The organism is Bacillus sp. GbtcB14 (assembly GCF_019091205.1).
GTDB classification, from domain to species: Bacteria; Bacillota; Bacilli; order Bacillales; family Bacillaceae_G; genus Bacillus_A; species Bacillus_A cereus_AG.
This window is the reverse complement of sequence record NZ_JAGXJT010000003.1, coordinates 378830-609515: the sequence shown is the minus strand read 5'-3', so window position 1 is coordinate 609515 and position 230686 is coordinate 378830. Positions and strand designations below refer to the sequence as shown.

Here is a 230686-nt window from a genome sequence, read left to right as displayed (position 1 = left end):
TTTTTCAGAAAGTCTCTTATTACTTTATGTTGTTCAATAACTCTGCTATACAAAATAATAAGATACATTCTGAAATTTTATATTTTCATTCTAAGATAAGATTTAGCACGGTAGGTTACCTCAAATTTGAGGCTTTCCCCGTTTAACGGAGTTTTCGACTAGCATTTCTACTAGAAGGTGCTACATATTTAACACAAGTTCGACATCTTCACAGTTCCAATATCCTTCAGTGGATGTTGGTTATTTGCATTTGATTTAAACATTAAGTACGGGTAACCAGACTCAAGCTGAATCATAGCAATTTTAATAAGCATATCACGTGCACTAATATCTAGCGGCTTCTTCTTCACTTTCGGATTGCTCATTAATTCATCGTACATTTCATCGATATCAATATCATCTAAATGCTTTCCGTATTCTTTATACACTGTATAAGGCGCGAAAACATGGAAAGGTTCGTTTTTCTCAGCAAGCTCGAAGAACTTACTTGGAACGATAATTCCGATCGATAGAGACTGAATACGGCTCTTCTCATCGGCATTTATTTTTTTTGTATCAAGGAATTCAATAATATCCCAATGGAAAATGTTTAAGTATACTGCGCCGGCACCTTTTCGTTGCCCAAGCTGATTCGCATATGAAAACGAATCTTCAAGTAATTTCATAACAGGTACTACACCACTTGCAGCGTTGTCGATACCTTTAATTTGCTCACCGCGTGCGCGTAGCTTAGATAAGTTTAAAGCTACTCCCCCGCCGATTTTTGATAATTGCATTGCAGTATTAATGTTAAAGCCGATTGAATTTAAGCTATCGTCCATCTCTAACAAGAAACAAGACACCATTTCTCCTCTTCTGCTTCTTCCCGCATTTAAAAAGGTTGGTGTCGCTGGTTGGTAGTTTTGTTTTACAATCATGCTCGCGAATTGTTTTGCCTTCGCAACATCACCACGTCCTAAGTATAATGACACAATTGCTACACGATCTTCATAGCTTTCTAAGTATTGTTTTTGATCATTTGTTTTTAACGCATAATCTTTGTAGAACTTAGATGCTGCCATATAAGATTGGAACTCGAAGTTTTCACCATAAGCGATGTTATATACTTCTTCTACTTCCTCCAAGCTATACTCGTCCAGAACATTGTAATAGTAATCATGTTCTTTCATATACTCCATTCGCTCTGCCACGCTATTAAAAGGAACGGTATTCTCTCTAGCTTCTTCCATAAAGACTTCTAATGCCTCTTTATCTTTATGAAGCTGATAAAAACCGTCCTGCATTTGCGTGATTTCATTATTCAGTTCAATGTGTCGCAATCTCCCGCACCCTTTCCTTAAAATATTCTACATCGTTATTTGTTCCTGATAACTCAAATTTTGATACAATAGGCACTTCATATTTAGCAGAAATTTTGTCAGCACTTGCACCGAACATGTCTCCCCAGTTACGATTGCCGCTTGCAGATACGCCTTTTAATTTTTCATTATTGCGCTCTAAAAATTCTAAAACACGTTCTGGTACATTGCCAAAACCTGTTGTATACGTAATTAAAACAAAGTCTTCATCTATTACTAGATCTTCACCAATTTGAACGGCCGGCATATTTAATTTGTGAATGAAACGCTTCACGTTTCCTGTCATAGAATCATATGCAACTATCATTTCCGACCCTCCCTCTCCAATCTATACTCTCTGTATGTTGTTTCTTGATTTCTCTATATATTGTATTACGTTTCAAAATAAGACACAAGATATATGTATAAATTCTTTCTTTTTTTAAATTTTACTTTTCGACAAGACAGTCGATTTTTTTCAATACAATGACTATGAAACAACATTCTAAAACTCATGTCAATAAAGTGCTTTTCAAAAAAGTTGTCAACGAATTTAACCTTATTTTTAAAAAAGTTACCAATATATTTTGTCATAAAACGGCAAATGCTGGAGGAATATATTTCTCCAGCATCACGCAAAAAAGAACAGACATGAAACGATAATCTGTTCTAAAAAACGATTACATTTATCAATTTTACTTTATTAAATATTATACATATACTTTCGGTTCGCGTTACATACTAAAAGATAACTATTATAGAAAAAGATTATTATTATGGAAATTCAATTTATTTATGAAAAGATTATTCAGAGTGCTTAATACGCAAAATATCTTTTACAAATATATGATGTGGATTTTCATCTTTATCAATCATCGTACATACAGGAGCTTCTTCATCAAAGTACACAATCATTCCTTCTACGTACTGATATGTATGTTGAACTTGTACAGTTACTTTAATTTCTATAGCCTCTTCATATGCTCTTTTTATTTTCTGAAGCATGTTTGCCGAACACTTTCTTTTCTCTGGGTACATAACCATCCCCATAAACCTATTTCCAGCTCTATCTTTCCACATATAATCCCAATGTGGTAATATGCCTTGTTTAAAATCGCCCATAATTCTCCTCCCCCTATATTCTTCTAGTTACGAACGTGGCGTTTCTGAATATGTATAAATTACTTGTCCGCCGCGCTGTGCGTTCCCAATAATATGTTTAAAATCTTCCCGCCCTACTACAACTTTCCTAAACGTATAAAATACATCTTTTGTTGCAACATACTCCTTTATTTCACCATTTTTCAGCTGATCCAAAATTGTATTTGCTAATTGTTCGTCCATGTATTTCACCTCTATGCAATATTTTATTTTATCGTATATTCTATAGGTCAACAACTGTAAAATTATCCAGGTGCTATACCTTCATTTCATTTTAATTATTTCGCAAACGATATCGCTTTACTATATGTCCACTAAATATCATATACTAACATAGCTACTTCTCTATATCAAACATTTCGACATACAACAATGCAAAGTTCCATACCACTATGCTACAATATATAAATAGAACTAGGAGGGATACTATGATTCGGAAAGCAAAAAAGACAGATGCGATGGCAATTGCGCCTTTATTATATAACGCTCTGCACGAAATTGCTGAAAAAATCACAGGTAGCACTGTTGAGGCAGAAGTATTACTAGGACTTGAAACATGGTTCTCAAAAGAGGGAAATCGACTGAGCTACGAAAACTGTTTTGTATATGAACAAGACGGAATTGCGATTGGAATTATTGTCGCTTATCACGGTAGTGAAGCTACAAGGCTTGATGCACCAATTGTACGTCACTTAAGAGAATTACATAAAGATGAATCGATTACATTAGAAAAAGAAGCTGAGCTTGACGAATATTACATTGATACATTATCGGTCTCAAGTGCATATGGCGGAAAAGGAATCGGTTCTAAATTAATTGAAGCTGCTGAAATCTATGCAACTGAAAAGGTGTATGAAAAAATCGCATTACTTGTTAATTTAGAAAACAAACGTGCCTATTCACTATACGAAAAACTAGGTTATAAAAAAGATCAAATCGTTATGCTCGTAGGCGAACCTTATGCACATCTCGTAAAAACATTAAACATCAAAGTTTCTATATCTTAAAAAGAAAGCACACGATTTATATAAATCGTGTGCTTTTATGTTAAATTCGTATTCAATATATTTCCATTCATCGCCTCGTGGAATGTATAAGTTGTACATCCCCATGGCTCTCTGTGCAAAATAGGCGTACCAGACCATCCCATCGCTCTCAGTTCCGCACCAATCATTGCATTAATGTAATTATGACCTACAAGAGCAATACTTCCATGTACGAGAGCGTAACGGTGTAATAAGTAAGCCGCTTGCCTTGCCCTCTCTCTTACTTCCTTATAAGATTCAACATCTTTACGGTAACCAAGTATCCATAACGTTCGTCCGATAAACATCCATACGTTAGGTTTACATTTCAACCATATTGGAGCATAAAAACTCGTCGGAATTTCAGCTTCCTTAAAAAGAGAATTTTGCATAAAAGATAAAGAATCCATTAATTCAGCTGCTGATTGTATAGCACACTTTTGATCACTCGTTACAATCAATTTTGTTGCTTCAACCGCTTCCTTTGTTTCCATTGGTATAGGTGCTTTTTCTGTTATAGTATGTAAGTCATATCCTTTCATCCATTCATGAAAGGATGTAACCGTCATTGGCTCTATAGTACGATCTAAGCGACCATGACGAATAAAAGAAATCTTCATTCTTTCCACTCTCCATTCATCACTTACGAACTCTATTATGTACTATTTTTACATATCATACCACGCAAAAAAAGAAAGTTATACACCTTTACATATCCCCGCCACTCTCATTTGTGACCCCAGCATGTATACCATCCATCCCATCAAAATATGTAGTCGTTTCATGATGACGAATCTTTTTTAAATTTATATAAGAAAATACAAATAAAATTAATGCTATAACACTCCCCGCAAATTCAAACATCATTTTACCGCCTCTAATTTCTCCCACTTTAGTAGGTTATTGTATATTTTTATTATACCCCTATATAAAGATATCCGCATTTAAACCGCTCTTTTTTTCTATTAACATGGAGTTCTTGCATTTTTTCTTACAAAATGTGAATATTTTTCGAATTTTTACTTTGGAAACATTTACAAAATGGACAATATGGTTCAAAATAAGAGGAAATAAAAAAAACCAAAATTATTCTTTTTTGGGAAAACTGTAACAAGGAGAGTTGCTTATGCAGATCGCAGAAACTGGAGATATCATTGAATTTAAAGGTGGAATGCAAGGCCGTGTTCAAAAAGTAAATCAAAACTCCGTTATTGTAGATATAACAATTATGGAAAATTTTAGAGAACTAGATATGGAACCTCTTACAGTTGTAAGTCATAAAAACTATACTGTCATTAATCAAAATGCATAATATAATAGAAAGAAAGGATCTGTATGACATACAGATCCTTTCTTTCTATTATATATTAACGGTTATCAATTGTTTCTGGATATAAATCATGGTTCATCATACGGTAGTCTGCCATTTGTTCATACTTCGTTCCTGGGCGACCGTAGTTGCAGTAAGGATCAATTGAAATCCCTCCACGTGGTGTGAATTTTCCCCATACCTCAATGTAACGTGGATCCATTAATTTAATTAAATCATTCATAATAACGTTCATGCAATCTTCGTGGAAGTCACCGTGATTGCGGAAACTAAATAAATATAGCTTTAAAGATTTACTCTCTACCATTCTTTGTTCTGGAATGTAGCTAATATAAATCGTTGCAAAATCTGGTTGGCCTGTTTTCGGGCATAAGCTTGTAAATTCAGGGCAATTGAATTTCACAAAATAATCACGGTTTGGATGATTATTATCAAATACCTCTAAAATTTCTGGGCTATATTCAAATAAATATTTTGTATTTTGATTTCCTAATAATGTTACATCTTTTAAATCTTCATCTAATCTTCCTGCCATTTTAAACATCCCTTCTCATTATACTCCGCGTTTATTTCCCCATACTAACGCATGAAGCTGCGGCAATACTTTTGCATTATTCATTTCTTTACAATTTACAGCTTTATCAATAAGCCACTCATACTTATCTAATAATTTCTTAATCAACATCGAATCATCCACTGTTTTTGTATCATCATTCCCTACTTGTAAGAAAAATGGAACATCTGGATAACGTTCGTGCATCTTAACTGCATACTCAAAGTCATAATCGTCAAATACTACTACCTTTAAACTAATATCTTTTCCTGCTAGTTTCTGAATAACAGCATCTAACTTTTGAAAATCAGTATTCATCGTCGAACTTGGTGGTTTTGGAGAAATCGTTATCTCATCAATTTGAAGTAACCAATCTTGCCATTTACTCCCTTGCGTTTCGATTGCCGTCCGCATTCCATTCTCTTTTAATATAGAAAGAAGAAACTCAATATTTTTCAACAATGCTGGATTTCCACCTGAAATCGTAACATGAGAAAAATTTTCGCCACCAATTTCTACAAGCTCGTTCCAAACGTCCTCTGCTGTCATCTGTCTAATTTGATCCTTAGCCGATCCATCCCACGTAAAAGCAGAATCACACCATGCGCAGCTATAATCACAACCTGCTGTACGGATAAACATCGTCTTTTGTCCCACAACCATTCCTTCACCTTGAATAGTCGGACCAAATATTTCTAAGACAGGGATTTTACTCATCGAGCATCCACTCCCGTCTTACTTCCGCATAACTAGTTGGCGTCTCGAAAAGACGAACAAATTCAACACGAGCTCCTTTATATTCGTTCGCACGATTATCTTTTATTAATGCTTCTGCCATTTTTTCGTAAATCCAAACGACCATGTTTTCAGCCGTCGTATTCATTGCTGGTAACGTTTCGTTTAAATAACGATGGTCTAAATAAATTTCTATTTCATTCTTCCAAATTTCTTTTATATCTCCAAAGTCAATTGCAAGACCTATTTCATTCACATATCCACTAATCCCAAATACAACTTTATATGTGTGACCATGTAAGTTTTTACATTTCCCTTCATAACAGTGTAAATGGTGTGCTGCATCAAATGTAAATTCCTTGCTGACCATTACTCTTTTATTATGATATTTAAGCTGTTTACGCTGAATATCCTCGTCCATTTTTTGCAAATTTTCTACAATGCGAAATCCAAAGAAGTTATCCATTAGTTACTCGCTCCTTCGCGTTCTTGTAGGTACGTATCTAATCCTGCTTTACGAAGTTGACATGCTGGACATTCACCGCAACCATCACCAATGATTCCGTTATAACATGTTAATGTTTTTTCTCGAACAAACTCGAATGCTCCCAGTTCATCTGATAATTTCCATGTTTCCGCTTTATCAATCCACATAAGTGGTGTATGAATTACGAACGGATAATCCATGGATAAATTTAAAGTAACGTTTAACGATTTCACAAACACGTCACGGCAATCTGGATAACCACTAAAATCAGTTTCACATACACCCGTTACAATATGACGTGCCCCAACTTGTTTTGCTAATACAGCAGCAAATGATAAGAATAGTAAATTTCGTCCATCTACAAACGTCGATGGCAATTCACCTTCTTCATGTGTAATCTCCATATCCGTTCTCGTTAACGCATTTGGAGCAAGTTGATTTAATAGACTCATATCTAGTACCGTATGTTTAATTCCTAGCTCTTTTGCAATTTCCGCTGCACAATCAATTTCTAGCTTATGACGTTGATTGTAATTAAACGTTACAGCCTCTACTTCTGCAAACTGCTCTATTGCCCAAAATAAACATGTCGTACTATCTTGTCCTCCACTGAAAACAACAACTGCCTTTTCTTTTTTCATTTCACTCATTCTCCTTCTCTACTACGAATAAGAAGAAAGAACGTTCTTGAACTGTCACAATAAAAAAACAAAACAATACCTAAAGATATTGTTGTTTCCATAGTTTTTTATAGAGGGAGTTCGCGAACCTCTCCCGTGTAATGCACGGAATTCCTTCTTTCATTGACAAAGCTTATTGTAACATATTGTATACTACCAGAAAAAATTTCTGATTTTTTCCGCTATTTCTCATTTCATTTCTTTTATTTTATAGTATGATTAATTTAATGTGAGAAGAGAGGAGGCATCCTACTGAAACCCTTTATTATTTATCTCTTTTTAAATATATTATTCATCCTTGTTACAATGCTCGTATACCATTTATTTTGGAATCAAAAAGGGAAACGATCTCCTAAATTAAATTCAGCTATATTTATTACATTGTGTTGCCTCACTACCATACTATGTATTACTTTCGGAGCAAAAACAAATTATGGCTTTCAATTTGATATGCGCCATATCGTATTAATTGTCGGTACATTAACAGGAGGTCCTATTGCTGGTGCTTCCATCTTAGCTGTATTAAACATATACCGCTTCTTATTAGGTGGAATAGGTGTATTCCCATCTCTTACCGCTTCGGTTCTACTATTTATTGTTCTACTATTAACATACAAACTATTTAACCGAAGTTCTAATCGTATAAAAATAGCACTCGCTATCTTTTACAGTCTCATATTTGGCTTGGGTTGGATACCATCTTTCCTTTCAGAGGTTACAAATAGTGCAGATTACATACCTCATATTATCGTATACGAAATATGTACAATAATTGGAACAATCCTTATTTTATATTTGCTACACATACTACAAATGCAAGTTCGTCTTCAAAACGAACTTATGAATGCCGAAAAATTCCATTTAATTGGCGAAATGGCAGCGTCCATCTCTCATGAGATTCGCAATCCATTAACTTCAACAAAAGGATTTTTACAACTTTTGCAGTCAAATACATGCACTGAGCAAGAGCGAAAATTATATATCGACATAGCCATCAACGGAATCGAACAAGCAAATCATGTTCTTACAGACTACTTAACTTTCGCGAAACCAAGTATTGAAAAAGAACAACAGTTACAAGTAGAGGAAGAATTATTGCATGCCCTATCTTTAATCACACCTCTTGCTAATTTAACAAACGTTCGTATCCACTACATCAAACAAAGTACATCTTTCTATATCGCTGGTGAAAAACAAAAACTAAACCAATGTTTATTAAATATTTTAAAAAACTGTATTGAGGCTATGCCTACAGGCGGTGATCTCGTACTTACTTTAGTTCCAGACCATAAACATATACAATTGTATATCAAAGATACAGGAATTGGTATGGATCAAGAACAAGTAAAACGCCTTGGATCCCCTTTCTACTCAACAAAAGAAAAAGGTACTGGTCTTGGAATGATGGTCGTATTCAGTGTTATACAAGCTATGGACGGAAAAATTGATATTATAAGCGAAAAAGGTACTGGTACAACCTTCTTATTAACTTTTCCACTCATACAAAAAACGTGATGAAATAATCATCACGTTTTTTCTGTTCCTTCAACTAATTCAGCAAAGGCTTTCACCTTTCCATGTGGTTTTTGATTTTCTTTACGTGCTTTCCACGCGCGCTCTTCTTCTTTCTTTTTCTTGGACATACTTTCCAACTCCTTCTTTTCTTTCTCCATGTAGTATTCCAAAATAAGAAAGAAAACTATGCACGTATCAAAAAAGAAGTGGTCTCCCACTTCCTTCTAATTATCGCTGTAAAATTGCGTGTTTCGCCTCTTTTAACTGCGTAAGATGTCTTTGTTCATGCAAATCAAGAAATTGAATCCACTGATACAAATTTAGATCGTTAAAAACAGGATGCTTTAATCCATTTTCAAATAAATCTTTTTCATCTATCACACTATGAAGTGCGTGTAATAATTCTTTTCGTGAATGTTCTAGTAATTGAATTCCTTGCTGTTTTTTCATTAATGTTTCTGTTGGTTTCATTTGCAGAGGAGCTTCTCGTTTATGTGTGCGATCAAGCGTAAGTTGGAGGTCTTTAAATGGAGTCGTGTTTCTTTCATTTTTTTGTAAAGCATATACAAGGGCAGACGTGACAGATTGTTCAACTAAATGTAAATGATGCAAAATTTGAATAATACTCCATTTATCACGGCGCGGCTTTACATTCACTTCTGTATCATTTAACATTTCAATTTCTGATAATAGCGTGCTTCGGGTAGACTGTAACGAGTTCACCAAACTTTCTAAACTCACATCCATATTAGATTGAAGCATACTTCTTTCCCCCCTTTTTGTTGGTGAAAAAAGGTGCTCCCTATTAGAAACACCTTTTTATTATTCTGAATTTTCTTTTATTATCTCATCATTTTCTCATTATGTCGATGTTAAACATGTGAAAAAAAGCGCATGTTTTTTACAATTTTGTGTCGTCAATCGCATGTAGCCATGCTTCTATTTCTGTAATGACACTTTTCACACAGCCTTCAGCAAATGGTGATGTTAAATTTGCAACTTCTACTAATTCCAAGAATGATTTACTTCCACCTTGTTGGCACAGATTTACATAATCTTCCCACGCCTCTTGTCTATTATCTCTTGCACGTTTCCAAAATTGCAGTGCGCAAATTTGTGCTAATGTGTAGTCGATATAGTAGAACGGCGAGCTATAAATATGTCCTTGACGTTGCCAGAATCCACCGCGCTCTAAATAATCATTATCTTCATAATCACGATGCGGCAAATACTTTTTCTCTATATTACGCCATGCTGTCTTACGCTCTTCTGGTGATGCTTCTGGATTTTCATATACATAATGTTGATATTCATCAACAGATACACCATATGGTAAAAACAGAAGCGCTGAACTTAAGTGAGAGAAATAATATTTATCTGCATCTTCTTCAAAGAATGACTTCATCCATGGCCATGTAAAGAATTCCATACTCATAGAATGAATTTCACATGCTTCATACGTTGGCCAATTGTATTCTGGAATTTCAAACTTACGGCTTTCATATACTTGGAAAGCATGACCAGCTTCATGTGTTAATACATCAATGTCGCCAGATGTTCCGTTGAAGTTTGAGAAAATAAATGGCGCTTTATAATTCTCAATATATGTACAATATCCGCCACCAGCTTTTCCTTTTTTCGCAACTAAATCTAATAAATCATTATCTAGCATGAAATTGAAAAATTCATCCGTTTCAGCTGATAACTCTTTATACATCGTTTTCCCATGATTAACAATCCAATCCGCATCTCCTTTTGGAGTTGGGTTACCTGTAGAAAATTCAAAGTTTTCATCGTAATACGCTAACTTCTCTACACCGATACGTGCTTGTTGGCGTTTCCTTAATTCCGTTGTAACGGGAACGATATAATCTAGCACTTGCTGACGATAATTCGCCACCATTTCCGCATTATAATCTGTACGGTACATTCTTGCATATCCAAGTTCAACAAAGTTTTTGAAACCTAAAGATTTAGCGATTTTCGTTCTCACTTTAACAAGCTCGTCATAAATACGATCTAACTCTTCCTCATTCCCAGCTAAAAATCCGTAATATGCTTCACTTGCTGCTTTACGTTCACTTCTTTCTTTCCCTTGCATAAATGGAATAAGCTGCGATAACGTTCTTTCTTCTCCTGCAAAATCAATTTTTGCAGATGCTAATAACTGCGTATATTGTGAAGACAATTTATTCTCTAATTGTAAATCTTTCACGACTTCATCAGAATATGTTTTTAAATCACACTCCGCAAGAGCAAATAATTGCTTCCCATAATACGCTTCTAATTCTTCACGGAATGGAGAATGAATTAACGCATGATAATACTTTGTACCATATCCTTGTACAACTGGAGAGAATTCATCAAAGAAATCTTGCTCTTCCTTATAAAAAGCATCTGTCGTATCAACAGAATGACGAATGTAACAAAGATTCCCCATTGTACCAAAATCGTTGCGAATTTCGTTAATTGAATGAATGACTTGTTTTTGTTCTTCTACCGTTTTTGCGTTATCAAACTTCTCTAAAGCAACAGTAAACTTCTCTTTTAATTCTTCAATATTTGGCCGTTTATATTCATAGTCTTTAAATGACATGAACGAGCCTCCTCTCCATTATATGCATCCTTACTATAATTCAATGCTTACTTACAAATCTCCTCTTATTCTTCAACAAAATACAGCATATTTTGTCATAATTACATGTAAACAAAAAAGCCTTGGATTTCTTTATCCAAAGCTCCTTTGGAACATACTATTATTTTTCATACTTTCCAATCTTTTTTAATAAATCAAGTAATTCATCCTTTTCCTCTTTCGTTAACATTTCAAAAGACTGATGTATAACTTGCTCATGCCCTGGAAAAATAGAAGCAATAAAGTTCTCTCCAGACTCAGTTAATTGTGCATAAATAACACGTCTGTCATTTGGGCATGGAATTCTCTTTACTAGTCCCTTTTTCTCTAGCTTATCTACAACATATGTAATGCTGCCACTAGCTATTAAAATACGCTCACCAATTTGCTGAAGTGGTTGACCGCCTTTATGGTATAGCAGTTCTAATACAGCAAATTCAGTTGGATTTAACCCGTTACTTTGTATAGATTTATTTGTAGTATCCATAACAGAACGATGTACACGAGATAATGCAATAAATACTTTTAAAGATTGAGAAATATCTTCTCGTTCATTATTTGATGTCATACAACTTTCAACCCTTCACTTAAATTCTCAGTAATAAAAAGAAAAAACAGCTTAGTGCTTCATGTAAATTCCGAATGAGTATTCACTCATTCATTTCCTCTCCCCAAATATATTATGAATGATTCTTGAATAAAAACATGACAATTTTAACATAGTTTATATATAATGATAATAAAAAAGAAGGAGTACCAAATTTGAAAGTCAAATTCCACAGCATAGTTTTATATATATTGCTTGTTATCCTACCAACGATAGGGATTGGTGCTGCATTTTATTCATACCATTCGTATAAAATGAAACAGCAAAACAAACTATCTGCTCACACGGTTCTCTTTTTATATAGGGACTATTTAGATCATCACCTTGGTGAAGCAATTTCCGCATTAGAAATGCTCTCAAAGGTCGTAGGAACCGAAACTGGAAATATAAATGGCGTGAAACAAATTGTACATGATACAGATGGAAACGATGCACGTTTTTCTGGTTTATATTACACTACACCAGAAGGCATCATTACAATCGCATCCGAAGGCGACCGACCACCTGTTGATGTCTCAGATCGCAAATATATTCAAGACGTATTACAGACGAAGAAAACAACTGTATCATCAGTCATTACAGATCGTGTTCTTGGACATCAAGCTATTATGATTGCTTCTCCCATCTTCAATAAACAGAAGGAAATCTCAGGCTTATTGTTAGCAAGTTTACGCTTTGACTACATTTCATCATCTTTAAATGCCATTAAACCACAATACCATTTTGAAGTAACTGATAAACATGATGTAGTTTTTCTCACCGATGATAATAACGAAACAAGTGATGCGCATACTAATATGCTTACTACCCCACTCCAAAGATTAAATTGGAAGGTCTCTGTTTCTCCATTGCCTATCCATCAAAAAACTTTATATCAGTGGGTTTCAATAGAGTGTATAGCCACTTTATTTTTAATGTCTATTTTATTTTTACTCGCTCAATATATGTTGTTAAAACGCCAAACAAAACTGGAAAGACAACAAAATGAACTACAAAAAATTGAATTGGTTGGCACTTTTGCAGCTAGTACAGCCCACGAAATCCGTAATCCTCTTACCGGAATTAAAGGGCTCGTTGCTCTATTAAAAGAGAAATATAAAGATGAACAAGATCAGTTCTATTTTTCCGTCATCGAACAAGAAATAGAAAGGATAAATGAAATTGTAAGCGAATTTCTTATTCTTGGAAAGCCAACTGCAATCATTGAACAAACATATGATGTGAGAAATATTCTAAATGAGGTAGCATTAATTATTCAATCTGAGGCGAATCTACATAACATTGTATTCCATTTACATTTGCCAGACCATCCTGTTCATATCCGTTGCTCAAAAGACCATATGAAACAAGTGGTTTTAAACATTACAAAAAATGCAATTGAAGCCATGACTTCTGGTGGCACACTAACTATTTCCGTAACAAACAATGAAACACACGCACAATTGCAAATTATAGATACTGGAAAAGGAATTCCAAAACATATTCAAAAACACCTCTTTCATCCGTTCTTTACTAATAAAGATACTGGAACAGGTCTTGGACTTGTCATATGTAAACGAATTGTAGAGATGTACAATGGGCATATTTTTATCGACAGTATAGAAAACGAAGGAACGACAGTTCATATCGAAATTCCGTTACACCTAGTATAATTATCCTTCTCCCAAAAGGGTAATTATACTTATTTCATAAAACCAGCCACAAGCATTCGCCAAAAATTACTCGATTTCCCTTCATACCCAATTTGAAAAATAGGTACCTTTATAATTGATAACCATTTTGGTGTTTGTTTTTCTTTATAACACTGGTACTGTAAAATAAGCTTGTCCAATTCTTGACTCACTTGAATCGTCTCCATACTATTTAACCCACTCGTTAAACCTAATTGAATCATTTCTTCACGTTTCATATGAATATCACGTGAAAGCTTTTCTAATGTGTACTTCCTTTTTACAGTAAACATTCATATCCCCCTTATTATACTTCCATGCTCTCAACTTCACTTCTCCATCGGCCTTTTTAACTACTTAATCATATTTGAATTTGAAGAATCAGAAAATTTAACATTTTCTCCCTGTAATTTACAAATCTTTACCCTCACTTTGAGAATTATTACAAATTATTCTATCTTTGTAAATACATTCGCAATAATAGACATTTTTTTCATCTTCTTTTTTTACAAATACCAATTAAATAGCGGATTCTCTATTTTCCATATACTTTTCTTCGACATTTTTTGTTTAATTTATGTAAAAACGCAAAACATAATGATGATTGATAAAGTGAAATTTAATCATTGGGGATTTTGTTCATTCCTCACTGCTCGCAAATAGCGGGATAAAATAGAAAGGAACTATTTATATGCGCAAATATACGATTGCATTGCTTATATTTACTATGTTCTTACCATCCTTCTTATTTCCTGTTCAAGCAAAGGCCCATACAAACAAAGTCGCTATTGTCATTGATGACTTCGGCAATAACATGAAGGGGACTGATAAAATGTTATCACTTCCTATTCCACTGACTGTTGCGGTTATGCCTTTTCTCCCTTCCACAAAGGAAGATGCGATAGCGGCTCATAAGAAAGGGCACGAAGTTATTATACATATGCCAATGGAACCTATTAAAGGTAAAAAAGAATGGCTTGGACCAAAAGCAATTACAACTGATTTAAGCGACGAAGAAATAAATAACAGACTCGAACAAGCGATTCAAGAAGTACCACATGCAATTGGGATGAACAATCATATGGGATCAAAAGTGACCGCGGACGAAAGAATTGTAAGGCTTATACTTGCAGCTTGTAAAAAACACGGTTTATTTTATTTAGATAGCAAAACAAATCCTAAGAGTGTTGTCCCAAAAATCGGGAAAGAATTAGGAGTTCCTATTATTGAAAACCAATTATTTTTTGATGATGTGTATACGGCGGCACATATTTCAAAACAAGCCCAATTACTCATTAAAAAACTTCAAGAAAAACCGATTATGGTAGCTATCGGACACGTTGGACCTCCAGGTGAAATTACATCACGTGTTATAGAAACTTCTATTCCTAAAATTCGTGAACATGCAGATTTTATTTTTTTATCTGATTTAGCATTATCTCCGCCTCCTGTTTCAAAATAAGATTCATTATCCACACTAAAAAAGGTACCAATCTGCATATAGCAAATTGGTACCTTTCTTTTCCCCCTTAAATATAATCTACATGACTCACCCTGAATCCTTTTTTCTCTATTTTTTCGATTAATTGCTTCAATCTTTTTTCATTTAACTCATCTGCTATATTTACGATAACGCGGCGAATATATTGATCACCGTTATCTAGCGTAAATAACCCACCGATATTAAAAGCTTTCAACAATGTCCCAAGTTCTTTAATCGTTCCCTTACAATCTTGTGTTGCAATTGTTAATATATAACCACCCGTCCGCATACCGAATGAATCTTCAATAACATCAAATATATTAGAATGCGTTAAGATACCGACAAATTCATTATAGTCATTTAGCACAGCTAAAAATGGAAGTCGACGAATAACATAAAATGCTCTAAAAAAAGAATCCTTTTCAAAAATAAATGCAGAGGAATCTTCTAGCATATGTTTCGTACTTAATTTCTCTAATCCGCTATTACACTTCTTTTCTAAAAGATCTACTTTATAAGTAATCCCCATGAATTTCTTTTCATCTTCTGCTAATACAGGGATTGCTCGAAATCCCGTTTCATTCATAATGCGCAAAGCCTCTTCACCTGAATCGTTTATTTTGCAAAATGTTACTTGCTGTTTTGGCAGAAAATGATATTTAACTCGCAAAATATGTTCCTCCTTACATGTCAACATGTAATCTATATATAATAAGGAGACCTATATTTTATGAGTAAAATTATTTTTTAAAACGCTTTCATTTATTTATTGACTTGTAACGCCATCACAAACATTTTATATAACAGAGCTCTTTGCACCTTTTATCATTAACAACTTCACATGGTAATTCATTAAATACTCTATACCCTCTAGCCATTTTTTCGCTTCTTCTGGAGTTTTCCCCCACACAATCATGCCATAATTATGAACAAGAACTACTCCTCCACCTTCAATAAAATTCGGCACATTATTTTCTAATAAATCAGCGAATTTTTTCTCATCTTCTACAATGGGAATTGTCATTTCTGTTATACCTTCTTTTCCAAAAACACGTTCCACACTACGTTTATCGAATGTTACTTCTCCTTCTTCTCCATATAACTCTGAAATTAAGTGACTATCTACAGTCTGTACTTGTAAAATACATTCTGCACTACTTTTTTTATAAATATCCGCATGCATAAATGATTCCGCAGCTGGTTTTCCTTCGTTTTCAAATACTGGCTCACACATACAATTTACAACAATAAAATCTTCTTCTGAAAATAAACCTTTATCTCTTCCCTCAACGTTTACTAAAAAAGTTAACGGCTCTTTTGACGTACAGAGTGATAAACTAATTTTTGTACCATAAAACCAATCACGAAGTGCCAATTCAGATTTCACATCTTTTAATTCATTCCATTTCTTTAGAAAAAATAACATTTCGTCACCCCCGGCGTAATATTTATATAATGTTCGAATCCTTTTTATGTAAAAGGAATATTTTTTGATTATTCTAAAAATTTAATTGAATTATCACATGAGAATGCCTTTTTGTCAATATAGTTTCATAGCTCTTCTTTAAAATGGGCCATTCATATGTCTATACTCCTGTCTATTGCCTATTTCATTTTATACATAAAAAATACGTTATTCTTTTTAAATCAAAGAATAACGTATTTTTTCATCTTTTATTTCGTTATTGCGTTATATAAAAACTGTGCATATTGTTCACGTGTTACGAAATCATCACCTAAAAAGTTTCCTTTTCCATCACCTTTTGATATATTATTATCCGCTAACGTTTTCACATAACCTTCTGCCCAATGACCAGTTGGTACATCAATAAAGCTCTCTACACTCTTCTCATTTCCATTTAACTGAAATACTTTCTGTAATACTACTGACATTTCATATCGAGTTAATACTCCATCTGGACGGAACTGACCATTATCGTATCCAGTCATAATTCCAGCTTGTGCAACTGCCTCAATAGCCCCTTCATATGCATTCCCTTTCGTATCTGTGAACTTCGCTTTCTGTTCTAGATTACGCTCCAGCTTCAAGTACTTTTGTATTAAAACTGCTACTTGACCGCGCGTAATATTGTCACCAAATCCAAATTTTCCATTTCCATAGCCTACAAATAATTTTTCTTTCGCTAAATGATTAATTGCTTTCTCTGACCAATGCCCCTTTGGCAAATCTTTAAACTCTATTACTTCTTCGGCTACTTTTTCATTTACAACCTTTTGAATGACAGAACCAGTGAAGAAAATGCCTGTATCCGCAAATGGATCTTTCACTCCAAATTCATATACTTTCTCACCTGGTGTGCTCCATTTCACTGCATCGTTACTATACATACCACCATCACTCTTCAGACGGATTTTTGTAGAGATTTTACCATCCTTTTCGTATACAGGTACTTTCACTTCTTTATTTACTTCTGTTTCCTCTAAAAATACTTTTTGATTTTGAACATTAATGTAAGCTGTTTTACTTAGTTCTACAACTGGTCGAACATCACGGATTTCATTTGCAACAAAACTTAAATATACTAACTTATTCAAATTACTAACTGGCGATAAGTCTGAAATATAATTTGCTTCTAAATCAAGCTTTTGTAAGTTTACTAGCTTAGATAATGGAGTAATATCCTTTAACTCATTGTTAGGTAAGTGTAATTGTTTTAACTGTGTCATCTTACTTAGAGGAGTAACATCTTTTATTTCATTTTTCCCGATCCACAATTCTTCTAATTGCTTCATTTGCTCAATGCCGGATAAATCTTTAACTTTATTACGTGTTAATACTAAGTCCTTTAAAGGTAATGAATATAACGGTTTAATATCTTCAATTTGATTACCTGCTAAAGTTAAGTATGTTACATTTTTCAACACGCTTAATGGAGCAACATTCTTAATTTTATTATTTGCTAAATTCAAGTAATCTAGTTGTTCCATTTTCGATAATGCTGTTACATCTTCTATTTGGTTTCCTGATAGATATAAACTTTTTACATTTTTCATTTCAACTAATGGTGCAACATTTGTAATTTTATTATTACTTAAATCAAGAGATTCTAAATTATCCATCTTAACAAGTGGCGTTACATCTGAAAATTCATTACCACGCAAAGCTAAATGATTTAATTGCTTTAAGTTCGCAAAGAACGACGGGTCTGTTATTTTCGCATTCGCAACTGTTAAAGATTTTAAATTTGGCATATATTTTAATGCACTATAATCAAGAATCTCATTCGTATTTAAAAACAAGTCCTTTACTTGTAATAACTCTTCTTTCATAATTGGTGTATTTAAATCTTTTCTATTAAATACTTTTTTATTAACAAGTTCTCTTAATTTGTTATCTGTTATCATATTTTGATTATCAACTGGATTATCCGTTTCCGTATTGCCTGAATTAGAGTTATCATCTGGTTTCTCTGTTTCTTTGTCGCCTACAGTTGGATCTTTTATTTCAAATTGCACTTGATATTTGTGATCGTATCCAATAGCTGGAATAAGTATATGCATTTGCATATTATGCTTCTTCTCAAATTCACCAATTTCAAATTGAACTACTTTCGTCCCATTTTTTCTCTTATCTTCTGACAAAACTTTTACATCATGAAATACACCAGGCTGGTTTCTATCTTCTATTCTAAGATATTGAAAATAATCGCTATCTTGCATTGTTACAGTAACAATTTTTTTCCCAGCTGCAATCGCTACTTTAGGATCTTTTATATATTGAGAAACCATAGATGGCTCATCTTTTTGATCCTTATATATTTTAATCTCAGTATCATACGTGCGATCACTCGCTGCTGCTACCGATTGGTTTGCTTCAATTTTTATTGCTGCTAATGCTGGAGTAGAATACGCAGCAAATGGAATTACTAATGTTGTTGCTACTACTAACGCCTTCATATAATTTTTTTTCAAAATAATATCCCCTATCATATATAATTCTCATAATTGATAACCCTTATCAATTATCTACAAATAAATGATAATGAATCTCATTATCATTGTCAATGATAATATTACATTAAATTTATATTTCCAAAGATAAAAAATAAAAAACCCTTTATTCAAAGGGCCTTTTTACCTATCGTATGAAGAATTTCACTTTTTTCTTTTTCATTTATAACACCAATTTTTTGCAAAATATTTGCATACAATACAAGTTTATTATAGATCCGTTCTGACATACTTTCCCCTTCTTTCCTTCGACCAACTTTTTTTGTATTGGTAAATTATATGAAAGAGATGTGAAAATGTGTCCACTTTTTGCATAAATCCAAATCTTTTATCCCGCTTATTGCGGACAGTAAAATTCCCACCTCAAAATCAGGTGGGAGTTCAATTTATTTAGCAAATTGTCCATTGAATATTATGCTTTTTGACTTCCTCTTCAAAACTATAGGGCATTTTCTTATCACAAATGACATGTTGAATACGCGAAAACGCTGCTATTCGGTAATTTCCTTTTACCCCTACTTTTGTATGATCACATAAAATATATGTTTTCTCTGCTAATTTCATCATCGCTTCTGACAGTTTTGCCTTTTCTAATTCAAAACTAGAAACCCCAAAACCAGGTAACAATCCATCAATCGATACGAATGCTTTATGAAAATGAAATTGTTGGATTACTTGCTGCGAAATAGACCCTGACACACGTGAATGCTTTGGAGATATTTTTCCACCAATAAATAAAACTTCACCATGAAACATCTTTTTATTAATAGAAGAAATTAATTGTGTAGCTACTGGAAATGAACTTGTTACAATCGTTAAATTTTTACGATGAACAAGATATGGCACCATTTGAAGTGGTGTACTTCCATCATCAATCGCAATCACATCTCCATCTTCCACAAACGTTGCTGCTTTATACCCAATTCTCTTCTTCTCTTCTATATGCAGCATCTCTCGTTCTAACATTGGTGCCTCTATTCCAGCTCCCGGAAGTTGGACGGCTCCACCATACACTTTCTTCAACTTCTTTTCACGATCCAATTCTTCTAAATAACGGCGAATCGTCTCTGTTGATACAGCAAACTCTCTCGCTAATTCTGAAACTTTTACTTTCCCTTTAAACTCTACCTTCTCAAGAATGGTTCGCTTTCTTTCTTCACCTACTACAGACATAGCCTCACCCCATTGATTTCGACCTCATAAACTGCCTTACTTATACAAAGTTATAACTTTCTTTTTCAGTAAAAACTTCTTCATGAATATGAATACCACGCTTTACTAGTTCATCAAAAATAATTTGTGGATTTACAAAAGCTTCCTCAGGTGTCACAACTCCAACTTTATTTACATTCCCATTTGCGATTAAATCTGTAGCAATCCCAAATGGAATACCTACGTTTCTCGTATAAGCTCTTAATTTTTCCCATCCTACAACAGATCCATCAGATAACGGGTGTGTATGATATAATACGTGCCTTTGTTTCTCATTATTTTTCATACCTATTACTTCTACATGAAGTGCATAACCGTAAATTTCTGTTGCTTGTCCCTCTTCCGATTGCAATAAATACTTCGAAATACAATCCATAATGCCGATTTCTTCCCCATTTATTTCAACTTGATCATTACGCAATATACCATAATCATATAAAGCACGTACGAGCTGCATATTTTGCTTTGGCCAAGTCCCTCTCGTCTCTATCAGTTTGACGCCTTTATTTTTCAGTGCTTTTGCTAACGTAATCGTTTCAGAATGAGGGATTATATACTGCGTTCCCTTACCATAAGGCGCCGGTAATTCAATTTCTCTCGGACGCGCAAACGGAGGTACTTGCTTAAACTCACCATCTTCATACACTGTACGCGATGGTAAATGTGGATCATATTCATATGTCGTTGTTTCTGTAATTGATGCAGAAAAAGCAATCGGACGATACGAACCGTGACTGACACGAACTGATTCTACAGTATCTAGCTGATTTGCTGCATGCATTGCCATCATTTGCGTTACACCTGGCGTCATACCAAAACCAGGTAAACATGTTTTTCCGTTTTGAACAAATATAGAATGCGAATCATTTTCTTCACCAAATCCATTCAAATTCACACCGTGACAACCTGCTTCTGCAATACATCGAGTTGACAAACCATTTAGCTTTATCGTCGTGCCATCCATTACAATGTCATAGCCCTTCATTTTTGCAACCGTATCCTCATGATTCGTTACATCTACTTTCACAAAATCAACGCGAGGATCGTTGAGCCATTCTACTACTTTCAGGCCCTCTTCTTCATTAAAATCAGCTACTGTAATCGTCTCAAAAGATGAAAATTGCACTAAATCTAAAATTGCTTCACGACAAATTTTACCTGCTCCACCTAAGCAAAATACTTTCAACCTATAACAACTCCTTTAGCAATACTATCAACTAAGCGATTAATATCTGCCTCATGTACATCACCGATATTTCCAATGCGGAATGTATCTACTTTTGAAATTTTACCTGGATAAATAACAAATCCATCACACTTTAATTCATTGTATAACTGTCCAAAATCAAACCACTCTTCTGGATAAATGAAGGATGTAATAATAGGCGATTGATATTTTTCATCTACTAGTGGCTTAAATCCGATTTCTCTCATTCTATTCACTAATAGTTTTTGATTGTTATAATATCGATTGTAACGCGCTTTTACTCCGCCCTCTTTTTCTAATTCAAGTAGTGCTTGATAAAAAGCGTGTACAACATGTGTAGGTGACGTAAAACGCCATTTCCCATTTTGATTTTCCATCGTTTCCCACTGATCGTATAAATCTAATGATAATGAACGTGCCTGCCCTTTACATTTCAACAATTCATCGCGCTTTGCAATAACAAAGCCGAATCCAGGAACCCCTTGAATACATTTATTCGCACTACTAATCAAAAAGTCAATTTGCAACTCAGCGATATCTATTTCAATACCACCAAAACTACTCATTGCATCAACTAGTGTTACTTTTCCATATTGCTTCCCTAATTTACATACATCTACAATTGGATTGATAATACCTGTAGTTGTTTCACAATGAACAACTGCAATATGCGTAATCTCTTTATCTTGTTGCAATATCTTTTCTACTTCTGCAATATTAGTAGGCTCCCATTCTTCTGTTTGACTAACCACCACATCTATATGTAACATCTCTGCCATTTGTACAATGCGCTTACCGTACGCACCATTTGTACAAATAAGTAACTTTCCATTTTTAGGAATAACAGAACCAATTACGGCTTCAACTGAAAACGTACCGCTTCCTTGCATGAGAACAGTCGTATATTTCTCTTCTTCTTTCGTCGCTAACGATACAAGTTTAGATCTTACCTCTTGTACCATTTTGTTATATTCAGCATCCCACGTACACCAATCGTATAACATAACTTCTTTTACCGTTTTTGTTGTCGTTAATGGTCCTGGTGTTAATAATAAGTAATGATTTTCAGTCATGATCCTATTCCCCTTTTATGAAATAATAAGTTCTTGTTTCTCGATATGCTCCATTACGCTTTCGAGTCCCTGCATCGTTTCTATCGTAAAGTGCGCCCCATTTTCAATGAAACGATTGCGAACTACTTCTATTTTTTCACGAAGTTCTGCTGGATCCATATTCTCCACTTCCTCCTCAGTTAAACCGAGCTCGCTACTGCCAAGAATTACACCAACTGTCCACATACCAGCATTTCTTCCCTCTTTCATATCTGATACCGTGTCCCCAACTTTTATCATATGATTCATAGGATAGACACCAAGTTCCATCGCATTTTTATAACACATCCACGGATACGGACGACCCGCTGTAACATCATCTGGCGTGACAAGAAAATCAGGTTTATACCCTTGTAGCGCTGCTTCTTTTGCTACAATGTCCATCATTTCTCTCGTATAGCCAGTCGTTGAACCAATTTTAATTCCTCTTTCACGTAAAGAAGCAATCACTTCTTTTACTCCATGAATCGGCGACGCATAGCGCGGTAAAATAGCGAAGAGAATTTCTTCAAATTCCGCATACATCTCCTGAATGTCTGCTTCAGTTGGTAATTGTCCGAAAACACGATTCCACTCACTCGCAATACGAGGCATCTCTGTTAGTGCCCTAACATGATCAATTTTCAATAACCCCATTGGCTTACGAGCTTCTTCTGCAGTAATTTCAACACCGCGTTTATGGAAAATCTCCATAAATACTTCAAATGGTGCAAAACATCCATAATCAACTGTCGTACCTGCCCAATCAAAAATAACTGCTTCTATTTTCATTCAATCCATCACCCTTCTTATTTATCTTTTTTGCCATTGTGAAGTTCGGTTACGAAGTGCTTTCGTTCCCCATTCATATACAACTCTTACTACAATATTTGTAACAACAATAAGTACACTCATTGCAGCTGCTGGTGCTACATTTCCTGCATCATCCATATTTACAATTGATACGGCAGCTAGTTTAAAATCAGCTGCATATAGGAATACAACTGCCGAGACAGTTACCATTGAATTTACGAAGTAGTACATTACCATTTCTAAAATGGCTGGTAAACACATCGGTACCGTCACTCTAAAGAATGTTTTATAAAACGGAACCCCCATCGACTGTGAAACAAGTTCAAACTCTCGATCTAATTTCTTTAAAGCTGTCGTTGCCGTAACAAATGTTACAGAATAAAAATGAATGATATTGACTAGTACTAGCACAGCAATTGTTCCGTATAGAGAATGAAACGGATTCGTTACTGAAAGTCCAAAGATTTGTATGGTTGGTTGACTAAAGAAGAAGACATAGCCTAACCCAAGTACTAAACCTGGTATCGCTAACGGGACGATAGAGAAAAAGTAACCTGCTTTTCGGAAAAATTGCAGCTGATCTATTTTCTCAATCGCATAAGCGAACATAAATGTTAAAACCGCTCCAATAACCGCTGTAATTGCTGAGACAATTACGCTATTTTTAAATGCTTCAAGTCCATCTCCTGTTAAACTGGAAAAATTAAAATGCTCAAATGTAAAGCTCATATTATATGGCCATACTTTCACACTTGCAGCAATACCAACTGCCACAAATAATAGAATGATCATAAGCGTTACTACGCTACAATATACAAATGAAATAACATCTCGTTTCTTATTAGTTATTATTCTATAAGGTACTGATTTGGAAGATAAGAGATTCGCCTGCTTTCTTTGCGTAATGCGATCAACTGCAAATGCAAATATAGCTGGGATTAATAAAATCATTCCGACAGTTGCACCCATCGGCATATTTTGCTGCCCAATTACTTGCTTATATACGTCAGTAGCAAGTACATTATATTGCCCGCCAACAATTTTTGGTGCCCCAAAATCAGTGAAACTAAGTGTAAACACAACGAACATCGCACTAATTAATCCGTACTTTACACTAGGTAAAGTAACAGTGAAAAATTGTTTTGTTTTACTCGCCCCTAACATATTAGAAGCTTCATATAAACGATAATCAGAGCCTTGAAAAGCAATTAATAATATAAGAAATGCTTGCGGAAATGTATACATGACTTCAGCCATTACAATTCCTACTGGTCCATATAAAGGGATTTGTATCCCTTCAAACAAACCAAACATTCCTTTCGTTACTAACCCCTGATTACCAAATAAATATGTCAGTGCGATACCGTGCATCATCGTTGGTGCGAATAGTGGTAACAACGCAACATATTGAAATACACGCTTCCCAAACAAATTCGTACGAGCAATCGCATAGGCGTAAGCGAAAGCGAGTGTCACTGCAATAATTGTTGTCGCGCCCGAAATCCATATCGTATTTTGCAATGATTGAACTAACGTTGGTGTTGTGAAATATTTACTGAAATTCGCAACACCAATGAAAGCTCCATCTTTATCGTAAAAAGCTTGTGTAAACAATTGTAATAGGGGTAATACAAGCATGATCAAAAAAGCAAGAAGCATACCAATAATTAATAGTCTTTGTATCCACTCTTCTTTACCAATACGTCTCTTAATCTTTTTTTTCGTACTTTCTACCTTGAAATTTTCTAACATCTCCATCTATACAATGACCTTCTTTCCATATGACAACATATGATTTTCTGAGAAAGAGATTTGAATCGGCTTTCCTTTTCTAATAGCTGTTTTTTCTACTTCTGATGCCAATATATCTACTACAATTTTCTCATTATAAAGATGTGTTTTTTCTTCTACGACTCGCACTTCTGTCCGATATACAGATCCGCGAAATTCCATACTTTCCACAACTGTTTTAATACCATCGTTTTGTACAATTGTTACATGTTCAGGACGAATTGCATGTTCTTCATTATTTTTCGAAAAGAAATTAATAGAACCTATAAAATCTGCCACAAACGGATTGGCTGGTCTTTGATAAATCTCCTCTGGTGTTCCAATCTGCATAATTTCCGCATGATTCATTACAACAATTTTATCAGCCATCGTTAATGCCTCTTCTTGATCATGCGTGACCATAATAGTTGTTACTCCTACTTTTTCTTGCAAATCACGCATTTCTCTACGTAACTTTTCACGTACTTTTGCATCTAAAGCAGATAACGGCTCATCCAGTAACAAAATATCCGGAGACAGAGCGAGCGCACGTGCAAGTGCCACTCGCTGCTGTTGTCCACCAGACATTTGAGCAGGATATTTATCTTTTACATTCAGTAAATCAACTAGTTCTAACGCCTCTAGCGCTTTCTCTTTTACTTCTGCTTTTCCATATTTTTTTGTCTTTAAGCCGTATTCAATATTTTCAAGTGCTGTTAAATTCGGAAATAATGCATACGATTGAAACACCATTCCGAAGTTCCTCTTTCCAGGAGGTAATGCTGTAATATCTTTTCCATTCACAGCTATACTACCTGTTGTTGCCTCTTCTAACCCTGCTAAAATTCGAAGCAATGTCGTTTTCCCACAACCACTTGGGCCTAATAAACATACAAACTCATTTTTTTTCACAGTAAAAGAAATATCTTTTAACGCTGTAAATGCATCAAACTGTTTTTGAATGTGTTGAATTGATAAATATTCGCTCATTTTTTCTCTCTCCCACTCACTTACTTTTTCGGTTCTGCTTTTTGGCCAAACTCTTTTTCCCATTTTTCTAAAATTTTGTCACGATTTTCTGCTGCCCATTTAAAGTCATTCTTTTTGTATAACTTTTCTGTTACATCTTTCGGGAATCCATCTGGAAGTTTATAATCATTTTTAATTGTCGCAAATCCATTTTTCTCGAAGTATAACTTCATTACATCATCAGTAATTGCCCAATCTAAAAATGCTTGCGCTAATTTTTCATTTTTCGCATTATCTTTTTTAATAAGTGCGTTCGCTTCTACTTCCCATCCTAATCCTTCTTTCGGCAATACAACTTCAACTGGTGCACCTTTTTGTTTCTCTTTCAAAGCACTATAGACCATCGATACGCCAACTGGATATTCACCCGCGCCTGCTAATTTCGCTGGTTTTGATCCTGAGTGAGTATAAGTTGCCATATTATCATGAAGTTTCTTCATGTAATCCCAGCCTTTATCTTCACCCATAATTTGTAACCATGCAGAAACTGTTAAAAATCCTGTTCCAGAAGAAGCTGGATGTGGCATAACAAGCGTTCCTTTATATTCTGGTTTCGTTAAGTCTTCATATGATTCTGGCATCGGTAAATTTTTCTTCTTTAATTCTTCTTTATTTACAGCAATCCCTGTCATAAATGCAGTGTTTCCTACCCATTTTTCTGGTTGCTTATCATCTTTAAATTGCGGAAGAACACGATCTGCTCCTTTTGGAGAGTATCCTTTTAACATATCTTTTTTATCTAAAGCTAATAGACTAGATGCAGCTGTTCCCCATACAACATCTGCTTGTGTATTTTTTCCTTCAGCTAGCAATTTCGCTGTAATAACCCCAGTTGAATCACGAACAATGTTCAGTTTTACATCTGGATACTTCTGTTTAAAAGAATCAAGATAAATTGGTACAAGTTCTTCTTCGATCGCTGTGTAAACTGTCAATGATCCAGATAGTTTATCATCTTTCACTTTTGCCCCAGCGCTTTCTTCTTTCTTTGCCCCACACCCCATTAATAACGAAAATACCATTCCAGTTGCTACAGCTTTAAAGATTGTTTTTTTCACTGTCTCTCTCTCCTTTTACAAATCTTATGTACAATTCAAATATAAACAACTAGTGTAAAAGCAGTATTAAACCAACATTAATCTTTTGTTTGTTGTTTGTTTTTGTGTAATACGTTGCTACTTCTATGTTTTTTCGCATTTTTCTGCCAATGATGAACACTAAATTTACAAATAATTAAAAAAACCTTTATAATCCCACAAAAAAATGAGGCGTTTGTAAAAAACGCCTCATTTTTGTTTACCTTTTTTTGAATTACGATTTGCATACTTCGCGCTATTTTCTCCTTCATACTCTAATGCAAATTCTGCATCTGGTAAGCTTTCTTTCGGAGTTTTATTATTGTTGATTGCCGCATTTTGTTTCACTTTTCTTTTTACCAATACATTCACCTGCTCTTAAGGATTCACTTTCTACTCTAGTTTGAAGCAACACACAATAATTATTACTGGCAAGTGTTAACAAGTACATATGAACCGCTAGATGGAAATACTACCTATGAAGAAAGCATTATAAAAAGGAGCGATTATTTTGAAGAAGAAAGATAAAATTCAGTCACCAATTTTAGATGAAACGCTCCCGCATCAAATGAATTTCCCATCCTTTAAAGGAACAGGGAAGAAGATGCAACAACCTTTCATAAATCAATATGACGTCGTAATCGGAGACAGTAAATATGATTCCGAGAATAGTCCACTTCACAATTGGAGTGATGAAGTAGATCCTGCCATTATGGCTGGAGAAGAATGGATCCATCCTACAAATGATATTGGGTGGATTTCAGAAGAAAATCAAGAGTTGCTAAAAAAAGAAGTAACTAATAAGAAGGATGCTTTTATGCATCCGCAATTTGGTATTAACGACTAAAAAACCATTCTACCTATGTTAGGTAGAATGGTTTCATACTATCCAATAATAATTCTCTCTTTCGGGTATTTATAGCGAGGTGGCTGTTCTCTTCCACCACTAGCTAGTATAAATGTTAAAATACCGACACGCCCGATAAACATAAGTACAATGAGTACAAGTTTACCAACCGTTGTTAAATCTGGCGTAATACCTGTCGATAGGCCTGTCGTCCCGAAAGCCGAACACACTTCAACAATTAAACTCATAAGCGGTACGTTTTCCGTAATAGATAAAATAAATAGCGCTGTGGCACATAATAAAATCCCCATCGTCATAACGACAGATGCTTTCAGCACGTCCTCTTCATGTAGCTGACGTTTGAAGACTCTAACTGTTCTCCCGCCTCTTGCAAAAGTGTATAGTGATAATATGCTAACAGCAAATGTTGTTGTACGTATCCCGCCCCCAACCGAACTTGGAGATGCTCCTATAAACATTAATATACTCATAAATAAAAGCGTCGGTTGTGACAATTCACGTATATCCATCGTAGCAAGTCCACCACTTCGCGTCGTCACAGATTGGAATAATGTATAGAAAACTGTTTCATGCCATGACTTTCCTGCTAAAAAATGATTTCGTTCTAGTAAAAAAATCATGATTGTTCCAACGACAACGAGCGCAAAAAATGTTGTTGTCGTCAATTTTGTAAATAACGAAAAACGAAATAATTGCTGTCTCCTTTTACTAAGGAATTGTTTCACTTCCATTAATACAGGGAAACCAATCGCTCCTAAAATAATAAGTAACATATGAATCATTTGAACAATGTAATCTTTTTTATACGGAATTAGCGATTGTCCTGTTAAATCAAATCCGCCGTTCGTAGTTGCACTAACTGCCGCAAAGAAACCATGAAAATAAGCTTCTTGCCAAGTTGGAAAGTAAAGTAAGAATCTTGTACCTAATAATATCGCTCCAATAAGTTCTATCGAAATAATTACAATTAAAATAGAACGCATCAATTCTACAAGGCCTGATAAATTCCCTTGATTATGGTCTGCCATAATAAGTCTTCTTCTCTGCAAACCGATCTTTTTTCCCGTTATAATCCAAACGAATGTACCAAGTGCCATAATTCCTAAGCCGCCTAATTGTAAAATAAGGGCTAACATAATAATTCCTGCCGTAGTAAATGTATCTGAAATCGTAACAACAGACAGTCCCGTAACACTTACCGCACTAACAGATGTAAAGAGGGCATCGATAAATGTCCATTTCACACCAGACTTCGTAACAAACGGGAAACTAAGCAATATCACAGATACAACTACTGCTAATAAATAAAACAAAACAATGAGTTGTACAGGACGTAATTTTTGTAAAAACTTTTTTATATCTCTCATTCCATCACTTCGCTACCTTTTTTCTATCGATTAAATAAAGAAAAATCTTTACTTTCTTTATTTGTAAATAACTGCTCAAATAATTTGGCAAATACCATTCCATACACAGTTCCATTACCTCCATACGGCAATGCGTAAAATAAATTATGTATCTTTTTGTCTTCTTTTAAAATAGGGAGACCATCATGACTACCACCAAATGCTGCCGCCCAATAGTACTCTGCCTGTATATTCTTATACTGCGGGAACATCTCTTTTACAATGTTAATAAGGATGTCACGCTTATGCAATAATTTCGTATCACCAATTGTTTGAATTTGCATCGCTTCATCTAATCCGCCCACAACAATACGATTTTGATACGTTCGAAAATATAAGTAAGGCCGTGCTGTTTCCCAAATTAATGATTGTTCATGCCAGCCTTCAAATGAATCTACCTTATTTGTCACAACTGCATATGATGTTTCCACTGTTGTATTTTTTTCTTTCTTTCCGAAAAGTGCTTCATAACCTGTCGCCATAATAATATTCTTTGCGACAATTTGATTTCCTGTTTTCGTATAACAAATTAAATCATTTTGGCATTTTTTTATATGTATGGCCTCTGTATGCTCAAGTATAGTAGCTCCCATTTGATTTGCTTTATGCAAAAGGCTATGCGCTAATAAATACGGATTCACCTCGGCATCACCATGCGTATATAACGCTGCTTGTTTTATAAATGAATACTTCTTCTTCATATGTGAATCGGTAAAATATTCAACCGGGAATCCATAATGGCGTAACGTATTATATTCTTCTTGTAAAAATGATACATCCTCATTTCTACTTGCATAATACAAACTACTTCGCGGAATAAACTGGGGATCAATATCGAGAGTCGGTATAACTTGCTCCATTGTTCGTAACGCTTCGTAACAAAGCTTATATGCTCGTACCCCTTTTTTTTCACCAAATGTATGAATAAGTGAAGTTAATGATTTGTCATGAAGAAATTGTAGTAAACCTGTATTAGCAGCTGTGCTACCACAGGCGATTGCTCTTTTTTCAATGAGCGTAACACGCATTCCAATTTTCGCTAACGAATACGCTATATGAGCACCTGCTTCTCCGCTTCCGACTACAAGCACATCACATATCATATCATTTTCTAATGATGGATAACAAGGCATAGAAACTCCTGTATTCCAAAACAACTTACCAGTCATAAGTTTCATAATTATACTCCTAAAATATAAATTTCTCCTTTCTATGTTTTGTTATTACCCATAAAAAAATCCAACTAACATACGCTAGTTGGATTTTTATTTTTAATTAGAACGCTCCTCCAGCCAATTTCCAACCGTCGGATATGTTTGTTTTACCGCTGTTCCACCGTAAACGATCGACATATGTCCCGTTGGTAAGCATACATATTGTTTATCTGTGCTAGAAATATGATCTAGCAAAGCTTCTACTTGGCATGGCAAAGCGATATGATCACGTTTCGCAGAAATATTTAAGACATTTGCCTTAATATTTGCAAGGTCTACCTTTTGTCCGCGAATAACGAGTTCACCTTTCACTAATTTATTATTTTGATAAAAATCTCGAATCCATTGTCTATACGATTCACCTGGGAATGGAATACCGTCACCCACCCACTTTTGAACTAATTTCCAGCTTTCGACGAAGCGCTCATTTTCTGAACGATCGAGTAAAGCGACATATGGACCGACAAAGTTTGTGATTGGTTTTAACATCTTATTTCCGAAATCAATCATTTCTGGCGGAATATTTCCGAATGTATCAACCGCTTTATCTAAATTGAAATATTTCTCATCTAATAAAGGACCGTATAATCCTGTTTCAGAGAAATCAAAAGGACTTGTCATAAAGATTAAGTTGCGAATTGGCATGTGCGGATGAAGTGCCGCATAAATAGAAGTTAGCGTTCCACCCATGCAATAACCAAGTAAAGAAATCTCGTCCGATTTCGCAGTTCTCATTACTTTCTTCACTGCTTTTGCAATATAATCGAACACGAAATCATCAAATTTCAAATGACTATCTTCTAAACCAAATGTGCCCCAATCAAGCATATACACATCAAAACCACGATCTACTAAATATTCCACTAAACTATTTCCTGGAGTTAAATCCATAATATACGGTTTATTAATAAGCGCGTATATTAATAGGATTGGAACTCTCTGTGTTTTTTCTTGTTTTGGAATGTAACGATACAGCTTCGTTTTATTCTTCGTCCAAATAACTTCTTTTGGTGTTAAACCAACTTGTGGTTCTGGTTCGCGTAATAAAACTTCGCTCGCTCTTTTCACACGGCGATATGCTTTACGATATTCTTCTGGGTACAACTCCAATTGCTTTTCCCATTCCGTTACGAATGTAGTCATTTTTCTATCTCCTTTTTGGTCGATTTCTTTCTAAAAAAAGAAGTGCATTCCTGCTATGGATATGCACTTTTTTCTTACTTCATTACATGTATAATCCGCCGTTAATGTTTAATTGCTGACCTGTGATATACGCACCGTCACGGCATAGATATACTACACCTTTTGCAATTTCATCAGCTTGACCAAAACGTTTTTTCGGGATTTTCGCAACGATTTTTTGACGCACTTCTTCTGGTACTTCTGCTACCATTTCAGTATCAATAAATCCTGGGCAAATTGCGTTTACAGTTACATTTGTTCTTGCAAGTTCTAACGCTAATGATTTTGTAAATCCTAACATACCTGCTTTTGCTGCTGAGTAATTTGTTTGTCCAAATCCACCAGCTTGGCCAATAATAGAAGAAATACTAATGATTCTTCCTTCTTCTGCTTCCGATATGTATGGAAGTGCTGCGCTTGTCGTATTGAATACACTGCTTAAGTTCACGTCAATTACGCGCTCCCAATCTTCACGATTTAATTTTTTGAATGTACGATCTCTTGTAATACCAGCATTATTAACAAGAATATCAACTTTACCAAAATGATTCACAGCTTCTTCTACAAGTCTGTTTGCATCTTCTACTTTAGAAACATCCGCTTGAACTGCATAAACGTCATGTCCTTCTTTTCCTAATTCATTTACTAAGTTTTCAGCTGCTTCTTTACTGCTGTTATAGTTAATAACAACTTTTGCTCCCTCTTGTGCTAATGCTACTGTAATTGCTTTTCCAATTCCTTTTGCCCCACCTGTTACGATTGCTACTTTGCCATTTAATTGAACCATTTCTTTTCCCCCTTAAATGAATTTGTGAACGATTGTTATGAATCATTTTGGTACTCATATGAATAGAGTCCATATATTAATTATGTTTCGTTGTTTATACATGAAAAAGAGATTCTCCCTTTCCCTTTTACACGTTATAAACAAACGCTATTATTATTTTTTATTTTCCAGTTTATTCGCAGGCTTTACTTCTTCTTTTGCAGGTACTTGTAGTTTCGCTAGTACTGCATTTTGCTTTTCTAGTAACTCTAAAATTTGATCAACTTTCGTTTCTAGCGTGCGAATATCTTGTTTTACTTTCGTAACATCACGCTTTAATGTAGGAGCTTGTCCTAATGAATCCACTTTCTCTTCTAGAATTTCCTCAATGTTATCAACTTTATTTTCTAAGTTGATAACAAGCGTAGCTACTCTAGCGATATCCTCTCTCGTCGGCACATTCACCTGTTCTAAATAATTTTTTGTCGTATCATTTAATGCTTTTTGATAAAACAAATTCAAATCTAGAACGCTGCCCATCCAAGCAGAATATTCTTCTGTTTTAATTGTTTCATTGAGCGCTTTTCCCCAAAATGTTTCGGTTTGTTCATAAGCATTTTTCCATGCTTGCAATGGATCGAATTTTTGATCAATCACTTCGCCTACACTCCCTTTTTCGTTTTTGAAACAATTCAACCTATTCACTATTTTCTAATATTCTGAATAAAACTTCAAGTCTATATTTTATTTTTCTTTATTTTCCAACAAATGTATTGACATTAAAAACAGATAGGTGTAAATTGCACTTATAAGCAAAAAATTCCATCTAACTGATTCATGAGGTGATGCACAATCATGCTACATAATGAACCAGAACACCCAGAAAGTTTGGAAAAAAACCAAGCGAAACAACCAAACTCCATGCCAAAAAACTTCTTAGTTCCTTTCTTACTTCTCTGTCTAAAAGACTGGAGTCTTCATGGTTACAAACTCATTCAAATGCTAATGGACATCGGCTTTTCTTCTGTTGACCAAGGTAATGTGTATAGAACACTACGCAAATTAGAAAAGGAAAACCTTATTTCTTCTACTTGGGATACAAGCGAAGGCGGGCCAGCGAAACGAATTTATTCTTTAACAGAATATGGAGAGCAATATTTAACAACATGTGCGACTTCTTTTGAACATTATCAAAATATGTTGCGGACGTTCTTTACGTTATACACCAATGCATTCTTTCCATTTTCTACTTCTCCAGAAAAGGATGAAAAGGATTCTTCATCTTCACCTGGTGGTACAGCAGAGTAATCTGCGTTCACAATATGCAAAAAAACATTTGGAGGTCAAACAATGGAAACTAAGCCATACGAATTAGTCGATGCATTTTGGAAAAACTGGTCTCAATCTCTTTCCCTCTTCTCTTCAGCTGGGAAACAATTAGAGCAACTTACTTTAGAAACTTTAAAACAACAACAAGACGCTTTGCATAAATTAACATCAGGAGTAGATGAACTAGAAAAAGAACTACAACAATTCACTGCTCAGTTCAATAACCAATATACAGATTACGTGAAGCAATTAACTGGAAACTCCTTAAATGATCAAATTAACGAGTGGCAAGGGAAATGGAATGAACTTTCTACTCAAATGCATCAACTTACTGTTTCTCCTACGAAAACATCTTTGTCTATTCTTACTCAAACTAGCGGTCAATTTGAAGAAACAACAAAACAATTTATTGAACAACAACAATTACAACGTGACGAGGTTCAAAAACAGCTAAATGTTTTTTTGGGAGAGTTCAAGTCCAAACAACTAGAACTCGCAAAGCAGTTCGAGGAAAACTCAAAAAATTTATTTACTTCCATCAAGTAAGGAAAATGTGGGCGCTAACTGCAGCACAAACAAAACTCTTTCTTCCTCCTACTACATCAAGATGGCTAGCATTTTTCGATATGGAAAAGAAGGAGGCCAAAATGAATCCATTTCAAGAAGCACAAACTGTTCCGGAGCTTCGTTATGATGAGATTCAAGTCGGTGATCAAGCATCCCTTACAAAAACTATTACGGATGAGGACGTTATTAATTTTGCAAAATTAACTGGAGATGTGAATCCTATTCATATTTTAGATTCTTTTGCAAAAACGACAATGTTTAAAGAACGTATTGCTCATGGCATGCTCGTTTCCAGTTTCATTTCGACGATTCTTGGAACGAAACTTCCTGGCAAAAACACGATTTATTTATCTCAAAACGTTTCATTCCGTGCTCCTGTCAAAATTGGTGATACACTTCGCGTTGTGGCAGAAGTCATTAAAAAACGAGACGATAAAAAAATCATTACGTTGCAAACAAACATATATAATCAATCCGGTGATATTGTCGTGGAAGGTACAGCGACAATACTGAAAAAAGAGTAGCAAATTTGCTACTCTTTTTTCTATCCAATAACTTCTAATCACACCGATTACTTCCGCGTATGAGTACGTCGTTTCCACATAAAATAACGTTACCAGTTTAGATAGGTACTTAGCTGAACTGGACTACTTATAAGGATGTGTATCAACATGGTAAAAACAAACAAATTACTAGTTCCAGGTGCAGAACAAGCGCTTGAACAATTTAAATATGAAATCGCACAAGAATTCGGTGTTAGCTTAGGTTCTAATACAGCATCTCGTTCTAACGGTTCAGTTGGCGGTGAAGTAACGAAACGACTTGTTGCTTTAGCTCAACAACAATTACGTGGATAATACTATACCATATGGCTTAGAGGCAGATATTCTCTGCCTCTTTCTATTTTTAACATACATAATCGTGCTTTTTCACATACTAGTAAGAGCAAACTGAAAGGAACGATATGTAACATGAAACGGATTAATATTAGCATGAGTCCTCCCCGTGTTCTTACTTTGTCTTTTATTATGTTATCAATTATCGGTACATGCTTATTAAAGCTACCAATTGCTACAACAACGTCTATTTCATGGCTCGATGCTTTATTTACAACCGTTTCTGCTTGTACGGTTACAGGGCTTGGTGTTGTAGACACAGGAAAAGTATTTACCTTATTTGGCCAATGTGTCATTTTAACGCTTATACAAGTGGGCGGACTTGGCATTATGAGCTTTGCCGTTTTAATTGCGATTATGCTTGGCAGAAAAATTGGTCTTCAAAACCGAATTTTACTGCAACAAGCGTTAAATCAAACAAACATTGGTGGCGTCATTCGTCTTGCCAAAGCATTATTTTTATTCTCTTTTACAGTCGAATGTATCGCTACCTTGATTCTTTCTTTTGAATGGGTACCAAAATACGGGATTGCTAAAGGGATCTATTATAGCTTTTTTCATTCGATCTCTGCTTTTAACAATGCTGGTTTTTCTGTGTGGAGCGATAATTTAATGTCCCATTCTCATAGCATTCTTGTCAATCTCGTTATTTCCTCCCTCATTATTTTAGGTGGGATTGGTTTTACAGTAATCGTAGATATAAAAAGAAAGAAAAATTTTAAAAACCTTACACTACACTCAAAACTTATGCTCTCTTCTACTCTAATCGTCAATATTATTGCGACTATTTTTATTTTTATATTCGAGTTCCACAATTCCCTTTCTATGAGAGGCTTTACCCCATTTGAAGAAGGCATGGCCGCTTATTTCCAGGCGGTTTCAACTCGTACTGCCGGGTTTAATACAATTGATATTTCTGCATTATCAAAGCCTTCCCTACTATTAATGATGCTCCTTATGTTTATTGGCGCTGGTAGTGCTTCAACTGGTGGTGGAATTAAGTTAACAACCTTTTTAATCATGTTTTTTGGGGTATTTAAATTTTTACAAGAACAAAATGATATTGTCGTGTTTAAAAAATCTATTAAAGATACTCTCATTGTCAAAGCATTGACCATCACTATTATTTCCATCTCATTTATCTTTTTTGCTATTTTAATTTTAAGTATTACTGAGCGAGTTCCTCTATTGATGAGTGCTTTCGAAGTATTTTCAGCATTTGGGACTGTCGGTCTCAGTATGAATTTCACACCACACCTAACTATGATTGGAAAAGCTATTATCATCTTTATGATGTTTTTTGGGAAAATGGGACCTTTAACATTGGCTTTTTCATTTGCACGTAAAAAGAACCGAAAAATAAAATATCCGAATGAAGATATTTTAACAGGTTGACAACCGTATAAATTATCCATATAATGAGAGTACAATAGCATATCTCCAAAGGGGAGTAGCGTCCAAGAATATTTCTTGGAAACAAAGTCGTCATTACGTAGAACTTAGTTCTTCCGGCTTTGTTGGCATTTTCATTACATATGTCTAGCAAGACCTTTGCCTATTAACGGCAGAGGTCTTTTTTGTATTCATTACCAAATTCTTCCAAAGTTAATAGGTAGGAGTATGGGGAAACTAAATAGTGGGGAAATTCTTCACTTATTTAGTACTTATAGAAATGAGAGGAGAATTTACATGGATGTATCATTATTATTGGAGTATGGTTGGGTATTACTCATCCTAATTGCACTTGAAGGGATTTTAGCGGCTGATAACGCTCTTGTTCTTGCAATTATGGTAAAACATTTACCAGAAGAAAAACGAAAGAAAGCACTATTTTATGGATTAGCGGGGGCATTTGTTTTCCGATTCGGATCGTTATTTATGATCTCGTTCTTAGTCGATGTATGGCAAGTGCAAGCAATTGGTGCCATTTACCTTATGTTTATTGCTGGTAATCACTTATTTAAAACGTATGTTAAAAAGAATACGGATGAAGAAGCAGAAGAAAAAGAAGCAAAGAAAAAACAAGAGAATTTTTGGTGGACTGTATTTAAAGTTGAGGTTGCTGATATCGCCTTCGCGGTTGATTCAATTTTAGCTGCTGTTGCATTAGCAATGACTTTACCAAAAACAGGATTAGGTACAGTTGGTAGTCTTGATACTGGGCAATTCGTTGTTATCTTTGTAGGTGGACTTATCGGATTAATCATTATGCGATTTGCAGCAACTGCTTTCGTACAAATCTTAAAACGTAAACCAGGACTTGAAACTGCAGCATTCTTAATTGTAGGTTGGGTTGGTGTGAAGTTAGCAGTTTATACATTAGCACACCCTGCATTAAATGTAATTCCGCATTCATTCCCAGAATCTACACCATGGAAACTTACATTCTGGATTGTATTAGTTGGAATCGCAGTTGGCGGTTGGTTCTTCTCGAAAGAAGTAGAAGTAAAAGTAGAAAAGAATTTAGACGAAAAAGCGCTGTAATTACAGCGCTTTTTCTTTTTTCCCTTCCTCCTCTCAATGTCCAGAAAAAATTCCATTATACTATCTTTTGTAAACGTTTTCTTAATGCATGTATGTCCTTTTTGTGAAACATTGCACAAACTTATTGAAACTAAGAACAATTCCATGTACTTTATTCATATAAGGAGTATTTATAGATGATGTACTAAAGGAGCGTATTACTCATGCTAGAACAAGGATTAGATTATGTTGTCAAACTGGCTAAGAGCAAAAAACAAATGCTAGATACAAACCCGATGCAATATTTCATTCGTGCCGCACTTGCGGGTATTTATATCGGTTTTATTATTGTACTATGTTTTAAATTAGGTAACTTTTTTCACATTGCAGATTCACCAGCAACTTATTTAGCTGCTTCTATGTTTTTCGGAATTGCTCTCGTTCTTATTATATATGGTGGCGCTGAATTGTTTACTGGAAACACAATGTATTTCACTGTAGCAACTTTAAGAAAAGAAACAACTATTTCTGATACACTTCGCAACTGGGTTGCTTGTTATGCGGGTAACTTAGCTGGCGCTTTATTCTTTGCCTTACTATTTTACGCAACTGGCATTTTCGAAGCCATTGATCACGGTCATTTCATGAATAAAGTTGTTGAAGGAAAGATGAATACACCTACAATGCAATTATTCTTTAAAGCGATTTTATGTAACTGGCTCGTATGTCTTGCTTGCTTCTTACCTTCTCAAGTGAAAGGTGACACAGCCAAAATACTAATGATGATGATGCTCGTTTTCACTTTCTTTTTATCTGGTTATGAGCATAGTATCGCAAACTTATCATTGTTTGCCTTATCTTTATTATCACCACATCCTGATACAATTACTTTCGCGGGCGCTATTCACAACTTAATTCCAGTTACAATCGGTAACATTATTGGCGGATCTGTATTTGTTGGCATGGTATATCATTACTTAACAAAGAAAGCACCTGATGTTAAACAGGAAGAGACTGAATTAGTAGCCGCTCAAACAGAGGAAATCATTCCTTTACAAGCTCATATGAAACATTAAAAACTCCAAAGTTTCACTTTGGAGTTTTTAGCTCCCTACATATTTAACAACAAGGTAAGGATTAATCTCTCCTTCTTCCTTTCCCTTATTAATCCTCTGTTTCATCTTGTACATACCGATGACATCATTCGTATGAAGGCGAATTTCATTTACATATAAACCCTCTTTACAAAAAACTTCTACAAAATCTAATCCACTTTTTTCTCCCCACCCCATATTAAAATCAAGGGAAAGAATATTCACATCATAATCCCGAACCATTTGTAAGGCACATTCTACTGTAGTTGCCGGCACATACCCGTATGGACAACTTCTTTGATCATCCATATATACATTCATTTTCTATCCCCTCTCTATTTTGTATATGTGACCAACATATAACATATCGCCCCAAGGCTAATAAAAGGGCCAAACGGAATTTGAGTCCTCATTTTCATACGTTTTAATACTATAGCAGCTCCAAAGAAACAAAGACTAAAGCAAGATGCTAAAAATAAAATCAGAAAAATCCCTTTCAGTCCCACTATAAATCCAAGTAACGAAAGTAATTTTATATCTCCTCCACCAAGCCCTTCTGGATATATCTTTTGCATGCAATATAACAAAATGAATATAACGCCACTACCAACTATACTATCTGTCCAAGTGACTAACGGTACAAAAATACATTCTAAAATGAGTAAACAGGCAAACCAAGCTAAAATACGATTTGGGATTAACATATATATGTAATCTGTAACTGAAATAATAAGAAGTAATGAAAATAGCGATAAAATGATGATAAGCTCTCGTTCCATCCCAATCATATATACAGTAAGAAAAAATATCATTCCGGTTACAAGTTCAAATACTACGTACAAAATTGAAATTTCCCTCTTACAATTCGTACAACGTCCCCTTTGTATACAAAATGAAATGATTGGGATCAATTCTTTTGGCTTTAGCACATACTTACAATAATGACAATGTGAACGAGGGGTAATGATAGATTCACCTAGTGGCACTCTCATCGCAATTAACATAAAAAAAGAACCAAACACCATCCCCACTAACAATGCATATAAATAAGTGAACATCCCTTCCTCTCCTTTCCAGAAGAACATAGCAAAAAAAGGAGAGAATTTCTACTTCATATTATCCTTTATTCTACTAAAAAAGCAGGCCATTTTCTGGCCTGCTTTCCCCTCTTTTATACAATGAAATATACTGCTTTTAATGGTCCATGTACTCCGACAACAAGATTCATTTCAATATCTGCCGAGTTACTAGGCCCTGTAATAAAGTTAATACAAGATGCCACTGTCTCGCCATTTTCTACACGTGTGTTCATATCCTGAACTGCTTGTGTAATACGAGGCACAAGTGTTTCACGTGGAATAATAGCAAAGTAAACCGTCGGTAAAAAGTGTAAAGAACGACCTTGGCCTTTATGACTTTGTACAACAATCGTACCAGATTCAGCTAAAGTATAATCACTAAATGCGATTCCAATATTCGCTCTTTCAGCTATACGCATATTCTCTTCTTTTTTCTCAGGATCCCATACATTCACTTCAACATTTTGCTTTGGAAGCTCTTCTTTAAATAAAGAAGTCAATCCATAAGAATCAAAACGGTCATCTGCCGATAACATAATAGGTCCCCCGCCGTTTTCCACGATTACTTTTTGAATATCTTCACGTAAACGGTCATTTGTCGTTTCCACTACAGTTGTATGAATGTTTGTACATTGATTTTTAAATACTTCTAACAATTCTTCTTGTGAATAATCTTTTAGCGTTTCTACATTCACATTACTTTTCCATGCTGGACGCTTTACGCCTTCCGTTTTACGTGCGCGTCCAAGTTCTTTTGCAATATTATCTAGAAAGGACTCACGGTTTTGAATTAATCCTGTCATTATTTGTCCCCGCCTTTCTTATGATCTTTATACCAATCACGGAATCGTTCTTTACTTGGAGCCGGGAATTCCCGAATATCTGTCCAGTTTTTAAGTGGCCCAACACCTTTTGATACACGGTTACCAGATGTAAATGGACTCATTGCTGCTGGCGCCATTTTTGATCCCATTTTATATAAAGCTGCTGAAGATGCACCCATACTAAACATTTTCATTGCTAATTTTTCTGCAAGTGGAGCACGTCCTTCTTGCTCAACAATTACTTGACGATGTTTTAATAATAAATCATGCAATGGAATTTTTACTGGACAAGCTTCTGTACATGCTCCGCATAAACTAGATGCATAAGGAAGCTCTTTGTAATCGTCATACCCACCTAAAAGTGGTGTTAATACCGCACCAATTGGTCCTGAATAAATAGAGCCATATGAATGTCCACCAACGTGACGATATACAGGACATACATTGACACAAGCAGCACAACGAATACATTGCAATACTGAGCGGAATTCCGATCCAAGAATTTGAGAGCGGCCATTATCCACAACAACTAAGTGGAATTCTTCAGGTCCATCTACTTCCTCTTCTTGAATTGGTCCCGCTACAGTTACATAACTTGTTAATTTTTGCCCTACTGCACTACGACATAGTAAACCAACTAAAACATCTAATTCTTCCATTGTCGGAACCATACGCTCCATACCCATTACTGCAATTTGAGTTTTCGGAATCGACATAACAAGATCAGCATTACCTTCGTTCGTTACTAAACAAAGAGAGCCAGTATTTGCAACAGCGAAGTTACAACCTGTCACACCAATTTCTGCATCCATAAATTTCTCACGAAGTTGTTTACGAACAAACTTTGTCATTTCGTATGGATCATCAGAATTTTCATATCCAAGTTTCTCTTTAAATACGTCACGAATTTGCGCTCTATTTTTATGAAGTGCAGGCGCAATAATATGTGAAGGTGGATCGTTATCTACTTGCAAGATATACTCTCCTAAGTCACTTTCTAACACTTCACAGCCAATCTCTTCAAGGGCATGATTCATACTAATCTCTTCAGTTACCATTGATTTTGATTTTACAACCTTCTTCGCTTGTTTCTTTTTTGCAACGTCTTGAATATACTTTGCTGCATCCTCTTTCGTTTTCGCAAAGTACACGTGTCCGCCTCTTTTTGATACATTTTCACTTAATTGCATTAAGTAATAATCAAGATTTTCTAACGTATGTTGGCGGATTTGTTCACCTAGTTCACGCCACTCTTCCCAGTTTCCTAATTCGTCCGCTGCTTTTAAGCGATTCGTATATAAGCGCGTTTGTGCAGAAGATACTGCTCCGCGCATAAACGAATCTTGAATTCCATCGCCAACGCGATCATTAAATTTTTTCTCACTGATTTTCATAGACATAGCTTATGTTCCCCCTTCATGAGCGACTATTCAGTACCTCAGCAATATGCATTACTTTTATTTCTTTTCCTAAACGCTCAATACGTCCGCCAATGTTTAACAAACACCCACAATCTGCACCGATTAAATAATCAGCACCTGTTTCCATTGCACTATCTACCTTTTCATCTACCATTTGCTCAGAAATTGGAGTCATCTTCACTGAAAACGTTCCCCCAAACCCACAACAATTTTGTTCGTTTGGCAGTTCTCTCACAGTTAATCCTTTGACGTTTGATAATAAAATTCCTGGCGCCTCTTTTACTCCAAGCAGGCGTGTCATATGACAAGATTTATGAATTGTAGCTATCCCTGGTAAACTTGCACCAACATCTGTAACTTTTAAAACATCTACAATAAATTGTGTAAATTCATATGTTTTATCAGCAACCTTTTGTGCACGTTTAGCCCACTTCGGATCATCTTTAAAAACATGCGGATACTCATGAAACATTGTCGCACAAGAACCAGATGGTGTAACAATATATTCTGCATCTTCGAAAGTTTCAATCATATGTTTCATCGCTTCTTTTGCTGCTTCTACATGGCCGCTATTATAAGCAGGCTGACCGCAACAAACTTGTGCTTCTGGAAATTCAATTTCACAACCTAAACGCTCCAACACTTCAACTGTTGCTTTGCCGACATTTGTTTCAAACATATCGACTAAACAAGTAACAAATAAAGTAACTTTCATAATTATTACTCCCCCTTTTTACAACTCCACCAACAAACGTATGGTCATCAGATGACTAAAGAAAGAAGAAGTAGGCTCAACCATGGCCTATCCTCTCCCTCTTCTAAAGAAAACGCTTACTTAATCTCTCTCTATTTTATCAAAAAATTTGATTTTTAAAAGATTAAATTACGAATTTATATCGTTTTTACCTGTGACAATATGTTCTACATTTGTTAAATGATCTAGCATTGCTTGCTGCGCTAATTCTACATCTTGCTTTAACACGGCATCATATATAACTTGATGCTCTTCTATAAGTCGTTCTGATGTTGTTTGTTCACCATATAAAATAATGCGTCTTGATTCACCAATCGTTTCAGCAATCATCTCTGAAACGTGATTCATGAGTTCAAGCAAAATGTTGTTATGCGAAGACTCCGCAATTCCCATATGGAACTGAAAATCTGCTTTTTCGCCAGCCTTTTCATCTCCAATGCTCTTTGCCATTTCATCTAACCAATGCTTCATATTTTGCAAATTATCTTCCGTACGTTTTGCCGCAGCTGCTCGAACTGCCCCCACTTCAAGCACCTTTCGTACTTCTAATAAGTTCAAAATATCTTCTTTCTTCATTAATAATTTATTGTTTAATGATTTTGTTAATGAAGAAGAATCGAAATTCTTCACATATGTACCTTCTCCTTGTTTCATCTCAATTAAGCCCATTGCTCTTAGCGCACTTAACGCTTCACGAACAGCAGATCTACCAACTTGAAACTGCTCAGCTAATTGATGTACAGGAAGTAGTTTGTCACCAGGTTTTAACGTACCATTTTTAATCATTGTTAAAATAGCTTCAGATACTTCTTCGTAAATTTTTTTCGGTTTAATAGATTTGTACTCCAGTTAAATCACCTCAGTATCTTCCAAACAACAATTGAAACGATTTATAAGAACTTTGCATCATAACTATTTTAGAACGAATTGGTAAGAAGTACAAATGTTTTGTTCATAAAATCGTCAAAATTCCGATATTTATTTCATATTAATTTATATCTTTACGTATAACTTTTGTCTTCAATATAAAAAGCATGCTCTAAAAATTAGAACATGCTCCCCTCATCCTGTACTTTCAATTTAATACTAACCGTCGTTCCATTCCCTTTTTCACTTTCAATTCGCCACTGTCCATCATGTATATGAACAATTTGTCTGACAATGGCAAGGCCTAAGCCTGTTCCACCATGTTGACGACTTCTCGCTTTATCAACGCGGTAAAAACGTTCGCCAAGATTTTCTAAATGCTCTGTTTCAATACCGATTCCTGTATCTTTTATGTTCAATTCACAGTAATCATCTATCTGCCTGAGTGTTATCATAATATCCCCGTTTTGATTTGTATACCGTATCGCATTATCTAACACGTTATGAAGCACTTGTTGCATACGATCCTCATCAATCATTACAATGATTTCTGGATTTAGATTTGTTGAAATACGAATTTTCTTTTCTATAAACTTAATCTCATACGTATCTAACACATCTTCAATCAGTTGTGAAAAAACGATAGGTTGTTTCTTTAGCGGAAAATGTTCACCTTCTAATTGTGCTAAATCTAATAAATCATGAACGAGACGCTGCATACGCCCCGCTTCTTTATGAATGAGCTGTGTTACTTTTTCCTGCTGCGGTCCCTTCGCTACACCATCTAAAATAGCCTCACTATATCCTTTTATATAACTAAGCGGTGTTCTTAATTCATGCGAAACGTTAGCTAAAAATTCCTTTCGCTTTACGTCTTCTGTCTCTAAAGAATTTGCCATTTTATTAAATGCTTTTCCTAATCGTCCAATTTCATCTTCGGAAGAAATTGTAATCCGTTCTGAGAAATCTCCCGTAGCCAAATGATTGGCAACTCGTTCCATTTGCGAAAGCGGTCTCGTGATAGCAATAATAATCTTTCTACCAATCCATATTGTCAGTAAAGTCATAGCAAGTGCTAACGGTGCTAAAATAAGGCCCATATCATATATTAAGTCTTTTATACTTTTTAAAGGAATATAAGAATATACAATGCCAACTAATTTTTTATTTTCTAAAACAGGGATGACAACCCCCATAATATTACGGTCAAAATGTTCCTCATACCCTATCTTTGTCACAGTTTTCCCATCTAATAACGCTTGCCTGTCCCCTTCACTTATAAGGGAATGATGATGCACATCAAAAGGTAAACATGCGCTTAAATCACGCGGGTTAGATACGAAAAGAACGTCTGAACTAGATATTTGATCAAATGCTCTTACTTTCTCTTCAAAAGTTGCTATTCCTTCACGCTTATCATATTGCGCAGCAAGACGCTTCCCTTCCATTACTAATGAATCTTTTAAATTATCAACGTATAGTTTTTCATACGAATATAAAGATACAAAATAAAGAAAGGAAACTGTTACACATACTGCACATACTACTGTAAGCCAAAGCTTCTGTACCATCGTAAACATACGTTACACCTCAAATTTATAGCCTACACCCCAAACCGTTTGAATGTAGTTTCCACTTTCTCCAAGCTTCAAACGCATCGTTTTCACGTGCGTATCTACTGTTCTTGTACTTCCGGCATAATCATATCCCCATACCTTTTCCAGCAATTGTTCCCGGCTAAATACTTGCCCTGTATGTTGGCAAAGAAAATAGAGTAAATCAAACTCTTTTACTGTAAGAGAAATCGGCTCACCATCAGCCTCAATCTTCCTACTTTTTTCATTAATAAGGATCGGTCCAAACTGAATCTCCTCTTGTTGCTCTTGCTTTGTATAACGTCTTAATACAGCTTCCATACGAGCAATTAGTTCTCCAGGACTAAATGGCTTTACAATATAATCATCTGCTCCCATACGTAAGCCGTTCACCCTATTCCACTCCTCGCCTTTTGCTGTTAAAAATATAATTGGTACATCCGACGTTTTTCTAATTTCTTTACAAACTGAAAGTCCATCCATCTCTGGCATCATAATATCTAATACAACGAAATCATAATGATCCGTCTCTAATTTTTTTAGAGCCTCTTTTCCATTTTCAGCTTCTCCCCACTCGTATCCGAAATTATCTAAGTACATTCCAACAAGCTGCCTCATATCACTTTCATCATCTACAACTAGCACCCTATATTTACTCATTGTCCTTCCCTTCCCTCTCTATGAGTTGAAACGGCCCTTTTCCGACTTTAATTGTTTGTTTTATTTTCAAATTCTTCATATCCATGACACACACTTCATCACTATCATAGCTTGCTACATATCCTTCTGCTCCGCTCTTCAAAAATGCAAATGGGTTCGATCCTACTTCTACAGAAGCCACCTCTTTATACGTGCTAACATCAAACTTTCTCAGCGTATTCGAACCGTGACTTAATGCATATACATACTTACTATCCTTCGTTATATTCACAGGCATAAACGGAGCATGTAAAGAACGTACCATTTCTCCGCTCTGCAATGAATACACTAATACTTTTTCATTGACTTGATTTCCATCACCATGTCCGCCAATCCATATTTCTTTCCCATCTGGGCTAATTGTCGCTCCCGTTGATGCTGGGGGAATCATAAAGGATTGTATCATTTCTTTTTTCTTTGTATCAATGGTCGTTAGCTTCGTATCATAAAAGTTTAATACAGATAACTGGTTATGGTGCTCTACCATCGTTATTGGTCCTTTTCCTGTTGATACACTCCCTGTCTCTTTCCCTTTTATCGTAAAGAACCTTACCTTTTGAGCAGTTTGATCGGCAGCAAATAATTGCTTTTTATCTTCGGATACAATCACATTTACAATACCTTTTCCAGTTTTATATTTGTCCACTTGCCTTCCTTCTGTTAGTGAATATACATACATGTACTCTAACTGCTTGCCATATACAAGTATGTCCTCGCCGTTTGGAAGTAGTGCAACTCCTGCCATTGGCTCATTAAGTTCCCATGTCGTAATTAACTTTTTAGTTTGTTTATCAACAAAACTAATACTACCTTCTTTTATATTCGTTGTTATAATAACACTTTTATCTTTAGCAATCGGTGCATATGAACTTCCTTGACACCCTACTAATAGAAATAAAAAACAGAGAAGAAAAACATACTTTCTCAAAAGATTCCCTCCATCTTCGGATGATTTCGTTATAATTGTAAAATAACAAATAAATGTGTGGAAAGTGTGAAATTTTCCTTTCTTACTTCAATTACATATATAATGTACAACAAATAGAATTTGAGGTGTGCAAATTATGCTTTTTCCTGATTTAGCGAATAAAATTGTACGAGAAGTACGCAGATTAATTAAAGAAAATATCATTATCATTAATATACAAGGCGTTATTATCGCAAGTACAGATATAGAAAGAATCGGTCAATTTCATGAAGGTGCACTCCGCTGTGCAAAACAAAAGAAAACTGTCATTATTACAAAAAAAGATGAACAACGTTTGCAAGGCGTAAAAGCGGGTATGAACCTCCCTTTACTATTCCATGACGAAGTAATTGGTGTCATTGGAATTACAGGCGAACCTGAAAATATTTCACAATACGGAGAAATATTACGTAAAATGACCGAACTACTCATTCACGAAAACTACTTTTTAGAACAACTAGAACTTGAACACCGTTCTTATGAAGCATTTGTCTTTGATTGGCTCCAAAATACAGACTGGTCTCCAAGCTTTCTCGATCGCGCAAAAACACTTGGTATTGATTTATATAAGAAGAAACAACTTATTTTGTTCTCTATCGATCAAAATGACACGATGCTTCAGCGTAAGATTTGGCAACACGTACGCAATCTATTAACAAAGGAGCATCTATTTGTTCGCTGGGGAAATGATCGATTCATTTTATTTACAGCCACAAACTCCAAAGAGCAAACGTATCAATTTTTAAAAAGATTAAAACAAGACTGTGAAACTTTGTTTTCTATTCCTTTATATATTGGAATTGGAAAATCCGCTACACCAAGCAATATGAACTTATCGTACGAACAAGCATTACAAGCTCTTTCTGTATCACTTGAAACGAAAAAAATTGTATTTAATGAAGATTTACGTTTAGAAATGTGCTTACAAGATATTTCTGCTGAAACGCGGGAACAGTTTCTAAGGCGCACCATCGAAAACTTACTATCATCTCCTGAGCTTATGCACACTTTACGCTTATTTATTGATTATAACCAATCCTATAAACAAACAGCTGAACAATTACATATACACATTAACACATTGCATTACAGACTTAAAAAGATTGAGGAGCATACAGGACTTGACCCGAAACAATTCAAAGACTTAAACATTTTATACTTCTCCCTCCTCTTATTAGATAATTATACAAAAAAGAACGATAAAATAGATTAATCTTTAGATGATTATACATAGAAAGAATCCCTCAACTTTTTTATCATTATAATGAAAGCACTGTGACAACGTTTTTTATTATGACTAATTACGTTAACAGTTTGAGGGGGATTTCCAATGTTAGAAAAGCAAATTATTCATTCATTCGTATCCATTGTTGGCAAAGATAATGTAGATACATCCAATATGGGGCGTTTAACGTATAGTTATGATGCCACTCCAAACTTCCAAGCAATGCCTGATGCAGTCATTGCTCCTCGTAATACAAATGAAGTAGCTGACGTGTTAAAAGTATGTAACACTCACAAAATTCCTGTATATGTTCGTGGTTCTGGCACAAACCTTTGCGCAGGGACATGTCCACTTGAAGGCGGTATCGTCCTTATCTTCCGCCATATGAATAACATTTTAGAAATTGATGAAGAGAATTTAACAATTACTGTACAAGCTGGTGTTATTACGCTTGATATTATTAAAGCGGTAGAAGAAAAGGGTTTATTTTACCCACCAGATCCAAGCTCAATGAAAATTTCTACAATCGGCGGTAACATTAATGAAAACTCAGGTGGATTACGCGGATTAAAATATGGCGTAACACGTGATTATGTGATGGGTCTTGAACTTGTCCTACCAAATGGCGATATTATTCGTACTGGTGGTAAATTAGCAAAAGATGTAGCTGGTTACGATTTAACTCGTTTATTTATCGGTTCTGAAGGAACGCTTGGCGTCGTAACTGAAGCCATATTAAAACTTGTTCCTATGCCTGAAACGAAGAAAACGATGCTTGCACTATATGAAGATATTAATGAAGCTGCACGTGCTGTTTCTTCTATTATTGCAAATAAAATCATTCCAGCGACACTTGAGTTTTTAGATCAACCAACAATCGAAGTAGTAGAAGAATTTGCACAAATCGGTTTACCAACTGACGTAAAAGCAATTTTATTAATTGAACAAGACGGCCCGCCCGAAGTTGTCAATCGAGATATTGAAAAAATGGCTAACGTTTGTCGTTCTATGAATGCAGTCGATGTTCGCGTTGCAAAAGATGAAGCGGAAGCAGATGCACTTCGGACAGCTCGCCGTAGTGCACTATCAGCACTTGCAAGACTAAAACCTACAACAATACTGGAAGATGCAACGGTACCACGTTCACAGATTGCTCCGATGGTTGAAGCTATTAATGCCATTGCCAAAAAATATAATATTCCTATTTGTACGTTTGGGCATGCTGGCGATGGCAACCTACATCCAACTTGTATGACAGATGCTCGTAATGAAGAAGAAATGCACAGGGCTGAACAAGCCTTTGCTGAAATATTTGCGAAAGCAATCGAACTTGGTGGCACAATTACTGGTGAACATGGTGTTGGTGCGATGAAAGCTCCTTATTTAGAAATGAAATTAGGTAAAGAAGGTATTGCTGCTATGCAAGGAATTAAACATGCCTTCGACCCAAATAACATTATGAATCCAGGCAAAATGTTCGCGAAAGACACTCGCAAAAGAGTGGTGGTTGAACGATGACAACATTAAATAAAGAAAACATTCAAAAGGAATTTAAAGAACGATTAAGTGAAGATGAACTACTAAACTGTATGCGATGCGGTTTCTGCTTACCAACTTGCCCTACTTACATCCAATCTGGATATAAAGAATCACATTCACCACGAGGACGTATCGCAATAATGAAAGCGGTCGTTGACGGTTTAATTGAGCCAGATGAAGATGTTGAAAACACATTAAACGTTTGCCTCGGCTGCCGTGCTTGTGAACCTGTTTGTCCATCTGGTGTGAATTATGGACATTTATTAGAAGAAGCTCGTGATATTATAAATCAAAATAAAAAGTTCTCGGTGCCAGTGAGAGCCGTTCGTAAAATCGTTTTTGAAGGACTATTCCCGCATCAAAATCGAATGAGAACTTTAACAGGACTAATCGGATTTTATCAGCGTTCTGGTTTACAAACGCTAACACATAAAACAGGGATCATGAAGTTATTCCCTGAAACACTTGCAACAATGGATCTCGTTTTACCAAAAGTCCCTAAAATGAAAGCAATGAAAGATCGTCCTGAATTTTTACCTGCTGAAAGTACAAAAAAGAAACAAGTTGCATTCTTCACGGGCTGTTTAATGGATACGATGTTTTTAGAAACAAATAACGCAACGATGAAACTTCTTCAGTTAGCTGGTTGCGATATCGTTATTCCGAAAACACAAAGTTGCTGCGGGGCATTACATGGGCATGCTGGTGAGAAAAGTGGAGCAAAAGAATTAGCAAAACTCAATATAAAAGCATTCGAAGATTTAAATATCGACTATATTATTACCAATGCTGGTGGTTGCGGAGCTTACCTCGTAGACTACGATTATCTTTTAAAAGACGATCCACAGTGGGCAGAACGTGCAAAGCAGTTTGTTTCTAAAATTAAAGATATTACCGCTATTCTAGTAGAACTAGATTTCCATAAACGAACTGACTTACGACTCACACCGCAAATTATTACGTATCAAGACTCTTGTCATTTACGCAATGTTATGCGAACATCTTCAGAACCTCGTATGTTACTAGAAGCAATTCAAGGCGCAACATACCGTGAAATGAAAGATGCTGATCGCTGCTGTGGTTCTGCTGGTATTTACAATATTGTTCATTCAGAACTATCCATGGAATTTCTAGATTATAAAATGGATCGTGTACATGAAACAGAAGCAGCAACTATTGTTACTGCAAATCCAGGTTGTCTACTACAAATGAAATTAGGCATTGAACGAGAAGGACTTTCTCATAAAATGAGAGGAATTCACGTTGTAGATTTATTATTAGAAGCAATTGAAACCAACTCGTAATAACTCGTAACATACGTAATAATAGGAAAACGGCTATCTCCTTCGTCTATGTAAAGAGATAGCCGCTTTTTTGTCCGCTACAAGATTAAGAATATGTTACTTTATTATAAAAAAGAACAACAGAAACATTACAGTTTTGTAAAAATCAATCCAGTATATTCCTCAATAAAACGCTCAAATCATTGATACAATAGGATTCTTCATTTTCAATATAGGTACATTTATCCAGAAATCCCCTCTTAAAACGAAGTATAAAAATGCTGAAAATTCCTTTTATACTCTATGTTTCTCTTATTTTCTCCCTTTTCTTCACTTAGGATAAATTAGGTAATTTTAAAGTCTATGAATTTTTTTCCATCTTTTTTCTCGTAAATTGTATGCTACGATGAATTGGTCAGTCAGACAGGCTGTCAAAACAAATCGTGTGAAAACAAATTAAAACTTTATATAGGGGGACACACATCATGAAAAACCGTGTTTTATTATCTGTAGCTGCTGCAACAGCTCTTACTTTAGGAGTATCATCTTTAGATGCACAAGCTGCAACAGTACAACCATCTAACATAAAGGTTCAAAATATTCAGCATTCAAAAGTGATGATGAAGCAAATGAGTCAACAAGAATTACAAGCATTCTTACAATCTATGGGCGTTGAGTCATTAGCACAATGGCAACAAGGTAATTTCCAACCAAACTGCTTCATTCCTGGTCAACAACCAACTGAAAATGTTGTAATTGAGCAACCAACAGCTAAGCCAGAAACTCAAAAGCCTGCTGAGCAAAAACCAGTTGAGCAAAAGCCTGCTGAAGAAGTTCAAAAACCTGCTGAAAACAACAATACTCAAAAACCTGCTGAACAAAAACCTGCTGAGCAAAAGCCTGCTGAAGAAGCAAAATCTTTAAGCGAATTCGAACAACGTGTTGTTGAATTAACAAACGCTGAACGTGCAAAACAAGGCTTACCAGCACTAAAAATCGATACTGAATTAAGCAAAGTAGCACGTATCAAGTCTGAAGATATGCAAAAAAACAACTACTTTGATCATAATAGCCCTACATACGGGTCTCCGTTTGACATGATGAAGAAATTTGGTATTTCTTATACATCTGCAGGTGAAAACATCGCTCAAGGCCAACGTTCACCTGAAGAAGTAGTACAAGCTTGGATGAACAGTGCTGGACACCGTGCAAACATCTTAAATAACGGATTCACTCACATCGGTGTTGGCTATGTAGAGAGCGGCAACTACTGGACACAACAATTTATTACGAAATAAATAGATTAAAAGGGTCTTCTCATGATGAGAAGACCCTTTTTTATGTTTCATAACTTTCTATTATATATGAGTACAATATGTAGAACATAAACAAAATAGAGCCACAACTTATTACACTAAGCAACACATAAAATCCCCATTTCAAGTTCAAAAACAATGAAAATAATATACTACATGCCATCACTTGGAAAATCCGCCTACTCACTAAACGAATTTTTTGTAATTTAATCGGGTCTTTTTCCGTACTCTTAACTGTTTTAAACCCTTTACTAAGCATAAAAAGAAACATACTAATTCCAATTGTTAGTCCTGTCTGAAAGGATATCATGCTTTCAAAATTAATAAAAAGAATTAGCATATGGATAAACAACATAAATAAAGTAATTGTTTTTATAAATCCATTTGTAATGACATGCTCGCCCTCATTAAACTTATATATATTATGTGAAATAATATACACGAATCCATGTGAAAAAATAATAAGACAAGGAATAAATGCTAAAACAACTTGTTTACTCATAAACTCATTCGCCACACCATTTTCATTCCAATGTACTGCCATAAGGTTTGGTAAATATGGATAGAGGCATAGAGTAACTAAAAGACAAGCGAAAAATATTCCTAGTATATATTTATATTTGATCAAGTGATTCTCACCTCTCTTTTCTCTTAACGGCTTCGCTTCTTTTAGAGAAATTCCTGCAAGAATCTACTTTTCTCAAATTTAAACTTACACTTTATGCATTCATTCTTTGAAATTTTTTCATTGTATTATTTAATTTTGCAGGAAATGGTACACCCACTTCAATCTCTTCTTTCGTGATTGGATGTAAGAAGTGAATCTTCATCGCATGTAATGCTTGCCCTGTCATATATTTCGTTTGTCCGCCATATAATACATCCCCAATTAATGGATTGTCATTATAACTCATATGAACACGAATTTGATGTGTTCTACCTGTTTCTAATTGTAACGTTACAAGCGTAACATTTTGGTTTTTAAAATACTTCTCTACTTTATAATGTGTTATAGCTTGATCTCCCTTTGGAGAAACACGTCGTCTCGTCGCATGATGACGGTCTCTTCCAATAGCTGCGTCAATTGTGCCTTGCTTCTTTTTTACTTTCCCTTCCACAAGCGCCGCATATGTTCTTTTAATTTTTCGTTCCATTAATAAACGATCCATAATTGCACCAGCAATTCTATGCTTAGCAAACACGACACCACCTGTCGTATCTTTATCTAACCGATGAATATGACGAACCTTCGTCTCTAAACCTTGCATTTGAAAATGAAAGGCAACGAGGTTTGCAAGTGTTCCCGTTCCACCTTTTTCAGCAGGATGTGTGTCCATCTTCTCCGGCTTATTTACGATGAGTACGTGATCGTCTTCATATGCTACATCTAATTCACCATATTCAGGCTCCACACCGTACTCTTCCTCCATAAACATATGAACTTGTAACTTATCGCCTTCTTTTAAAAGATCATTCCATCTTCTCTGTTCTCCGTTAACGGTAACACCTTTCTCCATACGAAGATGATGTAACAACTTTTTCGGTATTTCCCATTCTATTTTTAATAACGACTCAATGCTTATACCATTCCATATAGCTGGAACAGTAATTTCGCACCATTCGCCCTTCTTGTTCGTTTCCATACTGTATCACCTTATTTCTATTGATTCTCTCATTGTAACGGAAAATACACTTTGATGCACCGTCAAAAATAGAGGACAGTCTTATAATAGACTGCCCCCTTATGCTCTACGTCTTTTCATTTCCTGCAATACTTCTTCCGCTTTTTGTTCATACGATAAATCTTTAAAGAAATCCGCCAATCTTTTATAATCATTATACGTATCTAATAAGTCATCAATTTTTTCTACTTTCATCACTTGTTGTTTTTGCTTCATTTTTACTGGATAACGATAGCCCGATACTTCTTGTATTTTGTAATACTCATCCTCTACTTGAATGACCTTTACAAGCTCCTCCTCTTCCGCATCCATCGTATACCCATCAAAATCTCTCAACAATTCATAAATAATATGAGTCCATTCATCTTTTGGATAAAATCCTTTTTCTAACCGATAACCGACAATGCGATACATATGCCCATCGTTTTCTGCAAACTGTACTGTATCATTTAGCTTGAACTTAAAATAACGAAACATTGCCTTCACCTACTTATATGTAATGTTCTTATCACATACTATTTGCAAAATGTAGGTCTTGCTATTCATAAAAAAATACTCATCTATAAGATGAGTATTTTTTACGATGATTTTTCTCTTTTCTTTCGAAATGGTAACCACCAGTTCCAGTCTCCAAATAATTTCATTAAACTTGGTACGAGCATAAGACGTATAATTGTTGCATCAAGGAATATCGCTAATGCAACGCCAAGCCCCATTTGCCGTACCGGTAAAATATCAGTAAAGGCGAACGCACCTGTTACTACAATCATAATTAACGCAGCTGATGTAATGATCCTACTGGTTGACACAAGCCCTTCTAACGTCGCTTGATCATTATCTCCTGTTTCTTCATATAACTCATGAATACGTGAAATAAGAAAGACTTCATAATCCATGCTAAGCCCAAATACGAGACCGAAAATGAAGATTGGTAAGACAAATAGAACAGGACTCGCTTCTAAACCAAAATGCCCACCTTCAAATAACCAAACAACGATTCCGATTGTTGCGCTTAAACTAAGTATATTCATAATAATCGCCTTAATCGGAATGAGTATAGATCGGAATGCAAATAATAATATAACAAAGGTCGATCCAAATATAACAGACATACCAATTGCAACTTTATCTTTAATTTCATCTTCTAACTCTTGTTGGAACGTCGTCATCCCGCCTAAATAATACGTAACATTTGTTTCTTTATAATCTTGTTTAAAATCACGAACCCACTGTTTAGCAGTTTCAGTACGTGGTTTCGTTTTTAAAAAGATTTCTACCGTCGTCTTATTCTCTTTCGTATATGCTTCAAATATAGGCGCTAGTTTCGCTGCTTCTGGCGACTCTAACATTCCAGCGACTTGATCTGCTTTCATACCAGTTAACCCGTCGTATAAGCTTCTCACTTCATATACTTTCTTATCATCTTTTAACTTTTGAACGACTTCTTCTATCTTTTGTAAACTTTCTTTTTCTTTCATATCTTTTTTCGTCTCTACCACTAACGTAACATCAGCATGTTTTTTTGCAGTTTTATTAAATGCCTCTTCGTACTTCTCATATGCAAGTCTTGTATCACTTTGTTTAGGTAGAGCTTCCACATCAGGGAACTGCAAATTCGCAGTGCGTAATGGCAATAAGCAAATAATAATAAATGTTGTAACAACAATTATCATCGCAATTGGATGTTTCATTACAAATTGTGCAAATGTACGCCACGCCTTTGCCGGTGTATGTGCTACTTGATTCTTTTTTAATATTCGTTTCCCAATTAATGATAATAGCGCTGGGAGAAGTGTGAGTGAGAATAAAATACTCATAATCACAACAATCATCCCGCTAATCGCGACAGACTGAATATAATCGATCTTAAAGAAAAACAAGCCGGATAATCCAACAAATACACATAATCCTGAAAATACGATTGCTCGCCCTGCTGTCTGATATGTAATTGCTATGGCTTCTTTTACCGTTCGCTTTGCAACTTCTTCTCGAAAGCGATTTACAAATAATAGTGCAAAATCAATAGATAACGCAAGTCCGATCATCGGTGCAACATTTAACACAAAGATAGATAGTTCCTTATCGCTACCTATAAAGTATAATATACCCATCGTACTAATAACACTAAGTGCTCCATTTACAATTGGTAATATAGATGCCAAAAGACTACCAAATGAAAATAGTAATACGAGAAATGCAATTGGTAACCCAATCATCTCTGCTACTTTTAAGTCATTTTGTGTTCTTTCATTAATTTCTTGATTAATTTTTGGAAACCCTGTAGGCGTTACTTTTAATGCTACATTACTTTCCTTTTCGATTTTATCAGCAAATTGTAATGTCTTTTCCATTCGTTCCTTATTTGTTTTCCCGGAAAATAAAATTGTCGCATAGCCGATATCATCTTGTAACATTTCTTTATTTTGCACTGGATGATGGAAAGATTCATATGTCTCTTTCTCTTGTACATTTTTTACAATACCCTCTACTTGTTTTTGAAATTCCTCATATGAAACACCCTTATTTTTTTCAAAAACGAGTAGGAGCGTATCTTGGGACCTCTTAAAATCTTTGTCTAAAATTTCTTTCGTTTTTTGATAGTCCCCTTCTGTTTGGAAACCATCACCGCCTAATACTCCCGGTAACTTTGGAGCAAAAATCCCAAGTGCTACCGCAAGTAAAACTAACACTACAATTACTGTATAACGAAACTGATACAAAAAAGCTCCTAATTTTCCCCACTTATCTACTTTATGTACATTTGTTTTCATACATTTTCACCTACTTTACATAATTCAATTGTCATTTATACTGTATCACATCTTCATGCAAACAAAAAACGTCTGGAAACACTATAATGATAGTTTTTCCAGACGTTTTTTTATCTCTCTTTATTAAGCCCCAATCTCTCGGTAAGTAAACGATGGCAATAAATCGCCATAATTAACAAAATACCACCTACGCAATAACCAGCTAAAATATCAGTTGGATAATGTACATTTAAAATAACTCTACTTAATCCAATCAATACAATTACTATTCCCATCAAAATCGTTATAACATATTTCCCAGTTACACTCTTCAAATTTGCCGCAATGATATAAGCAAGAAACCCGAATGTCATAATAGATAACATTGCATGCCCACTAGGGAAGCTATATCCAAGAGCATCCAACGCTTCATTTAACGACGGACGCTCTCTTTTCACAACTTCTTTTATCCCTTTATTCACAAGATGTGTTATTAAAATGCCCATTGGATATACGATCATCGCAGCATAATAACGTTTTCTCCAAAAAACAAGTAAACTTATAACGAGCGTAGTTACGATCCCAATGGCAGACCCTAATTTTGTATAGTGTGAGAAAAATGTAAGTGAATCCTCTGTTTGTAATCCTTTTACTAATCCTCGGACATATGTATCCATCACTGTAACGCCACCCACATGTACGCGCCAAGCAACAATGCCAAATACAGCAAGTAATAACACGATACATACTACCTCATATTGATGCAACTTCTTTTTCAAGCGATTTCCTCCTACTATGAAAAAATGCGATTTCTATTTTAGAAACCGCATTTCCTTACTTATTTACCTTTTGTTTTTAACTCTGTCCAGTAACGATCATAGTCTTTTAACTTATCGTCTACATCAACAAGCCATTCCGTACGATCTAATTCTTCTTTCGTTAAGAAGATCATGTGGTTATCACGATATTCTTTACTATGAAGAGGATGAGCTTTTTCATTTGGATTACTGTATCCAATTGACTCGTAGTTTTTCACACTTACTTTCTCATCTAGTAAGTAGTTCATAAACTTCTCTGCAAGCTCTTTGTTTTTTGCACCTTTTGGAATTGCTAACGTATCAGCCCAAATTGTGCCGCCTTCTTTTGGTACAACGTACTCTACATCTTTATTATCTTTTGCGATAAATGCTGCATCTCCAGACCAAACTGTTCCGATCCAAGCATCTTCTGTAATGAATTTTTGTTTAATATTATCTGTATCAAATGCTAATAAGTTTGGAAGTAGCTTCTGTAAATCCGTTGCAGCTGTCTTTAACTGTGCATCGTCTTTCGTGCTGTTTGAGAATCCATGCTTCTTAAGACCCATTCCTAACACTTCACGAGAATCATTTAATAAAGTTACATGCCCTTTATATTTCTCATTCCATAAATCAGCCCAGCTTGTAGGTGCTTCTTTCACATACTTTTTATTGTACGCAATCCCTGTTACGCCCCAAGTATATACTAAAGAATATTTATTCTCCGGGTCAAACGCAGGTGTTTTGAAATTAGAAATCATATTTTCGATATTCGGGATATTCTTTTTATCTAACGGCGCTAATAAATCCATTTTTGCCATTGTTTTAACCATGTAATCAGACGGCTGAATTAAATCATACTTCGCACCACCAGCTTGTAATTTCGCAAGCATTTCTTCGTTACTTGCGTACTTATCATAGTTAACTTTCACGTTATATTTCTTTTCAAAATCTCTTAGCACTTGCTCATCAAAATTGTCAGCCCAGCTATAAATGTTTAATTCTTCTTTCTTTTCACCACAACCAGCAAGTACACCAGCAACAAGGCTAAAGCTAATTGCTGCGCCGGCTAATCTTTTCATTAATTTCATCGGTTTATTACCCCCTCGTACTTTCTATATCGTTCGTATTATAAAGGAAGGTGTCCTCCAGAGTTTTCTTCACCATCTGCACCTTTGTTACGGAAGATTTCAGATAGAACCATTAATCCGACGATAGCTACAATTAAAATTGTAGAAAGTGCATTAATTTCTGGTGATACTCCGCGCTTAACCATACTGTAAATGTATAATGGCAATGTTGTTGATCCTGGTCCTGATACGAAGAAACTAATTACAAAATCATCAATTGATAATGTGAATGTTAATAATGCTGCTGAAATAACTCCTGGTGCAATTGCTGGGAACGTTACATAACGAAACGTTTGCCACGGCGTTGCTCCTAAATCGTTCGCAGCCTCTTCTAAATCACGTCCCATACCAGAAAGACGTGCTGCTAAAATAACGACAACAAATGAAATACTAAATGTAATGTGCGCAATAATAATTGTTGTTTTGCCAAGTTCCATACCTAATTGACTAAATAAGATAAGTAAAGATAATCCCATTAAAATATCAGGAATTAAAATTGGTAAATACACAAGACCGTTAATAGCCCCTTCATAACGATATTTATAACGATGTACTGCAATTGCGAAAATCACACCAAGAACTGTCGTTACAATCGTCGTTACGATCGCAATCGTCATACTATTTATAAACGCATCAATAACATCTTGCTTTTGAAATAAATCTGTATACCAATGGAATGTAAAACCTTCCCATTCCGCATTAATGCGAGAATCATTGAAGGAATATACCATTAAAACCATCATTGGAAAATACAAGAACAATAAAATTAACCAAGAATAAGAAACTAAAAACTTCTTCATCTTTGCCTATTCCCCTCCGTTCCCATCATATTTATATACTTTCGTTGCACGATAATATAAGTAAATTAACAGAACAGAGAATAGAACAACAATCATAGATAACGCAGATCCAAACGGCCAGTCACGCGCTCCTAAGAATTGATTTTGAATTACGTTTCCGATTAATGCTACTTTCGATCCACCCATAACGTCTGATACAACAAACATTCCGATAGAAGAAACAAACACTAAAATAGAACCAGTAGCAATCCCTGACATCGTCATCGGTACTGTTACATTCCAAAATGCCTTTGCTGGTGTTGCTCCTAAATCATAAGCTGCTTCTAGCTTACGCTTATCAAGCTGCTCAATCGCTGCATACACCGGTAAAATCATAAATGGTAATAAAGAATAGACCATTCCGAGTATTACAGAAGGTGTGTTATATAGTAAATTTAAAGGTTCACTTATAATACCTAATTTCAATAGCAATGTGTTTACAAGACCTTGTGAACGTAAAATAACAATCCATGCGTATGAACGAACAAGGAAGTTAATCCAAAACGGGATCGTTGCCAATAATAAAAGAATTGAACGGTATTTACGATCAACAATTGTAATTGTATAAGCAAATGGATAACCAATTACTAAACAGATTACTGTTGTAATAACTGCAATCTTAACAGTTTCCCATAACGTTCCCATGTATAGTGGATCAAACACACGAGCTATATTCTCTAACGTAAATTGCATTTCCACTGTCCCATATGCCCCGCGCTGCATAAAGGCAAATGCCAATACAAACAGAAGGGGAATTAGGAAGAAGATTAACAGCCACGCGACTGTCGGTAGTGCGAGTAATTTCCCTTTTTTCAATTTAAGGTCACCTCGTCCTCTTGCTCCCAGCCTACGTATACATTATCTCCAATGCTCCACTGCGCTGCTTCTTCAGCAGTTTGATATGCCATTAGTAATTCTGATGTTTTCTCGTCACGTACATACAGCTTTTCCATATTTCCAACAAACTCAACGTCTTCAATATGTCCAAGATGGTATTCTTTTAAAATCGGCTCTTCAACCGAACGTACCTTTACGTTTTCAGGGCGAATTGCTACATAGCCTTCCCCGTTTTTCACAATATTATTTTCACCGATAAATGTCGCAACGAACATTGTTTTCGGCTTATTGTAAATTTCTTTCGGCGTTCCAATTTGTTCAATATGTCCTTTATTCATAACGACAATACGATCACTCATGCTCATCGCTTCTTCTTGATCGTGCGTTACGTATATGAATGTAATTCCTAAATTACGTTGTAAGTTTTTCAATTCACGTTGCAAATCTTTTCTTAACTTAAAGTCTAACGCCCCAAGTGGCTCATCTAGTAATAATACACGCGGGTTATTTACAATTGCTCTCGCAATCGCTACACGCTGCTGCTGTCCACCAGAAAGCTTTGCAGGTTTACGATTACGGAACTCAAGTAACTGCGTTAAACGCATTGCCTCTTCAGCACGCTCTTTCTGTTCTGCTGCCGGTACTTTCTGCATTTTCATACCGAAACAAATATTTTTCTCCACATTCATATGTGGGAATAGCGCATAATGTTGGAACACTAAGTTCATATGACGCTTATATGGTGGCAAATCGTTAATCTTTTCATCATCTAATAAAAGATTCCCTTTAGTTGGCGTTTCAAAACCTGCGATCATGCGAAGTAATGTTGTTTTCCCGCAACCACTCGGCCCTAAAATCGTTAAAAATTCCCCTTCTTTAATGTCTAAAGAAAGAGGTGGGATAATCACTTGATTTCCAAAATGTTTTTCTACTGCTTCAACTTTAATAATCTTTTTCATTTTCCCGTCCTATCTACCTTAAATTTTAATTTTTATATTCATGAATAAATATTTATGTTCTATAGACTATTTTTTGTTTCGATCCAAACAAAAATGGTTGTTTAGCAGCGTTCTCTTCTATTCTTTATGTAGTATGTTTGATTCATTTTCGCATGATACATATGTCGAACAGAAAAACCCCTTCCATTGCGAAGGGGCTATTATCATACGGCTACGCCTACTGATAAACACCATCATCATTTTAACAACTTTCGTATGAATTTTAAAGCACTTTTTGTAGAAGAGTAACGAATTTTCATATCGAATGCCGTAGATTGGGCTAAAATGCTTTTATAATGTGAAAAAGTCCGAAAACTTTCTTCCCCATGATAACTACCTAATCCACTACTTCCAACGCCACCAAAAGGTAAATATGGCGTTGCAAGATGATAGACAACATCATTAATACAGCCTCCGCCATATGAAATATTACTCGTCACTTTCTTTTGTACTTCTTTATCTTCAGAAAATACATATAACGCTAACGGCTTCGGATGTTGCTGAATTGTGCCAATTATCTCTTCTATGTTGTCGTATTCTACAATTGGTAAAATCGGACCAAAAATTTCATCTTCCATAACAGTACTTTGCCATGTAACATTTGTTAACACTGTTGGTTCTATATGTAAAGTTTCTTTTTTATAGTTCCCGCCGATTACCGTTTTACCATCTTTCAAAAATGTACATAAACGTTCAAAATGACGTTCAGTCACAATTCGTACATAATTGTCATTGTTCAGTGGATCTTTTCCATACTGCTCCGCAATTTCGTGTCGTAATGCCTCAATTAACTGTTCTTTCACCGAAGCATGCACATACATATAATCAGGCGCTACACACGTTTGCCCTGCATTTAAAAACTTACCCCACACAATTCTTCTTGCTGTTACCTCTATTTTTGCATCTTTATGTACAATACATGGGCTTTTTCCGCCAAGTTCTAACGTGAGTGGCGTCAACCGTTTCGCTGCTGCTTCCATCACAACTTTTCCAACACCGACACTACCTGTAAAGAAAATATAATCAAACGGTTCCTTTAACAATTCCGTACTCTCTTCTACACCGCCTTCTACTACCGCTACAAGCTCTTCTTGGAATAATCCCTCTAACATTCTCGTAAGTACTTCGGAAACGTTTGGCGTTAGCTCTGACGGCTTTAAAACGATTGTATTCCCAGCCGCCAGCGCTCCTACAAGAGGTGCAATTGCTAATTGAAATGGATAGTTCCACGGTGCAATAATAAGTGTCACACCGTATGGTTCAGGTACTACTTTCCCTTTTGATCCAAAATGAGTGAGTGCTGTTCGAACCCGCTTCGGTTTACTCCACGATGAAATATGCTTCAATTGAAAGGAAATTTCTTTTAATACATATCCAACTTCCGTTGTAAACGACTCATGAACTGACTTATTTAAATCTAATTTCAATGCCTGAAATATTTCTTCTTCAAAACGTTGAATGCCTTTATAAAGCTTCTTCAAATTATTCTTTCTCACTTCTACACTTCTCGTATGGCCATTATAAAAATATACTTTTTGCTTATTTACAATAGAAGAAACACTCATTCATTCACCTTCTCCCACTATTTTTATCCAATTCTTTCATTATTTATATAGACTTCATATATAATAAATTTCTATTCGTAAAGTTACATTATATATAATTTCTTCTTTTATTTAAAATTCATTGCTCAAAAAAAACTACCGAAAGAAAATCTTTCGGTAGTTTTACTGTATTAACGATATAAACGAACAGCACCTGCAGAATTATCATCAGCTTGTCCTACTACTTCAAACTTCAGGCCAAGATTCGGTAAAATACGTCCTGCATCTGGAATCTGTTTATTAATATACGTTTTCGAATCATCAAACTTCGGTACGCCTGCTAAGCCATTATACGTATACGTTCCGCGCGTTGGAGATACAACTTTCCAAGCTGGCGTTTTATCAAATGAGAACGCCGCATCAGCGATTTGGAATCGTGTACTACTTGCTACTGTTGGTTTACCATTTAAAGTTCCAACAATTGCTTCTGGATGAGAATCAACTACGCCAAGGAAACCATGTCCTGGATGTAAGCCAACCCAGTTATCTGTATAAGATGAATCTGCATACCATACAACCATACCTGTGTTGTATTCTGGACCACGAGCATATTTCAATGCGTTATCTGAACCAGCATAGTTTCTCCACTCTACATAATAGTTATGTTTTTTCTTCTCTGTTCCATTAGATACAGTGAATCCATCTAATTTGAACTGCGGTGTACCTTCTGCATCATCAGAGAATACTACTTTACCGTCTACATTTAGTGATGCATTATCAAGTAGGAAACCGTTTAATGCTAAACCACCATCTGTAATGTACTCAAATGTTAATTTTACTTTCTTACCTTTGAATTGGCTTAAATCGTATGATTTGTCAATCCATTTTCCATTTGTTGAATGTGCATTTCCACTATTTGCTTTCTCACCCAGTTTTTCGATTAATGTTTGTTGACCATCTTCTGTTACAGCATGCACTTCAAGGAAATCATACTCTGCCTCAATTTCATACAATGACTTGAAATCAAATTTCGCAGTCGTTGCATTTGTCAAATCGAACAGTGGCGTCTCCATTTTTGTGTGAAGATTGTCACCTTTTGTGCTGTAGTAATACTGCTTACCAAATGCTGGCGCAATTGTTTTTACATCTTTATCTGGTAAGTTAACACGAATCATACCTGGTCGGTTAGATTTCGTAACACTTTGGTCTAAATATGTCGCTAGACCGATACCTTTATTTAATTTCTCGTAATCTACTTCTACGATATTTGCCCAGTTACCACCGATTGTTTTTTGGAAAAACTCTTTATTTTGCGGTGAGAAACTTGTTGGCGTTGTTCCTGCAATGTTACCCGCCCAGCTTCCGCCACTCATAACAGACCAAGCTTGAATTGGTTCACCGTCACCAGTATAGTCTGTATCATACTCATCTGGAAGACCTAAATCATGACCATATTCATGTGCGAATACACCAACTGCGCCATCTTCTGGTTCAATTGTGTAGTCGAATGCTGCGATCTTTCCGCCCCAATATGGAACTTTCGCTTGTGTGCCTTCAATTGGGAATGGTTTTGGTCCAACAGTCCAGCGGTGTGACCAAATTGCATCGTCACCTAATTTACCACCGCCTGCTTCTTGTCCAACACCCGCATGAATAATCATTAAGTGATCGATTAAACCGTCCGGTTGCTTTTGATTTCCATCGCCATTTACATCATATTGATCAAATTGGTCAAACTCAGATAAATCAATACCACTATCTACAGCTGCTTTTAATGCATCTTTTACTAAATCACGTGGTCCTTTTGGTCCTTTATTATCATGACCTGTAGCAGCATCCGCACCGTAATCAGCAGCTTTACCAGGAACTGTTAACCATTTTGTAACTGTTCCGTCTACTGTATAACTACCGCCAGATTGCTCTTCGTAATATTGTTTAAACGTTTCGATTTTGCTGCCATCCTCTAATGCGAATGGCTCATTACCGAATAACATTTTTTCATAATGTTCTTTGTTAAAATCGTCAGTATACATATAACCAGGTTCTTTATCAATATTGTTATGTTTAAAGTCAGCGTACTCTACAAGTAAAACGAGTACTTTATCTTTACGAACTTCACCGTTATATTCTTTTCCCTTTGCTGGAGAAGTTGGTACTTTACCATTTAGACCACCCTTAACTGGGCCTGTCGCTGCAGGTGTTCCTGTTGCTGGTTTGTCTAACTTTTCTTTCGTATCAGCTTTCGCATCTTTCACTTTCTTTAAAAAGTCAGATGCTTCTTTCGTAAGTGGGTCCCCATTTGATACTTCTTTCCCAGGATTTTCACCCTTTTTGTTCTCTACGTATTTTTCGACGGCTTTCTTTGTTTCTGTCTCTGAAGCCTTCGAATCAATTACCCCACGGTTTTTTAGCGCATTTGCTAAACGTTCTTCTGGAATTAAATGATCATCGACTGGGCTCGTAGCTGTCTTATTCACAGGTGTTTCAGCATATGCAGACTGGCCACCCGCTCCGAATGAAAGACCTAACACAGCTGTCAAAGCGATTGATGACAAAACTTTGAACGGTTTCTTGTTCATCCCTTATTTCCTCCCCTAATAAAAAATATGTATTACAAATTGAATTTTATTAAAAATTCAATATTTTTTCAATATTTAGTTATATTATGTAATGTTTTTAATATATTTGTAAAAATTCCATAGTTAGCATACGAATATATCACAATTCAACAATGTTTTCTGAAAATATTGAAAACATCTGTCAAAAACTTTATAATCGCCATAGAGGGAATTTAATGGGGATTTTATCTTTGTTTTATCTACAAAATATTTGATAATTCACTATATAAAACACAAAATGCGATTGCATTATCATATATTCTGTAGCAGCAGTTATGACCGATAATTAGGGAGGAATTACATTTGTACAAAGATAAGACTGACGCACTGGACCAAGAATGGATTGATTTAATACTTGAAGCTCTAGACGCTGGTATCGCCCTGCAAGAGATCGAACATTTTTTCCAACGTATGAAGCCATCCAGTCAGGCTCAATAGGCTTGTTCTTTTTAACGAAGTTTATGTTATAATAATGACATCATAAGACGACTACATATTGATAGAAAGGTGCGCAAATATGATTGGAGAACGTATAAAACGCCTTCGCTTACAAAAAGGTATTTCATTAACTGAACTTGCCGAAAAAGCTGGTGTTGCTAAATCTTACATTAGTTCTATAGAACGAAATTTACAAAAAAACCCTTCCATTCAGTTTCTAGAAAAAATTGCAGCAGTTCTACAAATTCCAGTTGATACTCTACTTCATGATGAAACAGCAAAGGAAAATCACTTAGACTCCGAATGGACACAACTCGTTAAAGATGCGATGAGCTCAGGTGTCTCCAAAGAACAATTTCGTGAATTTCTTGAATTTACAAAATGGAAGCACGATCAAAAATAATAAATAGAAAGAAGTGCTTACAAACGGCACTTCTTTTTTCTTTATAAAAAAAAGCGGGGGATACCCGCTTTTTGCTTTATTATTTTTCTTCGCCATCTGTTTGGCTTGCGTTGAATGTCCATTCTAAGTTCAATGAATCGCCTTGGAATTTGTTTTGATCTTTACCATCATCTTCGAATACAAATTGTACCCATAGATAGTCTTCTGAATTTGGTGCTAGACCACCATTCTCTGCCCACTCTGGAGCAAAGATGTCTTTAGCTAAAACATCTGGATCCACATTTTGTAAATCTGCTAAAGTTGTTTCATATACAGGCTCACTTTGTTTATCCCAGTTCCAAAGGAATTTCACTTTAATGTGCTTACCAAAATCTTCACCAGCATTATCACCTTTTGCATCTTTAACAGTATACTTTGTCGCTAATTTAACGTCTTTAATCGCTAACGTACCGTCGTTCTTTAATAAGAACTCTTTCTTAACAGAATCCCCTGGTTTTAAATCTTTAATATCTACAAGCGTTTTAGGGTTTAATGTAAGATCTAACGTCCCAGCTGCAAATGTATTATTTGATACTTCTTTATCACTAAAGTATGCAAATGTTCCTCCACCAATTAAAGATAACCCCAGTGCCGCTGATGCAACTCCCATACCTAATTTCTTTTTCAGACTCACAATCAATTCCCCCTAGCTGTTTTTTATATTTTTGTCTCTTATTTTTCAATAAGAGATATAAAGAAAACTATATTAGCTTAGCTAATGTTCGTTCTCTTTTAAAAACCTTAAGTTCATTATAACGAACATTACTCTATAAATACAACAAATATTTATTAGTATTTTCAATTATTTTTATTTCTCAATATTGTTCCGATTTTTCAGAAAATAAAACATGATACTTTATACTAATTTATAACTTTGTTCACACTCAAATATATTTCATACTATAAGAAAAAAGAAAGACAAAGAGGTGAGGGCTAACGTTCCCTCACACTCACATAAACATTAATAGTTTTGTTTATTCGCTCGTTATCTCTTGCACCACATCCTTGTTTTCCAGCTGTTTCACTAAAGCAGTTACCAGCTTTTTATCTGTTTCTATTTCTTCTGTTCTTCCACTCTCTGCTGTTCTTCTGCTTTCTTCTGTTCTTCTGCTTTCTTCTGTTCTTCTGCTTTCTTCTGTTCTTCTACTTTCTTTTGTTCTTCTACTTTCTTTTGTTCTTCTACTTTCTTCTGCTCTTCTACTTTCTTCTGTTCTTCTACTTTCTTCTGTTCTTCTACTTTCTTTTGTTCTTCTACTTTCTTCTGTTCTTCTACTTTCTTCTGTTCTTCTACTTTCTTCTGTTCTTCTATTTCATTCTGTTTCTTTACTGTTTCATCTTTTAATAGTTTTTGTAAAGTTTGAATTTGTTCATCAATAGCTTGCAAACTAACTTCTTTCACAATATAATCTCGCTTCTCTTTTATACTGAGAAAACCTTCATTCACATATACGGCCACTTGTTGAATCGATTCACTTTTATTCACTTTTAATTCTTCTTGTATTTGATTATAAGGAGCTTCTATTGCAGTATATACATTTTGCAGCCCTTCCTCCTCAGAAGCAATTTTCTCACGTCCTTGTTGCCACACTATAATTGCCTGTTCAATTTCTTCTATAGAAGTTACTGCCAACTTCCCCTTCATTTCTCCATACTGATGCTCAATAAACTGTTTATGTTGCTCAGCTTCCTCTTTTAACGTATCAACTGTTTTTGGAAATATAATCGCTGTAGAAAGAGCGGCTTCCACTTTCGTTTCATGAATAAATGCAGCTTCTGTATACGTCATTATTTGAGAGCCTAAATAAAACGTAATGGAGCACATACAAGGCAATATAAGCATCTTTTTTAATTTGCGAGTTGTTTTCAGCATCTTAATCTCTCCCATCGAACAAGACGTTCTCTATACAGAACGTTATTTTTATTATAATAAAGAACGATAAAAAATGATAGCTATATACTAGAAAAATAGAAAAAGGACTATCCATTTGATAGCCCTTTTTCATATTATTTTGCTTCACCTTCTGTTTGTTGTGCATCAAACGTCCAAGTTAAATTTAATTTATCGCCTTGGAATTGGTTTTGGTCTTTTTTATTATCAACAAACTCAAATTTCACTGTAAATTTATCAGACTTACCTGCAGAAATACCTTTTTCATCCCAGAACCAAGCAGATAGATCATTATCTACCGCTGTAAGTGTGTCACCTTTCAATTTATCTAGCGTTGTTTCTTTTACGATTGTTTCATGCTTGTCTACATTTTTTAAGAATGTTACTTTAATATGTTTACCAAAATCATCTTTATTATCTTTCTTCACATCATCTACATTGTAATCTGTTTTCAATAGAACCTTTTTAATATCTAAAGATCCTTTATTTTCTAGTTTAAAATCTCTTGTAATTGTATCGCCAGGTTTTAAATTTGATACATTAACAACTGTTGTTGGATTGATTGCTAAATCAAGTGTACCAGACGCAAATGTATTGTTTGACACTTCTTTATCACTGAAAAATGCAAATGTTCCTCCACCAACTAATGCTGCCCCTAACACTGCTGATGCGATACCCATACCTAATTTTTTCTTTAAAGTCATGTCCATATCCCCTTAATCTATATATTTGTTAACTTCCTAAAAGGAAAGTATAACCAAACGAACTAGACGGATTGTTCTACTTTTTTCTCTTTCTTTTCCCCGTCAATGCTGCGAATCGCGCCAAAAATAGAAATCGCGGAATAGCCTAGTAAAAAGACCCCTGGAATAATAAGAAGCAATGCAGCTCCAGCCTTTGAACTAGCATAATTTAATGCATATCCTGCATAAGGAACTGTAATATCCGCATATTTCCCAATAACATTCTCCGCACGTACTGGTTCTAAATCAGGGCCATTGTTGTTATCCCCTTTTGTTTCATACGTTACTTTTCCATTTGTATCTTTCACACCGATAATACGGTGAGTGATAATTTTTTCATCTTTCTCTTTAAAGGTAATAACATCGCCTTTTTGATATTTAGAACCATCTTTCGTCGGCTCTATCGCAATGATTGATCCTGTTAAAAATGTTGGTTCCATCGATCCTGATAACACTGATTTAAATTGATATCCCATCACTGTTGGATCTCCGCCACTCGCTTTTGACGAAATAACTACAAAAGCTAAAAAAACCATTAATGCAAATAAAACAAATGAGATAACGTTGCTAATCGCTTTCCAAATTAATTTCATCGTCTCTCTCCCTCTCCGTTGTTTTATATTATTTGGAGTATATAATACCCAATTCGTTCTTTAACAAGAACACAACTAAATAATATAACGAACAAAAAATAAATGCAATAAGAAAATTTACAATTATTAGTTATTTTGTATATACAAAAAAAGACTGTGTCGAAGTCTCTTCACAGTCTTTTTACTAGTAATTTATTTTTCTTCTGATTTCATTCCTGTTGTATTTCGGCGTAGCACTACAAATAAAATGGCTCCAAATAGTACAGCGGCACCTATCCCAATACTTATTATTTTCACATTTGATTCATTTACTTCAGGCGTAGTCGTGTCTTTTTTAGGCATCGCAAAAGTAACATCTTCTTTTGAAAGAACATTTATCGTCGCAATTGTTTGATTATTTTTAGTGATGTCAACTGCACCAACTACTTCACCACGATGAATTCCTTTATGATATAAAGAATCTTTATCTAATGAGGCCGCACGGAAAATCGTCCTCACATTTTTTCCTTCATCTTTCTTAAGCATAAGCTCTGCACTTTTTTCAAGCTCGCTATCGATATCTTTATTTAAGTACGTTGCCTTTTGATGCCAGCTATGTTTATCTAGTACAGTTTGCTTCACAAATTGACCGAAAGAATAGTCCGCCATCTGCTTCAAATCTTCATAAATTTCAGGTCTTTGAGAAGCCATTACTACATTTATAATACGATTGCCATCCTTCTCATTTAATAAAACGAGTGTATTACGCGCTTCATTTGTAAAACCCGTCTTCCCGCCAATGCTATATGGATTTTCAAAATAAGTAGACTTGTTAAAAATAGACACCGTCTGTCTAGATGTCGTAACTGTCGTTCTTTTCGTATTCATTGCTTGCAAAATTTCAGGATACTTTTGCACACCTCTCGTAATCATAGCCATATCAAATGGTGTTGTATAATGATTCGGATCATGCAATCCATTTGGTGTGACAAAGTGACTGTCTGTAGCTCCTAATTGCTTCGCTTTCTCATTCATCATATGAGCGAAATTCTCAACACTTCCGCCAATACGCTCTGCAATCGCATACGACACATCATTCGCACTCAGTACCATTAAAATCATAAGCGCAGTATTACGATTAATCGTCTCACCAGGCTGAAACTCAATTTGATAATTACTCTTCTCTTGATCTAATGCTAATTGTGAAAACGTAAATTGATCTTCTGGCTTCGTATGCTCCATAAGTAAAATTGCTGTTAACACTTTCGTCATACTAGCTGGAAATGCACGATGATGTGCGTTTTTGTCATACAAAACATCTCCAGTTTTCGCATCAATCGTAGTTGCAAACTGACTAAAAACATTTGGTCCTTCCGCAGGTGGTGGTGCCACTTGTTCTGGATTCACTCCAATATTCGTCTCAGCACGTAACGTCATAGGTGTCAAAAAAAATAAACAAATAACGGTAATAAAAGCCAAAATTTTCTTAAAATTTACCATATGACTCTCCCTTTTCATTATACTCTCACAGCTTACAAACTAAATCTACCAATCTATATGTAATTTGTATTAAATTGGAAGAATATTCACTGTTTTTTACTATATCATACTTTTACGATAAAGAACATAAATATACAACAAAAAATAAGAAGGAATTATTCTTTCTTATCCTTCTCATCAATTAATGAATCTATTAAATTTTGACTAGCTTCCTCGGGTGTACTCTCGTCTGTTATCCCCATAAACGACCAACCTTTAGAATCGACCCACTCAACAAACTCTTGTAAAAACTCATCATGTGTAACATCCACATCAAGAATCGAGCCATTAATCGAAATCGTTCTATTTCTAGATACACGCATCTTGAACGTTTTCCTTACCATTACAATAATTCTCCCTCTACTCTTGAATAATTATAAAATAATCTTGTATCTCTGTTATACATGATTTTAAGTAAATTGTAAAAAGGATATATTGGCCAATTGGGATATTGAAAATGGAAACCTCTTATCCTACATAACCCTCGTACGATATACAAATGGTCATATTATTCAACAATTAGACCATTTAGATGAATAAAAATTATGGTCTTTTGGAAGATATCACGCAAAATAGTATAATTTGAATAAGAGCACTAAGGCAGCTCCTTTTAGATGAACTTTTACGTTGTAGACTTAGAGACTGATGCGGAAATTACTATTTGGTTCCTATTTCTATACATAATATTGCTGGAAAGAAGGTAGTACGGTGAAAACAACAGAAAATTTTACTGACAAGGCCGATATATATGCGAAATATCGACCTAGTTATCCCGATGAATATATTGAGTATTTGCTCTCAGCTAACGAACTAAATGAGAATCAGATGGTGGCCGATATTGGTTCAGGTACCGGGATATTTAGCCACCAACTACTTGAAAGTGGTTTACATGTTATTGGAGTTGAGCCAAATGATGACATGAGAAAAATGGCAGAGCAATCGTTAAAACGATATCCTCGTTTTCAATCAATAAAAGCAACTGCCGAAAATACCACTTTAAAAGAAAATAGTGTGGATTTAGTAACTGTTGCTCAAGCATTTCATTGGTTTAATAAAGAAGCTTTCAAAATCGAATGCCAACGAATTTTGAAACAAAAGGCAAATGTTGCTCTTGTTTGGAATAGTAGAGATGTAACTAGCCCGATTATTCAAGAAAATGCAGACATTTGCCAGAAGACCTGCCCGAACTTCAAGGGATTTAGTGGTGGAATCGAGGAAACTCCAGAAATGTTTAATAGCTTTTTTAAAGATGGGAAGTACGAGTTTAAAGAATATCAAAATGATTTACTTTTTGATATTGAAGGTTTTTTAGGAAGAAATTTATCAGCGTCCTATGCTCCGAAAGAAAATGACGAAGAGTATAAAAACTTTGTTCTTCTCCTATCAGAGTTATTCGAAAAATACAGTAAGAATGGAAAAATCGTTCTCCCAAACTTAACGCGAAGTTATTTGGGCAACGTATAAACAACCGGATATAAAGTGAAACTTTAATCAGCCTTCATCAATCGGGCACGATCATTGAATAAACCTTAGCTTTATTGTTATATGTTGAGTACAATGCAGTACACTATATTGAAAATTAAGCAAGCATACTCCCGGTCTGGATTTAGGACGGGGGTATGCTTGTTTCGTGTGATGAAATTTAATAGTTTTATTATCTTTTTACAAAAAACTCACATTTTATCACTTCAAATACACTTGACCGTCGTACAATAAAATGGAACATATTAGAAAACAACTTAAAATAAGGAGGAAATCCATGGCGTGTTGTACATATTGTAAAACGAAGTGGAAAGTAAAAGAGGTTTGGTCGATACTCACGACATTTGAAAAAGATTGTCCATATTGCTTCGGAAGGCAATATTTATCAAAGAAAACAATAAACGCTATGCCAGAACTTATAAGCTTACCTTTACACTTCTTATTCCCTTTTCTAGTTGATTTGAGTGATGAGGGGCCTTTGGATTGGTATCGAAAAACATAATATAACCGCTTTATTCGAACCCACCTTTAATTAAACTTTCTACTTATATATTCCTTAATACACTACTAGCGTGATTCCAAATATTTTCCCTTCAAAAGATTAATATAAAATATTGTAAAATTTCAGTTAATTTTATATAATTACTTTAGTATAAAGATTAAGGATGCTGTTACATACGCATCTTTGAAGATCCCGTAGCTCAGCAGGGAGAGCGCCACCTTGACAGGGTGGAGGTCGTGAGTTCGAGCCTCTCCGGGGTCATAAAAAAAAAGAGAAACCATATCAACTTTCTACGTGATAGGGTTTCTCTTTTTTATCTAAGTCAATCACTTCCCACCAAACATCTTCTCCAACGACTTCGTATTTGCAAACAATACTTCTTTCAAGTTATCATCTGCAACAATTTTATAATCGCCATCTTTGTTTTTCTTTAAGTTCAATGTAACTTCGCGAGTTGCCATTGCTGCATCTTTATCTGCTAAGTTTTTGACGATAGTTGATGTCATTGTTTTTTCGATTGCTTTTTCAGATTGTTCTTTGTCTTCACTAAAGGCACTAGCAAACGCCATTGGCATAACTTCTCCCACTGCTTTTGTTACAGCAACGGATAGATCTGCAGATGTAATTTTCACTTTTACTTCTGCTTTGTCATCCTTTTTCGATACTTCTTCTAGCTTTTCAAATTTAAAGTTTTTTGTAATTGCACTCAGCATTGCTTTTGCCTCAGCATCATCTGTTTTTTCATTTAGTTTATTAAATTCCTTGTCACTCTCAACAAATGTACGAGCCTTTTCTACATCACCTTTTTGTATCGCTGTTAAAAATTCTTCTGTCGTATCTTTCGGATTTGCACACCCTGCTAAAACACCTACTGTTAATCCTACTACCATCATTAACAGCAATAATTTCTGTATCTTTTTCACGTTTATTCTCCTCTTATCTTTTCTAGTAAGTCAGCACTATATAATAGTATGAAACTGACATTACAAACATTTTTTAGTATAGCATTTATATGATTTATTTTCTATTTACCCAAAAAAATAAAGAGCCTTGCAGCATTCCTACAAGGCCCTCTTCTATCAATCCGTATCCGTAGCACAAATGAACCACATCTTATGCTCCTTACTATCTAACACCATCCAAGTCACATCCCACGCAACATCGTAAAACCAATCTGTCCAAGGGCGATAGCTTTCGAACACTTTAATATCTTCGTATCGATCTTGGAACATATATTGACATAGATTAACTGCTAATTGTTTTGCGATAACTGGTCGTTCCTTAAATGTTTCATATGCTCCGCCCGACAAAATTTGAGCGGCAATGCTACCATCAAGCATGACTGCCCATTGCTCTTTAAAATGAAACTTATATTTTTCTGACGTATGTATTTTTAACTCTTCTAAGCTTTTGATTATTTCTAAAGAGTTACAGATTCTTCTAAAGAAGTGCTCGTGTCCATCTTTCCAATATGGTATTTCTTTGAAAAAATTTTCGTTATGTACTTTAAAACAGCTTATAACCGCTCCGCCATTTACGTTTTGTTCCTTAAATGTATGTATGAGTTTCTCAATAGATGAGTCATTCGCTTCTATTTTTTCAAACGTTCCCTCTTTCCATCTCATAAAGCCCACTACTCTCTATTAATAATTTGTTTCTTCATTATAAAGTGAAACTTTAATCAGTGGGGGGGTTCTTCATCCCCCACTGATTATTAGTTGAACCAATCGGACTTTTATGGGCAGTTGATCCCCCACCTAACTTCTTTGCTTTCGCTGCATTTTGAGGTGGGGGGTCTTACTGCCCATTAAAGCGGGATAAATAGCAAAATAAAAACCAGCAACTTTAAGATTACTGGATTATCTCTTATTTATATTTGAAAAAACAATAACAATTGCTCCAATTATATAATGCCCTGCTACCATCCACATAGTCCGATCCAAGATCATAAGTGATAACCAAAGCGATATATTAATAGCAGCAAATAATAAGTATAAAATGAAATCTTTCTTTTGTAGCGCCTCTCTATTCATTACAATGAAAATCGCACCGACTGGCGGAAGGATAAAGCAAAGGAAAAAGACAAACGTTTTTCTTAACGACCATGGATATGAGTCTCCTTTTCACTTTATAGTACATGTAACATCGGTCTCACTATTCTATATTCGTCACTATAAGGCTCCTTTATGATTAAAGGTGAGTGAGGACCTTTTTCTTCTACCATTGTGAATACTTCTGTTTTTTCTTGTACTATGTTAGATTCACTGTTTTTAGTAGGTTTTTTACTTGTTTTGATTTTCTTCGTTACTTCTCCGAGCCTTTTTCCAACTTTTTCAGCTTCGGCAGGTTCATTCGTAACGTAGTATTCTTGATTCTCCCATACTAACATAGGTGGCACTTGTTCTCGTTTGTTACATATTATATAAGTAATACTAGCTATAAGTAGTAGACATGTTAATAAAAAGAAGATAGTTTTTTTATTCATATACTATTCTCCCTATCTATCATTTTATTAAATTATATAATATCAATTATATGTAGTAAATGGATTTAGTGGGATTTTTAGGGTTTTACACAAAAAGAAAAAACCTTACTAAAGTAAGGTTCCATTTTTTAATTTTATAGTGACTGATTTATTAAAACGATCATTACGATAATCGCTATAAACATAACAACTAAACAGCCGATCATTTTATAAAAGCCTCTTTTCGTTAACGTCCCACCTTGCACGTCTTTACGAATAAACAAGAATACGGCTAAAAATAATACAAGCCCCATTCCAAAAGCATACAACATTTGCATATGTTAATCTTCCTTTCTTTCTTCCATCTTAATATCTTTTCGCTAAAACAACAAATGAGATAAAGACGGTACTCATCGTAAGTGCCATAAGTATGTTCAATAGTTCAGTAGCAGATAGTGTAATTATTTTTAAGTTTAAGCCGAAAGAGAAAAGAAGATAATATGCTGTTAACGCAAAAAAGCTAAAGAACATGCCTTTATAACGAATTAATTTCATCCGCTCGTCTTTTTCTTTAAATTGTGGATGTAAGTAACTTAAGCAAAAGCACATGATCATCATCGCAAGCACTGTATACGTTGGAGTTGGTGGTGCGGAATGCGTCATAATACCTGATAATATCATAAATCCACTCATGAATAGAAAAATAACACCCATAATAACAAAATACTTTTGTGAATAATTCATCCCTATTCCCCCTCTTCTTTCCCTTCATAAATAAATACATGTTCTATCGTTGTCTGAAATGTTTTTGCTATTTCAAATGCTAACGGAAGTGATGGATCATATTTTCCTTTTTCAATTGAAATGATGGTTTGCCTGGAAACTCCAAGTTTCTCAGCCAATTTTTCTTGAGATAGTCCAAATTTTTTTCGGTATTCGACCATTTTATTTTCCAAGGAAATTTCTCCCTCCTTCCTTATACCGAGTATATATGTAAAGTAAACTTTACGTCAAGTTTCCTTTACACCCGTTTTGTTCATTTTTCACTCTTTTTATATAGAAGAAACTTGTTCGATTTCAGCACGTCTATTTTGTAATAAAACATGGAACACTGTATGTAATCGTTACTATATTTCCTCCTCTCTTTTTTTAAAATTTAATATCTCCCTATTTGTTTTATCCTTTTAAAATATTTCATTTATCTCTTTATTCCACGAAATGTGTTATTGGTTTTACGGTGTTTTTCGTCATATTTATAGAAACTAACTGTTTATGAAGCATTTTTTATGTTTAGCAACTTTTTTTGTAGAAATCCTTCACTTTCCTTTCAATATTTAACACTATCTAAATAAAGTTTACGATAAATTCATAATTTTTTATTTTTTATACTATATTCCGTTATATTGTTGTATAATATCAATGAAAGCGCTTATTATTTCAATATACATAATTCGAACTCTTTTTTATCAAAACATTCTAACTATTATACTTATATTTACATGCAACAATTTTAGTTATCTGTATAGGTATACCAAATATATCCACCCCATTTTTCTGTAAAATTACTTTATAACATGAAAGATTAACTTGGGTGATAAGTTATTGTGAATGTTTTTTTACAAAACAGATAAGTAATAGTGTTTGGTATTATGTAAATTATTGTAATAACATAAGAGTAAAGAAAACATTTACATTAATTATTAGTTCATCACTTATTGAAAAAGAGCAAAATGCACCTTTTGTTAGGAAAAGGATTATATGCATTGGGAGGTTTAAACAAATGACGAGGAAGAATACAACGACAAACCCTTGGGCCAAGTTCCATGGTCCGAACCTTGGTTATGTTATTGAACAGTATGATCTTTACGTAACTGGAACAGGTTCTGTTGATCCGGAATTACAAGAGCTTTTTGAAATTTTTGGAGCTCCTTCGTTTCAAGATGATGTCGTAACAGGGGACAACACAGCAACACATTTTTCTCCTCAAAACACAGGGAACATTGAAAAAATTCTTAAAGTCGTTCAGCTTGTTGAACAGATTCGTTCTTTCGGGCATACGTTGGCTCACATCAATCCGATGGAAGATGCTGCAAATGGACAATCTCTTCTTGAGAAAGCAATGAACGAACTGAGCGATGCTGACTTGAAAGCGATTCCAGCAAAGACAGTATGGCAAGAGGCACCAGAGGGTATTCACACTGCACTTGATGTAATTCATAGATTAAAAGACGTTTATACAAAATCTTTAGCTTATGAATTTTCTCATATACAAGATAGTGAAGAACGCGCATGGTTGCATCAAATGGTGGAATCAAATTCATTGCGTCAACCACTATCAAATAAAAAACGAACTGCTCTTTTAAAACGTTTAACAGCTGTTGAGGGTTTCGAGCAATTCTTGCATAAAACATTCGTTGGGCAAAAACGTTTCTCTATCGAGGGCGTTGATATGCTTGTACCTGTTCTAGATGAAATTGTTCTAGAAGGTGCAAAGGACGGCGTAGAAGATGTCATGATTGGTATGGCTCACCGCGGTCGTCTAAGCGTACTTGCACACGTATTAGAAAAACCATATAGTCACATGTTTGCTGAGTTCAAACATGCAAAAATAGAAGGCGCAGTGGCAAACTCTGGCTGGACTGGCGACGTGAAATACCATTTAGGTAGAGAACAAGTTGTTAGTAACGAAGAAGTTAGCACTCGCGTTACATTAGCAAATAACCCAAGTCACCTTGAGTTCGTTAATCCTGTTGTAGAAGGTTTCGCACGTGCGGCTCAAGAGAATCGTAAAAAATCTGGTCTTCCAGAACAAGATACTTCAAAATCATTCGTAATTTTAGTTCATGGTGATGCTGCATTCCCTGGTCAAGGTATTGTATCTGAAACGTTGAACTTAAGCAGATTGAATGCGTACCAAACAGGCGGAACAATTCATGTTATCGCAAACAATGCAGTTGGTTTTACGACTGATAGCTATGATTCTCGTTCTACGAAATATTCAAGTGACCTTGCAAAAGGCTTCGATATTCCGATTGTTCACGTGAACGCTGATGATCCAGAAGCTTGTCTTGCTGCTGCTAACCTTGCGATTCAATATCGTACATTGTTCAAAAAAGATTTCTTAATCGATTTAATTGGTTACCGCCGCTACGGTCATAACGAAATGGATGACCCAGCAGTTACACAACCACAAGTGTACAAAAAGATTAAAAATCACCCAACTGTACGAGCAATTTATGCAGATCAATTACAAACTGCTGGCGTTCTAAATGCAGATGAGGTTGAAACAATTACTCAGTTTATACAAGAGCAATTAAAATCTGACTATGCACAAGTACCACCAGCTGATACGAGCGATGCAACAATTCATGTTAAAGTGCCAGATGTTGTTGCAAAAGGTATTCAGCCAATTGATACTGGTGTTGAGATTGACTCACTTCGTGCAATTAATGAAGGTCTACTATCTTGGCCAGAAGGCTTTAACGTATATCCGAAAGTGAAGAAAATTCTTGAACGCCGTAAAGACGCTCTTGAAGAGAACGGTAAAATTGAATGGGCACTCGCTGAGTCACTAGCATTCGCTTCTATTTTACAAGAAGGTACGCCAATTCGTTTAACTGGTCAAGATTCACAGCGTGGTACATTCGCGCATCGTCATATCGTATTACACGATACTGATACAAATGAAACATATTCACCATTACATCGTTTACCAAACATTAATGCATCATTCTCTGTTCATAACAGTCCGTTATCAGAAGCTGCCGTTGTTGGTTACGAGTATGGTTATAACGTATTCGCTCCAGAAACTCTTGTTATGTGGGAAGCGCAATATGGTGACTTCTCAAATACTGCGCAAGCATTATTTGATCAATATGTTTCAGCTGGAAGAGCAAAATGGGGTCAAAAGTCTGGTTTAGTTCTTCTATTACCACACGGTTATGAAGGTCAAGGACCAGAGCACTCTAGTGCACGTCCAGAGCGTTTCTTACAGTTAGCTGCTGAGAATAACTGGACAGTTGCAAACTTAACGAGCGCGGCACAATACTTCCATATTTTACGTCGTCAAGCATCTATCTTAGGAACAGAAGCTGTTCGACCATTAGTATTGATGACGCCGAAGAGTTTATTACGTCACCCACTTACGCTGTCAACTGCTAGTCAGTTAAGCGAAGGACGTTTCCAACCTGCTCTAGAACAAGAAAACCTTGGTACAAAACCAACTAAAGTAAAACGTCTTGTTTTAAGCACAGGTAAAATGGCGATTGACTTAGCAGCAGAAATTGAGTCTGGTAAACATGAGTATAACTTAGATGAAGTTCATGTCGTTCGTATTGAACAGCTGTACCCATTCCCTGCTGAGAAAGTTCAATCTATTATGAAACGCTTTAAAAACTTAGAAGAAATTATTTGGGTTCAAGAAGAACCTCGTAATATGGGCGCATGGCATTACATGGCTCCAATTCTGTTCGAACTTGCTGGAGATAAAGTGAAAACAGGTTATATTGGACGCCCAGATCGCTCTAGCCCATCTGGCGGCGATCCATTCGCTCACAAAGCTGAGCAAGAACTAATTGTTGCTCACGCTTTAGATGTGAAGTATAACTTCCGTCAAGATAAACAAGAGATTGAAGTTTTCAGCAACTGAAAGTAACAATGAAGGTTTCTAGCTTGCTCCCCGGACAGATATTCTGCCCGGGGGCAGGCTAACAAATGGAGATTACCGAAGACAAAAGAAGAAAAAACACACCGTTAGGCAAATAAGGGGAGGACATTTAAAATGATCGAAATTAAAGTACCTGAGCTTGCAGAATCTATTACTGAAGGAACTATCTCACAATGGCTTATCAACGTAGGCGACAAAGTTGAGAAAGGTGGCAGCGTTGTTGAGCTTGAAACTGATAAAGTCAATGTAGAAATCATTGCAGAAGATTCAGGTATTGTATCGAAGTTACTAGGCGAACCTGGGGATACAGTTGAAGTTGGCGCAACTATCGCAATTTTAGATGCAAACGGAGCACCCGTTGCAGTAAGTACACCTGCACCAGTGGCTGAGCAGCCAAAACAAGAAACAACTGAAGCACCGAAAGCTGCGGCTCCAACTACTGAGCAAGCTGCAACTCTACAAGGTTTACCAAATACAAACCGTCCTATCGCATCACCAGCTGCTAGAAAAATGGCTCGTGAATTAGGAATCGACTTAAACGACGTACGTAGCACAGATCCACTTGGACGTGTGAGACCACACGATGTACAAGCTCATGCTACAGCACCAAAAGAAGCACCGGCTGCTCCAAAAAGTCCAGCTCCTGCTCCAGTTGCAAAAACGGAATTCGAAAAACCAGTTGAGCGCGTGAAAATGTCCCGCCGCCGTCAAACAATTGCAAAACGCCTTGTAGAAGTTCAACAAACATCTGCAATGTTAACAACATTTAACGAAGTTGATATGACTGCAATCATGGAATTACGTAAAGAGCGTAAAGATGCTTTCGAGAAAAAACATGATGTACGTCTTGGCTTCATGTCATTCTTCACAAAAGCAGTTGTTGCAGCATTAAAACAATTCCCATTATTAAATGCTGAAATTCAAGGCGACGAGCTTATCATTAAAAAATTCTATGATATCGGTATTGCAGTAGCAGCTCCAGATGGATTAGTTGTTCCAGTTGTACGCGATGCTAACCAATTAAACTTCGCTGAAATCGAAAGTGAAATTCGTAATTTAGGTATGAAAGCACGTGACAACAAACTTTCATTAAAAGAACTACAAGGTGGTACATTCACAATTACAAACGGTGGTGTATTCGGTTCTCTAATGTCAACACCGATCCTAAACAGCCCACAAGTTGGTATTTTAGGAATGCACAAAATCCAAGTACGTCCAGTTGCAATTGATGCAGAACGTATGGAAAACCGTCCAATGATGTACATCGCTTTATCTTACGATCACCGTATTGTTGATGGTAAAGAAGCAGTTAGCTTCCTTGTTGCTGTTAAAGATATGCTTGAAGATCCAAAATCATTATTATTAGAAGGTTGATAGATTAATAATCTATTAAAGGATGTAGAATGAATCATTCTACATCCTTTTTTTATTGCATTCATACGGGACAAATTTCATAACATAAGCTAATAATGTATGCCTAAAACGTAAGGAGGATTAAAATGAATAACCTTCCAATTCATGCAAAACTTAAAGCAAATAAGGATACTTTCTTCCTTCCCGACTCAAACGGGGGTGTCTATTTTCGAAATAACGCCAGTTCATTTCGTATGGACGGTGATGGAATTTACAACTGGATTGAAAAATTAATGCCAATGTTTAACGGTAACTACTCTTTAGCAGAAATAACCGATGGTCTCCCTCTCCCCTATCAAAATCGTGTATTTGAAATCGGAGAGATTTTATATGAAAATGGCTTCGTTCGGGATGTAAGTCAAGATGCACCTCATGAATTAAATAGTGCATTACTTGATAGATACGCTTCACAAATTGAATTTTTAGAAGCTGATTCTCATTCAGGCGCTTTAAAATTCGAAACGTATCGCGCGGCAAACGTCCTTATAATTGGTTCTGGAGATATGCTTACTTCCCTCGTTTCTTCTTTATTAGAATCAGGATTACCTACCTTTCATTACCTTGTTACAGATTATGAGGAAACAAATTACGACCGCATCCATGAGCTAGTAGAACTTGCATATGAAGTTGATGATACTGTACTTGTTCAAGAAATTAATACGACAATTGATCGTCCCCTGCATGAAGTGTTCGAGCCTTTCGACTGGGTTTTGTACGTTTCTCAAAATGGAGATATTGAAGGTTTAAGAGCAGTTCACACGATTTGTAGAGAAATAGGAAAGAGCTTCATACCAGCCGTCTGTTTATCAACACTTGGTATAGCTGGTCCTATTGTAACAGCTAATCATGAAGAATGCTGGGAATCCGCATGGCACCGGCTACATGAAACGACTTTACAAAATGAACATTCATCAGCATCATTTTCACCACTTCCATCTGCAATGTTAGCAAATATAATCGTATTTGAATTACTTAAGCATGTCGCTGATGATTCTTACCGAGAAAAAGAACCACAATTCTTTTTATTAAATTACGAAACACTCGAAGGAGCATGGCATCCTTTTATAAAACATCCTCTCGCAACTGATGAAAGCTTTACAATTGATACGATAGAAAATCTTTCTGAACAACTTGAGCATCGGTCCAACCAACATACCTCAACTGATTTATTCCGCTTTTTCGACTCATTAACTTCTAAAGAAGCTGGTTTATTCCATGTATGGGATGAACAAGATTCATATCAATTACCGTTATCACAATGCCATATTCAAGTAGCTACTCCACTATCAGATGGTCCTGCTTCCCTCCTGCCTCTTATGACTTGTGGTGGTTTAACTCATAATGAAGCGCGCCGAGAAGCTGGTTTAGCAGGAATTGAAACATATGTAGCGGAAATTATGCACCGCCTTATTCCTGAACATAACGATATCGGTATTGGCGCTGGGGAAACGATGACAGAAGGTGTATACCGGGCACTACAACAACATTTAAATAATAAATTGTATGAGCGTCAGTCACATATGCTAGAAGAAATTACGACAGTCGACTTAACCGAAATTCATGATAAACATTGTAGATTTTATTACGATGCTCTCGCTACAATTCATGAAACACCTCAAATAGCAGTAAGTGAAGAGATTCTCAGTTTTCCAGTCGTTTGGGTCGGTATAAATGATCGATGGTACGGCGCATCTAATATTAATACAACATTAGCGTTACGAAATGCACTACAACTATCCCTTCTTCATATTCAAAATGAAGAGAATCCATACAGAGCTAATATCTTGCCGGAATCCTCTATTATTTTATATGACACGGATTCTTTTAGAATAGAAATACAGGCGGAAGAAGAAATTCCAAGCACACAATCTGTACAGCTTGCCTTGCAACATTTAGAAGAACATAATTTTTATCCATTCGTGTTTGATTTAGCTATTGAACCATTTTTGAAAGAGAACTTAGATGGTGTGTACGGGGTATTAATTGCAAAGGAGGACAGTCTATGACTCAAAATATATTACTTATAGGAGATGGCCTTCTGGCAAACTATGTACACGATCAATTATGCAAACAATATTCTATCATTCGTCAACATAACCTTACAGAAGAACTCCCTGAAAATATTCATCTCGCTCTCGTATTACATGATGGCTCTCCTTCTTCTATTCATCATGATGCCGAGCTGATGTTTCGGTCGAATCAGATTCCGTGGTTACGCGGGTTTACTTCATTTGGTGAAGGTATTATCGGTCCTTACATTCATCCTCTTGTAACTGGCTGTTCCAACTGCTCTGATGGGCGCCGGTTTATCGCTGGCTTTGATCAACAAGAAATGTGGGAACTACAACGAAAATATGCGTTAAAGGCAGATAATGTAACAAGACGTGATGTACGTGCCACCCAAAATGGTATGCTACAAATGTGCCATCTTATTTGCGCAGAAACAGAGAAGATATTAGCTCATCACCATTCTTCTTTAGAAAATGAACTCATTTTACTAAACTTACAAACACTGCAATGTACACGTCATTCCTTTCTTGCAGATCCCCTCTGCCCTGTATGTAGCAATTTGCCTGATGACACAGCAGATGCAGCTGTGATTTCATTACAACCGAGCTTAAAAACAAGTGATGCAACATATCGCTGTCGTTCCATTTATGAACTAAACACATTTTTAACGAGAGATTATTTAGATTATCGCGTCGGTATGTTGAACGGAAAAATGCAGCATTCTTTATTACCTTTTGCTGATGTGATTATAAACATGCCATTAATGTTTGGAAATGAAGGGGTTGCAGGCCGAACTCTTTCATTTGCAATGAGTGAAGCGACTGCTATTTTAGAAGGTTTAGAACGATATTGTGGTATGTCACCTCGAGGAAAAAAGACAAATGTACACGGCAGTTTTCGTGAGTTAGAGGATTATGCGCTTAATCCCCTTTCGCTCGGTGTACATACAAGTGAACATTATAATCGTAATAGTTTTCCGTTTAAACCGTTTGATCCTGACTATGAACAAAACTGGGTATGGGGCTATTCTTTATTACAAAACCGGCCGATTTTAATTCCTGAATCAATCGCTTATTATAGCCTCGGTCATCGAGATGCTTTCGTGTATGAAACATCAAATGGATGTGCAATTGGTGGTAGTTTAGAAGAAGCAATTTTTCACGGCATTTTAGAAATTGCAGAGCGCGACGCCTTTTTGCTCACTTGGTATGCGGAATTACCTCTCCCCCGCCTTGATCTTAGTTCAGCAAATGATACGGAATTACAATTAATGATTCAGCGGCTGTACACGATTACTGGGTATGAGTTACATGCTTTTAACGCAACGATGGAACACGGTATCCCAAGCTTATGGGTAATTGCGAAAAATACGCGTGAAAATGGAATGAACGTTGTTTGTGCGGGAGGCTCTCATTTAGACCCTGTCCGCGCTTTAAAGAGTGCCATCCATGAAATAGCAGGCATGTTACTAATAACAGATGATGAACTCGAACAAAAAAGAGAGCATTACGAAAACTGCTTACACGATCCTTATCTCGTTAATAAAATGGAAGACCATAGTATGCTGTACGGATTGAAAGAAGCGGAAGAACGTCTTCACTTTCTTTTACGTGACGATGCCCCAGTGCAATCGTTCCAAGAAATGAATGCATTACAATCAGTTGATCTAGACTTGACATCCGATCTTCATCAACTTTTAAACCGCCTGCAGCAATCTGGACTTGACGTAATCGTTGTAGATCAAACAGTACCTCCTATAGAAAAAAACGGATTACATTGCGTAAAAGTTATTATTCCAGGCATGCTACCGATGACGTTTGGCCACCATCTCACTCGGGTTACAGGACTAGATAGAGTGTATACCGTACCGATGACGCTTGGATATAGCGCTGAGCCTTTAACGAATGAACAATTAAATCCACATCCGCATCCGTTTCCATAGTAAAGGAGGGGATTCTATGCAGCTGGATACTTTTTTACATCATCTCCATTTTTCGATTGATGAAATTATGCCGAATCATGAAGTGGACTGGGAAGATGCACCGCTTCCTTATAAATTATATCGAAATGTACCTGTCATCCCTCTCCCTTTAGAAATCCCATTATCTTTACCTAACTCTTCTACTACACCTACTTTGAAGGAGATTGGTCATTACCTTTGGGTCTCATTTGGTTTAACACAGTTATGTCAGCTAAATAGCGAGAAAATTTTATTTCGAAGATCTATCCCTTCAGGCGGCGCTTTATATCCAAATGAATTGTATATATATTTAAAAATTGACGATTATCCAGACGGTATTTACCATTACGACGCTGCGCACCACCGACTTATTTTACTTCGCGAAGGTAATTTCGATTCTTATCTTTCGGAAGCGCTCGGCAATCGCTGTAACATACAGTCTTGTTTTGGTGCTGCATTTGTATCCACTATGTTTTGGAAAAACTTTTTTAAATACAATAATTTTTCATATCGGCTTCAAGGGCTAGATAGTGGTGTTCTCATCGGACAATTACTTGCATGTGCCAAACAATTCGGTTACACAAATGGCGTATATTTTCAGTTTCTAGACCGTGCAATCAATCATTTACTCGGACTGTCAGAAGGAGAAGAAAGTGTGTATGCTGTTGTTCCTTTAAGTTCAGAACCGCAAAATGATTGGTTTCACAATGATGATCACCATAATAACACGGTTACTTCTCATGAATTACTGCAGCAAATTCCGCCGTTAGCACACGAACATTTCGTTCGATCAAAGCAAGTAGATAAACATCCTATGATAACCAAAATAAATGAATCTTCTATGATTGAATCGACAGCACACCTCCAAACGCTACATCATGAAGAGCACTATCAACATCATGCGCACGCTGTACAGTTGCCGAAAGTAGATCGATTATCGTATGATTTCTTACAACTTTGTAAAGAACGATATTCCCCTGATGCTGACTTTACTTTAACGAAATGGGATGCAGCAGGGCTCGCTACTTTACTACAAGAAGCGAGCCTCTCCTTCCCTTATTACAACGACCTTGATGGTCAGTATGTAAATGAAAATGCACGAGTCTCCTTATATGGGTGTTTTTATAACGTAAAAGATATAGAAAACGCCGCTTATTCTTATAACAGTAAATCGCATTCCATACAGCCACTTCGATATGGAGATCTTCGTTATCCCCTTCAATCTAGTATGACGATGGATAACGTAAATCTTTTTCAAGTACCGCTTTGCCTACATGTAGTCGGAAAGAAAGATTACTATACAAATGCATTAGGCTATAGAGGATACCGTATTCACCAAATGGAAGCTGGTATACTCGTTCATAAACTCGTTTTTGCTGCAACTGCTATGGGGATGGGCGGGCATCCATTATTAAGTTTTGATACAAATGCATGTGATCAATTGTACGGGATAGATACTCGAAATGAAACGTCACTGATTCAAATTCCTGTTGGGGCGTATCGAGCGCGGAATTGGTTAAAAGGGGATTTGCGTAATTAGAAGCACGCCGATATACGGCGTGCTTTTTTTAAAGGACTTAATTTTTGAACTACCCCCACTTAACACTCTAACGAGCTGTTTGAAGTCGGGGATTCCTACGAACACCAAGGTATCCCTTAGTTTTATGAGTAGGCAATCCCCGTAATCCCTACGGTTAGGAGCCTTATGGCCTCTTTTCTCAGATTTTCCGCTGCGTTCACATCTCTATCATGATACATACCACAAGAAGGACACTTCCATTCACGCAGGTTCAGGCTTTTCACATCTTTATTTTTGTAGTCGCAATGCGAACAAGTTTGGGAACTAGCGAATGTTTTCGACACCACAATCACTTGTTTCCCATACCAGCATGCCTTATACAACAACATCGCTTTGAATTGTGACCATGATACTTCTTGAATCGCTTTCGCTAGTTTGTGATTCTGTAACATATTCGATACTTGCAAATCTTCTATCCCAATCACATCGTGGTTTTTGATGATCCTTGTAGAGAGTTTTTGCAAGTAATCCGTTCTTGCATTTTTGATTCGTTCATGAATACGAGCGACTTTCATTCGCTGTTTATTCCAATTCGCTCCGCCTTTTGTACGTCTAGATAGAATACGCTGGGCATGAGCGAGTTTCTTTTCTAATACCCGAGACCATTTTGGATTACCGAATACCTCACCCGTTGAAAGAATAGCAAAGTTTTTCACACCAACATCTATACCAACAGCGGAATCGGTCTTCGGCAATTCTTGTACTTCTGCTTCAGCAAGAATCGAGACAAAATATTTTCCACTTGGATTCCTTCTGACAGTAGCACTCAAAAGTCGTCCTTCTATCTCACGACTTTTGACAAATTTGACAAGACCAAGTTTCGGTAACTTCAATTTATTATCTATAATCGCAATGTTTCCATTTGTATGTTTCGTTGTATAGGATTGGACTTTATTGTTTTTCGATTTAAACCGAGGTGCTTTGTTTTGTTTTTTGAAGAATCTTGCATACGAGTCAGCTAAGTTGTGAAGAGAAGATTGAAGAGCGATACTGTCCACTTCTTTTAGCCATACAAATTCTTTTTTGAGAGTAGGTAATTGCGAAGAACAAATGCCATAGGATAATCCTTTTCCTGTTTCTTTATACCTATCATTCCACTTTTCCAAAAAGTAGTTAAATACAAATCGTGAACAACCAATTGTTTTCGTAATAGCTATTTTTTGTTCTAAACTAGGATAGATCCGAAACTGATACGCTTTATGGATAAGCACCGCTTTTCACCTCACTTCCTTTTTTTATTTGTTTACAATCTTTTTCATGATATGCATGGGAACGATATCATGATATAACCAAATAATACTGATCACGTATTATTTCTTCTTTTTTGTCGAAAGTCCTCTATCCCTTTCAAAAAAATACAAATGAAACAATTTCGTAGATGTAAAAATTCCTCTGAGCTATAACATTTTCTTTCTATAGGGACGAACTGATTACGATACCGGTACCTTATTCTGATTCTTCACCAAGAAGAACCTTTAGGCTGTTGCCTAACCGTCATTCAGCTCCCACCTACTCATTGGAACATGTCCTACCCATTCCTTGAGGTGGGAGTTTTCTGTCGGGAAATGATAAAAAACGAAATGAGTATATATTCTTACATAAAAGGAGAGTTTAACTTGAGCATGTTACAACGATTAATTCAGCAAGCAAAAAATCCTCGCGGGACAATTGGTTCTTCTATGCTTTGTATTATGAATGCTGCACATACGAGACTAACAAATTGGGCTTTACAAAAAATACATATACGTGAAGATGAGATTACTTTAGATATCGGTTGTGGCGGTGGTAAAACAATACATACTCTTTCAAGACGAATTCCGTTTGGGAAAATATACGGAATTGACTATTCAGAACAAGCCGTTGAAAGCTCGAAGAAAGCTAATATGAAAGATGTAAAAACAGGGAAAGTAATCATTCAGCAAGCTAGCGTCTCCTCTATTCCTCACAATACGAACTTTTTCGATCTCATTACCGCCTTTCAAACGCACTACTTTTGGCCGCATGTTGACCAAGATATAAAAGAAGTATTTCGCACATTAAAAACAGACGGTTCTTTTTTATTAGTTGCTGAAACTTTTAAAATTCAATATCATATGAAGAAATTTAAAACGACTGAAGAAATAGTAAATCTACTTTATAAGACAGGATTTACAAGCGTGAAATGTTATGAAGAAAGAGGTTGCCTTTGTGTAATAGGAATTAAGTAAAAAAAGCAGACCCTTTGAGGTCTGCTTTTTTTACTAGATTAATTTAAAGATACTCTTAATTTGTCGCGCAAATAACCAATTTTTCGTACCGTAGTTATCATTTAAACTATCTAAATTGATAGTTTGTCCGTTAGCAAACTTTAATTCTAACGTTGTATTTTTGTCATTTGTTTTTAAGTTGCTATTTGTAATCGCATCATACTTTAATTTTTCAATTTCAACATACTCATCTTTTTCTTGTCCGATCACGACATGGTCTTGGAAGAAGAACAATACTTCTACTTTCTTACCGAAACAAAATACGTTTTTCGTATAAATTAATGTCGCATTATCAAGTCCAACGCATACTTCTTTCATCTCTTCCACAACATGTCCAAAGTCTTCTTCTTGTCTTGCGTTTGATTCAGCAATCCATTCTTCGATTGTTTTCATGTTAATTGCCATACTGTGCCCCCTGGTTCGTTCATTGCTTTATTTAAAAATAAATACTATATGAAAATATAAGCGATAAGTACTATGTTTTCAAGGGCGAATGGTATATTCGAAATAAAGTGAAACTTTAATCAGTGGGGGTTTTGTTCATCCCCCACTGATTATTAGTTGAACCAATCGGACGTTTACGGACAGTTGATCTCCCACCTAACTTCTTTGCCCCAACTGAATTTTGAGGTGGGAGTTTTACTGTCCGTTAACGCGGGATAAAGTTAAATTTCAAAGTAATATACTAGGAGCATCGATTTCATTATATTTTAAACGTTTGAACGAGACATTCTTCATCATCGATTAACTGTTTTTTCTCATCAAATTCGATGTTTAGCTCCCTATATACTTTCTTCCAAAAAGAAACTGCTGGTACATTTTTCACAAGTTCGATAACGAAATACTGTCCTCGTTTCTCTTTTAGTACATTCTCAATAACTCTTTTACCAATTCCTTTCCCTTTGTACTGATTCAATATGAAAATGTCATTTATACCAAAGTCGTTTTCCTTCTTCAAAAACGGGCGTTCCAATAGTAATAAAAATCCTACAATATCATTATCACCTTTAATAAAATACGGAGTAATTCCATCATTTCCCCAAAACATATGCAAATCTTCGTATTCAAAAAATCCATTTTCCCCAATCGTTATATTAGGAGTGAATGTAGAAAGGTCATGAAGATATAGTGCGTACAAATTACGTAATATTTCTTTTTCTGATTCTTGAACTGTTTGAAGTGTTACAAACATTTTTAATGATCCCCTTCCCTATATGTAACTGTTTCTCCCTCTTTATTATTCGTTAAAAAAGTTTACCTACCTTTGCAAAAAAAATAGCACTTAAAAAGTGCTATTCTGCTCGCCTTGCCGCTTGCTGAATTGGATCCCAAACGCTGTTATATGGTGGTGCGTAACTTAAGTCGACATCTTCTAAATCGTGAATGCTCATTTTATTGAAAAGTGCCATTGCGATCACATCAATCCGTTTATCCACACCTTCTTCTCCAATTACTTGTCCACCTAATAATTGTTTCGTGTCAGAGCGATATAATAATTTCAAGTGAAGTGGCTTAGCACTTGGATAATAACCGGCCATATTTGTTGAATCTATATTAACCGTCTTATACGGGATGTTTAGCCCTTTCGCTTCTTTTTCATTTAAGCCTGTTCTTGCGAGTGTCAAATCCATAAATTTAATAATACCTGTACCTAACGTACCTTTAAAGGCTCTTCGTTTATCAAGCATATTCAGTCCAGCAATTCGTCCTTGTTTATTGGCAGTCGTTCCAATTGGAATATGGTCATGAATTTCTTTTATAACGTGATAATGCGTCGCACAATCACCAGCTGCATATACGTCCTGCACATTCGTTTGCATATATGCATTTACTTCAATTGCCCCTTTATGATTTGTACGTATATTTGTTCCTTCAAGAAAATCAGTATTTGGCTTTACTCCAACCGACACTAAAACAAAATCTGCTTTATACGTTCCTTTGTCCGTTTCAATTTGTTCGACTCTTTCATTTCCTTTAAATGCTTTTACATTTTCATTCGTTAAAATGTCAATATGATGTTTACCTGCTTCTTTATGTATATATTCAGCCATATCTGCATCGTAAATCGTACCGATATGATCATTTCTCTCAATCATTCTTACTTTCTTACCAAGTTCGACGAATGTTTCTGCCATCTCCAGTCCTATCGCACCGCCGCCAATAATGGTTACATCCTCAACTTTATTCGTTTCTAGCGTTTTTAATATACGCTCAGCATCCGGAATTGTTTTTAAAAGATGAACGCCTTGCAAATCTCGACCTTCCCATTCTGGCATAACAGGACGCACTCCAGTTGCAATTAATAATCGATCATACGGAAATTCAAAAACATCTTTCGTCTTCGTATGCTCTGCGTACACGATTTTCTTTTCCGTATCTACTTTCGTTACTTCATGTCGTACTTTCGCATCAATTCCATATTTATCACGAAACGTCTTTACATTACGCGCGACTAATTTTTCCGTTGAAGCGATAGCACCACTAATGACATACGGTAATCCACACTGCGCGTACGAATAAATTTCACCTTTTTCTAACGTTACAACATTTGCAGTTTCATCGTTTCTAACAATTTGCATAGCTGCACTCATACCAGCTGCATCTCCGCCAATAATGACATAGTTCACTTTACCACTCCTTCTTTTTTACATACTCTTTACGGTTTCCATATTTTATAGAAATAACACCTACTACTATTGTAAAGAAAGAGAATTTCATCTTCAAATTTGGTGCACAAACCTATGCCTGAATAGGTAACCGTCGTGTCTTATAAACAACATGTTTAATATGCTATAACAGTAACTATCGAAAGTAGGTGAAATATATGTGTGCCGGTCTTCTCGTCCAGCTTCCCGAGGAACCGCTAGAACCGAGACCCGCCCTCCCGCTAGAACAAGAATTTACTGTGAGTGTAACTTTATACAGTGCTCGCGCTTGGTTATCTGACAATGACACTTTCTCACAAACTATTTGGAAAGCGACCCGCTTTGCTTCTGCATCACACGCTCGCAAATCCATCTTTCCAGTTGGTACTGTTAAAATTTTAAATTTTTCTGAGGATACAATAACAGTTACTATATCTTCAGAATCAGATGATGCTCTCAAAATAATCGTCCCTCCTCGTTCCGAAGCTGCTTTAACGTCTAGTTCTTTAACTGATGTGCAAGCAAGTACATCAGGAGGAGCGAGTAAAGTCACATTCCTCTTTCATATCTTTTTCTCAAGGGATCCTGGTCCAGATAAAAAGCCATAAAAAAGGTACAGTTATGCACTGTACCTTTTTTCACGTGTTCTATTCTCTTGATTTGATTAGTTCAACATTATAAGATTCAATATCCGTTAGCTTTCCTGTAAAATATGGATTTTCTCTATACCAAGACTGTTTTGAAAAATACGCTTGCATATCTTTCGTTTGAAACATATGTCCATGTCTTGCGTATATTTCGTTTCTCGCTATTTTCAATTGCTCTTTCGATACATACGCTAAATCTGCACTCGTTAGTTTTCGAATATCACTATCAGGGAAGATGAAACCATTATATACATACCGAGTCGTAGACGGCGGAGTAACATTGTAAACAACTGTTTTTTCTGTACTTTTCTTCTGGAATGGAAGATTATACGAAGGAAATGCCGTTACCGTTTCTACCTTCGTCGCTTCCCTTCCATTTTCTCCATTTCGTTCTAAATAAATCGTCGCACTTCCATCAGTTGCTACCGGCCCCCACGTAATTTCTTCTCCCGCTAGCGCTGTAACTGGTTTTTGATTCACGTACAATGTTGCACCAGGCGAGTTCGTTTGCACTGTAATATATTGACCTTGCAACGTTAAATCTATCGTTACGTTATTTTGACCTTGTTTCATAAGTACAACCTTTTCCTCACGTGATAGTTTCACATAGTCATTTTTATATTCTGATTGAAACACTTGAGTCCCTGGAAGAAACGGCCCATATTGCTTCTCAAACTTTTTGTCATCTGTTTTATCAATTTCTTTTCCGTTCATTTTTAAAGATGCACCTTTTTCATTTGAAAGCAACGTCGTATAATAAGCCTTCGCTTTCAATTTATACCGATCAAATAAAAAGAAATACTTACCGTCTTTCGTTAACGAAAAATCTGCTCTTTCGATTCCGTCCCCTCGTTTTTCACCTTGCCTCAAATAGTCTTTCAATTCATTCACGTAAGATGGATTTTCTTTTATATACGAAAATAGTGGCATTAAACTCTCTCTCGTTACAATAACTGATGGATCATCTACCGTGACGATTTCAGCTAACTTCTTCCCGTCCTTCTCTTGTACAATAGTAATCATTCGGTCTACTTGTGCCGCCTGCTTATAATACGATGATCCGTACAAATAGAGTCCGACAATCGCTATAACAAATAGGGATAACAGCGTAATACCAACCTTTGCACCACCACTCATGTTCTTCTTTACTACAGGACTCCCCCTCTTCATCCCGCAGTTTTGACAAAATTGCACACCGTCTTCAAACTGAGTCCCACACTTTGTACATACATTCATCCATTCAACCACCTTTTCGTTAGAAGCCAGTTAATCCCTGTGTAAAGGTTTGAATTATCGTGCTAATGTAAGACCACAGTACAATGAATGTTGCAATTCCGATTAAAACATTTGCGATAAAAAGTGTGTAGACAAGATCTAATCCACCGTTATCTAGTTTTACTATAGATACAATTATACTAATTGCCATATACGTTGTAGCCAGACCTAATAAAATTGGTAAGAAAAAGATTAATAAAAAGCTAAGCAGAAAAGAAAGCACTAATATCCCAATAGCTGGCGTCGCTATCGTTCCCCATATACCAAATACTTCAAGAAACGAAAAAGATGATTTCATCATCTTCCCACTTACAAAAATAATAAATCCGACAAATAAAGTTAAAATTAGTAAAAATAAAAAGACCGTTACAGTGTCCAAAAAGAATGTAGGAGTAGGTATATCGGGTGCAAATGTTCTCGTAACAACTGCTGCAGCACTCATCATTCTATAAAAAATACATGCTCCTAAAAAACAAATAAGAATAAGACTTGTAATTCCATTTCGCACTTCAATATTTCCACTTTTCATAATAGCCGATGGGGATTTAAAAGCATTTTTAAAGAACTGAAAATACCCACTTGCAAATCGCTTCGCTTGCTCTAACGTTTCATTTGGTCGAGTTTCCTTCACTTGTGCCGCGCGCGCTAGTTCCGGCCCTTCTTCTTGGCCACTACTTGCGACTGTTTCCTCCGTTAACGAATGTCCACAATTCCCGCAAAACTTTGCCTCGGTTGCATTTTCCGTATGACACGCCGGACATTTCATTCTCTCATCCCTCCTTAAGCATATACCGTATAGGGTGTTACAAATTCAATATATGACTTTGTACATAAAACATGACTACAAGAAAAAGATTGTGAAGTCCTTCTTTCAAAAGAAAATATATATGCTAGCAATCTTGAAAAATAATGCTATTATGAAACAGAATAAATAATATTTTTAACAGATTGGATGAAAAACAATGGAATTTGTAAACTCAATTTTTCAAATACTCCTTACAAGCGTAATCCAATTATTTTCTTTAATTGGCGTTATCATTGTAATTGGATTTCTATTAGGCTATTTAGAATCTCTCACACGCATGTATTGGTCGAGAGCTTTCGGAAGAAAAGGATTCCTTTTAACGGCGTGGATTGGTGTTCCGATTCACGAACTTGGACATGCCATTATGTGTGTACTATTTCGTCATAAAATTGTAGCAACGCAGTTTTTCCCAACAGATACAAGTCAAGGTGCTTTAGGCTACGTACAACATCAATACAATCAAAAAAGTGTATATCAACGAATTGGGAACTTCTTCATTGGAATCGGTCCTATTATTTCTGGTATTACTGCGTTAATCCTTTTAATGCGCTATTTCGTACCAAATTCATATTTCTTATTTAATACAACTCTCGAAAAAACAATTGCTTCTACTTCTATTAATATAGAAATGGTTCAAAACATGCTCTTGTCGACGTTTGTATTATTGAAAAGCTTATTTACAATAAGTAATTTATTGAATCCTTCCTTTTGGCTATTTTTATTTATCGCCATTTGTATTTCTGCACATATCGCTTTAAGTAAACCAGATATTAAAGGATCAATAGACGGTGTGATCGTCATGTTTATCGTGTTATTTTTATTCAACATAATCGCAGGACTATTTCAATACGACAGTAATCAGCTAATTGGCAAAGTGATGAAATATAATATGTACCTCATTGCATTTTCTAGTGTCGCATTGCTGTTCTCTTGTCTTTCTACACTTGTTAGTTTTGGATTCTACAAAATAAGAGAAGGGCGTTCGTTTTGAACGCCCTCCTCTCCTCAATTATTCCCCTTATAATCACAATGCTCAACCGGAACACGAGCATGTCCTTCTTCATCTGTACACCATGACTGCGACTGGAAGGCAAGAAAGATACCGATCCATTCTTCTTTCTTTTCAAAGTGAATGAGTATGCCTCCGTCTTGCCATATACCATTATCACCTTTCCATTTCTCCACATTCCCTTGATTCATATGAATATCGTGTATCCCGTTTCCTGGTTCAAAATGAAAGTAAGAATCGGGTGTATTTTCTTCTGGTCCCCATCTTTCACCAAACGCGTAAATGGTCGCTTTTTCTTCTATCGCTCGTTTTATATAACGTTCTATTTTTTCATTTAAATCATTATCTACTCCTGCTTTTTCAGCAGGTAAAGGAATCATTTGTTTCGAATCAAATACATTACCTCTTACGTAGTCTAAAGCTACTTTCGGTTCATTGTTTTTTATTTCTGTAAAACCGAATGGTAATGTCGGTAAAATATGAATTGCTTCTGAATGAATATTGTCGCTCACAAAATATAAAACTTCTGACGGATAACTTTGCGATTTCACGTTAATTGCAATACGATAATCCACTCCTGCTTCGCCTTGTAAATGAACTTGATAATGAGGAGTTTTCCGATACGATAAACTTAACTAAATCTATACAATTCAATCAAATTTACACAAGTTAGTGCTTCAAAGTGTTCTCGCAACCCCAAAGGGACGAGGGGTATAACACTCCACACGAGGCAGTATCGTTACCTCCTATTATCAAGCATTTAATTTTACCCATCTTGATAAATTTATCGACGCATTTACATCCCGATCGTGATGGCTATTGCATGAAGCACAACACCACTCACGTATTTTTAAACTCCACTGTCCTTCTGGTTGAACTGAATGGTCGTATTTCACGCCGCAACATGAGCAAATCTTGCTTGAGGCGAACCATTTATCAGCTTTTACATACGCAATGCCATACTTCTCGCACTTGTATGATAAACATTGAAAGAAGAAGTTTAATTTTTGAAAGGAAAATGCTTTCGATAGTTTTTTGTTTTTTAACAGGTTTGAGATAGATAAGTCTTCCACAACAATCCTCATTGGTTTGGTTTTCACCAATCTAGCTGTTGCTTGGTGGATATGGTTATTTCGGATATTCGTAATTTTCCTAGATAACCGCAGGTGCTCAGCTTTCGCTTTTTCATATCCGGCAGATTGAATTTTTACACCTTTTTTAAATCTCCTAGACATATCTCTTTGTGCTGACTTTTTCCTTTTCAAAAGTTTTTTAACCTTGGCATCTTTGTTTATATTTCGTTCTTTCATACCATTAGAAGCTACAAACAGCTCTTTTAACCCAACATCCACACCAATCGACTCATTGGTTAGTTCTTGGAATTCAAAATCTTCTTGGAACCCCACACTAATCCACCAGTGACGACCGTCAAATGTAACTCTTGGATTGGATGGTTTTTTGTTTCTTGGTAGTTGTTGGCTTGTTTTCACTTCTCCAATAGACTGAATATGAACTACTTTCTTTCCTATAACTAGTCTTTCATAATTGGCATAAAATCCTTGGATTACATCTTTTTTGGATTTATAAGAAGTGTGAGAACCATTTTTGTACTTTTTGAACGAATGTTTTCTCGCCATATCAAAATCTTTTGAAGCCTGTTTTGGCACTTGTGCATTAATGCCTTTTAACCACTCATATCTCTTTCGCTTCTTGATCTTTGTAAATCGTTTCTGTAAAGCTAACTGTGAAACAGATTTTCCAAATAGCTTATAGTATCTATCACTCATTCTTTTACAATAGTTATAAGTAAATCTTGCAGCATCAGCATGGTTTCTCAGCACTCTTTCTTGTTCAGGCGTTGGAATCAGTCTAACTTTCTTCGCCAATATCATCAGAATGTAACTCCTTTAATGAAAGATTTGTTCTTCTGAATCGTAGCGTGTTCCATCAGCATTCTCGTAAAACTCCTCGGATGCAAACCTGTTAATTCTGATACTTGACTAACTCGTAAAAATTTCATTATTATTCTTACCTCATTAAACTTATCGTAGCACATACGTTCGATAGGTTCAATGAGATTTGATAGATTTAATCAAATGTATCTCGTTCAACTAAGGGCGCAATTCCTTAGCCAGTTCTCTTATGAACTTCTCATATTTTCACATGAGCGCAGACTATATGTTTATCTACTTAGAGATAGAGGATTTTCCCACCACCATAAGCTTGTGATGTACTCTCGTCAGTTATACGAGATAGCCGTTGAACGTTCATCTTATCCATTTTGACTTAGATGATTCGAGGCGGAAGATCCATTGTTCTAGCGTTTAGGATTTAACCTTGCGCCATCTGATTGATTTTTTCTGATTTCGCAGCATGCACGTTCACCATTTCTAGCCACGTTGTTGTTCAATCATATTTAGAAATTGCCCGCAGTTCCCCCGCCCGCTAGCCAACCACTTGACTGGCAGGGCTTACTGATATATTTAATTCACTTTAGTTATAATTAGCTAAATAAATTGTAACAGTTAGTTACCCTTTTCCAATCTTTGATTGTATAGCTGTACCTTTTAACACGCCGTAGTTTTTTAGGGGCATACATTTCATCTCCTATTCATTTAATAGAAGCTATTCATGTTTAAAACATTATCCAATCATAAAAAAAATCCTCCTACGCTAGGAGGATTTTTAATTTCTCAACATATACCAAACAACAACCTCTACCACTATAAGCAACACCGCACCAAAAATCATTAACGTCGTCTTCTTTAATAGTTCATTTTCACGATACGGGATGTTACATAAATACGCACCTAGCGTAATACGTGATGGGCAAGCGATTGTCGCTACTGATGATGCGGTGTTTTGAAGCGTTGTGACGTATTGCCACGGAAGTGCTACGTTTTGCGCCGTTTGCATTTGTAGTTTTATAAACATCGCATTTGATCCGGCGTTACTACCTGTTAAAAAGCCACCGATTCCGCCGATAAATGGAGCAACGAAAACGAAAAATGTTCCAAATGTGTCACCCGCTGTTTTTGCAAGTAATGAATGCATACCAGATGCACCCATTAGCTCTGCAATCGCAATGAACATTGTCGTTGTAATCGCAAAAGGAATCCATTGTTTTATCGTTTGCGAAAGTGATTGTTTAATAATATGAGATGGAATGCGGAAGAAAATAATTGTAAATAAACACGTCATGGCGAGCCAAAATCCTGGTGAATATAGCATTTCTAATTTATAAGAGTATGATTTTAAATCAAGGACTGCATATGATCTGAATACATCATGTAATGCTGGTACGAGGCGAGAAAGTAAAATACAAACAGTTAAGAATATATAAGGGCTAATTATTTTTATAATAGATACTTCTCTCTCCGTTGCCGCAGCATGTTCTGTCATTAAATTTTGCTCACTTTTTCCTTTTAATTTAATGATAAGAAAGCCAAATGTAATTGTAACGATAGAACTTAATATACCTGCTAGTTCAACACTTACATATGCGTTAGAAAGATAGATTCCGAGAGAGAATAATAGAAAAAAACCGAATCCTTCTTTCCACTTTTCCTTAACGGCCCGCCAGCCACCAACAACGTGTAAAGAAAGAATGACGAAATAAGCAAACATCGGAATGCTTAGTAGTGCCGTATTTGTGCCAAGTGTTGTAAGCGGCATATTTATAAGCTGCGAACCGATAATCGTACCAGTTGCCATTGCGCCCCATGAACTAGCTAGTAAACCAATAAATGAAAGTAGTACAGCTTGAAACGGTTTATAGCCTAATGATAGAAAGATAGGTGCTGCAACCATAAAGCCAATTCCGAATCCACTTACCGATTCAATTAGCGGACAAATACCAAAACACATAAGAAGCATTTGTAATAAACGATCGTGCGTCACTTCTTCTAAAAAACGCGCTACTTGATCGATGTACCCCATTTTGTTCATGAGGTGAAATAAAAAAATACCGAAAAACAAAACGTACCCGACAATAAAACAAATTAACCAACCTTTAATCGTTGCATGCACAGTTTCACTTATCCCTAATTGAAACGTTGGCGAGAGTAAAACGATTCCAACAGACACAACGTAAGCAATTAAAGAGGACCGTAATGAAGTTTGTTTAAATAAAAATAAACAAATGAAAATCATCATAATTGGGATAAGTGCCAACAATATGGCCATGTTATCATCTCTTTTCATTTAAAATACAATTTTTAACTATTATATAACAGATGTAATATTTTTCAATTGTTTTTAAAACAGATTCAAAAAAGGAGCCAAATGGCTCCTTTCACTCCCATTTTCTTTTATCCTGAAAAACGCTCTGCTGTCCGACTATTTTGTCTAACACAACAAACACAATATAAGCACATATTACTTGCAATACAACATTTCCAAATTTCATTAATTCAAATGAATGGATCCAGAGAAATAATTCATTCAAAAATACAATCGAAACGATACTAAATAGTTCTATACTAATCGAAAATATACATACTTCTAAAATAGATTGCTCTTGAATTCTGTTTAAGTTGGAAAAGATAAATACATATCCTAAAAATAGAGCCATCACCTCTATTGTCGTCATGCTAATAAGCCAAGCGTATAGTGGTACAGTTAAAAGAAGATATAGTAGTTTCCGTCTTAGCATGCCTTCTCACCCTCTAAGTTATATGTATTTTCTGTATATTTTAACATTTATTACACAAAACAAAAAGAAGAGACTTATGCCTCTTCTTTTTGTTTTGTTGCCTGTATTAATTCACATATTTCTTCTCGCTTTTCATTTTCTAACAGCTCAATGACTTTACTTCCAACGACTACTCCATCACATATTGTAATCATTTCTTCTACATGTTCCTTTGTTGAAATACCGAACCCTGCCACTACCGGTAATTGCGTATGTGATTTTACTTTTTCTAAGTAACTATGAATCTCACCTTTAAAATTTTGACGTACTCCTGTTACGCCCGCCACTGTAACGGCGTAGACGAATCCTTCTGATTCACTCGTAATTTTTTCGATTCGCTCAATTGGGCTCGTTACTGTAACGAGTGGAATTAGCGCAATGTTTGCCTCTCGAAGTAACGGGGCAATAATATTTTGCTCTTCATACGGTAAATCCGGAACGATCATACCGTCTACCCCTGCTTCTATACAGTTTTCGATGAATCGTTCTTTTCCGAATGCGAGTACTGGATTTAAATATGTCATGAGTACAAACGGAATTTGTACCTCTTTCCTTACCTCTATTAATGCTTGAAAAATGCCTTTTAATGTTACACCGCTATCTAGCGCTCGTTTCCCTGCTCTTTGAATCGTTGGACCGTCTGCGACTGGATCTGAAAACGGAATACCGATTTCAACGATGCTTGCTCCTGCTTCGTCTAAAAAACGAATTCTTTCTTTTAATTTTTCAAGACCACCATCTCCGCCCATTACGTACGGAATAAATGCTTTCTTACCATTTTCAAACGCTGCTTTAATTTTTTCTACTCCCATTTTTTACACCTCTTCCATATAACGTTTTATACTCTCTACATCTTTATCACCACGGCCAGATAAACAAATGACAAGTCCTTCTTCTTTCTTCATTTTGGGCGCTAATTTTAATGCATATGCGACAGCATGTGAACTTTCTAATGCCGGAATAATCCCTTCTTTTTTCGTTAATAATTGAAACGCTTCTAACGCTTCTTCATCCGTAATTGAGTGGTAAGAAACACGGCCGATGTCTTTTAGCAAGCTATGTTCTGGCCCCACACCCGGGTAATCGAGTCCTGCTGAAATAGAATGAGCTTCTTGAATTTGTCCTTCTTCATTTTGCAGAAGGTACATCATCGATCCGTGTAAAACACCAACGCTACCTTTCGTTAAAGTCGCTGCGTGCTTTTCTGTATGAACGCCTTTTCCAGCTGCTTCTACGCCGTAAAGAGCGACTTCTTCATCGTGTACGAATGGATAAAACATGCCCATCGCATTACTACCACCACCAATACAAGCGACGACTGCTTCTGGTAACTTCCCTTCTAACGCTTCATATTGTTTTTTCGTTTCTTTCCCAATTACACTTTGGAAATCACGGACAATTTGCGGGAATGGATGCGGTCCGAGAACGGATCCCATAATGTAGTGTGTATCGTGCACGTGTGAAACCCAGTAGCGAAGCGCCTCGTTTACCGCATCTTTTAGTGTGCCGCTACCTGCCGCTACACTTTCTACTTTCGCTCCTAGTAATTCCATTCGAAACACGTTTAATTTTTGCCGTCTCACATCTTCTTCTCCCATAAAGATGACGCATTCTAATCCGAGAAGAGCACATACAGTAGCGGTTGCAACACCGTGTTGTCCAGCCCCTGTTTCAGCGACAACTTTTTTCTTGCCCATTCGTACTGCAAGAAGTGCCTGACCAATTGTATTGTTAATTTTATGAGCTCCTGTATGATTCAAATCTTCACGTTTTAAATAAATTTTTGCACCGCCGCAATACTTCGTCATATTTTCAGCGAAATAAAGCGGTGTTTCTCTTCCGATATACGTTTTTAAATAATGATTTAATTCCTTTTGAAACTCTTCATCTTGCATCGCTTCTTTATATGCTTCTTCTAGTTCTAATACAGATTGCATTAACGTTTCTGGAACGTATCGTCCTCCGTATATACCGTAGTGACCTTTTTCATCTGGATATGCGTAATTCATTTGGAACACTCCTTCGCTTTTATAATAAATTGTTTTATTTTCTCTACATCTTTCTTTCCTTCTGTCTCTACTCCGCTACTTACATCGACCATGTACGGCTGAATAGTTCGAATCGCTTCTTCTATATTAAAAGCGTTTAATCCACCTGCTAATATCGTTTTCTTTTGCACTTCTTTTGGCATATGCTCAAGTAATTCCCATGAAAATGTCTTTCCATTTCCTCCATGAAACTTTTCTTTTGGACTATCAAACAATATATAATCTGTTTCATATGCTTGAGCGTCTTTCATATCACCTTCTGAAGCTACTCCGAGCGCTTTTATAGACGGAATATTCAATCTTTTGATTTGATGATTGTCTTCATCCCCATGTAGTTGCACATGCGTTAACCCGCATTCATCTGCAATTTTCTGTATCTCTTCTACTGATTCATTTACGAAAACACCGATTTTTAATACGTTTGCTGGAATCTCCTGAATGATTTCTTTCGCTAGCCTTGGAGTGATTTTCCGCTTACTTTCTGCAAAAACAAATCCGAGTGCATCAGCTCCGTATTCACAAGCACGTTTTGCCGTTTCAATATCAGTGATGCCGCAAATTTTCACTTTCATATGTTCACCTTACAATCTTCAAAAAAGGTACGAATAGAAGATGATGTCATAAGTGCTTCTCCAACTAATACACCTTTCGCTCCAGCTCGTTTGACACGAATAATATCTTCTTTTGAATGAATCCCGCTTTCACTAATCCAAAGTAATTTCTCCTCGTTTAATCGTTTTCCAAGCTTTTCTGTTTGGCTTAAATCGACTTCGAATGTTTTTAAATTACGGTTGTTAATACCGATAACGTGCGGATTTAATTGGATCGCAATTTCTAATTCCTGTTCATCATGCACTTCAACAATTGCTTCAAGTCCTTTTTCTAGTACGTAGCTATACAGCTCTTGTAACTTCTCTTTCGTTAACGCCGCTACGATTAGTAAAATAATATCTGCGCCAGTTTCATACGCCCTATCAATTTGAATCTTATCAATTATAAAATCTTTACATAAAAGCGGAATGTTGCTTTCCGTTCTTGCCGTTTGCAAATCATGAAATGAACCTTTAAAAAATTGACCGTCTGTTAAAACAGAAACTGCTCCTGCGCCGCATTCTTCATATATTTTTACTTGTTTTCGTACATCAACGTGTAAATTGATATCTCCTTTTGATGGTGATGCTCGCTTTACTTCTGCAATAACAGTAAACTGCTGTAATGCTTCTACAAGTGAATGTATCTTTCTACTTTCTTTTAATGGTGTATACGTTTCATATAATGCCGCAACTTCCTTTTTCTTTTGGTCTACAATTTTGTCTAAAATCGTCCCCATTTTAATTCACCCTTTCTAATTTTTCATTACTTGCTGCAATTAATAAGTTTAGTTTGGCTAATGCTTTTCCTGAGTCAATACTATGTGCCGCGAGTGTAATTCCTTCTTCAATCGTTTCTGCTTTTCCATTTGCGAAAAGGGCTAGACCTGCATTTAATAAAACAGTATCGCGGTAAACACTCTTTTCTCCGCTTAATACCCCGAGCGTAATCTTTGCATTTTCTTTTGAATTCCCTCCTCTAATTTCTTCATTTTTCACTCTTGAAAAACCATACTTTTCTGGATCAATACTCATTTCTACTATTTCATTATCTTTTAAAATGACAACATGATTCTCTCCTTGTAATGATGCTTCATCTAAAAATCCACTTCCGTTTACGACAAGCGCTTGTTTTCTTCCCAGCTTCTGTAATACTTGCGCAACTGGTAGTAACATATCTCGTTTATAAATGCCGACAAATTGTGTTTCTAAATTCACCGGATTCGTTAAAGGACCAATTAAGTTAAAGATCGTCGGCACATTTAATTCTTTTCTTATTTTCATAATGCGCCTTAATGCTGGATGCATCGCTGGTGCGAATAAAAATGCAATGCCGACATGCTCTAATAAATAATCAATTTCGTTTGGCGTACTGCTAATATTTACACCGAGTTCTTCTAATAAATCTGCACTTCCTGTTTTACTAGAAACCGCTCGGTTACCGTGTTTTGCAACCTTTACGCCAGCTCCTGCCAGTACGAATGCCGATGTTGTACTAATATTAAACGTTTGGGCACCGTCACCACCCGTCCCGCAATTGTCCATCGCTCCTTGTATATGGTTCGAAAACGGTAATGCCTTTTCACGAAGAGCTCGAACAAGGCCATATATTTCTTCTGCCGTTTCACCTTTCGCCTTCAGTAAAACTAAGAAAGCTGCAATTTCACTTTCCAATATGTTTTCATTTAATAAAAGAAGCCCTGCTTTATACATTTCCTCTTCTGTTAAATGTTGTCCCTCCACTAATTTACGAAGATAGTTATTCATACTCTTTCCTCCTCCTTCACTTCGCCTAAAAAGGCACGTATTAACTTTCCGCCTTCTTCTGTCGCGATTGATTCTGGATGAAACTGTAATCCGAATAACGGATAATAATTGTGACGAACTGCCATAATTTCTCCATCGTCCATCGCTGTCGCTAGTATGTCAAAACACTGTGGCAAACTCGTTTGCGCTGCAACAAGTGAATGGTAGCGCATCGCTGTTAGCGGCTGTGTCACGTATGAAAAGATTGACGTTCCGTTATGTTTCACGCGTGATGTTTTTCCATGCTTAATGCGCTCTGCTCTAACAATTTCTCCTCCAAATGCTGATATAATTGCCTGATGTCCGAGGCAAATGCCTAATATGGGAACGTTCTTATAAAAATGACGAATCACTTCGATACAAATGCCAGCATCCTCTGGTTTTCCTGGTCCTGGTGAAAGCACAATTCCTGTAGGATTCATCCCTTCTAGCTGTTCTATCGTTATTTGATCATTTCTTACGACTACAATATCTTCTTCGTATTCACCTAACAGTTGATACAAGTTATATGTGAATGAATCATAGTTATCAATTAGTACAATCATTTCATTACCTCCAATAGTGCTCTCGCTTTATTTAACGTTTCTTCATATTCAGCTACTGGGTCTGAATCATAAACAATTCCCGCTCCTGCCTGAACGTATGCTTTTTCATCCTTTACGACCATCGTTCGAATGGCGAGCGCCATATCAAGATTCCCTGAAAAACTAACGTATCCAACTGCTCCTGCGTATACATTTCTTTTTTCATTCTCTAGCTCATTTATAATTTCCATCGCTCTAATTTTCGGAGCACCTGACACTGTTCCTGCTGGTAAGCAATACGCTAATGCATCAAATCCACTCATTCGTTTTCGCAATGTTCCGTAAACTTCGGATACAATGTGCATAACGTGAGAGTATTTTTCTACTTTCATATATTTATCTATCGTCACGGATCCAATTTCACTTACTCTGCCAATATCATTCCGCCCAAGGTCCACAAGCATCATGTGCTCCGCTCGTTCTTTCTCATTTTCTAACAGTTCTTTCTCAATTTCCGCATCCTCCTGCTTCGTTTTCCCTCTCGGCCTCGTACCGGCAATTGGATTCGTCATCACTTTATCCTCTCTTACCGATAGCAAACTTTCCGGCGAAGAACCGAGTACAACATAATCTTGAAAATCGATATAGAACATATATGGTGATGGATTGGCAATCCGAAGTTTTCGGTATAAAGCGAATGGATCACCAATACATTCACTTTGCAAACGCTGGGATAATACGACTTGGAATATGTCCCCAGCCTGAATGTACTCTTTCGCGGTTTCTACCATCGCGTAAAATTCTTTTTCTTTTATAGAGGAAGTGAATGATAATGTTGATCTTATTTCAGTTACTTCCGCTTCTTCTCCCTGTAGCACTTCCTCTTTATATACTTGCAATCTTTCATATACTTCTTCATAAGAAGCTGTATCATCTTCCCTGCATACATATACAAATGATAATTTTTGGCGTAAGTGGTCATACACGATAAACTCACGGTACAATAAAAGATGCACTTCTGGAATATTCAATGGATCGTGTAAATCTGCTCCAATGTTTTCATATTGCCGGATAACGTCATAGCCAATATAACCAACTGCTCCTCCGCAAAATGGGAATGGACTGTCTACTTGTGCTGACCGGGTTTCTTGTTCTAACACTTGTAGTACGTTACCTTGCAGCTTTTCTGCCCGGCCATAAATCGTTCGTTCCACTTCCGTACCAACGCTTTTCACTTCACCATACGGATTACATCCTAAGTAAGAATAGCGTCCTTTATCTTGATGAAGCTGGGAGCTTTCTAATAAAAACTTTTTCTTTCCCTTCATACGTCTATATAAAGAAATTGGCGTAATGCTATCTCCTTCTTCTTCAGCGATTACTAAAAATGCTTTTCCTTGTTCGTTTTGCTTCATAAATTCGTCTTTTGTCATCATGCCTTTCACCTCACTCCGAAAAATAAAAAAAGTCCTCTACATATCGAAATATGTAGAGGACGATAAATTTACCGTGGTACCACCTCATGTTGGACGCAAAAGCATCCCGCTTTATTCAGGTACAAAATATATACCTTATCCTTGTAACGGCGGAACCCGGGCTGCCTACTAAAAATAATTGTTCAGCATACCTCTCGTAAGCCCATTCCGTATATGGCACCGCACCGGGCTCCCACCTATCCCCAGCTCTCTGTAACGTCTCCAATATACGTACTCTTCTTACTTCAACGATTTCATTTATTTAATTTTTTGTACACAAAAAGGGAGTACTCATCCTATAGAAAGGACGGGTACTCCCGTGGTGCCACCTTAATTCGTTACAAATGTAACGCACTTTACCGTATCAAAAACAATACGTGTCTCTTGTATCGATGAGATCATGTCGCCAAAGCCTACTTCTTTCGTTTCGGTTTGGAAGCTCCGAAGCCCATTCCACATCAATTCCATACTGATTCGCACCAACCATCAGCTCTCTGACATGTTCATCATGTGTACTCTTCTTCATCAACGCTTGCATTTTTTTAAGTTGCACTCATTATAGACCTAACTTTTTTCATAAGTCAATACTTTTAAAAGAATTTTATTTTTCTCTCCTTTCAATATTATATTGACAAAACAACCTCTTTTTATGTAAATATAATAAATACTCTATTAAAAATAAGGTTTTTTGTATGAATATTATATATTTAAAAAGTAAAATGATGTCAAAAAACGCTTACATTTCTGAAAATTCATATTTCCGTATGGATTTTTCAGAATAATCATGATAGATTATAAATATGCAAAACGCATCAAAAGACATGACAAAAGGAAGGGGAACTACATGAGTACGCAGATGTTAACTTTAACTTCAATCTCTATCTACATGCTCGGGATGTTAGTAATTGGCTATTTCGCCTATAAACGAACGTCCAACTTAACAGATTATATGCTTGGCGGGCGTACACTAGGCCCCGCAGTAACAGCATTAAGCGCTGGAGCATCCGATATGAGTGGTTGGCTTTTAATGGGATTACCAGGTGCAATGTTTAGCGTTGGATTAAGTAGTAGTTGGATTGCGATCGGCCTAACACTAGGCGCATACGCAAACTGGCTATATGTCGCTCCTCGCTTACGTACCTACTCTGAAATTGCAAACAACTCTATTACTATCCCAGAATTTTTGGAACACCGTTTCCACGACAAATCTCATATGCTACGCTTAGTATCCGGACTTGTTATTATGATTTTCTTTACTTTTTATGTAGCTTCAGGATTAGTTTCAGGCGCCGTATTATTTGAAAATTCATTTGGTATGAACTACCATGTTGGATTATTCATTGTAGCTGGCGTTGTTGTAGCTTACACATTATTTGGTGGTTTCTTAGCAGTAAGTTGGACAGACTTCGTGCAAGGAATCATTATGGTAATTGCTCTTATTCTTGTTCCTATCGTAACAATTATGAATTCGAACGGACTTGGACCTGCATTTGATACAATTCGTTCTGTAGATCCAACACGTTTAGATATTTTTAAAGGTGCCTCTACTTTAGGAATGATTTCTTTATTTGCATGGGGCCTTGGTTATGTTGGACAACCTCATATTATCGTACGCTTTATGGCGATTTCTTCTGTAAAAGAAATTAAAAGCGCACGAAGAATTGGTATGAGCTGGATGATTTTCTCTGTTGTCGGAGCTATGTTTACTGGCCTTATCGGTATTGCTTACTACTCACAACAAGAGTTAACATTATCTAACCCGGAAACAATTTTCCTTGAACTAGGAAAAATTTTATTCCATCCACTTATTACTGGATTTTTATTAGCAGCTATTTTAGCAGCTATTATGAGTACAATTTCATCTCAGTTGCTCGTTACTTCTAGTGCTATAACAGAAGATTTATATCGTACATTCTTTAAACGTTCTGCTTCTGATAAAGAGCTTGTATTTGTTGGCCGTATGGCTGTACTTGTTATTGCATTAGTTGGGTGCGCATTAGCGTTTAAACAAAATGATACGATTTTAGCTCTTGTTGGATACGCTTGGGCTGGATTTGGTTCTTCATTCGGACCTGCTATTTTATTAAGCTTATACTGGAAACGCATGACAAAATGGGGTGCGCTTGCTGGTATGATTTCAGGTGCCGCTACAGTAATTATTTGGACTCAATTCAAATTCTTAAAAGATTTCTTATATGAAATGATTCCTGGATTCGCTATTAGTTTAATAGTAATCATAATTGTTAGTTTACTAACTAAACCTTCAAAAGAAGTTGAAGAGCAATTTGAGAACTTCGAAAAACACCATAGTCATAATCTATAAAAAGAAAGCTCTGCTGTTATCATAACAGCAGAGCTTTCTTTTTATTACAATTCGACAATCTTCTTCTCAAATTTAACAAATTCTTTATGTTTCGTTAAATTTAACATAACACTACTCCTTTATAGTAGTACTATCAGCACTTATACAGAAAGGGGACTCCAAAATGTTAGCAGCTTTCCAGCAACAACAAACACGAAAATTTTCACCTATTACAAATACTTCTGCTTCTCGTTTAAACATACAACCTAATCCACCCAAAATTTCTATTGCTCCTTCTGTTATTTCAGTCATTGGTGTTCATATGGAAAAAAATAAGTTAAAAGTAAGAACTGGGCAAAGCACTGAGTTATCAGCTTCTGTTTTGCCAGTACAAGCAACGAATACAGAACTTATTTGGACAAATATGAATGCTGATGTTATCACACTGTATCCACAAGGGGATACGGTAACGATTACCGGAAAAAGTGCAGGTAGAGCAGTCGTAATTGTTACAACTGCTGAAGGAAAGTTCCGTGACCTATGCATTATTCATGTACAACCTTATATGACAAATCCAAAGTAAAAGAGTGGCCTCGTAGTCACTCTTTTACTTTGTTTCAATGTGTGAATTTTTACTTTTAACGTGATTGATGAATTGGTCTTTATCTTTAGGAGAAATAACTTCTGTTTGATGTGCGCCGTAAACAATTTCAAGTCGATCAAATGATAAGGCATAAGCTGCTATTGGATTTTTCGTATTTGAAATTTGTTTTATATCTCGTATAAATATGCGTTTTTTAACGAAACCCGATCTAATAATAATTGCTTCTTCTCCGACAATATATTTTGTTGAAAACCAACTCCAAATACATAATATCGCTAACGGAATTGTAAAAAATAAAAGAAAATATTCTCTCCCTGCAAATAGGGGAGCAAAACACGCTCCAATGACAACGAAGAAAATTGGATATAACCATATATCTTTTTTTGATGAAAATTCCACTAAACTTCCCCTCTCTTGATTTAAGTCAATGAACCCCCTCCTCTTCCCTATTACAATGAAAACAACATTAGAATAGGAGGACGTATTATGACTAAACGAAAGTATGCCTTATTTGCTGGCTTTTCTCTTCTTGTTATGGCATTCATTGCATTTTTTTCTTACGGTTTTGTTCATGAAAATCTCGTTGTACAAGAAGATGCGAGCGCGACATTCCGTAATATCCAAACTTCAAATTCACTTTTCAAAGCGGAAATCTTCGGTTGGATTATCATTTTCATTACTGATATTGTCGCCGCGTGGGCTCTTTATTTCTTTCTAAAACCAATTCATACTAGCCTCTCATTACTAGCTGCCTTGCTTCGTCTTATGTATACAGCGATACTTGGGATTGCTATATTCAATTTAACATTTGTATTACTTCTTTCAAAAAGTACAGTTGCTAATTCAGAAGCATATACAATGTTATTTCTAGAAGCTTTTAAATACATTTGGTCTGTAGGGTTAATCATTTTCGGCTTACATCTTTTCACTTTAGGATATGTAACTTTTCTATCTAAACAAATACCGAAATTGATTAGTGTATTACTATTCATCGCTGCTATCGGTTATATCGTAATTCACATCATGAATACAATGTTTTCACAATATGATACGCTCATCGCAATCATACAATCACTGTTCCAATTACCTATGATTGCAGGTGAATTAGGACTTGCGATATGGCTACTGTTGAAAGGTGGTAAATCCACTACTTAATTCGTTTCTTAATTCTACTTAATGACTCTGGCGTAATACCTAGATAACTCGCCAATTGATATTGAGGAACTCGATCGATTAAATGCGGTCGTTTTTGTAATAATGCTTTATATCGTTCTTCTGGTGTCGATGAGATAAATAAGGCAAGTTCATCTTGTACTTCACCAAAATTATACTCGACCATTTTACGCGTCATTTCTTCTAACTGTGAATATTTCTTATACATGTCCTTTTCACTATACAGGTCGCCAACTACAACTAGACAATCTTCTAGACACGTTAACGTATACGGGGATGATTTATCTTGTTTATGATGATTAAAATTTGCGATTGCTTGTTCTTCTGTATAAAAATTTGATGTAACTTCTTTCCCGGCTTCATCTATACAATGTTGTCTCACGCATCCTTTTAATACAAAATAACATTTCGAAGGAACATCTCCTTGCCTTAGGAGCACTGTTCCTTTTTTATATTCGCCAATTTGTAATTCACTGAGAATCATGTGCTGCTCTTCTTCACTTAGTGTTGTAAGGTTCTGCATATACTTCTTTAATATTTCTTCCATTTTCCTCCCCTTTCCCCCTCCTACGCCCGTATTTCTATAAAACAAAAAGAGAAGTATTCCAACTTCTCTTTTCTCCTCTAACATTATAATTCCTGTGTATACGCCGGCTCATTTACTACATTTTTTGCTGTTCGTTTTTGTTGTTGTAGTAAGAACACAGATACGCCAAACAATACGAGCATGCTACCGATAATTTGCATGGCATTTAGTCTTTCCCCGAGTAAGAAGAACGCCAGTATAGATGCTCCAACAGGTTCTCCTAAAATACTCATTGAAATTGTTGTTGCATTTACGTAGTTTAATAACCAATTATTAATGACGTGTGACACTGTCGGTACAACCGCAAGTAAAAGAAAAACGGTCCAATCCCACTTCGTATAACCTGTAAAAGGCACTTGCAACACTATATTATAAATCCCCATAAAAATACCCGCGAATGCAAAAACTGTAAAGCTGTAAATCCAGTGTGATACTTTCTTTACTGTCGTTTGCCCGATAAATAAATAACCGACAACCGCTATTACACTTAAAAAGGATAATATATCTCCATAGATTGCTTGTTCACTTAGTCCTAAATCTCCCCACCCAATACACATTACACCTAATATCGCAATTCCCATTGTTGCAATGGCTGAGTATGTCGTTCTTTCTTTAAATAAGAAAAAACCTCCCACTAAAGATACGATTGGTTGAAGCGCTAAAATAATCGTCGAACTAGCAACTGTCGTATGCTTTAAAGATTCAAACCATAAAAGAAAATGAAGTGCTAAGAAGAAACCAGATCCAATTAAAAATCCCCAATCTTTTATTTGAATCTTACTAAATTCTTCCCGTTTTTTCCAAACGATTGGCAGCATAATAAGTACGATAATCCATAATCGATACATACTTAATATTGAAGATGGTGCTGAGGACATCTTTACAAAAACTGCTGCGAAGGAAATTGCTATAATGGAAATTGCTAATGGTAGCGCGATTGATCTTTCTTGTTTCAAATTCCGTCTCCCCTCTCACCTGTCAAAAATCCCACTTCATTATATCCGTTTTCTTTCATAACTTAAATACTAATTTTTTAGATTCTTCGTACCATTATGGTAAAATAGAAACGAAAGCACCTATTAGTGAATATTTCTTTCTTTTTTCACTACAAGCGTCGCTCTTACAATCATTACAGTAAATTTTTATTTAGGGGGATCTACATGAATCAAACAATCGGGAGAATTGAAGAAATTTCATTTTATAGCGCATCACTTCAAGAAGATGTTACACTTCTCGTTTACTTACCAGTAAATTACACAGCACTGCACAAACATACAGTGGTAATTGCACAAGATGGTAGAGATTATTTTCAGCTTGGTAAAGCGCACCGTGTAATTGAGCGTCTTCGTGAAACTGAAGAAATTGACCGTACAATTATTGTCGGTATTCCATATAAAAATGTACACGATCGTAAAGAAAAATATTTCCCAAATGAAGTGAAAAACGCTGCATATATCCGTTTCCTTGCTCATGAACTTGCACCATATATCGATGAAAATTACCCAACGTACCAAATGGGAAAAGGTCGTGTGTTAATTGGGGATTCTCTTGGCGGGACAGTTTCCTTTATGACTGCACTTATGTATCCGCATACATTCGGTAAAGTCGTTATGCAATCACCATTTGTTGATGAAACAGTGATGAACTTAGCAAAAGACTTCAAAAATCCGGAGGCGCTAGAACTTTATCACGTCATTGGGACAGAAGAAACAGCTGTAAAGCGCACGGATGGACAAGTATCTGATTTCGTACAGCCGAACCGTGAGCTCAATACGCTTCTGACAGATAGAAATTTCATCACGCATTACGAGGAGTTTGAAGGTAACCATACGTGGAAATATTGGCAAACTGATTTACCGAAAGCCTTCTCTCATATTCTATCAATGAAATAATAGAGAGCAGTATTCAGAATAATTTGATATAATAGATGAAGAGAGTTGTTTTTCTCAAAATCTAACTAGACTTACAAAGGGAGGAATTGGAACATGAAATTAGGCATTGTAATTTTTCCATCTAAAATGATTCAAGATAAAGCGAACGGATTGCGTAAACGTTATGATCCGCACTACGCATTAGTTCCGCCACACATTACATTGAAAACACCCTTTGAGACGCAAGATGAACAATTAGAATCGATTGTAAACGAGTTACATACAATCGCAAGTAAAACGAACCCTTTCACCCTTCACGTCGGAAAAGTTGGTTCATTCGCACCTGTTAATAATGTTCTTTATTTTAAAGTAGAAAAAACACCTGAACTTACTTTCTTAAATGAAGAAATGCATCATGAATTCTTTACACAAGAACGCGAATACGCTTTCGTACCTCATTTAACAATTGGACAAGGCTTATCAGATGCAGAGCATGCTGATGTATTAGGCCGATTACGTATGAAAGATTTCTATTATGAACAACCAATTGATCGCTTCCACCTTCTATATCAATTAGAAAACGGAACATGGACTGTACACGAAACATTCCACCTTGGAAAGGGGAACAACTAATTTGCACGCACAGATCGTACAAACGGACGAACAACTAAGAGACGCATTCTCTGTACGTAAGCAAGTATTTGTGAATGAACAACAAGTGTCTGCTGAAGAAGAGTATGATGAGTTTGAAGAAATTTCAACACACGTTGTTATATATGATAATGATGTTCCAGTTGGTGCTGGTCGTTTTCGCACCATTGATGGAATAGGAAAAATGGAACGCATTTGCGTACTAGCTTCCCATCGTAAAAAAGGCATTGGAAAAATTGTTATGGATGCACTTGAAGCGTATGCGAAGGAAAACTCGCTATCAAAATTAAAGCTGCACGCCCAAACACATGCTGAAGATTTCTATAAGAAACTTGGATATGTAACGAATTCTAATGTATTCATGGAAGCAAATATTCCTCACATCGTTATGATAAAAGAATTGTAATTTGAAAACAGGAGGTATCCCCTCCTGTTTTTTACATTGCTATTTTCTTTTTCTTCCGCTAAAGTTAAATGTTGATGCTATAGTTTTGAAGGTGAATATATGACACAAGAAAAATTTTCACAAAAATCATTAACGCACGCTGATATTCCGCGTGCAACATATCATATTCCGAAAACATCTACCCATTTAATTATGGAAGAAGATGCAGATGCAGCGTATTTCCGCGCTCTCGAACAACAAAATGTATTTTTAAATGAAAAACAATTAGAAGCCGTGCGAACGACAGAAGGCCCTGTTCTTACATTAGCTGGTGCTGGAAGCGGGAAAACATCTGTTTTAACAACCCGCGTAGGTTATTTAGTAAATGTAAAACAAGTTCATCCGCGCAATATTTTATTACTTACATTTACACAAAAAGCAGCTGAAGAAATCCGAAACCGTGTAGCAAATTTACCAGGTATGAATCGTGCAGCAAGTAGCTACGTTGTTGCTGGTACATTCCACTCTGTCTTTTTAAAATTGCTTCGTAGTCAAGGATATAATCAGCAAATTTTAGCAAACGAAAAACATAAACAAATTATGATAAAGAAAATTTTAAAAGAGTTACGCTTAAAAGACGATTATGATGCTGAAACGATGCTCGCTATGATTTCACTTGAGAAAAACAAATTGAATCGTCCAAAAGATGTAAAAACAACAACACCCGTTGAACAAGAATTTAAAGAAGTATACGAGCGTTTTGAAGAAGTAAAACAACGATATAATTATATTGATTTCGATGACATCCTATTAGAAACATATTATATGTTAGAAAATAACGCTCCTTTACTTACCCAATTACAACAACGTTTCCACTATATTGAAGTAGATGAGTTCCAAGATACATCGTATGCACAATATGAAATTGTAAAATTGTTAGCCACGCCAAGAAATAATTTATTTATCGCAGGTGATGACGACCAGGCGATATACGGCTGGCGAGGAGCAAGTCACCAAATTATTTTATCTTTTCCAAAAGAATTTGATAACACTACTATTATCGCACTGAATACAAATTATCGATCCAATCCTTTTATCGTCGGACTTGGAAATGAAGTTATCAAACTAAATCAAGAGCGTTTTGATAAAGAGCTATATTCTGTGCGCGAAGAAGGTGTACAACCTTTTTACGCAAGACCTGCTACGACTCTTGATGAAGCAAATCAAATTTTGCAGCTCATTCAAGAAAAAGTAGAGAGCGGCGAACGAAACTTTAAAGATTTTTGTTTACTGTATCGCACACATTCTGTAAGCCGTTCGTTACTTGATCAGCTTACCATTCATAAAATCCCGTTTATTAAGCACGGGGCGAGTCAATCATTTTATGAACATTCTTTAATTAAGCCTGTATTAGATCATTTAAGACTGGTGATTGAACCGTTTCGATTAGAATCACTTTCAAACATATTGCCCACGATGTATATCGGGCGTGATGATTGTATTTCATTTATTGAACGTGAACAATGGAAGTATGGTGAGGGGCGCTTCCCTTCTCTTCTTCATTTCTTATTATTAAATCCAAGCTTAAAACCTTTTCAAGTGAAAAAGGTAAATGAGCGTATCGATTTTATTAAATTTATAAAAGAATTAGAACCGAAAAAAGCATTAAAAGAAATTATTCATGGTAAAGGAAAGTATTTAGAGTACTTACAAAGTAACGATCGTTCTTCCTTTACAATGCATAAAGATATACAAGAAGAAATGTTAGAAGAATTAATGGAGTCTGCAACTCGTTTCACCGATATTCCAGCATATTTACAATTTATTGATGAAGCAATTCAAGGTCAAAAAGAAATGGAAGCATTAAAAACAATGCCGGAAAAAGATGCTGTTTCGCTTATGTCTATTCATAACGCAAAAGGCCTTGAATTTCCATGCGTCTTTTTACTTGGAGCGAGCGATGGTATTCTTCCTCATACTTCTTCTTTAAAAGATGCAAATGATCGTGTTACAGAGACGTCTGAAGCTTTAGAAGAAGAACGTCGACTGCTTTATGTCGCCATTACACGTGCGAAAGAAGAACTTTACATTTCCTCTCCGCAATTTTTTAGAGGAAAAAAATTAGATATCTCTCGTTTTTTATATACTGCGCGAAAAGATTTACCTGAAAAGACATCCACTAAATAAGGATGTCTTTTTTTATATTGCATGATGGACATCCCTACTATATAAATTCCCTGTTTTTATCATTAGAATTAACGTAATATCAACCATATCCCATTCATATTGTAATAGTGTATGTCAGAACTCACGAGAAGGAGTGAACATAATGAGCTGCAATTGTAACGAAGATAATCAACATGATTTTGATTTCAATTGTGTATCAAATGTCGTTCGTTTTATACATGAACTACAAGAATGTGCAACGACAACATGTGGATCTGGTTGTGAAGTTCCATTTTTAGGCGCACATAACAATGCATCAGTAGCAAATACACGTCCTTTTATTTTATACACAAAAGCCGGAACACCTTTTGAAGCATTCGCACCATCTGCAAGCCTTACTAGCTGCCAATCTCCAATTTTCCGCGTAGAAAGTATAGATGATGATGACTGCGCTGTATTACGTGTATTAACTGTAGTTTTAGGTGATGGTACCTCTGTACCACCTGGTGATGATCCAATCTGTACGTTTTTAGCTGTACCAAATGCAAGACTCGTATCATCCTCCACTTGTCTTACTGTTGATTTAAGTTGCTTCTGCGCTATTCAATGCTTACGCGATGTTTCTATATAAAACTGAATACTAATTTAAGCATGGATTGGGTGGCAGAGTTTTCTGCCACCCAATCCATGCTTAAAAGGTATTATTATGTATTTTTCATAAAATTGGGAACTTGTCTAGAACATAGAACCTGTCCTTTTCATTAACTGAAAGTAGAAACAGATAAAGGAGTGAAAAACATGTTCTCTTCTGATTGCGAATTTACTAAAATCGATTGCGAGGCGAAACCAGCTAGTACACTACCTGCCTTCGGTTTTGCTTTCAACGCGTCTGCACCTCAGTTTGCTTCACTGTTTACACCATTACTATTACCTAGCGTAAGTCCAAATCCTAATATTACTGTTCCTGTAATAAACAATACAGTAAGCGTCGGAAATGGCATTCGAATTCAAATAGCTGGTATCTATCAAATCAGTTATACATTAACGGTAAGTCTTGAAAATGTTCCTGCCCCACCAAATGCTGCCCGATTCTTCTTAACATTGGACACACCTGACAATATTATCCCAGGATCCGGGACGGCAGTCCGTGCTAACATTATCGGTACTGGAGAAGTAGAGGTTTCTAGCGGTGTTATTCTTATTAACTTGAATCCTGGCGACTTAGTTCAAATCGTACCAGTTGAATTATTTGGAACTGTAGACATTCGTGCTGCAGCATTAACAGTTGCACAAATTAGCTAGTAAAAAGCGGTATTTCTCCTTTGAAATACCGCTTTTTATATGTATAATAAAAAACACTCACAGTAACATGAGTGTTTCATTCTTCATAGTGTTTTATTGCATTCTTCTTTTTCCCACAATTGCATCCCTTTTTCTTCACAAATCCTTGTTGCTGTAATTGTTCTTGATATGCCTGTTGTTGCGCTTGGTGTTGTTGCTGCATGTGATACCATTGCTGCAGATCATATGAATTTTGCCTTGGATTATTGCTCACAGCAAACATCTCCTCTACTGTCAATTCTGTCTATTTACTATATGAACAACTCTTTATTTCCGTTCCCTCGTTCTTTTAAACTCCGCTTTCTCTCGTATTATAAAGATATATTATTCTCCCATAAAATATCCTGTAATCGTTTCAATAATTGCTGCTGCACCTGCAATAGCTAATAATGCAAGTAACGGCTCTGCAACGATAGGGATCCAATTATATAAAACTAATAAAAAAGCACTAACCCACACACCTGTACACCAATAACAGCTTAATAATTCGCCAATCCACTTTCTTAATCCTTTACCTTTTACTTTTGTAAAAGTTGATACACTTCCATCCGGCTCTGTAATCTCTAATTCGTCGATAAACGGTCTTCGCAAAAAAGCTGTAATTTTATCATATACAATTAAACGGGTGAGCCTAAAAGCAGCTAAAGCGAAAATAAAAAATAAAAGCCAACTTGTAAACAGCATGATTCCACCTTCCCTTATCTTCTTTCGCCTATTTAAAAAAAAAGGTCTTGAGATTGTGACCAAATCTCCTCCACTCCAATATCTTATTAATGTAAATACAAACAAGAAGATAAGGAGTGACATTAATGAGTTGTAACGAAAATAAACACCATAGCTCTTCTCATTGTGTAGTTGACGTTGTAAAATTCATCAATGAATTACAAGATTGTTCTACAACAACATGTGGATCTGGTTGTGAAATTCCATTTTTAGGCGCACACAACACGGCATCAGTAGCGAATACACGCCCTTTTATTTTATACACAAAAGCAGGAACACCTTTTGAAGCTTTCGCACCATCTGCAAGCCTGGTTAGCTGCCAATCACCAATTTTCCGTGTGGAAAGTGTAGATGATGATAGCTGTGCTGTGCTACGTGTATTAACTGTAGTTTTAGGTGACGGTACTCCGGTACCACCTGGTGACGATCCAATTTGTACGTTTTTAGCTGTACCAAATGCAAGGTTAATATCGACAACTACTTGCCTTACTGTTGATTTAAGCTGTTTCTGTGCGATTCAATGCTTACGCGACGTTTCTATCGTAAAGTAAACTAAAAAAACTATTGGGGTGGTAGAAGCCTTCTACCACCTTTACATATTTAAAAGCCGGCCATACTAATCGATTGGATATCATCTATAGACAACCTAATATCTCTCATACTATTTTGCGGCATAATGGATACAATGCCATTACGATACGATATGATTGATCCAATATAAGAAACGGTAGCCGTTTTTATTCTGCACCTTACTTTCGGAATGTAATGAGGGCGGTTTAATAAAAAATGAATTTTTTCATCATTATTCATATCCTTAAATGATTTATTATACGGGACAGTTCTTACTGGCTCTTGCTGTTCTTGTTCTGCCTGTTCTTCTTTTACCTCTTCTTCTATTTTTTCTTCCACTTGCTGCTCTTCTTGTTGTTCTTGCTCTATTACCTCTTCCACAGCACTACTTACAATATTTTCTTGTCTATTACTTTGCTCTTTTTGATTTTCATTTTCAAAGTTTGTCAGGATAATCCTTTTTATTTTCGGTGCAGCAAGTTCCAAACTTACTTGCGCAATATATAACAACGGTTTTCCAACTGTTGAACTTTTATTTTTATTCTTCACACTCGTCCCTCCCACTTCCATACGTAGCTAATTAAATCGTGTACTATTATAGTTATATTCATAACGTGGTAAGAACTTTCGTTAAAAATCGTTCTTTCTAAGAACAAATAAAAAGGACAATCTCAACATATAGAGATTGTCCTTTAAAAATTAATATTATATTTATCCTAGGATATGATACCCTGAATCAACGTGAATGTTTTCTCCTGTTACGCCGCGTGCTAAATCACTGAATAAGAATACTGCTGTATCCCCAACTTCTTCTGGAGTTGTTGTACGACGAAGTGGTGCGCGCTCCTCAATTTCTCTTAAGATTGAGTTAAAGTCACCTACACCTTTTGCAGATAACGTACGAATTGGTCCTGCAGAAATAGCGTTAACGCGAATGCCATGTTGGCCTAAATCGTTAGCTAAATATTTCACGCTAGCTTCTAATGAAGCTTTCGCAACACCCATAACGTTATAGTTTTTCACAACGCGCTCGCCGCCAAGATATGTTAACGTTAAAATATTTCCGCCTTCTGTCATTACTTTCTTCGCTTCTCTTGCTACAGCTGTTAAAGAGAATGCACTAATATTTTGTGCAAGTAAAAATCCATCGCGAGAAGTATCTACAAATTCACCTTTTAAATCATCACGATTTGCAAAAGCAATACAGTGTGCAACACCGTGAATTGTACCAACCTCTTGCTTGATTGTTTCAAAGCAAGCTGTAAGTTCTTCATCATTTGTTACATCACAAGGTAATACAAGTGATTCTTGTCCTTCTAATGTGTCCGCTAATTCACGAACGTTTCTCTCTAAACGTTCTCCTGCATATGTGAATATTAATTTTGCACCTGCATTATGCAAAGAGCGAGCAATTCCCCACGCAATACTTCTTTGGTTCGCAACGCCCATAACAACGAATGTTTTCCCTTGTAATAGTTCCATGATATATCCTCCCAGAATTGCTTATACTTGTTATTAGTACCTGATACTATAATTATAGTACCATAAAACCTCTTAAAGGCAAACAAAAAAGTCATTAACTTAAATTTTGTTAATGACTTTTTGTTTCTATAAAAAAACGCTCTAATCCTTCTTCCCAAGAAGGCATTTGTGAAAAACCATTTAATCGTAGCATGTTATGTTGAAAAATAGAATATTTCGGTCTCGCTGCCGCTGATCCAAATTCTTCGGTTGAAACAGGTAATACATTCACTTTCATATTTGCATCCAAAAATATTTTTTTTGCAAATTCAAACCAAGAACATGAACCTCTATTTGACACATGATACGTACCGTATAAAGAAGTATGAATGAGCTTATTAATCATTACATTTAAATCCGCCACATAAGTAGGAGAACCGATTTGATCTGCTACAACAGATACTTCTTCTCTTTCTTTACCTAACCGCATCATCGTTTTCACAAAATTATTTCCATACTTACCATATAACCACGATGTACGAACGATAAAGTATTTATTATGTAGCTCTTTGACGAACTGCTCTCCCGCATACTTAGAAGCTCCGTATGTATTTATCGGCGCCGGATTATGAAATTCATCGTATCCCCCTGGTCTATCGCCCTGAAATACATAATCAGTACTGATATAAACTAACTTCGCCCCTACTAATTGTGAAGCAACCGCTACATTTCGAGCTCCTATTGCATTTATTCTATACGCAATATCTTGTTCTGTTTCTGCATGATCAACCTTCGTATACGCTGCACAATGAATAATGATGTGTGGCCTTATTTCTTGTACCACTTGCTGCATTCGGGATATATTTGTTATATCTAGTAACTTTTTATCAAATGGATATATGTCGTATTCTTCAGGATTTAACTCTTCTTGTAGTTGCTTTCCCAATTGACCGTTTGCTCCTGTTATGATAATCCGTTCTTTCATTTATATGCCCCTTACTTTTCTTTTAGTGGTTTCCACCATTCTATATGATATTTATACCATTCCACCGTTTCTTTCAACCCCTGTTCAAACGTATACTGCGGTTCCCACCCGAGCTCATTCTTCATCTTTTGTGCATCAATCGCATAACGACGATCATGCCCTAAACGGTCTGTAACATACGCAATGTCTTTTTTCGTTTTTCCTAAGAGGGAGATAATTTGTTCCACAACATCTACATTTGTTTTTTCATTATTTCCACCTATATTATATACTTCTCCTATACGTCCCTTATGCAGAACAACGTCAATCGCACTACAATGATCCGTTACATGTAACCAGTCTCTTACATTTAATCCATCTCCATATAATGGTAATTTCTCCCCTTCCAACGCATTCGTAACCATTAACGGAATTAATTTTTCAGGATATTGATACGGCCCATAATTATTGGAGCAACGTGTTACTATAACTGGTAATTGATATGTTTTATAATAAGATAAAGCTATCATGTCGGCGCTCGCTTTGCTTGAAGAATATGGACTATTTGGAGCTAACGGGGTTTCCTCGGTAAATCGACCTGTTTCCCCTAAAGAGCCGTACACCTCATCTGTTGATACTTGCAGGAGTTTAATATGCGGATATTTTTTTACTAATTCTAATAAGGTGACTGTCCCAATTACATTTGTATCATAAAAAGGAATCGGATTTTCAATACTACGGTCCACATGTGATTCAGCTGCGAAATTTACAATTACTTGCACGTCACGTTCCTTAATAACATGCTCCAGCAGCTCTCCGTTTTGAATTTCCCCTTTTACAAAATAGTAATTTGAATGATCTTGAATAGACTTTACATTATTTAAGTTTCCACTATATGTTAATGCATCGAAATTAATAATTTTATATGTTTCATAGCTTTGTAACATGTAATGAACAAAATTACTTCCAATAAATCCGGCCCCACCTGTTACTAATATATTCATAAACAACTCTCCTACTCAAAAGCTATCTTCACATTCCTGAAGTAACGGTAATATTCGATCTTTGTCAGACAAAATAGGACTTGTTACCGGCCATGGAATTGCTAATTCTTTATCGTTCCAAAGTACCCCTGAGTCATGATCGGCACTATAATACTCATCTACTTTATACATAACAATAGTATGCGGGACAAGTGTACAAAAACCATGTGCAAATCCTTTTGGCACTAATAATTGCCGGTGATTATCCGCACTTAAAATATATCCTCTCCACTGTTGAAACGTTGGTGAATCTTTTCTCAAATCAACGATAACATCATAGATTGCTCCTTGCATAACTTGAATAAGTTTCGTTTGTGCTTTCGGATTTTTTTGAAAGTGTAATCCCCGAATCGTTCCCGCTTCTGCTGAATAAGAAACATTATCCTGTACAAATGAATACGTAACCCCTAATGTTTCTAGCATCTTCTTATTATAACTTTCTGTAAAAAAGCCACGCTCATCTCCAAATAACCTCGGTTCTAACAATTTTGCGTCGGTAAAGTTTGTTTCTACAACTTTCATATTCTCACCTATTCTCCGTTAAACTGTTTACCAAAGTTTATATCCCGTGCTAACGTATTCGCCCTTTGAAGAGAAACATGAGTTCCCGCATCAGTCCACCAACCACTCATTTCATTATACGTAAGTACCCCTCGTTTTAAATACCAATTATTGATATCTGTAATTTCAAGTTCTCCCCTTGCGGAAGGTTTTAATTCTTTTATATAAGAAAAGACTTTCGAGTCATACAAATAAATTCCTGTAACTGCATAGGAACTTTTCGGTTCTTTCGGCTTTTCTTCAATTTCAATTATTTTGTGGTTTTGAATGTGCGCTACGCCAAACCGCTCCGGATCATCTACAGATTGCAGTAGTACTTTCGCACCTTCTTTTTGATTTACAAACTCTTCAACGTACGGACAAATGTCATCTGAAAAAATATTATCTCCTAATATAACTACCATACGATCTTTCCCGACGAAATCCTCACAAAGCCCTAATGCTTGTGCAATTCCCCCAGCCTTATCTTGCACACGATACGTAAAGGACACACCAAACTCTTGACCGCTTCCTAAAAAACTAACAACATCTCCCATATGCTCTTTCCCTGTAATAATCATAATATCTGTAATCTCGCATTGTTTCAGCCTATATACCGCATGATAAATCATTGGGTAACGTCCAACAGGAAGCAAATGTTTATTCGTTACTTTCGTTATTGGATACAATCTCGATCCAGTTCCACCTGCTAAAATAATTCCTTTCACCCTGCATCTCTCCCTTATGATGGAGATAATATATCTTTATAATGTTCTACAAATACTTTTCGATACTTCTCATATGTATCCGCATCAAACTCATCCCCGTTGTAGTGAATACACCATAAATTTGCTTGATTAGGGATACCAATTAAATAACCCGCCTTTTGAAACTCTAAAGACTGTGACACATCATAAAAGTGAAATCCTTGAAACAAATCTTCTCGCCACGGAATATCATATTGTGTGGCCATTAATAAACCATCAATTGCCTGAACTGACAAAAATGGTTGATTATCATAAAAAACCTGATCTAAATTTAATAATTGATAATTCCGTCTTCTGTATTCAATCACTTTCCCTACTAAATTTTTCCCTTCCCACCATATCCCGTTGCTCGGTAAAAACTGAGCACCAGCTACGCCAATTAAACCAAGTTTTTCATTATCTTGAAAAAGAGATATAAGTGTATACAACATCTCTCGATTAATAAGATATGTATCTTGATGTATATACACTTTGTACTTCGCTGGATATGAAAGGGCTCGATTGTATGCACTCGCCATACTTTGTGCATCTCGTATCGGAAAAATTTGTACGACATAACCAGGGGGAACAAAAAGGTTTCTTATTTGTCTCTCACATTGTTCAAATAGCTCCTCATTATTTATACAAACAACGACTAATATTGTATGATCTTTCATTTTGTAGCCCCTCTATTCGTCTTGATTTACATCTGACATATAGTGCTCCACAAATATCTTTCTATACTTTTCATAGTTTGTCATATTCACATCAATATGATAGTGAATACACCACGCATCACGCTGTACCGGAACCCCAACGGTATAGCCAGCTTTTCTAAATTCAAATGACTGAGATACATCATAATAGTCAAACCCATCAAACAAATCTTCTCGCCACGGAATATCGTATTGCGTTGCCATCAATAAACCATCAATACATTCCACAGGCATAAATGTTTTTGACTCATGGTACGGCTTTTCTTGACTTGCCATATAAAATAAATCGTTCATATAACCAATTACTTTCCCAACAACTTCCCTGCCTTCATTCCATATCCCGCTTGGAGGAACATATTGGGCTCCAATCATTCCAATCATTCCAAGATGTTCATGTTCGTTAAATAATTGAAGTAATCCGTATAAAAATACCACATTCATAATGAAAACATCTTGGTGTATATATACTTTATATTTCGCTGGATGCGAAATCGCTTGATTATATCCGCTCGTCATACTTTTCGCATTCCGAATTGGCATAAATTGTACAATATAACCTGGAGGTACTGCCAATCTCAATATATGCCGTACGCACTGTGCATACATTTTCCGATCATTTATACATGTAACAAATAATATTGTTTTTTCAGCAGCACTCATAACTGTGATTTTTCTGCTTCAATAATATACTGAAATACGACCGTCTCAGCCATGAAGCCACTTCCAAGACGATATTTTTTACAAATTCCATATAACTCCTCAATAAGCGACTCATACATTTTATGATCAACATATACACGATCTACTTTACTAATCGAATAACCTGCTTTTAAAAACATTCGTAGCATTTCATTAAATGTAAAGAAACGAATATGCGTTTTATCTAGTAATCCATATTCTGTATACGTCCAATTTCCAGCGAGTAAGGGAGCTAATACCGAAATGTGAGAAACGTTTGGTATACTAGCCAAAATTACACCATTTTGCTTTATATATGGTTTTACTTTTTCTATTACAGCCCATGGATCAAATAAATGCTCTAATACGTCCCCAAATATAACGCAATCAAACTGCTCTTCCTCATACGGCATATCCATTGTTTCTATATCGCCCAAAACAACATGATCTAGTTTTTCTTTTGCTTTTTCTGCTGCCTCTGGAAATGCCTCGATTCCTGATACACGTGTTCCATTTTCTTTAATAGCGGCTCCCAATGCACCGCTCGAGCAACCAATATCAAGAACTTCTTTCCATTCCTTTTTTATATGCTTTAATAAATTCGGATTCACTGCATTATAATAATGCACAGACTTTTCTTCATATAAAGAATTTTTTTGAGGATTCATTTCACACACTCCTTATGCAAATTGAATTTGAAATATAAACTTCATATGAAGTCTATAAATGTAACCATTACACCGATACTTTACTATATAGCCAATCTATTAGAGTTAGAATCGTGATACGCCATTTCTAAAAAAAACAACCTATAACGATTTATATTGTTTATCAAAAACACCCCGAAAATATTTGCGGTTATATTCAATTGCAGCATTATTCGGAACATAAGAAGCTGCTAGTTCATTGTAATAATAAGCTTTATCTTGCTCTCCTAACTTGCTATAACAAATACACATTTGTAAATAGGGAATCCATGTGTAGCTAGCTGGACTGTGAAAAGGACTCTCTGTTGCCATTGGCACTTCTGTTGCAAGTTTAAACCAAAAAATTGCTTCATTATATTTTTGTTGTTCCATATATATATATCCTATTCTTGTACAATTCTCTCCTCTAGGAACATCATACCGAAATGACTTTACACAAGATTCAACTGCCTTCTCCCACATTCCAATCTTTGCATAGCAATCTCCTAACTTACCGCATGCATAAATTTTCTCTTCATACCATCCTTCGTCTTGATTAAGAAATGTTTCATATAGTAGAACTGCATCATCATATTTTTGATTATCCATAGATTCATTCGCGTAATAAAATAAATCTCTCGGACTCAATTCTTCTCCAGCTGCTACAGCATCTTGAAAAATTTTCAAATTACGATTTGTTACCTTTTTTTCTTTTTTATGTGTAATAGCAACATTACTACTAAAAGTTTCACCAGAAATAGCTAAATATTCATGAACCTTTCCAAACCATTGAAATTGTTTTTCACGCTTTACAAGTCGATTTCTTTTTGTACAATATAAAGGTTTCCCGTTAGAATCCATTGCAAGATGATACGGCATCGAAACAGCATCAATTTTAGGATCTAATTCTATTTTTAAAAGTTTCAACGCTTCTTGAGCATCTTCTAATAACACATCATCAGCATCTAGCCATAATATATATTCTTGTGTTGCTTTCGAAAAAGAAAAATTTCTAGCTGCCGCAAAATCATTAATCCATGGAAAGTCATATATGTTGGAAGTATATTGAGTTACAATTTCTTTCGTTCGATCAATGGAACCTGTATCAACTACAATAATTTCATCAACAATTTTTTCTACTGCATCTAAACATCGACCGATTGTATTTTCCTCATCTCGAACAATCATACATAAACTAATTGTAATTCCTTGCTTGTTCAACATAATCACCCTCTTCCAAATCAATCATATGTTATACATACAACAAACTTTCCACTTTTTTAACTTGCACAAGCAGTTTAAGATTTCTTTTCAATAATTCAAATGTCCGTGTCATTTTCTTTCGGTTTTGCATCTACTATATAATGAACGCTTTATGGAGGTGAATTTATGTCAAATAATAATTATTCAGATGGATTAAATCCCGATGAATCTTTATCAGCTAGTGCATTTGACCCTAATCTTGTAGGACCAACATTACCACCGATACCGCCGTTTACCCTTCCGACTGGACCTACTGGGCCTACCGGGCCTACCGGACCGACTGGACCTACTGGACCTACTGGACCTACCGGGCCTACTGGACCTACTGGGCCTACTGGACTTACAGGACTTACAGGACCTACTGGTGACACTGGGGCTACTGGACCTACTGGGGCTACCGGACCTACTGGGGCTACTGGACCTACCGGACCTACTGGTGACACTGGGGCTACTGGACCTACCGGACCTACTGGTGACACTGGGGCTACTGGACCTACCGGACCTACTGGTGATACTGGGGCTACTGGACCTACTGGGGCTACCGGACCTACTGGGCCTACTGGACCTACTGGGGCTACTGGGGCTACCGGACCTACTGGGCCTACTGGACCATCAGGGCTAGGACTTCCAGCAGGATTGTATGCATTTAACTCCGGTGGGATCTCTTTAGATCTAGGAATTAATGATCCAGTACCATTTAATACTGTTGGATCTCAGTTTGGTACGGCAATTTCTCAATTAGATGCTGATACTTTCGTAATTAGTGAAACTGGATTCTATAAAATTACTGTTATCGTATACACTGCAGCGGTAAGTCTATTAGGTGGCCTTACAGTTCAAGTGAACGGAGTACCTGTACCAGGTACTGGAACGAGTTTAATTTCAGTTGGAGCACCTATTGTTGTTCAAGCAATTACGCAAATTACGACAACTCCATCATTAGTTGAAGTAATTGTTACAGGGCTTGGGCTATCATTAGCTCTTGGTACGAGTGCATCTATTATTATTGAAAAAATTGCTTAATATTTTACTTAGCAGTAAAACTGATATCAGTTTTACTGCTTTTTCAAATTCAATCATGAAACATTCGCTATCTACATAATCATATTGTTGTATGACATTTTGCAGGAGGCACAAATATGGAAAGTAAATCTGCTATTCAGCTTTATCTCGAATTGCTAAAGAAGACAATTTTATTTGAAATATGGTTAGAATACGAGGCATACTTACCCGCATCTCTACATATTTCGAAAGAACTAGAATTCGAACCAGTTACAGTCCCCCTCCCTTTATTCATTAAGCAATATGCCGAAAGCCATAACTTAAAAATTGTAAAACCAAATGTTTTAAAAAATGAACGTCATGATGGAATGGATTGGCCAAGAGCAGCACATAGCATGATTGGTCGAGAACGTATGAACCAATTACAAGAGGCAATGGAAAGCGTTGTTCGTGAAAATATAGAGGGTGACTTTATTGAAACAGGTGTATGGCGCGGGGGATCGTGCATTTTTATGAATGGTTTTTTACAAGCAAATAACATTACGAATCGTAATGTTTGGGTTGCAGATTCATTTGAAGGTTTGCCAGCACCGAATCTAGAACAATATCCAAAAGATTACGGTGATTATTTACACACATTCGATTACTTACGCGTCTCTTTAGAACAAGTACAAGAGAATTTTAAAAAATATGATTTACTAAATGATCAAGTGAAATTTTTACAAGGATGGTTTAAAGATACTTTACCAACAGCACCAATTGAAAAAATAGCAATTGCACGGCTTGATGGTGATATGTACGAATCCACCATGGATGGTCTCGTGAACTTATATGATAAAGTTTCTAAAGGTGGCTATATAATTATCGATGACTACGGGCTACCGTCATGCGCTGAGGCTGTGACAGACTTTAGAAATCAACGAAATTTAAAAGCCCCTATTACTAAAATTGATGTATTTGGCGTTTATTGGAGAAAAGAATAAAAAAGATTTAATCTATAGGAGATCCCATTTTCACTCATCCTTCTCTCACTTCTAACTCAATAAAATATTTTTTTCGGAATCTCCTTACATATAACAATCGTTTTCCTGTGTTCTCTCACTACAAATTGAAAATTTTATTAATAGAGTTACTGTAAATAATTGGATAAACAAGTGCTATTTACTGCATATTTTCACACAAGAAAGGGGTATACTCATGAGCGAACTTGACAAAGAAATGACTTTACTCCCCCCTCCTGAACTCGTCCAATATGTAGGTGGCGACTTCGAAAAGGTTGGAAAAGAGTTCATGAAGCACTTTGTTAAAATCGGTGTTTTAAAATCCAACGAAATAGTACTAGATGTAGGCTGCGGCGTTGGCCGAATGGCTGTACCATTAATGAATTACTTAACTGATGATGGAGCGTATTATGGATTTGATTTGTTTAAAGATGGCATTACTTGGTGTCAAAATAACATTTCAACTATACGTAATAATTTTCATTTTAAACATGTTGACATATACAATCAATTTTACAATCCAGAAGGAAAAGAAGATGCCTCTCAATATCATTTTCCTTATGAAGACGGGACATTCGATTTTATCTTTTTAACTTCTGTATTTACGCACCTTCTTCCAAAAGAATTAGAACATTACGTATCTGAAATTGTACGTGTATTAAAAAAGGGCGGAAGATGCTTTATTACGTTCTTTTTAATAAATCCTGAATCATCCTATTATTTAAATGCTGGACTAAGCACATTAGGTTTTTATCATCAAGTTGAAAATTGTTATGTCGTAAATAAGGATATTCCTAATTTCGCAGTTGCTTATCCTGAAACAGATATTTGTACTTTATTGAATAAATACGGCTTAGAAGTAATACATAAACCGCATTATGGTTTATGGTGCGGCCGACAGGAACATACAAGTTATCAAGATATTGTTCTTGCAAAAAAAAGGGTTTGAAAGGGAGTTACGTATGACAAGTGAAAAGAATCTACCTCTCGTTTCCATACTTATCCCCACTTATAATCGACCACATTATTTCACAATCGCCCTGGAAAGTGCACTTGCTCAAAATTACCCAAACATCGAAATTATTGTAGGAGACGATAGTACGAATGATGATACAGAAAAATTAATGCACGAAAAATATTTACCAAACTATTCCCATATAACATATATCCGAAATAGTACTACTTTAGGACAATTTCATAATGACCTCATGCTCTTAGAACACTCTAGTGGAGAATACATAAATTTCTTAATGGACGATGACGTATTCCACAGTAATAAAATTAAAAAAATGATGTTCTATTTCCAACAAGACTTAGACCAAAAACTCGCACTTATCACATCATATCGCAATTGGATTGATGAGAATGGAGATTTAATTGAAAACCATCCCGCTATAAATAGATTGCATAACGAAAATACTTTACTAAGTGGGGTAGATTTTGGGAATCGTATGCTTTTATCTGGACAGAATATTATCGGTGAACCTACGACTGTACTCTTTCGAAAGCAACTATTAACAGAACCATTTGGCACATTAAATGAAAGGAGTTATTCTTGCAGTGTAGATATGGCTTCTTGGATAAGTTTACTTTCAAAAGGTGATGCAGTTTATATTACCGAGCCATTAAGTTCATTTCGTTTTCATGCCGGACAGCAAGTACACCATAAATTACTTGAAGGGTCTGAAGATTTTTCACAGCTCATTTTAACCTCAAAAAAATATGGGTTCTTACAAGATTTTAATGATTATAGAGCTAGCCTACTAAAAGCCTACGAATGGTGTAGAGGCGCATTTGAATTTTATAAACAATACCCCAACCTCATTCCAGATGCACACATACGTCTTTCCCGCTGTTTAAATATAGTTATAAAAGAATTAAATGCAAAATAAGGGGGGCGCTATTCCTCCCTATTATGTATGACTTCCCACAAATAGTGGAATAAATGTATGCATAGTCTGCTTGTATATTATTTTTATCATGACATGATCCATATACTTACTAGGCGATAGAAAGGAATACATACATTGAAAGATCCAAATTCTCAATATCAAATAGACTACGTATTACTATTCATCTTATTTGCCATTGGGACTGTTAGTTGCTTTGCAATTGCAAGCGCACAAGCCTCTTTGCCACCATTTTTGCAAAGCGTAAATTTTGTGTTAAAGCAAATCCAATGGTACTTCATTGGATTTATAGCCATTGGTGTCATTATGATTATTGATTTCGATCGTTATCAAAAAATTGCTTGGTATTTATATAGCTTTGCATTGGTACTACTAATTGGACTAGAACTTCAAGTACCAGGTGCCGTCACAATTAAAGGTGCTACAGCTTGGTACAGGCTCCCAGGCATCGGAAATTTCCAGCCTTCTGAAATTATGAAATTGTTTTTAATTCTCGTCACCGGACGAATTATAGCAAATCACAATGAGAAATATTTTTTCCGAACAATACACGACGATTTTTTGTTACTCGGAAAAATATGTGCAACAAGTTTGCCACCTCTGCTACTTATTGCAAAGGAACCTGATTTAGGAAACACGATGGTAATTTCAGCTATGCTCGCAGCAATGATATTAGTTTCTGGTATACGTTGGCGTTTTATTTTCGGATTAGTTTCTGTCATTTTTGCTGCCAGTTTTACATTAACTTATATTTTTTTTACTCATACAAAATTCTTTAAAGCACACATTTTACAAGAATATCAACTAAATCGCTTTTACGGCTGGTTAGCTCCATACAAATATGATGCGCAAGGCTATCAATTAAGACAAGCTTTTTTAGCTACTGGATCCGGAGAAATGCAAGGAAAAGGTTGGGAACATGGACAAGTATACTTTCCAGAACCACATACAGATTTTATTTTCACTAATGTCGCTGAGCAATTCGGCTTTTTAGGCGCAAGTGTCATTATTTCACTTTTTTTCCTACTTATTTTCCGCATGATTCATATCGCTTTAGAAAGTAATGATCCTTTCGGTAGTTACATCTGCGCTGGTACAATCGGAATGTTTACTTTTCAAGTATTTCAAAATATCGGGATGACCATCGGATTACTACCTATTACAGGAATCACATTACCCCTTATGAGCTATGGAGGAAGTTCCTTACTCACATACATGATAGCGATTGGATTTGTTTTAAACGTTCGCTCAAGAACGAAAATTTTTATGTTTAAATAAAGTACAAAAACAGTATATTTTTATCTCTATCCTTTTTTAGATATACTAATGAAAAATATGGTGGAGGTTTAAATATGAAATATGACATTATAGGGGATATTCATGGATGCTTTCAAGAATTTCAGGATTTAACGACGAAACTCGGATATAACTGGAATAGCGACCTGCCGATTCATCCTGACCAACGTAACCTTGCATTTGTTGGCGATATTACAGATCGCGGCCCTCATTCATTACGTATGATTGAAATTGTATGGGAACTTGTCATACATAAAAAAGTAGCTTATTACGCTCCCGGAAATCACTGTAATAAACTATACCGATTTTTCCTTGGGCGTAACGTATCAATCGCTCACGGGCTCGAAACAACTGTTGCCGAATATGAGGCACTTCCTTCTCATAAACAAAATATTATAAAAGAAAAATTCATCACACTTTATGAGCAATCCCCTTTATATCATGTACTCGATGAAAAAAGGTTAATTGTATGTCACGCCGGAATTCGGCAAGATTACATAGGAAGACAAGATAAAAAAGTACAAACCTTTGTACTATATGGCGATATTACAGGAGAAAAACACGCTGACGGCTCTCCTGTCCGTCGCGACTGGGCGAAGGAATATAAAGGACAAGCTTGGATTGTATATGGACATACACCAGTAAAAGAACCTCGCTTTGTAAATCATACAGTCAATATTGACACTGGTGCTGTATTTGGCGGCAAATTAACCGGACTACGTTATCCTGAAATGGAGACTGTTTCCGTCCCTTCCTCCCTACCTTTTGTCCCTGAGAAATTCCGCCCAATTTCATAACTACCCTTATTAAAATTACGAGGATTACCGTATCGTTTAGATGGCCCTCCTATAAAAACTGGGTAAAGTAATGAAAAAAAGATGCAATAAAGTGCATCTTTTTTTCATTACACAGCATATACTGTCGCAGGAGGTGACAGAATGAAGAAAAAATCTTCTAAACAAAAAAGAAAATGCCCGCCTTTTTATCTGCCCATGTACGGAATTAACAACTGGTGCAGCATTCGATCTGCAGCTTTAGAAGAACTGGAAGGACAAGAGGCTTCCCCCAAAAACAAAGCTAGACCAAAATATGTCTCTTTAGAAAATGCTGTAATGAGCCGCATTATTGATAATAGAAAAACAAAGATGCAACAAAAAAACAGACCTCTCTCTACTCACACTGAACAGATTGTGCCTTCTGAGCAAACAGAGAAAAACATAGAAGAAAACATCCCTGTAGAAATAAATAAAAAAGCGGAATCAGAAATTCCAGCTGCTATTATAAATCAAGTAAAAAAAATTAAAGAAGCATTAGCACCATCCCATGATATACAAACAGAAAAAACGATCATCATTCAGACCCCTACACCTGAAAATACAAAAGTAAAAAAAGGCGGGCGGTATGCACATGCAGAGGGGCTTCACTCTAATGCAGAGGGTACAGCTTCACATGCAGAAGGGCTTCTTACACACGCAAAAGCTTCTTTCTCTCATGCAGAAGGATCAAAAACAAAAGCAACTGGACATAGTTCCCATAGTGAAGGAAGTGAAACGACCGCAGGCGGCTCTTATTCTCATGCGGAAGGTAAACATACAATCGCTTTAGGCGAAGCAGCACATGCAGAAGGAACCGCGACTATCGCTAACGGATTCTCTTCTCATGCGGAAGGTAATCATACATCAACAGCTCATTTTGCAGGTAGCCATATTATGGGGCGCTTCGGCACAGCAGAAGAATCTTATTCTTGGTTTATTGCAAACGGCACAAATGAAACCGATCATAATATCGGTGCAAAGTGGCTTGCTCATAATGGGGAAATGTATATTGATGGCGCTTCTTACAATGCAAGTGGAACTGATTTTGCACAAATGTTTGAAACAGCAGACAATAACCTTATTGAGGTAGGTTATTTCGTTACATTTAGTAGCGAAGAAAAAATTCGGATTGCTACTTCAAACGATTCATTCATTTTAGGAATATCTAGTGCAACCCCCGCTCTTATAGGAAATAGCGGTACTTTAAGTTGGCAAAAACGCTATAAAACAGATAACTTTGGAAAACGCCAGTATGTACGTACGGAATCGCAAGACATACAACCTCTTTTAAATACAGAATGGGATCCAACTTGCAAATATATAGCAAGAAAAGATCGTACCGAGTGGCTTCCTGTCGGATTAATTGGACAAATGTTAGTACGTGATGACGGCACTTGCGAAACGCATGGATATTGTCGTCCAAATAACGATGGCATTGCTACAAAATCCGAAAGTGGATTTTTCGTTATAAAGCGCACGGGTGAAAATCAAATTTTAATATTATTCCGCTAAGAAAAAAGGGAACAAAATTCTTCGTTACATAAGAATTTTGTTCCCTTTTTAAGTATGCCTTAATACCTCTTCCATATCGCTTGGAATCGTTGTAGTGAAAGACATTTCCTTCTCTAAAATAGGATGATAAAACGTCAAAGATGTACTATGAAGTGCTTGACGTTTTATCACATCTCTTCGTCCTCCATATAAATCATCACCAAGTAACGGGTAGCCTATATGAGCCATATGTACACGAATTTGATGCGTTCTTCCTGTCTCAAGCTCAAGTGATACATGCGTCTTATGATTGGCGCTATCCATCACTCTAAAATGAGTAACTGCTCTTTGCCCATCTTCACAAACTATTCGCTCAATAATGCTATCCGATTTCCGTCCAATCGGTGCGTCAATTGTTCCTTCTCGTTCAATCATCTCACCATGAACGATTGCTTCATACGTTCTTTTCACAGCTTTTTGTTGATGCTGTTTCGATAAAAGATGATGCACGAAACGATTTTTTGCAATAAGCATAAGCCCTGAAGTATCACGATCTAATCTTGTTACGATGTGCACCGTACTTGCAAGATGCTGCTTATCATAATGAGATAAGAGCGCATTTGCAACACTCCCTACCGGATGTTCTCTAGACGGAATCGTTGACATGTTCGCCTCTTTGTTTATGACAAGAACTGCATCATCTTCATATACAATACATACAGGGATATCTTCTGCAATCATCCCTTCACTTCTTTCCTCCACTGGAAAAAAGACACGTAATTCTTCACCAGCTTGCAACTGATGACGAACGCTCGCATGTTGATCATTTACTTCAATAGCTCCGCCGTGAAATTTTATGTCCGTTAATGCGGCTTTAGAAATCCCTTTTGTTTTTAAAAATTCTCTAACTAAAGTTCCCTCTTCAGCCGATCCTATATCCCATTTCAATGTAAATCTGTTCAAATATATAAACCCTTTCTATTTATCTGCAACAAACGAGTCACGAACTCGTTTCCAGAACGGGAATGGACGGAAACGAACAAATCGTACTTTCTCGTTTGCAACGCGATACTGGATTGATTTCACATCTTGATGAACCATCGTTAAATGGTCCACCGTAATTTGTAAGTTCATTCCCGCAGCCGGCTTCAACACACATGTATGATGCTTCGGCAGTACGAGTGGCGAGCCTACAGTACGAAACACACGGTTATTAATAGATGCCATTTCTGCAATTTGAATCGCTTCAATAGAAGGGTGAATAATCGCTCCGCCAAGCGCCTTATTATACGCAGTACTTCCCGAAGGAGTAGAAATACAAAGGCCATCCCCGCGGAACGTTTCAAAGTACTCTCCGCGTATTTCCACTTCTGTTACTAATGTACCTTCCGCACTTTTAACAGTTGCTTCATTCATCGCCAAATACTGTGACTCTTTACTCCCATTCACATAGCGAATAATCACTTCTAAAAGCGGATATTCCACCACTTGGAATGGTGTTTTAGCAATTGCAATTACTAATTTCTCTACTTCTGTCGGTAACCAATCTGCATAGAAACCTAAATGCCCTGTATGTACTCCAACAAATGCTGTTTCATCCAATCGATTATAATAACGATGAAACGCATATAAAAGCGTTCCATCTCCCCCAACAGAAATTACAATATCGGGTTCCTTTTCATCCATTATAAATCCAAAATCTAGCAAGTACTCTTTCATCGTGCCTGCCAATGTATCTGATGATTGATCTCCCTTTGACATAATTGTAAATTTCATCGCCCAACACCCTTTAGTTTATGATTCGGAATCTTTCGTTTCTTGTTTTCTTGAAAAAGCTTTCTGCGCTTCTTGAATCTCAAGACGAATAGAAGACATTTCTTCATCTAATAAAAACGCTGCTTCCGCTGCGCGTTGCAAGCGTATTTTAATATCTTCAGGAAAACGTCCACTATATTTATAATTTAAAGAATGCTCAATTGTTGCCCAAAAGTTCATTGCTAACGTGCGTATTTGAATTTCTACCAATACTTTTTTTTCTCCCTGAATCGTTTGAACTGGGTAACTAATGACAACGTGGTAAGAACGATAACCGCTATCTTTCTTTTGCGTGACATAATCACGCTCTTCCACGATTTCAAAGTCATTTCGTTTTCGAAGATATTCTACAACAGGCTTAATCTCATCAACAAATTGACACATCATTCGAAGGCCCGCGATGTCTTGCATATCTTCTCTTAGCCGGTCTAGTGGTACATTTCTCTTCTCCGCTTTATCAATAATACTTGCAACCGACTTTACCCTTCCTGTTACAAACTCAATTGGAGAATGCTCCGTTAACATTGCAAATTGAGTACGCATTCCTTTTAGTTTCACTTTCAGCTCTGCCACCGCTTGATGGTAAGGTGCTAAAAATTCTTCCCAATTTCGCTTCATTTCAACCACCACCAAAATCAATCCATTTGCTTATAGAAATACTTTTTCTACAGCAGTTACTAGTTCTTCACCGTAATTTGCATTACCTTCAATATTTTCAACTAAATATTCTACTTCTTCTTTTAAACTTTCTAATTCCATTTCAACGTCATTCACACGAACGAACATTGCCATATCTTTATTCATCGCTTCATGCATTGCTTCCCAGCATGTGTGCGGAATACTTACATAAATGAACGATGATTCGTTTTCTAAGATATATAAAAATGATAAATTGTCTGAGTCTACAAGTACGTGATTACGTGCACGTAACTCCTTTACCTCTATTTCATTATTTTCCGCACAAAAAATAAGAGCATTCTCTCTCTTTTCTACGCTCTTAACTTGAATTTTATTTTGCATGCTCTAACTCCTCCATCTCAACTTCCTGTCTTACTTAACAGTATTATTGTATCATAACATGAACGCAAACAAATAAAACATTGAACCAAATTTATGAAAAAGCGATAATGTGTAAAGAATTATTTCTTAAAAGGAGCGCATACAATGACACAAGAAATTGAAATTGAATTTAAAAATATTGTTACAGAAGAAGAATTCAATACATTATGTAAATCATTCTCTATTGAGGTATTTACAAAGCAAGTGAATCACTACTTTGAAACACCGGATTTCTCTTTAAAAGAAGCTGGCTCTGCACTTCGTATTCGTCATAAAGGGGAAACTTATACATTAACATTGAAACAACCTGCAGAAGTCGGCTTGCTGGAAACTCATCAAGTCGTAACAGAAGACGAAGCAAGAATGATGATGGAAACAAACGTAATCATTCCAGGGGCTGTAATGGATCAACTACACAAATTACAAATTCCTGTTTCCGCTTTAACTTATATGGGCAGTTTAACAACTGAAAGAGCCGAAACGTTATTTGAAGGCGGAACGCTTGTCTTTGATCATAGTTTCTATTACAATCACGATGATTATGAAATTGAATTTGAAGTGCAAGATGAAGAAACAGGCAAAGCTGCATTTATTCATTTATTAAAGCAGCACAACATACCAATCCGTCATACAAATAATAAAGTAAAACGCTTTTTCCTTGCCAAACAAAACAAAGCACGCTAAAGTGAAAATTCCACTAGTGAATACGTTCTACTAGTGGATATATCTCACTTTTTAAAAGGAAAAGATTCTTTTACATCTGTAGAATAAGCAAAGAACGTTATGAAGGCTGTTTATTTGCCCTCTGGAACGTTCCATTGCTACAATAGATATACATTTCATGGAAAAAGGAGTTTATAAAGGATGAGCAAGCAACCGATGACACCATTTGAAGCAATTGGCGGTGAACAATGCATTGCAATATTAGTAGACACATTTTATTCCTATGTCAGTAAACACCCTGACCTATCTCCCATCTTCCCGGATGATTTAACAGAAACCGCTAGGAAGCAGAAACAATTTTTAACGCAATATTTAGGTGGTCCTAATTTGTACACTGAAGAACATGGTCATCCTATGTTAAGAGCACGCCATCTTCCGTTTGAGATTACTCCAAAACGAGCAGAGGCTTGGCTATCATGTATGGAGCAAGCAATGGATGACACAGGAGTGCACGGTCATATAAGAGAGTTCGTTTTTGAACGTTTAGCATTAACTGCTCAGCATATGGTTAATACTCCAAACGAAACAGGTGAAGTGTAATGGATAAGCAGGAAGCAAAGCATATCAATATGCCATCTCCTTCCGCATGTGAGCATAAGTCTGTAGAAGCATATTTATTTATTGATCCACTTTGTAAAGATTGCTGGGAAATTGAGCCCTTTATTATTAAACTATGGCTTGAATATGGGAAATACTTCTCTATTCGTCATATCGTAACAGGAAAAGTGGACGGAACGAACGCTTCCTCACACAAATGGAATAAACCTGCTAATATTCGATTTGTGTGGGAAAAGACAACAAGTTTACAAGGTTTTTCATGTGATGGAAAGGTACATATGCAAGAAGCATCGTCAACACCCTATTTAGTTTCGATGGCAATTAAGGCAGCGGAGTTGCAGGGCCGAAAAGCAGGTTCGAAGTTTTTGCGAAAACTCCAAGAATACATTTTCCTTGAAAATGTATCAAACCCTGACTGCGAATTATTACTTGCATGTGCAAGAGATAGCGACATTGATGTAGAAGAATTTAAAAAAGACCTACATTCCGCTAGCGCAAAAAAAGCTTTCCAATGCGACTTGAAATTTACAAATGAGATGCATATTACAGAAATACCCTCTCTCGTATTTTTTCATGCGAATTCAGATGAAGAAGGTATTAAAATCGCTGGAACTTATTCCTACGACGTATACGTACAATTACTGAAAGAACTTGTAAAATGTGAAATCGAGCCAGAACCATTACCTTCTTTAGAAGTGTTACTAGAAGCAACGCAATTTATATCTTCAAAAGAAGTAGCATTTATATATGACTGCTCGCAGCAAGAAATCGAGCGTGAATTAAAAAAATTACAACTGAAAAGAAAAGTACAAATGATTGACGTAAAATGTGAGCGTTATTGGAAATGGATAGCAAAAGAAAAAGACCTGGTGTAAAACACCAGGTCTTTTTCTTTACGGCTTATAAAAATATTAAAGGGGATGGGAGAAATTTTCACGTTCAAACAAAGGGGTATATGTTTGTATGTGAATTCGTTCACGCTTATTATATTACAAGATTCGACGTCAGATGACAACCCCTTTTGTCGAATTTCACACTTTTGTCACATTCTAAACGTTTTCATTTCTGAATAAGCTATAAAAAAGCTATTTTGGAGGTGTTCTGTATGAAAAAAACGTATATTTTACTTATCTTACTAGCTGTCATCGTTTCTTTTTTCTTGTACATCCTCTCTCTACTACAAGCTTTTCCTAAAATTATTGCCTTCCCTCTTTTATTTGGAATCATTGTCATCGCTCTCTCTTATTTCAACCATAAAAAACGCTTTAAAGGGTTTTAACTACAAAAAAAATCGCAAAACTGTCTTCTATTTTAGAAAAAAGAAGGAAATTCACTTTATTTGTTCGACAAATATCGACAAAAAGATTTAAAACAAAAAAGACGAGGTAAATTCCTCGTCTTTTTTCTTACTTCTCTTCAAATAATAATGCTTCTAATTCATTTAGTTTCTCTTCAAATACTTGCAATGCTTCTTTTACAGGTTCTGGAGATGCCATATCTACTCCAGCTTTTTTCAGCACTTCAATTGGATAATCTGAGCTTCCTGCTTTTAAGAACTCATTAATGTAACGTTCTACTGCTGGTTGCCCCTCTTCTAAAATTTGTTTAGATAGAGCCGTTGCTGCACTAAACCCTGTTGCATATTGGTATACGTAATAGTTGTAGTAGAAGTGCGGAATACGAGACCATTCTAAACCAATTTCTTCATCGATTACTAAAGCATCACCGAAATATTTCTTATTTAAATCATAGTAGATCTCCGTTAACATGTCTGGCGTAACCGCATGTCCCTCTTGTACTTTCTTATGAATAATATGCTCAAACTCTGCGAACATCGTTTGACGGAATACAGTACCACGGAATCCTTCTAAATAATGATTTAATAAGTATAGACGCTCTTTCTTATCTTCTGTCGTTTTTAATAAATAATCGTTTAGAAGCGCTTCATTACAAGTTGATGCTACTTCTGCAACGAAGATTGAATAATCACCGTATACGTGCGGCTGCGTTTTTCTTGTGTAGTAACTATGCACGGAATGACCGAACTCATGAGCAAGTGTATATAAATTATTTACATTATCATGCCAGTTCATTAAAATATACGGATTTGTTCCATATGCACCAGATGAATATGCTCCGCTTCGCTTCCCTTTGTTCTCATACACATCTACCCAGCGATTTTCATATGCTTCTTTTAAAATGTCAACATACTCATCACCAAGTACGTTTAAAGATTTTAATAACATATCTTGTGCTTCGTCATACTTCACATTCATTTTCACTTCAGGTACAAGTGGTGTATATAAATCATACATATGAAGCTCATCAAGTCCTAATGCACGCTTACGAATATCAATGTAACGATGTAGCAAGTGTAAATTATCATTTACAGATTCAACAAGTTGATCATACACGGCTTCAGGAATATTATTATTACTTAATGCCGCTTGACGTGCAGAATCGTATTTACGAACACGTGCATTGAAATTATTACGTTTCACAGCTCCGCTTAACGTACTTGCAAATGTGTTCTTATATTTTCCGTACGTTTCATATACAGCTTTGAACGCATCTTCGCGCACACGACGATCATCACTTTCTAAAAACTGAATGTAACGACCATGTGTAATTTCTACTTCTTCTCCATCCTCACCTTTAATAGATGGGAATTTCAAATCCGCATTATTCAACATACCAAATGTATTACTTGATGCACTCATTACTTCAGATGCTTCTGCTAATAGAGCCTCTTCCGCTTCAGATAATACGTGCGGGCGTTGACGCGTAATTTCTTCTAATGCATGTTCATATACACTTAAGTCTCTATTTTCTTTCAAGAATGTTTGCAGTGTATCTTCTGAAACCGATAAGATTTCAGGCACAATATATGCTGTGCTACTAGATACTTGTGAATATAAATTTGTCGCGCGGTCATTTAACGCTTGATACACAGAGTTTGTTGTATCTTGATCGTAACGCATATGTGCATATGTATATAGCTTACCTAATCGCATTGAAATTTCATCTTCATATTGCAATGCTTCAAGTAAATTGTTCGCAGAGTCACCAAGTTTCCCTTTAAATTCAGTTAACTTCGGTAATAGCTCTTTAATGGCTTGGAATTCTTTTTCCCATTCTGCATCTGTTTGGAAAATATCTTCTAATCGCCACGTACTTGATTCTTCAATCTCTTTACGATCTGGTAATGTTTTTGCTGTATTTTGTTCAGACATCCTTTAAGCCCTCCTTTAAATATCTCTACTTACATACAATTCGATTTTTCTTATGTAATTCCTTCACGATCAGTCTTTATTATATCCCCTTTTCCTTCTCTCATGTTGTACTTTGCCTCAAATAAAGATAAGGCATACGCTAAGCAAATTTCATCATATTTTATAACTTCCTCCTCTGTTTTTAACATAACTATCTCTCTTTTTTTCTGGTACTTATAAGTCCCTACTTTCTGCAATACACCTGCATAACATAAAAATACCATATATTCAGCAACTGCTACTTTCCATATATGCCGTGAAAAGTAAGGAAGCATACGCCTTTTCGTATACGTTTTCACATAACTACACACATACCCGAGGGAAATACAATCCCCTACCGCAACTTCACCTATACACTTCATATATAGAAAAGCTTGCCATACAAATGGATTGGTTTGAAAAGCAAATGAAGACGGGAGCGGCACACCAATTTCAGAAGGAAAATTTGCTGGGGTACATCTACATTGATATAAGAGGCGTAATAGTGACTTATGATTGTAATTCCAAATCGGCAGAGCATTTTGCCGAAAATAGCTCTTTCGCTTTTTCCATTCCTCACCTAATGTTTCTTTTCGGAAAGAGACGGGAGAAAAGAGCATTTCAAAAGTAGTCGTTTCAGTTGGTAAATAGATAATATGTGAGAAAGAGACGCTTGTAGAAAATGAAGTGAGAAACGCGCATTTCATAAATGATTTTTGTTTCGAACAGAAGAAAATAAGAAATGGCTGAGGATAAGATTGTAAGGAGAAAGCCATAAGTGAGGAGAATTTCATCCAATATGCTGATTGCCTTTTCAATTGATTTCCACCAATGATCCAAATGACCTGTATACCAGCTCGCCAATACGAATAGGTTCGTTTGTACAGCTGCTCTATAGAAAGATTTGCGCATTGGTATTCAATCGCAATCGTTCTCCCTGCTCTCTCTATGAAAATATCTGGTCGTTGCTGAATCTCTGGAAGATAGTGCTCTATATACACAGGAAAGTTTTGACGTTTGAACCACCTATATAACAATTCTTTACCGTGCATATGATACATAGATTCCGCTTCATAAAAGGCAAGACACGCGTCCATTTTCTTATGAGCAAAATGCCAACTTTTTTGTTTCCCTAATTTCATTTGCACTTCCTTCCCGCAAGCTATGCAAAAGAAGCTTTCCATTTTACGCATACGATGTAAAAGCTCTTCATCCTGATGATAGAGTAGATGAATTTTTTCTCCGTTTTCTCTTTTGGCGATAAACATCGGAATCACACCCTTTCAGCTCCTTATATTCTACAATTTATTACAAATTCCTTTTAAAAAAGAGATGTCCCAATTTCGGACATCTCTTTTTATAATAAAGGTGATAATAATCGATACGTCGATTCAACAATTCGTCTATGAAGACGCCTTTTATGAAAACGATCGACATGAATTTCACTTGATTCTTCTATATCCTCTTTATAATCTTGAACGAGTTTTCGAATGCTGTCTGTATCATATAAAAAGGCATTTACTTCAAAGTTCAAATGAAAACTTCTCATATCCATATTAGCCGTCCCAATTGAAGCTAAATCAGAATCGACAATGACAACTTTACTATGGAGGAAACCTTTTTCGTATTCATATATCTTTACCCCTGCATCTAAAAGCTCTGGGAAGTACGATCTCGATGCGTAAAAGACGGTGCGCTTATCAGGCTTACTCGGCATTAACAAACGGACATCAATACCAGCAAGTGCCGCTACCTTTAATGCGGATAAAATATCATCATCCGGAATAAAATACGGCGTCGCAATCCAAATGGATTTCCGCGCAGAAGCAATCATGGCAAAGTATAAATGTTTAATTGTTTCCCATTTATTATCTGGTCCACCTGCAACGAGCTGTACGCCTCCCCAATGATCACCCTCAACTGCTTTCGCTTGTAAATATTCAGGGGCCAGCACAGCCTCACCAGTCATATAAAACCAATCTTGAAGGAAAATAAGTTGCAAGCTTTGAACAGCTTCACCACGCAAATATAAATGCGTGTCTCGCCAAAAACCGAAATACTTATCCTTCCCTAAATATTCATCACCAATATTTAATCCACCTACAAATCCTTCATTCCCATCAATAATAACGATTTTTCGGTGGTTTCGATAATTAATCTTATCGTTTAAAATCGGAAAGCGCACAGGGAAAAATGGAATCATTTCGACACCTGCGTCGTTTAATTCTTCAATATATGAATTCGATAATCTAAAACTTCCAACCGCATCATATAAAAAACGTACGACTACGCCTTCTTTTGATTTTTGTATTAAAATATCTTTAATTTCTGTTCCAAGCTTATCATCACGCACAATGTAATATTCCATATGAATGTGATGTTTCGCTCGTTTTAATCCATCTAAAATGGCCTGAAACGTTTCATCTCCATTTGTTAATGTTCTCGTTTCAGTTTGAAATGAAATATTTAAAGCGCCTAAGCGGTCCGCTAAACGAAATAACAACTCTTGATGCTTATGATTACGCAAAATCCGTTCTTCGTAATCTTCATGCCCCTTGTATTGTAAAAATGCTTGTTCATCGAGCAACGCCTTTTTTTGGAACATTCTCTTCCTTCGAAAGTTCTGTCCGAATAATAAATAAGCGAAAAATCCAAATACCGGAAAAATCCCTAACACAATGAGCCATGTAAGTGTTTTAGACGGATGACGGTTCTCTAAGAAAATAACGCAGCCAATTAAAAATGCAGATACCGTAAATAAAATACTAATAATACCTAAAATCGAAACATCTTTTATCCCAATTACATCCGAATAAAATGCTACATCAATAAACATACGTAACGAAACAAATAACGCGAATAATAGTAAAACAAAGAAAATCAACTTTAGCGTATTTTTCATCTCTTACCTCCTTACTAAGAAAGCTTTCCTATTCTTCATATAAAAAGCCGATTTCATACTACAGAAATCGGCCTACGTTTTAGCAGGAAAATTATTGCGAATTGTTTCAAGCGCATGCTCTTTCACAATTTGTTTCCCATACTCACTTACACGATGAATTGTTAAAGTTGACTCTTCTCCGTACTCTAAAACAATACTTAAAATACGATCAATTTCTTCTTCATCATGTAGCACTTCATCGAATTCCACATATACATAATAGCGGTTCTCAAATGAATACAGCTCATCTTTTATATCTTCAAAGATAAGACGGTGGCTTAATGAAATGACATCTTCAAAATCATTAAACTTAATTAAAAAGCCAAACGTACCATCTTCGTTAAAGTTTGTTCCTGCTTGTTCTTCTACCTCTTCCACTAATTCTTGCTGGAATAATGATTCAATGCCTTCATCTAGAGGAATGTCTATAATTTTATCTACACCTATTGGTAGTTCTAGCTTTTGTCCATCCTTTGAAAGCTCCGCTTTTGTTACAAGTACTTCAATCCCTTTATCGACTGCTTGCACTTGAATCCATAGCGGTCCATCAATAAAGAAATCATCATGATCACGAGCTTCGTCCATCATCTCCCAAAAGAGCTCTTCACTTCGTTCGCGGTCATACCAAATTTCTTCACGATTAAACCCTCTATCCTCTATATCAATGTACGTAATAAAAAATTTCATCGTATGGTCATTAATTCTTTCAATATCCAAAATACAACTCTCCCTTCCTGTTTGGAATTGTTATGAAGGGATTCCCCACTCATATGACAAATCAATAGATTCTTGTACTCTCATTTTATGATAAGATTCTCCAGAATGGAAATAAAATCGATTTATTTTACAAAAATAGTTATATGCCTATCTTTATTCGACCATCTACACAAATATATCATTATAGCGATTTATCACTCACAAAAAATTTGGACATACATTTCCATCTTCCCCCGTACACTGTAATAAAGTGAAACTTTTATTAGAGAAGATGATTTAATCTCTCTCTTCACCACATACATATAGTTCGCTTATTAAAACATCATAAATGGAGGCAGACGAATGGACTTAGAGTTTTTAACATCTGTACTAATGATTGTCGGTATCGATGTTGTATTAGGTGGTGACAACGCAATCGTCATCGCACTAGCTAGCCGCAATTTACCTGAATCAAAACGAAATAAAGCCATTTTGATTGGTACTCTTTTAGCAATCGTACTAAGAATTCTCCTTACTATACTAGCTGTCTATTTACTCGACATTCCATTTCTGCAACTTATCGGGGGCGTTTTACTTACATTAATTGCAGTAAATTTACTAACTGATAATAGCAACGATCTTTCCGCTATTCAAGGAAAAACAACTTTATTTCAAGCTGTGCGTACAATTGTATTCGCTGATCTCGTTATGGGGTTTGACAACGTTATTGCTATTGCAGGAGCAGCTCACGGAAGATTATTACTCGTAATAATCGGCTTACTCATTTCTATTCCGATTATTATTTGGGGCAGCAAACTCATTTTAATACTTATGGAACGCTTTCCATTCCTCATTTATTGCGGAGCAGCGATTCTCGCCTATACAGCAGGAAAAATGGTCACACATGAAGACAGACTTGCAACCTTTTTTCATAACAACCCAAGTTTCACTGCAAGCATTCCATACTTGTTTATTTTCACCATTTTATGCATCGGCTTTATCGTGCAACAAGTTCGATTACGAAATGTGAAACATTAAAAAAAACCTTCTACTATATAATAGGTAGAAGGTTTTCATATTATTATAATTAATTTACAAGACGTTGTGCTTCACGTAATTGGAACGTTCTTACTGTACGTGGTAAGAAACGGCGGATTTCGTCTTCATTGTAACCTACTTGAAGGCGTTTCTCGTCAATCATAATTGGACGACGTAAAATCCCTGGATAGTCACGAATCATCTTATATAAATCTTGAAGTGGTAAAGACTCTAAGTTTACATTTAATTCTTGGAAAACTTTCGAACGAGTAGAAATAATCTCATCCGTTCCGCTTTCTGTCATACGTAAAATCTCTTTAATTTCCTCAATCGTTAATGGATCTGAGAAAATATTACGTTCTGTATAAGGAATATGATTTTCCTCTAGCCATAATTTCGCCTTTCTACAAGACGTACAGCTTGGAGAACTATATAATGTTACCATACAAAGCTCACTCTCCTTAAAGAGTACAAATTCTGTACTAATTACAGTTTAAATTTCTAAATTCAGCAATTTTTTGCGATACCTTGTCTTAAAACAAAGTGCAAAAATCGCATTTCATGTAAGCAACAACTTTTAGCAAACAACAATTACTTTTAATAAGTAACTTCTATAATCATTATACAATAGATTTTGCAAGAAATATACAGTAAATTTCCTTCTAATTGAGAAAACTCTTCCGTGCATTCCATTGCTATGTAACATGATCACACTCGCTTTATCTGTACTTTAACAATACCTCCAACCCTCTTAACACTTGCTTTTCATAGATTATTCATATGATATATAGTTATTTTCCCAGAATCTTTCCTATAAAAAAGAGAACGTTTTCTTACCTTTTCTTGATAAATCAATTAAGAAATGTAAGACTATACAAGTGAGAATAAAAAGGAACGTTTGTTCTTATTTTAACAAACATTCTCATTCGTGTCTATACGATTTCTAAAATAAATCAATAATTTTTCTGACATTTCTTTCTTTTTCACCTTTTATCTCATACAATAAAAATACAGACAGGCAAAGGGGGAATTTGCAAATGATTGCTTTTTTTATTGATTTTGTCACGGTTGCTGCCCTCATCATCGGAATAACAGCATTGATTGGTGTCATTACAAATAGCATTGGTGAAAAGCTCTTTGGCGGAAAAGAAAAAATGAAGTTTGTTAATAAAAGCTTGGATGTCCAATCCGGCTGGAACCAAGTTGGAGGGAAAGGTATTTATAAGAAACGTACGTATTAAAAAAAGCAGGCGGTTAGCCTGCTTTTTTCTTACTTCTCTACTGACGCCCATTTAAAGCTTAAATCGCCGCCATATTTATGATTGTACATATTTTTAATTGATTCTCTTTGTATATATGCTCTACCACGTTGATATACTGGAACAATCGCAGCGTCATCAAGTAACATTTTCTCTGCTTCTAGTAAGTTTTTCCAACGAGCATTTACATCACTTCCATCTTTCTTCGCTTTCATGATAATTTCATCATATTTCGGATTAGAGTATTTCATTTTATTTTGTGATCCGTCCGTTACAAACATATCAAGGTATGTAACTGGATCTGGGAAATCTGCACTCCATCCAGAGAATGACATCACATAATCGCCCGCATCTTCTAGTTTTAGTTTTTGCGCAAATGGCTGTTGTTTAATTTTCACTGTTAAACCTGGTAAATTCTTTTCTAATTCACCTTTTAAATATTCACCTGTTTTCTTCGATAATTCAACGTCTTCATTTAATAGCTCTAATTCGATTTCATTTTTACCAAGTTCTTTTTTACCAGCTTCCCAATATTTCTTCGCTTCTTTCACGTTTGGTTTTACAATATCTCCATTTACAGCACGGAAGTCTTTCTTATCTGGCCCTTTAATGAAGTTATCAGGAATTAATCCTGTTGCCGGCTTAGAACCGTTATTTAATAATGTATCAACGAACGGCTTACGTTCAAAAGCAAGTGAAATTGCTTTACGAATATTTTTATTTGCTAAAGCTGGGTCTTTTTGATTTAAACGAAGGAAGAATACAGATGTATCTTCTACTGTTTGGAAATCTGGTTTTCCTTTATATTTATCGATGAACTCTGCTAATAACGTCGCTCGATCGACTGCGTTTGTTTCATATAAATTAATTGGCGTAGACGTATCTTTTACAATATTAAAGTTTACTTCCTCAATCTTCACTTCTTTATTGTCCCAATATGACGCGCTCTTTGTCATTTTAAAGCTACGTTCATGTTGCCAATCACTTAATGTAAATGGTCCATTATAAAGTGTTGTATTCGCTTCCAAACCAAACTTCGTACCTTGCTCTTTTACAAACTTTTCATTCACAGGATAGAAGATTGGATATACCATTAAATCTACAAGGTATGGAATTGAATTGTCTAATTCCACTTCTAATGTATGATCATCAATCGCTTTCACGCCTAATTGATCTGGACTCATCTCTTTTTTATTAATTTTCTCTGCATTTTTTATATCATACATAATGTACGCTGATTTCGCAGCTGTATCTGGGTTAATCGCTCTTTGCCATGCGTATACGAAATCCTTCGCCGTCACAGGCTCACCATTTGACCATTTTGCGTCTTCACGTAATTTAAATGTATATTTTTTACCGTCTTCTGACTTTTGGAATTCCTTCGCTACACCAGGAACTAGCTTATCATCTTTCCCTAAACTGTATAAGCCTTCCATCGTATTAGTCATTACTCTTGAAGAAACTGCATCAGCTGATAACGCTGGGTCCATCGTTGGAATTTCTTGTGTTTCAATTAAGTTAATAACTTGCTTCGCACCGCTTTTCCCGCTATCCCCTTTTGCGTTCGCTTGCGGTTCATCTTTTTGGTAGCTACATGCCCCTAACATCATGCTCATCGCTACTGTTGATACTACAAAAACTGGCATCTTTTTTTTCATACTTCCACCCTCCACAAAAATGTTAGCCCTTTCATTTTCAAACAAATAGAAATATATATATGTTCTAACAATTCATATTATACACACAAATATATTTTTTGTATATTTATATTTCTATTTCATTAAAATTTTCTGTTTAAAAATAAACCTGTGTAAACGTTTCATATTGCTGATTATCCTGACTAAAATGTTGAAAATAAATATTTTTATATTTTTCTAAATTATCAGAGAAAAATAAATTTTATATCTCATAATACTTTCTGCATAATTATCCTTCTCTTTTTATCATAAAATAGTGCCTCCTTCATAATAAAGATATGTAGGCTAAAATGAGTGCAAAGGATAAGAAAGTATGTTACGATACACTTTGCTAAAAATAGATATCGGTAAAGAGGGGACGGACATGACAGCAATTCAGGCAAAAAACGGGCCGACAGAGAAATTAAGTTTATTCTTATTAACATGGCCTATTTTTCTAGAAGTTTTTCTATTTATGTTAATGGGGATCGCTGATACTTTCATGTTAAGTGCATTATCAGACGATGCTGTATCTGGGGTTGGTGCAGCGAATCAATATCTCCATATCGCTATTTTGGTACTAGAAGTCATCGGGAACGGCGCAGCTATCGTCGTATCTCAATACCTCGGTTCCAAACGTTTTATGGAAGCATCTAAAATATCAGCTTTAGCCGTCACATTAAATTTAGTGGTCGGAATCATTATAAGCGCTGGTTTTCTTTTATTTTCAAAACATATGATGATGGCAATGAACTTACAAGGCGATGTACTCATGTATGCGCAAGGCTATTTATCCATCGTCGGAGGCGCTATTTTCCTTCAAGCTATTATTAATTCATTAGCCGCAATTATCCGCGTACATGGCTTCACAAAGCAAGCGATGTTTATTTCTCTTGGAATGAATATTATTCATATCGCTGGAAACTACGTACTCATTTTTGGGAAATTTGGTTTCCCAGAGCTCGGTGTACAAGGGGCTGCCATTTCTTCTGCTGTCAGCAGATTAATCGCACTTATCGTTTTCTTCTGGTTACTGTACCGCGTTATGGAATACCGTGTGAAATTACAATATTACTTCACCTTATCAAAAGAATACATCGGGAAAATTTTAAAGATTGGGATTCCATCTGCATTTGAGCAGGTTATGTATCAAGCTTGCCAAATTGTCTTCTTATACTATGCAACATACTTAGGAACGGAATCATTAGCGGCGAGACAATACGCTACGAACATTTCTATGTTCACTTATTTATTCGCGATTGCGATCGGTATGGGAACAGCCATTATTATCGGACGCCTCGTTGGCGGTGGTGAAAAAGACGAAGCGTATGAACGCGTATGGAAAAGTGTAAAGTGGGCAATTGGTGTCACTTTATGTATGGTCGCCCTCGTTATTACATTCCGTACACAATTAATGGGACTATTTACAGATAATCCGCACATTATTACGTTAGGTGCATCAGTTCTTTTACTAAGTGTACTACTTGAAACGGGGCGTACGATGAACATCGTTATTATCAATTCACTTCGCGCAGCTGGTGATGCAAAGTACCCCGTTTTAATCGGCGCATTCTCTATGGTGTTAATGAGTTTACCACTCGGTTACTTTTTCGCCTTCCATTTAGATATGGGGCTTGTTGGTATTTGGCTAGCGATTGCTATTGATGAATGGACACGTGCCATCATTATGTTCTTCCGCTGGAAAAGTAGAGCGTGGGAACGTTATGCACTCGTTAAACCTGAAGAACAAGAAGAGATTGTTTCTGTTCAGGCACAGTAATACTCGTTTAATCGAGATGCAGTCATTTGCAAATGAAATTTGCATTGGAGAAAAGCTGTTCCAACAAATTGTTGGAATAGCTTTTTTTAATTATACTTTTCAATTTCTATCTTCAATTCGTCAATATTCTTATTAGAAATCGTATCCGATATTGTATGATTCACTTGATTTTTCAAAATATATGTTTGGTTATCTTGTTTCTTTTTAACACTTACTCTCTTCATCTCTTTCTAACAAAAAAGAGCCATCCTTCCATAATAGAAGAATGACTCTCTTTCTTATTGATAAATCTCTTTATATTTCTTATACTCCGCTTCAGAACATAATACGAAATGTCCTGGGCGAATTTCACGCATTGTTGGTGCTTCACTAGCATAATCATGCTGTGATGGATCGTATACGATACGTTTACGATTGCGCTCATAATCTGGATCTGGAAGCGGGATTGCTGATAATAGTGATTTCGTATATGGATGAATTGGATTCGCATATAACTCTTCACTTGTTGTTAGCTCAACGATTTGACCACGGTACATTACGCCGATGCGATCACTAATGTATTTTACCATTGATAAATCATGGGCAATGAATAAGTATGTTAAACCTTTTTCTTTTTGTAACTTTTTCAGTAAGTTTACAACTTGCGCCTGGATTGATACGTCAAGTGCTGAGATTGGCTCATCAGCAATGATAAATTCAGGTTCTACAGCAAGTGCGCGAGCGATACCGATACGTTGACGTTGTCCACCTGAGAATTCATGCGGGAAACGGTTTGCGTGCTCTTTATTTAAACCAACTGTGATTAATAATTCATGAACACGGTCCATACGCTCTTTTTTTCCTTTTGCTAGTCCGTGAATATCAATACCTTCTGCAATAATATCCCCTACTGTCATACGAGGATTTAATGATGCATATGGATCTTGGAAAATCATTTGCATTTTACGGTTGAATTTCTTCAGTTGTGCGCGTGATTTTTTACCATGTACATTTTCACCATCAAACAACACTTCACCAGCAGTTGCATCATATAAACGAATAATCGTTCTTCCAGTTGTCGATTTACCACAACCTGATTCTCCTACAAGACCAAATGTTTCTCCGCGGAAAATATCAAATGAAATATCATTAACCGCTTTGACAACACCACCACTCACGTCGAAGTGCTGCTTTACATTTTTTACTTCAATTAATTTCTCACGTTGTTTAGTCATGTTGTTCACCTGCTTTCATTTGAAGAATACGTTTTTCAACAACTGCCGGCGGTTTTACTTCTGGAGCTTGCTCGTGAAGTAACCAAGTTGCCGCATAGTGTGTATCACTTACTTTAAATAAAGGTGGGTCCATTTCAAAATCAATTTTCAGTGCCTGTGGGTTACGTGGTGCAAAAGCATCTCCCTTTGGCGGCTTTAATAAATCTGGAGGCGTTCCAGGGATTGCATATAACTCTTCTTCTGAACCATCTAAACTTGGCATAGATGCGATTAAGCCCCAAGTGTACGGATGTTTTGGATTGTAGAAAATTTCATCAACCGTTCCAATTTCAACAACTTTACCAGCGTACATAACTGCTACGCGGTCCGCAACGTTTGCCACTACACCTAAGTCATGCGTAATGAAAATGATTGCCGCTTCTGTTTTTTGCTGAATGTCTTTCATAAGCTCTAAAATTTGCGCCTGAATTGTAACGTCTAGCGCTGTTGTCGGCTCATCGGCAATTAATAATTTTGGGTTGCAAGCTAACGCCATCGCAATAACTACACGCTGTCTCATACCACCTGAGAATTGGTGAGGATATTGTTTTAAGCGCGCTTCTGGATTTGGAATACCTACAAGGTCGATTAATTCTAACGCAACTTTACGTGCATCTGCTTTACTCATCCCTTGGTGTTTAATAAGGCCTTCCATAATTTGATTTCCAATTGTCATCGTTGGGTTTAATGATGTCATTGGATCTTGGAAAATCATCGCGATATCTTTACCGCGCACTTGTTGCATTTCTTTTTCTGTTAGTTTCGTTAAGTCACGACCTTCAAATACGATTTCACCGTTTTTAATACGTCCTGGAGGATTCGGAATTAATCCCATTAACGCTTTAGAAGTAACCGATTTACCAGAACCAGATTCTCCTACAATCGCTAATGTTTCTCCTTTTTTCAAATCAAAAGTAACACCGCGTACAGCTTGTACTTCACCTGCATGTGTATCAAAGGAGACTTGCAAATCTTTTACCTCTAGCAATGTTTTCATTTTTACTTCTCCCCTCTTTTACTTACGCATTTTTGGATCTAACGCGTCGCGTAATCCGTCTGCCATTAAGTTGAATGCTAAGATTAACATACTGATGACAACCGCTGGGATGAACATCATATGTGGATACGTTTGAATTGATTTATAACCATCGTTTACAAGAGAACCAAGTGATGCGAATGGTGGCTGAATACCTAAACCGATGAAGCTTAAGAACGCCTCACCAAACACTGCTGTTGGAATTGTAAACATTGTCATTACGATAATTGGTCCCATTACGTTCGGGATTAAGTGTTTTACAATTAACTGTGTATTTGTTGCACCTAATGTACGGGATGCTAATACGTATTCTTGATTTTTTAATTTCAGGATTTGTCCACGAACGATACGCGACATCCCTATCCAACCTGTAATCGCCATTGCGAGTGTAATTGACCATATACCAGATCCCATAATGATTACCATTAAAATAACGATGATTAAGTATGGAATACCGTTAATAATCTCCATAATACGTTGCATAATATTATCTACTCTACCGCCATAGAACGCTGAAATACCTCCATATGCAACCCCAATTACTAAGTCAATTGCTGCTGCTAAAAGAGCGATATATAATGATACGCGCGTACCTTCCCATGTTCTTGTCCATAAATCGCGTCCAAGATCATCTGTACCGAACCAGAAATACTCTTTAATATCACGTTTTTCATATTGGTCAACACCATATTGATCTGTACCGTCAAATGGTAGCCAATGAACATTTTCAATAACAGGAATTTTCGGTGGTAATTTCGCACGACCTAAATCTTGCTCTTTATACGAGTGCTTACTTACCATCGGTCCTAAAATTGCTAGTAATATAATAAGCGCTAATAAAATGAAACCAAACATTGCTCCTTTATGTTGGAACAAACGTCTTCTTACATCTTGCCAAAACGTTAAGCTTGGACGGGCAATGACTTCATTATCAACATTATTTTGATTGGCTTGTTGAAATAAATCTGGAGATAATTTTTGTACATCTTTCATCATTTTTTCCCTCCCGCTAAACGAATACGAGGATCAATAATTCCGTATAAAATATCAACAATGAAAATAACTAAGATGAAAATCGCACTATAGAAAATTGTAGTTCCCATAATAACTGTGTAGTCATTCACTGTAATAGATTTAACGAACTGTTCCCCTAGTCCTGGTACAGCATAAATTTGCTCAATAACTAATGTCCCTGTAATTAATCCTGCAACCATTGGTCCTAAAATTGTTACAACTGGAATTAACGCGTTACGAAGTGCGTGTTTGATAATGATAACGCCTTGGCTAATTCCTTTCGCTTTCGCTGTTAAAATGTAGTCAGCTTGCATAACTTCAATTAACTCTGCACGAGCAAAACGTGCGATTGTTGCGATAACTGCCATCGATAAAGCGATTGTAGGCATTACGGTAAACTCTGGTCCTTTCCAGAATGCTACTGGGAACCACCCAAGTTTTACCCCTACGAAATATTGTAGTAATGCGGCGAATACGAACGATGGTACCGACATCCCGAGTACGGAAATAATTGTCGCCCCATAATCGACCCATGTATTGTTACGAAGTGCCGCAACGATTCCTAAAATTAAACCGATAAATGTTCCTAATATAATCGCTTGTAAACCAAGTTGTGCTGATGGTCCAATGCGATCCACAATCATATCTGTTACTGGACGGTTATCATATTGGAATGATACCCCTAAATCACCTTTTGCTAAGTTACCTAAGTAACGCGCATATTGAACTGGTACTGGATCATTTAAGCCATATTTTTCAAGAATGATTTCTTTTTGTGCCGGTGATAGTTTCTCCTGGTTTTTAAGCGGAGAACCCGGAAGTAATTTCATCAAAAAGAAAGTCAGTGTAGTAATTAAAAATAATGTCAAAGCCATGTACACGAAACGTTTTAATACATAACGTCCCATAGTCAAGCACCTCCCCGTTTTTCTCAAAAGCAATAAGATAGTTTAAAATATTCTTACTTTTATTTTTTTAAAATAAGAGCATATGCCCATCATAGGCATATACCCTTATTCATGATGGAAACCATTTTTAGTTTTTAAGTTCAACCCACTTATAGCTAAATTCTCCGCCATATTTATGTTCTAATAGGCCAGTAATTGAGCCACGTTGTAAATAAGCTTTTCCTGGTTGATATACTGGAGCAATTGCTGCATCTTCAAGCAGTTGTTTTTCCGCTTGTAATAATGCATCCCAACGAGCTTGTACATCAACTTCTGTTTTCGCTTTTTTAATTAAATCATCATACGCTGGGTTTGCATAATTTACTTTGTTTTGCGCATTACCTGTCGTATACATTTCAAGGAATGACATTGGATCCATATAATCTGGACTCCATCCCGCATATGACATTGCATAATCTCCACTTGCTTCAAGTTTTAACTTTTGTGCAAATGGCTGCATTTTTGTTGAAACTGTTAAACCTGGTAAGTTCTTTTCAAATTGACCTTTTAAATACTCTCCGATTTTTTTAGCATCATCAGTATCAAAGTTTAATAGCTCTAACTCTACTTTGTCTACACCAAGTTCTTTTTTACCAGCTTCCCAATATTTTTGAGCTTCTTTAATATCCTCTTTTATAAGCTTTCCGTTCTCTTCACGGAAGTCTTTTCCATTCGGACCTTTTGCTAAGCCTTTCGGAACAAAACCATATATACCCTCTGAACCATCGTTTAAGATAACTTTCCCGATATTTTCACGCTCAAAGGACATTGCAATTGCTTTTCGGATATTTTTATTTGCTAAAAATTTATTCTTTTCATTTAAGCGAATAAATTGTGTAGATGGTCTCTTAATCGTTTTAAAGTCAGCATCTGATTTGTATTTGTCTACAAACTCTGATGTTAAGACTACACGATCAATTGCTTTCGTTTCATATAAATTTATAGCAGTTGAACGATCCTTAACAATATTGAAGTTTATTTCCTCAAGTTTTACTTCTTTATTTTCCCAATACGTTGGATTCTTCTTAAGTTGGAAACTTTGTTCATGCTTCCATTCATTTAATACGAATGGACCATTATAAAGTGTCGTATTGGATTCTAATCCGAATTTTGCTCCTTGTTCTGTTACAAACTTCTCATTCAAAGGATACAATGTTGGATAGACTGTTAAACTTACAAAATAAGGAACAGGGTTATCTAATTCCACTTCAAGTGTATGATCATCAATTGCCTTTACACCAAGCTCTTCAACTGGCAATTCTTTTTTGTTAACTTTCTCCGCATTTTTAACATCAAATAGTATGTAAGCAAACTTGGCACCTGTGTTTGAATCTACAGCTCTTCGCCAAGAATAAACGAAGTCTTTCGCTGTTACAGGTTCGCCATTAGACCATTTCGCATCTTCACGTAACTTAAACACATACTTTTTGCCATCTTCTGATTTCTCATAAGATTTAGCGACACCTGGAACAAGTTTATCGTCTTTCCCCAGACGATATAATCCCTCCATTGTGTTATTCATGATGTTAGAAGATGTTGCATCCGTTGATAACGTCGTATCCATAGTTGGAATTTCAGCTGTCTCAGTTAGATTTAACACTTGCTTGTTTGAGGATTTTTCTTTTGCACCTGCTTTATTATCCTCTTTTTGGTAACTACAAGCTCCTAACATACTGACTGTCAGCGTCGATGCAAGTAATAACGGTATCTTTTTCTTCATGTTGTGTTGCCTCCCCTAATTGCACTTCCTGTACCCTCACTTGTAAAAAAGTAGAATTGAAAGAATAATCTCCAAGTTTCTACAATTTTCATTATACATATAATATAACAATTGTGAATATAGTTTTTTGTTTTTTTGTTAAAATTTTTAATAAAATGTTTATTTTTTTATTTTTTTGTAAAGGGATAGGTTAACATTGCTACCATCATCTTGAAATCAGACCTTTAATTGCGTATAATTTTCAAAAAATTAATTCTAGTACATATTATAGCTTTTATAGTATAATAATTCTAGTAATATTTTGACGGAGGGGAACATTTTGAATAAAGTTTTTTTTCATACTTGTATACTAATTTTCATAGCGATAATCGCTTCTAGTATTGGCGCAATCCTCGTTTCATCGCAATTTTTGTTGAATTTTGTCAATATATCGTTTTATGCCGCACTATTTTTTATTCTTGTTGGCGGTTTTTTATTCATATTTCAAAATGGATTTTTTAACGTAACGATTTACGCCTTCCAAAGAGTGTTTGGGACGAACAAAAAAATTGACTCTTTAATTGAAGAAGTAGAGGAACCTGTCGATAAGAAAGAACGTATTTATAAAACATATTCATTCAAATGGACGTATCCAATTTGTATTACAGGTATCGTTCTTGGGTTGTTCTCAACCCTCATTAGCTTTACTATTTTGATGTAGTTTGCAAACACTATCCCATATGATATAATAATCAGCAAAACATTTTGTTATAAAACTTTAGTTCTTTCATATTAAAAGAGCTCAGGTAACAATAAATAAATTTATATGTATGCGATGATAAAGAAGAGTACATATTGAGGCAATTTCAGAGAGCTTGTGGCTGGTGTGAACAAGTAATTGCGCAGTGTGGAATGGGCTTTTGAGCACCAAACCGAAAGTAGTAGGCTTTGGCGTTATATCCAAACGTTATTATGGATTAGAGAGATTTCACAGTAGTGAAATAATTAGGGTGGTACCGCGGTCCATTCGTCCCTATAGTTTTTTGGGATGAATGGGCTTTTTTGTTTGTCTTCTCTTCCCTATCACGCATTCAAATTTAGGAGGAATTACTTATGTCAGTTATCTTTTCTGGTATTCAGCCGAGTGGAACAATTACACTTGGAAACTATTTAGGAGCTATGAAGCAATTTACAGAGCTTCAAAATGAACACGACTGTTATTTCTGTATTGTAAACCAACATGCGATTACAGTACCTCAAGATCCCGTACAACTTCGTAAAAACATCCGAAGTCTTGCTGCACTTTATGTAGCATGCGGCATTGATCCTGAAAAAGCTACTTTATTTGTACAGTCAGAAGTACCAGCACACGCTCAACTAGGATGGATTATGCAATCAGTTGCTTACGTTGGAGAATTAGAGCGTATGACGCAATATAAAGATAAAGCTTCTGGTAGAGATTCAGTTCCAGCTGGATTATTAACGTATCCACCATTAATGGCTGCTGATATTTTACTTTACAACACTGAAATCGTACCTGTTGGTGATGACCAAAAACAACATATGGAATTAACACGTGACCTTGCAGAGCGTTTCAACAAACGCTTCCGTGAAGTGTTCACTGTTCCTGAAATTCGCATTCCAAAAGTAGGAGCTCGCGTTATGTCATTAACAGAACCTACGAAAAAAATGAGTAAATCTGATCCGAATCCAAAATCAATGATCAGTATGCTTGATGAACCAAAAACAATTGAAAAGAAAATTAAGAGCGCTGTAACTGATTCTGAAGGTATTGTAAAGTTTGATAAAGAAAACAAACCTGGAATCTCTAACTTATTAACAATCTACTCTTCATTCTCAGGAAAAACAGTAGAAGAAATCGAAGCAATGTACGAAGGAAAAGGATACGGAGACTTCAAAGGCGACCTAGCACAAGTAGTCGTAGAAGCAATTCGTCCAATCCAAGACAAATATAACGAACTAATCAGCTCACCCGAACTAGACGAAATTCTAGACAAAGGTGCCGAAAAAGCAAACCGCGTTGCATTCAAACAACTTCGCAAAGTAGAAAACGCAATGGGGTTAAGTAGAAAGCGTAGGTAACATATAAAGCGGAGGCAACTGTTTAGCCCTGACGGCTAAGGTTCTTTCCCACGAGAAGGGCTAGGAGCCGGAGCTGGATTTTTATATAAAGCGGAAGCGGCTCGCTTAGAATGTGAGGGGGATGGAGCTCCTGACGCAGAGGCGCTTTTGGCCTCGCAGGAAGGCGCGAAGCCACCGAACATTCTTGCCGCTGGAGCTAAGCTACAACAAATTAAAAAACCGCCAATTGGCGGTTTTTTAATTTACCTTTTGCTCATTTTCCATTTCCCATAACTTTTCAAAAAATGGCTGTCCTTTTACGAGACGCTCGCATAATTGTTCGTGCTTCTCAGACCAGCCTGCTTTCGCTTCATCATACAGTCTAGACCAAATATCTTCAAATTCCATATGTTGAACCATTCCGTATGCTGATGGATCCCACTCTGTGAACCAATAGCGAATTTCTGCTGTATTTTTCGTTGTATGTAATTGATCTAACGCCATAAATAATAATTGTTTCAGCTGTCTTTCTTTACGAGTTAAGCCATTCATAATGAAAGGTGATGGTGATAAAATATGATGTTCTTTTTCCATTTCTTCTACTTGGAACTCATACTTTTCTGCTTGTACGCTTTCTACCATCTCATATACCATCTGCTCTTGGCGCGGTATCAGTCTACTTTTTCGAATTGGTACATTGTAACCAATTGTGTCGATCGCAATAATTCCTTTTCCATCTGTAACAACAAAGCAATACTCTTGCTGCAAACGTTCATGATTTTTACGAATATAAGCCTTATGATGTACGTCTTCCAACAACTTTTGCGGAAGCTCTAACAATTCGTCTTCGATGTAATGATATAATGTGGAATCTACTTTTAATAATGGCACTTGATCTAATAGCTCAATCGTATCATCTTTTCGCCATTCGTAAAAATGACAAACGTTATACCCATTCTCTTCACCTTCAAACCAATTTACCCATACATCATGTAGATATAACATTCACTACCCCTCACTTCACTACTGTTTGTATCAATCATTATGTTCAATTTCGCTAAACTTTATTCCACCTAAGGAAATATATTCTAATTATTATTTTCTCTTCTATTAATACTAAAAAAAACAGGAAATAGAGCTCCTGTTTTTTATATATGAAATGTATTTGCTTTATTCAATATTTCTTTCGCATCTATAGATAATAAAGAAAGTGTATCTATAGATGCGGAAGTTACACAATCTTTGACAATATGAAATCCAAGTGCATAGCCAAGCATCTTCGGATAAGAATGAAATCCATTTAATAAGATGTCGTGCTCCCTTGTTCCTCGTTTTATACCTATTCTTTCATGCACAACATTTTTCCAATAATAAATAGCCTCTTCTTTTGAAAGATACGTCGTCCACGGTGCATTGTTTTTTTCTGAATATCTTTCCTTTACCGCTTGCTCAGCTAGCCCTTCCATAATCATCGTATCAAGTAATGTATATTCTGTTTCTTTTGTCTCAATTTGATGTAACCTGCATATGTGATGATATTCATGCGCCAATAACACTTTTAATTCTTCCACCGAATTCCGTCCGCATACGAATAAGAAAATAACGTGACGCATAGATAATCCAGCCCTGCCGTTATACTCTTCTTGTACAGTTCGATTATAGGAATCTGATAATAAAATAAAGACAGGGACATCCGGACCTTTTAACCAATTTTTCAGTTTCTCATACTCCATACGTAACTCTTTCCAAATTTCCTTCTTCTCTAACTCTTTAATTTCCTGTTCTCCTCGCATAACCGGGCGATACATACCTTTAGAAATTAAAAAGCGATACAACCTTTCTTTTGGCAGCGGGATATACTTCGTAAACTTCTCACACAGCTTTTCTGGCCGTCCATAATATAGATGTAACCACTCAGCAGTTTCAACAATCCCCATCTCTATCCCTCCTTTTTCTTATGTATATGCAAAAGGAGAAAAAGGCGTAAAAATAAATAAGGAGTTTTTTCGCAATATACTACGAAAAAACTCCTTATTTCATCTATTATTTATACGATTTAAATACTAACACTGCGTTATGACCACCGAATCCTAGTGAGTTACTTAATACTGCATTTACTTCTTGTTGTCTCGCTTTATTCGGTACGTAATCTAAGTCACATTCTGGATCTGGTGTTTCATAGTTAATTGTTGGAGGGATTACTCCGTCTGTAATTGATTTAATCGAGAAGATCGCTTCAACAGCACCAGCTGCTCCTAATAAGTGACCTGTCATCGATTTCGTTGAGCTAATTGCCACCTTATACGCATGCTCACCGAACGTTTCTTTAATTGCCATCGTTTCATACTTTTCATTCGCATCCGTACTTGTACCGTGCGCATTAATGTAATCAATATCTTCTGGCTGTAGACCTGCATCTGCTAAAGCTTGACGCATTGCACGCACGCCACCTTCACCACCAGGAGCCGGCATTGTAATATGGAATGCATCACCCGTTGCACCGTAACCAGCGATTTCCGCATAAATGTGAGCACCACGAGCTAATGCGTGCTCTAATTCTTCAAGAATTAAAATACCTGAACCTTCACCCATTACGAAACCGCTACGATTTTTATCAAATGGACGGCAAGCTGTTGCTGGATCTTCATTAAATGTTAATGCTTTCGCTGAACTAAATCCTGCAAATGCCATGCTTGTTAACGGCGCTTCTGCTCCGCCTGTTATCATTGCATCAGCATCACCGCGCTGAATTGCTTTAAATGCATCACCAATTGAGTTTGCACCAGATGCACAAGCCGTTACAGAACAAGTGTTAATTCCTTTTGCTCCTGTTGCGATCGATACTTGACCTGCTGCCATATCTGGGATCATCATTGGTACGAAGAATGGGCTCACGCGACGCGGGCCTTTCTCAGTAAAAATCTTAAATTGTTCTTCGTATGTTTCCATACCGCCAATACCAGAACCAATCCATACACCAATTCGAGGTCCGTTTTCTTCTGTAATTTCAAGCTTTGCATCTGCAACTGCCATTTTCGCTGCTGCTACTGCATATTGTGTAAAGCGATCCATACGGCGCGCTTCTTTTTTATCAATATATTTCTCGACTTCAAAGTCGTTAATTTCTGCTGCTACTTTTGCTGGAAATAGTTCCGGATCAATTCTTGTAAGTCGTCCGATTCCAGATACACCCTTTTTAATGTTTTCCCACGCTGTTTCAACATCTGTTCCGATCGGTGTAACAGCTCCTAGTCCTGTAATTACGACCCTCTTTTTTTCCATACAAAATACACTCCTTTTTTTCTCTCAGTCCTTATTTACCCCAACGAAGAGCGACTGCTCCCCATGTTAATCCGCCGCCGAAACCGACAAGTATAATTAAATCACCATCTTGAATACGTCCATTTTGCAATTCCTCTACCATTGCAATTGGAATTGAAGAAGCTGATGTATTACCAAACTTTTCAATTGTCATACTCATTTTTTCTTGTGGTAAATTTAATCTCTCTCTTGCAGATTCCATAATACGAATATTCGCTTGATGCGGTACTAAGAAATCCACATCCTCTTTCGTAAGACCAGCCTTATCCAGCACGCGAAGACAAGATTCACCAAGTTGACGAACGGCAAATTTAAAGACTTCTCTGCCATTCATCATAACATACTCGTCTTGATATAGATGCTTACCGCCACTTCCGTCTGCTCCTAATTCGAAAGATAGAACGCCTCTTCCTTCTGAAACTGCCCCCATTACAATAGCACCGGCTCCGTCCCCAAATAGTACTGCTGTATTGCGATCATTCCAGTCTACAATTTTAGAAAGTTTATCACTACCAACTACTAATACATTTTTATAAGTTCCCGTTTGAATAAATTGCTGCGCTGTAATCATTCCGTACATAAAACCAGCACATGCTGCTCCTACATCCATTGCAGCTGCATGTTTCGCTCCAATCGCTTCTTGAATGACACAAGCTACTGCTGGAAACGCACGATCTGGTGTTACTGTCGCCACTAAAATAAGATCGATATCTTCTCCGCTAACCCCTGCATCTTCAAGTGCTTTTTTAGCAGCCTCTACGGCCATATATGAAGTATCTATTGTATCATCGGCAATGCGTCTTTCTGCAATTCCCGTTCTCGTACGAATCCATTCATCGGATGTATCCATTATTTTCTCTAAATCGTGATTTGTGACTACTTTTTCCGGCACATATCTTCCGATCCCTAAAATGCCCACGTTCACATCGCAGCCCTCCGTTTTATATCAATTATTATGACTTGGTACTAATTTTAAAACATAAATGTATTTTTGTCTAGAATATATTTCAGCTAAAACATAAAGCCAGCATTATTCACTTTATTGTTTATTAAAAGAAACAGAAACATACCTTCCCTGTTTCTTTTGAAATATAAAAAGGCCCGAACCGCTTCTATCCACGGTTCGGGCCTTTCTTCCATCTAAAAAGATGTTTTTTATTCTTTTTATTCTTGATCTGCTTTCCCAAGCTCATATGCTTCGTTCATAACTTTCATCAATAACTCTAATACTGGTTGTGCTTTCTCCATATCAAGCGCAATTCCATTATCATCTAAAATGGCCTTTGCTTCTGGTAAATGCTTCATTGCGATTTGTAAAAATTGCATGCTTTTCTCATTCATATTATGTTCTTCCTCTCCATTAAAACTTTCACATACATAGTGTAACACGCTCGCTATCCTTCGTATAACTCTTTATATTTTTTCATATGGGCCAATTGTTTATTTAAACCGTATTCTAGTGGGGTATTTCTTTTTATCAAAACAACCTCTACAGCTGAATCTCTTTCTTCCTCATTCTCTTTATTCTCTTTATCCTCTGCACGTAAAAGGTTCATACCTTTTTTCCATAATGTCTTTTTACCACTAAGTAAATTGTATATGCCGAGATGCTCCTCGTTCATTCCATTTTCCCATAAGTATTCACCTACATCTTCCACATACAATAAATCACTTCCGTTTTCCTCACTCGCATAATGGCACTCTTTCTCATCGAGTTCTGATAAAATGAGCTGATGATACATCATAAAGGATGGTTGCCATGGCCCATATAATATAGGAACTCGAAATACACTATATTGTACCTCTCCTTTTTTCAATCCTTCTTCCACTTTCGAAAATAATCGTTTATTTTCAGATTCGTCTGCATTTCCTACTTCAATAGAAGAAATTAGATTTAACTTCACTTTCTGTTCTGCACACAGTCTTATAATCCGCTTTAAATACTGTAATATAACCCTTTCATTCCGAAAACCACTTTGTTGATTTGGCTCATATAAGCAAAAGTAAACCGTATCGAACTTCTCTCCTTCTACTGATCTCCATCCATCTTCATCTCTTATCGAATAATACGTAAATAACGCATTTCGCCCAATTAACAATAACTTCTCTTCATTAATTTTTGTCATATTCTCGAATTCATCAAAATCAAGACCGTACACTTCTACTTCTTCTGCAATCATTTTATTCACAAGGTGATAACCTACAAACGTAAGTGCACCTATAATTAGCACGCGCTCCATACCACCAACCCTTTCTCCTTGAAACAAATAGCTCCTCATTTATGTATATGGGAGCTTCACAATTCTTCTTCATATTTTTTAAAGAAATCAGTCGTTTGCCTAACCATTTTATATTTCACATCTTGCAGATGGAATAAGACAGAAGTATCGCATTGATTGAATTGCCTCATTTTCTCATATTTACGTAACAACTGTTTTCTTCCTCTTTTTTCTTGTGTTGATACGAAAACTTTAACAGGTACACAAGACGGAAGAAGCGTAAATGTTTTCTTATTTATTTTGGACTCCAATTCTTCTTCTTTGGAATCATACGCCAAACTTAATTCCTTCACTAATCTTTTGTAAAAAAACTTATGCTCTTTCTCAAACTCCACATATTCTGGTAAATCTAAACACGGATTTAACATAATGACTGAGCGTATACATTCAGGGTATTTGTTCATCATTTCAAGTGCTACAAGTGCCCCCATACCGTCTGCCATAATGTGCATTTTCGCATTTAATGTCTCTTTTCTCAAAACAACGTCATATAAGCGTTTTGCTAGACGAACAGATTGGTCGTTTCCCCAATGTCTTCCGTATAAATTAGAAGAAAAGACCGTGTAGCCTTCCGCAATAAGGCCATGTAAAAAATAAGATCTGCCTGCATGCTGTGTCCATAAACTTGTACCATTCTCAATAAAGTAGTTGTAATCACCAAGAAGCATTACAGAAAATCCATTTGGCTTCTCCGGTAAATAAATGACACATGGTTCTTTTTCTAAGTAAAAAAAACGTTCCGTAATACTCATTTTTCCCCCGCCTTATTTTCTAAACGTATAAAAGTACTCTTCTATAATGTATGAACGGAATGCAAATTTGCGTTGAAAAATCTACAAATATTTTTCTATATTCTTTTTTCAATTGTGTTACAATAAGGACAGATTGAACGAATAGAGGTGTAAAATATGCGTTTCATTTGGGCATTAATTTGGTCGTTCGCGCTTGTGCATATGATGAGCTACGTAATCGGCTCTATGACTGGCGGTACATACGATTTTAACCAAGCGTCTATTTTCTCAGTTGTTCTTGCAGTATTAGTACTAGCAATTGCAGCTGCAATTCCAAACGAGCCAGTAGAACAACACTAAAAAGAGTCCGGATTTTATCCGAACTCTTTTTTATTTTACTTTACATGAACGACTAATTCGTTATTTTCTACATCAACAACTACGTGACTGTTATCAGTAATCGTTCCTGCAATTAATTCTCTCGCTAATTTCGTCTCGACTTGACGCTGTACATATCGTTTTAACGGACGAGCTCCGTACATTGGATCAAAGCCAGCTTCTACAACAAATTCTTTCGCTGCGTTTGTTAATTCTACTGTAATATGACGGTCAGCTAAACGACCTTGTAATTCTTTTACAATTTTATCAACAATACCTTTAATTTCATTCGTTGTAAGAGGTTTGAATAAAATAATTTCATCGACACGGTTTAAGAACTCTGGTCGGAAATGTCCTCTTAATTGCCCCATTACCAGTTCTCTTGATCCCTCTTTAATTGAGCCATCTGCTTCTAATCCATCTAACAAATGAGCAGATCCAATATTTGAAGTCATAATAATAACCGTGTTTTTAAAGTCTACTGTACGTCCTTGCGAATCTGTAATGCGTCCATCATCTAACATTTGTAATAAAATGTTGAATACTTCTGGATGTGCTTTTTCAATTTCGTCTAACAAAATAACGGAATACGGTTTACGTCTTACCGCTTCTGTTAATTGACCGCCCTCTTCATATCCAACATATCCAGGAGGCGCACCAATTAAGCGTGACACAGCGTGCTTCTCCATATACTCAGACATATCGATACGAATCATTTGCTCTTCACTATCGAATAAAGACTGCGCTAACGTTTTTGCAAGTTCTGTTTTACCAACACCTGTCGGTCCTAAGAAGATGAAGGAACCAATTGGACGATTCGGATCTTTAATACCAGCGCGTGCACGAAGAACTGCGTCTGATACTAAACTTACCGCTTCCTCTTGTCCGATGACACGCTCTGATAAAATTTGCTCTAAGCGTAGTAATTTCTCACGTTCACCTTCTACGAGTTTTGCAACAGGAATACCAGTCCATCGTGAAACAATATCAGCAATCTCTTCTTCACTTACTTCCTCACGTAATAAACGATTTTCTTGTTTATTATGTGCGCCCATTTCTTCTGCTTCTTTTAACTCTTTTTCAATTGCAGGAATTTTCCCATGTCGAAGTTCCGCTGCTTTATTTAAATCGTAATTACCTTCTGCTTCTTCTAATTCACGGCGCAGACGCTCTAAATGTTCACGTAAGTCACGAACTTTGTGAATATCTTCTTTTTCTTTCTCCCATTTTGCTCTCATACCACTTGCAACTTCTTTTAAATCCGATAATTCACGTTGCAACGTTTTTAGACGTTCTTGGCTACCAAAGTCCTTCTCTTTTCCAAGAGCTGCTTCTTCAATTTCCAACTGCATAATGCGGCGCGTTACTTCATCTAATTCTGTTGGCATAGAATCAATCTCTGTTCGAATCGTTGCACACGCTTCGTCAACAAGATCAATTGCTTTATCTGGTAAGAAACGATCCGAAATATATCGATCTGATAAAACAGATGCTGCTACAATCGCGCGGTCATGAATATTTACACCATGATAAATTTCAAAGCGCTCTTTTAACCCACGTAAAATGGATATTGTATCTTCAACAGTAGGTTCTTCTGCTAATACTTGTTGGAAACGTCTTTCTAGCGCTGGATCTTTCTCAATATATTTACGATATTCATCTAATGTTGTCGCCCCGATACAATGCAGTTCACCACGCGCAAGCATCGGCTTTAACATATTTCCTGCGTCCATCGCACCTTCTGTTTTACCAGCGCCGACGATTGTATGAAGTTCATCAATGAATAATAAGATGCGGCCTTCACTCTTTTTAATTTCATTTAATACAGCTTGCAGGCGCTCTTCAAACTCACCACGGAATTTTGCTCCAGCTACAAGCGCACTCATATCTAACGCAAAGATTGTTCTATCTTTTAACCCTTCTGGTACATCCTTTTTCACAATACGCTGCGCTAATCCTTCAACGATTGCTGTTTTACCAACACCTGGCTCACCAATTAAAACCGGGTTGTTTTTCGTTTTACGTGAAAGAATGCGAATTACGCGGCGAATTTCACTATCACGGCCGATAACAGGGTCAATTTTCCCCGCTCTTACTTCCGCCACTAAATCACGGCCATATTTTTCTAACGCTTCATAAGTTGCTTCTGGATTTTGACTAGTCACCCTTTGATTCCCCCGAACTGTCATTAAAGACTGTAATAAGTTATCTTTCGTAATATGAAATCTTGCAAGTAATTGATGTATATCGCCTTTTTCTTCAGAAAAAGCAAGCAGTACATGTTCAACTGAAATGTAGTCATCTTGCAATTTATCTGCTTCTTTTCCTGCTCTTACAAGCAGCTGTTGTAGAGCACCTGTTATATATAATTTGCCTGCTTCTGCACCACTTCCCGTTACAGAAGGCTTTTTCTTAATTAAACTTTCTACGCCTTGCTTTAACGCTTCTATATCGACATTCATTTTTTGAAAAATACGCACTGCTAATCCATCTTGCTCTTCTAATAATGTAAACAAGAGATGAACAGTATCTACTTCTTGATGATGATGAGATACCGCTAAAGATTGGGCACTCATAATCGCCTCTTGTGTTTTTGTTGTCATTTGATTTAAGTCCATCTTTACAGTCCTCCAAATGTTTGACTTTCTTTGACCTTTGATTTGATTATACGCCAACTGACTTTTTTATACAATAATTTTGCTTATGTATTTTCAAACTTATTATTGGAAAAAGAAAAAGAGTGCATTCATTATACAAGTTAAAAAGTTGCGGTAAATGAGATTACAATGCCCCATAACAAAAAAGCCGCAATAATGATTGCGGCTTCTGTTACGGTCTTCTTTTATATGTCCACTGACGGTTATGATTTGTGTTATCTGGAAACTTTTCACCGGCAGTTAATTTCACCATTTGCGGATCTTTTACCATACTTCCTGTTTCACCAATCTCTACATAAATGCCATCATTTGGCGCTTTTTGTCCAGAACGAAACCTGCGATTTTGTCCCATTTCCATTCTCCTTCCATGACGTCTTTTCCTCATTAGTATATCCATTTTCAAAGAAAGCTTTTCTGTCATGTTTAGGAAACAAGTACTACATTTCGTTCTTGTACATATACATGAATGACACAAGCTTAGGAAGGAATTTCGTTCCTATTTGTAGAAAAAAAGAAACCAACCTACTATAGGCCAGTTTCAAAGGAGAGTCAAACATATACGAGAAGATTACATGTTCATTATAAGCTTCCTCAAATGAGCAATGTAACCCTTTTCACAATTTGTACATAATGAAAGAAACTTTGTTTGAACTTTCTAAAAAGACGTTGACTTTTCTTAATTTCCAGCGAGAAATAGTAGACACCGTAGCGCTTTGCGACGTAAGATGGATATATAGTGAAGTTTCCATCTTTGGTGTTCTCACCCAGCTTAACCTCTTATTTCTGCATATTAAAAACGGAAATACAGATAGAAACAAAAAAATTATTATAAGAGGTGAAATTATGAATAAACAACATTTAATCGCATTAGACTTAGACGGCACTTTATTGACAGACAACAAAATAATTTCCACTCGAACGAAACATACAATTGCAAAAGCTAAGGAACAAGGACATATTGTCGTTATTTCAACAGGGCGTCCATTCCGTGCTAGTTTTGATTACTATAAAGAACTCGGTCTGAATACACCAATCGTAAACTTTAACGGCGCTTACGTACATCATCCTCTTGATTCAAAATGGGGAACACATCACTCTCCTCTTGAGCTAGCAACAGCGCAAGAAATTGTCCGAGCTTGCTTTGATTTTGGTGTAAAAAATATATACGCTGAAGTAATGGACGATGTGTATGTTCGTGAAATTGATGAAGATAAAAAACATATTTTCGAATTCGGTTCTCCAAAGATTTTTACAGGAGACTTATTAAATACTTTAAACGATCATCCAACTTGTTTATTAATTGACGCACATGACGAACATTCTAGCGCAATTCGTCAACATTTAACTGATATGCATGCTGAAGTAATCGATCATAGAAAATGGGGCGCACCTTGGCCGATTATTGAAATTGTAAAAAGCGGGTTAAATAAAGCTGTCGGATTACAAAAAATTTCTAGTCATTACAACATTCCACAAGAGCGAATTATCGCTTTCGGTGATGAAGATAACGACTTTGAAATGATTGAATTCGCTGGTCACGGCATCGCAATGGGGAATGCTATTCCTGAATTAAAATCACTCGCAAACCATACGACGTTAACGAATGAAGAAGATGGTATTGCACTTTATTTAGAAGAGGTTCTTGGGTTGTAATCTAAAAATTCCCTGCTTATAGTTTCTCGCCAAACGCTCATACTATTATTAGACGCACAAGTCAGCGCGTCGATTGTTTTCAGCTAAATAAAGGGGGTTTTTCGAATGGGTAAAAAGAACAAATCAAAACGTTTTATCCAACAAGGAGCCGATGCTGTTATGAAGCATGATGCAAGATTCCCGTACCGTGGTACATTAGCTGAGGCAGAAAAAGCGAGAAGTAACTCTTCTTTTGGAGGGGTTTAAATGGGGAACTTACTATTCCAACAAGCTAGAGATGCCGTTGCAAATGCCGTAACTTGTTCAAGTGGTGCTGAGCAACAAGATCTCGTATATAGAGCAAAAAACGCTTTGCACTCTGCTTATGCAAACTCTTCAACAGCTGAAAAAGTTCAGCTACGTGAAATGCAGGAGCAGTTGCAAAACATTACGAATTTGCATTAAAAAAGAGGACCAGCTTTGGTCCTCTTTAATCTTTTCGAAACAATCCAAACACCCCGACAGTTTGCAGCACGTTTGTAAATGCACCTGGGTCCACTTGTTTAATAACCCGCTCTAATTCATACAGTTCGTAACGAGTAATAACAATCATTAACATTTCCTTATTTTCATTCGTATAAGCACCTGTTGCCGGTATAGTTGTAATCCCCCTCACTAAGCGTGAATGAATCGCCTTTCGTACATCTGCCCCATTCTTCGTCACGATTAATGCTGTAATCTTCACATGACGTGTATGAATCGCATCGATAATTCGCGTTGACACATACAAAGTCACCAAAGTATATAATGCTTTTTCCCATCCATATACATAGCCAGCAGCTATAATGATCAGTGCATTAAAGAAGAAAAAATACGTACCGACAGGCTTGTCTTTAATCTTTGATAAAATCATGGCGATAATATCTAAACCACCTGTAGAAGCCCCCCACTTTAACGCAATCCCTACCCCAATTGCTGAAATAATCCCACCAAAAATCGCATTCAATATGATATCGTTCGAAACTGCTCTAACCGGGATAATTTCTAGAAACAAAGTCATAAATATAACGCAAAGAAAACTAAAGAAAGTAAAGGCCTTCCCAACCTTTTTCCATGCTAAAATAACGACGGGAATATTAAACAAGCTAAACAGTACCCCCGTTGATATGTGAATAGATAAAAAGTCACCTAATATTTGCGATAACAATTGGGACAATCCAGCAAAGCCACTCGCGTACACTTTCGCTGGCGTTAAAAATAAATTCATTCCAATCGCGTTTAACAAACCTGCGATGATTACAACGATTAACTTCTTTATAAGTTCGGTATAATTCAACTTCAAATCCATTTCTAATCCACCCTTATTATTCATGAATGCACTGCTATACATAGTCTTTACGAAAAAGGAAATGATAAACGTACAACGTTTAGAAATGGAGTTGATACATATGCCACATACGAGTGATAACGACAAAAAAGCACGCGATAATAATGCAAAGCGTACACAAAAAAATGAGCAAGAACAAAAAAATATTCAGCAAGGTAAGCGTGCCTATTCTAAAAAGACTGATCACCTTTGATCCCATCGTACATCAACAGTATTGTTGATGTACTTTTTTTACATTTTACAGGAAAAAAACATTAAAAATTCACTTCATGTTCACTTCTATATTCTACAATAGCGATAACATATTCGGATGAGGTGTTAGCATGAGAGGAAAACACATTTTCATTATTACTGCACTAATAAGTATATTAATGCTAGCTGCTTGTGGACAAAAAAACAGCTCAGCTACAGTCGCTACAGCAACAGACTCAACCATTAAGAAGAGCGACTTCGAAAAACAGTTGAAAGATCGTTACGGAAAAGACATGCTATACGAAATGATGGCACAAGACGTTATCACGAAAAAATATAAAGTATCCGACGATGATGTAGATAAAGAAGTACAAAAAGCGAAAAATCAATACGGAGATCAATTCACAGCAGTACTAGAAAACAATCGTTTAAAAGATGAAGCTGATTTCAAAAATCAAATTAAGTTCAAACTTGCTATGAATGAAGCAATTAAGAAAAGTGTTACAGAAAAAGACGTTAAAGACCACTATAAACCAGAAATTAAAGCGAGTCATATTTTAGTAAGTGACGAAAATGAAGCGAAAGAAATAAAGAAAAAATTAGATGCTGGTGCTTCATTTGAAGAATTAGCAAAACAAGAATCGCAAGATCTACTATCAAAAGATAAAGGTGGAGACCTTGGATACTTCAATTCAGGTACAATGACACCTGAATTTGAAACAACTGCCTACAAACTGAAAATTGGTCAAATTAGTGATCCTGTCAAATCACCAAATGGCTATCACATTATTAAACTAACTGGTAAAAAAGATTTACAACCTTACGATGAAGTGAAAGACTCCATCCGCAAAAACTTAGAAGCAGAACGTATTGCCGACCCTACATTCAGTCACAAATTAATACAAAAGGAATTAAAAAAGGCTAATATTAAAATAAATGATAGTGACTTAGAAGATACGTTTACCCCTGCACATGAGCAAGGGAATTAAAAAAGCACCGCCTTATTTTTACAGCAAAATAAGGCGGTGCTTTTTATTTCATTTACTTCTTAAAATACGTCCAACCTTCTTCTTGGTAAATCTTTTCTTCTTTCATCATTTTACCAAGCGCACGCTTAAAGGCAGCTTTACTCATGTTGAATCGTTCTTTAATGTCTTCTGGATTGCTCTTATCCCAAAACGGCATTGCTCCGCCTCGTTCTTCCATATATGCATAAACTACAGCAGCATCGTCTTCCATTCCTTCTTCTTTACGAGGAAGAAGTGAAATGTTAATTGTACCGTCATCTTTCACGTCAATAATACGGCCCGTTACACGTTCACCGATGCGGACTTGTTCTTTTCTTTCAGTATGGTGTAAGAAAGCACGGAAATGCTCATCAGTTAGTATGAATGAACCAACTTGAAGTGAACGATATACACGTCCATTTACGTTTTTATTACGCATAGATGGCGTCGCATCTACGATAATTTCTTGCATATCACTGTCTCTTGCCGGAAGAGCAATAAGGCGATCACGATTCGTTAATTTTAACGTACAATATAATTCGTCGCCGACTTCTGGCCATACTGGCATATAAATCGGGAACTCATCAGCTGGGATTAGTATATCTTTTGATACACCAATATTAACAAACACACCTAAACTAGGGATAACTTCTACAACTTTTACCCAGTTCCAATCAAAAGTTGTAATAAGTGGCTCCTTCATTGTTGCTGAAACACGATTTTGATGATCAAGGTATAAGAATACATCAATCGTATCGCCTTCTTCAATTTCTCCAACTAATTCGTTTTTATGTAGGAAAATTTCTTCCTCTTCATTCCCAACCATATATCCGATTTCCGTTTCGCGTAAAACGGTTACCTGTTCAATCGCTCCTAATTGTAAATACATATTTTTTAATTCCCTTCTATATATATAAAATTAACTTTTTATCTTTTTATCATTCCAAACAAAAGTTAATTATAACACGATTTTTCCTTTATTTGTCCAACTGCCCAAAATTCACTATAATAAAATGAGGTTACATAAATATAAGTATGAAAACACTTAAGTCCAGACTCGTTTTCAGCTATACTTTAGTATGTACAGTACATAAAAAGATTAGAAATTTATTTGGAGGTGCTAACTATGGCAAAAGATAGTTCTTTTGACATTGTTTCGAAAGTAGAATTACCTGAAGTAACAAACGCAATTAACATCGCATTAAAGGAAATCCAAAACCGATATGACTTTAAAGGAAGTAAAAGTGATATTAAATTAGAAAAAGAAGTACTAGTTTTAACTTCTGACGATGAATTCAAATTAGACCAAGTAAAAGACGTTCTAATTTCTAAACTTGTAAAACGTAACGTTCCAATTAAAAACTTGGATTACGGAAAAGTTGAAGCTGCGACTGGTAACACTGTTCGCCAACGTGCAACACTTCAACAAGGTATCGATAAAGATAACGCGAAAAAAATTAACAACATCATTAAAGAAATGAAGTTAAAAGTAAAAACACAAGTACAAGATGACCAAGTACGTGTTACAGCGAAAAGCCGTGATGACTTACAAGCAGTTATCGCAGCAGTTCGCAGTGCTGACTTACCGATTGACGTACAATTTATTAACTACCGCTAAAAAGAAAAACATCCTCTAGTGTAGAGGGTGTTTTTCTTTTTAGCTTGTAGAGAAAATATTACAAAGTCTAAGCTTACGAGCAATCAGATATTTAGAATGGGTATTTAATTATTATGCATAAATGAAGAAGGTCCTTTTAATAATCGGCGCAAAAACCTCCCTCCCCACTCAAATGTAACAAATTATGAGTATAAGAATATTTTCCACCCTTTCATGTAATGTAAAATTAGTAAGGAATTTATTTCATGAAAAAATGTTAATTAAAAAAGAGTTAGAAGTGGTTATTTGAAGAAATTAATACTATATTTTTTATTAACTGCATTCTGTCTATATATTGCAGGGTGTTCTAATAATATAACTACACCCGGGGATACACCTAAAACTTCAACACCTGCGAAGTGCAAATACATCAACAAAGCTTGGTATAAGAAACCTATAAAATGTAATAATTGATGATATGAGTTATAAAAAAGACACCATAAGGTGCCTTTTTTTATAGAAATTAATAAGATATTCATCAGAAATTACGAGTCATTTTTTATTTTGATTTTCAAAATATTTTTCTTTAACTATTTTGATCAGATTTTCTTTTTCTGTTAGTTCAAAGATAAATAATGCTTTTTTCATGTTATCAGCTACATCTTCTTCATTATATTGTTTCAGCTTTAGTAAATTCCAACCTTTTCCATAATATAATTCACCTAATAAATATAACGTGTTTAGATTAATAGCTAATTTGATACCCATATCATTGTATTTTATTGCTTCTTCATGTTGATTTGCATGACCTAAAATTTTGGCTAAATTAAAAATGATTTTTAATTTAATCTCTTTATCTCTAGGAAAATCTAATTTATTAAAATTAGTTAAACATCTTCTTAGTATATTAATACTCTTTTCATACTCTTTATTTTCCCCATAAAATATAGCCATTGACTGCATAATATCTATTTCTCTTTCTGATAAAAAATCACCATTCGTTACAGTTAGTTTTAATGCACTATTTAAAAGATTTAAAGCAGTTTTTATTGATTTATTTACATGAAATATAGCAATTGCTTCATGCCATATTAGAAATTGTTTATCTTCTTTTAACTGGAAATTACTTTCGTTTTTCTCTTGTTTCACTATTTCGTAAAGTTCATTATATTGTTTTTGCTTTATACAATCTCTCATTACATATTTTACATTTTCTACATATTTTAGTTTTTTGTTTTGAGTTAGTGCGAAAATATTATTTGGATCAATACCAAGTCTTTCAGATAACTGATATAACAATATACTAGATGGATAAATTATACCTTTTTCTATTTTGCTAATTTGACTTTGTGAACATATTCCATGACACAATTCAGATTGTGATATATTCTTTTTCATTCTAAGTTCTTTAATAGTAATACCCAAATCGTAAAATTCCATTTTTCCTCCTCAAATATAGCCCTCAATGAGTATCAGAATATTTTTCACCCTTTAATGTAATGTAAAATTAGTATATTTGCAATTATTGTTTGTTCTAAAGGTCTGTTCACTTCTTTGCTCAGCTGCATTTCGAGGCGAGAGTCTTACTGCACACAAAAAAGCAGGCTAGGGAGAAAGTTCCTCCCCTTAGCCTGTCTCCCTCTAGCTTTCGCACTTATTACGAGCAACACCATATCGCTTTATTAAATGATTTTTCCGGAATATACACTTTATCATTTTTGATTTTGTATTTTATATCGTTTCTCTTCAGAACTGCCGTATCAACAGAATGAACACTATCGCCCCACTGAACAAATTCCCCATCATCACGGTTGTCCCAAAAATAAAAACTTACGGATACGATAAAAACACATAAACATAGGGCGAACCACTTCTTTTTCCACAAATACCTCACCACCTTAAACTAAAGAAGAACTACTAAAAAACGCTACTCATTTCCGTTTCCTTTTAACCGCAATTAAAAACGCAATAAATAATACGTTCACACCGACTATTAAGGAGATAAATAACCAATTCACACCTGTTTCTCCGTTAACTTTATACACATTTGATTCTTCGCGCTTTAAAACGAGATAAAACTTTCCGTTTTCTTCTCTTATAATTTCATCTTCTAACAATCCTCTTAACTCTTGTTTTTTACCAATCGTACTTACAGGTAAAGCAACTTTTTGTGTTTCTTTCGTATTATTAATCGCTACTAATGTGACTTCATCTTTATACTTTCGTTTTAGTATACTCATTCCATCTTTATCATATAAAAGCTCAAACGTTCCATGTCGTAGAGATGGTCTCGCTTGTCTAAGCTCACCGAGTTTCGTTATGTGTTGCACAAATTTTTCATCTGATTTGAAATCCATTAATCGTCTATTACCCGGAGTATCCCCTCCATCTAATGCAATTTCAGTCCCGTAATAAAAATTCGGAATACCTGGTGATGTTAATAAATATGTAAGGGCTAGTTTCAAACGAGATGGTGGATAATTCATATTCTCTTTTGCAATACGGGCAAATCTTTTTGTATCTTGATTATCTAAAAATGTAACGGATTCCCCTTCTTTTTTACTCACATCATATAAAGGTTTCACCGATACATCCACTTTGGAAAACGATTCTACTATTTTTTCGTTATATTCACTATCTTCCTTTGTCATAATACGAAAATCTTTCTTTATCACTTGCATATCTTTTTGCACGTCATCCCAGAAAGAACGCGACTTTTTTTCACCATGTATCACATAACTTCCATCTAAATCAACTTCTTTGATCCACCATTTCATCGAGTCGATGACTTGTTTTTCGTTTTCCCCAAGTGGAAATTGAAGCACAACTTTCATTCCTTTTGCGTGCGCTTCTTGCACAAGTTCTTTCACATCATTCCCTGTTCCAAAATGTTCATTTACCTTTTGAAAATTATGCACGTCTAACCCATCATACTTTCCACTTTGAAAAAGCGGAGAAAGCATAACGGCGGTAAAACCCATTTCTTTTATGTAATCCAGTCTTTTTATAATCCCTCTTATATCTCCGCCCTGATATCCTTCCAAATTGCCAACCTCTAACTGTTTGTCATTTTTCGGTTCTCCATTATTGAAGCGATCAATCATAATGGAATAGATAACTTCGTCTCGCCACTCTCTTTTTTCATCTGCAAACGTATGTATTGGTACAAACAAAACGACAGCTAAACAAAAACAAATGAATAGTTTCCTAGTCCATATTTTTCCCACACGCATCCCCCATGTTTTTTAATTGTAAGAATATTATACCAATTATTCGGACGAATCGCATACGTTGATTTCTTTCTCCCTAAAATACTTCATGTCAGATTTCCTAACATGAAGTATAAAGTTTTCTGAATTTTTAGTTGATTTTCTATTTCATTTCGAATATGATATGAAACATAACAAGTTGATGTTATTTTTTCTAACATTATAGGAGGAGAGAGAATGAATACAGGAGATACGGTTTTTATGTTTGTAACGACAGTAATGGTCATGTTAATGACACCAGGATTGGCACTTTTTTATGGGGGCATGGTTCGCAGTAAAAACGTACTCAGTACGACAATGCATAGTTATAGCGCAATGGCTATCGTTTCGATTCAATGGATTTTGATCGGCTATTCTTTATCATTCGGACCAGATTGGCACGGACTTATCGGTACACTCGATTGGTTCGGTTTAAACGGCGTTACCTACGCACCAAATCCAGACTACTCATCTACTATTCCTCACAATTTATTTATGATGTTCCAGCTCATGTTCGCTATTTTAACTCCCGCTTTAATTTCAGGTGCATTCGCCGAAAGAATGCGATTTTCTGCTTTCCTTATTTTCATCCTCCTATGGACAACAATCGTTTACAACCCTGTCGCCCATTGGGTATGGGGCGTCGGCGGGTGGCTAAGAGAACTTGGCGCCTTAGACTTCGCTGGTGGTAACGTCGTTCATATTACATCTGGCGTGGCCGGCCTTGTATTAGCTATTTTCCTTGGAAAACGAAAAAACATAAACGGTACTTCTCCTCATCATTTACCATTTACAATGTTAGGCGCAGGCTTACTATGGTTCGGCTGGTTCGGTTTTAACGTCGGAAGTGCATTATCTTTAAATGATGTAGCTTTAACCGCATTTATTAATACAAATATAGCTGCTGCTGCCTCCGCATTAACTTGGATGCTTTCAGAATGGTTCTTCCAATCAAAACCGACTGCGATGGGAGCTGCTTGCGGAGTTGTTTCCGGTCTAGTCGCTATTACACCAGCTTGCGGGTTCGTTACACCTTTCTCGGCTCTTCTTATCGGAGCAATTGGCGGCGTATTATGCTTCGGAGCAGTCTTTTTCTTAAAAACAAAATTCGGATACGATGATACACTTGATGCATTCGGATGCCACGGTATCGGCGGAACTTGGGGCGGTATTGCGACAGGACTATTTGCAACTACTACGGTAAATGCCGATGGTGCTAACGGATTATTTTACGGAAATGCCGCTTTACTATTTAAACAACTTGTAGCAATTGGAGCAACATATGCATTCACAATTATAATGACGTATGCCATTATTAAAGCAATCAACTTCTTCCTCCCTGTTCGGGTAGATGAGCACGAAGAACATATGGGACTTGATATTTCGATGCACGGGGAAAAAGCTTATGAGTATGTAGAAAAATCCGCTAATTAAAACGAAAAAGGTGTACTCCGTTCTAACACGGGGTACACCTTTTTCGTATATTCATAACGATACAATTATCCCAAACTATTGGCATATAAATATCTTTATCTATCTATTCATATAAACATCTTACCTTTTCATTAGTGCATTTAAAACGAGTTGTACCGCAACCGCATCATCTAAATAGCCGATTGGAAATATATAATCTGGAATTACATCGACCGATAATATAAAGTAAATGAGCGCACTTCCCATTAAAGCAAGTTCTGCAGTCGTTCCCTTCTTCTTCGTAAATCTCTCATACAATTCTTTCAAATCAGTAATAAATGGACCAATACTGCTTACCTTTTGAATCTTTTCAAGAAACCCCTTTTCAATCGTTTCTTTCCCTTCTTCAGTTTGCGAATACTGTTCATAATTCGCTAACTGCTGCTCTACATTCGATATACTAAACTTTTGATCATAGAGTTGGGCAGATTCAAGTAAGTGCTCAATGTTATTAATGGAAACGTGAATATCAGATTGCTCCTCCTGTTTCGTTTCAATAGAATAACCTGCCGCCACAAACAAATCACCTACCGGAACATTAAGGCTCTCTGCGAACTTTTGCAAATGCTTCGGATTCGCCTTTCGCTTACCATTTACGATCATTGAAATAGTAGCGGTATCAATATCAGTAAGCGAACTCAATTTTCGCATCGATAAAGATTTTTCTTTAAGTAACTTTTTCAACAACAATCCAAGATTACTTCTTTCATTATCTTGAGACATATCTCATTCCCCTTTATTCACGAGAATAACCATAGTTATTATAAGAAAAATAACTACAACCTCTATACACTTTATATTAACAAATTTTTCTGACCATTTACAAGATAGAAGTCCCTTTATATGTTTACATTTTGCAAACAAAAAAGCTATCTTATATTCAAGATAGCTTTTTACAATCATTTTAACCATTTCCGCAATAATAAAAATACACTACCGCAAATTATGTAAGAACTCACGAATATGACGATTGCCATAAAAAATGAATGATGTAGAGAAAAGGTTAGCACCATCAATAAGAAAGATACAAAGAGTAAATCTAATAAAATAAAGTATCCTGAAGTTAAAACACTTTCTACTAATTGCAACTCCGACTCTAATTCCGAATACTTTAGCCTTTTATACAGTAATCTCAATTTCACTCACCTTCTATGAATTAATCAAAAAATGCAGCAAACGCAATAAATAATAATAATGTTCCACTAATCAATGTACCAAACTGACCTAAAGTGAATTTACCGATGCGAACGTGAGCGATTTTTCTCCCTAACGCAACTCCACCCCACACTGTAATAAAACTACCAACTGCAGCTGCAATACAAATAGCAATTGGATTTAAACCGAATAACCCTGCTCCTAAACCGTTCGTTAGTGCATTCGCGGACAAACCAATTCCAAGAAACATAGACTCTACAAAACCGATTTCACCAGATTTACCGATATTTTTCGTTAAGCCATTTATTTCTGTATCTGCCACTTCTCCCTCAGTCTCTTGCACTGCAACCTTACGAGGAATTGCTAGTAAAATAATTCGGAGACCAATTATAACTAATAAGAACGAACCGATTACAACTGGCATAATCCCAGGTAAAATTTTTGACAGCCATAAACCAAAATATATTCCTACTACACTAAATAAAAAACAAATTATCGAAATAATAAAGTTTGATAGATGACTAATTTTTATATTTCGAATGCCGTAAGAAATTCCTACCCCTAAGTTATCGATACTTGATGAAAATGTTAATGCCAATACCATTATCCATGCTGCCATTTCGTTCACCCCTTCATATTGTTGAACATTCCGGAAACTAACGTGACATACATAGTACGGAATATGGATAAGGGAGAAAAAAACTCCCTATCCCCCTTCCAATTAATAACTCTTTTTACAAACGAGGAAGAGTGAACCACTTCATTATATTCATGCGATTCACTTTTCCTTTTTCACGAACAGATTGAAAAATTTCTCCTGTGAAGGACCCCATTTTAGTAGCAATCTCTTTTTGCATTGCTTTATTTTCTAATGCCGCCTTTACACTCAAATCTAGCGCCTGTTCAAAATGCTCTAACGCTTTTTCTAAATGGTAATCTACATCTTGTTCAACAGCTTTATGCGTCATTTCTTACTTCCTCCATTTCCTCAACCTTTGTAGCCGCTTCTATTACCTCTTGCTCTTCAGCATGATCATCTTCAACGTAAGAAAGTTCTTTCTCAAATTGTTTTTGCATTCTATCCATTTTCGCTTCTACAATAATATCTTCTACTTCTTCTTTAATCGTTTCAAAAGTGGATTTCACACCTTTTGCCCCTGATTCAACAAGTGGACGAAGTGTTTTTCTTACAACAGGTAATAAAGCGGCACTCGCTAACGCTAAAGTAGATCCAATAACAATTTTTCGTATCATTTCCATTGCTCCTTTACACTGTTTTTAATAATGCTAGTTCCTTGACTACCGGTTTTGCCGAGTCATCATTCTTATATGAAATTAAATTAATAATAGGTTTCGAAATTTGAGATACTGTGCCCGCTACAAGAAGAACAGGTATCCATTGCATAAGCGTTAATGGCACTGTATGGAATATACGAGCAAATGACGGAACATATATAGCTGATAATAATACAAGCCAAGACGTCCCTAACGCTGTTACAAAGAAACGATCTTTTGACCAATCACGCATTGTTTCGTCTGATCCTTCTTGCCTCCAAGAAAATGTTTGAATGAGCTGACCTGCAACTAACGCCGCAAACGCTGATGTTTGCGCTACTACAAGAGGCACACCAGCAGCTAAACTCATACCGAATAAAGCAAGCGATCCTACTCCTAGCAATATACCTCGCGTCACAACCTTTTTGTATAGCTCTTTATCCACAATATCTTGGCGTTTCGTTTGCTTCGTTTTGTTCCCAGGATTTACAGCTAAAATCATTGCCGGTAAAGCATCTGTAATAAGGTTCATTAATAAAATTTGAATTGGCACTAACGGAATCGGCATCCCTGCAATAACAGCTGCACTTGTCACCAATACTTCAGCTAAATTTCCCGTTAATAAACAACCAACCGCTTTACGAATATTACCAATGATCGTTCTACCTTCTTTTACCCCTTCCACAATGGAACCAAAGTGATCTTTTTTCAATATAAGATCTGCAGCTTCTTTCGTTACTTCTGTTCCTGTTTGCCCCATCGCAATACCGATATTCGCTTTCTTTATAGCAGGCGTATCATTCACACCATCTCCAGTCATCGCAACAATTTGACCGTCAGCTTGATATGCAGTTACTATGCGTAATTTATGGGCCGGTGTTACTCGCGCAAAGACAGAAGTGTTTTTCACGATATTTTTTAGCTCTTCATCTGTTAAATGATCAATTTCTATCCCAGTTAAAACACGATCATCACGATTCCAAATACCAGTCTGCTTCGCAATAGAAATCGCCGTGGTTGGATGATCCCCAGTAATCATGACTGGCTTTACACCAAGTTCAATCGCTTCACGAATACTTTCTTCTACTTCAGGCTTCGGAGGATCAATCATACCAACTAACCCAACAAAAATAAGCTCATCCTTCTCACCATCACTGTATGCAAAACCTAATACTCGTAACGCCTGTTCTGCAAAACCTTCATTTTGTTGTAAAATAACTTCTTTTTCTTGTTCACATAACGGATAGATTTCACCATTATGTTGATACCATTTACATCTAGTAAGAATCGCCTCTACAGATCCTTTCGAAAACTTATACAGTGATTCATTTTCCTTACAAACAACACTCATAATTTTCGTTTCAGAGTCGAACGGTTCTTCATGATGTCGTTCAAATGATTTCATATCTTCATGTGACACACCCGCTTTAGAAGCCAAACTTAACAAAGCCCCCTCAGTCGGGTCACCTTTCACGATCCACTGATTCTCTTCTTGTTCTAATTTACTATTGTTACAAAGGACACTAATTTGCAGAACGCGAACTAAATCTGGATTTTCTAACGGTGTTTTTTCACTTTCATGATAAGTCACTTCTTCTACTTCCATCTCTACAGCAGCGGCGACTTTAGATGACGTTACATCCGAAATCTTACCTACCGGTTCATATCCATCACCCGATACACTCCATACACGATTTGGCGTAGCGATCACTTTAACCGTCATTTCATTCTTCGTAAGAGTACCTGTTTTATCAGAGCAAATAACAGTTGTTCTACCTAACGTTTCTAAACTGGAAAGTTTCCGAACGAGTGCATTTTGCTTTTGCATACGGAATATCCCTGCGCTTAAAGCGATTGTAATCATAATCGGCAAACCTTCTGGAACAGCTGATGCTGTAAGAGCAACCGATGTTGTAATCATTTGTGTAATCGGCAAACCTCGTAGTAACCCCGCTACAAGTACGATACCACCAGCTACAAATGCCCCTTTAATAAATGTTTTACTAATAGACGTCACCTTTTGTTGGAGTGGTGTAGGCTCCGTTTCTTCTCCTTTCATTAAAGAAATCATATAGCCCATTTCTGTGCTCATCCCTGTTTCCACTACTACAGCTCTCGCTTTACCGCGCGTTACGGACGTACCCATAAAGAGCATATTATTCCGCTCCGCTAACGAACATTCTTCTCCTATAGCATCCTCTTTCTTTTCAACAGGTAGAGACTCACCCGTTAACATCGCTTCATTAACTTCTAAATTCCAAGAATGTATAGTACGAAGGTCAGCAGGCACACGGTCTCCAGCCTGAAGGCAAACAATATCCCCAGGAACGAGCTCACTACTTGCTATTTCTACTTCTTCGCCTGCTCGAATTACTGTACAATTCGGCGCACGGAATTGATTTAAAGCTTCCACTACTTTTTCGGCCTTCCGCTCTTGAAGCGTTCCAATTACCGCATTCACAATAAGAATTGTCCCCATTGCCAATCCATCAAACACCCCGCCTGATAATACAGACAAACCAGCTGCTCCAAGTAAAATAAGCGATGTAAACTCTTTAAATTGCCCCATAAATGACACAATCCAAGGGACAGACTGCTTCGGTTCCATTTTATTCATTCCATACTTTTCTTGTCGCATTTGCACTTCTCTATCACTTAATCCTTGCTGTTTTTCCACTTGCAATTCATCTATTACGTCTTCTTGCGAGAGTGTATACCATTTCATAGAAGGTTCTCTTGCTGCGGATTCATTCCTATTTACTATCTCTTCACTAGAAAAAATCTTCTCACTCACCCGCTTCGCTCTAGATAAAAACGTTAAAGATAGAGCATTCGCCAATAAAGCGATAACAGGCGCCGTAAATATAGACCAAACAGCCAGCATCTCACCGGCAATATTCCACATTTTTGCTACTCGAAAATGTTCTTTCACCAATAAATCGATTCGTTTTGCATACGCCATTGATTGAAAGACATTTTTCATTTCATAGTGAGATATTGACGGGAATTCAATCTTTTCCTCACATACAAATAACACTTCTTCCCCATTCAAACGGATACGCTCTACACGTTCTACAACATCGCTATGTTGCCAACTTGTATCAATACCGTATTGCGTTAGAACACCCTCATTCATATTTAAACTATTTCCCATAACAGCTATCGCACATTTATTTTCGTTTAACTGATGAAAGATGTCTGCAAACTCAGGAACAATTGCTATTTTTGATCCAGCTAACAATCCGAGGCATTTTTGACCTTTAGCAACAAACTGAACGTTAAACCCTTCTTTGTTCAGTCTCTTCGCTTCTAACTCATAAAGGCTTATATCTACACCATTTCGTTCTATAAATTCTTTACTACCGGAAAAAGATGGGATACCTTGTATTTCACCTTTTATCCCTTCTTCATCAATCTCGATTTCAAAAGCCTTTCTTAACGTTCTTCCTGTTTGCTTCGCTCGTTGCACAACCTCATCTTTCCAATCATGCTCACTTTTCTCCAGTAATGAGGCTGCCGTGCACAGAACTTGCCCTTCATCTTCTGAAATACAGCTAATCTCCGCTTCTTCATTACGGAATATACGAGATACATCGTCAAATACGATCGTTCTCGTTCTGGACAATTGAGATAACGATCCTTCATTTGGAATAAGGTATCCTCTTTCTCTCGCAACGAGATCTCCTTGTCTCCATGCATACTCAGCAGACGAAACAGCCGGTTTCGGATTCGCAGCTAATAAGACCGCCATTCCGCGTAACGGATTTCTCGTAAATGCCCATGTTGCCCCGCCAAAAAGCATACCCCATTTCGATTGCTTTTCACTGTATGCTCTAATCTCTGGGGATAAAATCCGTTCTTTATACGAATATGTTTCTTCATTTATGTTCGCTTGACTACGCTTCCAATTTAAATAATTTAATAGACTAAGTCCTGCTAGCACGACAATATTTTCTCGCGCAAGTGCTAGCGCTAACGTCCCTATACCAAGCACAAGATCCGAATTCACCTTTTTGCTAGCAACCATTTTTTTGAATCCACGTTTCAGAAACGGATATCCCGTCACAACAGATAAAGCACCTGATACGTAAAAAAGTCCTGGGCTTCTAGCTAAAGCAGATCTTCCCATAAATAATTGTTTTATACCGAAAGCACCTAATCCAACGACCGAAAGCGCTAGCGGTAACGGAACACCTTCACCTTTTTTCTCGTAAGAAATTACACTAGATGAAGAATCTTCTACTTTCTTCGTTTCTTCCATATTATTAAGGTTATTATTCTTTGTAATTTGTTCTTCTAGGAGTTTAATTATTTCACAAATTGTATGTAGAGAGGTCTTGTTGATATCGTAAGTAATAAGGGCTCTTCCTGTAGAAATAGAGGGACTCACTCGATAAATACCTTCCACGTCACGAAAACGTTCTACTATCAAGTTCGCCATGTTCATATTGTATTTCAGTTTATATATTTCAATTCGAATTCTTCCAGGTAACGATCGTATAAATCTCGTTTTCAATGATTTACTCTGCATCATCATCCTCCTTATTCTTGTAAATGAAGTAACATCACTTACTATTTAAGGAGTGACAGGTAAGCTTTCGTAATCCATACTCTCCTTGGAATGATATGCATTTAAACGAGATACCCACTTTTCCTGGAATTTAGAAATCGTAGTCGGAACCGCTTCTACTGCTCCGATAATTGGTGAAACTGTTTTTACTGCCACTTTATGTGCCGCTTCTTTCACTTTCGGTAACGCTTCTTCCATTTCTGCACCAGCACTTTGCATTTGTTCTTTTGCACCAAGAAAAGCAGATACTGTTTTTACCGCTAGTTTTCTTAGTGCCTTTCTCGCTTTCGGTGACGCTAATATAACCGCCGCTACCCCAACCGCTATACCGATTGGTGATTTCATAAATCTAAACATGTACATTTCTCCTCACTTAATTTTTTTCAAATCCACAAAATAGACCAAACCTATACAGCTAAGTACACATGTAATCCGCTTTATCACATCCTTTTTTTGTAAAAAGTATATATCGAGTATATATTTTCGTTTGTATTATTTCAACAATTTATTAGTTTTTTGTAAATTTTATGTTAATTCAGATAATTTTTGTGAACTTTTCTATTCTTATGCAAGGATATAGGCAATATATTCCATCATATTCTTACTCAATTGTTGAGATTACATTGAGAAATCATTTTGTTTTTTTACAAATTACAAACTAATACATGCACTTTTACGAAACAAATTTTATATACTATTAAAAAAATGCCTCAGGGAGTGATTTTCATGAGCTTATCCTATTGGAAATACGCTATTCTTAATCATATTACTGTAAATTTTCGCACCTTCTTATTCAATATCATTGTCGCTATTTTAGGTGAATTCGCACTTTTTCTTGTCCTCAGTTTTATTCCAAAAAGATTTCATAAATTTTTTGCATAAAAAGGCCTGAGTTTCTATCTACTGTAGAACTCAGGCCACTTAGCTTTATTAAATAATGAGGACTTGTTACATAGGCCTCTCAATACCCGACCTGGTATTTGAGAGAATATATCAGCGATTAGTCAGATATATCGATTTACCAACAAATTCCGACATATCGAAAACGAAAAATCCCCCGCGTAACTTACGAATCACCGTATTTCCTTTTATTCGCACTTAAAATAATAAGAAACGCCACAGCTATTACAGCTAAAAAGCGAACTGGATTAAACGGTGTTCCTACCGTTTCATTAAAACGATGATAAATAAAAGGGATCATCTCAAGTACCATTAACCCCATCGCAATTTGAAACGTCTCAGCCATCGCTTTATTTTTTATAAACGCAGCGCGCTCATCACCTTGTTTCCCAATCGCTATAAACATTTTTATAATAGCAAACAATACAAATAAAAAGACACTTAACGCAATAATAAAAATCAAAACATACATCAAAATACACCTCTTATATGTAAAACTTGTTTGACAAGAGTATAACATCTTTCACCCCGCATGTAAAACATCTTTTACACACAAAAAAGACGACCGTTTAACAGTCGTCTTTTCCTATTTATTTCGGAGCATTCCCTACATATTGCGTAATATCAACATTTAACGCTTGCGCTAAACGCATACCGTACTCTTGATCTGCACGGAAGAAGTTACAAACAGCTAGTAATTTCGTGCGCTCATTTACGTCTTTTAAGTCATTTGTTAAGTTTGCAATTAAGTTATCTTGCTCTTCTTTAGAGAATGAACGGTAACGCTCACCTGCTTGTTTGAAGTCATTTGGTTTGTCAATTTTTTCACGAGATACATAGCCTTCTACTTTCATAGTTGAATCGCGATAAGCTTTGTCTTCAACTGGATTTTCAGCATGACGGCTCGGTTCGTAGTTGATTGTAGATGGATTTTGATTGATTTGCATCGCACCATCACGTTGTTGGTTATGAACAGCTGCGTACGGGCAGTTTACAGGAATTTGTAAATAGTTTGCACCAAGACGGTAACGCTGTGTATCTGGATAAGAGAATAAACGACCTTGTAATAATTTATCTTCAGATGGTTCAATACCATTTACAGTTGCACTTGGAGAGAACGCCACCTGCTCTACTTCTGCGAAGAAGTTTTTCGGGTTACGATTTAACGTCATTGTCCCTACTTCGATTAATGGGAAGCGATCTTCTGGCCATACTTTAGTCGGGTCTAATGGATCGAAATCTAAAGAATCCGTTTCTTCTAGTTGCATCACTTGTACGTGTAAATCCCATTTCGGATAATTTCCTTTTTCAATCGCATCGAACAAGTCACGAGTTGCATGGTTAAAGTCTTTTCCTTGTACTTCTTGCACTTCTTTTGCACTTAAGTTACGTACATTTTGCTGTGGTTTCCAGTGATATTTAATGTAGACAATTTTACCTTCTGCATTAATCCATTTAAATGAATGTACACCGAAACCTTCCATTTCGCGGTAGCTTGCTGGTGTACCATAATCAGAGAATACCCATGTCATCATATGTGTAGATTCTGGCGTTAACGTCATGAAATCCCAGTAACGATCTGGTGTTTGAATATTTGTATCAGGTGCTGGTTTTAAAGAATGTACCATATCAGGGAATTTAATTGCATCACGAATGAAGAAGACTGGTAAATGATTACCTACGATATCGTAATTTCCTTCTTCTGTATAAAATTTAACAGCGAACCCGCGTGGGTCACGAGCTGTTTCCGGAGAACCTTGACCATGAATAACCGTTGAGAAACGAACAAATACAGGCGTTTCAGTTCCTTCATTTTGTAAAAATGCTGCTTTCGTATATTGCTTCATGCTGTTTTTCGTTACGAATACACCGTGAGCACCTGCACCACGTGCATGCACAACGCGCTCTGGAATACGTTCACGATCAAAGTGAGCCAGTTTTTCTACTAAATGATAGTCTTCTAATAATACCGGTCCACGGCGACCAGCTGTACGAGAATTTTGGTTGTCTCCAACTGGAGCACCTTGGTTTGTTGTTAAGCGATTATTTGGATTCATCTAGGGGGATCCTCCTCTTTCTCTCATAGTAATCATTATTTATTTAAAATTATTATAAACTAATTATTATTTAAAACTAGGTTCTTGTCAACTATTTCCTTCATTTTTTTGGAAACAATTTCAGTTAAGCAATCGATAAATACAGATTGTGAATTTGGCATATTTGGTCTAAAATATGCCACATTTAATTCATCAGTTACAACTTTACATTCGTAATCATTGTCATATAAAACTTCTAAATGCTCTGCCACAAAGCCAACCGGACAATATATGAAAGATTCATATCCACGCTCTTCAAATAAATCTCTCGTTAAATCTTGCACATCCGGTCCAATCCATGGATCAGGTGTATTCCCTGCACTTTGCCAACCAATTGTATAGTTTTGAATATTTGCAGCTGCTGCGATTAAATCCGCTGTATGTTGTAATTGCTCTACATAAGGGTCACCTGCCGCAATAATTTTTTCTGGTAAACTATGCGCTGAAAAAATTACGACAGCTTTCTCTTTGCCTTCAATCTTTGTAAATGTTTCTTTTATTTGCTCTGCCCAATACGAAATAAATTTCGGTTCATCGTACCATTGTTCAATTGGTTCAATAACAGGACCACCGATTTCTTTTGAAAGGCGAATAGCACGGTCATTATACGCTTTAATGCTAAATGTAGAATAATGCGGAGCTAATACGATACTAATCGCCTGCTCAATTCCATCGCGCTTCATCTCTTCTACTGCATCTTCTATAAATGGGGCAATATGTTTTAAGCCTAAGTAACAAGTAAATTCATACTCTGTAAACATATTATTCATTGAATCTGTTAATTTATGCGCTTGCTCTTTCGTAATTTTTGCAAGTGGTGAAATTCCGCCAATTGCTTTATAGCGCCCCATTAAATCTTGGAGTGCTTCTTCGGAAGGTTTACGCCCGTGGCGAATATGTGTGTAGTACGCTTCTACATCATCTAATGATTCCGGCGTTCCATATGCCATTACGAGTAAACCTATTTTTTTCTTTGTCATCTATATAACACCTCAATTTTATAAATGAGAATCTTTTTCAAGAACATTTGTTTCCAATTATAACAACTAATAATAAGTACGTCAAAATAATTATTCTAAATAAGTATTATTTCTAATATGATTTTGAATTTTATATGACAATTTATTTAATAGAAAAGCGACTTACTTTTATGTAAGTCGCTTTTCTTCTATTCTTTAATATTCACCCCATACTCTTTAAACCAAACATGAATTTGCGCTAAATGAGCTAAAAGCTGAGGACCAGTCATTAATTGACCGAACCAAGGGGACTGAAATGCACTGCCACCTGACTCAATTAATCCGCTCAGCTGTTTTTTATCAAATAGTTCGTGTAAAATTGATCCTTTATCCGTTAATAAATCTTGTAGCCATACTGTTACTGCTTTCGTATAGTGCGGATTATGCGTTTTCGGATATGGGCTCTTCTTTCTATACAAGATGTCATTTGGAAGTAACCCTTCTAACGCTTTACGCAATAGACCTTTTTCGCGGTTTTTATACATTTTCATTTCCCAAGGAATATTCCACGCGTATTCGACAAGTCGGTGGTCTGCAAACGGAACGCGTACTTCTAAGCTTGCCCCCATACTCATACGGTCTTTTCTGTCTAATAATGTTGTCATAAACCATACCATGTTCAAGTAAAATAATTGTCTTCTCTTTGCTTCAATTGGGCTTTCTCCCTCTAAAATAGGAACTTCTTGAATGGATTCTTCGTAACGCTGCTGTACATATTGTTGTAAATTTAATTTATTTCTCCATTCTTTTTTCAGAAGTTGTTCCCGTGCTTCTGTAGAGCGCATCCATGGAAATGCACTCGATTGTAAATCATCTTCTCTATAAAACCACGGATAACCACCAAATATTTCATCTGCACATTCCCCAGATAAACCGACGACAAAATCTTGTTTGATTTCACGACAAAACCATAATAATGACGAATCAATATCGGCCATACCAGGCAAATCACGAACGAGTACGGCTTCTGTTAAATACTGTGCTAATTGTTCATTTGAAATGACGCAACGATGATGGGTTGTTTGAAACGTCTCGGTCATCAAATGAATAAATGGAGCATCTGAATTTGGCTGGAACGCATTCGCTTTAAAGTATTTGTCATTATCTTCATAATCAACAGAGTATGTGTGTAATTGTCCTTTCCCTGATCTTTCATATTCTCTCGCAGCAATTGCTGTAATCGCGCTCGAATCTACACCGCCTGATAAAAAAGTACATAGTGGTACGTCAGAAACGAGTTGCCTCGTAATTGCATCTTGTAATAAAAAGCGTGTTTTCTCTACTGTTTCTTCAAAGGAGTCTTCGTGCTTTTTGCTTTCTACATTCCAATATCTCCATATGCATAAACCATTCTTTGAAAATGTCATTGCATGACCTGGACGTAATTCTTTTATACCAGCATAAATACCGTGACCAGGTGTTCTAGATGGTCCAAGACCGAATATTTCTGATAATCCTTCTAACGTTACTTCCGCTTTCACATCCGGATGAGCCAGTATCGCTTTTAACTCTGAACCAAATAATAATCGCCCACTATCATATTTATAAAATAGCGGTTTTACCCCTAATCGATCTCGCGCAATAAACACTTGTTCTTTCTGTTCATCCCATACGGCGAACGCATATATACCGTTTAAATGATCGACACATTCTTCTTTCCATTCAATATACGACGCTAATAGTACTTCCGTATCAGAATGACCTTTGAACGTATATCCTCTTCTTAATAGTTCCTTTCGAATATCTTCCGTGTTATACAGTTCGCCATTATAGCAAATCGCATAATTCGTTTCATCTTTTAAACAAGTCATCGGTTGTTTACCACCCTCAGGATCAACAACGATTAACCGTTTATGGCCAAATGCGACATTGCCTTTAATCCAAACTTTATTATCATCCGGGCCACGCTTCGCTAACGTCTCGGCCATCTTCGTAACGACGTCCCTTTCTCCTTCTAATGAGCGTTTATAATCCACCCATCCTGTAATCCCGCACATACGAATCATCCTTCCATCTTATTTCTTTTCCTAAACGAGCAGTAATCCCCACCTTAAAGGTGCGGATCAAAAAAATGACAAACTTGACGATAATCTACTACCCACATATGGAATAGCATTTTCACTCAGTAAAACGTGTTTTATTGTATGCCCACCTATGTCTAGATGTGTCTAGTTATAAAGAATGCACGAACTGTCTATAACAGAAATAACTACTTTTCATAAAGGAGAAATCGTGTATGATACAACGTAACCATATTTTATATAACCAGCCTCGCGCTCATACAATTGGTAATGTAGAATATATAAACAATGAATGGGTATTCTTTGATGATGAAAATGATGAAGCATTTTTATTAGAAGATATTGCCGAAGATGGCTTTGAGATTTTATATAACAACAACTGGCTACCAGCTCGTTTCTATGAGCAAGATGTATTACAAATCGCCAACGAACAGCACCACCTGCAAAACGGGGAAATGATACGAATTCGAAAGAAATTACTTCTTAGCTATACGGAATGGCTTGAGGAATTACCTGACTCTGTCTTTACGTTATTAACCGAATCATTGCAATCCCTTCATTACTCTTTATATGATTGCATATATTGTCATAATTATTTATCCTTCTTACCGAAAGAAGAAGCACGCGAAGGAGTAAATATTCTTTTATTTGATAACGAAGAGATGATTTGTACACTGCAACACCATTTCGTTCGTCACGCTACGTCAAATAAAAACATGTTTCGTTTTACGAAAGTAACCGGAGAAGAGTTACATATCGATGCTACATAAAATAAAAAAACCACCTTACCTCCCAAACACTTGAGATTATAAGGTGGTTTTATTTTTATTTGAATACGTACCAGCCAATCGGTAATTTTAGTCCTAAGTATATTACTGCTACTAACGCAACAATAAATAAGCCCCAAACCGCCCCTGTTGGTTTGTTTTTGCTCATTTTTACAAGAACCATTTCCATTCCACCGATAACTAAAATACCGGCTAACATTTTCATGCCGTACCACATGTGCATGCTACCTGTTGCTGTCTTCACAATACTCATGTACAACATGAATCCTGTCACAATAATGAAGATATACACTAGGCGAAGCCCCATATGTACACCTTTACCTTTTCTTCCTGCTGAATAAAGTGAATACGCAACGAAGAATAAAATTAAACCTAACGCCCATGCTGTAATATGCATATGTACCATCGTATCCCTTACCTCCTCTTTTCACACTTTTTCACTCTATATGATAACATGTTCATTTATTTTCAGGAAATGTTTCGCTTTTTTACATTTAAATGCTATAATATTTAGAGTATTTACAAACTTCTTGTAATAACAAAAGGGGGAACAATCATGATTCAAACTAAGGATATTATCGAACTTACAGACACATACGGGGCAAATAACTATCACCCACTTCCAATCGTTATTTCTAAAGCAGAAGGCGTTTGGGTAGAAGATCCTGAAGGAAACCGCTATATGGACTTATTAAGTGCATATTCTGCAGTAAACCAAGGTCATCGTCACCCAAAAATTATTAATGCTTTAATTGACCAAGCTAATCGTGTTACGTTAACTTCTCGTGCTTTCCATAGCGATCAATTAGGTCCTTGGTACGAAAAAGTTGCGAAACTAACTAATAAAGAAATGGTACTTCCAATGAATACAGGTGCAGAAGCTGTTGAAACTGCAATTAAAACAGCTCGCCGCTGGGCTTATGATGTGAAGAAAGTAGAAGCAAACCGTGCTGAAATCATCGTTTGTGAAGATAACTTCCACGGCCGTACAATGGGTGCTGTTTCTATGTCTTCAAACGAAGAGTACAAGCGTGGATTCGGTCCAATGCTTCCTGGCATTATCGTAATTCCTTACGGTGATTTAGAAGCATTAAAAGCTGCAATTACACCAAATACAGCTGCATTCATTTTAGAGCCAATCCAAGGTGAAGCAGGAATTAACATCCCACCAGTTGGTTTCTTAAAAGAAGCTCTTGAAGTATGTAAAAAAGAAAACGTTTTATTCGTAGCAGATGAAATCCAAACTGGCTTAGGCCGTACTGGTAAAGTATTTGCTTGTGACTGGGACAATGTAACTCCTGACATGTACATACTTGGTAAAGCACTTGGCGGCGGCGTATTCCCAATCTCTTGCGTAGCAGCAAACCGCGACATTTTAGGCGTATTCGAGCCAGGTTCTCACGGTTCTACATTTGGTGGTAACCCACTTGCATGTGCTGTGTCTATCGCAGCTCTTGAAGTGTTAGAAGAAGAAAAATTAACAGAGCGTTCTCTTCAATTAGGTGAAAAATTAGTTGGGCAATTAAAAGAAATTGATAACCCAATGATTACTGATATTCGCGGTAAAGGCTTATTCATCGGTATCGAATTGAACGAGCCAGCTCGTCCTTACTGTGAACAACTAAAAGCAGCTGGTCTATTATGTAAAGAAACACACGAAAATGTAATTCGTATCGCACCACCTCTAGTAATCTCTGAAGAAGATTTAGAGTGGGCGTTCCAAAAAATTAAAGCGGTATTATCGTAATAATAGAGAGGTTGTCCTACATGTTGGGACAACCTCTTTCTTTTTATATTGATTTATACTAAAATAAAATTGTAATTTTCTGTATTTTATTTTAGAGAGCAGGTGCGATATGTTATTAAGGTATGGTAAACATATTAACTATTTAGCTACATCTTTTATTTTAGTTACATTCTTCGGCTTCCTAATTTCCGTAACATTGCTTAATCACTACTCAACTTCCACTACATTCACATTACTGAAAGCATCATTTTGGACTGCTGTTATTCTTACTATCATTGGTTTTGGACGAGAAAAAAGTGCACTTACGGTTATACTATTTGGCATTTGTACACTTGCATTCATTGGTCTTTACACTTTTTCGATTATCGATTACCTCTATCACCCAAGACCATAGAAAAGAGCTATCTTTTCACAAGATAGCTCTTTTTTTATTTCACTACATTTCGCAAAGTACCAATTCCTTCTACTGTAATGACCACTTCATCACCAGCATGCAAAAACTTCGGTGGTGTGAAACCTTTCCCGACACCAGCCGGCGTTCCTGTTGCGATAATATCGCCTGGCTCTAACGTCATTCCTTTACTTATCGTTGAAATGATTTCTTCTATTGTAAAAATCATTTTATTTGTATTTGAAGTTTGCCTTACTTCCCCGTTTACTACCGTTTCAATGTGTAACGCATTTGGCGCACTCACCATTGATTTATGAATTAGATACGGTCCCATCGGACAAAATGTATCGAAACTTTTTCCAAGGAAAAATTGTTTATGCTTCCTTTGAATGTCGCGAGCCGTTATATCATTTATAATGGTATAACCAAAAACATGCTCAAGCGCTTTTTCTTTTTTTATTTGTTTCCCTCTCTTACCAATGATGATAGCTAGTTCTCCTTCATAGTCTAGTTCATTCGTTGCGTGGGGATGACTATTAATTTTTTCATTCATTCCAATAACTGTCGTTGGCGCTTTCGTAAAGATCATTATATTTTCTGGAATTGACTCTACTCCGCCCATTTCTATCGCATGCTCACGATAGTTCTTTCCAACGCAAAGAATATTCTTCCTTGGCCTTGGAATTGGTGCTAATATTTTCACCTCAGTTAACGGATAATACGCCGCTCCTTCATTTTCCTTCGCCCAATTTACAATATCACATATTTTTTCAAAGCATTCGGTTCCTCTTTCAATACACTCTAACATTGTAATCGGAATCGTAACCTTTTCCCCTTTTTGTCTTTGCGCTTCTCTTACATGTAATACCTTTTCTTCCTCTTCATCCACAATACCTACAAATACCTTTTCATCTTTTTTCGCCGTTACCAAACGCAATATTTCCACTCTCCATCCTAAAACTCATACCCTTTAATTGTATTCGCATCCGTAAGAAAAAAACCTTCTCATGCACGCTAATTTTTACAATATTCTTCTCATATCCTATTCGTTACTCCTTTATTTTTGGCGTAAAATGTAGAATTTTTACTTTTTTTAGCAAATGTATTTCTTTTTTATGGGATTTTTGTATAATATGTACTACATATATACTAAAAATTTCATTTAGAGATGGAGCCGATTTCAATGTTTGAGCAAGCGATTGAAAAAAAACGTGAAAAAATGATTTATTTTGCTGAACGCTACGGAATGACTTCTCAAAAAACAGTGGATTGTAGCCAAGAACTGGACAGGCTCTTAAATGTAATTTGGCATGTACATACTGATTTTCACACTAATCACACACTCGATACACACACGCAATAACGCGTGTGTTTCTTTTATAAAAAAAACACACATTTTATTGAAAACGCCCATACAATAGTAGAAAAGAAAATTTTAAAAACGAAAGGTGTTTTGTATGCCAGCCATGGTCGGACATATTCGTATCGTCAATATTGGATCAAGTGGTATTTTTCATATTGGAGATGTATTTGCGATTAGGCCTATTAGTTATTCACGTGCTTTCGCCGGGGCCGGCTCTTTTAATGTGGGAGATAACGTTTCTGTCTACAATTATCAAAGCGCAACGACTGTCAATGATTCCGATGTAATTGATCAAGCGATAATTGGTTCAACTTAGAGGAGGCGATTGCATTGAATTTTTACGTAAACCAAAGCATCATCATTAACAGCATTAAAATTGATAGCATTACAACCTCTTCTGTATTCCAAATCGGTACTGCTGGAAGTATTAAAGCTCTATCTAAATTCTCAAATAGTGGTGGATTTACAGAACCCCTTCGCCCATTACAAGCAAAAGGACAAATTATTTCGATCAAACCATCAACTAGTTCTTCTTAAGACATCCTTGTCATAAATATATAGCAGGAATATATTTACCCTCCCTATCGAAAAGGAGGTTTCACAAATGAATCAAGATATATATACTTACTTACACCAACTTCAACAAGCTCTCCAAACACAACAAGCAGCCATCCTGAACCTAGAAGATCAAGTGCGTCTATTACAGGAAGAGCTTAACGAATTAAAAAATCGCCCCTCCTCTTCTGTAGGAAAAGTGGAATACAAATTCGATCAATTAAAAGTAGAAAACTTAAATGGCACTTTAAATATTGGTTTAAACCCATTTTCGGCAAAAGGACAGCAAATTGAAGATTTCCAAGTGGATACAGAAACTTTGAAGGTCAATCCTGAGACTGACACAAATCCAGACTTTTACCAAGGGGTTCTTCAAGAAATGCATCGTTACTTAGATGAAGAAGCATATAATCGAATTCTCCATTTTGAACAAGAAGAGAGAACGCCGCTCGATGAAATGTATCGACAAATGATGGTTGATGACATAAAAAAACAGATGGAGCATAGACTTCCTTATTATTTAACACAAGCGCAATCATATGAAGGAATTTCAACAGATCCAGATTATTTACGAGATATCATTATTCAAGCGATGAAACATGATATCGACAAAGCCTTCCTCTCTTTTATTCAACACATACCGGGCAATTTCCGAAAGGAGTAAGTATGTATGAATCTTAACGTTGTAAATCGTGAATTAAAAGTCGGCCAGATTAAAATGAACGGTGTATCGTCATCCGCACTCTTTTTAATTGGGGATGCGAATCTCCTCATTCTATCTTCTATTCTTGATACACCATTTGAAACTGTTACAGAGGGGCCGTTTGTACCATTAGTCACGGATGTCCCTCCTACTCCAGGTTAAGGAGACTGAGAAATTATGTTACATCATGTGTCCGTTGTTCAAAATGTTTCTATTATTTCTTTAGGAATTACTGCCGTGTTTCAAGTTGGAGACGCGAATCAAATGGAGTTAAAAAGTAGGGCTCTTGCCGTCCACAGGGAAATTCCTTGTTATATAAAAGGCGAAGGTCGCTTAGATGCATTTGAAATTTTTACAGATGAACATGTCACAATCCCAAAACGAACGACAGATGTAAAATTAAATATTGTAAATGAATGTCCTTTTATTGAAGTGAATGACGTTGAATTACGAACACTTTTAAATTCTGGTTGCTTTCAAATTGGAAATGTTGATTATGCTTTTAATAACTCTCGTATTATGCAAATTCGCCAATATATTACGGATGAACCTTCCGCACAATAATTCATATAGTAATTAAAAAGCTTAGTAAAGTAGGTGGATAGTATGCCTTCTGTTGTTGGAAATCTCGTCGTTCAAAACAGTAATGGTTCGTTCAATTTAGGGGATTTTTATAACGTGTCTCCGAAAGAAAATACGAAAGCTTATAATGGATCCGGAGCTTCCAATGTTGGATTTGTCGTAAACACTTTTAGCGGCGTTAGTGCAACAAATACGTTTGATTCTGATGTGGCGGATCAAGATCAGATTGGAACAGCGTAAAAAGAGAGACCACTTCGCACTATCTCTATGGATAGACAGTAAAAAACGTCTCCGATGCCAAAGGTATCGGAGACGTTTTTTTACAACCTTTGAATAAACCGCTGTATTTTTGGCATACTCAAATAGAAATTCCCTTGGTTCATATTTTATGAAACCATTAGAAGTTGCTCCGTTGACCTCTGGTACCGCCGCGCTTTTTCCCATTGTTACTAATATCTTAAAAAATCTGCTAAACACTGAACCAGGATGCTTGAGAGAAATCCTTCACCTTTTCCCACAACTATTTGATAGATGAATATATTTATCTAAGAGGTTATGGGATGTTTCTTTTTCATGTTTTTTTAATACTTCTTGTATTGCAGTACCTGTTTTACTTTCAAAACTACCCTCTAATTTTGATGCTATATTACGGATACTGGTTTGCAGAACGTGAAACTCCCTAATATTTTTTTGTAAAGTATGGTTGTCCTCCTTTATAATATCTAATGCTTTCAGGTCTACCTCTGTTTTTAGCATTACACGTTCCATTTGTCTTTCGATTTGTTTTTTAGCAGCTTGTAATTCATCAATAACTTGATTGGCTAAGTCCCCTGTTGTATTAGCAATTTGATTTTCTATTTTTCTTATTTCTTCAATGAAATTCATTTTTCAACCCTCACCTTACTAATCCTTTGAAATTTTTATTTAATTGACCATCTTTGTCTCTTAACGAATTAGCTGCATAGATAATATCTTCCCCAAACTGCTGTAATTCTCTTTGTTTCTTTTTTAAATTATGTATTAATTCTTCTGCAAGTTGTACATTATAAAAATATTCTTGACCATTTTGAGTTGTTTTTGCTACTTCTCGAATAGCATCGTCTATTTCATATTCTGCTAAAAGATGATATTTTCCACCTGGTTGTGTTTCATATTTTAATTTTCTTTTTAATTCTGATATTCTCTCTGCTTCTTTTTGTTGAAACTCCTCTATATTTCTAATTAGAGTAGATAGCACATCGCCTAATTGTTGTAATTCTCTTGCATACTTAATAATTTCATCAGGCTCTATCTCCAATTGGACACTACCATTTTTACGGAACATATCTTTAAAGGTCTTCATAGGGTGTTCTCCCATAAATAACACCGCAAGGATTCTATCTACCCCATTACTTTTTGTTGTGAACTGTTTACCAATCATCGGTGCACCGAACTGTTCAAAATTCCCTACAGCATCTTTTTTATGTGTATAATCTACGGCCTTATTTTCCATAACTCCTTCATCTACCCGTTTTTTTGCTTTATCACTAAGTAAGCGATAAATATTTGGTGCAGCAAATGTTGTTGTATAGAAATTCCTCTCTGCAGCTACATATTGAGCTTCTGCGGCCCCTTTACTGTGTCCGGTAGTATGAACAGAAGTTGGTTCATATTTTTTATTCACTTTATCTACAAATTCTAGCGCACTATCAAATGATGTAGGTAGATTTTGTACCTTTCCATCTACCATACCTAAGTTTTTTTTCATCCCAGCTGAAATCTGAAATGTGTCTGTAGATAAGTCTCCATCAAATTTCCCAAACTCTGTTCCACGGAATGAATAGATTATATTTTCGTAACGTTTTTTATTTGGTTTATATTCTTCTGCAGGCACTACAGCGATTGCTTGCAATCCGTTTTTTATTTTCTCTTTATCTGCATCTATCGTTTCTATAATTTTCCATTCCCGACCATTAAATCCTGTTATTTTTGCTCCCTTTTTTAAAATTTCGTCATCATAAACTTGATCTGATAGCTCAAAATAATCTTCATCTGTCGCAATTGGATTCTTTTTAAATTCATTCATATGTTCCAACTCATTTCATGGTATATTTTAACTATACTCAAATTCAAGGGGATATCCTATGAAAAAAAAAATGCTAATTATTTTATCCATTATTTGTATTATAGCAGGAGGGTATTTTACTATGGAATACTTAAAACATAAAGAACAAGAAGAAAAGTTTTGGAAAGTGCAAGAAGCAAGAGTAGAAAAGTATATACATTATAATATTAAGGATGTAAAAACAATTACATTTAAGGAACACAGTGTAAGTCCGATGGGTGTTCCTAGATTAAAAGGTTATATAAACAATGATGAAAAATTAGATTTTATAGCACGTATAAGCACGACCGAAAACTTTGAAGACAAATTCACATGTTCTGGAGAATTAGATGAATTGATAAAAAAACCAGCAAAATCTGTATCTGAAATTGAAAAACAAGAGAAAAGAGAAGAATAGTCTTTGCACTACTCTTCTCTTTTGCGTCCTATAGCCCGTTTTTTTTGCTATATCACTAAGCAAACAATAAATATTTAGTACAGCAAATTAGGTCCAAACTCATTTCATGGTATATTTTAACTATATTCAAATTCAAGGGGATATCCTATGAAAATTAAATTGGTAATTTTTACATTTCTTATTTGTATTATAGCAGGAGGGTATTTTACTATGGAATACTTAAAGCATAAAGAACAAGAAGAAAAATTTTGGAAAGTACAAGAAGAAAGAGTCGAAAAGTATATACATTATAATATTAAGGATGTAAAAACGATTACATTTACAAAACGGGATGTTAGTCCAATGGGTGTTCCTAGATTGAAAGGTTATATAAATAAAGATGTAAAATTATGGTTTATAGCCCATATTAGTACTACAGAGAATTTTGAAGATGATTTTGGACGTTCTGGAGAACTTGGGAAACTTATAAAAGATCCTGAGAAATCTGTAACCGAAATTGAAAAAGAAGAGAAAAAAGAAGAGTAGTCTTTGCACTACTCTTCTCTTTTGCGTCCTATAGCCCGTTTTTTTGCTATATCACTAAGCAAACAATAAATATTTAGTGCAGCAAATTAGGTCCCAACTCATTTCGTGGTATATTTTAACTATATTCAAACTCAAGGGGATATCCTATGAAAATTAAATTGGTAATTTTTACATTTGTTATTTTCATTATAGCAGGAGGGTATTTTACTATGGAATACTTAAAACATAAAGAACAAGAAGAAAAGTTTTGGAAAGTGCAAGAAGCAAGAGTAGAAAAGTATATACATTATAATATTCAGGATGTAAAATCGATTACATTTAAGGAGTATAGTGTAAGTCCAATGGGTATTCCTAGATTAAAAGGTTATATAAACAATGATGAAAAATTAGATTTTATAGCCTATATTAGTACTACAGAAAATTTTGAAGATGATTTTACATGTTCCGGAGAATTAGATGAATTGATAAAAAAAACAGCAAAATCTGTATCTGAAATTGAAAAAGAAGAGAAAAGAGAAGAGTAGTCTTTGCACTACTCTTCTCTTTTGCGTCCCGTTTTAAGAAGCATGCAACGGTACGTTTTTTATAAGGACTAAGGAAGTTATCTTTTTATTTAAATGATAACCCAGCGTCCTCCAAAGCCTTTCTAAGCTTCGGCATAGATGCAGGTCCCATCCCATGCAATTTCGAAATTTCTTTTTCACTATATCGTGAGAGTTCTTCTACAGTATGAATGCCATGATGTTCTAATGCCCTTCTTGCTGGTGCTGAAAGAAGAGAGAGAAAACCTTCTTTCGGCGTTCTCTCTTTCTCACAAGCCGGGCAAGTTGGACAATCGCTACTTTTATAGTATTCATGTCCTTTTTCACACGTTCTTAACGTTTTTTCCGTTGCCATTTTCAAGTCCCTCTATTCTTCAATTTCGACAACATGATTGCCATCAAAGAAGTATAAGCATTTCTCTTTCACTGGGTGCTGCAAGCTTTTTTCAAGTGCCTTTGCATATAACGAAAGCTGTACTTTGTATCGATCTTCTAAAATTTGTTTCGCTTGATCGAATCCGCCTGGGAACTTCCCTTCAATCGTATCTGTTTTAAAGTCGATTAAAGTGATACCGTCTTCCTCTTCAATCATACAGTCGATAACCCCTTGGACAAGAATTGATTCCCCGCTCTGCCCTTGCCAATCTTGATATGCTTCTTCTGCTGCAAGCATCATCGTAAATGGTACTTCACGCTCAACACTTTTCGCCGCTAATACCCTTTTACCTAGATCACTGTCAAAGAATGAAATGACTTTTTCGATTGCTATTTCTTCGGCTTGTTCGAATGTTAATAGTTCTTTATTAACCATGCCACTAATTTGCTCCCGAATCACTTCTTCTGTAATCGGCTTCTTCAAATCAACATGTTGCATGACAGCATGAACTGCCGTACCTCTTTCAGCGTATGTTAATCCTTTTTTCTCCATAAAACGAGGACGTGTTTTAATTGGCGCACGCATTTTTTTAATAAAAGCGTTATCGCTACCTTCTTCAGATTGATAATTTCTCTTTATTTCCGTAACAGATTGTTTCGCACGGTGAGATGTTGCTTCCTCATATCCGTACTTCCACATTAATCTATCGTACACTTCTTCTTTTCGTTCACTTTGCAGGGGAACAGCTTTTTTCTCACGAAGTGCTTCTAGTAATTCTTGTTTCTCTTCTTGAACCGGTTCTGGCGCAAGTAACATGCTACCGTCTACAACTTCGACTTTCCAGCTCGTATCATAGTCATAAATTTCACCCGGAATACTACCTTGTCCTAATTCAAGAAGCATTTCACTATCACGATGTCTATATAATGAAGGTGCAATCCAGTCTAAATAACAAGACGCTCCGGCACGTATATGATCTGGTAATAACCATTCACTATGCTCCCTCGCATCAAGCCATTTTTCCATTTCCTTATTTGCATCCTTAACCGTTCCGATTAAAATTAACTTTTCTTTTGCACGGGTTAACGCTACGTATAATACGCGCATTTCTTCGGCGATTAATTCCATTTTCATTTTACGCTTAATTGCTAGTTGCGATAATGTCGTATATTTAATTCGTTTACGCGGGTCGATAAACTGTGAACCGAAACCGAAGTCTTTATGCAGTAAGAAACGTTTCATTAAATCTTGTGTATTAAAACGGCGACCTAGTCCCGCTACAAATACGACTGGGAACTCAAGTCCTTTACTTTTATGAATCGTCATAATACGAACGACGTCTTCTTGTTCACCTAAAGCTCTCGCCGTACCCATATCATCACCGCGTTCTAAAATACGCTCAATAAAGCGTAAGAAGCGGAATAACCCTCTAAACGATGTTGCTTCATATTGCCTTGCGCGGTCATAAAGTACGCGTAAGTTTGCCTGCCTTTGCTTTCCAGCTGGTAAACCGCCGACAAAGTCGTAATAACCTGTCTCACCGTACACTTTCCAAATCAAATCAGAAAGAGACTGTTGGCGCGCAAATTCACGCCATCCTTGCAGTAAGTTATAGAACCACTCTAATTTATCATGTAATTCTTGTTCTTCTTCAAGCGGTGCCCCTTTTAAGAATGAGCTCATTACTTCATAAAACGAACCTTTCTTTCCGTGAGCACGAAGCGTTGCAAGTTCTTCATCATTTAGTCCAACGATTGGCGAACGAAGTACGGCGGCAAGCGGAATATCTTGCATTGGATTATCAATCACGCGGAATACATTCATCATAATATTTACTTCTGTTGCTTCAAAGTAACCAGTCGCAAGATCAGCGTATACTGGAATTCCTTGCAGCTTTAACTCTTCCATAATTTGCGGCGCCCACGGCATCGAACGAAGTAAAATAACGAAGTCGCGGTATTGTACAGGGCGCATACTATCATTTTTACGGTCATACACTTCATAACCTGAATCGACCATCGCTTTGATGCGCTGCGCCATAAGACGAGCTTCAAGCTGCGCTTTTTCTACTTCGGTACCTTCTTCTCCGTCTTGCACTTCTTCTTCAGTTTGCTGAATGCATAATAGTTCAGCTGCTACATCTTCACCTATTGGATAGCTAGCACCTAGCTTTAATTCAGCGTCAGCATCGTAATCGATTTCCCCAACTTCTTCACCCATAATTTGTTTGAAGATGAAGTTCGTTCCTGCTAACACTTCATGACGACTACGGAAATTTTTCGCTAAGTCAATTTTCATTCCGCCGGCTAATCCTTCTTGCGTAAAGCGTTTATACTTTCCTAGGAATAAGCCTGGTTCTGCTAGTCGGAAACGATAAATCGACTGTTTTACGTCGCCAACCATGAACAAGTTCCCTTCACTCTCAGAATCTTTCGTTACGAATTTAATAATGGATTCCTGCACAAAGTTCGTATCCTGATATTCATCGACTAATACTTCAGCAAATTTATTACGATATTGAAGCGCTACTGCTGATGGCTTCATTTCACCACTTTCACTTTGTTCACTTAAAATTTGTAAACAGAAATGCTCTAAATCTGTGAAATCGACCATTCCTTTATCCCGCTTCATCGCTTGGAAACGCTCTGTAAATACTTTTACAAGTTGAACAAGCTTTTCCAATACAGGATGCATATCTTGAAAATCTCGTAAGAAACTTTCAGGTTTGCGGCTAAATAACTCTTCTTGTAATTTTTTCACTTCATCTTTCGCTTTATTACGAAGAGAGTCTACTTGTTTTACAACATCCTCGTTGTAATCACTTTTCTTAATGCGCTTTAACGTTTGCCACGATACATTTTGCATCGCTTCATACACACTTGTCCATGACTCACAAGCAGCTGACGATAACGTTCTAAGTAAAGTTGCATCTGCTTGCAGGGTTTCAACACGGGGCGCCGGACCGTCAGGAAGCATTGCGAGTTCAGTCGCTTTACGAATATGCGCCTCTGCTGTTTCAAGCTGAAATTTCACATCTTCTAATAGATAAGAAGCATACACTAAATCTTCAATTGTCTTTCCTTCTACGTCGTATGCTTTTACTAATTTATCGAGCCATTTTTCCGGATTTGGATGCGCTCTTGATTCTGTATGAAGCGCTAAAATCATACGCTGTAAGTCATCATCACTACGATCGCTCGTATAACGATCAACGAGTTCAAAGAATATCGTATTATCTTCAATTCCATACTCTGCTTCTAATATGTCATCTAATACTTCTTCTTTTAACAATTCATTTTCCGTTTGATTCGCAATGCGGAAACGAGGATCAACATCAAGCATGTAGTAATATCCTCTAATGACTTGTAAACAAAATGAATGGATTGTCGAAATAGAAGCTTTATTTAATAGGCTCAGCTGCTTTCTGATGTGCTGCGATCCTGGCTCATCAATCAATACTTTTTCTAACGCTTCCCCAACTCTGTTTTTCATCTCTTGCGCCGCTGCATTTGTAAATGTTACAACGAGCAGGCGGTCGACATCGACTGGATTTTCTTCATTTATAATCTTTTTAATAATACGTTCAACTAATACTGCTGTTTTCCCTGATCCAGCTGCTGCTGCAACTAAAATATCACGTCCGTTCGCTACAACGGCTTTCCACTGGTCATCTGTCCACTGACTACCCTCTGGTTTTTTAGGCCAATTTTCAATCATTCTCCGCCAACCTCCTCTCTAATTTTCTCCATCGCTTCGCTATCTTTCATCTCTTTTAACGTACGGAACTGGTTATCTTCAAGTGATTCATCGAACTGACAAACAGATTTGAAGTTACAGAACGTACACGCCGCTTTATTCCCCTTTTTGTAAGGGGCAATATCGATCACACCTTCTGTAATATCTTTTCCGATATTTTCAAACGTATGGTGTACATATTTTTGCAGTACGTTAAACTCTTGCTCACTGGCAATACTTGAACGCGCACTAAAGCTACCGTCTTTTTTCAGACCAGCAGAAATAATATCTGAGCTTCCTGTTGAAAGTTTGTTATCCATTAAGCGAACAACGTCAGCGTCTCCTAGTACGAGACCTTTCATTTTAAATTTCTTCAAAATTTCCTTTTCAATTTCTGCTTCAGATGCGTCACCTTTTACCTCAACGATCGGGTTATGAATATGGAAGTACAATACACCCGCTGGTGATGCTGTGTGGCCTTTTTTCATCCACGTATGTGCATTTGAAGTAACAACATCTAAATACGTTAACATTTGAAGTGCTAATCCGTAATACACTTCCGTTAAATCTAACGCTTTTGAGCTTGATTTATAGTCAATAATTCGTAGGAACGTTCCACTTTCATCTTCTGCCTTATCAACACGGTCAATACGCCCGACAACTTCCATCTTTACACCATTTGGTAATGAGAATTCCATCGGTGGAAGTGATCCTGTACCTCCCATACCGAATGGCACTTCTAAATCAACTGGTACGAAACCGCTCGACTTCGCATGTTCCCGTAGAATAATTGACGTACGGAAAATAATTTGTTGTAGTTTTTGTTTTAAGTAGAAATGACGATTTGAACTTAATAAAATTTGCCTTTGTAATAACGGTGCAATTTCTTCTATTACTACAGCAGAAAGATGCTCACACTCTTTTATTGATAAATCCGCCCAAGTACGGTTTTCACGTAATAGCCTGTCTGCAATTCTCTTCAGCGCTGCATGGAATAGTTCCCCGATATCTGGCGCATCCAGTTTGAAAATATCACGCTCTCTTAAGGATAAACCGTGCTGCGCGAAATGAGCATATGCGCAACGGTTAAATAGTTCCATACGAGAGACGCTTCCTTTTATTGTGTCTCCGTATAAATCTCTACTTACAACTGTACTTAGCTTTTGCGCACGATTTCGGTAGAATAAGCTTGATAATACGCGGCTGCTTTTTTGTTTCCATTCATCTGAAGTTACGTAGAAATTATAGACATCCCACCAAAAGTCTAAATTCCCTTCAAATCCATATCGCTTCCACGTTTGTAGTTGCTGCATAACATATGACAACGTTACTTCTGGCGTTGCTACGTATGAAATTTGTTCCGAACGTGATAAATCATTTACGTCATTCGTAATAAATGTATCTTTCACATCAGGGAACATTCTTTTTATTTTCTTAATAAAGCTAGACGCTAGTAACGTCTTCCCTTCCTCATCTGCGAGCGGGCATGAAATATATAATTTCTCAGTTGCTCTCGTTACCATTTGGTACATAACGAACTGTTCTTCTAATAAAGTTTGTCTCGTCGTTGGCGCAAGTTCAATACCTGCAACGCTAAGAACATCTCTTTCCTCATCAGAAAGCATCCCTTCATCCATAGGTGCTGCCGGAATCACACCTTCATTCACTCCAATGACGAATGTTGCTTTCACATTTGATAATCTAGAACGATCAATATTAGCAATTAACACTTGGTCTAATGACGGCGGAATGTTTGCGAATTGAAGCGCCTCAAGACCTGTAGACATAACATCTGTGAACATAGAAAGTGACATTTTCTCTTCGCCAAGCATCTCAACAAACGTATCAAGAAGACTCATTACTTCTTCCCATACTTGCTCATGGTCTGTCGCAAATAAGAAATCTCCGCTCTCTTCTGCACGAATACGTAATGCTTCTAATTTTTTCGGAACGTCAAGCTCTTCTAAAAATAAGTAAACTGCTTCGCACATTTGCATAACTGTTCCCGCACGCTTCAGTCTTTTTTGCATACGAATAACAGGCGTTCTTACAACGTCGCGTAGCCTGTTTATTTTCTCTTCCATTTCACGTTCACTGTCTGTAATCATCCCGTCTGTATCGTCAAGAGAACGATAGCGACGATACATCCACGGATCCTCAGAAGTCCATCTCTTCCCTTGTACACCGTACGCTAAACAGTAGTTTTCAAACTCATCCATCTCTTCGCGCATCGTTTCCTTTCTTACGCCTAGCGGATATAAAAGCTCTGTTTTCACGCAGCGGAACACTGCATCATAACGCCAATTCCCGCTAATAATCTCGAGTGTAGAACGAATGCATTCTACTAGCGGATGGTGTGACATCGGGCGTTTTTCATCGATGAAGTGTGGGATATTATAATCTGTAAATAGCGTTCGCATCACATCGTAATAACTTTCTCCGTTACGAAGAAGAACTGCAATATCTCGGTAACGATAGTCTTCATCCGCCACAAGTCTACGAATTTCACGAGCGACACCTTCTACTTCAGCTCGTAAATTAGCTGCTGTACTAATTGTGACACTTGCTTCTCCGTGAAACTTTTCATTTGGACGTGCTTCGTAATGCGTTTCTAAATGTGCTAATGCTTGCGAATGAAAACGCGGTTGTTCCATAAGTGGAATTGTTTTTTCAATTTCTATTTTCTCTTCACGTGCTATTTGTTTTATCTTTTCATACGTTAACGTCGTTTCATAAAATAAATCTAGCTCATTTACTGGTTGTGCTAACGTTTTTTCATCTATCGTTAACGTGATCGTAACTCTCGCTCCACAAATCATAAGCTGTCTTACAATTTCTAGCTCTTGTGGGGAGAATGAATGAAATCCATCTATATAAATTTCAGCCCGATTTACATATTCAGACTGTGGAAGCTTTTCCACTAGCAATTGTAGGTAGTCTTCTGAATCTAAATATTTTCCGATTAAAGCACGTTCGAAATCATCATATAATAGTTGTAAATCATACACTTTATTCGCTAATAGCTTTTGTTCGGCACTGCTACTATGCGCATCTAATTGTTGCCACATTTCATATACGTTAGATGGCGTCACGTTGTAACGTTTAAATTCCGCAATCATACTACCAAGATGTTCAAAGAAACCATTTTGCTCCGCTGCTTTTTGGAACACCGATAATCCGTCTTTGCGAGACTCTACAATTTTACGGAGTAACATATGTACGCCCGCTTCATCAATGTGAAGACGACTCGCTCCGCCAACTTCTTGCAGTACCTTCCATGCTAATCGTGAAAAACTAAAAACTTGTGCCCGAATAGAACCTCTAACATCCTCACTACCAATTAACGCCTGCTGCGTTTGGAATGTCATCTGTTCTGGCACAAGATATAATATTGTTTCCCCTCTCGGGCGTTGTTTTAACTCTTCTTGCACTTCGTGTAAACAAAGTGTACTTTTTCCACTTCCCGCTCTACCAATCACAAATCGAAGTGACATGTAACCCCACCTTTCACTTACATAACGAACGTTAGTTTGCTACTATAATTGTATTATAGGACACGAAAAAAGACAAACGGAGTAGTTTGCCTTTTTCTATACTTCTATCTATTATATCAACCTTTTGAAAAATTTGTCTGCACCTCTTGAATTGGCCAATATCGTAAATCAACTTTACCGACAACTGTATCAGCTTTTACAAATCCAAAGTGTCTACTATCCCAGCTCCCAAGGCGGTTATCACCTACTACAAAAATGTATCCAGGTGGTACAAACTTCTCTTTCGTTAATTCTTCTAATGTAAAATCACCTGTTAGTTGCCGTCCATTTGTCTCTTTCTTATACGCCTCTAAATAAGGTTCATCCACAAATTGTCCGTTTATATATAGTTTATCATGCTTATATTCAATTTGATCCCCAGGTAAACCGATAATTCGTTTTACATAATCCTCTTTTTTATTCGCATGAAACACAACAACATCAAACCTGTTCAAATCCCCTACTTGATAACTCACCTTATTTACAACGAGCATATTGCCGTCTTGCAAAGTCGGCATCATTGACTTCCCCTCTACAACGTACGTTGAAAAGAAAAACGTTCGAAAAAATACAGCTAATAATACACCAATTAAAATTGTTCGTATCCACTCTATGCCTTCTTTTTTCAAAGTTTTCTTCATCCGCTTCTCCCCTTATCCTTTAATAATGAAGCCTGCAATTATAAAGAAGACTATTCTTACTGTAGTTCTAACTTTACTTCGATTTTTTTACCAACATACCATAAAATAAAAATGCCAATCGCTACAATGACTGATTTCACCGGATTATGAATAAATGACATTAAATCATGACCGATATACGTTAAAATAAAAATCATCACAAGTTTTCCAAACGCGAGCGCAAGGCCAAACTGTTTTACACTAATGCGAGATAGACCAGCGACAACATTTATAAGCGCAGACGGTGTAAACGGAAAACAAAAGATGACGAAAATCGGTGCGAACCCTTTCCTTTCAATCCATCCCATTGCCTTTCGTACTCTCTCATGCTTATTTACAAAAGAAAAGAAACGACTTCGGCCAAAATGGCGGATAATGAAAAAAACAAGTAAGGCACCCATTACTGATCCAAGCCAGGAATAAAGAAAACCGAGCCAAAATCCAAATGCAACAGCATTCGCCAGTACAAATACGATGAGTGGCAATGCCGGAATCAACGCTTCTATCATCGGTAAACCAATACCAAGAAGTGGTCCGAACGCTTTATAGCTTTCAACAATATGATCCATATTTTCTGGTGAAAAATACTCTTTGATTGTCTGAAAATCCATTCTACACTTTACCCCTTTACTCTAAGTACTACCTCTACTGTATCATCGCTTATATGAAAGAGGAAATGGTAGATACGACATATGGAGATGTAATTATTAAGTTTCCATACCTCTCATTAGAATTCCTTCATTATTTAGCTATGATAATCTTTCAATATTCGACAAGACGTGTCGTTACTCGGGCATTTTTCTCGGCAAATGAAATTATATAGACTTACCGACAAAACTGAAAAGGAAAAGGATGGGGGTTCCCCCATCCTTTCAAACTTCGCCTTCTTTCACAACATACACTTTCTCATATGCTGGTTTTAATCTAGATTCCTCATTTTTATCAATTAATTTGAAGGAAGGATTTCCTTGTTTTTTTCTACGATCTTCATATTCAGTACGCAATTTCGCTGTACGATTTTGTTGATTTTCAAAACTACTTTTTGATATTTCTAATTTCACAGCAAAGCCATTTATAAATCTAACAATGACATTTCCATCTTTCAACTCTTTATTGCTTTCAATATAAAAATGCGACAACCAAGCGCACTCTTTTCTAGAGTAAGAATAAGTAGGGAAAAAATAAAGTTGATCTGTTGGACTAATCGCAATTGGTGCTTTATGTGTAATATGAGTTAACTCTTTCGTTCCTTCTTTTCTGCCTAAGAAACTAGAGCCATGCTTGCGGCAACTTCTTTCTATAATATCTAGTGGCTTTTGAAATACGAAAAAAGAATCCTCCATCTCAACAACTCGTGTCACAATTCTTTTCTCACTTAGAATAACAGGAAGTAAGGCCATTGTTTTTTTATTTACAACATAGTTTTCAACATAACGTTCTACTTTACTTTCCATATTCTACTGTCTCCTTTTTTCCATTTATATTAGCAGCTGCATATATAATTTTAGCATCTATGAAAAGGAAATGGCTTACAGATTCCGCTTTTTTACAATACTTTATCATTTGTCAAATATCTTTCAAATTATAAAACGACTATATAGTGATTTAGGGATAAAATCTGCATAAAATGTATTTATACTATCAATAAATATTTACAATTGCTTCCTCATTTCGCATCATTACGACAATTAACTTTGCTATAATTAAAAGGAAAATCCAATATATGGAGGTCCTACTATGGAAGAAAAAGAAATGCAACCAACCATTCAAATGAAAAATAGTAGCATTGTGATCGTGAAAAATTCAACTAGTATTATATTCGGCTTATTTTTCATACTACTATTTTTTGCAAAACCTTTTCGTAAATCAAAATGCTCTGAATGTAAAAAACGTGAGAAGAAAAAAGTTGAAAAAGAAGAATAAAAGACCTTCCATTTTTGGAAGGCCTTTTATTCTTCTTCGTCCTCAAAAAAACCGACTATTTTTTCTTCTTCATATTCATATTTTCTTCCAAGATTCTCTGTATCTCTTTCAACTTGTAATAGAACTATATATCGCTCCTCATCTAAAACAAGAGAATGTGATTTCTTCAAATCAATTAACGTCACTTTATCATGTTCATAAGTTTTCGCATACGCTTTTATCTCTTCAATCGTATTGTGTAAGTCTTCTTCATTTCCCCTACGAACATCGAGTATTACTTCATTTGTATACTTTTCCATCATATACATCCCCCGCTTTCCCCTAATATAATCATTATGCTCGTATATTACAACAAAAAAAAAGGATGGCAGCAGCCATCCTTTTTTCCATAATAAACTATAAAATTATAGTTTGATTACGTTTTTAGCTTGAGGTCCACGGTTACCTTCTTCGATTTCGAAGCTAACTTTTTGACCTTCTTCTAAAGATTTGAAACCTTCAGTTTCGATTGCAGAGAAATGTACGAATACATCGTTTTCGCCTGGAACTTCGATGAAACCGAAGCCTTTTTCGTTGTTAAACCATTTTACTTGTCCTGTTACTGCCATGATTATTTCCTCCTAAGAAAATACAAATTTTTAAATTTTTAGTCTTCCTGTCTAAAAAAAGAATCCACACATTATCAAATACGAAACATCAACTAGTTCTCACATACTTTTTCTCGTTCGTTTTCAGCACTTGATAACATATGGATTGCTTAATTTAACTATTCAACTGGGACTATCATAGCACATTAAAATAAAATGTACAATCTTTTTTGAAAATAACTGACAAATTAAATTGATTGTACATTCGTAAATAATTGATTTTAGCATGTGCGAATTTCACTATGAAGTAGATACAAACATCATTTGAATACGATTATATCCCTTGTTCTGAAGTGTTACAATATAATCGTACAGTCTTTATATTGGAGGGGATTATATGTCAAACTACACCAACGAAGAAAAGCTTACAGGGGGAAATGTATCAAATGTGTATCGTTCCGAAAATACTGTTCGGCGAGAATTAAAGCCAGGTAGTGCAAAAATTCATACATTATTACAACACTTAGAAAACAAAGGGTTTCATCATGCTCCAAAGTTTTTAGGCGTAGATGAAAAAGATAGAGAGATTTTATCCTTTATTGAAGGCGAAGCTGGGAATTATCCGTTAAAAAAATATATGTGGTCTAATGCTGTTTTAAAAGAAATAGCAAAGATGCTCCGCCTTTATCATGATGCGGTAAGTGATTTCCCCTTATCAGATGAATGGCAACCGATGGATTGTACTCCTAATGACATTGAGGTTTTATGCCACAATGATTTTGCTATATATAACATTATTTTTAATCAAGAAAAACCAGTAGGCATTATTGATTTCGATGTTGCTGCTCCTGGTCCAAGAATTTGGGATATCGCTTATACGCTTTATACTTGTGTGCCTTTAAGTAGAGTATATTATACAGAATCAAGTGAAGCAGTTCATTATGACTCACCACAACATGCTGGCCGTATGAAAGAAAGAGTGAAATTGTTTGTCCAGTCCTACGGTAAACGTATGGATGAAGATTACTTAGGAATGGTGTTACTACGATTAGAAGCATTATGTATATATATGAAAAGAAAAGCACAAGAAGGCGATGTGAATTTCCAAAGAATGATTGATGACGGACATTTAGAACATTATGAAAAAGATATGGAGTTTATTCGTAATCATCGAGCAGAGTGGATTTAATCATATCGTCTTTTTTTGTCGGTAAGTCGATATATTAAAAAATCGTTGATATATTTTCGTTTACTCTCGCATCGTTCAGAAAATAACAAGGGGCACCATTCCAAAAGGTGCCCCTTCCTTTTATTTCGTAAACTGTGCTTCTTCCGTAGATCCTTTTAATGCTGTCGTTGATGAAGTACCGCCTGTAATAACTTGCGCTACTTCATCAAAGTAACCTGTTCCTACTTCGCGTTGATGACGAGTTGCAGAGTAGCCGTGTTTTTCTGCTGCGAATTCTGCTTGTTGTAGTTCAGAGTACGCTGCCATGCCGCGCTCCTTATAGCCACGTGCTAATTCAAACATGCCGTAGTTTAATGAGTGGAATCCAGCTAGTGTTACGAACTGGAACTTATAACCGTAAGATGCGATTTCTTTTTGGAAGCTCGCAATTGTTTTCTCATCTAGTTTTTGTTTCCAGTTGAATGAAGGTGAACAATTGTATGCAAGCAATTTTCCTGGATGCTCTTTATGAATTGCATCTGCAAATCGTTTTGCATCTTCTAAATTTGGTTCAGACGTTTCGCACCAAACGAGATCTGCATAAGGAGCGTATGCTAAACCACGTGCAATTGCTTGATCAAGACCTGCTTTCGTACGGTAAAATCCTTCTGGAGTTCTTTCACCTGTAATAAATGCTTTATCAACTGGATCGATATCGCTCGTAATTAAATCTGCTGCATCCGCATCCGTTCTTGCAACGATAATTGTCGGCACTCCCATTACATCAGCAGCAAGGCGTGCCGAGATTAAATTACGTACTGCTGTTTGCGTTGGCAACAATACTTTTCCGCCTAAATGACCGCATTTTTTCTCTGAAGATAATTGATCTTCAAAGTGCACACCTGATGCACCTGCTTCAATCATACCTTTCATCAGCTCGAATACGTTTAATTGTCCGCCAAATCCTGCTTCTGCATCTGCTACAATCGGCACGAAATAATCTGTATCATCGCTTCCTTCCATATGCTGAATTTGATCAGCACGTTGCAGCGTTTGATTAATTCGTTTTACGACAGCAGGTACGCTGTTCGCTGGATATAAGCTTTGGTCTGGATACATATGTCCAGAAAGGTTCGCGTCCGCAGCTACTTGCCACCCACTTAAGTAAATTGCTTTTAAACCAGCTTTTACTTGCTGCATCGCTTGGTTTCCTGTTAATGCCCCAAGTGCGTTAATATAGTCTTCTGTATGAAGCGACGTCCAAAGCTTTTCAGCACCACGGCGCGCTAACGTATGTTCAATATCAATTGACCCGCGCAGACGAATTACATCTTCTGCCGAATATGGGCGTGTGATCCCTTTCCAACGCTTATCTAATTCCCAGCTCTCTTGTAATTTCTCGATTCTTTCGTTTTTCATATATTCCATCCCCTTTTCACTTTATAAAATTTCATAACCCGGTAATGTTAAAAATGGTACGAATTCATCATTCCGAACGAGATTTGTAAACAACGTTGTCGCCTCTTGGAATCTCCCTTTCTTAAAGGCTTCTTTACCAATCTCTCTTTCTATTTTTGCTAGCTCTTCTTCTTTTAGTTCTTCCATCAGTTCAAGCGTAATATTACGGCCATCATTTAGCTTTCCACCTTCATGACGAATCCATTGCCATACTTGTGCTCTAGAAATTTCCGCTGTTGCCGCATCTTCCATTAAGTTATAAATTGGTGCTGCTCCTCGTCCGCTTAACCAAGATGCGATATATTGAATGCCTACGCTAATATTTAGGCGAAGCCCTTCTTCTGTAATCGTTCCCACTGGTACTTCTAATAAATCCTTTTCTGTAACATGTATCTCTTCACGTTTTCTAAAAATTTGATTTGGTGTTTTCATAATGTGATTAAATACTTCCATCGCGACTGGTACAAGTCCCGGATGGGCAACCCAAGTCCCGTCATGACCGTCTAAAGCTTCGCGCTCCTTATCTGCACGCACTTTCTCAAAAGCTGCTTCATTCGCTTCTGGATTGTTTTTAATCGGAATTTGCGCTGCCATTCCTCCAATAGCTGGCGCATTACGGCGGTGACATGTTTGAATGACTTTCAAAGAATACGCGCGCATAAACGGCGCCGTCATCGTGACTTGCGCTCTATCTGGAAGTAAAAATTTATTATGATTACGGAAACTCTTTAGAAAGCTGAAAATATAATCCCATCTTCCGCAATTTAACCCAGCAGAATGATCTTTAAGCTCATACAAAATTTCATCCATTTCAAACGAAGCGTGAATCGTTTCCAGTAACACCGTTGCTTTGATCGTTCCATTTGGAATACCGATATATTTTTGAGCAAATTCGAAAACATCATTCCATAACCTTGCTTCTAAATAGCTTTCCATTTTCGGTAAGTAAAAGTATGGACCGCTTCCTTTTGCTACAAGAGCTTTCGCATTATGGAAAAAATAAAGTCCGAAATCTACTAAGCTACCAGACATATTCTTCCCATCAACTTGCATATGTTTTTCTTCTAAATGCCATCCTCTTGGACGCACAATTAATACAGCTGTTTTACTATTTAAACGATATTCTTTCCCGTTTTCATTTTTATGTGAAATCGTTCCCTGTACTGCATCTCGTAAGTTTATTTGACCTTCAATCGCATTTTCCCAAGTTGGTGAATTCGAATCTTCAAAATCCGCCATAAAAAGATGTGCTCCTGAATTTAAAGCATTAATAACCATCTTTCTATCTACTGGTCCAGTAATCTCTACGCGGCGATCCTCTAAATCTTTTGGCAATTTAGCAATTGTCCAATCCGCTTCACGTATGTGTTTTGTTTCTTCTAAAAACTTCGGAAACTCTCCTGCATCAATTCTCTTTTGTTTCTCCGCACGCTTTTGTAAAAGTTCTATGCGGCGCTCATTAAAATTTTCATGTAGTTCCTTTAAAAAACTAAGCGCCTCAGGTGTCAATATTTCGTTGTACGCTGGTAACATTTCTCCCACGAGTGTAACCCGTGAAGTTTGCGTCGACATATTAGCATCCCCTTCTTAAACTGTTTTATAACAGATTTGATTTTATGTTTTATATTATATAACAAATCTTCAGAAAAGGAAGTTTTTTTCGAAAATTCATTTCGTTTTTTTCAAAATACCTTTCTTTCAAGCTTTATTCCATACAAAAAGGCCACTGTTATACAACAATGACCTTTTGTATTATTTCCCAAAACCCGATTTACTAATTAAAGCTTATTGCTGTCCTTGTTCCACGTCATGCAAAATTGCTTTGTATAAAAACTGTGCGTATTGTTCTCTTTTTACTTTCATGGATGGGCCGAATTTATTATCTCCGATTCCCGCTGTAATACCATTTGTTTGAATTGCACTAATTGCATTTGTTGCCCATGAATTTGCTGAAACATCATTAAACGTATGAGATCCCTTCGCCTGTAAATCAAAAGCATTCGTAAGAACTTGCGCCATTTCAGCTCGAGTTAACGTTGCTTTCGGTCTAAAGTTTCCATGCTCGTCTCCCATAAAAATTTCTAGTTCCGTTAAAGCTAATATCTCTTCAATAAAGTTTGTTGAGTTTTCATCGATATCCCCATATGGGTTTTCATATTCATCTTGTTCTTCTATATCAAATACACGATAAATTAAAGCTGCAACTTGCTCACGTGTTACGTCATCTCCAAAACCGAAAATTCCATCCCCATATCCAAAAATAATTTCGTTTGCCGCTAAATTATGAATTGCCTCTTCTGACCAATGTCCTTTTGGTACATCTTTAAATACAATTGGATTTGTATTTTGTAACGGTGCACTTTCTGCTTTTACATTGTTACTCTCTGCTGAGAACAACACCCCACCCATAATTGTTAATGCCGTAGCTGTTTTTAATAATTTTTTGCTCATCAAATTATCTCCCCAATATGTATATGTTTTTTTTAAAATATACATAACAAATGGTATAGTGACAATAGATTTTTCGACACATTTCGTGACAGTTTTGTGAATCATATTACACATCATATCTTTTTTACGGAGTTGATTATAAAGCTCATGTACAACGATAAAAATACACAAAAACGAATAATAATTCTTCTGTAAACAAACAAAAAAGCACAAATAGTTCTATTTGTGCTTTCCTATTTCACGCTATTTCCAATCCTCTTTCAAATGATAATTAATAATCGCATTGTTTATAAATTGAGCATATTGTTCTCTCGGTACAGGGCGATTTAAGTCATACATACCTTTTCCAGTTCCTGTCACAACTTGATTAGATTGCAGTGCACTAATTGCCGCTTCTGCCCAATGTCCTTTTGGTACATCTTTAAATGTATGCTTTTGTTTTGCTTCGAAAGTATATGCCTTTTGAAGCGCTACTGCCATTTCAGCTCGAGTAATTGGTGCTTTCGGTCTAAAGTTTCCGTTTGCATCACCTTTAAAAACACCACGTTTTGTTAGCGCTAAAATTTCCTTTTGGAAATCAGTTGAACTGCCAGAAATATCTTTGTATGGATTCGCTATTGCCCCTTCGTCTTTCATTTCAAGTGTTTTGTAAATAACTCCAGCCACTTGTTCACGTGTTGTAAGGTCTCCAACACCATACTTTCCATTTCCGTATCCAACTATTATTTTATTATAAGCTAAGTCTAAAATAGCATCATATGCCCAAAATCCGTATGGAACATCATCAAATACAATCATTTCCGGATATTCTTCCGCTTTTACCGGCGCCACATTCGTTCCTGCAAATATACCGCCTACCATTGTCGCGATCATCATTACACCCAATATTTTTTTCTTCATTGTCCTCTCTCCCTATTTCTATTTTATGTTAAATAGAAAAATAATAGATAATACGAAGTTATCCATACTACATATGAAGTATCTTCAAATAAAATGAACTTCATTATTTCAGGAGTATTAATTTGTTGGTGAATGTAAGATAAAATACAAATCTTCTAGAAGAACCATTTCGACTACCTCTCTGCTTTATACCTCCTTCTTTCTTATTTCAAAAAGGAAGCTGTCACATCTAAGGTGCTATATATTAAAAATTCTACAATCTCTTTGTGAACTCCTTTACATTTTTAAATTTCACTTTATTGACACAAAAAGACGCAAATAGTATATATTTGCGTCTTTTCAATATCGTTTCATTCAAATTATAAAGTAGCACTTTCCTTCATCGATAATTCATTCTCTGTTCCCTTGCGAAAAGTAAATGCCATCCCTACAAATATAAGGATAATCCCCACTACTTGCATACTAGTCGGTCTAAATCCAGTAAAGACTGTATCTAATAGTATTGCAACCGCAGGATCTAAAAACACTAATACAGAAATTAATCTCGTCGATAAACCTCTTAAACTGTCAAAAAATAAGTAATATACAAATCCCGTATGTATAAGTCCTGTCGCTGTGATCATCATCCAGTTCATCTCTGTTAACCCTTGAAACTTGCCAAAATCTATGAATGGTAGCAATAAAAATATACCTAAAAACGTTTGTAAAAATGTCATTGCATATGCGCTCGTATGCTGAATTCCTTTTCCTAATAAAGTGGTAAAAGCATAAAATACAGCTGCAAGAAGCGCCCATACCATTCCAGATGACATCAGTTTTTCAAGCGATGAACTCCCATCTACTCCAGCTACTAAAACTGTACCTATAAAACAAATGACAATGGACATAACCGCAAATACTGTAAGTCTCTCTTTAAATACAATACTACCAATCATTAATACGATAATAGGTGCAAGGTGGTACACTGAAATCGCAATTGTAATCGACATAACTTCAAACGCTTTAAATAGAAATACCCAGTTAAAAACGAGAAATACACCGCATGCTAATATTTGTATTATTTCTTTTTTATTCCATTTCTCACTTTTATACTGTCCTGTTACGAGCCCACATAATGCTAAAAATATAGTCGCACAAATGCAACGAACGAATACTAATTCAAAAGACGGTAAACCTGTTTGAACAGAAAAAAATCCAATTGATCCGAAAATAGACATCGAAAGGATCATTTTTATAGCCGGCATTGATTTTTTATTGAACACCCTTTCTCTCCTCCTATAATCTATTTTTTACAAACGAAACATCTCCAAAACATTACGTATTATTATATAGTACAATCGGAAAATTGTAAAAAATTAGAATATAATAAGTGATAGCCGCACAAAATTCCCATAAAAAAATCATCCTTTTTTACATAGGATGATTTTTTTATCTATTAAGAGGAATTTCTCTATATTAAAACTGAAATATACTACTACTTTTGAAGAGTAAATTGAGCAACTATTTGTTTTAATTCTCCTGCTGCGTTATGCATATGTTCAATTGAAACCGAGATCTCTTGAACAGATTTTTCTTGCTGTTGAATAGACTCTTTTACCCTATCAGTTCGATCAGATGATCTTTGGGAAATTTGAGCCATGTCTTCTGCAGAAGCCGAAATCTCTTCACTACTCGTTGCAATTTCATCTGTAGACATAGATACCGTTTGAATTTGCTCAGATACTTGCTGTACTTTTTCTGTAATTTTTCCAAATACTTTTTCTGTATGCATTACTACTTGTGTACCTGCCTGTACCTCATTATCTACTTTCCCCATCATATGTACCGTATGGTTCGTTGTTCCCATAACTTGAGTAATAAGCTTCTCAATTTGTTTTGCAGAATCACTAGATTGTTCTGCTAATTTTCTTACTTCATCTGCCACAATTGCAAATCCTCTTCCACTTTCCCCAGCACGTGCAGCCTCAATTGCGGCGTTTAATGCTAATAAGTTAATTTGAGAGGTAATACCTTGCATAACATCAATGATTTTAACAATTTCTTCTGATTGTTCTTTCATAGTCTCTACTTGTTTCACACCGTTATGTACTGAATTTTGGATTGTATCCATCTGTTGAATCATTTGTTTCATTAATTTGTTGCCACTCTCTGCATCTAATGCTGATTGAGCAGACAATTCATTTACAGCGGATGATGTATTCACTATACTCTGCATTCCTTGTGTCAACTCTTCCATCGCACCCGCAGTTTGTTCCATTGCTTGCATTTGGCTCTCTGCACCATTTGCAACTTCTTCAATATCCATCGTTATTTCCTTCGCTGCACCACTAGATACTTCCGATGCAGATACTACTCCGTCTGCATGTTGGAATAAAAGCTGAATATTATTCTCTACTTCTTGCATATTTGTTCTTAGCCCTGTAATCATTTCGTTAAAATCACTTACTAATACACCTAATTCATCCTTAGCATTATACTCACCATGTACAGTTAAATCCCCTTCTTTTGCTCTTTCCATCATACGACTAACCGTTTGTAAAGGAGCAACTATAAGCCTGCTAATAATATAACTTACTATACATATAACAATTGTAGTAACTACTACAAGAATGATAAAAGTAATAACGGACCGATCTATCATTTTTTGAGAATCCTTAAATACTTGATCAGCTAAGTTTGAAACATACGATTCTAGATCCACCGCATAGCCAGCTAACTCTACTCCCTTCGGTTTTAAGTCCTTTTGAAATTCGTTTACCATTTGTGGCTCGTTTGTTACCTTCGCCTTTTCAAACAACTTCTTATATGTCTCCATATAACTTGGCAAAGATTTCTTCATTTTCTGAAACAGCTCATCCTCTTGCTTACTTAAATTAACGCCATCATCATATTCTTTTAATAAAGAATCATATTTTTTAAGATCCTTTTCAACATTACTAATAATCCCCTCTTTATTTGTCCCCTCATTTTGTGACGTTGTAATTAATTCTAGTAAGTTATATTCTAGTGAATTTTGTGTACGAAGCATTCCTTCTAATATAACTGCAGAATTTTGATAATCATCTACTACAATCTCTGTATCGTACTTAATTTTATTAATAGAATTAATTGCTACACAGCTCATAATTGTCATGCCCAAAACTGCTAATGAGATAAGTAAGAATAATTTATGTTTTACTTTTAAATTTTGTAAAAAATACATATTTCCACCTTTATTCCTTTATATATAGATTTTTAGAATTTTATAGCTTATTATTTACAAAATCACAATAAAAAGCAATGATAAATATTCCCAATATCGAACTTATATCTCTATAAAAAAAGAAGTAGCATAATCGCTACTTCTTTTTGCTTTGTTTCTCATATTGTTCAAACGTATGAATTCTTTCGAAAATTGGTGGATGTGTGTATAAGAAAAACTTCACTAACGCAGGCGGATTTACTTGGCTTAAACTCGTTTTTGATAAATATTGAAACGTTTTTACACCAGATTTCCCGTCTTTCGTCATATCTAAAGCATATTGATCTGCCGCTCGTTCTTCTATACGAGAAACATAGTTTGTTGCTGGCTGTGATGCAAAAGAGAGTAGAGAAGAAATTAAGAAAAATAAAGGTAAAATTGAGAAACATGCTGCTTTTGAAATTTGCAGCGTATCCCCCCATTTTCGAATACACATATTGATAATACGACTAATGAGATACATCCCTATAAACGATAGCAGTACATAACTCGCAACGCCCCAATATATATGTTTCATAACGTAATGCCCCATTTCATGGGCCATTATAAATAAAATCTCTTTATCTTTTAATTGCTTAAGCGTTGTATCCCACATTACAATACGGGCGTTAGGGCCAATTCCTGTTACGTAAGCATTTAACGCATTCGTTTTTTCCGACATATTTACTTCATATACATGTTTAGCTGGAATTTCGGCTTTGTCTGCTATCGCTAAAATTTTCGTTTCTAATTCTTTATTTTTCAGCGTCGAGAAGTCGTTATAAAGTGGATCAATAACGACAGGCTGTATGAACGTTAAAAAGATTGTAAATGGAACAGAGAGTGCCCAGCCTGCTAGCCACCATCTCTTCGGGAATTTACGGATAAGCCATAACAGAACGGTAACTACGATTAGCATAGTCGCATAACTCTCCCAAAAACCAATAACGTGATCTTTTATCCAGCTTTGTGTACTTTGCGTTGAAATACCGTAATCAACGGACACTTTTCGGCTAATCCATTGCATCGGCAGGGCAAGAACTGTTGTGAGTAGCGATAAATAAAAGAAATAAATCGCAACTTGCAGGACGCTTATTTTCGTCGTTTCCTTCGACCATTTCTCAAACTTTCTTGAAACACCGAGCACAAGTACAAATAATAAAATAATCCATTCAAGAGGCGTCGCTAAAAAGTATAGCAAATTTTTCACGCGCGAATACTCTTGGCTTAGCGTAAGCTCTCTTGCATTCATAAACGTTTCTGGATCTGCACTCGTTCCTTTATACATGTCCGGAATCAGTTCATGATTCCATCCAAATAAATACCAATATATAAGCAACGCAAACCCAACGTACAAAAAAAGCGACCACCCAATAACCTTCCTCACGCTATTCCCTCCTCTATGCTGCCTGTCTATTATTATTGTAAGTTCGTACATGCTAAATTAGAACAAGCTTATTAAGCGAATTGCTCGAGATCCTTCTAATTATATAAAAAAACTCTTCTACATAAAGAAGAGCTTTACCTACCTTTAGACACTTTCTTCGGTTCATACTCTGGGATAAGAAACGTACTTATAACCCAACATATTAAACCAGCGCCTTTTATATAGCGTATATATTCATAGTCTTGAAAAAATAAAGTCGTTACAATAAGCGTAAAAAATCCAATTAAAACTAGTACGTATCCTATTTGCTTCTTAGATAACATAACGGGTCCCCTTAAGGAAGTACATCCATTAATAAACTAAAATCTTGTAAAGAAAAAGAACTATATTTCATAATACCTTGTACAGCTAAAAGTAAAATAAGACCGGTCACACACATATAATTAACGCTTTCTTCACTCTTTTTTTCAGCAACTACTCCGCCGCTTATACATAATATTCCTAGCAAATGAAGTGCTAAATACATGAAGAAATAAGCTTCCTCCCAGCGAAGAATAACATTGACTGTCGTTATCAGCACAATACTAAGCAAAATCAAATAAAAAAACTTATTTGATGATATTGTTTCATTCATATAATTTTATACATCCCTTTCAAATTTAGAATTAATGATGTTTCAAAGCTATAAAGTAAATGATTGTTTTCATACTATAAAACAATAGGAAAGCCACTATTACTTTCTCGAATATTTTATGAACCCACATATACTTCTCTTCATTTTTTCTGAAGATGCGCTTCATCATTTCTTCTACAACTAGACCAAATATTAGTAAAACCCCTAACACAATAAGAAGAGAAATAATATTTTCTTTTAAATGAGTACTAGAAAATAAGTAATACTCTGGAAACACAATCGTATCTACTACAGGTTGAAGCCAATGGCAAACGTTTTTATCACATATATCTGTAATAGACGTAGAATCTATAATGTCTTTCAATATTTTTTCAATCGTCTTCTTCATCTTACTTATCCCCCACTACATCTGAAAAACTCGTTTCCTGCTCTACATATATAGCTGGCATTTCTTTATTCCAATATTTGCGGTTAACAAGTAAAAAGATGAGTACTAAGTTTAATCCTGCTATAAAAATAATAAGTCCTGGAAAGAAGGTCGTATAATTTGAGAAATCTGCAAAACTCATTATCTCTTCTTTATTTATTAGAAAAGAAACGCCGATTACAAATGCATTGTTTAACATGTGAATAGCAATTGGCATGAGTAAGCTATTCGTACGAATATATACGATTGATAGTACAACGCTAAATACAACTGCACCTAGGAAATCAACGTGTAACAACGCAAACAATAGCGCTACAACAATGATCGCTATACTCGTTCCCCATTTTGCTGCAAAGCGTTGCAGTAAAAATCCCCGAAAAACAAATTCACCAATAATCGGTGCGATGAATACGACCATAATAACTTGATATACATATCCCCCTGTACTATCTATAATCGGTTCACGTAACGCGTTCATAATAAATTCCGGTGTAATCCATGCAAAGCTATACATGTACAAAATAAGATACCCATAACTAAACACGCATAACATAATCGTAATGTATAAAACTTGCACCAGGTTAAATGTTTCATTTTTATTAATAAATAATGAAAATGAAACACGGTGTTTTCTATACTCATAAAAGATCCACGCAATCGGAAGAATATAGAATATAAGGATATTTATAAAAGAAGAATTTTGCATATGAAATGTATTTTCTATCAATTCATTACTGCCTCTAACTACTAAAGTTAATAGTGCAAATACAATTAAAAAATATCTAGCTCGCATCGTTTGAAACGGGTTCACACTCATCTCCTCCCCTATGTTACTTTTATCATATCATTTGATTCTTAATTTTTTGAGAAAGAAAACCTTAAAATTTCCTTAAAAATTCCATAAGTTACAGAAAGATGATATGATATTCGAGGAAATTAGGAGGGATTCTTTATGTATCAAGCAAATATTTTGCTCGTTGATGATGAAACAGCAATTTTACAATTACTAACTACCATTCTTGAAAAAGAAGGTTTTTCTCATATTACAACTGCAACATCGGCTGAAATAGCTTTATCTCTCACTGAACAAAACGATTACGATTTAATTATTTTAGATGTCATGCTTCCTGGTCAGTCTGGTTTTGATATTTGTCCAATCATTCGAAAAAAAACAGATTGCCCTATCTTCTTCCTCACAGCTAAAACATCTGATTTAGATAAAATATCTGGATTTTCACACGGTGCAGATGATTATATTACGAAGCCATTTAATCCACTTGAAGTAGTCGCTCGTATGAAAGCACAACTTCGAAGACATATGAAACAAGCAATGCCGCACGAACAAAAAGCACACTCCAGTTCATTTGGCAGATTTGCAATTGATCAACATTCCGCAGAACTTACAGTAAATGGACGTATTGTCGAATGTTCCGCCCAGCTATTTCAGCTATTACTCTTCTTTTGCGAGAATCCGAACTATGTATTTTCGAAAGAAGAAATATACGAAAAAGTTTGGGGAGCACCTGCCTACAATGGCGATGACAATACCGTTATGGTCCACATTCGAAAACTACGTGAAAAAATTGAACAAGACCCAAGTAAACCAGAATATATAAAAACTGTTCGCGGACTTGGCTATAAGTTCATTACAAAGTAGGGTGACGATATGAACTTTAATAAACGACTTATTATACAGTTTATCCTGCAACACGTATTTGTTTTAGTTACATTACTGGTTGCTGTAGTAGCTGCTTTCACTTATTTAATTTTCCTTGTTACGAGTACTTCATACGAACCGAATATTCCAGATGCTGATAATTTTATGATTGCAAGATATATCTCTTCAGAAGATGGCGATATTTCGTTAAAAGCTGAAGTAAAAGACTTAATTAAAGAAAAAAATGATTGGATTCAAGTTGTAGAGGAAAATGGAAAAGTTCTCTATCACTTTAATACGCCGAGTGACGTACCAACATCTTATACGAAGGCATCTTTATTCTCATATATACAGAATCATATAGAAAGCCCTTATACATTTACATATTGGGAAATTGAATTAGAAGAAAAGAACGTACTTGTTATTTACGGCGGTATGTTAAAAAGCAATGTATTACTAAAAACAATACAGAAAGCGCACCCTTCTGTATCTACGGATTCGTTCACATTAACAGAAGAAGAACAACAGTTACTTTCCAAAGAAAAAGCAACGCTTCAAATCTTTAATAGCGTCGGCGAAGAAGTATTCTCCTATCCAAATGGAAAGAAAAAAACGTTTTCTGTCATACAAGCTGCTCTTAGCGAAAAAGAACCGTGGAATCATAAAGAAAACACGTCTAGCTTTTACGACACAAATAGCAATCATCTTCTTGTTGTAACTGCAAAAAATGAGCACTACTACCCAGATGATGAAATAGACGATGTATTTACTAAAAAGTTTCTAATCGGATGCGGATTAATCCTTCTTATCGTATTTGTTTATTTAGTCATTCTTTCTATTTGGTACGGTAATAAATTTGGAAAACCGTTACTCCATGCGATGCGCTGGCTTAAAAACATCGCTGGTGGAAAGTACGAAGAACCTGTTAGTAAAAAAGGGAAACCTATCCGGTTCAGAAAATCTGGTAAAGAAAAATGGTCATTCCGCTTATTTAGTGATGTTACAAATTCACTAGAACACCTTTCTATTACACTCAAAAAAAATGATGCGATGAGGCAAGTACTGCAGCAAACACGTGAAGAATGGATTACCGGTCTAACGCACGATTTAAAAACGCCACTTAGTTCTATATACGGCTATGCATTATTACTAGAATCAAAACAGTACAACTGGACCGATCGTGACATTCAACAATTCGGCAGCGTTATGAAAGAAAAATCTCAATATATGACTACATTAATTGACGACTTAAGCTTAACGTATCAATTAAAAAATAATAGTCTTCCTGCTCAGCACGTAAACATTGAAATGAATCAATTCGTTCAAAAAGTATTATTACAATTCATTAATAACCCGACACTTCAAAATCAAAATATTGAATTCGTGCCGAGCTCAAACAAAATTCAATATTTCATTGAAGAAAAATGGTTCCAGCGTATTATCGAAAATTTACTAGTAAACGCTGTAAAACATAATAATGAAACGACAAATGTCAGCGTAAAACTTTCCCAAAACGCTACTTCATTTACACTCTCTATTTCAGATAACGGAAAAGGAATGGATGACAAAACGAAAGAACTTCTCTTTGAGCGATATTACAGAGGAACAAATACAGAAGAAAGCAACATCGGAACTGGACTTGGCCTCGCTATTACGAAACAACTTGTTCATGCTCATAACGGAACGATTTCTATCGATAGCGAACTAGGAAAAGGAACGACAATTATACTTGTGTTCCCGTTTCATTCGTAGGAAGGACGCTGTGTAGCGTCTTTTCTTTTTTTCTATTCTGGGAGAGTTCAGTGATAAATGAAATTATGTAGACCATCTTTCTGAGTTGTTTTAGCGGTATATGAAATTATACCGGCGATTTTCTAAATATATCGACTTACCGACAAAAACCGACAACACTACCTACTTTCCCTGCTATACAAAGTAAAAATAACCTTTCATAACTCACTATGAAAGGTCACTCCATATTTCAGCTATTTTCCTACTAACACAAACACATTCTCATCAGGTGCTTCCATTACCGCAACGTGTCCTGATTCTGTTGGAAATGGTTCACGAATCCATTTTACATCTTTATTATCTTTTAAACTTTCATATGTTTGTTGCACATCTTCTACTAATATTTCGACTTCCGTAAAAAGAATATCCGGATGATTGCTTATTACTAACTCCGAACTTTTCACATCTGGAAACTTCAATCCTATTAACGTCCAAATAACCCCTTCTTCTAATTCTCTTTCTATAACCCAGTTTTGCTCCATTCCCATTTCTTTATAAAAAGAAACGGATCTTTTTATATCCTTCGTATGTATAGATACACATTCTAGTTTTTTGAACATCGTCCCATTCCCCCTTTATAAAAAAGCGAACCATTTCTCAATGACTCGCTCTCACTCTATTATTTTTTCTTCACCGGTATCCAAAGCTCTACTTGAGCGAACTCACTCTTATCTTCGTGGCAACGCTCATCGTATAGTTCAAACTCTGTAACGCCACAATGTTCGTACCCTGAATGCGGGAACCATTCTGAGAACACAGCATTCCAAGTTTGATGAATAGACGATACCATTTCTTCATGAGGAACTTTCGGCGTTGTAAATACAGCATATGTCGCTGCTGGGAAAGTACGCTTTGCAACTTCATTTGGTACATTTTCAAAACCTGTAACTTCCATTCCGATAATATAAGTGAAGTCCCCTTTCTCTAAATTAAAATCAGTACATAATCCAAGCTCTACCCATTGGCTCGTATCTTTACGATTCGGAATCGTCGTTCCAAGATCTTTCTGTAAATATTCTTGCCAAAATGCTGGAATGTCTTGATGGTTCTTCCCTTCTTTACTTGTCGTCTTCAGTTCATAACCCGCCACTAAAAATTCTGGTTTATTTACAATACGATATTCCATTTGTATGCCCCCTAAATACGGATTTAATTTTCTTTGCTTTACATTCACGCTGTAATACATCGGTGTTTCTATTTCTTGCTTTCGATATTCACTTGGTGTCATTTGAAATAATTTTTTAAAGGCTCTCGTGAACGTTTCATGAGATTGAAAGCCATGCTCAAATGCGATATCAATAACTTTTTCATCCGTATGAGAAAGTTGATAAGCTGCCCGGGCTAACCTCCTCTTTCGAACATACTCCATTACTGTATCACCTACTAACGCCTGAAATACACGATGAAAATGCGACTCAGAAAAACCTGCAATGCGAGCTAAATTACGCAGCGTCTGTTTTTCCATTACATCTTCTTCAATATAATCAATTGACCTTTGAATTTGTGTTTCATAGCTTTCCATCTCTGTTCACCCGCCTTATATGTATTATGATAAAAGAGAATCCTATCCAATTCTTGACGTTTTTTACTATAATTTTAAAAACAAATGTAACTTTTTTATATGTATTTCGTTGTTATGTATGAAGGGAGGGAAATGTAGTGAAACGCAAACAATCATTAGAAGAAATTTACTCAGAACATATGCAAGATTTATTTCGCTATCTTCTCTCCCTAACCGGAGATTCCCACTACGCGGAAGATCTTATGCAAGAAACATTTTATCGAATGCTCGTCCACATTGACTATTATAAAGGAGAAGAAATTAGACCGTGGTTATTTACAATTGCCTACAACGCCTTTATCGATTGGTATCGAAAAGAAAAAAGATATAAAACAACTACAGTGGAAGAATTCC

At 36.1% G+C, this 230686-nt stretch carries 239 protein-coding genes, 1 tRNA gene, 2 pseudogenes, 2 riboswitches and 3 other annotated features (1 of these 247 only partly in view); of the genes and pseudogenes, 82 read left to right on the top strand and 160 right to left on the bottom strand.

All coding sequences use genetic code 11. The annotated features are described in order from the left end of the window. Positions 1 to 191 precede the first annotated feature (191 nt). The 4 genes and pseudogenes from KVT31_RS12065 to KVT31_RS12050 form a co-directional block, all read right to left on the bottom strand. Positions 192 to 1319, bottom strand: a pseudogene (locus KVT31_RS12065) (ribonucleotide reductase N-terminal alpha domain-containing protein); the annotation flags it as partial. Beyond that, positions 1306 to 1665, bottom strand: coding sequence for a class Ib ribonucleoside-diphosphate reductase assembly flavoprotein NrdI (nrdI, locus tag KVT31_RS12060; RefSeq protein WP_000634376.1), 360 nt, complete (start codon positions 1663 to 1665; stop codon positions 1306 to 1308). The pseudogene KVT31_RS12065 and the gene nrdI, both read right to left, overlap by 14 nt. A 476-nt stretch (positions 1666 to 2141) precedes the next feature. Beyond that, positions 2142 to 2459 carry a hypothetical protein gene (locus KVT31_RS12055; protein WP_088095663.1) on the bottom strand — a complete coding sequence of 106 codons (318 nt, stop codon included), beginning with the start codon at positions 2457 to 2459 and terminating at the stop codon, positions 2142 to 2144. A 27-nt stretch (positions 2460 to 2486) separates the two neighbouring features. After that, complete coding sequence (locus tag KVT31_RS12050) at positions 2487 to 2681, bottom strand: hypothetical protein (protein WP_000344283.1); 195 nt, start codon at positions 2679 to 2681, stop codon at positions 2487 to 2489. A gap of 245 nt (positions 2682 to 2926) precedes the next feature. On the opposite strand from KVT31_RS12050, the gene KVT31_RS12045 reads away from it, so the two are divergent. Continuing rightward, positions 2927 to 3505 (top strand): GNAT family N-acetyltransferase, encoded by a 579-nt coding sequence (locus KVT31_RS12045; protein WP_088095662.1) that lies wholly within the window; start codon positions 2927 to 2929, stop codon positions 3503 to 3505. 35 nt (positions 3506 to 3540) lie between these two features. Here the strand turns inward: KVT31_RS12045 and KVT31_RS12040 are convergent, their stop codons facing one another. Together KVT31_RS12040 and KVT31_RS12035 are read right to left on the bottom strand one after the other, a co-directional pair. After that, positions 3541 to 4143, bottom strand: a complete 603-nt coding sequence (locus KVT31_RS12040; protein WP_088095661.1) for a histidine phosphatase family protein — start codon at positions 4141 to 4143, stop codon at positions 3541 to 3543. 88 nt (positions 4144 to 4231) lie between these two features. Then, the gene (locus tag KVT31_RS12035) at positions 4232 to 4414 is read right to left on the bottom strand and encodes a hypothetical protein (protein WP_098343224.1); all 183 of its coding nucleotides are present in this window, start codon (positions 4412 to 4414) and stop codon (positions 4232 to 4234) included. Positions 4415 to 4649: 235 nt separating this feature from the next. On the opposite strand from KVT31_RS12035, the gene KVT31_RS12030 reads away from it, so the two are divergent. Beyond that, on the top strand, positions 4650 to 4835 hold the full coding sequence (locus KVT31_RS12030) for a YkvS family protein (RefSeq protein WP_001165081.1): 186 nt from the start codon (positions 4650 to 4652) through the stop codon (positions 4833 to 4835). A 55-nt stretch (positions 4836 to 4890) separates the two neighbouring features. Here the strand turns inward: KVT31_RS12030 and queF are convergent, their stop codons facing one another. The 4 genes from queF to queC are packed head-to-tail and all read right to left on the bottom strand — an operon-like array spanning position 4891 to position 7269. Beyond that, complete coding sequence (gene queF / locus KVT31_RS12025; protein ID WP_000918895.1) at positions 4891 to 5388, bottom strand: preQ(1) synthase; 498 nt, start codon at positions 5386 to 5388, stop codon at positions 4891 to 4893. Positions 5389 to 5406: 18 nt separating this feature from the next. After that, positions 5407 to 6123, bottom strand: a complete 717-nt coding sequence (queE, locus tag KVT31_RS12020) for a 7-carboxy-7-deazaguanine synthase QueE (protein WP_088095660.1) — start codon at positions 6121 to 6123, stop codon at positions 5407 to 5409. Then, on the bottom strand, positions 6116 to 6607 hold the full coding sequence (gene queD, locus KVT31_RS12015) for a 6-carboxytetrahydropterin synthase QueD (protein WP_088095659.1): 492 nt from the start codon (positions 6605 to 6607) through the stop codon (positions 6116 to 6118). The genes queE and queD overlap by 8 nt, the downstream gene beginning before the upstream one ends. Next, on the bottom strand, positions 6607 to 7269 hold the full coding sequence (gene queC / locus KVT31_RS12010; RefSeq protein WP_000711596.1) for a 7-cyano-7-deazaguanine synthase QueC: 663 nt from the start codon (positions 7267 to 7269) through the stop codon (positions 6607 to 6609). The genes queD and queC overlap by 1 nt, the downstream gene beginning before the upstream one ends. Before the next feature lie 93 nt (positions 7270 to 7362). Beyond that, positions 7363 to 7406: riboswitch (PreQ1 riboswitch) on the bottom strand. 208 nt (positions 7407 to 7614) lie between these two features. Here queC and KVT31_RS12005 point away from each other — a divergent pair. Next, positions 7615 to 8823, top strand: coding sequence for an ATP-binding protein (locus KVT31_RS12005; protein ID WP_088095658.1), 1209 nt, complete (start codon positions 7615 to 7617; stop codon positions 8821 to 8823). Positions 8824 to 8834: 11 nt separating this feature from the next. Here the strand turns inward: KVT31_RS12005 and KVT31_RS30250 are convergent, their stop codons facing one another. From KVT31_RS30250 to KVT31_RS11990, 4 genes are all read right to left on the bottom strand, one after another. After that, on the bottom strand, positions 8835 to 8951 hold the full coding sequence (locus KVT31_RS30250) for a DUF6254 family protein (protein ID WP_000038254.1): 117 nt from the start codon (positions 8949 to 8951) through the stop codon (positions 8835 to 8837). 100 nt (positions 8952 to 9051) lie between these two features. Further along, the gene (locus tag KVT31_RS12000) at positions 9052 to 9585 is read right to left on the bottom strand and encodes a DinB family protein (protein ID WP_088095657.1); all 534 of its coding nucleotides are present in this window, start codon (positions 9583 to 9585) and stop codon (positions 9052 to 9054) included. Positions 9586 to 9724: 139 nt separating this feature from the next. After that, on the bottom strand, positions 9725 to 11419 hold the full coding sequence (locus tag KVT31_RS11995) for a M3 family oligoendopeptidase (RefSeq protein WP_088095656.1): 1695 nt from the start codon (positions 11417 to 11419) through the stop codon (positions 9725 to 9727). Positions 11420 to 11579: 160 nt separating this feature from the next. Continuing rightward, on the bottom strand, positions 11580 to 12026 hold the full coding sequence (locus KVT31_RS11990; RefSeq protein ID WP_000203340.1) for a MarR family winged helix-turn-helix transcriptional regulator: 447 nt from the start codon (positions 12024 to 12026) through the stop codon (positions 11580 to 11582). Between the two features lie 194 nt (positions 12027 to 12220). Here KVT31_RS11990 and KVT31_RS11985 point away from each other — a divergent pair, with 194 nt between their 5' ends. Further along, positions 12221 to 13717 (top strand): DUF3149 domain-containing protein, encoded by a 1497-nt coding sequence (locus KVT31_RS11985; protein ID WP_088095655.1) that lies wholly within the window; start codon positions 12221 to 12223, stop codon positions 13715 to 13717. A 29-nt stretch (positions 13718 to 13746) separates the two neighbouring features. Here KVT31_RS11985 and KVT31_RS11980 read toward each other — a convergent pair whose 3' ends face one another. After that, entirely contained in the window at positions 13747 to 14028 is a 282-nt protein-coding gene (locus KVT31_RS11980) for an aspartyl-phosphate phosphatase Spo0E family protein (protein ID WP_000495532.1), read from the bottom strand. A gap of 398 nt (positions 14029 to 14426) precedes the next feature. Between KVT31_RS11980 and KVT31_RS11975 the strand changes: the two genes are divergently transcribed. Next, entirely contained in the window at positions 14427 to 15197 is a 771-nt protein-coding gene (locus KVT31_RS11975) for a divergent polysaccharide deacetylase family protein (protein ID WP_001234116.1), read from the top strand. 67 nt (positions 15198 to 15264) lie between these two features. Here KVT31_RS11975 and cbpA read toward each other — a convergent pair whose 3' ends face one another. From cbpA to KVT31_RS11920, 11 genes are all read right to left on the bottom strand, one after another. After that, positions 15265 to 15888: a cyclic di-AMP binding protein CbpA gene (gene cbpA, locus KVT31_RS11970; RefSeq protein ID WP_088095654.1), complete on the bottom strand. Its 624-nt coding sequence runs from the start codon at positions 15886 to 15888 to the stop codon at positions 15265 to 15267. Positions 15889 to 16014: 126 nt separating this feature from the next. Next, complete coding sequence (locus KVT31_RS11965; RefSeq protein WP_088095653.1) at positions 16015 to 16644, bottom strand: class II aldolase/adducin family protein; 630 nt, start codon at positions 16642 to 16644, stop codon at positions 16015 to 16017. A 248-nt stretch (positions 16645 to 16892) separates the two neighbouring features. Next, positions 16893 to 19169 (bottom strand): NEAT domain-containing leucine-rich repeat protein, encoded by a 2277-nt coding sequence (locus KVT31_RS11960; protein ID WP_088095652.1) that lies wholly within the window; start codon positions 19167 to 19169, stop codon positions 16893 to 16895. Between the two features lie 411 nt (positions 19170 to 19580). Beyond that, positions 19581 to 20363, bottom strand: a complete 783-nt coding sequence (locus tag KVT31_RS11955) for a DeoR/GlpR family DNA-binding transcription regulator (RefSeq protein ID WP_088095651.1) — start codon at positions 20361 to 20363, stop codon at positions 19581 to 19583. A 40-nt stretch (positions 20364 to 20403) separates the two neighbouring features. Continuing rightward, a complete protein-coding gene (locus tag KVT31_RS11950) occupies positions 20404 to 21588 on the bottom strand; it encodes a saccharopine dehydrogenase family protein (RefSeq protein ID WP_088095650.1) in 1185 nt (394 codons plus the stop codon). Beyond that, positions 21585 to 22682, bottom strand: a complete 1098-nt coding sequence (phnW, locus tag KVT31_RS11945; protein ID WP_088095649.1) for a 2-aminoethylphosphonate--pyruvate transaminase — start codon at positions 22680 to 22682, stop codon at positions 21585 to 21587. Before phnW ends, KVT31_RS11950 begins: the two co-directional genes overlap by 4 nt. Before the next feature lie 15 nt (positions 22683 to 22697). Then, positions 22698 to 23492 carry a phosphonoacetaldehyde hydrolase gene (gene phnX, locus KVT31_RS11940; RefSeq protein WP_088095648.1) on the bottom strand — a complete coding sequence of 265 codons (795 nt, stop codon included), beginning with the start codon at positions 23490 to 23492 and terminating at the stop codon, positions 22698 to 22700. 21 nt (positions 23493 to 23513) lie between these two features. Next, positions 23514 to 25271 carry a putative 2-aminoethylphosphonate ABC transporter permease subunit gene (locus tag KVT31_RS11935; RefSeq protein ID WP_140392388.1) on the bottom strand — a complete coding sequence of 586 codons (1758 nt, stop codon included), beginning with the start codon at positions 25269 to 25271 and terminating at the stop codon, positions 23514 to 23516. Then, positions 25272 to 26273 (bottom strand): putative 2-aminoethylphosphonate ABC transporter ATP-binding protein, encoded by a 1002-nt coding sequence (locus KVT31_RS11930; protein WP_061678860.1) that lies wholly within the window; start codon positions 26271 to 26273, stop codon positions 25272 to 25274. It lies immediately after the preceding gene. A 20-nt stretch (positions 26274 to 26293) separates the two neighbouring features. Then, the gene (locus KVT31_RS11925; RefSeq protein WP_088095647.1) at positions 26294 to 27370 is read right to left on the bottom strand and encodes a putative 2-aminoethylphosphonate ABC transporter substrate-binding protein; all 1077 of its coding nucleotides are present in this window, start codon (positions 27368 to 27370) and stop codon (positions 26294 to 26296) included. Positions 27371 to 27598: 228 nt separating this feature from the next. Further along, a complete protein-coding gene (locus tag KVT31_RS11920; protein WP_000240799.1) occupies positions 27599 to 27751 on the bottom strand; it encodes a hypothetical protein in 153 nt (50 codons plus the stop codon). A gap of 148 nt (positions 27752 to 27899) precedes the next feature. Here KVT31_RS11920 and KVT31_RS11915 point away from each other — a divergent pair, with 148 nt between their 5' ends. Beyond that, a complete protein-coding gene (locus KVT31_RS11915; protein WP_061678858.1) occupies positions 27900 to 28235 on the top strand; it encodes a DUF3905 domain-containing protein in 336 nt (111 codons plus the stop codon). A 38-nt stretch (positions 28236 to 28273) separates the two neighbouring features. Here KVT31_RS11915 and KVT31_RS11910 read toward each other — a convergent pair whose 3' ends face one another. From KVT31_RS11910 to phaR, 5 genes are all read right to left on the bottom strand, one after another. Next, positions 28274 to 29623: a TrkH family potassium uptake protein gene (locus tag KVT31_RS11910; protein ID WP_088095644.1), complete on the bottom strand. Its 1350-nt coding sequence runs from the start codon at positions 29621 to 29623 to the stop codon at positions 28274 to 28276. A gap of 23 nt (positions 29624 to 29646) precedes the next feature. After that, positions 29647 to 30840 carry an NAD(P)/FAD-dependent oxidoreductase gene (locus tag KVT31_RS11905; RefSeq protein WP_088095643.1) on the bottom strand — a complete coding sequence of 398 codons (1194 nt, stop codon included), beginning with the start codon at positions 30838 to 30840 and terminating at the stop codon, positions 29647 to 29649. A gap of 93 nt (positions 30841 to 30933) precedes the next feature. Continuing rightward, the gene (phaC, locus tag KVT31_RS11900) at positions 30934 to 32019 is read right to left on the bottom strand and encodes a class III poly(R)-hydroxyalkanoic acid synthase subunit PhaC (protein ID WP_000206842.1); all 1086 of its coding nucleotides are present in this window, start codon (positions 32017 to 32019) and stop codon (positions 30934 to 30936) included. Between the two features lie 82 nt (positions 32020 to 32101). Beyond that, the gene (locus tag KVT31_RS11895; protein WP_088095642.1) at positions 32102 to 32845 is read right to left on the bottom strand and encodes an acetoacetyl-CoA reductase; all 744 of its coding nucleotides are present in this window, start codon (positions 32843 to 32845) and stop codon (positions 32102 to 32104) included. 153 nt (positions 32846 to 32998) lie between these two features. Beyond that, the gene (gene phaR / locus KVT31_RS11890) at positions 32999 to 33481 is read right to left on the bottom strand and encodes a polyhydroxyalkanoic acid synthase subunit PhaR (RefSeq protein WP_088095641.1); all 483 of its coding nucleotides are present in this window, start codon (positions 33479 to 33481) and stop codon (positions 32999 to 33001) included. Between the two features lie 198 nt (positions 33482 to 33679). On the opposite strand from phaR, the gene phaQ reads away from it, so the two are divergent. The 7 genes from phaQ (at position 33680) to KVT31_RS11855 (ending at position 39155) form a co-directional block, all read left to right on the top strand. Then, positions 33680 to 34132, top strand: coding sequence for a poly-beta-hydroxybutyrate-responsive repressor (gene phaQ / locus KVT31_RS11885; RefSeq protein ID WP_000903018.1), 453 nt, complete (start codon positions 33680 to 33682; stop codon positions 34130 to 34132). Positions 34133 to 34174: 42 nt separating this feature from the next. Continuing rightward, positions 34175 to 34699, top strand: a complete 525-nt coding sequence (gene phaP / locus KVT31_RS11880) for a polyhydroxyalkanoic acid inclusion protein PhaP (RefSeq protein ID WP_088095640.1) — start codon at positions 34175 to 34177, stop codon at positions 34697 to 34699. 101 nt (positions 34700 to 34800) lie between these two features. After that, on the top strand, positions 34801 to 35244 hold the full coding sequence (locus KVT31_RS11875; RefSeq protein ID WP_001067917.1) for a MaoC family dehydratase: 444 nt from the start codon (positions 34801 to 34803) through the stop codon (positions 35242 to 35244). Between the two features lie 147 nt (positions 35245 to 35391). Continuing rightward, complete coding sequence (locus KVT31_RS11870) at positions 35392 to 35577, top strand: alpha/beta-type small acid-soluble spore protein (protein ID WP_000241212.1); 186 nt, start codon at positions 35392 to 35394, stop codon at positions 35575 to 35577. Positions 35578 to 35691: 114 nt separating this feature from the next. Further along, on the top strand, positions 35692 to 37011 hold the full coding sequence (locus KVT31_RS11865) for a TrkH family potassium uptake protein (RefSeq protein ID WP_088095639.1): 1320 nt from the start codon (positions 35692 to 35694) through the stop codon (positions 37009 to 37011). Positions 37012 to 37049: 38 nt separating this feature from the next. Continuing rightward, positions 37050 to 37215: riboswitch (yybP-ykoY riboswitch) on the top strand. Between the two features lie 90 nt (positions 37216 to 37305). Further along, entirely contained in the window at positions 37306 to 38100 is a 795-nt protein-coding gene (locus KVT31_RS11860; RefSeq protein WP_088095638.1) for a TerC family protein, read from the top strand. A 203-nt stretch (positions 38101 to 38303) separates the two neighbouring features. After that, positions 38304 to 39155, top strand: a complete 852-nt coding sequence (locus KVT31_RS11855; RefSeq protein ID WP_088095637.1) for a formate/nitrite transporter family protein — start codon at positions 38304 to 38306, stop codon at positions 39153 to 39155. A gap of 27 nt (positions 39156 to 39182) precedes the next feature. Here the strand turns inward: KVT31_RS11855 and KVT31_RS11850 are convergent, their stop codons facing one another. The 9 genes from KVT31_RS11850 to KVT31_RS11810 all read right to left on the bottom strand — a co-directional run bounded on the left by KVT31_RS11850 (position 39183) and on the right by KVT31_RS11810 (position 47340). Further along, complete coding sequence (locus tag KVT31_RS11850) at positions 39183 to 39494, bottom strand: cyclic-phosphate processing receiver domain-containing protein (RefSeq protein ID WP_088095636.1); 312 nt, start codon at positions 39492 to 39494, stop codon at positions 39183 to 39185. Positions 39495 to 39508: 14 nt separating this feature from the next. Further along, the gene (locus tag KVT31_RS11845; RefSeq protein ID WP_088095635.1) at positions 39509 to 40231 is read right to left on the bottom strand and encodes a prepilin peptidase; all 723 of its coding nucleotides are present in this window, start codon (positions 40229 to 40231) and stop codon (positions 39509 to 39511) included. A gap of 113 nt (positions 40232 to 40344) precedes the next feature. Continuing rightward, positions 40345 to 41055, bottom strand: coding sequence for a LutC/YkgG family protein (locus KVT31_RS11840; RefSeq protein ID WP_088095634.1), 711 nt, complete (start codon positions 41053 to 41055; stop codon positions 40345 to 40347). Continuing rightward, a complete protein-coding gene (locus KVT31_RS11835; RefSeq protein WP_088095633.1) occupies positions 41055 to 42476 on the bottom strand; it encodes a LutB/LldF family L-lactate oxidation iron-sulfur protein in 1422 nt (473 codons plus the stop codon). Before KVT31_RS11835 ends, KVT31_RS11840 begins: the two co-directional genes overlap by 1 nt. A 16-nt stretch (positions 42477 to 42492) precedes the next feature. Continuing rightward, the gene (locus KVT31_RS11830; RefSeq protein WP_000869144.1) at positions 42493 to 43212 is read right to left on the bottom strand and encodes a (Fe-S)-binding protein; all 720 of its coding nucleotides are present in this window, start codon (positions 43210 to 43212) and stop codon (positions 42493 to 42495) included. A gap of 168 nt (positions 43213 to 43380) precedes the next feature. Beyond that, positions 43381 to 44070: a FadR/GntR family transcriptional regulator gene (locus KVT31_RS11825; protein ID WP_254913065.1), complete on the bottom strand. Its 690-nt coding sequence runs from the start codon at positions 44068 to 44070 to the stop codon at positions 43381 to 43383. Positions 44071 to 44297: 227 nt separating this feature from the next. After that, positions 44298 to 45698, bottom strand: coding sequence for a sensor histidine kinase (locus KVT31_RS11820; protein ID WP_088095632.1), 1401 nt, complete (start codon positions 45696 to 45698; stop codon positions 44298 to 44300). Positions 45699 to 45701: 3 nt separating this feature from the next. Next, positions 45702 to 46373 carry a response regulator transcription factor gene (locus KVT31_RS11815; RefSeq protein WP_000049878.1) on the bottom strand — a complete coding sequence of 224 codons (672 nt, stop codon included), beginning with the start codon at positions 46371 to 46373 and terminating at the stop codon, positions 45702 to 45704. After that, the gene (locus KVT31_RS11810; protein WP_088095631.1) at positions 46366 to 47340 is read right to left on the bottom strand and encodes a YncE family protein; all 975 of its coding nucleotides are present in this window, start codon (positions 47338 to 47340) and stop codon (positions 46366 to 46368) included. Before KVT31_RS11810 ends, KVT31_RS11815 begins: the two co-directional genes overlap by 8 nt. A 136-nt stretch (positions 47341 to 47476) precedes the next feature. Here KVT31_RS11810 and KVT31_RS11805 point away from each other — a divergent pair, with 136 nt between their 5' ends. The 4 genes from KVT31_RS11805 to KVT31_RS11790 all read left to right on the top strand — a co-directional run bounded on the left by KVT31_RS11805 (position 47477) and on the right by KVT31_RS11790 (position 52724). Next, the gene (locus tag KVT31_RS11805) at positions 47477 to 48592 is read left to right on the top strand and encodes a CdaR family transcriptional regulator (protein ID WP_088095630.1); all 1116 of its coding nucleotides are present in this window, start codon (positions 47477 to 47479) and stop codon (positions 48590 to 48592) included. Between the two features lie 117 nt (positions 48593 to 48709). After that, the gene (gene glcD / locus KVT31_RS11800; RefSeq protein ID WP_088095629.1) at positions 48710 to 50122 is read left to right on the top strand and encodes a glycolate oxidase subunit GlcD; all 1413 of its coding nucleotides are present in this window, start codon (positions 48710 to 48712) and stop codon (positions 50120 to 50122) included. Further along, positions 50119 to 51447, top strand: coding sequence for a (Fe-S)-binding protein (locus KVT31_RS11795; RefSeq protein ID WP_088095628.1), 1329 nt, complete (start codon positions 50119 to 50121; stop codon positions 51445 to 51447). Before glcD ends, KVT31_RS11795 begins: the two co-directional genes overlap by 4 nt. 464 nt (positions 51448 to 51911) lie before the next feature. Next, a complete protein-coding gene (locus tag KVT31_RS11790; RefSeq protein WP_088095627.1) occupies positions 51912 to 52724 on the top strand; it encodes a CAP domain-containing protein in 813 nt (270 codons plus the stop codon). 40 nt (positions 52725 to 52764) lie between these two features. On the opposite strand, the gene KVT31_RS11785 is transcribed toward KVT31_RS11790, so the two are convergent. From KVT31_RS11785 to inhA1, 11 genes are all read right to left on the bottom strand, one after another. Then, complete coding sequence (locus tag KVT31_RS11785) at positions 52765 to 53370, bottom strand: DUF1648 domain-containing protein (protein ID WP_088095626.1); 606 nt, start codon at positions 53368 to 53370, stop codon at positions 52765 to 52767. 91 nt (positions 53371 to 53461) lie between these two features. Further along, the gene (locus KVT31_RS11780) at positions 53462 to 54385 is read right to left on the bottom strand and encodes an RluA family pseudouridine synthase (protein WP_088095625.1); all 924 of its coding nucleotides are present in this window, start codon (positions 54383 to 54385) and stop codon (positions 53462 to 53464) included. Between the two features lie 99 nt (positions 54386 to 54484). After that, entirely contained in the window at positions 54485 to 54901 is a 417-nt protein-coding gene (locus tag KVT31_RS11775; RefSeq protein WP_000490295.1) for a hypothetical protein, read from the bottom strand. A 101-nt stretch (positions 54902 to 55002) separates the two neighbouring features. Beyond that, complete coding sequence (locus tag KVT31_RS11770; RefSeq protein ID WP_088095624.1) at positions 55003 to 57195, bottom strand: MMPL family transporter; 2193 nt, start codon at positions 57193 to 57195, stop codon at positions 55003 to 55005. Positions 57196 to 57305: 110 nt separating this feature from the next. Next, positions 57306 to 57953, bottom strand: a complete 648-nt coding sequence (locus tag KVT31_RS11765; RefSeq protein WP_088095623.1) for a phosphatase PAP2 family protein — start codon at positions 57951 to 57953, stop codon at positions 57306 to 57308. A gap of 59 nt (positions 57954 to 58012) precedes the next feature. Continuing rightward, the gene (gene potD, locus KVT31_RS11760) at positions 58013 to 59062 is read right to left on the bottom strand and encodes a spermidine/putrescine ABC transporter substrate-binding protein PotD (RefSeq protein WP_088095622.1); all 1050 of its coding nucleotides are present in this window, start codon (positions 59060 to 59062) and stop codon (positions 58013 to 58015) included. Between the two features lie 38 nt (positions 59063 to 59100). Next, positions 59101 to 59901 (bottom strand): spermidine/putrescine ABC transporter permease PotC, encoded by an 801-nt coding sequence (gene potC / locus KVT31_RS11755; protein WP_088095621.1) that lies wholly within the window; start codon positions 59899 to 59901, stop codon positions 59101 to 59103. A 6-nt stretch (positions 59902 to 59907) separates the two neighbouring features. Then, a complete protein-coding gene (gene potB / locus KVT31_RS11750; protein WP_000715495.1) occupies positions 59908 to 60756 on the bottom strand; it encodes a spermidine/putrescine ABC transporter permease PotB in 849 nt (282 codons plus the stop codon). Next, positions 60753 to 61736: a spermidine/putrescine ABC transporter ATP-binding protein PotA gene (potA, locus tag KVT31_RS11745; RefSeq protein WP_000720323.1), complete on the bottom strand. Its 984-nt coding sequence runs from the start codon at positions 61734 to 61736 to the stop codon at positions 60753 to 60755. The genes potB and potA overlap by 4 nt, the downstream gene beginning before the upstream one ends. Before the next feature lie 236 nt (positions 61737 to 61972). Continuing rightward, a complete protein-coding gene (locus KVT31_RS11740; RefSeq protein ID WP_088095620.1) occupies positions 61973 to 63340 on the bottom strand; it encodes an aldehyde dehydrogenase in 1368 nt (455 codons plus the stop codon). A gap of 170 nt (positions 63341 to 63510) precedes the next feature. After that, entirely contained in the window at positions 63511 to 65898 is a 2388-nt protein-coding gene (gene inhA1, locus KVT31_RS11735; RefSeq protein ID WP_088095619.1) for a M6 family metalloprotease immune inhibitor InhA1, read from the bottom strand. 342 nt (positions 65899 to 66240) lie between these two features. Here inhA1 and KVT31_RS11730 point away from each other — a divergent pair, with 342 nt between their 5' ends. Both KVT31_RS11730 and KVT31_RS11725 read left to right on the top strand, forming a co-directional pair. Beyond that, positions 66241 to 66375: an anti-repressor SinI family protein gene (locus tag KVT31_RS11730; protein WP_088095618.1), complete on the top strand. Its 135-nt coding sequence runs from the start codon at positions 66241 to 66243 to the stop codon at positions 66373 to 66375. A gap of 79 nt (positions 66376 to 66454) precedes the next feature. Beyond that, complete coding sequence (locus KVT31_RS11725; RefSeq protein WP_000578867.1) at positions 66455 to 66778, top strand: helix-turn-helix domain-containing protein; 324 nt, start codon at positions 66455 to 66457, stop codon at positions 66776 to 66778. Positions 66779 to 66857: 79 nt separating this feature from the next. Here KVT31_RS11725 and calY read toward each other — a convergent pair whose 3' ends face one another. The 6 genes from calY to KVT31_RS11695 all read right to left on the bottom strand — a co-directional run bounded on the left by calY (position 66858) and on the right by KVT31_RS11695 (position 71903). Continuing rightward, the gene (gene calY / locus KVT31_RS11720) at positions 66858 to 67451 is read right to left on the bottom strand and encodes a biofilm matrix protein CalY (RefSeq protein ID WP_002011472.1); all 594 of its coding nucleotides are present in this window, start codon (positions 67449 to 67451) and stop codon (positions 66858 to 66860) included. A 420-nt stretch (positions 67452 to 67871) separates the two neighbouring features. After that, on the bottom strand, positions 67872 to 68687 hold the full coding sequence (locus tag KVT31_RS11715) for a DUF4047 domain-containing protein (protein ID WP_140392387.1): 816 nt from the start codon (positions 68685 to 68687) through the stop codon (positions 67872 to 67874). 134 nt (positions 68688 to 68821) lie between these two features. Next, positions 68822 to 69409, bottom strand: coding sequence for a TasA family protein (locus KVT31_RS11710; RefSeq protein WP_088095616.1), 588 nt, complete (start codon positions 69407 to 69409; stop codon positions 68822 to 68824). Between the two features lie 62 nt (positions 69410 to 69471). Then, positions 69472 to 70041 carry a signal peptidase I SipW gene (sipW, locus tag KVT31_RS11705; protein WP_088095615.1) on the bottom strand — a complete coding sequence of 190 codons (570 nt, stop codon included), beginning with the start codon at positions 70039 to 70041 and terminating at the stop codon, positions 69472 to 69474. 192 nt (positions 70042 to 70233) lie between these two features. Beyond that, positions 70234 to 71520 (bottom strand): D-alanyl-D-alanine carboxypeptidase family protein, encoded by a 1287-nt coding sequence (locus KVT31_RS11700; RefSeq protein WP_088095614.1) that lies wholly within the window; start codon positions 71518 to 71520, stop codon positions 70234 to 70236. Positions 71521 to 71675: 155 nt separating this feature from the next. Beyond that, a complete protein-coding gene (locus KVT31_RS11695) occupies positions 71676 to 71903 on the bottom strand; it encodes a hypothetical protein (RefSeq protein WP_088095613.1) in 228 nt (75 codons plus the stop codon). Between the two features lie 364 nt (positions 71904 to 72267). Here KVT31_RS11695 and KVT31_RS11690 point away from each other — a divergent pair, with 364 nt between their 5' ends. The 3 genes from KVT31_RS11690 to KVT31_RS11680 all read left to right on the top strand — a co-directional run bounded on the left by KVT31_RS11690 (position 72268) and on the right by KVT31_RS11680 (position 73804). Next, positions 72268 to 73023: a class I SAM-dependent methyltransferase gene (locus KVT31_RS11690; protein WP_088095611.1), complete on the top strand. Its 756-nt coding sequence runs from the start codon at positions 72268 to 72270 to the stop codon at positions 73021 to 73023. A gap of 295 nt (positions 73024 to 73318) precedes the next feature. Continuing rightward, entirely contained in the window at positions 73319 to 73543 is a 225-nt protein-coding gene (locus tag KVT31_RS11685) for a hypothetical protein (protein ID WP_088095610.1), read from the top strand. Positions 73544 to 73731: 188 nt separating this feature from the next. After that, a tRNA-Val gene (locus KVT31_RS11680) sits at positions 73732 to 73804 on the top strand. A gap of 65 nt (positions 73805 to 73869) precedes the next feature. Here KVT31_RS11680 and KVT31_RS11675 read toward each other — a convergent pair. The 6 genes from KVT31_RS11675 to KVT31_RS11650 form a co-directional block, all read right to left on the bottom strand. Beyond that, complete coding sequence (locus tag KVT31_RS11675) at positions 73870 to 74466, bottom strand: DUF4878 domain-containing protein (protein WP_140392386.1); 597 nt, start codon at positions 74464 to 74466, stop codon at positions 73870 to 73872. A gap of 156 nt (positions 74467 to 74622) precedes the next feature. Then, complete coding sequence (locus KVT31_RS11670) at positions 74623 to 75168, bottom strand: hypothetical protein (protein WP_140392385.1); 546 nt, start codon at positions 75166 to 75168, stop codon at positions 74623 to 74625. Between the two features lie 503 nt (positions 75169 to 75671). Next, the gene (locus KVT31_RS11665) at positions 75672 to 76028 is read right to left on the bottom strand and encodes a hypothetical protein (protein ID WP_088095606.1); all 357 of its coding nucleotides are present in this window, start codon (positions 76026 to 76028) and stop codon (positions 75672 to 75674) included. Positions 76029 to 76162: 134 nt separating this feature from the next. After that, positions 76163 to 76345 carry a DUF3976 domain-containing protein gene (locus tag KVT31_RS11660; protein WP_016088828.1) on the bottom strand — a complete coding sequence of 61 codons (183 nt, stop codon included), beginning with the start codon at positions 76343 to 76345 and terminating at the stop codon, positions 76163 to 76165. Positions 76346 to 76373: 28 nt separating this feature from the next. Further along, positions 76374 to 76751 carry a permease gene (locus KVT31_RS11655; RefSeq protein ID WP_088095605.1) on the bottom strand — a complete coding sequence of 126 codons (378 nt, stop codon included), beginning with the start codon at positions 76749 to 76751 and terminating at the stop codon, positions 76374 to 76376. Positions 76752 to 76753: 2 nt separating this feature from the next. Continuing rightward, complete coding sequence (locus KVT31_RS11650; RefSeq protein ID WP_000428506.1) at positions 76754 to 76963, bottom strand: helix-turn-helix transcriptional regulator; 210 nt, start codon at positions 76961 to 76963, stop codon at positions 76754 to 76756. Between the two features lie 824 nt (positions 76964 to 77787). Between KVT31_RS11650 and odhA the strand changes: the two genes are divergently transcribed. The 5 genes from odhA (at position 77788) to KVT31_RS11625 (ending at position 87596) form a co-directional block, all read left to right on the top strand. Then, the gene (gene odhA / locus KVT31_RS11645) at positions 77788 to 80655 is read left to right on the top strand and encodes a 2-oxoglutarate dehydrogenase E1 component (protein WP_088095604.1); all 2868 of its coding nucleotides are present in this window, start codon (positions 77788 to 77790) and stop codon (positions 80653 to 80655) included. A gap of 132 nt (positions 80656 to 80787) precedes the next feature. Beyond that, positions 80788 to 82047, top strand: a complete 1260-nt coding sequence (gene odhB, locus KVT31_RS11640) for a 2-oxoglutarate dehydrogenase complex dihydrolipoyllysine-residue succinyltransferase (RefSeq protein WP_088095603.1) — start codon at positions 80788 to 80790, stop codon at positions 82045 to 82047. Between the two features lie 125 nt (positions 82048 to 82172). Next, positions 82173 to 84092, top strand: a complete 1920-nt coding sequence (locus tag KVT31_RS11635) for a putative thiazole-containing bacteriocin maturation protein (RefSeq protein ID WP_088095602.1) — start codon at positions 82173 to 82175, stop codon at positions 84090 to 84092. Then, positions 84089 to 86038, top strand: coding sequence for a TOMM precursor leader peptide-binding protein (locus KVT31_RS11630; RefSeq protein ID WP_088095601.1), 1950 nt, complete (start codon positions 84089 to 84091; stop codon positions 86036 to 86038). The genes KVT31_RS11635 and KVT31_RS11630 overlap by 4 nt, the downstream gene beginning before the upstream one ends. A 16-nt stretch (positions 86039 to 86054) precedes the next feature. Next, the gene (locus tag KVT31_RS11625; protein WP_088095600.1) at positions 86055 to 87596 is read left to right on the top strand and encodes a SagB family peptide dehydrogenase; all 1542 of its coding nucleotides are present in this window, start codon (positions 86055 to 86057) and stop codon (positions 87594 to 87596) included. A 122-nt stretch (positions 87597 to 87718) separates the two neighbouring features. On the opposite strand, the gene tnpB is transcribed toward KVT31_RS11625, so the two are convergent. Beyond that, positions 87719 to 88846: an IS200/IS605 family element RNA-guided endonuclease TnpB gene (tnpB, locus tag KVT31_RS11620; RefSeq protein ID WP_088095599.1), complete on the bottom strand. Its 1128-nt coding sequence runs from the start codon at positions 88844 to 88846 to the stop codon at positions 87719 to 87721. 405 nt (positions 88847 to 89251) lie between these two features. Here tnpB and KVT31_RS11615 point away from each other — a divergent pair, with 405 nt between their 5' ends. After that, positions 89252 to 89842, top strand: coding sequence for a class I SAM-dependent methyltransferase (locus KVT31_RS11615; RefSeq protein ID WP_088095598.1), 591 nt, complete (start codon positions 89252 to 89254; stop codon positions 89840 to 89842). Between the two features lie 33 nt (positions 89843 to 89875). Here the strand turns inward: KVT31_RS11615 and KVT31_RS11610 are convergent, their stop codons facing one another. The 3 genes from KVT31_RS11610 to KVT31_RS11600 all read right to left on the bottom strand — a co-directional run bounded on the left by KVT31_RS11610 (position 89876) and on the right by KVT31_RS11600 (position 92508). Further along, complete coding sequence (locus KVT31_RS11610) at positions 89876 to 90286, bottom strand: DUF3908 family protein (RefSeq protein ID WP_088095597.1); 411 nt, start codon at positions 90284 to 90286, stop codon at positions 89876 to 89878. Between the two features lie 298 nt (positions 90287 to 90584). Beyond that, a complete protein-coding gene (locus KVT31_RS11605; protein WP_088095596.1) occupies positions 90585 to 91073 on the bottom strand; it encodes a GNAT family N-acetyltransferase in 489 nt (162 codons plus the stop codon). 100 nt (positions 91074 to 91173) lie between these two features. Further along, complete coding sequence (locus tag KVT31_RS11600) at positions 91174 to 92508, bottom strand: FAD-dependent oxidoreductase (protein WP_088095595.1); 1335 nt, start codon at positions 92506 to 92508, stop codon at positions 91174 to 91176. Positions 92509 to 92705: 197 nt separating this feature from the next. Here KVT31_RS11600 and KVT31_RS11595 point away from each other — a divergent pair, with 197 nt between their 5' ends. Continuing rightward, positions 92706 to 93134: a hypothetical protein gene (locus KVT31_RS11595; RefSeq protein WP_088095593.1), complete on the top strand. Its 429-nt coding sequence runs from the start codon at positions 92706 to 92708 to the stop codon at positions 93132 to 93134. A gap of 39 nt (positions 93135 to 93173) precedes the next feature. On the opposite strand, the gene KVT31_RS11590 is transcribed toward KVT31_RS11595, so the two are convergent. Further along, the gene (locus tag KVT31_RS11590; protein WP_088095592.1) at positions 93174 to 94409 is read right to left on the bottom strand and encodes a TcaA 3rd/4th domain-containing protein; all 1236 of its coding nucleotides are present in this window, start codon (positions 94407 to 94409) and stop codon (positions 93174 to 93176) included. A gap of 19 nt (positions 94410 to 94428) precedes the next feature. Beyond that, entirely contained in the window at positions 94429 to 95214 is a 786-nt protein-coding gene (locus tag KVT31_RS11585; RefSeq protein WP_088095591.1) for a zinc ribbon domain-containing protein, read from the bottom strand. A gap of 196 nt (positions 95215 to 95410) precedes the next feature. On the opposite strand from KVT31_RS11585, the gene KVT31_RS11580 reads away from it, so the two are divergent. Continuing rightward, positions 95411 to 96244, top strand: a complete 834-nt coding sequence (locus tag KVT31_RS11580) for a hypothetical protein (RefSeq protein ID WP_088095590.1) — start codon at positions 95411 to 95413, stop codon at positions 96242 to 96244. 14 nt (positions 96245 to 96258) lie between these two features. Here KVT31_RS11580 and KVT31_RS11575 read toward each other — a convergent pair. The 11 genes and pseudogenes from KVT31_RS11575 to trpE form a co-directional block, all read right to left on the bottom strand. After that, a pseudogene (locus KVT31_RS11575) lies at positions 96259 to 96879 on the bottom strand (DUF2278 family protein); the annotation flags it as partial. A gap of 135 nt (positions 96880 to 97014) precedes the next feature. After that, complete coding sequence (locus KVT31_RS11570; protein WP_217613528.1) at positions 97015 to 98154, bottom strand: RNA-guided endonuclease InsQ/TnpB family protein; 1140 nt, start codon at positions 98152 to 98154, stop codon at positions 97015 to 97017. 793 nt (positions 98155 to 98947) lie between these two features. Beyond that, a complete protein-coding gene (locus tag KVT31_RS11560; RefSeq protein WP_088095589.1) occupies positions 98948 to 100447 on the bottom strand; it encodes an L-lactate permease in 1500 nt (499 codons plus the stop codon). Positions 100448 to 100556: 109 nt separating this feature from the next. Next, on the bottom strand, positions 100557 to 100916 hold the full coding sequence (locus tag KVT31_RS11555; protein ID WP_088095588.1) for a DUF4029 domain-containing protein: 360 nt from the start codon (positions 100914 to 100916) through the stop codon (positions 100557 to 100559). Positions 100917 to 100990: 74 nt separating this feature from the next. Then, on the bottom strand, positions 100991 to 101767 hold the full coding sequence (trpA, locus tag KVT31_RS11550; protein ID WP_088095587.1) for a tryptophan synthase subunit alpha: 777 nt from the start codon (positions 101765 to 101767) through the stop codon (positions 100991 to 100993). Positions 101768 to 101770: 3 nt separating this feature from the next. After that, positions 101771 to 102964, bottom strand: a complete 1194-nt coding sequence (trpB, locus tag KVT31_RS11545; RefSeq protein ID WP_088095586.1) for a tryptophan synthase subunit beta — start codon at positions 102962 to 102964, stop codon at positions 101771 to 101773. Continuing rightward, the gene (locus tag KVT31_RS11540) at positions 102961 to 103575 is read right to left on the bottom strand and encodes a phosphoribosylanthranilate isomerase (RefSeq protein WP_088095585.1); all 615 of its coding nucleotides are present in this window, start codon (positions 103573 to 103575) and stop codon (positions 102961 to 102963) included. Before KVT31_RS11540 ends, trpB begins: the two co-directional genes overlap by 4 nt. Next, positions 103572 to 104333, bottom strand: coding sequence for an indole-3-glycerol phosphate synthase TrpC (gene trpC / locus KVT31_RS11535; protein WP_088095584.1), 762 nt, complete (start codon positions 104331 to 104333; stop codon positions 103572 to 103574). The genes KVT31_RS11540 and trpC overlap by 4 nt, the downstream gene beginning before the upstream one ends. Position 104334: 1 nt before the next feature. Beyond that, the gene (gene trpD / locus KVT31_RS11530) at positions 104335 to 105360 is read right to left on the bottom strand and encodes an anthranilate phosphoribosyltransferase (RefSeq protein ID WP_088095583.1); all 1026 of its coding nucleotides are present in this window, start codon (positions 105358 to 105360) and stop codon (positions 104335 to 104337) included. Then, complete coding sequence (locus KVT31_RS11525) at positions 105357 to 105944, bottom strand: aminodeoxychorismate/anthranilate synthase component II (protein WP_088095582.1); 588 nt, start codon at positions 105942 to 105944, stop codon at positions 105357 to 105359. Before KVT31_RS11525 ends, trpD begins: the two co-directional genes overlap by 4 nt. After that, positions 105941 to 107359, bottom strand: a complete 1419-nt coding sequence (gene trpE / locus KVT31_RS11520) for an anthranilate synthase component I (RefSeq protein WP_140392384.1) — start codon at positions 107357 to 107359, stop codon at positions 105941 to 105943. Before trpE ends, KVT31_RS11525 begins: the two co-directional genes overlap by 4 nt. Positions 107360 to 107411: 52 nt before the next feature. Continuing rightward, positions 107412 to 107656, bottom strand: a binding site (T-box leader). A gap of 42 nt (positions 107657 to 107698) precedes the next feature. Beyond that, positions 107699 to 107936 (bottom strand) — a binding site (T-box leader). Between the two features lie 306 nt (positions 107937 to 108242). Here trpE and putP point away from each other — a divergent pair. Next, positions 108243 to 109721 carry a sodium/proline symporter PutP gene (putP, locus tag KVT31_RS11515; RefSeq protein ID WP_088095580.1) on the top strand — a complete coding sequence of 493 codons (1479 nt, stop codon included), beginning with the start codon at positions 108243 to 108245 and terminating at the stop codon, positions 109719 to 109721. 163 nt (positions 109722 to 109884) lie between these two features. Then, complete coding sequence (locus KVT31_RS11510) at positions 109885 to 110283, top strand: Ig-like domain-containing protein (RefSeq protein ID WP_088095579.1); 399 nt, start codon at positions 109885 to 109887, stop codon at positions 110281 to 110283. Between the two features lie 24 nt (positions 110284 to 110307). Here KVT31_RS11510 and KVT31_RS11505 read toward each other — a convergent pair whose 3' ends face one another. Next, entirely contained in the window at positions 110308 to 110703 is a 396-nt protein-coding gene (locus tag KVT31_RS11505) for a PH domain-containing protein (RefSeq protein WP_088095578.1), read from the bottom strand. A gap of 87 nt (positions 110704 to 110790) precedes the next feature. On the opposite strand from KVT31_RS11505, the gene KVT31_RS11500 reads away from it, so the two are divergent. Next, complete coding sequence (locus tag KVT31_RS11500; protein WP_088095577.1) at positions 110791 to 111459, top strand: DUF4386 domain-containing protein; 669 nt, start codon at positions 110791 to 110793, stop codon at positions 111457 to 111459. On the opposite strand, the gene KVT31_RS11495 is transcribed toward KVT31_RS11500, so the two are convergent. Continuing rightward, complete coding sequence (locus KVT31_RS11495) at positions 111452 to 112024, bottom strand: Crp/Fnr family transcriptional regulator (protein WP_088095735.1); 573 nt, start codon at positions 112022 to 112024, stop codon at positions 111452 to 111454. The two genes, KVT31_RS11500 and KVT31_RS11495, sit on opposite strands and share 8 nt — an antisense overlap. Positions 112025 to 112107: 83 nt before the next feature. Beyond that, the gene (locus KVT31_RS11490) at positions 112108 to 113019 is read right to left on the bottom strand and encodes a DMT family transporter (protein WP_000808244.1); all 912 of its coding nucleotides are present in this window, start codon (positions 113017 to 113019) and stop codon (positions 112108 to 112110) included. A gap of 204 nt (positions 113020 to 113223) precedes the next feature. Here KVT31_RS11490 and KVT31_RS11485 point away from each other — a divergent pair, with 204 nt between their 5' ends. The 6 genes from KVT31_RS11485 (at position 113224) to exsF (ending at position 118438) form a co-directional block, all read left to right on the top strand. After that, the gene (locus tag KVT31_RS11485) at positions 113224 to 113955 is read left to right on the top strand and encodes an alpha/beta hydrolase (protein WP_088095576.1); all 732 of its coding nucleotides are present in this window, start codon (positions 113224 to 113226) and stop codon (positions 113953 to 113955) included. 93 nt (positions 113956 to 114048) lie between these two features. Next, positions 114049 to 114567, top strand: a complete 519-nt coding sequence (locus KVT31_RS11480; RefSeq protein WP_088095575.1) for a YjcG family protein — start codon at positions 114049 to 114051, stop codon at positions 114565 to 114567. Position 114568: 1 nt separating this feature from the next. Next, positions 114569 to 114991, top strand: a complete 423-nt coding sequence (locus KVT31_RS11475; protein ID WP_088095574.1) for a GNAT family N-acetyltransferase — start codon at positions 114569 to 114571, stop codon at positions 114989 to 114991. 99 nt (positions 114992 to 115090) lie between these two features. Continuing rightward, on the top strand, positions 115091 to 117157 hold the full coding sequence (locus KVT31_RS11470; RefSeq protein WP_088095573.1) for an ATP-dependent helicase: 2067 nt from the start codon (positions 115091 to 115093) through the stop codon (positions 117155 to 117157). 142 nt (positions 117158 to 117299) lie between these two features. Then, positions 117300 to 117767, top strand: a complete 468-nt coding sequence (gene cotY / locus KVT31_RS11465) for a spore coat protein CotY (RefSeq protein ID WP_061678757.1) — start codon at positions 117300 to 117302, stop codon at positions 117765 to 117767. A 167-nt stretch (positions 117768 to 117934) separates the two neighbouring features. Next, positions 117935 to 118438 carry an exosporium protein ExsF gene (gene exsF / locus KVT31_RS11460; protein WP_088095572.1) on the top strand — a complete coding sequence of 168 codons (504 nt, stop codon included), beginning with the start codon at positions 117935 to 117937 and terminating at the stop codon, positions 118436 to 118438. Positions 118439 to 118514: 76 nt separating this feature from the next. On the opposite strand, the gene KVT31_RS11455 is transcribed toward exsF, so the two are convergent. Together KVT31_RS11455 and KVT31_RS11450 are read right to left on the bottom strand one after the other, a co-directional pair. Then, positions 118515 to 118700: a cytochrome C oxidase subunit III gene (locus KVT31_RS11455; RefSeq protein WP_088095571.1), complete on the bottom strand. Its 186-nt coding sequence runs from the start codon at positions 118698 to 118700 to the stop codon at positions 118515 to 118517. A 101-nt stretch (positions 118701 to 118801) separates the two neighbouring features. Next, entirely contained in the window at positions 118802 to 119161 is a 360-nt protein-coding gene (locus tag KVT31_RS11450) for a DUF1360 domain-containing protein (protein ID WP_000899662.1), read from the bottom strand. A 125-nt stretch (positions 119162 to 119286) separates the two neighbouring features. Between KVT31_RS11450 and exsY the strand changes: the two genes are divergently transcribed. After that, positions 119287 to 119751: an exosporium assembly protein ExsY gene (exsY, locus tag KVT31_RS11445; RefSeq protein ID WP_088095570.1), complete on the top strand. Its 465-nt coding sequence runs from the start codon at positions 119287 to 119289 to the stop codon at positions 119749 to 119751. Positions 119752 to 119800: 49 nt separating this feature from the next. Here the strand turns inward: exsY and KVT31_RS11440 are convergent, their stop codons facing one another. The 10 genes from KVT31_RS11440 to KVT31_RS11395 all read right to left on the bottom strand — a co-directional run bounded on the left by KVT31_RS11440 (position 119801) and on the right by KVT31_RS11395 (position 127828). Continuing rightward, positions 119801 to 120340 (bottom strand): spore coat CotO family protein, encoded by a 540-nt coding sequence (locus KVT31_RS11440; protein ID WP_098343183.1) that lies wholly within the window; start codon positions 120338 to 120340, stop codon positions 119801 to 119803. 141 nt (positions 120341 to 120481) lie between these two features. Continuing rightward, a complete protein-coding gene (fabI, locus tag KVT31_RS11435) occupies positions 120482 to 121252 on the bottom strand; it encodes an enoyl-ACP reductase FabI (RefSeq protein WP_000421885.1) in 771 nt (256 codons plus the stop codon). A 109-nt stretch (positions 121253 to 121361) separates the two neighbouring features. Continuing rightward, on the bottom strand, positions 121362 to 122216 hold the full coding sequence (gene rfbD / locus KVT31_RS11430; RefSeq protein WP_088095569.1) for a dTDP-4-dehydrorhamnose reductase: 855 nt from the start codon (positions 122214 to 122216) through the stop codon (positions 121362 to 121364). An 11-nt stretch (positions 122217 to 122227) separates the two neighbouring features. Then, positions 122228 to 123199: a dTDP-glucose 4,6-dehydratase gene (rfbB, locus tag KVT31_RS11425; protein ID WP_088095568.1), complete on the bottom strand. Its 972-nt coding sequence runs from the start codon at positions 123197 to 123199 to the stop codon at positions 122228 to 122230. Positions 123200 to 123214: 15 nt separating this feature from the next. Beyond that, complete coding sequence (gene rfbC / locus KVT31_RS11420; protein ID WP_088095567.1) at positions 123215 to 123760, bottom strand: dTDP-4-dehydrorhamnose 3,5-epimerase; 546 nt, start codon at positions 123758 to 123760, stop codon at positions 123215 to 123217. 8 nt (positions 123761 to 123768) lie between these two features. Continuing rightward, entirely contained in the window at positions 123769 to 124506 is a 738-nt protein-coding gene (locus KVT31_RS11415) for a sugar phosphate nucleotidyltransferase (protein WP_088095566.1), read from the bottom strand. Positions 124507 to 124520: 14 nt separating this feature from the next. After that, the gene (locus tag KVT31_RS11410; RefSeq protein ID WP_088095565.1) at positions 124521 to 125201 is read right to left on the bottom strand and encodes a glycosyltransferase family protein; all 681 of its coding nucleotides are present in this window, start codon (positions 125199 to 125201) and stop codon (positions 124521 to 124523) included. Between the two features lie 12 nt (positions 125202 to 125213). Continuing rightward, a complete protein-coding gene (locus tag KVT31_RS11405; RefSeq protein ID WP_088095564.1) occupies positions 125214 to 125900 on the bottom strand; it encodes a glycosyltransferase family protein in 687 nt (228 codons plus the stop codon). Continuing rightward, complete coding sequence (locus KVT31_RS11400; RefSeq protein WP_088095563.1) at positions 125897 to 126586, bottom strand: class I SAM-dependent methyltransferase; 690 nt, start codon at positions 126584 to 126586, stop codon at positions 125897 to 125899. The genes KVT31_RS11405 and KVT31_RS11400 overlap by 4 nt, the downstream gene beginning before the upstream one ends. Positions 126587 to 126727: 141 nt before the next feature. Further along, complete coding sequence (locus tag KVT31_RS11395) at positions 126728 to 127828, bottom strand: glycosyltransferase (RefSeq protein ID WP_088095562.1); 1101 nt, start codon at positions 127826 to 127828, stop codon at positions 126728 to 126730. A 165-nt stretch (positions 127829 to 127993) separates the two neighbouring features. On the opposite strand from KVT31_RS11395, the gene KVT31_RS11390 reads away from it, so the two are divergent. The 7 genes from KVT31_RS11390 (at position 127994) to KVT31_RS11360 (ending at position 135403) form a co-directional block, all read left to right on the top strand. Then, complete coding sequence (locus KVT31_RS11390) at positions 127994 to 128890, top strand: BclA C-terminal domain-containing protein (protein WP_088095561.1); 897 nt, start codon at positions 127994 to 127996, stop codon at positions 128888 to 128890. Between the two features lie 116 nt (positions 128891 to 129006). Next, on the top strand, positions 129007 to 129852 hold the full coding sequence (locus tag KVT31_RS11385; RefSeq protein WP_088095560.1) for a TylF/MycF family methyltransferase: 846 nt from the start codon (positions 129007 to 129009) through the stop codon (positions 129850 to 129852). A gap of 214 nt (positions 129853 to 130066) precedes the next feature. Continuing rightward, positions 130067 to 130819 (top strand): class I SAM-dependent methyltransferase, encoded by a 753-nt coding sequence (locus KVT31_RS11380; RefSeq protein ID WP_088095559.1) that lies wholly within the window; start codon positions 130067 to 130069, stop codon positions 130817 to 130819. A 13-nt stretch (positions 130820 to 130832) separates the two neighbouring features. Continuing rightward, positions 130833 to 131762, top strand: coding sequence for a glycosyltransferase family 2 protein (locus KVT31_RS11375; protein WP_088095558.1), 930 nt, complete (start codon positions 130833 to 130835; stop codon positions 131760 to 131762). A 135-nt stretch (positions 131763 to 131897) separates the two neighbouring features. After that, on the top strand, positions 131898 to 133058 hold the full coding sequence (locus KVT31_RS11370; protein ID WP_088095557.1) for an FtsW/RodA/SpoVE family cell cycle protein: 1161 nt from the start codon (positions 131898 to 131900) through the stop codon (positions 133056 to 133058). 74 nt (positions 133059 to 133132) lie between these two features. Beyond that, positions 133133 to 133873 (top strand): bis(5'-nucleosyl)-tetraphosphatase PrpE, encoded by a 741-nt coding sequence (gene prpE, locus KVT31_RS11365; protein WP_088095556.1) that lies wholly within the window; start codon positions 133133 to 133135, stop codon positions 133871 to 133873. Between the two features lie 141 nt (positions 133874 to 134014). Next, positions 134015 to 135403: a peptidase G2 autoproteolytic cleavage domain-containing protein gene (locus KVT31_RS11360; RefSeq protein ID WP_088095555.1), complete on the top strand. Its 1389-nt coding sequence runs from the start codon at positions 134015 to 134017 to the stop codon at positions 135401 to 135403. Between the two features lie 48 nt (positions 135404 to 135451). Here the strand turns inward: KVT31_RS11360 and KVT31_RS11355 are convergent, their stop codons facing one another. Genes KVT31_RS11355 through KVT31_RS11340 form a run of 4 tightly spaced genes read right to left on the bottom strand, consistent with a single transcriptional unit; the run spans position 135452 to position 138217 of the window. Further along, positions 135452 to 136345 (bottom strand): RluA family pseudouridine synthase, encoded by an 894-nt coding sequence (locus KVT31_RS11355; RefSeq protein ID WP_088095554.1) that lies wholly within the window; start codon positions 136343 to 136345, stop codon positions 135452 to 135454. Positions 136346 to 136360: 15 nt separating this feature from the next. After that, positions 136361 to 137158, bottom strand: coding sequence for an NAD kinase (locus tag KVT31_RS11350; protein ID WP_000673186.1), 798 nt, complete (start codon positions 137156 to 137158; stop codon positions 136361 to 136363). Positions 137159 to 137176: 18 nt separating this feature from the next. After that, positions 137177 to 137815 carry a GTP diphosphokinase gene (yjbM, locus tag KVT31_RS11345; RefSeq protein ID WP_064476808.1) on the bottom strand — a complete coding sequence of 213 codons (639 nt, stop codon included), beginning with the start codon at positions 137813 to 137815 and terminating at the stop codon, positions 137177 to 137179. Positions 137816 to 137845: 30 nt separating this feature from the next. Further along, a complete protein-coding gene (locus KVT31_RS11340) occupies positions 137846 to 138217 on the bottom strand; it encodes a UPF0738 family protein (RefSeq protein WP_088095553.1) in 372 nt (123 codons plus the stop codon). A 144-nt stretch (positions 138218 to 138361) separates the two neighbouring features. On the opposite strand from KVT31_RS11340, the gene KVT31_RS11335 reads away from it, so the two are divergent. The 4 genes from KVT31_RS11335 (at position 138362) to KVT31_RS11320 (ending at position 140816) form a co-directional block, all read left to right on the top strand. Further along, entirely contained in the window at positions 138362 to 138940 is a 579-nt protein-coding gene (locus KVT31_RS11335) for a CYTH domain-containing protein (protein WP_088095552.1), read from the top strand. A gap of 180 nt (positions 138941 to 139120) precedes the next feature. Next, entirely contained in the window at positions 139121 to 139519 is a 399-nt protein-coding gene (locus tag KVT31_RS11330) for a globin domain-containing protein (RefSeq protein WP_000043382.1), read from the top strand. Continuing rightward, positions 139519 to 140412 carry a ClpXP adapter SpxH family protein gene (locus KVT31_RS11325; protein ID WP_088095551.1) on the top strand — a complete coding sequence of 298 codons (894 nt, stop codon included), beginning with the start codon at positions 139519 to 139521 and terminating at the stop codon, positions 140410 to 140412. The genes KVT31_RS11330 and KVT31_RS11325 overlap by 1 nt, the downstream gene beginning before the upstream one ends. A gap of 230 nt (positions 140413 to 140642) precedes the next feature. Further along, positions 140643 to 140816 carry a hypothetical protein gene (locus tag KVT31_RS11320; RefSeq protein WP_088095550.1) on the top strand — a complete coding sequence of 58 codons (174 nt, stop codon included), beginning with the start codon at positions 140643 to 140645 and terminating at the stop codon, positions 140814 to 140816. A gap of 127 nt (positions 140817 to 140943) precedes the next feature. On the opposite strand, the gene pepF is transcribed toward KVT31_RS11320, so the two are convergent. From pepF to mecA, 4 genes are all read right to left on the bottom strand, one after another. Continuing rightward, complete coding sequence (gene pepF / locus KVT31_RS11315; protein ID WP_088095549.1) at positions 140944 to 142770, bottom strand: oligoendopeptidase F; 1827 nt, start codon at positions 142768 to 142770, stop codon at positions 140944 to 140946. A 50-nt stretch (positions 142771 to 142820) separates the two neighbouring features. Further along, on the bottom strand, positions 142821 to 144065 hold the full coding sequence (locus KVT31_RS11310) for a competence protein CoiA (protein ID WP_088095548.1): 1245 nt from the start codon (positions 144063 to 144065) through the stop codon (positions 142821 to 142823). A gap of 80 nt (positions 144066 to 144145) precedes the next feature. Further along, positions 144146 to 145690, bottom strand: a complete 1545-nt coding sequence (locus KVT31_RS11305) for a cardiolipin synthase (RefSeq protein ID WP_000799207.1) — start codon at positions 145688 to 145690, stop codon at positions 144146 to 144148. 72 nt (positions 145691 to 145762) lie between these two features. Continuing rightward, a complete protein-coding gene (gene mecA, locus KVT31_RS11300) occupies positions 145763 to 146446 on the bottom strand; it encodes an adaptor protein MecA (RefSeq protein WP_000350711.1) in 684 nt (227 codons plus the stop codon). Positions 146447 to 146788: 342 nt separating this feature from the next. On the opposite strand from mecA, the gene KVT31_RS11295 reads away from it, so the two are divergent. Continuing rightward, the gene (locus KVT31_RS11295; RefSeq protein WP_088095547.1) at positions 146789 to 147463 is read left to right on the top strand and encodes a TerC family protein; all 675 of its coding nucleotides are present in this window, start codon (positions 146789 to 146791) and stop codon (positions 147461 to 147463) included. Between the two features lie 49 nt (positions 147464 to 147512). On the opposite strand, the gene spx is transcribed toward KVT31_RS11295, so the two are convergent. Beyond that, the gene (gene spx / locus KVT31_RS11290) at positions 147513 to 147908 is read right to left on the bottom strand and encodes a transcriptional regulator Spx (RefSeq protein WP_000258267.1); all 396 of its coding nucleotides are present in this window, start codon (positions 147906 to 147908) and stop codon (positions 147513 to 147515) included. A gap of 592 nt (positions 147909 to 148500) precedes the next feature. Here spx and KVT31_RS11285 point away from each other — a divergent pair. After that, a complete protein-coding gene (locus tag KVT31_RS11285; RefSeq protein ID WP_000559978.1) occupies positions 148501 to 148704 on the top strand; it encodes a hypothetical protein in 204 nt (67 codons plus the stop codon). Positions 148705 to 148733: 29 nt separating this feature from the next. On the opposite strand, the gene KVT31_RS11280 is transcribed toward KVT31_RS11285, so the two are convergent. Next, entirely contained in the window at positions 148734 to 150380 is a 1647-nt protein-coding gene (locus KVT31_RS11280) for a peptide ABC transporter substrate-binding protein (protein ID WP_000728618.1), read from the bottom strand. Between the two features lie 352 nt (positions 150381 to 150732). Between KVT31_RS11280 and KVT31_RS11275 the strand changes: the two genes are divergently transcribed. Then, positions 150733 to 152178: an MATE family efflux transporter gene (locus KVT31_RS11275; RefSeq protein ID WP_140392383.1), complete on the top strand. Its 1446-nt coding sequence runs from the start codon at positions 150733 to 150735 to the stop codon at positions 152176 to 152178. Between the two features lie 278 nt (positions 152179 to 152456). On the opposite strand, the gene KVT31_RS11270 is transcribed toward KVT31_RS11275, so the two are convergent. The 5 genes from KVT31_RS11270 to KVT31_RS11250 all read right to left on the bottom strand — a co-directional run bounded on the left by KVT31_RS11270 (position 152457) and on the right by KVT31_RS11250 (position 158148). Next, entirely contained in the window at positions 152457 to 153392 is a 936-nt protein-coding gene (locus KVT31_RS11270; protein ID WP_076535984.1) for an ABC transporter ATP-binding protein, read from the bottom strand. Continuing rightward, positions 153385 to 154428 carry an ABC transporter ATP-binding protein gene (locus KVT31_RS11265; RefSeq protein WP_000854346.1) on the bottom strand — a complete coding sequence of 348 codons (1044 nt, stop codon included), beginning with the start codon at positions 154426 to 154428 and terminating at the stop codon, positions 153385 to 153387. Before KVT31_RS11265 ends, KVT31_RS11270 begins: the two co-directional genes overlap by 8 nt. Before the next feature lie 18 nt (positions 154429 to 154446). Further along, positions 154447 to 155463, bottom strand: coding sequence for an oligopeptide ABC transporter permease (gene opp3C / locus KVT31_RS11260; protein WP_048559566.1), 1017 nt, complete (start codon positions 155461 to 155463; stop codon positions 154447 to 154449). Beyond that, positions 155460 to 156389: an oligopeptide ABC transporter permease gene (opp3b, locus tag KVT31_RS11255; RefSeq protein ID WP_000534165.1), complete on the bottom strand. Its 930-nt coding sequence runs from the start codon at positions 156387 to 156389 to the stop codon at positions 155460 to 155462. Before opp3b ends, opp3C begins: the two co-directional genes overlap by 4 nt. 127 nt (positions 156390 to 156516) lie before the next feature. Continuing rightward, positions 156517 to 158148, bottom strand: coding sequence for a peptide ABC transporter substrate-binding protein (locus tag KVT31_RS11250; protein WP_088095544.1), 1632 nt, complete (start codon positions 158146 to 158148; stop codon positions 156517 to 156519). 319 nt (positions 158149 to 158467) lie between these two features. On the opposite strand from KVT31_RS11250, the gene KVT31_RS11245 reads away from it, so the two are divergent. Next, on the top strand, positions 158468 to 158848 hold the full coding sequence (locus KVT31_RS11245; RefSeq protein WP_088095536.1) for a DUF3899 domain-containing protein: 381 nt from the start codon (positions 158468 to 158470) through the stop codon (positions 158846 to 158848). Positions 158849 to 158953: 105 nt separating this feature from the next. Continuing rightward, positions 158954 to 159165 (top strand) — a binding site (T-box leader). Between the two features lie 75 nt (positions 159166 to 159240). Further along, the gene (trpS, locus tag KVT31_RS11240; RefSeq protein ID WP_000110997.1) at positions 159241 to 160230 is read left to right on the top strand and encodes a tryptophan--tRNA ligase; all 990 of its coding nucleotides are present in this window, start codon (positions 159241 to 159243) and stop codon (positions 160228 to 160230) included. Between the two features lie 237 nt (positions 160231 to 160467). On the opposite strand, the gene KVT31_RS11235 is transcribed toward trpS, so the two are convergent. From KVT31_RS11235 to KVT31_RS11205, 7 genes are all read right to left on the bottom strand, one after another. Further along, positions 160468 to 161214 carry a YjbA family protein gene (locus KVT31_RS11235; RefSeq protein ID WP_088095535.1) on the bottom strand — a complete coding sequence of 249 codons (747 nt, stop codon included), beginning with the start codon at positions 161212 to 161214 and terminating at the stop codon, positions 160468 to 160470. Positions 161215 to 161357: 143 nt separating this feature from the next. After that, positions 161358 to 162146, bottom strand: a complete 789-nt coding sequence (locus KVT31_RS11230; protein WP_088095534.1) for a DUF2268 domain-containing putative Zn-dependent protease — start codon at positions 162144 to 162146, stop codon at positions 161358 to 161360. A gap of 106 nt (positions 162147 to 162252) precedes the next feature. Continuing rightward, positions 162253 to 163491 carry a beta-ketoacyl-ACP synthase II gene (fabF, locus tag KVT31_RS11225; RefSeq protein ID WP_000412643.1) on the bottom strand — a complete coding sequence of 413 codons (1239 nt, stop codon included), beginning with the start codon at positions 163489 to 163491 and terminating at the stop codon, positions 162253 to 162255. A gap of 31 nt (positions 163492 to 163522) precedes the next feature. Next, positions 163523 to 164455 (bottom strand): beta-ketoacyl-ACP synthase III, encoded by a 933-nt coding sequence (gene fabH / locus KVT31_RS11220; protein ID WP_001100533.1) that lies wholly within the window; start codon positions 164453 to 164455, stop codon positions 163523 to 163525. A gap of 239 nt (positions 164456 to 164694) precedes the next feature. Further along, positions 164695 to 164871 carry a ComZ family protein gene (locus tag KVT31_RS11215; protein WP_009879752.1) on the bottom strand — a complete coding sequence of 59 codons (177 nt, stop codon included), beginning with the start codon at positions 164869 to 164871 and terminating at the stop codon, positions 164695 to 164697. A gap of 53 nt (positions 164872 to 164924) precedes the next feature. Further along, positions 164925 to 165797, bottom strand: coding sequence for an NAD-dependent epimerase/dehydratase family protein (locus tag KVT31_RS11210; RefSeq protein ID WP_140392379.1), 873 nt, complete (start codon positions 165795 to 165797; stop codon positions 164925 to 164927). A 29-nt stretch (positions 165798 to 165826) separates the two neighbouring features. Further along, positions 165827 to 166561: a lipase family protein gene (locus KVT31_RS11205; RefSeq protein ID WP_088095533.1), complete on the bottom strand. Its 735-nt coding sequence runs from the start codon at positions 166559 to 166561 to the stop codon at positions 165827 to 165829. A gap of 156 nt (positions 166562 to 166717) precedes the next feature. On the opposite strand from KVT31_RS11205, the gene KVT31_RS11200 reads away from it, so the two are divergent. Continuing rightward, on the top strand, positions 166718 to 166900 hold the full coding sequence (locus KVT31_RS11200; RefSeq protein ID WP_001211111.1) for a YjzD family protein: 183 nt from the start codon (positions 166718 to 166720) through the stop codon (positions 166898 to 166900). A 35-nt stretch (positions 166901 to 166935) separates the two neighbouring features. Here KVT31_RS11200 and clpB read toward each other — a convergent pair whose 3' ends face one another. Together clpB and KVT31_RS11190 are read right to left on the bottom strand one after the other, a co-directional pair. Continuing rightward, positions 166936 to 169536, bottom strand: coding sequence for an ATP-dependent chaperone ClpB (gene clpB, locus KVT31_RS11195; protein WP_088095532.1), 2601 nt, complete (start codon positions 169534 to 169536; stop codon positions 166936 to 166938). 211 nt (positions 169537 to 169747) lie between these two features. Beyond that, complete coding sequence (locus KVT31_RS11190) at positions 169748 to 169927, bottom strand: YjzC family protein (RefSeq protein ID WP_061678721.1); 180 nt, start codon at positions 169925 to 169927, stop codon at positions 169748 to 169750. A 491-nt stretch (positions 169928 to 170418) separates the two neighbouring features. Between KVT31_RS11190 and KVT31_RS11185 the strand changes: the two genes are divergently transcribed. The 3 genes from KVT31_RS11185 (at position 170419) to KVT31_RS11175 (ending at position 171672) form a co-directional block, all read left to right on the top strand. Further along, the gene (locus tag KVT31_RS11185) at positions 170419 to 171228 is read left to right on the top strand and encodes a Cof-type HAD-IIB family hydrolase (RefSeq protein ID WP_071721617.1); all 810 of its coding nucleotides are present in this window, start codon (positions 170419 to 170421) and stop codon (positions 171226 to 171228) included. Positions 171229 to 171333: 105 nt separating this feature from the next. Next, positions 171334 to 171474, top strand: a complete 141-nt coding sequence (locus KVT31_RS11180; RefSeq protein WP_000516816.1) for a hypothetical protein — start codon at positions 171334 to 171336, stop codon at positions 171472 to 171474. Next, the gene (locus tag KVT31_RS11175) at positions 171475 to 171672 is read left to right on the top strand and encodes a DUF3813 domain-containing protein (RefSeq protein ID WP_000527404.1); all 198 of its coding nucleotides are present in this window, start codon (positions 171475 to 171477) and stop codon (positions 171670 to 171672) included. A gap of 25 nt (positions 171673 to 171697) precedes the next feature. Here the strand turns inward: KVT31_RS11175 and KVT31_RS11170 are convergent, their stop codons facing one another. Then, entirely contained in the window at positions 171698 to 172555 is an 858-nt protein-coding gene (locus KVT31_RS11170; protein ID WP_088095531.1) for a YitT family protein, read from the bottom strand. A gap of 100 nt (positions 172556 to 172655) precedes the next feature. On the opposite strand from KVT31_RS11170, the gene KVT31_RS11165 reads away from it, so the two are divergent. Both KVT31_RS11165 and prsA read left to right on the top strand, forming a co-directional pair. Beyond that, the gene (locus tag KVT31_RS11165) at positions 172656 to 172787 is read left to right on the top strand and encodes a DUF3941 domain-containing protein (RefSeq protein ID WP_001120851.1); all 132 of its coding nucleotides are present in this window, start codon (positions 172656 to 172658) and stop codon (positions 172785 to 172787) included. A gap of 130 nt (positions 172788 to 172917) precedes the next feature. Then, complete coding sequence (prsA, locus tag KVT31_RS11160; RefSeq protein WP_088095530.1) at positions 172918 to 173775, top strand: peptidylprolyl isomerase PrsA; 858 nt, start codon at positions 172918 to 172920, stop codon at positions 173773 to 173775. 52 nt (positions 173776 to 173827) lie between these two features. On the opposite strand, the gene KVT31_RS11155 is transcribed toward prsA, so the two are convergent. After that, positions 173828 to 174682: a CvfB family protein gene (locus tag KVT31_RS11155; RefSeq protein ID WP_088095529.1), complete on the bottom strand. Its 855-nt coding sequence runs from the start codon at positions 174680 to 174682 to the stop codon at positions 173828 to 173830. A 237-nt stretch (positions 174683 to 174919) separates the two neighbouring features. Here KVT31_RS11155 and KVT31_RS11150 point away from each other — a divergent pair, with 237 nt between their 5' ends. Further along, the gene (locus KVT31_RS11150) at positions 174920 to 175411 is read left to right on the top strand and encodes a YajQ family cyclic di-GMP-binding protein (protein ID WP_001040146.1); all 492 of its coding nucleotides are present in this window, start codon (positions 174920 to 174922) and stop codon (positions 175409 to 175411) included. Between the two features lie 531 nt (positions 175412 to 175942). On the opposite strand, the gene KVT31_RS11145 is transcribed toward KVT31_RS11150, so the two are convergent. The 3 genes from KVT31_RS11145 to KVT31_RS11135 all read right to left on the bottom strand — a co-directional run bounded on the left by KVT31_RS11145 (position 175943) and on the right by KVT31_RS11135 (position 178623). Next, positions 175943 to 176830: a helix-turn-helix domain-containing protein gene (locus tag KVT31_RS11145; protein ID WP_088095527.1), complete on the bottom strand. Its 888-nt coding sequence runs from the start codon at positions 176828 to 176830 to the stop codon at positions 175943 to 175945. Positions 176831 to 177047: 217 nt separating this feature from the next. Further along, positions 177048 to 177275, bottom strand: coding sequence for a hypothetical protein (locus KVT31_RS11140; protein WP_088095526.1), 228 nt, complete (start codon positions 177273 to 177275; stop codon positions 177048 to 177050). 46 nt (positions 177276 to 177321) lie between these two features. Further along, the gene (locus tag KVT31_RS11135; RefSeq protein WP_217613527.1) at positions 177322 to 178623 is read right to left on the bottom strand and encodes an alpha-amylase family glycosyl hydrolase; all 1302 of its coding nucleotides are present in this window, start codon (positions 178621 to 178623) and stop codon (positions 177322 to 177324) included. Positions 178624 to 178836: 213 nt separating this feature from the next. Between KVT31_RS11135 and KVT31_RS11130 the strand changes: the two genes are divergently transcribed. Next, the gene (locus tag KVT31_RS11130; protein ID WP_088095523.1) at positions 178837 to 180072 is read left to right on the top strand and encodes an ammonium transporter; all 1236 of its coding nucleotides are present in this window, start codon (positions 178837 to 178839) and stop codon (positions 180070 to 180072) included. A gap of 120 nt (positions 180073 to 180192) precedes the next feature. Here the strand turns inward: KVT31_RS11130 and KVT31_RS11125 are convergent, their stop codons facing one another. The 11 genes from KVT31_RS11125 to asnB form a co-directional block, all read right to left on the bottom strand. After that, a complete protein-coding gene (locus KVT31_RS11125; protein ID WP_088095522.1) occupies positions 180193 to 180834 on the bottom strand; it encodes a helix-turn-helix domain-containing protein in 642 nt (213 codons plus the stop codon). 176 nt (positions 180835 to 181010) lie between these two features. Further along, complete coding sequence (locus KVT31_RS30700; protein WP_088095521.1) at positions 181011 to 181247, bottom strand: hypothetical protein; 237 nt, start codon at positions 181245 to 181247, stop codon at positions 181011 to 181013. 20 nt (positions 181248 to 181267) lie between these two features. Continuing rightward, on the bottom strand, positions 181268 to 181948 hold the full coding sequence (ytaF, locus tag KVT31_RS11120) for a sporulation membrane protein YtaF (RefSeq protein ID WP_088095520.1): 681 nt from the start codon (positions 181946 to 181948) through the stop codon (positions 181268 to 181270). Between the two features lie 52 nt (positions 181949 to 182000). Continuing rightward, complete coding sequence (locus KVT31_RS11115) at positions 182001 to 182234, bottom strand: hypothetical protein (RefSeq protein WP_088095519.1); 234 nt, start codon at positions 182232 to 182234, stop codon at positions 182001 to 182003. Then, entirely contained in the window at positions 182224 to 182520 is a 297-nt protein-coding gene (locus KVT31_RS11110; protein WP_088095518.1) for a hypothetical protein, read from the bottom strand. The genes KVT31_RS11115 and KVT31_RS11110 overlap by 11 nt, the downstream gene beginning before the upstream one ends. Before the next feature lie 13 nt (positions 182521 to 182533). After that, on the bottom strand, positions 182534 to 187072 hold the full coding sequence (locus KVT31_RS11105) for a cation-translocating P-type ATPase (RefSeq protein WP_088095517.1): 4539 nt from the start codon (positions 187070 to 187072) through the stop codon (positions 182534 to 182536). Between the two features lie 45 nt (positions 187073 to 187117). Further along, positions 187118 to 187468: a YtxH domain-containing protein gene (locus KVT31_RS11100; RefSeq protein ID WP_088095516.1), complete on the bottom strand. Its 351-nt coding sequence runs from the start codon at positions 187466 to 187468 to the stop codon at positions 187118 to 187120. A 709-nt stretch (positions 187469 to 188177) separates the two neighbouring features. Next, positions 188178 to 188483: a hypothetical protein gene (locus KVT31_RS11095; protein ID WP_088095515.1), complete on the bottom strand. Its 306-nt coding sequence runs from the start codon at positions 188481 to 188483 to the stop codon at positions 188178 to 188180. Positions 188484 to 188601: 118 nt separating this feature from the next. Continuing rightward, positions 188602 to 190068 carry a catalase KatB gene (gene katB / locus KVT31_RS11090; protein WP_088095514.1) on the bottom strand — a complete coding sequence of 489 codons (1467 nt, stop codon included), beginning with the start codon at positions 190066 to 190068 and terminating at the stop codon, positions 188602 to 188604. Between the two features lie 59 nt (positions 190069 to 190127). Next, on the bottom strand, positions 190128 to 191087 hold the full coding sequence (gene hemH / locus KVT31_RS11085; protein WP_088095513.1) for a ferrochelatase: 960 nt from the start codon (positions 191085 to 191087) through the stop codon (positions 190128 to 190130). A 188-nt stretch (positions 191088 to 191275) separates the two neighbouring features. Next, positions 191276 to 193123, bottom strand: a complete 1848-nt coding sequence (gene asnB / locus KVT31_RS11080) for an asparagine synthase (glutamine-hydrolyzing) (protein WP_088095512.1) — start codon at positions 193121 to 193123, stop codon at positions 191276 to 191278. Positions 193124 to 193362: 239 nt separating this feature from the next. Here asnB and KVT31_RS11075 point away from each other — a divergent pair, with 239 nt between their 5' ends. After that, entirely contained in the window at positions 193363 to 193917 is a 555-nt protein-coding gene (locus KVT31_RS11075) for a DUF2777 domain-containing protein (protein WP_088095511.1), read from the top strand. Positions 193918 to 193972: 55 nt separating this feature from the next. Here KVT31_RS11075 and KVT31_RS11070 read toward each other — a convergent pair whose 3' ends face one another. Further along, positions 193973 to 194341: a YisL family protein gene (locus tag KVT31_RS11070; RefSeq protein ID WP_088095510.1), complete on the bottom strand. Its 369-nt coding sequence runs from the start codon at positions 194339 to 194341 to the stop codon at positions 193973 to 193975. A 150-nt stretch (positions 194342 to 194491) separates the two neighbouring features. Here KVT31_RS11070 and rocD point away from each other — a divergent pair, with 150 nt between their 5' ends. Next, positions 194492 to 195682, top strand: coding sequence for an ornithine aminotransferase (gene rocD, locus KVT31_RS11065; protein WP_088095509.1), 1191 nt, complete (start codon positions 194492 to 194494; stop codon positions 195680 to 195682). 109 nt (positions 195683 to 195791) lie between these two features. Beyond that, entirely contained in the window at positions 195792 to 196076 is a 285-nt protein-coding gene (locus KVT31_RS11060; protein ID WP_088095508.1) for a hypothetical protein, read from the top strand. Positions 196077 to 196110: 34 nt separating this feature from the next. Here KVT31_RS11060 and KVT31_RS11055 read toward each other — a convergent pair whose 3' ends face one another. Next, on the bottom strand, positions 196111 to 197010 hold the full coding sequence (locus KVT31_RS11055; RefSeq protein ID WP_170930122.1) for a fumarylacetoacetate hydrolase family protein: 900 nt from the start codon (positions 197008 to 197010) through the stop codon (positions 196111 to 196113). A gap of 246 nt (positions 197011 to 197256) precedes the next feature. On the opposite strand from KVT31_RS11055, the gene KVT31_RS11050 reads away from it, so the two are divergent. The 7 genes from KVT31_RS11050 to gerPF all read left to right on the top strand — a co-directional run bounded on the left by KVT31_RS11050 (position 197257) and on the right by gerPF (position 199516). Then, entirely contained in the window at positions 197257 to 197436 is a 180-nt protein-coding gene (locus KVT31_RS11050; RefSeq protein WP_088095506.1) for an aspartyl-phosphate phosphatase Spo0E family protein, read from the top strand. Positions 197437 to 197530: 94 nt separating this feature from the next. Continuing rightward, entirely contained in the window at positions 197531 to 197752 is a 222-nt protein-coding gene (gerPA, locus tag KVT31_RS11045) for a spore germination protein GerPA (RefSeq protein ID WP_001111187.1), read from the top strand. A gap of 14 nt (positions 197753 to 197766) precedes the next feature. Continuing rightward, positions 197767 to 197973 (top strand): spore germination protein GerPB, encoded by a 207-nt coding sequence (gerPB, locus tag KVT31_RS11040; protein WP_001012506.1) that lies wholly within the window; start codon positions 197767 to 197769, stop codon positions 197971 to 197973. Between the two features lie 67 nt (positions 197974 to 198040). Beyond that, positions 198041 to 198655 carry a spore germination protein GerPC gene (gene gerPC, locus KVT31_RS11035; RefSeq protein WP_088095505.1) on the top strand — a complete coding sequence of 205 codons (615 nt, stop codon included), beginning with the start codon at positions 198041 to 198043 and terminating at the stop codon, positions 198653 to 198655. Between the two features lie 6 nt (positions 198656 to 198661). Next, positions 198662 to 198856, top strand: a complete 195-nt coding sequence (gerPD, locus tag KVT31_RS11030; RefSeq protein ID WP_001052807.1) for a spore germination protein GerPD — start codon at positions 198662 to 198664, stop codon at positions 198854 to 198856. Between the two features lie 15 nt (positions 198857 to 198871). After that, positions 198872 to 199258, top strand: coding sequence for a spore germination protein GerPE (locus KVT31_RS11025; protein WP_088095504.1), 387 nt, complete (start codon positions 198872 to 198874; stop codon positions 199256 to 199258). Positions 199259 to 199300: 42 nt separating this feature from the next. Then, positions 199301 to 199516 carry a spore germination protein GerPF gene (gerPF, locus tag KVT31_RS11020; RefSeq protein ID WP_001141570.1) on the top strand — a complete coding sequence of 72 codons (216 nt, stop codon included), beginning with the start codon at positions 199301 to 199303 and terminating at the stop codon, positions 199514 to 199516. Positions 199517 to 199780: 264 nt separating this feature from the next. Here the strand turns inward: gerPF and KVT31_RS11015 are convergent, their stop codons facing one another. After that, on the bottom strand, positions 199781 to 200161 hold the full coding sequence (locus tag KVT31_RS11015) for a hypothetical protein (RefSeq protein ID WP_071711096.1): 381 nt from the start codon (positions 200159 to 200161) through the stop codon (positions 199781 to 199783). A 10-nt stretch (positions 200162 to 200171) separates the two neighbouring features. Further along, positions 200172 to 201341, bottom strand: a complete 1170-nt coding sequence (locus KVT31_RS11010) for a hypothetical protein (protein WP_088095503.1) — start codon at positions 201339 to 201341, stop codon at positions 200172 to 200174. A 58-nt stretch (positions 201342 to 201399) separates the two neighbouring features. Between KVT31_RS11010 and KVT31_RS11005 the strand changes: the two genes are divergently transcribed. The 3 genes from KVT31_RS11005 (at position 201400) to KVT31_RS10995 (ending at position 202826) form a co-directional block, all read left to right on the top strand. Then, complete coding sequence (locus KVT31_RS11005) at positions 201400 to 201777, top strand: DUF1433 domain-containing protein (RefSeq protein WP_088095502.1); 378 nt, start codon at positions 201400 to 201402, stop codon at positions 201775 to 201777. 147 nt (positions 201778 to 201924) lie between these two features. Further along, positions 201925 to 202302 carry a DUF1433 domain-containing protein gene (locus tag KVT31_RS11000; protein ID WP_088095501.1) on the top strand — a complete coding sequence of 126 codons (378 nt, stop codon included), beginning with the start codon at positions 201925 to 201927 and terminating at the stop codon, positions 202300 to 202302. Between the two features lie 146 nt (positions 202303 to 202448). After that, a complete protein-coding gene (locus KVT31_RS10995) occupies positions 202449 to 202826 on the top strand; it encodes a DUF1433 domain-containing protein (RefSeq protein WP_088095500.1) in 378 nt (125 codons plus the stop codon). 85 nt (positions 202827 to 202911) lie between these two features. Here KVT31_RS10995 and KVT31_RS10990 read toward each other — a convergent pair whose 3' ends face one another. From KVT31_RS10990 to KVT31_RS10965, 6 genes are all read right to left on the bottom strand, one after another. Beyond that, positions 202912 to 203199 carry an RNA polymerase alpha subunit C-terminal domain-containing protein gene (locus KVT31_RS10990; protein ID WP_088095499.1) on the bottom strand — a complete coding sequence of 96 codons (288 nt, stop codon included), beginning with the start codon at positions 203197 to 203199 and terminating at the stop codon, positions 202912 to 202914. A gap of 12 nt (positions 203200 to 203211) precedes the next feature. Continuing rightward, complete coding sequence (gene addA / locus KVT31_RS10985) at positions 203212 to 206937, bottom strand: helicase-exonuclease AddAB subunit AddA (protein WP_088095498.1); 3726 nt, start codon at positions 206935 to 206937, stop codon at positions 203212 to 203214. Beyond that, complete coding sequence (addB, locus tag KVT31_RS10980) at positions 206934 to 210449, bottom strand: helicase-exonuclease AddAB subunit AddB (protein WP_088095497.1); 3516 nt, start codon at positions 210447 to 210449, stop codon at positions 206934 to 206936. Before addB ends, addA begins: the two co-directional genes overlap by 4 nt. A 116-nt stretch (positions 210450 to 210565) precedes the next feature. Then, positions 210566 to 211129 carry a signal peptidase I gene (gene lepB / locus KVT31_RS10975; RefSeq protein WP_088095496.1) on the bottom strand — a complete coding sequence of 188 codons (564 nt, stop codon included), beginning with the start codon at positions 211127 to 211129 and terminating at the stop codon, positions 210566 to 210568. 56 nt (positions 211130 to 211185) lie between these two features. Next, positions 211186 to 211779 (bottom strand): TVP38/TMEM64 family protein, encoded by a 594-nt coding sequence (locus KVT31_RS10970; protein ID WP_043936619.1) that lies wholly within the window; start codon positions 211777 to 211779, stop codon positions 211186 to 211188. 261 nt (positions 211780 to 212040) lie between these two features. Further along, the gene (locus tag KVT31_RS10965) at positions 212041 to 212622 is read right to left on the bottom strand and encodes a competence protein ComK (protein WP_088095494.1); all 582 of its coding nucleotides are present in this window, start codon (positions 212620 to 212622) and stop codon (positions 212041 to 212043) included. Positions 212623 to 212905: 283 nt separating this feature from the next. On the opposite strand from KVT31_RS10965, the gene KVT31_RS10960 reads away from it, so the two are divergent. After that, positions 212906 to 213091, top strand: coding sequence for a hypothetical protein (locus KVT31_RS10960; RefSeq protein ID WP_088095493.1), 186 nt, complete (start codon positions 212906 to 212908; stop codon positions 213089 to 213091). Positions 213092 to 213117: 26 nt separating this feature from the next. Here KVT31_RS10960 and KVT31_RS10955 read toward each other — a convergent pair whose 3' ends face one another. Both KVT31_RS10955 and cspA read right to left on the bottom strand, forming a co-directional pair. Further along, the gene (locus KVT31_RS10955; RefSeq protein WP_088095542.1) at positions 213118 to 213393 is read right to left on the bottom strand and encodes a hypothetical protein; all 276 of its coding nucleotides are present in this window, start codon (positions 213391 to 213393) and stop codon (positions 213118 to 213120) included. Between the two features lie 102 nt (positions 213394 to 213495). After that, a complete protein-coding gene (gene cspA, locus KVT31_RS10950; RefSeq protein ID WP_000301522.1) occupies positions 213496 to 213699 on the bottom strand; it encodes an RNA chaperone/antiterminator CspA in 204 nt (67 codons plus the stop codon). Positions 213700 to 214075: 376 nt separating this feature from the next. On the opposite strand from cspA, the gene KVT31_RS10945 reads away from it, so the two are divergent. Further along, positions 214076 to 214867, top strand: a complete 792-nt coding sequence (locus KVT31_RS10945) for a phosphotransferase (RefSeq protein WP_088095492.1) — start codon at positions 214076 to 214078, stop codon at positions 214865 to 214867. 120 nt (positions 214868 to 214987) lie between these two features. Here the strand turns inward: KVT31_RS10945 and aceA are convergent, their stop codons facing one another. The 11 genes from aceA to KVT31_RS10890 all read right to left on the bottom strand — a co-directional run bounded on the left by aceA (position 214988) and on the right by KVT31_RS10890 (position 226140). After that, on the bottom strand, positions 214988 to 216265 hold the full coding sequence (gene aceA / locus KVT31_RS10940; RefSeq protein ID WP_088095491.1) for an isocitrate lyase: 1278 nt from the start codon (positions 216263 to 216265) through the stop codon (positions 214988 to 214990). Between the two features lie 21 nt (positions 216266 to 216286). After that, complete coding sequence (gene aceB, locus KVT31_RS10935) at positions 216287 to 217876, bottom strand: malate synthase A (protein WP_088095490.1); 1590 nt, start codon at positions 217874 to 217876, stop codon at positions 216287 to 216289. A 213-nt stretch (positions 217877 to 218089) separates the two neighbouring features. Then, on the bottom strand, positions 218090 to 218869 hold the full coding sequence (locus KVT31_RS10930; protein WP_140392381.1) for an S-layer homology domain-containing protein: 780 nt from the start codon (positions 218867 to 218869) through the stop codon (positions 218090 to 218092). 129 nt (positions 218870 to 218998) lie between these two features. Next, positions 218999 to 219655 carry an S-layer homology domain-containing protein gene (locus KVT31_RS10925; RefSeq protein WP_088095489.1) on the bottom strand — a complete coding sequence of 219 codons (657 nt, stop codon included), beginning with the start codon at positions 219653 to 219655 and terminating at the stop codon, positions 218999 to 219001. A 359-nt stretch (positions 219656 to 220014) separates the two neighbouring features. Then, a complete protein-coding gene (locus tag KVT31_RS10920; RefSeq protein ID WP_088095488.1) occupies positions 220015 to 220917 on the bottom strand; it encodes a DMT family transporter in 903 nt (300 codons plus the stop codon). Positions 220918 to 221129: 212 nt separating this feature from the next. Beyond that, entirely contained in the window at positions 221130 to 222857 is a 1728-nt protein-coding gene (locus KVT31_RS10915) for a methyl-accepting chemotaxis protein (protein ID WP_088095487.1), read from the bottom strand. A 136-nt stretch (positions 222858 to 222993) separates the two neighbouring features. Then, complete coding sequence (locus KVT31_RS10910; RefSeq protein WP_140392378.1) at positions 222994 to 224262, bottom strand: M48 family metallopeptidase; 1269 nt, start codon at positions 224260 to 224262, stop codon at positions 222994 to 222996. A 134-nt stretch (positions 224263 to 224396) separates the two neighbouring features. Continuing rightward, positions 224397 to 224585, bottom strand: a complete 189-nt coding sequence (locus tag KVT31_RS10905; RefSeq protein WP_088095485.1) for a hypothetical protein — start codon at positions 224583 to 224585, stop codon at positions 224397 to 224399. An 11-nt stretch (positions 224586 to 224596) separates the two neighbouring features. Beyond that, entirely contained in the window at positions 224597 to 224896 is a 300-nt protein-coding gene (locus KVT31_RS10900; protein WP_088095484.1) for a hypothetical protein, read from the bottom strand. Positions 224897 to 224927: 31 nt separating this feature from the next. Next, positions 224928 to 225284: a hypothetical protein gene (locus KVT31_RS10895; protein WP_088095483.1), complete on the bottom strand. Its 357-nt coding sequence runs from the start codon at positions 225282 to 225284 to the stop codon at positions 224928 to 224930. Between the two features lies 1 nt (position 225285). Further along, positions 225286 to 226140 (bottom strand): CPBP family intramembrane glutamic endopeptidase, encoded by an 855-nt coding sequence (locus KVT31_RS10890; protein ID WP_088095482.1) that lies wholly within the window; start codon positions 226138 to 226140, stop codon positions 225286 to 225288. A 135-nt stretch (positions 226141 to 226275) separates the two neighbouring features. On the opposite strand from KVT31_RS10890, the gene KVT31_RS10885 reads away from it, so the two are divergent. Both KVT31_RS10885 and KVT31_RS10880 read left to right on the top strand, forming a co-directional pair. After that, on the top strand, positions 226276 to 226980 hold the full coding sequence (locus tag KVT31_RS10885) for a response regulator transcription factor (RefSeq protein ID WP_088095481.1): 705 nt from the start codon (positions 226276 to 226278) through the stop codon (positions 226978 to 226980). 9 nt (positions 226981 to 226989) lie between these two features. Beyond that, positions 226990 to 228732, top strand: a complete 1743-nt coding sequence (locus KVT31_RS10880) for a sensor histidine kinase (RefSeq protein WP_088095480.1) — start codon at positions 226990 to 226992, stop codon at positions 228730 to 228732. Positions 228733 to 228965: 233 nt separating this feature from the next. On the opposite strand, the gene KVT31_RS10875 is transcribed toward KVT31_RS10880, so the two are convergent. Together KVT31_RS10875 and KVT31_RS10870 are read right to left on the bottom strand one after the other, a co-directional pair. Next, a complete protein-coding gene (locus tag KVT31_RS10875; protein ID WP_088095479.1) occupies positions 228966 to 229331 on the bottom strand; it encodes a VOC family protein in 366 nt (121 codons plus the stop codon). Between the two features lie 59 nt (positions 229332 to 229390). Then, a complete protein-coding gene (locus KVT31_RS10870) occupies positions 229391 to 230293 on the bottom strand; it encodes an AraC family transcriptional regulator (protein ID WP_088095478.1) in 903 nt (300 codons plus the stop codon). A 137-nt stretch (positions 230294 to 230430) separates the two neighbouring features. Here KVT31_RS10870 and KVT31_RS10865 point away from each other — a divergent pair, with 137 nt between their 5' ends. After that, positions 230431 to 230686, top strand: partial view of an RNA polymerase sigma factor gene (locus tag KVT31_RS10865; protein ID WP_088095477.1) — the 5' portion only. 230 nt of this gene lie beyond the right edge of the window; the window shows 256 of its 486 coding nt (coding positions 1–256); the start codon lies at positions 230431 to 230433; the stop codon falls past the right edge of the window.

Coding starts and splice junctions, on each gene's coding strand:
- nrdI (WP_000634376.1), bottom strand. CDS start 1,665: ATGATAGTTGCATATGATTCTATGACAGGAAACGTGAAGCGTTTCATT.
- KVT31_RS12055 (WP_088095663.1), bottom strand. CDS start 2,459: ATGGGCGATTTTAAACAAGGCATATTACCACATTGGGATTATATGTGG.
- KVT31_RS12050 (WP_000344283.1), bottom strand. CDS start 2,681: ATGGACGAACAATTAGCAAATACAATTTTGGATCAGCTGAAAAATGGT.
- KVT31_RS12045 (WP_088095662.1), top strand. CDS start 2,927: ATGATTCGGAAAGCAAAAAAGACAGATGCGATGGCAATTGCGCCTTTA.
- KVT31_RS12040 (WP_088095661.1), bottom strand. CDS start 4,143: ATGAAGATTTCTTTTATTCGTCATGGTCGCTTAGATCGTACTATAGAG.
- KVT31_RS12030 (WP_001165081.1), top strand. CDS start 4,650: ATGCAGATCGCAGAAACTGGAGATATCATTGAATTTAAAGGTGGAATG.
- queF (WP_000918895.1), bottom strand. CDS start 5,388: ATGGCAGGAAGATTAGATGAAGATTTAAAAGATGTAACATTATTAGGA.
- queE (WP_088095660.1), bottom strand. CDS start 6,123: ATGAGTAAAATCCCTGTCTTAGAAATATTTGGTCCGACTATTCAAGGT.
- queD (WP_088095659.1), bottom strand. CDS start 6,607: ATGGATAACTTCTTTGGATTTCGCATTGTAGAAAATTTGCAAAAAATG.
- queC (WP_000711596.1), bottom strand. CDS start 7,269: ATGAAAAAAGAAAAGGCAGTTGTTGTTTTCAGTGGAGGACAAGATAGT.
- KVT31_RS12005 (WP_088095658.1), top strand. CDS start 7,615: ATGCTCGTATACCATTTATTTTGGAATCAAAAAGGGAAACGATCTCCT.
- KVT31_RS30250 (WP_000038254.1), bottom strand. CDS start 8,951: ATGTCCAAGAAAAAGAAAGAAGAAGAGCGCGCGTGGAAAGCACGTAAA.
- KVT31_RS12000 (WP_088095657.1), bottom strand. CDS start 9,585: ATGCTTCAATCTAATATGGATGTGAGTTTAGAAAGTTTGGTGAACTCG.
- KVT31_RS11995 (WP_088095656.1), bottom strand. CDS start 11,419: ATGTCATTTAAAGACTATGAATATAAACGGCCAAATATTGAAGAATTA.
- KVT31_RS11990 (WP_000203340.1), bottom strand. CDS start 12,026: ATGACATCAAATAATGAACGAGAAGATATTTCTCAATCTTTAAAAGTA.
- KVT31_RS11980 (WP_000495532.1), bottom strand. CDS start 14,028: ATGTTTACTGTAAAAAGGAAGTACACATTAGAAAAGCTTTCACGTGAT.
- KVT31_RS11975 (WP_001234116.1), top strand. CDS start 14,427: ATGCGCAAATATACGATTGCATTGCTTATATTTACTATGTTCTTACCA.
- KVT31_RS11965 (WP_088095653.1), bottom strand. CDS start 16,644: ATGTTATTTTTTCTAAAGAAATGGAATGAATTAAAAGATGTGAAATCT.
- KVT31_RS11960 (WP_088095652.1), bottom strand. CDS start 19,169: ATGATAGGGGATATTATTTTGAAAAAAAATTATATGAAGGCGTTAGTA.
- KVT31_RS11955 (WP_088095651.1), bottom strand. CDS start 20,363: ATGTCTGTAGTAGGTGAAGAAAGAAAGCGAACCATTCTTGAGAAGGTA.
- phnW (WP_088095649.1), bottom strand. CDS start 22,682: ATGACTGAAAATCATTACTTATTATTAACACCAGGACCATTAACGACA.
- phnX (WP_088095648.1), bottom strand. CDS start 23,492: ATGAAAATAGAAGCAGTTATTTTTGATTGGGCAGGTACGACAGTTGAT.
- KVT31_RS11935 (WP_140392388.1), bottom strand. CDS start 25,271: ATGGAGATGTTAGAAAATTTCAAGGTAGAAAGTACGAAAAAAAAGATT.
- KVT31_RS11930 (WP_061678860.1), bottom strand. CDS start 26,273: ATGAGCGAATATTTATCAATTCAACACATTCAAAAACAGTTTGATGCA.
- KVT31_RS11910 (WP_088095644.1), bottom strand. CDS start 29,623: ATGAGAGATATAAAAAAGTTTTTACAAAAATTACGTCCTGTACAACTC.
- KVT31_RS11905 (WP_088095643.1), bottom strand. CDS start 30,840: ATGAAACTTATGACTGGTAAGTTGTTTTGGAATACAGGAGTTTCTATG.
- phaC (WP_000206842.1), bottom strand. CDS start 32,019: ATGACTACATTCGTAACGGAATGGGAAAAGCAATTGGAGTTGTACCCA.
- KVT31_RS11895 (WP_088095642.1), bottom strand. CDS start 32,845: ATGGTTCAATTAAATGGCAAAGTAGCAATCGTAACAGGTGGGGCAAAA.
- phaQ (WP_000903018.1), top strand. CDS start 33,680: ATGCTACATAATGAACCAGAACACCCAGAAAGTTTGGAAAAAAACCAA.
- phaP (WP_088095640.1), top strand. CDS start 34,175: ATGGAAACTAAGCCATACGAATTAGTCGATGCATTTTGGAAAAACTGG.
- KVT31_RS11875 (WP_001067917.1), top strand. CDS start 34,801: ATGAATCCATTTCAAGAAGCACAAACTGTTCCGGAGCTTCGTTATGAT.
- KVT31_RS11870 (WP_000241212.1), top strand. CDS start 35,392: ATGGTAAAAACAAACAAATTACTAGTTCCAGGTGCAGAACAAGCGCTT.
- KVT31_RS11865 (WP_088095639.1), top strand. CDS start 35,692: ATGAAACGGATTAATATTAGCATGAGTCCTCCCCGTGTTCTTACTTTG.
- KVT31_RS11860 (WP_088095638.1), top strand. CDS start 37,306: ATGGATGTATCATTATTATTGGAGTATGGTTGGGTATTACTCATCCTA.
- KVT31_RS11855 (WP_088095637.1), top strand. CDS start 38,304: ATGCTAGAACAAGGATTAGATTATGTTGTCAAACTGGCTAAGAGCAAA.
- KVT31_RS11850 (WP_088095636.1), bottom strand. CDS start 39,494: ATGAATGTATATATGGATGATCAAAGAAGTTGTCCATACGGGTATGTG.
- KVT31_RS11845 (WP_088095635.1), bottom strand. CDS start 40,231: ATGTTCACTTATTTATATGCATTGTTAGTGGGGATGGTGTTTGGTTCT.
- KVT31_RS11840 (WP_088095634.1), bottom strand. CDS start 41,055: ATGACAGGATTAATTCAAAACCGTGAGTCCTTTCTAGATAATATTGCA.
- KVT31_RS11835 (WP_088095633.1), bottom strand. CDS start 42,476: ATGTCTATGAAAATCAGTGAGAAAAAATTTAATGATCGCGTTGGCGAT.
- KVT31_RS11830 (WP_000869144.1), bottom strand. CDS start 43,212: ATGAAAGTTACTTTATTTGTTACTTGTTTAGTCGATATGTTTGAAACA.
- KVT31_RS11820 (WP_088095632.1), bottom strand. CDS start 45,698: ATGTTTACGATGGTACAGAAGCTTTGGCTTACAGTAGTATGTGCAGTA.
- KVT31_RS11815 (WP_000049878.1), bottom strand. CDS start 46,373: ATGAGTAAATATAGGGTGCTAGTTGTAGATGATGAAAGTGATATGAGG.
- KVT31_RS11805 (WP_088095630.1), top strand. CDS start 47,477: ATGCTTTTTCCTGATTTAGCGAATAAAATTGTACGAGAAGTACGCAGA.
- glcD (WP_088095629.1), top strand. CDS start 48,710: ATGTTAGAAAAGCAAATTATTCATTCATTCGTATCCATTGTTGGCAAA.
- KVT31_RS11795 (WP_088095628.1), top strand. CDS start 50,119: ATGACAACATTAAATAAAGAAAACATTCAAAAGGAATTTAAAGAACGA.
- KVT31_RS11790 (WP_088095627.1), top strand. CDS start 51,912: ATGAAAAACCGTGTTTTATTATCTGTAGCTGCTGCAACAGCTCTTACT.
- KVT31_RS11780 (WP_088095625.1), bottom strand. CDS start 54,385: ATGGAAACGAACAAGAAGGGCGAATGGTGCGAAATTACTGTTCCAGCT.
- KVT31_RS11775 (WP_000490295.1), bottom strand. CDS start 54,901: ATGTTTCGTTATTTTAAGTTCAAGCTAAATGATACAGTACAGTTTGCA.
- KVT31_RS11770 (WP_088095624.1), bottom strand. CDS start 57,195: ATGAAAACAAATGTACATAAAGTAGATAAGTGGGGAAAATTAGGAGCT.
- potD (WP_088095622.1), bottom strand. CDS start 59,062: ATGAAATTAATGAAAAGATTAGCCGGCGCAGCAATTAGCTTTAGCCTT.
- potC (WP_088095621.1), bottom strand. CDS start 59,901: ATGAAGAAGTTTTTAGTTTCTTATTCTTGGTTAATTTTATTGTTCTTG.
- potA (WP_000720323.1), bottom strand. CDS start 61,736: ATGAAAAAGATTATTAAAGTTGAAGCAGTAGAAAAACATTTTGGAAAT.
- KVT31_RS11740 (WP_088095620.1), bottom strand. CDS start 63,340: ATGAGTGTTTCTTCTATTGTAAATAAGCAAAAAGTATATTTTTATAAT.
- inhA1 (WP_088095619.1), bottom strand. CDS start 65,898: ATGAACAAGAAACCGTTCAAAGTTTTGTCATCAATCGCTTTGACAGCT.
- KVT31_RS11725 (WP_000578867.1), top strand. CDS start 66,455: ATGATTGGAGAACGTATAAAACGCCTTCGCTTACAAAAAGGTATTTCA.
- KVT31_RS11715 (WP_140392387.1), bottom strand. CDS start 68,687: ATGCTGAAAACAACTCGCAAATTAAAAAAGATGCTTATATTGCCTTGT.
- KVT31_RS11710 (WP_088095616.1), bottom strand. CDS start 69,409: ATGACTTTAAAGAAAAAATTAGGTATGGGTATCGCATCAGCAGTGTTA.
- sipW (WP_088095615.1), bottom strand. CDS start 70,041: ATGAAATTAATTTGGAAAGCGATTAGCAACGTTATCTCATTTGTTTTA.
- KVT31_RS11700 (WP_088095614.1), bottom strand. CDS start 71,520: ATGGTAAATTTTAAGAAAATTTTGGCTTTTATTACCGTTATTTGTTTA.
- KVT31_RS11695 (WP_088095613.1), bottom strand. CDS start 71,903: ATGGTAAGGAAAACGTTCAAGATGCGTGTATCTAGAAATAGAACGATT.
- KVT31_RS11685 (WP_088095610.1), top strand. CDS start 73,319: ATGGCGTGTTGTACATATTGTAAAACGAAGTGGAAAGTAAAAGAGGTT.
- KVT31_RS11670 (WP_140392385.1), bottom strand. CDS start 75,168: ATGAGATGGAAAGAGGGAACGTTTGAAAAAATAGAAGCGAATGACTCA.
- KVT31_RS11665 (WP_088095606.1), bottom strand. CDS start 76,028: ATGAATAAAAAAACTATCTTCTTTTTATTAACATGTCTACTACTTATA.
- KVT31_RS11660 (WP_016088828.1), bottom strand. CDS start 76,345: ATGCAAATGTTGTATGCTTTTGGAATGGGGCTTGTATTATTTTTAGCC.
- KVT31_RS11655 (WP_088095605.1), bottom strand. CDS start 76,751: ATGAATTATTCACAAAAGTATTTTGTTATTATGGGTGTTATTTTTCTA.
- odhA (WP_088095604.1), top strand. CDS start 77,788: ATGACGAGGAAGAATACAACGACAAACCCTTGGGCCAAGTTCCATGGT.
- odhB (WP_088095603.1), top strand. CDS start 80,788: ATGATCGAAATTAAAGTACCTGAGCTTGCAGAATCTATTACTGAAGGA.
- KVT31_RS11635 (WP_088095602.1), top strand. CDS start 82,173: ATGAATAACCTTCCAATTCATGCAAAACTTAAAGCAAATAAGGATACT.
- KVT31_RS11630 (WP_088095601.1), top strand. CDS start 84,089: ATGACTCAAAATATATTACTTATAGGAGATGGCCTTCTGGCAAACTAT.
- KVT31_RS11625 (WP_088095600.1), top strand. CDS start 86,055: ATGCAGCTGGATACTTTTTTACATCATCTCCATTTTTCGATTGATGAA.
- KVT31_RS11610 (WP_088095597.1), bottom strand. CDS start 90,286: ATGGCAATTAACATGAAAACAATCGAAGAATGGATTGCTGAATCAAAC.
- KVT31_RS11605 (WP_088095596.1), bottom strand. CDS start 91,073: ATGTTTGTAACACTTCAAACAGTTCAAGAATCAGAAAAAGAAATATTA.
- KVT31_RS11595 (WP_088095593.1), top strand. CDS start 92,706: ATGTGTGCCGGTCTTCTCGTCCAGCTTCCCGAGGAACCGCTAGAACCG.
- KVT31_RS11590 (WP_088095592.1), bottom strand. CDS start 94,409: ATGAATGTATGTACAAAGTGTGGGACTCAGTTTGAAGACGGTGTGCAA.
- KVT31_RS11585 (WP_088095591.1), bottom strand. CDS start 95,214: ATGAAATGTCCGGCGTGTCATACGGAAAATGCAACCGAGGCAAAGTTT.
- KVT31_RS11580 (WP_088095590.1), top strand. CDS start 95,411: ATGGAATTTGTAAACTCAATTTTTCAAATACTCCTTACAAGCGTAATC.
- KVT31_RS11570 (WP_217613528.1), bottom strand. CDS start 98,154: ATGATATTGGCGAAGAAAGTTAGACTGATTCCAACGCCTGAACAAGAA.
- KVT31_RS11560 (WP_088095589.1), bottom strand. CDS start 100,447: ATGGCCATATTGTTGGCACTTATCCCAATTATGATGATTTTCATTTGT.
- KVT31_RS11555 (WP_088095588.1), bottom strand. CDS start 100,916: ATGCTAAGACGGAAACTACTATATCTTCTTTTAACTGTACCACTATAC.
- trpA (WP_088095587.1), bottom strand. CDS start 101,767: ATGGGAGTAGAAAAAATTAAAGCAGCGTTTGAAAATGGTAAGAAAGCA.
- trpB (WP_088095586.1), bottom strand. CDS start 102,964: ATGAATTACGCATATCCAGATGAAAAAGGTCACTACGGTATATACGGA.
- KVT31_RS11540 (WP_088095585.1), bottom strand. CDS start 103,575: ATGAAAGTGAAAATTTGCGGCATCACTGATATTGAAACGGCAAAACGT.
- trpC (WP_088095584.1), bottom strand. CDS start 104,333: ATGGGGACGATTTTAGACAAAATTGTAGACCAAAAGAAAAAGGAAGTT.
- trpD (WP_088095583.1), bottom strand. CDS start 105,360: ATGAATAACTATCTTCGTAAATTAGTGGAGGGACAACATTTAACAGAA.
- KVT31_RS11525 (WP_088095582.1), bottom strand. CDS start 105,944: ATGATTGTACTAATTGATAACTATGATTCATTCACATATAACTTGTAT.
- trpE (WP_140392384.1), bottom strand. CDS start 107,359: ATGATGACAAAAGACGAATTTATGAAGCAAAACGAACAAGGAAAAGCA.
- putP (WP_088095580.1), top strand. CDS start 108,243: ATGAGTACGCAGATGTTAACTTTAACTTCAATCTCTATCTACATGCTC.
- KVT31_RS11510 (WP_088095579.1), top strand. CDS start 109,885: ATGTTAGCAGCTTTCCAGCAACAACAAACACGAAAATTTTCACCTATT.
- KVT31_RS11500 (WP_088095577.1), top strand. CDS start 110,791: ATGACTAAACGAAAGTATGCCTTATTTGCTGGCTTTTCTCTTCTTGTT.
- KVT31_RS11495 (WP_088095735.1), bottom strand. CDS start 112,024: ATGGAAGAAATATTAAAGAAGTATATGCAGAACCTTACAACACTAAGT.
- KVT31_RS11485 (WP_088095576.1), top strand. CDS start 113,224: ATGAATCAAACAATCGGGAGAATTGAAGAAATTTCATTTTATAGCGCA.
- KVT31_RS11480 (WP_088095575.1), top strand. CDS start 114,049: ATGAAATTAGGCATTGTAATTTTTCCATCTAAAATGATTCAAGATAAA.
- KVT31_RS11470 (WP_088095573.1), top strand. CDS start 115,091: ATGACACAAGAAAAATTTTCACAAAAATCATTAACGCACGCTGATATT.
- cotY (WP_061678757.1), top strand. CDS start 117,300: ATGAGCTGCAATTGTAACGAAGATAATCAACATGATTTTGATTTCAAT.
- exsF (WP_088095572.1), top strand. CDS start 117,935: ATGTTCTCTTCTGATTGCGAATTTACTAAAATCGATTGCGAGGCGAAA.
- KVT31_RS11455 (WP_088095571.1), bottom strand. CDS start 118,700: ATGTTTGCTGTGAGCAATAATCCAAGGCAAAATTCATATGATCTGCAG.
- KVT31_RS11450 (WP_000899662.1), bottom strand. CDS start 119,161: ATGCTGTTTACAAGTTGGCTTTTATTTTTTATTTTCGCTTTAGCTGCT.
- exsY (WP_088095570.1), top strand. CDS start 119,287: ATGAGTTGTAACGAAAATAAACACCATAGCTCTTCTCATTGTGTAGTT.
- KVT31_RS11440 (WP_098343183.1), bottom strand. CDS start 120,340: ATGGAAGTGGGAGGGACGAGTGTGAAGAATAAAAATAAAAGTTCAACA.
- fabI (WP_000421885.1), bottom strand. CDS start 121,252: ATGGAACTATTACAAGGGAAAACATTCGTTGTTATGGGCGTTGCGAAC.
- rfbD (WP_088095569.1), bottom strand. CDS start 122,216: ATGAAAGAACGGATTATCATAACAGGAGCAAACGGTCAATTGGGAAAG.
- rfbB (WP_088095568.1), bottom strand. CDS start 123,199: ATGAATATATTAGTAACAGGTGGGGCCGGATTTATTGGAAGTAATTTT.
- rfbC (WP_088095567.1), bottom strand. CDS start 123,760: ATGAAAGTTGTAGAAACAAACTTTACCGACGCAAAATTGTTAGAACCG.
- KVT31_RS11410 (WP_088095565.1), bottom strand. CDS start 125,201: ATGAAAGATCATACAATATTAGTCGTTGTTTGTATAAATAATGAGGAG.
- KVT31_RS11405 (WP_088095564.1), bottom strand. CDS start 125,900: ATGAGTGCTGCTGAAAAAACAATATTATTTGTTACATGTATAAATGAT.
- KVT31_RS11400 (WP_088095563.1), bottom strand. CDS start 126,586: ATGAATCCTCAAAAAAATTCTTTATATGAAGAAAAGTCTGTGCATTAT.
- KVT31_RS11395 (WP_088095562.1), bottom strand. CDS start 127,828: ATGTTGAACAAGCAAGGAATTACAATTAGTTTATGTATGATTGTTCGA.
- KVT31_RS11390 (WP_088095561.1), top strand. CDS start 127,994: ATGTCAAATAATAATTATTCAGATGGATTAAATCCCGATGAATCTTTA.
- KVT31_RS11385 (WP_088095560.1), top strand. CDS start 129,007: ATGGAAAGTAAATCTGCTATTCAGCTTTATCTCGAATTGCTAAAGAAG.
- KVT31_RS11380 (WP_088095559.1), top strand. CDS start 130,067: ATGAGCGAACTTGACAAAGAAATGACTTTACTCCCCCCTCCTGAACTC.
- KVT31_RS11375 (WP_088095558.1), top strand. CDS start 130,833: ATGACAAGTGAAAAGAATCTACCTCTCGTTTCCATACTTATCCCCACT.
- prpE (WP_088095556.1), top strand. CDS start 133,133: ATGAAATATGACATTATAGGGGATATTCATGGATGCTTTCAAGAATTT.
- KVT31_RS11360 (WP_088095555.1), top strand. CDS start 134,015: ATGAAGAAAAAATCTTCTAAACAAAAAAGAAAATGCCCGCCTTTTTAT.
- KVT31_RS11350 (WP_000673186.1), bottom strand. CDS start 137,158: ATGAAATTTACAATTATGTCAAAGGGAGATCAATCATCAGATACATTG.
- yjbM (WP_064476808.1), bottom strand. CDS start 137,815: ATGAAGCGAAATTGGGAAGAATTTTTAGCACCTTACCATCAAGCGGTG.
- KVT31_RS11340 (WP_088095553.1), bottom strand. CDS start 138,217: ATGCAAAATAAAATTCAAGTTAAGAGCGTAGAAAAGAGAGAGAATGCT.
- KVT31_RS11335 (WP_088095552.1), top strand. CDS start 138,362: ATGACACAAGAAATTGAAATTGAATTTAAAAATATTGTTACAGAAGAA.
- KVT31_RS11330 (WP_000043382.1), top strand. CDS start 139,121: ATGAGCAAGCAACCGATGACACCATTTGAAGCAATTGGCGGTGAACAA.
- KVT31_RS11325 (WP_088095551.1), top strand. CDS start 139,519: ATGGATAAGCAGGAAGCAAAGCATATCAATATGCCATCTCCTTCCGCA.
- KVT31_RS11320 (WP_088095550.1), top strand. CDS start 140,643: ATGAAAAAAACGTATATTTTACTTATCTTACTAGCTGTCATCGTTTCT.
- pepF (WP_088095549.1), bottom strand. CDS start 142,770: ATGTCTGAACAAAATACAGCAAAAACATTACCAGATCGTAAAGAGATT.
- KVT31_RS11305 (WP_000799207.1), bottom strand. CDS start 145,690: ATGAAAAATACGCTAAAGTTGATTTTCTTTGTTTTACTATTATTCGCG.
- KVT31_RS11295 (WP_088095547.1), top strand. CDS start 146,789: ATGGACTTAGAGTTTTTAACATCTGTACTAATGATTGTCGGTATCGAT.
- spx (WP_000258267.1), bottom strand. CDS start 147,908: ATGGTAACATTATATAGTTCTCCAAGCTGTACGTCTTGTAGAAAGGCG.
- KVT31_RS11285 (WP_000559978.1), top strand. CDS start 148,501: ATGATTGCTTTTTTTATTGATTTTGTCACGGTTGCTGCCCTCATCATC.
- KVT31_RS11280 (WP_000728618.1), bottom strand. CDS start 150,380: ATGAAAAAAAAGATGCCAGTTTTTGTAGTATCAACAGTAGCGATGAGC.
- KVT31_RS11275 (WP_140392383.1), top strand. CDS start 150,733: ATGTTACGATACACTTTGCTAAAAATAGATATCGGTAAAGAGGGGACG.
- KVT31_RS11270 (WP_076535984.1), bottom strand. CDS start 153,392: ATGACTAAACAACGTGAGAAATTAATTGAAGTAAAAAATGTAAAGCAG.
- KVT31_RS11265 (WP_000854346.1), bottom strand. CDS start 154,428: ATGAAAACATTGCTAGAGGTAAAAGATTTGCAAGTCTCCTTTGATACA.
- opp3C (WP_048559566.1), bottom strand. CDS start 155,463: ATGATGAAAGATGTACAAAAATTATCTCCAGATTTATTTCAACAAGCC.
- opp3b (WP_000534165.1), bottom strand. CDS start 156,389: ATGGGACGTTATGTATTAAAACGTTTCGTGTACATGGCTTTGACATTA.
- KVT31_RS11250 (WP_088095544.1), bottom strand. CDS start 158,148: ATGAAGAAAAAGATACCGTTATTACTTGCATCGACGCTGACAGTCAGT.
- trpS (WP_000110997.1), top strand. CDS start 159,241: ATGTCAGTTATCTTTTCTGGTATTCAGCCGAGTGGAACAATTACACTT.
- KVT31_RS11235 (WP_088095535.1), bottom strand. CDS start 161,214: ATGTTATATCTACATGATGTATGGGTAAATTGGTTTGAAGGTGAAGAG.
- KVT31_RS11230 (WP_088095534.1), bottom strand. CDS start 162,146: ATGGGGATTGTTGAAACTGCTGAGTGGTTACATCTATATTATGGACGG.
- fabF (WP_000412643.1), bottom strand. CDS start 163,491: ATGGAAAAAAAGAGGGTCGTAATTACAGGACTAGGAGCTGTTACACCG.
- KVT31_RS11215 (WP_009879752.1), bottom strand. CDS start 164,871: ATGAATGAGAAAAGCATGCAATTTTTACAAATCGCAATGAAGCATTTA.
- KVT31_RS11205 (WP_088095533.1), bottom strand. CDS start 166,561: ATGAGTATTACGGAACGTTTTTTTTACTTAGAAAAAGAACCATGTGTC.
- KVT31_RS11200 (WP_001211111.1), top strand. CDS start 166,718: ATGCGTTTCATTTGGGCATTAATTTGGTCGTTCGCGCTTGTGCATATG.
- clpB (WP_088095532.1), bottom strand. CDS start 169,536: ATGGACTTAAATCAAATGACAACAAAAACACAAGAGGCGATTATGAGT.
- KVT31_RS11190 (WP_061678721.1), bottom strand. CDS start 169,927: ATGGGACAAAATCGCAGGTTTCGTTCTGGACAAAAAGCGCCAAATGAT.
- KVT31_RS11185 (WP_071721617.1), top strand. CDS start 170,419: ATGAATAAACAACATTTAATCGCATTAGACTTAGACGGCACTTTATTG.
- KVT31_RS11180 (WP_000516816.1), top strand. CDS start 171,334: ATGGGTAAAAAGAACAAATCAAAACGTTTTATCCAACAAGGAGCCGAT.
- KVT31_RS11175 (WP_000527404.1), top strand. CDS start 171,475: ATGGGGAACTTACTATTCCAACAAGCTAGAGATGCCGTTGCAAATGCC.
- KVT31_RS11170 (WP_088095531.1), bottom strand. CDS start 172,555: ATGGATTTGAAGTTGAATTATACCGAACTTATAAAGAAGTTAATCGTT.
- KVT31_RS11165 (WP_001120851.1), top strand. CDS start 172,656: ATGCCACATACGAGTGATAACGACAAAAAAGCACGCGATAATAATGCA.
- prsA (WP_088095530.1), top strand. CDS start 172,918: ATGAGAGGAAAACACATTTTCATTATTACTGCACTAATAAGTATATTA.
- KVT31_RS11155 (WP_088095529.1), bottom strand. CDS start 174,682: ATGTATTTACAATTAGGAGCGATTGAACAGGTAACCGTTTTACGCGAA.
- KVT31_RS11150 (WP_001040146.1), top strand. CDS start 174,920: ATGGCAAAAGATAGTTCTTTTGACATTGTTTCGAAAGTAGAATTACCT.
- KVT31_RS11145 (WP_088095527.1), bottom strand. CDS start 176,830: ATGGAATTTTACGATTTGGGTATTACTATTAAAGAACTTAGAATGAAA.
- KVT31_RS11135 (WP_217613527.1), bottom strand. CDS start 178,623: ATGCGTGTGGGAAAAATATGGACTAGGAAACTATTCATTTGTTTTTGT.
- KVT31_RS11130 (WP_088095523.1), top strand. CDS start 178,837: ATGAATACAGGAGATACGGTTTTTATGTTTGTAACGACAGTAATGGTC.
- KVT31_RS11125 (WP_088095522.1), bottom strand. CDS start 180,834: ATGTCTCAAGATAATGAAAGAAGTAATCTTGGATTGTTGTTGAAAAAG.
- KVT31_RS11115 (WP_088095519.1), bottom strand. CDS start 182,234: ATGACGCATAAAGCTGTTGAACAAGATGTAGATTACCATTTAGAAAAA.
- KVT31_RS11110 (WP_088095518.1), bottom strand. CDS start 182,520: ATGATACGAAAAATTGTTATTGGATCTACTTTAGCGTTAGCGAGTGCC.
- KVT31_RS11105 (WP_088095517.1), bottom strand. CDS start 187,072: ATGCAGAGTAAATCATTGAAAACGAGATTTATACGATCGTTACCTGGA.
- KVT31_RS11100 (WP_088095516.1), bottom strand. CDS start 187,468: ATGTTTAGATTTATGAAATCACCAATCGGTATAGCGGTTGGGGTAGCG.
- KVT31_RS11095 (WP_088095515.1), bottom strand. CDS start 188,483: ATGTATGTTTTGATTTTTATTATTGCGTTAAGTGTCTTTTTATTTGTA.
- katB (WP_088095514.1), bottom strand. CDS start 190,068: ATGAATCCAAATAATCGCTTAACAACAAACCAAGGTGCTCCAGTTGGA.
- hemH (WP_088095513.1), bottom strand. CDS start 191,087: ATGACAAAGAAAAAAATAGGTTTACTCGTAATGGCATATGGAACGCCG.
- asnB (WP_088095512.1), bottom strand. CDS start 193,123: ATGTGCGGGATTACAGGATGGGTGGATTATAAACGCTCATTAGAAGGA.
- KVT31_RS11075 (WP_088095511.1), top strand. CDS start 193,363: ATGATACAACGTAACCATATTTTATATAACCAGCCTCGCGCTCATACA.
- KVT31_RS11070 (WP_088095510.1), bottom strand. CDS start 194,341: ATGGTACATATGCATATTACAGCATGGGCGTTAGGTTTAATTTTATTC.
- rocD (WP_088095509.1), top strand. CDS start 194,492: ATGATTCAAACTAAGGATATTATCGAACTTACAGACACATACGGGGCA.
- KVT31_RS11060 (WP_088095508.1), top strand. CDS start 195,792: ATGTTATTAAGGTATGGTAAACATATTAACTATTTAGCTACATCTTTT.
- KVT31_RS11050 (WP_088095506.1), top strand. CDS start 197,257: ATGTTTGAGCAAGCGATTGAAAAAAAACGTGAAAAAATGATTTATTTT.
- gerPA (WP_001111187.1), top strand. CDS start 197,531: ATGCCAGCCATGGTCGGACATATTCGTATCGTCAATATTGGATCAAGT.
- gerPC (WP_088095505.1), top strand. CDS start 198,041: ATGAATCAAGATATATATACTTACTTACACCAACTTCAACAAGCTCTC.
- gerPD (WP_001052807.1), top strand. CDS start 198,662: ATGAATCTTAACGTTGTAAATCGTGAATTAAAAGTCGGCCAGATTAAA.
- KVT31_RS11025 (WP_088095504.1), top strand. CDS start 198,872: ATGTTACATCATGTGTCCGTTGTTCAAAATGTTTCTATTATTTCTTTA.
- gerPF (WP_001141570.1), top strand. CDS start 199,301: ATGCCTTCTGTTGTTGGAAATCTCGTCGTTCAAAACAGTAATGGTTCG.
- KVT31_RS11015 (WP_071711096.1), bottom strand. CDS start 200,161: ATGAATTTCATTGAAGAAATAAGAAAAATAGAAAATCAAATTGCTAAT.
- KVT31_RS11010 (WP_088095503.1), bottom strand. CDS start 201,341: ATGAATGAATTTAAAAAGAATCCAATTGCGACAGATGAAGATTATTTT.
- KVT31_RS11005 (WP_088095502.1), top strand. CDS start 201,400: ATGAAAAAAAAAATGCTAATTATTTTATCCATTATTTGTATTATAGCA.
- KVT31_RS11000 (WP_088095501.1), top strand. CDS start 201,925: ATGAAAATTAAATTGGTAATTTTTACATTTCTTATTTGTATTATAGCA.
- KVT31_RS10995 (WP_088095500.1), top strand. CDS start 202,449: ATGAAAATTAAATTGGTAATTTTTACATTTGTTATTTTCATTATAGCA.
- KVT31_RS10990 (WP_088095499.1), bottom strand. CDS start 203,199: ATGGCAACGGAAAAAACGTTAAGAACGTGTGAAAAAGGACATGAATAC.
- addA (WP_088095498.1), bottom strand. CDS start 206,937: ATGATTGAAAATTGGCCTAAAAAACCAGAGGGTAGTCAGTGGACAGAT.
- addB (WP_088095497.1), bottom strand. CDS start 210,449: ATGTCACTTCGATTTGTGATTGGTAGAGCGGGAAGTGGAAAAAGTACA.
- lepB (WP_088095496.1), bottom strand. CDS start 211,129: ATGAAGAAAACTTTGAAAAAAGAAGGCATAGAGTGGATACGAACAATT.
- KVT31_RS10970 (WP_043936619.1), bottom strand. CDS start 211,779: ATGGATTTTCAGACAATCAAAGAGTATTTTTCACCAGAAAATATGGAT.
- KVT31_RS10965 (WP_088095494.1), bottom strand. CDS start 212,622: ATGGAAAGTAAAGTAGAACGTTATGTTGAAAACTATGTTGTAAATAAA.
- KVT31_RS10960 (WP_088095493.1), top strand. CDS start 212,906: ATGGAAGAAAAAGAAATGCAACCAACCATTCAAATGAAAAATAGTAGC.
- KVT31_RS10955 (WP_088095542.1), bottom strand. CDS start 213,393: ATGATGGAAAAGTATACAAATGAAGTAATACTCGATGTTCGTAGGGGA.
- cspA (WP_000301522.1), bottom strand. CDS start 213,699: ATGGCAGTAACAGGACAAGTAAAATGGTTTAACAACGAAAAAGGCTTC.
- KVT31_RS10945 (WP_088095492.1), top strand. CDS start 214,076: ATGTCAAACTACACCAACGAAGAAAAGCTTACAGGGGGAAATGTATCA.
- aceA (WP_088095491.1), bottom strand. CDS start 216,265: ATGAAAAACGAAAGAATCGAGAAATTACAAGAGAGCTGGGAATTAGAT.
- aceB (WP_088095490.1), bottom strand. CDS start 217,876: ATGTCGACGCAAACTTCACGGGTTACACTCGTGGGAGAAATGTTACCA.
- KVT31_RS10930 (WP_140392381.1), bottom strand. CDS start 218,869: ATGTGTAATATGATTCACAAAACTGTCACGAAATGTGTCGAAAAATCT.
- KVT31_RS10925 (WP_088095489.1), bottom strand. CDS start 219,655: ATGAAGAAAAAAATATTGGGTGTAATGATGATCGCGACAATGGTAGGC.
- KVT31_RS10915 (WP_088095487.1), bottom strand. CDS start 222,857: ATGTATTTTTTACAAAATTTAAAAGTAAAACATAAATTATTCTTACTT.
- KVT31_RS10905 (WP_088095485.1), bottom strand. CDS start 224,585: ATGTTATCTAAGAAGCAAATAGGATACGTACTAGTTTTAATTGGATTT.
- KVT31_RS10900 (WP_088095484.1), bottom strand. CDS start 224,896: ATGAATGAAACAATATCATCAAATAAGTTTTTTTATTTGATTTTGCTT.
- KVT31_RS10895 (WP_088095483.1), bottom strand. CDS start 225,284: ATGAAGAAGACGATTGAAAAAATATTGAAAGACATTATAGATTCTACG.
- KVT31_RS10890 (WP_088095482.1), bottom strand. CDS start 226,140: ATGAGTGTGAACCCGTTTCAAACGATGCGAGCTAGATATTTTTTAATT.
- KVT31_RS10885 (WP_088095481.1), top strand. CDS start 226,276: ATGTATCAAGCAAATATTTTGCTCGTTGATGATGAAACAGCAATTTTA.
- KVT31_RS10880 (WP_088095480.1), top strand. CDS start 226,990: ATGAACTTTAATAAACGACTTATTATACAGTTTATCCTGCAACACGTA.
- KVT31_RS10875 (WP_088095479.1), bottom strand. CDS start 229,331: ATGTTCAAAAAACTAGAATGTGTATCTATACATACGAAGGATATAAAA.
- KVT31_RS10870 (WP_088095478.1), bottom strand. CDS start 230,293: ATGGAAAGCTATGAAACACAAATTCAAAGGTCAATTGATTATATTGAA.